Origin of the sequence: Pseudomonas sp. LRF_L74 (assembly GCF_965644255.1) — a bacterium.
In the GTDB taxonomy this organism is placed as follows: domain Bacteria; phylum Pseudomonadota; class Gammaproteobacteria; order Pseudomonadales; family Pseudomonadaceae; genus Aquipseudomonas.
The window spans coordinates 368,375-594,849 of sequence record NZ_CBFFRH010000001.1; the positions used below are offsets into that span (position 1 = coordinate 368,375).

Annotated in this window: 204 protein-coding genes, 9 pseudogenes, 1 CRISPR repeat array and 1 riboswitch (2 of these 215 running past the window's edge); of the genes and pseudogenes, 110 read left to right on the plus strand and 103 right to left on the minus strand. The window is 64.5% G+C overall.

Annotated features, from left to right (window positions below):
- A protein-coding gene (gene cas1f / locus ACSZPK_RS01745) for a type I-F CRISPR-associated endonuclease Cas1f (protein WP_437879676.1) crosses the window boundary here: on the plus strand, positions 1-204 show its 3' end. 765 nt of this gene lie to the left of the window's left edge; the window shows 204 of its 969 coding nt (coding positions 766-969); its start codon lies beyond the left edge, outside the window; its stop codon occupies positions 202-204.
- Positions 201-3,551, plus strand: coding sequence for a type I-F CRISPR-associated helicase Cas3f (gene cas3f, locus ACSZPK_RS01750; RefSeq protein ID WP_437879677.1), 3,351 nt, complete (start codon positions 201-203; stop codon positions 3,549-3,551). The genes cas1f and cas3f overlap by 4 nt, the downstream gene beginning before the upstream one ends.
- 125 nt (positions 3,552-3,676) lie before the next feature.
- Here the strand turns inward: cas3f and ACSZPK_RS01755 are convergent, their stop codons facing one another.
- Both ACSZPK_RS01755 and ACSZPK_RS01760 read right to left on the minus strand, forming a co-directional pair.
- Positions 3,677-3,943, minus strand: a complete 267-nt coding sequence (locus ACSZPK_RS01755; RefSeq protein ID WP_437879678.1) for a LasR-specific antiactivator QslA — start codon at positions 3,941-3,943, stop codon at positions 3,677-3,679.
- Positions 3,936-4,211, minus strand: a complete 276-nt coding sequence (locus ACSZPK_RS01760) for a hypothetical protein (RefSeq protein WP_437879679.1) — start codon at positions 4,209-4,211, stop codon at positions 3,936-3,938. Before ACSZPK_RS01760 ends, ACSZPK_RS01755 begins: the two co-directional genes overlap by 8 nt.
- A gap of 478 nt (positions 4,212-4,689) precedes the next feature.
- Between ACSZPK_RS01760 and ACSZPK_RS01765 the strand changes: the two are divergent.
- Positions 4,690-4,803 (plus strand): annotated as a pseudogene (locus ACSZPK_RS01765) (SAM-dependent methyltransferase); the annotation flags it as partial.
- Positions 4,804-4,852: 49 nt separating this feature from the next.
- On the opposite strand, the pseudogene ACSZPK_RS01770 reads toward ACSZPK_RS01765, so the two are convergent.
- Positions 4,853-4,915: pseudogene (locus ACSZPK_RS01770) on the minus strand (hypothetical protein); the annotation flags it as partial.
- A gap of 503 nt (positions 4,916-5,418) precedes the next feature.
- On the opposite strand from ACSZPK_RS01770, the gene csy1 reads away from it, so the two are divergent.
- From csy1 to cas6f, 4 genes are read left to right on the plus strand one after another with little or no spacing between them, the layout of a single operon-like run.
- The gene (csy1, locus tag ACSZPK_RS01775) at positions 5,419-6,777 is read left to right on the plus strand and encodes a type I-F CRISPR-associated protein Csy1 (RefSeq protein WP_437879680.1); all 1,359 of its coding nucleotides are present in this window, start codon (positions 5,419-5,421) and stop codon (positions 6,775-6,777) included.
- The gene (gene csy2 / locus ACSZPK_RS01780) at positions 6,770-7,759 is read left to right on the plus strand and encodes a type I-F CRISPR-associated protein Csy2 (protein WP_437879681.1); all 990 of its coding nucleotides are present in this window, start codon (positions 6,770-6,772) and stop codon (positions 7,757-7,759) included. The genes csy1 and csy2 overlap by 8 nt, the downstream gene beginning before the upstream one ends.
- A gap of 5 nt (positions 7,760-7,764) precedes the next feature.
- On the plus strand, positions 7,765-8,784 hold the full coding sequence (csy3, locus tag ACSZPK_RS01785; protein WP_437879682.1) for a type I-F CRISPR-associated protein Csy3: 1,020 nt from the start codon (positions 7,765-7,767) through the stop codon (positions 8,782-8,784).
- 2 nt (positions 8,785-8,786) lie between these two features.
- Positions 8,787-9,350, plus strand: a complete 564-nt coding sequence (gene cas6f / locus ACSZPK_RS01790; protein WP_437879683.1) for a type I-F CRISPR-associated endoribonuclease Cas6/Csy4 — start codon at positions 8,787-8,789, stop codon at positions 9,348-9,350.
- 130 nt (positions 9,351-9,480) lie between these two features.
- Positions 9,481-10,048: a CRISPR direct-repeat array (repeat unit 28 nt; unit sequence CTTCACTGCCGGATAGGCAGCTAAGAAA).
- 30 nt (positions 10,049-10,078) lie between these two features.
- Here the strand turns inward: cas6f and ACSZPK_RS01795 are convergent.
- Positions 10,079-10,408 (minus strand): DUF2195 family protein, encoded by a 330-nt coding sequence (locus tag ACSZPK_RS01795; RefSeq protein ID WP_437879684.1) that lies wholly within the window; start codon positions 10,406-10,408, stop codon positions 10,079-10,081.
- 25 nt (positions 10,409-10,433) lie between these two features.
- A complete protein-coding gene (locus ACSZPK_RS01800) occupies positions 10,434-11,099 on the minus strand; it encodes a TIGR04211 family SH3 domain-containing protein (RefSeq protein WP_437879685.1) in 666 nt (221 codons plus the stop codon).
- Positions 11,100-11,361: 262 nt separating this feature from the next.
- Positions 11,362-11,424: riboswitch (Fluoride riboswitch) on the plus strand.
- Positions 11,425-11,542: 118 nt separating this feature from the next.
- Between ACSZPK_RS01800 and crcB the strand changes: the two genes are divergently transcribed.
- On the plus strand, positions 11,543-11,926 hold the full coding sequence (gene crcB / locus ACSZPK_RS01805; RefSeq protein WP_437879686.1) for a fluoride efflux transporter CrcB: 384 nt from the start codon (positions 11,543-11,545) through the stop codon (positions 11,924-11,926).
- 238 nt (positions 11,927-12,164) lie between these two features.
- On the opposite strand, the pseudogene ACSZPK_RS01810 reads toward crcB, so the two are convergent.
- A pseudogene (locus ACSZPK_RS01810) lies at positions 12,165-12,293 on the minus strand (hydrolase); the annotation flags it as partial.
- On the opposite strand from ACSZPK_RS01810, the pseudogene ACSZPK_RS01815 reads away from it, so the two are divergent.
- The 3 genes and pseudogenes from ACSZPK_RS01815 to ACSZPK_RS01825 all read left to right on the plus strand — a co-directional run.
- Positions 12,288-12,505, plus strand: a pseudogene (locus tag ACSZPK_RS01815) (LysR substrate-binding domain-containing protein); the annotation flags it as partial. The pseudogenes ACSZPK_RS01810 and ACSZPK_RS01815 overlap by 6 nt on opposite strands.
- Positions 12,506-12,527: 22 nt before the next feature.
- Complete coding sequence (locus ACSZPK_RS01820) at positions 12,528-13,109, plus strand: flavin reductase family protein (protein ID WP_437879687.1); 582 nt, start codon at positions 12,528-12,530, stop codon at positions 13,107-13,109.
- Positions 13,109-13,321 (plus strand): DUF6434 domain-containing protein, encoded by a 213-nt coding sequence (locus ACSZPK_RS01825; RefSeq protein WP_437880259.1) that lies wholly within the window; start codon positions 13,109-13,111, stop codon positions 13,319-13,321. The genes ACSZPK_RS01820 and ACSZPK_RS01825 overlap by 1 nt, the downstream gene beginning before the upstream one ends.
- A 22-nt stretch (positions 13,322-13,343) precedes the next feature.
- On the opposite strand, the gene ACSZPK_RS01830 is transcribed toward ACSZPK_RS01825, so the two are convergent.
- On the minus strand, positions 13,344-13,619 hold the full coding sequence (locus tag ACSZPK_RS01830; RefSeq protein ID WP_437879688.1) for a metal/formaldehyde-sensitive transcriptional repressor: 276 nt from the start codon (positions 13,617-13,619) through the stop codon (positions 13,344-13,346).
- 61 nt (positions 13,620-13,680) lie between these two features.
- Between ACSZPK_RS01830 and dmeF the strand changes: the two genes are divergently transcribed.
- Together dmeF and ACSZPK_RS01840 are read left to right on the plus strand one after the other, a co-directional pair.
- Positions 13,681-14,634 carry a CDF family Co(II)/Ni(II) efflux transporter DmeF gene (dmeF, locus tag ACSZPK_RS01835; protein ID WP_437879689.1) on the plus strand — a complete coding sequence of 318 codons (954 nt, stop codon included), beginning with the start codon at positions 13,681-13,683 and terminating at the stop codon, positions 14,632-14,634.
- 124 nt (positions 14,635-14,758) lie between these two features.
- Positions 14,759-16,129: a transposase gene (locus ACSZPK_RS01840; protein ID WP_437879690.1), complete on the plus strand. Its 1,371-nt coding sequence runs from the start codon at positions 14,759-14,761 to the stop codon at positions 16,127-16,129.
- A 336-nt stretch (positions 16,130-16,465) separates the two neighbouring features.
- Here ACSZPK_RS01840 and ACSZPK_RS01845 read toward each other — a convergent pair whose 3' ends face one another.
- Positions 16,466-17,089, minus strand: coding sequence for a LuxR C-terminal-related transcriptional regulator (locus ACSZPK_RS01845; protein ID WP_437879691.1), 624 nt, complete (start codon positions 17,087-17,089; stop codon positions 16,466-16,468).
- 227 nt (positions 17,090-17,316) lie between these two features.
- Between ACSZPK_RS01845 and ACSZPK_RS01850 the strand changes: the two genes are divergently transcribed.
- The 7 genes and pseudogenes from ACSZPK_RS01850 to ACSZPK_RS01880 all read left to right on the plus strand — a co-directional run.
- Positions 17,317-17,835: a dimethylamine monooxygenase subunit DmmA family protein gene (locus ACSZPK_RS01850; protein WP_437879692.1), complete on the plus strand. Its 519-nt coding sequence runs from the start codon at positions 17,317-17,319 to the stop codon at positions 17,833-17,835.
- Positions 17,832-18,758, plus strand: coding sequence for a PDR/VanB family oxidoreductase (locus tag ACSZPK_RS01855; RefSeq protein WP_437879693.1), 927 nt, complete (start codon positions 17,832-17,834; stop codon positions 18,756-18,758). Before ACSZPK_RS01850 ends, ACSZPK_RS01855 begins: the two co-directional genes overlap by 4 nt.
- A 14-nt stretch (positions 18,759-18,772) precedes the next feature.
- A complete protein-coding gene (locus ACSZPK_RS01860) occupies positions 18,773-19,783 on the plus strand; it encodes a heme-dependent oxidative N-demethylase family protein (protein ID WP_437879694.1) in 1,011 nt (336 codons plus the stop codon).
- Between the two features lie 31 nt (positions 19,784-19,814).
- Positions 19,815-20,945 carry an aminomethyltransferase family protein gene (locus tag ACSZPK_RS01865; RefSeq protein ID WP_437879695.1) on the plus strand — a complete coding sequence of 377 codons (1,131 nt, stop codon included), beginning with the start codon at positions 19,815-19,817 and terminating at the stop codon, positions 20,943-20,945.
- Positions 20,946-21,004: 59 nt separating this feature from the next.
- Positions 21,005-22,375 carry an NAD(P)-binding domain-containing protein gene (locus ACSZPK_RS01870; RefSeq protein ID WP_437879696.1) on the plus strand — a complete coding sequence of 457 codons (1,371 nt, stop codon included), beginning with the start codon at positions 21,005-21,007 and terminating at the stop codon, positions 22,373-22,375.
- Between the two features lie 9 nt (positions 22,376-22,384).
- Positions 22,385-24,730, plus strand: coding sequence for a DUF1989 domain-containing protein (locus ACSZPK_RS01875; protein ID WP_437879697.1), 2,346 nt, complete (start codon positions 22,385-22,387; stop codon positions 24,728-24,730).
- Between the two features lie 477 nt (positions 24,731-25,207).
- A pseudogene (locus tag ACSZPK_RS01880) lies at positions 25,208-25,789 on the plus strand (methyl-accepting chemotaxis protein); the annotation flags it as partial.
- A gap of 494 nt (positions 25,790-26,283) precedes the next feature.
- Here ACSZPK_RS01880 and ACSZPK_RS01885 read toward each other — a convergent pair.
- From ACSZPK_RS01885 to ACSZPK_RS01905, 5 genes are all read right to left on the minus strand, one after another.
- On the minus strand, positions 26,284-26,967 hold the full coding sequence (locus ACSZPK_RS01885; RefSeq protein WP_437879698.1) for an HAD family hydrolase: 684 nt from the start codon (positions 26,965-26,967) through the stop codon (positions 26,284-26,286).
- A gap of 72 nt (positions 26,968-27,039) precedes the next feature.
- Positions 27,040-27,381, minus strand: coding sequence for a DMT family transporter (locus ACSZPK_RS01890; protein ID WP_437879699.1), 342 nt, complete (start codon positions 27,379-27,381; stop codon positions 27,040-27,042).
- A gap of 267 nt (positions 27,382-27,648) precedes the next feature.
- Complete coding sequence (locus ACSZPK_RS01895) at positions 27,649-27,987, minus strand: P-II family nitrogen regulator (protein WP_437879700.1); 339 nt, start codon at positions 27,985-27,987, stop codon at positions 27,649-27,651.
- A 9-nt stretch (positions 27,988-27,996) separates the two neighbouring features.
- A complete protein-coding gene (locus tag ACSZPK_RS01900) occupies positions 27,997-29,313 on the minus strand; it encodes an ammonium transporter (protein ID WP_437879701.1) in 1,317 nt (438 codons plus the stop codon).
- Between the two features lie 374 nt (positions 29,314-29,687).
- On the minus strand, positions 29,688-30,551 hold the full coding sequence (locus ACSZPK_RS01905) for a helix-turn-helix domain-containing protein (protein WP_437879702.1): 864 nt from the start codon (positions 30,549-30,551) through the stop codon (positions 29,688-29,690).
- A gap of 124 nt (positions 30,552-30,675) precedes the next feature.
- Here ACSZPK_RS01905 and pobA point away from each other — a divergent pair, with 124 nt between their 5' ends.
- Positions 30,676-31,860 carry a 4-hydroxybenzoate 3-monooxygenase gene (pobA, locus tag ACSZPK_RS01910; protein WP_437879703.1) on the plus strand — a complete coding sequence of 395 codons (1,185 nt, stop codon included), beginning with the start codon at positions 30,676-30,678 and terminating at the stop codon, positions 31,858-31,860.
- A 140-nt stretch (positions 31,861-32,000) separates the two neighbouring features.
- The gene (locus tag ACSZPK_RS01915) at positions 32,001-32,210 is read left to right on the plus strand and encodes a hypothetical protein (protein WP_437879704.1); all 210 of its coding nucleotides are present in this window, start codon (positions 32,001-32,003) and stop codon (positions 32,208-32,210) included.
- Between the two features lie 231 nt (positions 32,211-32,441).
- On the opposite strand, the pseudogene ACSZPK_RS01920 reads toward ACSZPK_RS01915, so the two are convergent.
- The 11 genes and pseudogenes from ACSZPK_RS01920 to ACSZPK_RS01970 all read right to left on the minus strand — a co-directional run.
- Positions 32,442-33,059: pseudogene (locus tag ACSZPK_RS01920) on the minus strand (methyl-accepting chemotaxis protein); the annotation flags it as partial.
- A gap of 246 nt (positions 33,060-33,305) precedes the next feature.
- Positions 33,306-34,070 (minus strand): annotated as a pseudogene (locus ACSZPK_RS01925) (HAMP domain-containing protein); the annotation flags it as partial.
- A 266-nt stretch (positions 34,071-34,336) separates the two neighbouring features.
- The gene (locus ACSZPK_RS01930; RefSeq protein ID WP_437880260.1) at positions 34,337-35,221 is read right to left on the minus strand and encodes an alpha/beta hydrolase; all 885 of its coding nucleotides are present in this window, start codon (positions 35,219-35,221) and stop codon (positions 34,337-34,339) included.
- A gap of 2 nt (positions 35,222-35,223) precedes the next feature.
- Positions 35,224-37,464, minus strand: a complete 2,241-nt coding sequence (locus tag ACSZPK_RS01935) for a TonB-dependent siderophore receptor (RefSeq protein ID WP_437880261.1) — start codon at positions 37,462-37,464, stop codon at positions 35,224-35,226.
- Between the two features lie 82 nt (positions 37,465-37,546).
- Positions 37,547-38,890 carry a histidine kinase sensor domain-containing protein gene (locus ACSZPK_RS01940; RefSeq protein ID WP_437879705.1) on the minus strand — a complete coding sequence of 448 codons (1,344 nt, stop codon included), beginning with the start codon at positions 38,888-38,890 and terminating at the stop codon, positions 37,547-37,549.
- Positions 38,890-39,603 carry a response regulator transcription factor gene (locus ACSZPK_RS01945; RefSeq protein ID WP_437879706.1) on the minus strand — a complete coding sequence of 238 codons (714 nt, stop codon included), beginning with the start codon at positions 39,601-39,603 and terminating at the stop codon, positions 38,890-38,892. Before ACSZPK_RS01945 ends, ACSZPK_RS01940 begins: the two co-directional genes overlap by 1 nt.
- A 106-nt stretch (positions 39,604-39,709) precedes the next feature.
- Positions 39,710-42,136, minus strand: coding sequence for a TonB-dependent siderophore receptor (locus ACSZPK_RS01950; protein ID WP_437879707.1), 2,427 nt, complete (start codon positions 42,134-42,136; stop codon positions 39,710-39,712).
- Positions 42,137-42,316: 180 nt separating this feature from the next.
- Positions 42,317-43,267: a DUF4880 domain-containing protein gene (locus ACSZPK_RS01955; protein ID WP_437879708.1), complete on the minus strand. Its 951-nt coding sequence runs from the start codon at positions 43,265-43,267 to the stop codon at positions 42,317-42,319.
- The gene (locus tag ACSZPK_RS01960; RefSeq protein WP_437879709.1) at positions 43,264-43,773 is read right to left on the minus strand and encodes a sigma-70 family RNA polymerase sigma factor; all 510 of its coding nucleotides are present in this window, start codon (positions 43,771-43,773) and stop codon (positions 43,264-43,266) included. Before ACSZPK_RS01960 ends, ACSZPK_RS01955 begins: the two co-directional genes overlap by 4 nt.
- Positions 43,774-44,088: 315 nt before the next feature.
- Positions 44,089-44,607 (minus strand): DUF6882 domain-containing protein, encoded by a 519-nt coding sequence (locus ACSZPK_RS01965; RefSeq protein WP_437879710.1) that lies wholly within the window; start codon positions 44,605-44,607, stop codon positions 44,089-44,091.
- A gap of 122 nt (positions 44,608-44,729) precedes the next feature.
- Positions 44,730-45,629 carry a DMT family transporter gene (locus ACSZPK_RS01970; protein ID WP_437879711.1) on the minus strand — a complete coding sequence of 300 codons (900 nt, stop codon included), beginning with the start codon at positions 45,627-45,629 and terminating at the stop codon, positions 44,730-44,732.
- Between the two features lie 151 nt (positions 45,630-45,780).
- Between ACSZPK_RS01970 and ACSZPK_RS01975 the strand changes: the two genes are divergently transcribed.
- Positions 45,781-46,659 carry a helix-turn-helix domain-containing protein gene (locus ACSZPK_RS01975; protein ID WP_437879712.1) on the plus strand — a complete coding sequence of 293 codons (879 nt, stop codon included), beginning with the start codon at positions 45,781-45,783 and terminating at the stop codon, positions 46,657-46,659.
- Positions 46,660-46,683: 24 nt separating this feature from the next.
- Here the strand turns inward: ACSZPK_RS01975 and ACSZPK_RS01980 are convergent, their stop codons facing one another.
- The 5 genes from ACSZPK_RS01980 to ACSZPK_RS02000 all read right to left on the minus strand — a co-directional run bounded on the left by ACSZPK_RS01980 (position 46,684) and on the right by ACSZPK_RS02000 (position 51,745).
- Positions 46,684-47,757 (minus strand): P1 family peptidase, encoded by a 1,074-nt coding sequence (locus ACSZPK_RS01980; protein ID WP_437879713.1) that lies wholly within the window; start codon positions 47,755-47,757, stop codon positions 46,684-46,686.
- Positions 47,750-48,610, minus strand: coding sequence for an ABC transporter permease (locus ACSZPK_RS01985; protein ID WP_437879714.1), 861 nt, complete (start codon positions 48,608-48,610; stop codon positions 47,750-47,752). Before ACSZPK_RS01985 ends, ACSZPK_RS01980 begins: the two co-directional genes overlap by 8 nt.
- On the minus strand, positions 48,607-49,491 hold the full coding sequence (locus tag ACSZPK_RS01990) for an ABC transporter permease (RefSeq protein ID WP_437879715.1): 885 nt from the start codon (positions 49,489-49,491) through the stop codon (positions 48,607-48,609). The genes ACSZPK_RS01985 and ACSZPK_RS01990 overlap by 4 nt, the downstream gene beginning before the upstream one ends.
- Complete coding sequence (locus tag ACSZPK_RS01995) at positions 49,491-50,609, minus strand: ABC transporter ATP-binding protein (RefSeq protein ID WP_437879716.1); 1,119 nt, start codon at positions 50,607-50,609, stop codon at positions 49,491-49,493. Before ACSZPK_RS01995 ends, ACSZPK_RS01990 begins: the two co-directional genes overlap by 1 nt.
- Positions 50,610-50,698: 89 nt before the next feature.
- A complete protein-coding gene (locus ACSZPK_RS02000; RefSeq protein WP_437879717.1) occupies positions 50,699-51,745 on the minus strand; it encodes a polyamine ABC transporter substrate-binding protein in 1,047 nt (348 codons plus the stop codon).
- 224 nt (positions 51,746-51,969) lie between these two features.
- Here ACSZPK_RS02000 and ACSZPK_RS02005 point away from each other — a divergent pair, with 224 nt between their 5' ends.
- On the plus strand, positions 51,970-52,803 hold the full coding sequence (locus tag ACSZPK_RS02005) for a MurR/RpiR family transcriptional regulator (protein ID WP_437879718.1): 834 nt from the start codon (positions 51,970-51,972) through the stop codon (positions 52,801-52,803).
- A gap of 478 nt (positions 52,804-53,281) precedes the next feature.
- Here ACSZPK_RS02005 and ACSZPK_RS02010 read toward each other — a convergent pair whose 3' ends face one another.
- The 11 genes from ACSZPK_RS02010 to ACSZPK_RS02060 form a co-directional block, all read right to left on the minus strand.
- Complete coding sequence (locus ACSZPK_RS02010; RefSeq protein ID WP_437879719.1) at positions 53,282-54,136, minus strand: ABC transporter permease; 855 nt, start codon at positions 54,134-54,136, stop codon at positions 53,282-53,284.
- A complete protein-coding gene (locus tag ACSZPK_RS02015; RefSeq protein ID WP_437879720.1) occupies positions 54,133-55,032 on the minus strand; it encodes an ABC transporter permease in 900 nt (299 codons plus the stop codon). Before ACSZPK_RS02015 ends, ACSZPK_RS02010 begins: the two co-directional genes overlap by 4 nt.
- Entirely contained in the window at positions 55,032-56,144 is a 1,113-nt protein-coding gene (locus ACSZPK_RS02020) for an ABC transporter ATP-binding protein (protein ID WP_437879721.1), read from the minus strand. The genes ACSZPK_RS02015 and ACSZPK_RS02020 overlap by 1 nt, the downstream gene beginning before the upstream one ends.
- A gap of 424 nt (positions 56,145-56,568) precedes the next feature.
- The gene (gene fdhA / locus ACSZPK_RS02025; protein WP_437879722.1) at positions 56,569-57,768 is read right to left on the minus strand and encodes a formaldehyde dehydrogenase, glutathione-independent; all 1,200 of its coding nucleotides are present in this window, start codon (positions 57,766-57,768) and stop codon (positions 56,569-56,571) included.
- Positions 57,769-58,092: 324 nt separating this feature from the next.
- Entirely contained in the window at positions 58,093-58,950 is an 858-nt protein-coding gene (gene purU, locus ACSZPK_RS02030) for a formyltetrahydrofolate deformylase (RefSeq protein ID WP_437879723.1), read from the minus strand.
- Positions 58,951-59,157: 207 nt separating this feature from the next.
- Positions 59,158-59,793, minus strand: coding sequence for a sarcosine oxidase subunit gamma (locus tag ACSZPK_RS02035; protein WP_437879724.1), 636 nt, complete (start codon positions 59,791-59,793; stop codon positions 59,158-59,160).
- Positions 59,794-59,855: 62 nt separating this feature from the next.
- Positions 59,856-62,894: a sarcosine oxidase subunit alpha gene (locus ACSZPK_RS02040; RefSeq protein WP_437879725.1), complete on the minus strand. Its 3,039-nt coding sequence runs from the start codon at positions 62,892-62,894 to the stop codon at positions 59,856-59,858.
- The gene (locus ACSZPK_RS02045) at positions 62,891-63,214 is read right to left on the minus strand and encodes a sarcosine oxidase subunit delta (protein WP_437879726.1); all 324 of its coding nucleotides are present in this window, start codon (positions 63,212-63,214) and stop codon (positions 62,891-62,893) included. The genes ACSZPK_RS02040 and ACSZPK_RS02045 overlap by 4 nt, the downstream gene beginning before the upstream one ends.
- A gap of 73 nt (positions 63,215-63,287) precedes the next feature.
- A complete protein-coding gene (locus ACSZPK_RS02050; protein WP_437879727.1) occupies positions 63,288-64,538 on the minus strand; it encodes a sarcosine oxidase subunit beta family protein in 1,251 nt (416 codons plus the stop codon).
- A 114-nt stretch (positions 64,539-64,652) separates the two neighbouring features.
- Positions 64,653-65,906: a serine hydroxymethyltransferase gene (glyA, locus tag ACSZPK_RS02055; protein ID WP_437879728.1), complete on the minus strand. Its 1,254-nt coding sequence runs from the start codon at positions 65,904-65,906 to the stop codon at positions 64,653-64,655.
- Positions 65,907-66,300: 394 nt separating this feature from the next.
- Positions 66,301-67,377, minus strand: coding sequence for a DUF1615 domain-containing protein (locus ACSZPK_RS02060; RefSeq protein ID WP_437879729.1), 1,077 nt, complete (start codon positions 67,375-67,377; stop codon positions 66,301-66,303).
- 409 nt (positions 67,378-67,786) lie between these two features.
- Here ACSZPK_RS02060 and ACSZPK_RS02065 point away from each other — a divergent pair, with 409 nt between their 5' ends.
- The 4 genes from ACSZPK_RS02065 (at position 67,787) to ACSZPK_RS02080 (ending at position 71,142) form a co-directional block, all read left to right on the plus strand.
- Complete coding sequence (locus ACSZPK_RS02065) at positions 67,787-68,908, plus strand: Re/Si-specific NAD(P)(+) transhydrogenase subunit alpha (protein ID WP_437879730.1); 1,122 nt, start codon at positions 67,787-67,789, stop codon at positions 68,906-68,908.
- A gap of 55 nt (positions 68,909-68,963) precedes the next feature.
- On the plus strand, positions 68,964-69,278 hold the full coding sequence (locus ACSZPK_RS02070; RefSeq protein ID WP_016490057.1) for an NAD(P) transhydrogenase subunit alpha: 315 nt from the start codon (positions 68,964-68,966) through the stop codon (positions 69,276-69,278).
- Entirely contained in the window at positions 69,278-70,714 is a 1,437-nt protein-coding gene (locus ACSZPK_RS02075) for an NAD(P)(+) transhydrogenase (Re/Si-specific) subunit beta (protein WP_437879731.1), read from the plus strand. The genes ACSZPK_RS02070 and ACSZPK_RS02075 overlap by 1 nt, the downstream gene beginning before the upstream one ends.
- Positions 70,715-70,926: 212 nt before the next feature.
- The gene (locus tag ACSZPK_RS02080; RefSeq protein WP_437879732.1) at positions 70,927-71,142 is read left to right on the plus strand and encodes a DUF1127 domain-containing protein; all 216 of its coding nucleotides are present in this window, start codon (positions 70,927-70,929) and stop codon (positions 71,140-71,142) included.
- A gap of 163 nt (positions 71,143-71,305) precedes the next feature.
- On the opposite strand, the gene ACSZPK_RS02085 is transcribed toward ACSZPK_RS02080, so the two are convergent.
- From ACSZPK_RS02085 to ACSZPK_RS02125, 9 genes are all read right to left on the minus strand, one after another.
- The gene (locus ACSZPK_RS02085; protein ID WP_437879733.1) at positions 71,306-72,274 is read right to left on the minus strand and encodes a FecR domain-containing protein; all 969 of its coding nucleotides are present in this window, start codon (positions 72,272-72,274) and stop codon (positions 71,306-71,308) included.
- Positions 72,271-72,777 carry a sigma-70 family RNA polymerase sigma factor gene (locus tag ACSZPK_RS02090; RefSeq protein WP_437879734.1) on the minus strand — a complete coding sequence of 169 codons (507 nt, stop codon included), beginning with the start codon at positions 72,775-72,777 and terminating at the stop codon, positions 72,271-72,273. Before ACSZPK_RS02090 ends, ACSZPK_RS02085 begins: the two co-directional genes overlap by 4 nt.
- Before the next feature lie 110 nt (positions 72,778-72,887).
- Positions 72,888-73,799: a response regulator gene (locus tag ACSZPK_RS02095; RefSeq protein ID WP_437879735.1), complete on the minus strand. Its 912-nt coding sequence runs from the start codon at positions 73,797-73,799 to the stop codon at positions 72,888-72,890.
- A gap of 119 nt (positions 73,800-73,918) precedes the next feature.
- Positions 73,919-74,647 (minus strand): phosphate signaling complex protein PhoU, encoded by a 729-nt coding sequence (gene phoU / locus ACSZPK_RS02100; RefSeq protein ID WP_437879736.1) that lies wholly within the window; start codon positions 74,645-74,647, stop codon positions 73,919-73,921.
- A gap of 151 nt (positions 74,648-74,798) precedes the next feature.
- The gene (gene pstB / locus ACSZPK_RS02105; RefSeq protein WP_437879737.1) at positions 74,799-75,632 is read right to left on the minus strand and encodes a phosphate ABC transporter ATP-binding protein PstB; all 834 of its coding nucleotides are present in this window, start codon (positions 75,630-75,632) and stop codon (positions 74,799-74,801) included.
- A gap of 88 nt (positions 75,633-75,720) precedes the next feature.
- Positions 75,721-77,334, minus strand: a complete 1,614-nt coding sequence (gene pstA, locus ACSZPK_RS02110) for a phosphate ABC transporter permease PstA (RefSeq protein ID WP_437880262.1) — start codon at positions 77,332-77,334, stop codon at positions 75,721-75,723.
- 66 nt (positions 77,335-77,400) lie between these two features.
- On the minus strand, positions 77,401-79,377 hold the full coding sequence (locus ACSZPK_RS02115) for an ABC transporter permease subunit (protein ID WP_437880263.1): 1,977 nt from the start codon (positions 79,375-79,377) through the stop codon (positions 77,401-77,403).
- A gap of 458 nt (positions 79,378-79,835) precedes the next feature.
- The gene (locus ACSZPK_RS02120; protein ID WP_437879738.1) at positions 79,836-80,804 is read right to left on the minus strand and encodes a PstS family phosphate ABC transporter substrate-binding protein; all 969 of its coding nucleotides are present in this window, start codon (positions 80,802-80,804) and stop codon (positions 79,836-79,838) included.
- 189 nt (positions 80,805-80,993) lie between these two features.
- Positions 80,994-82,286, minus strand: coding sequence for an MFS transporter (locus ACSZPK_RS02125; protein ID WP_437879739.1), 1,293 nt, complete (start codon positions 82,284-82,286; stop codon positions 80,994-80,996).
- Positions 82,287-82,510: 224 nt separating this feature from the next.
- On the opposite strand from ACSZPK_RS02125, the gene ACSZPK_RS02130 reads away from it, so the two are divergent.
- Together ACSZPK_RS02130 and ACSZPK_RS02135 are read left to right on the plus strand one after the other, a co-directional pair.
- Positions 82,511-82,909: an acyl-CoA thioesterase gene (locus ACSZPK_RS02130; RefSeq protein ID WP_437879740.1), complete on the plus strand. Its 399-nt coding sequence runs from the start codon at positions 82,511-82,513 to the stop codon at positions 82,907-82,909.
- Between the two features lie 254 nt (positions 82,910-83,163).
- Positions 83,164-84,075 carry a D-hexose-6-phosphate mutarotase gene (locus tag ACSZPK_RS02135; protein WP_437879741.1) on the plus strand — a complete coding sequence of 304 codons (912 nt, stop codon included), beginning with the start codon at positions 83,164-83,166 and terminating at the stop codon, positions 84,073-84,075.
- Positions 84,076-84,230: 155 nt separating this feature from the next.
- Here ACSZPK_RS02135 and ACSZPK_RS02140 read toward each other — a convergent pair whose 3' ends face one another.
- Positions 84,231-84,776, minus strand: coding sequence for a DUF3299 domain-containing protein (locus ACSZPK_RS02140; RefSeq protein WP_437879742.1), 546 nt, complete (start codon positions 84,774-84,776; stop codon positions 84,231-84,233).
- Between the two features lie 557 nt (positions 84,777-85,333).
- On the opposite strand from ACSZPK_RS02140, the gene ACSZPK_RS02145 reads away from it, so the two are divergent.
- Positions 85,334-85,732 (plus strand): DUF6795 domain-containing protein, encoded by a 399-nt coding sequence (locus ACSZPK_RS02145; protein WP_437879743.1) that lies wholly within the window; start codon positions 85,334-85,336, stop codon positions 85,730-85,732.
- 30 nt (positions 85,733-85,762) lie between these two features.
- The gene (locus tag ACSZPK_RS02150) at positions 85,763-86,914 is read left to right on the plus strand and encodes a lipase family protein (RefSeq protein WP_437879744.1); all 1,152 of its coding nucleotides are present in this window, start codon (positions 85,763-85,765) and stop codon (positions 86,912-86,914) included.
- Positions 86,915-86,979: 65 nt separating this feature from the next.
- Here ACSZPK_RS02150 and ACSZPK_RS02155 read toward each other — a convergent pair whose 3' ends face one another.
- The 3 genes from ACSZPK_RS02155 to purE all read right to left on the minus strand — a co-directional run bounded on the left by ACSZPK_RS02155 (position 86,980) and on the right by purE (position 88,883).
- The gene (locus ACSZPK_RS02155) at positions 86,980-87,228 is read right to left on the minus strand and encodes a GlsB/YeaQ/YmgE family stress response membrane protein (RefSeq protein WP_437879745.1); all 249 of its coding nucleotides are present in this window, start codon (positions 87,226-87,228) and stop codon (positions 86,980-86,982) included.
- A gap of 77 nt (positions 87,229-87,305) precedes the next feature.
- Positions 87,306-88,388, minus strand: coding sequence for a 5-(carboxyamino)imidazole ribonucleotide synthase (locus ACSZPK_RS02160; protein ID WP_437879746.1), 1,083 nt, complete (start codon positions 88,386-88,388; stop codon positions 87,306-87,308).
- A gap of 3 nt (positions 88,389-88,391) precedes the next feature.
- Positions 88,392-88,883, minus strand: coding sequence for a 5-(carboxyamino)imidazole ribonucleotide mutase (gene purE / locus ACSZPK_RS02165; RefSeq protein ID WP_437879747.1), 492 nt, complete (start codon positions 88,881-88,883; stop codon positions 88,392-88,394).
- Between the two features lie 259 nt (positions 88,884-89,142).
- On the opposite strand from purE, the gene adhP reads away from it, so the two are divergent.
- From adhP to ACSZPK_RS02205, 8 genes are all read left to right on the plus strand, one after another.
- The gene (adhP, locus tag ACSZPK_RS02170) at positions 89,143-90,165 is read left to right on the plus strand and encodes an alcohol dehydrogenase AdhP (protein WP_437879748.1); all 1,023 of its coding nucleotides are present in this window, start codon (positions 89,143-89,145) and stop codon (positions 90,163-90,165) included.
- Positions 90,166-90,533: 368 nt separating this feature from the next.
- On the plus strand, positions 90,534-91,442 hold the full coding sequence (locus ACSZPK_RS02175) for a glutamate/aspartate ABC transporter substrate-binding protein (protein ID WP_437879749.1): 909 nt from the start codon (positions 90,534-90,536) through the stop codon (positions 91,440-91,442).
- A gap of 141 nt (positions 91,443-91,583) precedes the next feature.
- The gene (locus tag ACSZPK_RS02180) at positions 91,584-92,330 is read left to right on the plus strand and encodes an amino acid ABC transporter permease (RefSeq protein ID WP_437879750.1); all 747 of its coding nucleotides are present in this window, start codon (positions 91,584-91,586) and stop codon (positions 92,328-92,330) included.
- A complete protein-coding gene (locus ACSZPK_RS02185; protein ID WP_437879751.1) occupies positions 92,327-92,995 on the plus strand; it encodes an amino acid ABC transporter permease in 669 nt (222 codons plus the stop codon). Before ACSZPK_RS02180 ends, ACSZPK_RS02185 begins: the two co-directional genes overlap by 4 nt.
- Entirely contained in the window at positions 92,992-93,726 is a 735-nt protein-coding gene (locus ACSZPK_RS02190) for an amino acid ABC transporter ATP-binding protein (protein WP_437879752.1), read from the plus strand. The genes ACSZPK_RS02185 and ACSZPK_RS02190 overlap by 4 nt, the downstream gene beginning before the upstream one ends.
- Positions 93,727-93,786: 60 nt before the next feature.
- Complete coding sequence (locus tag ACSZPK_RS02195; protein WP_437880264.1) at positions 93,787-95,670, plus strand: sensor histidine kinase; 1,884 nt, start codon at positions 93,787-93,789, stop codon at positions 95,668-95,670.
- Complete coding sequence (locus ACSZPK_RS02200; RefSeq protein WP_437879753.1) at positions 95,663-96,979, plus strand: sigma-54-dependent transcriptional regulator; 1,317 nt, start codon at positions 95,663-95,665, stop codon at positions 96,977-96,979. Before ACSZPK_RS02195 ends, ACSZPK_RS02200 begins: the two co-directional genes overlap by 8 nt.
- A gap of 134 nt (positions 96,980-97,113) precedes the next feature.
- Positions 97,114-97,911 carry a hypothetical protein gene (locus ACSZPK_RS02205; RefSeq protein WP_437879754.1) on the plus strand — a complete coding sequence of 266 codons (798 nt, stop codon included), beginning with the start codon at positions 97,114-97,116 and terminating at the stop codon, positions 97,909-97,911.
- A 190-nt stretch (positions 97,912-98,101) separates the two neighbouring features.
- Here ACSZPK_RS02205 and gbcB read toward each other — a convergent pair whose 3' ends face one another.
- Positions 98,102-99,196, minus strand: a complete 1,095-nt coding sequence (gene gbcB, locus ACSZPK_RS02210; RefSeq protein WP_437880265.1) for a glycine-betaine demethylase subunit GbcB — start codon at positions 99,194-99,196, stop codon at positions 98,102-98,104.
- 345 nt (positions 99,197-99,541) lie between these two features.
- Between gbcB and gbcA the strand changes: the two genes are divergently transcribed.
- Positions 99,542-100,828, plus strand: a complete 1,287-nt coding sequence (gene gbcA, locus ACSZPK_RS02215) for a glycine-betaine demethylase subunit GbcA (RefSeq protein ID WP_437879755.1) — start codon at positions 99,542-99,544, stop codon at positions 100,826-100,828.
- A 63-nt stretch (positions 100,829-100,891) separates the two neighbouring features.
- Here the strand turns inward: gbcA and ACSZPK_RS02220 are convergent, their stop codons facing one another.
- From ACSZPK_RS02220 to def, 5 genes are read right to left on the minus strand one after another with little or no spacing between them, the layout of a single operon-like run.
- Positions 100,892-101,203 (minus strand): tetratricopeptide repeat protein, encoded by a 312-nt coding sequence (locus ACSZPK_RS02220; protein WP_437879756.1) that lies wholly within the window; start codon positions 101,201-101,203, stop codon positions 100,892-100,894.
- 12 nt (positions 101,204-101,215) lie between these two features.
- Positions 101,216-102,589: a Trk system potassium transporter TrkA gene (gene trkA, locus ACSZPK_RS02225; RefSeq protein WP_437879757.1), complete on the minus strand. Its 1,374-nt coding sequence runs from the start codon at positions 102,587-102,589 to the stop codon at positions 101,216-101,218.
- Positions 102,590-102,601: 12 nt separating this feature from the next.
- Positions 102,602-103,927 carry a 16S rRNA (cytosine(967)-C(5))-methyltransferase RsmB gene (rsmB, locus tag ACSZPK_RS02230; protein WP_437879758.1) on the minus strand — a complete coding sequence of 442 codons (1,326 nt, stop codon included), beginning with the start codon at positions 103,925-103,927 and terminating at the stop codon, positions 102,602-102,604.
- Complete coding sequence (fmt, locus tag ACSZPK_RS02235) at positions 103,924-104,853, minus strand: methionyl-tRNA formyltransferase (RefSeq protein WP_437879759.1); 930 nt, start codon at positions 104,851-104,853, stop codon at positions 103,924-103,926. Before fmt ends, rsmB begins: the two co-directional genes overlap by 4 nt.
- 59 nt (positions 104,854-104,912) lie before the next feature.
- The gene (gene def / locus ACSZPK_RS02240; RefSeq protein ID WP_437879760.1) at positions 104,913-105,419 is read right to left on the minus strand and encodes a peptide deformylase; all 507 of its coding nucleotides are present in this window, start codon (positions 105,417-105,419) and stop codon (positions 104,913-104,915) included.
- A gap of 133 nt (positions 105,420-105,552) precedes the next feature.
- Between def and ACSZPK_RS02245 the strand changes: the two genes are divergently transcribed.
- The 3 genes from ACSZPK_RS02245 (at position 105,553) to ACSZPK_RS02255 (ending at position 108,343) form a co-directional block, all read left to right on the plus strand.
- Entirely contained in the window at positions 105,553-106,590 is a 1,038-nt protein-coding gene (locus tag ACSZPK_RS02245; RefSeq protein ID WP_437879761.1) for a LysM peptidoglycan-binding domain-containing protein, read from the plus strand.
- Positions 106,591-106,655: 65 nt separating this feature from the next.
- Positions 106,656-107,744, plus strand: a complete 1,089-nt coding sequence (gene dprA, locus ACSZPK_RS02250) for a DNA-processing protein DprA (RefSeq protein ID WP_437879762.1) — start codon at positions 106,656-106,658, stop codon at positions 107,742-107,744.
- A 41-nt stretch (positions 107,745-107,785) separates the two neighbouring features.
- A complete protein-coding gene (locus tag ACSZPK_RS02255; protein WP_437879763.1) occupies positions 107,786-108,343 on the plus strand; it encodes an L-threonylcarbamoyladenylate synthase in 558 nt (185 codons plus the stop codon).
- Between the two features lie 168 nt (positions 108,344-108,511).
- Here the strand turns inward: ACSZPK_RS02255 and ACSZPK_RS02260 are convergent, their stop codons facing one another.
- On the minus strand, positions 108,512-109,489 hold the full coding sequence (locus tag ACSZPK_RS02260; RefSeq protein WP_437879764.1) for an NADPH:quinone reductase: 978 nt from the start codon (positions 109,487-109,489) through the stop codon (positions 108,512-108,514).
- A 138-nt stretch (positions 109,490-109,627) separates the two neighbouring features.
- Here ACSZPK_RS02260 and hemF point away from each other — a divergent pair, with 138 nt between their 5' ends.
- On the plus strand, positions 109,628-110,545 hold the full coding sequence (gene hemF / locus ACSZPK_RS02265; RefSeq protein WP_437879765.1) for an oxygen-dependent coproporphyrinogen oxidase: 918 nt from the start codon (positions 109,628-109,630) through the stop codon (positions 110,543-110,545).
- Between the two features lie 90 nt (positions 110,546-110,635).
- On the plus strand, positions 110,636-111,463 hold the full coding sequence (gene aroE, locus ACSZPK_RS02270; RefSeq protein ID WP_437879766.1) for a shikimate dehydrogenase: 828 nt from the start codon (positions 110,636-110,638) through the stop codon (positions 111,461-111,463).
- Between the two features lie 51 nt (positions 111,464-111,514).
- Here the strand turns inward: aroE and ACSZPK_RS02275 are convergent, their stop codons facing one another.
- On the minus strand, positions 111,515-111,757 hold the full coding sequence (locus tag ACSZPK_RS02275; RefSeq protein ID WP_437879767.1) for a hypothetical protein: 243 nt from the start codon (positions 111,755-111,757) through the stop codon (positions 111,515-111,517).
- Positions 111,757-112,530 carry an MlaA family lipoprotein gene (locus ACSZPK_RS02280; protein ID WP_437880266.1) on the minus strand — a complete coding sequence of 258 codons (774 nt, stop codon included), beginning with the start codon at positions 112,528-112,530 and terminating at the stop codon, positions 111,757-111,759. The genes ACSZPK_RS02275 and ACSZPK_RS02280 overlap by 1 nt, the downstream gene beginning before the upstream one ends.
- Before the next feature lie 171 nt (positions 112,531-112,701).
- Here ACSZPK_RS02280 and ACSZPK_RS02285 point away from each other — a divergent pair, with 171 nt between their 5' ends.
- Complete coding sequence (locus ACSZPK_RS02285; protein WP_437879768.1) at positions 112,702-113,406, plus strand: response regulator; 705 nt, start codon at positions 112,702-112,704, stop codon at positions 113,404-113,406.
- Positions 113,403-114,719 carry an ATP-binding protein gene (locus ACSZPK_RS02290; RefSeq protein WP_437879769.1) on the plus strand — a complete coding sequence of 439 codons (1,317 nt, stop codon included), beginning with the start codon at positions 113,403-113,405 and terminating at the stop codon, positions 114,717-114,719. The genes ACSZPK_RS02285 and ACSZPK_RS02290 overlap by 4 nt, the downstream gene beginning before the upstream one ends.
- Positions 114,720-114,740: 21 nt before the next feature.
- Here ACSZPK_RS02290 and ACSZPK_RS02295 read toward each other — a convergent pair whose 3' ends face one another.
- The 3 genes from ACSZPK_RS02295 to betC all read right to left on the minus strand — a co-directional run bounded on the left by ACSZPK_RS02295 (position 114,741) and on the right by betC (position 119,150).
- A complete protein-coding gene (locus ACSZPK_RS02295; protein ID WP_437879770.1) occupies positions 114,741-116,309 on the minus strand; it encodes a SulP family inorganic anion transporter in 1,569 nt (522 codons plus the stop codon).
- 368 nt (positions 116,310-116,677) lie between these two features.
- The gene (gene choX / locus ACSZPK_RS02300; protein WP_437879771.1) at positions 116,678-117,589 is read right to left on the minus strand and encodes a choline ABC transporter substrate-binding protein; all 912 of its coding nucleotides are present in this window, start codon (positions 117,587-117,589) and stop codon (positions 116,678-116,680) included.
- 52 nt (positions 117,590-117,641) lie between these two features.
- Entirely contained in the window at positions 117,642-119,150 is a 1,509-nt protein-coding gene (gene betC / locus ACSZPK_RS02305) for a choline-sulfatase (RefSeq protein WP_437879772.1), read from the minus strand.
- A gap of 112 nt (positions 119,151-119,262) precedes the next feature.
- On the opposite strand from betC, the gene ACSZPK_RS02310 reads away from it, so the two are divergent.
- The 3 genes from ACSZPK_RS02310 to ACSZPK_RS02320 all read left to right on the plus strand — a co-directional run bounded on the left by ACSZPK_RS02310 (position 119,263) and on the right by ACSZPK_RS02320 (position 121,595).
- Positions 119,263-120,216 (plus strand): choline sulfate utilization transcriptional regulator, encoded by a 954-nt coding sequence (locus tag ACSZPK_RS02310; RefSeq protein WP_437879773.1) that lies wholly within the window; start codon positions 119,263-119,265, stop codon positions 120,214-120,216.
- Positions 120,213-120,569 (plus strand): DOPA 4,5-dioxygenase family protein, encoded by a 357-nt coding sequence (locus ACSZPK_RS02315; RefSeq protein WP_437879774.1) that lies wholly within the window; start codon positions 120,213-120,215, stop codon positions 120,567-120,569. Before ACSZPK_RS02310 ends, ACSZPK_RS02315 begins: the two co-directional genes overlap by 4 nt.
- Before the next feature lie 150 nt (positions 120,570-120,719).
- Positions 120,720-121,595 carry a DMT family transporter gene (locus ACSZPK_RS02320; protein WP_437879775.1) on the plus strand — a complete coding sequence of 292 codons (876 nt, stop codon included), beginning with the start codon at positions 120,720-120,722 and terminating at the stop codon, positions 121,593-121,595.
- Between the two features lie 49 nt (positions 121,596-121,644).
- Here the strand turns inward: ACSZPK_RS02320 and ACSZPK_RS02325 are convergent, their stop codons facing one another.
- Positions 121,645-122,148, minus strand: coding sequence for an anti-virulence regulator CigR family protein (locus ACSZPK_RS02325; protein ID WP_437879776.1), 504 nt, complete (start codon positions 122,146-122,148; stop codon positions 121,645-121,647).
- Between the two features lie 279 nt (positions 122,149-122,427).
- Between ACSZPK_RS02325 and pbpG the strand changes: the two genes are divergently transcribed.
- Positions 122,428-123,351, plus strand: a complete 924-nt coding sequence (pbpG, locus tag ACSZPK_RS02330) for a D-alanyl-D-alanine endopeptidase (protein WP_437880267.1) — start codon at positions 122,428-122,430, stop codon at positions 123,349-123,351.
- Between the two features lie 29 nt (positions 123,352-123,380).
- On the opposite strand, the gene ACSZPK_RS02335 is transcribed toward pbpG, so the two are convergent.
- The gene (locus ACSZPK_RS02335; protein ID WP_437879777.1) at positions 123,381-124,064 is read right to left on the minus strand and encodes a hypothetical protein; all 684 of its coding nucleotides are present in this window, start codon (positions 124,062-124,064) and stop codon (positions 123,381-123,383) included.
- A gap of 185 nt (positions 124,065-124,249) precedes the next feature.
- Here ACSZPK_RS02335 and ACSZPK_RS02340 point away from each other — a divergent pair, with 185 nt between their 5' ends.
- A complete protein-coding gene (locus ACSZPK_RS02340) occupies positions 124,250-125,182 on the plus strand; it encodes a class I SAM-dependent methyltransferase (protein WP_437879778.1) in 933 nt (310 codons plus the stop codon).
- Between the two features lie 222 nt (positions 125,183-125,404).
- On the opposite strand, the gene ACSZPK_RS02345 is transcribed toward ACSZPK_RS02340, so the two are convergent.
- Positions 125,405-126,229 (minus strand): helix-turn-helix domain-containing protein, encoded by an 825-nt coding sequence (locus ACSZPK_RS02345; protein WP_437879779.1) that lies wholly within the window; start codon positions 126,227-126,229, stop codon positions 125,405-125,407.
- 167 nt (positions 126,230-126,396) lie between these two features.
- Here ACSZPK_RS02345 and ACSZPK_RS02350 point away from each other — a divergent pair, with 167 nt between their 5' ends.
- The 3 genes from ACSZPK_RS02350 (at position 126,397) to ACSZPK_RS02360 (ending at position 132,269) form a co-directional block, all read left to right on the plus strand.
- Positions 126,397-127,845 carry an alanine/glycine:cation symporter family protein gene (locus tag ACSZPK_RS02350; protein ID WP_437879780.1) on the plus strand — a complete coding sequence of 483 codons (1,449 nt, stop codon included), beginning with the start codon at positions 126,397-126,399 and terminating at the stop codon, positions 127,843-127,845.
- A 213-nt stretch (positions 127,846-128,058) separates the two neighbouring features.
- Entirely contained in the window at positions 128,059-129,054 is a 996-nt protein-coding gene (locus ACSZPK_RS02355; protein WP_437879781.1) for an asparaginase, read from the plus strand.
- Positions 129,055-129,125: 71 nt separating this feature from the next.
- On the plus strand, positions 129,126-132,269 hold the full coding sequence (locus ACSZPK_RS02360; protein WP_437879782.1) for an autotransporter outer membrane beta-barrel domain-containing protein: 3,144 nt from the start codon (positions 129,126-129,128) through the stop codon (positions 132,267-132,269).
- Positions 132,270-132,430: 161 nt separating this feature from the next.
- Here the strand turns inward: ACSZPK_RS02360 and ACSZPK_RS02365 are convergent, their stop codons facing one another.
- Both ACSZPK_RS02365 and ACSZPK_RS02370 read right to left on the minus strand, forming a co-directional pair.
- The gene (locus ACSZPK_RS02365; RefSeq protein ID WP_437879783.1) at positions 132,431-133,381 is read right to left on the minus strand and encodes a FecR domain-containing protein; all 951 of its coding nucleotides are present in this window, start codon (positions 133,379-133,381) and stop codon (positions 132,431-132,433) included.
- Complete coding sequence (locus ACSZPK_RS02370) at positions 133,378-133,893, minus strand: sigma-70 family RNA polymerase sigma factor (RefSeq protein ID WP_437879784.1); 516 nt, start codon at positions 133,891-133,893, stop codon at positions 133,378-133,380. The genes ACSZPK_RS02365 and ACSZPK_RS02370 overlap by 4 nt, the downstream gene beginning before the upstream one ends.
- Positions 133,894-134,080: 187 nt before the next feature.
- On the opposite strand from ACSZPK_RS02370, the gene ACSZPK_RS02375 reads away from it, so the two are divergent.
- Positions 134,081-136,573 carry a TonB-dependent siderophore receptor gene (locus tag ACSZPK_RS02375; RefSeq protein ID WP_437879785.1) on the plus strand — a complete coding sequence of 831 codons (2,493 nt, stop codon included), beginning with the start codon at positions 134,081-134,083 and terminating at the stop codon, positions 136,571-136,573.
- Between the two features lie 107 nt (positions 136,574-136,680).
- On the opposite strand, the gene glsB is transcribed toward ACSZPK_RS02375, so the two are convergent.
- Both glsB and ACSZPK_RS02385 read right to left on the minus strand, forming a co-directional pair.
- The gene (gene glsB, locus ACSZPK_RS02380; protein ID WP_437879786.1) at positions 136,681-137,589 is read right to left on the minus strand and encodes a glutaminase B; all 909 of its coding nucleotides are present in this window, start codon (positions 137,587-137,589) and stop codon (positions 136,681-136,683) included.
- A 55-nt stretch (positions 137,590-137,644) separates the two neighbouring features.
- Positions 137,645-138,547 carry a LysR substrate-binding domain-containing protein gene (locus ACSZPK_RS02385; protein ID WP_437879787.1) on the minus strand — a complete coding sequence of 301 codons (903 nt, stop codon included), beginning with the start codon at positions 138,545-138,547 and terminating at the stop codon, positions 137,645-137,647.
- A gap of 430 nt (positions 138,548-138,977) precedes the next feature.
- Here ACSZPK_RS02385 and ACSZPK_RS02390 point away from each other — a divergent pair.
- From ACSZPK_RS02390 to ACSZPK_RS02405, 4 genes and pseudogenes are all read left to right on the plus strand, one after another.
- Positions 138,978-139,853 (plus strand): annotated as a pseudogene (locus tag ACSZPK_RS02390) (methyl-accepting chemotaxis protein); the annotation flags it as partial.
- Between the two features lie 198 nt (positions 139,854-140,051).
- Complete coding sequence (locus ACSZPK_RS02395; RefSeq protein ID WP_437880268.1) at positions 140,052-140,756, plus strand: methyl-accepting chemotaxis protein; 705 nt, start codon at positions 140,052-140,054, stop codon at positions 140,754-140,756.
- Positions 140,757-140,823: 67 nt separating this feature from the next.
- Positions 140,824-141,249, plus strand: a complete 426-nt coding sequence (locus tag ACSZPK_RS02400; protein WP_437879788.1) for an N-acetyltransferase family protein — start codon at positions 140,824-140,826, stop codon at positions 141,247-141,249.
- A 166-nt stretch (positions 141,250-141,415) separates the two neighbouring features.
- The gene (locus tag ACSZPK_RS02405; RefSeq protein WP_437879789.1) at positions 141,416-142,687 is read left to right on the plus strand and encodes a hypothetical protein; all 1,272 of its coding nucleotides are present in this window, start codon (positions 141,416-141,418) and stop codon (positions 142,685-142,687) included.
- A gap of 4 nt (positions 142,688-142,691) precedes the next feature.
- Here ACSZPK_RS02405 and ACSZPK_RS02410 read toward each other — a convergent pair whose 3' ends face one another.
- Genes ACSZPK_RS02410 through ACSZPK_RS02435 form a run of 6 tightly spaced genes read right to left on the minus strand, consistent with a single transcriptional unit; the run spans position 142,692 to position 149,510 of the window.
- Positions 142,692-144,086, minus strand: a complete 1,395-nt coding sequence (locus tag ACSZPK_RS02410) for an efflux transporter outer membrane subunit (protein WP_437879790.1) — start codon at positions 144,084-144,086, stop codon at positions 142,692-142,694.
- Between the two features lie 10 nt (positions 144,087-144,096).
- Entirely contained in the window at positions 144,097-146,043 is a 1,947-nt protein-coding gene (locus ACSZPK_RS02415) for a MacB family efflux pump subunit (RefSeq protein ID WP_437879791.1), read from the minus strand.
- Positions 146,037-147,203, minus strand: a complete 1,167-nt coding sequence (locus ACSZPK_RS02420) for an efflux RND transporter periplasmic adaptor subunit (RefSeq protein ID WP_437879792.1) — start codon at positions 147,201-147,203, stop codon at positions 146,037-146,039. The genes ACSZPK_RS02415 and ACSZPK_RS02420 overlap by 7 nt, the downstream gene beginning before the upstream one ends.
- A 23-nt stretch (positions 147,204-147,226) precedes the next feature.
- Positions 147,227-147,571 carry a DUF3325 domain-containing protein gene (locus ACSZPK_RS02425; RefSeq protein WP_437879793.1) on the minus strand — a complete coding sequence of 115 codons (345 nt, stop codon included), beginning with the start codon at positions 147,569-147,571 and terminating at the stop codon, positions 147,227-147,229.
- Positions 147,571-149,226: a PepSY-associated TM helix domain-containing protein gene (locus ACSZPK_RS02430; RefSeq protein WP_437879794.1), complete on the minus strand. Its 1,656-nt coding sequence runs from the start codon at positions 149,224-149,226 to the stop codon at positions 147,571-147,573. The genes ACSZPK_RS02425 and ACSZPK_RS02430 overlap by 1 nt, the downstream gene beginning before the upstream one ends.
- Positions 149,223-149,510, minus strand: a complete 288-nt coding sequence (locus ACSZPK_RS02435) for a hypothetical protein (RefSeq protein ID WP_437879795.1) — start codon at positions 149,508-149,510, stop codon at positions 149,223-149,225. The genes ACSZPK_RS02430 and ACSZPK_RS02435 overlap by 4 nt, the downstream gene beginning before the upstream one ends.
- A 346-nt stretch (positions 149,511-149,856) precedes the next feature.
- Here ACSZPK_RS02435 and ACSZPK_RS02440 point away from each other — a divergent pair, with 346 nt between their 5' ends.
- The 10 genes from ACSZPK_RS02440 (at position 149,857) to ACSZPK_RS02485 (ending at position 163,203) form a co-directional block, all read left to right on the plus strand.
- Complete coding sequence (locus ACSZPK_RS02440; protein WP_437879796.1) at positions 149,857-150,363, plus strand: sigma-70 family RNA polymerase sigma factor; 507 nt, start codon at positions 149,857-149,859, stop codon at positions 150,361-150,363.
- Positions 150,360-151,307, plus strand: coding sequence for a FecR domain-containing protein (locus tag ACSZPK_RS02445; protein WP_437879797.1), 948 nt, complete (start codon positions 150,360-150,362; stop codon positions 151,305-151,307). The genes ACSZPK_RS02440 and ACSZPK_RS02445 overlap by 4 nt, the downstream gene beginning before the upstream one ends.
- A 427-nt stretch (positions 151,308-151,734) precedes the next feature.
- Entirely contained in the window at positions 151,735-153,930 is a 2,196-nt protein-coding gene (locus ACSZPK_RS02450; protein ID WP_437880269.1) for a TonB-dependent siderophore receptor, read from the plus strand.
- Between the two features lie 165 nt (positions 153,931-154,095).
- Positions 154,096-154,620, plus strand: coding sequence for a sigma-70 family RNA polymerase sigma factor (locus ACSZPK_RS02455; protein ID WP_437879798.1), 525 nt, complete (start codon positions 154,096-154,098; stop codon positions 154,618-154,620).
- Positions 154,617-155,555, plus strand: coding sequence for a FecR domain-containing protein (locus ACSZPK_RS02460; protein WP_437879799.1), 939 nt, complete (start codon positions 154,617-154,619; stop codon positions 155,553-155,555). The genes ACSZPK_RS02455 and ACSZPK_RS02460 overlap by 4 nt, the downstream gene beginning before the upstream one ends.
- An 86-nt stretch (positions 155,556-155,641) precedes the next feature.
- Positions 155,642-158,092 carry a TonB-dependent siderophore receptor gene (locus ACSZPK_RS02465; RefSeq protein WP_437879800.1) on the plus strand — a complete coding sequence of 817 codons (2,451 nt, stop codon included), beginning with the start codon at positions 155,642-155,644 and terminating at the stop codon, positions 158,090-158,092.
- Positions 158,093-158,256: 164 nt separating this feature from the next.
- Positions 158,257-158,763: a sigma-70 family RNA polymerase sigma factor gene (locus ACSZPK_RS02470; protein WP_437879801.1), complete on the plus strand. Its 507-nt coding sequence runs from the start codon at positions 158,257-158,259 to the stop codon at positions 158,761-158,763.
- A complete protein-coding gene (locus ACSZPK_RS02475; protein ID WP_437879802.1) occupies positions 158,760-159,716 on the plus strand; it encodes a FecR domain-containing protein in 957 nt (318 codons plus the stop codon). Before ACSZPK_RS02470 ends, ACSZPK_RS02475 begins: the two co-directional genes overlap by 4 nt.
- A gap of 162 nt (positions 159,717-159,878) precedes the next feature.
- Complete coding sequence (locus ACSZPK_RS02480; RefSeq protein WP_437879803.1) at positions 159,879-162,257, plus strand: TonB-dependent siderophore receptor; 2,379 nt, start codon at positions 159,879-159,881, stop codon at positions 162,255-162,257.
- A 49-nt stretch (positions 162,258-162,306) separates the two neighbouring features.
- Positions 162,307-163,203 (plus strand): alpha/beta hydrolase, encoded by an 897-nt coding sequence (locus ACSZPK_RS02485; protein ID WP_437879804.1) that lies wholly within the window; start codon positions 162,307-162,309, stop codon positions 163,201-163,203.
- A 49-nt stretch (positions 163,204-163,252) separates the two neighbouring features.
- Here the strand turns inward: ACSZPK_RS02485 and tauD are convergent, their stop codons facing one another.
- The 4 genes from tauD to tauA all read right to left on the minus strand — a co-directional run bounded on the left by tauD (position 163,253) and on the right by tauA (position 166,913).
- Positions 163,253-164,110, minus strand: a complete 858-nt coding sequence (gene tauD, locus ACSZPK_RS02490; protein ID WP_437879805.1) for a taurine dioxygenase — start codon at positions 164,108-164,110, stop codon at positions 163,253-163,255.
- Between the two features lie 32 nt (positions 164,111-164,142).
- Positions 164,143-164,961, minus strand: coding sequence for a taurine ABC transporter permease TauC (gene tauC / locus ACSZPK_RS02495; protein ID WP_437879806.1), 819 nt, complete (start codon positions 164,959-164,961; stop codon positions 164,143-164,145).
- Entirely contained in the window at positions 164,951-165,739 is a 789-nt protein-coding gene (locus tag ACSZPK_RS02500; RefSeq protein ID WP_437879807.1) for a taurine ABC transporter ATP-binding protein, read from the minus strand. Before ACSZPK_RS02500 ends, tauC begins: the two co-directional genes overlap by 11 nt.
- A 190-nt stretch (positions 165,740-165,929) precedes the next feature.
- Positions 165,930-166,913, minus strand: a complete 984-nt coding sequence (tauA, locus tag ACSZPK_RS02505) for a taurine ABC transporter substrate-binding protein (protein WP_437879808.1) — start codon at positions 166,911-166,913, stop codon at positions 165,930-165,932.
- Positions 166,914-167,223: 310 nt separating this feature from the next.
- On the opposite strand from tauA, the gene ACSZPK_RS02510 reads away from it, so the two are divergent.
- From ACSZPK_RS02510 to ACSZPK_RS02535, 6 genes are all read left to right on the plus strand, one after another.
- On the plus strand, positions 167,224-167,733 hold the full coding sequence (locus ACSZPK_RS02510) for a sigma-70 family RNA polymerase sigma factor (RefSeq protein ID WP_437879809.1): 510 nt from the start codon (positions 167,224-167,226) through the stop codon (positions 167,731-167,733).
- A complete protein-coding gene (locus ACSZPK_RS02515; protein ID WP_437879810.1) occupies positions 167,730-168,689 on the plus strand; it encodes a FecR domain-containing protein in 960 nt (319 codons plus the stop codon). Before ACSZPK_RS02510 ends, ACSZPK_RS02515 begins: the two co-directional genes overlap by 4 nt.
- A 353-nt stretch (positions 168,690-169,042) precedes the next feature.
- A complete protein-coding gene (locus ACSZPK_RS02520) occupies positions 169,043-171,448 on the plus strand; it encodes a TonB-dependent siderophore receptor (protein WP_437879811.1) in 2,406 nt (801 codons plus the stop codon).
- A 131-nt stretch (positions 171,449-171,579) separates the two neighbouring features.
- On the plus strand, positions 171,580-172,095 hold the full coding sequence (locus tag ACSZPK_RS02525; RefSeq protein WP_437879812.1) for a sigma-70 family RNA polymerase sigma factor: 516 nt from the start codon (positions 171,580-171,582) through the stop codon (positions 172,093-172,095).
- The gene (locus ACSZPK_RS02530) at positions 172,092-173,003 is read left to right on the plus strand and encodes a FecR domain-containing protein (protein ID WP_437879813.1); all 912 of its coding nucleotides are present in this window, start codon (positions 172,092-172,094) and stop codon (positions 173,001-173,003) included. The genes ACSZPK_RS02525 and ACSZPK_RS02530 overlap by 4 nt, the downstream gene beginning before the upstream one ends.
- A 141-nt stretch (positions 173,004-173,144) precedes the next feature.
- Positions 173,145-175,550 carry a TonB-dependent siderophore receptor gene (locus ACSZPK_RS02535; RefSeq protein ID WP_437879814.1) on the plus strand — a complete coding sequence of 802 codons (2,406 nt, stop codon included), beginning with the start codon at positions 173,145-173,147 and terminating at the stop codon, positions 175,548-175,550.
- A gap of 33 nt (positions 175,551-175,583) precedes the next feature.
- Here the strand turns inward: ACSZPK_RS02535 and ACSZPK_RS02540 are convergent, their stop codons facing one another.
- Complete coding sequence (locus tag ACSZPK_RS02540; protein WP_437879815.1) at positions 175,584-176,558, minus strand: SMI1/KNR4 family protein; 975 nt, start codon at positions 176,556-176,558, stop codon at positions 175,584-175,586.
- A 12-nt stretch (positions 176,559-176,570) separates the two neighbouring features.
- Positions 176,571-177,458 (minus strand): LysR family transcriptional regulator, encoded by an 888-nt coding sequence (locus tag ACSZPK_RS02545; RefSeq protein ID WP_437879816.1) that lies wholly within the window; start codon positions 177,456-177,458, stop codon positions 176,571-176,573.
- 103 nt (positions 177,459-177,561) lie between these two features.
- Between ACSZPK_RS02545 and trpB the strand changes: the two genes are divergently transcribed.
- Complete coding sequence (gene trpB, locus ACSZPK_RS02550; RefSeq protein ID WP_437879817.1) at positions 177,562-178,776, plus strand: tryptophan synthase subunit beta; 1,215 nt, start codon at positions 177,562-177,564, stop codon at positions 178,774-178,776.
- Positions 178,776-179,585 (plus strand): tryptophan synthase subunit alpha, encoded by an 810-nt coding sequence (gene trpA, locus ACSZPK_RS02555; protein ID WP_437879818.1) that lies wholly within the window; start codon positions 178,776-178,778, stop codon positions 179,583-179,585. The genes trpB and trpA overlap by 1 nt, the downstream gene beginning before the upstream one ends.
- A 66-nt stretch (positions 179,586-179,651) precedes the next feature.
- Here trpA and ACSZPK_RS02560 read toward each other — a convergent pair whose 3' ends face one another.
- Positions 179,652-180,440, minus strand: a complete 789-nt coding sequence (locus ACSZPK_RS02560) for an AraC family transcriptional regulator (RefSeq protein ID WP_437879819.1) — start codon at positions 180,438-180,440, stop codon at positions 179,652-179,654.
- Between the two features lie 82 nt (positions 180,441-180,522).
- On the opposite strand from ACSZPK_RS02560, the gene ACSZPK_RS02565 reads away from it, so the two are divergent.
- The 11 genes from ACSZPK_RS02565 (at position 180,523) to ACSZPK_RS02615 (ending at position 191,533) form a co-directional block, all read left to right on the plus strand.
- The gene (locus ACSZPK_RS02565; protein WP_437879820.1) at positions 180,523-181,521 is read left to right on the plus strand and encodes a bile acid:sodium symporter family protein; all 999 of its coding nucleotides are present in this window, start codon (positions 180,523-180,525) and stop codon (positions 181,519-181,521) included.
- A gap of 37 nt (positions 181,522-181,558) precedes the next feature.
- Complete coding sequence (locus ACSZPK_RS02570) at positions 181,559-181,960, plus strand: hypothetical protein (protein ID WP_437879821.1); 402 nt, start codon at positions 181,559-181,561, stop codon at positions 181,958-181,960.
- Positions 181,961-182,035: 75 nt separating this feature from the next.
- On the plus strand, positions 182,036-183,091 hold the full coding sequence (locus ACSZPK_RS02575; RefSeq protein WP_437879822.1) for a PA0069 family radical SAM protein: 1,056 nt from the start codon (positions 182,036-182,038) through the stop codon (positions 183,089-183,091).
- A gap of 98 nt (positions 183,092-183,189) precedes the next feature.
- Positions 183,190-183,888: a carbonic anhydrase gene (locus ACSZPK_RS02580; protein WP_437880270.1), complete on the plus strand. Its 699-nt coding sequence runs from the start codon at positions 183,190-183,192 to the stop codon at positions 183,886-183,888.
- A gap of 233 nt (positions 183,889-184,121) precedes the next feature.
- Positions 184,122-185,135 carry a 3-oxoacyl-[acyl-carrier-protein] synthase III C-terminal domain-containing protein gene (locus ACSZPK_RS02585; protein ID WP_437879823.1) on the plus strand — a complete coding sequence of 338 codons (1,014 nt, stop codon included), beginning with the start codon at positions 184,122-184,124 and terminating at the stop codon, positions 185,133-185,135.
- Positions 185,135-186,139 carry an NAD-dependent epimerase/dehydratase family protein gene (locus ACSZPK_RS02590; RefSeq protein ID WP_437879824.1) on the plus strand — a complete coding sequence of 335 codons (1,005 nt, stop codon included), beginning with the start codon at positions 185,135-185,137 and terminating at the stop codon, positions 186,137-186,139. The genes ACSZPK_RS02585 and ACSZPK_RS02590 overlap by 1 nt, the downstream gene beginning before the upstream one ends.
- On the plus strand, positions 186,136-186,984 hold the full coding sequence (locus ACSZPK_RS02595) for an MBL fold metallo-hydrolase (protein WP_437879825.1): 849 nt from the start codon (positions 186,136-186,138) through the stop codon (positions 186,982-186,984). The genes ACSZPK_RS02590 and ACSZPK_RS02595 overlap by 4 nt, the downstream gene beginning before the upstream one ends.
- Complete coding sequence (locus tag ACSZPK_RS02600; protein ID WP_437879826.1) at positions 186,974-188,305, plus strand: F390 synthetase-related protein; 1,332 nt, start codon at positions 186,974-186,976, stop codon at positions 188,303-188,305. Before ACSZPK_RS02595 ends, ACSZPK_RS02600 begins: the two co-directional genes overlap by 11 nt.
- Positions 188,293-189,429 (plus strand): ATP-grasp domain-containing protein, encoded by a 1,137-nt coding sequence (locus ACSZPK_RS02605; RefSeq protein ID WP_437879827.1) that lies wholly within the window; start codon positions 188,293-188,295, stop codon positions 189,427-189,429. Before ACSZPK_RS02600 ends, ACSZPK_RS02605 begins: the two co-directional genes overlap by 13 nt.
- The gene (locus ACSZPK_RS02610; protein WP_437879828.1) at positions 189,426-190,538 is read left to right on the plus strand and encodes a hypothetical protein; all 1,113 of its coding nucleotides are present in this window, start codon (positions 189,426-189,428) and stop codon (positions 190,536-190,538) included. Before ACSZPK_RS02605 ends, ACSZPK_RS02610 begins: the two co-directional genes overlap by 4 nt.
- A complete protein-coding gene (locus tag ACSZPK_RS02615) occupies positions 190,535-191,533 on the plus strand; it encodes a Rieske 2Fe-2S domain-containing protein (protein WP_437879829.1) in 999 nt (332 codons plus the stop codon). Before ACSZPK_RS02610 ends, ACSZPK_RS02615 begins: the two co-directional genes overlap by 4 nt.
- Before the next feature lie 53 nt (positions 191,534-191,586).
- Here the strand turns inward: ACSZPK_RS02615 and ACSZPK_RS02620 are convergent, their stop codons facing one another.
- A complete protein-coding gene (locus tag ACSZPK_RS02620; protein WP_437879830.1) occupies positions 191,587-191,916 on the minus strand; it encodes a DUF883 family protein in 330 nt (109 codons plus the stop codon).
- Positions 191,917-192,050: 134 nt separating this feature from the next.
- On the opposite strand from ACSZPK_RS02620, the gene ACSZPK_RS02625 reads away from it, so the two are divergent.
- The 4 genes from ACSZPK_RS02625 (at position 192,051) to ACSZPK_RS02640 (ending at position 194,333) form a co-directional block, all read left to right on the plus strand.
- Entirely contained in the window at positions 192,051-192,266 is a 216-nt protein-coding gene (locus ACSZPK_RS02625) for a dodecin (protein WP_437879831.1), read from the plus strand.
- Positions 192,267-192,376: 110 nt separating this feature from the next.
- Positions 192,377-192,601 (plus strand): DUF1161 domain-containing protein, encoded by a 225-nt coding sequence (locus tag ACSZPK_RS02630; RefSeq protein WP_437879832.1) that lies wholly within the window; start codon positions 192,377-192,379, stop codon positions 192,599-192,601.
- A gap of 212 nt (positions 192,602-192,813) precedes the next feature.
- Positions 192,814-193,809: an LLM class flavin-dependent oxidoreductase gene (locus ACSZPK_RS02635; RefSeq protein ID WP_437879833.1), complete on the plus strand. Its 996-nt coding sequence runs from the start codon at positions 192,814-192,816 to the stop codon at positions 193,807-193,809.
- Positions 193,810-193,907: 98 nt separating this feature from the next.
- Positions 193,908-194,333 (plus strand): OsmC family protein, encoded by a 426-nt coding sequence (locus tag ACSZPK_RS02640; RefSeq protein WP_437880271.1) that lies wholly within the window; start codon positions 193,908-193,910, stop codon positions 194,331-194,333.
- A 33-nt stretch (positions 194,334-194,366) separates the two neighbouring features.
- On the opposite strand, the gene ACSZPK_RS02645 is transcribed toward ACSZPK_RS02640, so the two are convergent.
- Positions 194,367-194,786 (minus strand): hypothetical protein, encoded by a 420-nt coding sequence (locus tag ACSZPK_RS02645; protein WP_437879834.1) that lies wholly within the window; start codon positions 194,784-194,786, stop codon positions 194,367-194,369.
- A 16-nt stretch (positions 194,787-194,802) separates the two neighbouring features.
- On the minus strand, positions 194,803-195,219 hold the full coding sequence (locus ACSZPK_RS02650) for a hypothetical protein (protein ID WP_437879835.1): 417 nt from the start codon (positions 195,217-195,219) through the stop codon (positions 194,803-194,805).
- A 67-nt stretch (positions 195,220-195,286) separates the two neighbouring features.
- Between ACSZPK_RS02650 and ACSZPK_RS02655 the strand changes: the two genes are divergently transcribed.
- Positions 195,287-196,387 (plus strand): aminopeptidase, encoded by a 1,101-nt coding sequence (locus ACSZPK_RS02655; protein ID WP_437879836.1) that lies wholly within the window; start codon positions 195,287-195,289, stop codon positions 196,385-196,387.
- A complete protein-coding gene (locus ACSZPK_RS02660) occupies positions 196,384-196,614 on the plus strand; it encodes a DUF1161 domain-containing protein (RefSeq protein WP_437879837.1) in 231 nt (76 codons plus the stop codon). Before ACSZPK_RS02655 ends, ACSZPK_RS02660 begins: the two co-directional genes overlap by 4 nt.
- A 234-nt stretch (positions 196,615-196,848) precedes the next feature.
- Here the strand turns inward: ACSZPK_RS02660 and ACSZPK_RS02665 are convergent, their stop codons facing one another.
- The 10 genes from ACSZPK_RS02665 to prlC all read right to left on the minus strand — a co-directional run bounded on the left by ACSZPK_RS02665 (position 196,849) and on the right by prlC (position 206,938).
- Complete coding sequence (locus ACSZPK_RS02665; RefSeq protein ID WP_437879838.1) at positions 196,849-197,499, minus strand: HAD family hydrolase; 651 nt, start codon at positions 197,497-197,499, stop codon at positions 196,849-196,851.
- Between the two features lie 76 nt (positions 197,500-197,575).
- On the minus strand, positions 197,576-198,520 hold the full coding sequence (locus ACSZPK_RS02670) for a hypothetical protein (protein WP_437879839.1): 945 nt from the start codon (positions 198,518-198,520) through the stop codon (positions 197,576-197,578).
- Between the two features lie 94 nt (positions 198,521-198,614).
- A complete protein-coding gene (locus ACSZPK_RS02675; protein WP_437879840.1) occupies positions 198,615-198,878 on the minus strand; it encodes a PilZ domain-containing protein in 264 nt (87 codons plus the stop codon).
- 56 nt (positions 198,879-198,934) lie between these two features.
- A complete protein-coding gene (locus ACSZPK_RS02680; RefSeq protein WP_437879841.1) occupies positions 198,935-199,822 on the minus strand; it encodes a lysophospholipid acyltransferase in 888 nt (295 codons plus the stop codon).
- Positions 199,823-199,953: 131 nt separating this feature from the next.
- Positions 199,954-200,502, minus strand: a complete 549-nt coding sequence (locus ACSZPK_RS02685; protein ID WP_437879842.1) for a DNA-3-methyladenine glycosylase I — start codon at positions 200,500-200,502, stop codon at positions 199,954-199,956.
- Between the two features lie 187 nt (positions 200,503-200,689).
- Entirely contained in the window at positions 200,690-201,310 is a 621-nt protein-coding gene (locus tag ACSZPK_RS02690; RefSeq protein ID WP_437879843.1) for a hypothetical protein, read from the minus strand.
- Between the two features lie 190 nt (positions 201,311-201,500).
- Positions 201,501-203,942, minus strand: a complete 2,442-nt coding sequence (locus ACSZPK_RS02695; RefSeq protein ID WP_437879844.1) for a TonB-dependent siderophore receptor — start codon at positions 203,940-203,942, stop codon at positions 201,501-201,503.
- A 237-nt stretch (positions 203,943-204,179) separates the two neighbouring features.
- Positions 204,180-204,545, minus strand: a complete 366-nt coding sequence (locus tag ACSZPK_RS02700) for a hypothetical protein (protein ID WP_437879845.1) — start codon at positions 204,543-204,545, stop codon at positions 204,180-204,182.
- A 69-nt stretch (positions 204,546-204,614) separates the two neighbouring features.
- Positions 204,615-204,893: a YheV family putative zinc ribbon protein gene (locus ACSZPK_RS02705; protein WP_437879846.1), complete on the minus strand. Its 279-nt coding sequence runs from the start codon at positions 204,891-204,893 to the stop codon at positions 204,615-204,617.
- The gene (gene prlC, locus ACSZPK_RS02710) at positions 204,890-206,938 is read right to left on the minus strand and encodes an oligopeptidase A (RefSeq protein WP_437879847.1); all 2,049 of its coding nucleotides are present in this window, start codon (positions 206,936-206,938) and stop codon (positions 204,890-204,892) included. Before prlC ends, ACSZPK_RS02705 begins: the two co-directional genes overlap by 4 nt.
- A 123-nt stretch (positions 206,939-207,061) precedes the next feature.
- Between prlC and ACSZPK_RS02715 the strand changes: the two genes are divergently transcribed.
- The 3 genes from ACSZPK_RS02715 to ACSZPK_RS02725 all read left to right on the plus strand — a co-directional run bounded on the left by ACSZPK_RS02715 (position 207,062) and on the right by ACSZPK_RS02725 (position 209,136).
- Positions 207,062-207,610 (plus strand): gamma carbonic anhydrase family protein, encoded by a 549-nt coding sequence (locus tag ACSZPK_RS02715; RefSeq protein WP_437879848.1) that lies wholly within the window; start codon positions 207,062-207,064, stop codon positions 207,608-207,610.
- Positions 207,611-207,673: 63 nt separating this feature from the next.
- Positions 207,674-208,651 carry a hypothetical protein gene (locus tag ACSZPK_RS02720; protein ID WP_437879849.1) on the plus strand — a complete coding sequence of 326 codons (978 nt, stop codon included), beginning with the start codon at positions 207,674-207,676 and terminating at the stop codon, positions 208,649-208,651.
- Complete coding sequence (locus ACSZPK_RS02725; protein WP_437879850.1) at positions 208,648-209,136, plus strand: N-acetyltransferase family protein; 489 nt, start codon at positions 208,648-208,650, stop codon at positions 209,134-209,136. Before ACSZPK_RS02720 ends, ACSZPK_RS02725 begins: the two co-directional genes overlap by 4 nt.
- Before the next feature lie 13 nt (positions 209,137-209,149).
- Here the strand turns inward: ACSZPK_RS02725 and ACSZPK_RS02730 are convergent, their stop codons facing one another.
- Positions 209,150-209,908, minus strand: a complete 759-nt coding sequence (locus ACSZPK_RS02730) for an SDR family NAD(P)-dependent oxidoreductase (protein WP_437879851.1) — start codon at positions 209,906-209,908, stop codon at positions 209,150-209,152.
- A gap of 112 nt (positions 209,909-210,020) precedes the next feature.
- On the opposite strand from ACSZPK_RS02730, the gene ACSZPK_RS02735 reads away from it, so the two are divergent.
- On the plus strand, positions 210,021-210,941 hold the full coding sequence (locus ACSZPK_RS02735) for a LysR family transcriptional regulator (protein WP_437879852.1): 921 nt from the start codon (positions 210,021-210,023) through the stop codon (positions 210,939-210,941).
- Positions 210,942-210,948: 7 nt separating this feature from the next.
- Here ACSZPK_RS02735 and ACSZPK_RS02740 read toward each other — a convergent pair whose 3' ends face one another.
- Positions 210,949-211,911, minus strand: a complete 963-nt coding sequence (locus tag ACSZPK_RS02740; protein WP_437879853.1) for a FecR domain-containing protein — start codon at positions 211,909-211,911, stop codon at positions 210,949-210,951.
- 5 nt (positions 211,912-211,916) lie between these two features.
- Entirely contained in the window at positions 211,917-212,426 is a 510-nt protein-coding gene (locus tag ACSZPK_RS02745) for a sigma-70 family RNA polymerase sigma factor (RefSeq protein ID WP_437879854.1), read from the minus strand.
- A gap of 175 nt (positions 212,427-212,601) precedes the next feature.
- Between ACSZPK_RS02745 and glyQ the strand changes: the two genes are divergently transcribed.
- From glyQ to ACSZPK_RS02795, 10 genes are all read left to right on the plus strand, one after another.
- On the plus strand, positions 212,602-213,549 hold the full coding sequence (glyQ, locus tag ACSZPK_RS02750; protein WP_437879855.1) for a glycine--tRNA ligase subunit alpha: 948 nt from the start codon (positions 212,602-212,604) through the stop codon (positions 213,547-213,549).
- Positions 213,549-215,603 carry a glycine--tRNA ligase subunit beta gene (gene glyS, locus ACSZPK_RS02755; RefSeq protein WP_437880272.1) on the plus strand — a complete coding sequence of 685 codons (2,055 nt, stop codon included), beginning with the start codon at positions 213,549-213,551 and terminating at the stop codon, positions 215,601-215,603. The genes glyQ and glyS overlap by 1 nt, the downstream gene beginning before the upstream one ends.
- A 255-nt stretch (positions 215,604-215,858) precedes the next feature.
- Positions 215,859-216,389: a D-glycero-beta-D-manno-heptose 1,7-bisphosphate 7-phosphatase gene (gene gmhB, locus ACSZPK_RS02760; protein WP_437880273.1), complete on the plus strand. Its 531-nt coding sequence runs from the start codon at positions 215,859-215,861 to the stop codon at positions 216,387-216,389.
- A gap of 16 nt (positions 216,390-216,405) precedes the next feature.
- On the plus strand, positions 216,406-217,176 hold the full coding sequence (locus ACSZPK_RS02765; protein WP_437879856.1) for a lysophospholipid acyltransferase family protein: 771 nt from the start codon (positions 216,406-216,408) through the stop codon (positions 217,174-217,176).
- Positions 217,177-217,261: 85 nt separating this feature from the next.
- Positions 217,262-217,885: a CDP-alcohol phosphatidyltransferase family protein gene (locus ACSZPK_RS02770; RefSeq protein WP_437879857.1), complete on the plus strand. Its 624-nt coding sequence runs from the start codon at positions 217,262-217,264 to the stop codon at positions 217,883-217,885.
- Between the two features lie 10 nt (positions 217,886-217,895).
- Positions 217,896-219,647, plus strand: coding sequence for a bifunctional alpha/beta hydrolase/class I SAM-dependent methyltransferase (locus ACSZPK_RS02775; protein ID WP_437879858.1), 1,752 nt, complete (start codon positions 217,896-217,898; stop codon positions 219,645-219,647).
- Positions 219,647-220,975, plus strand: a complete 1,329-nt coding sequence (locus tag ACSZPK_RS02780) for a phosphatase PAP2/dual specificity phosphatase family protein (RefSeq protein WP_437879859.1) — start codon at positions 219,647-219,649, stop codon at positions 220,973-220,975. Before ACSZPK_RS02775 ends, ACSZPK_RS02780 begins: the two co-directional genes overlap by 1 nt.
- Positions 220,965-221,402, plus strand: a complete 438-nt coding sequence (locus tag ACSZPK_RS02785; RefSeq protein ID WP_437879860.1) for a hypothetical protein — start codon at positions 220,965-220,967, stop codon at positions 221,400-221,402. The genes ACSZPK_RS02780 and ACSZPK_RS02785 overlap by 11 nt, the downstream gene beginning before the upstream one ends.
- Before the next feature lie 9 nt (positions 221,403-221,411).
- Positions 221,412-222,032, plus strand: a complete 621-nt coding sequence (locus ACSZPK_RS02790) for a lysophospholipid acyltransferase family protein (protein WP_437879861.1) — start codon at positions 221,412-221,414, stop codon at positions 222,030-222,032.
- A gap of 1 nt (position 222,033) precedes the next feature.
- Entirely contained in the window at positions 222,034-222,966 is a 933-nt protein-coding gene (locus ACSZPK_RS02795; protein WP_437879862.1) for a phosphatidate cytidylyltransferase, read from the plus strand.
- A 68-nt stretch (positions 222,967-223,034) separates the two neighbouring features.
- Here ACSZPK_RS02795 and gyrB read toward each other — a convergent pair whose 3' ends face one another.
- Both gyrB and recF read right to left on the minus strand, forming a co-directional pair.
- Positions 223,035-225,455 carry a DNA topoisomerase (ATP-hydrolyzing) subunit B gene (gyrB, locus tag ACSZPK_RS02800; protein ID WP_437879863.1) on the minus strand — a complete coding sequence of 807 codons (2,421 nt, stop codon included), beginning with the start codon at positions 225,453-225,455 and terminating at the stop codon, positions 223,035-223,037.
- A gap of 4 nt (positions 225,456-225,459) precedes the next feature.
- Positions 225,460-226,475, minus strand: a pseudogene (gene recF / locus ACSZPK_RS02805) (DNA replication/repair protein RecF) (it continues 86 nt past the right edge of the window).

A 226,475-nucleotide genomic window follows, 5' to 3' on the forward strand; every position in this document is an offset into this window, starting at 1 on the left:
AAGACCCGTCGTGGCGGCCTGGTGTTCGATGTGGCCGACCTGGTCAAGGACGCCACCATCCTGCCGCAGGCGTTCGTCAGCGCAGTACGCGGCGATGAGGAACAGGAATTTCGCCAGGCCTGCATCGAAAACCTGACCCGCGGCGAATCGCTGGACTTCATGATCGATACCCTCAAGACCGTTGCCGAGCAGGTCGGTCCATGAATGTCCTGCTGATTGCCCAGTGCGATAAACGCGCCCTGGTGGAGAGCCGGCGCATCCTCGATCAGTTCGCCGAGCGCCGTGGCGAGCGCACCTGGCAAACGCCGATCACCCAGGCTGGCCTGGATACCCTGCGCAAGCTGCTGAAGAAGACCGCCCGGCGCAACACCGCCGTGGCCTGCCACTGGATTCGCGGGCGCGATCACAGCGAACTGCTGTGGATCGTCGGCGACGCCAGCCGCTTCAACGAGCAAGGCGCCGTGCCGACCAACAGCACCCACCGCGATGTGCTGCGCAAGGATGACGAGAACGACTGGCACAGTGGCGAGGACATCAAGCTGCTGAGTGCGCTGTCAGCCTTGCTGCATGACCTGGGAAAATCCAGTCAGGCCTTTCAGGATCGCCTCAAGCCGGGCGCGCCCATGGCACGTAACTTATATCGTCACGAATGGACCTCGCTGCGTCTGTTCCAGGCGTTCATCGGCACCGATGACGACGCCGGATGGCTGGCAAGACTGGCCAATCCGGGCGAAGCAGACGATGCCTCCTGGCTGCTACGCCTGCAACGAGACGGGCTGGATGAGCAGTGCGACAAACCGTTCGCCAAGCTACCGCCACTGGCCAAGGCACTGGCGTGGCTGGTCATGAGCCATCATCGTCTGCCACAGATGCCGGACGAAGGCGGCCGACTGGGCGGCAAGCTCGGTACGTTCCAGGTCGGCATGCTGGCCTCTTTGCCAGCCACTATCGATGCGTCGTGGAACGAACACTGCTCGACCTCGGACAACGCGCTGGTCGAGCCTTATTGGCAGTTCCCCCACGGGCTACCGGTGACCACCGAGCGCTGGCGTGAACGAGCTGCCAAGCTGGCGAAGCGCCTGCTCGCGCTGATCGAAAAACGTGGCGCCTTCGACTGGCTGGGCAGCCCTTATGTGCTGCACCTGTCGCGCCTGAGCCTGATGCTCGCTGACCACCATTACTCCAGCCTAACGGATGCCGGACGGGTAAAGGGCGAGCCAGGTTTCACCTTGTGGGCCAACACGGATCGCAAGACCGGCAAACCTTGCCAGGCCCTGGATGAGCACTTGCTCGGCGTAGAGGCGAACGCTGCGCTAGTCGCCCATCGCCTGGCCGATTTCGAGCGCAGCCTGCCGCGCCTGACACGGCATAAGGGACTGAAGAAACGCAGCCGCGACGAGCGCTTCCGCTGGCAGGACAAGGCCTTCGACCTCGCCACCGGTATGCGCGAACACGCCGCACGGCACGGCGCCTTCATCGTCAACATGGCCTCCACCGGCTGTGGCAAGACGCTCGCCAACGCACGCATCATGTATGCCCTGAGCGACGCCGAGCGCGGCATGCGCTGCGCCTTCGCCCTGGGCCTGCGCAGCCTCACGCTCCAGACGGGCCGAGCCTTTCGCGACCGCTTGCGGCTGGATGAAGACGATCTGGCCATCCGTGTTGGCGGCAGCGCCAGCCGCGAATTGTTCGATCACTACCAGCAGGAGGCCGAACGAACGGGTTCGGCATCGACCCAGGCATTGCTCGACGAAGAGGGTCACGTGCGCTTCGACGGCAACGTCGATGCCCACCCACTGCTCAATCGCGTGATCCATGAACCCGCGGTGCGCGCCCTGCTGGTCGCGCCCTTGTTGGTTTGCACCATCGATCATCTGACCCCTGCCACCGAAAGCCGCCGGGGCGGACGCCAGATCGCGCCCATGCTGCGCCTGATGAGCGGCGACCTGGTGCTCGACGAGCCGGATGATTTCGATATCGCCGACCTGCCTGCCCTGACACGGCTGGTGCACTGGGCCGGATTGCTTGGCAGCCGTGTACTGCTGTCCTCGGCCACCTTGCCACCGGCATTGATCAAGGGCTTGTTCGAGGCTTACCGCGCCGGGCGCACGGAGTTCCAGCGCCATCGCGGCGAACGACCTGGCGTGCAGCCATCCATCGCCTGCGCGTGGGTCGACGAACATCGCCAGGTTCGACTGGACTGCGCCGATCCGGCGACTTTCAGCGACGCGCATGGCGACTTCGCCAAACGTCGGTATGGCTGGCTCGCGACCCAAGCGGTACGGCGCCTTGCGGCGATCACTCCGCTGAGCTTCAGCAGCCCGCGTCAGGACGAGATACGTAGCGAGTTCGCCGGGTACATTCTCAGTGCAGCCCTGCGCCTGCATGCGGCGCATGCCGGGCGCACGCTTCATGACGGCAAACGCGTCAGCTTCGGCCTGGTTCGCATGGCCAATATCGAGCCGCTGTTCGACGTCGCTCTGGCGCTGTTCCGTCTTGGCGCGCCACAAGGCATACGTATTCACCTCTGCGTCTATCACTCGCAGTTTCCCTTGCTGCTGCGCTCGGCCATCGAGCGGCAGTTGGATGAAACCCTGCAGCGCCATGAGCCGGATGCGGTTTTCGAACACACGCAGATTCGCCAACGCCTGGCCCGCTTCGACGAGCCCGACCAACTGTTCATCGTGTTGGGTTCACCCGTCACCGAGGTAGGCCGCGACCATGATTACGACTGGGCGGTGGTCGAGCCGTCGTCCATGCGCTCGTTGATCCAGTTGGCCGGACGTGTCCGCCGTCATCGCCCAGAGCCCTGCCTGACGCCCAACGTGTTGGTATTCGATAGCAACCTGAGGCATTTCGAGCAGCCCGACCGACCAGCATTCTGTCGCCCCGGCTTCGAGAACGAGCGTCCCTGGCGACTGACTTCGCACCGGCTGAGCAAGCTGCTGGAGCTCGAGCAATTTCAGCACCTGGATGCCCGGCCTCGGATTCTCGAACGCTCGGTGCAATGCTTCAGCCAGAACGGCAATCTGGCCGACCTCGAACATGCTCGCTTGAACGATTGGATGCTGGCCAAACCTGGCCCGACGCAGCCTTTATCCCCGCGCGAACAACGCCGGCAGTCGGCCCATAACCGCGAATTGAATGCCCACGACAGCTGGAGCCACAACGCCCTGCACTTGACTGCCATCGCCCAGCAGCAACAGCCCTTGCGCCTGGATACACAACCCCGCGTCGATCTGGCCCTGCTACCCAATGAGGATGGCGAAGATTACCGACTCACGCGCATCGACCCGGGCCCACGCCAATACGAGTCCCTCTACGTGCCGGTGGACGTCAGCCAGAACCAGCGCATTGCCGATGAAGAACTGGAAGGCCCAGGCATTACGCCGTGGGGCGAGACGGATTACATGCAGGCGCTGATAGCGCTGGCCGAGGAACTGGAGATGCCACTGGAGAGGTGTGCCAAACGCTTTGGCACCGTCAGCCTGCCGGACAATGACCGAGGCTGGCGCTTTCATCCGGCGCTGGGATTTGCCAAGCGTCGTTGAGGGGTCAGTCCGGACAGACTTCCATCTAGAAAAGGGGACAGATTTATTTATGACTACCGGCCAATACTTGGCTCATAGCCCCGGAACACAACGCAATCGCGTCATGCCCCGGCGTTTCTCAAGAGCTATTCCCTACACCTAACTCCCTCCATTCGCTGATGAATGCGACTCAGAAAGCCCACCTCGAATGCGCTCCGTTCCGTGGAGCACGTCAGTTCTTCTCGGTTGGATATCAGCGCAACCCAAAGCCAATTCGTGCGTGTGCCATCCAACCATGTTTCAGCGGCGCGCACGCCTTGTTGAAAGGCGGGTCGGCACTCCTCTGCCCAGGTGATTTTCAGGCCTGGATGGCCATCGTTGGAGGGCAGGGTAGTGGTCGTGCCTCTAGCCATGGTCGTTTCCTCCCCGCGTTTCCGACAGCGCGCGGCGGTAGAGCACTGTCAGTTCGTCGAGCAGCTCTTTTGCTGTAAAGCAGGCCATTCTCACCCTTAACGAGTCTGGTCGATCTCGTTCCTTGCGGGCGAGCTCTTCGAACAACTCGCCTAAAAGTGCAACACGCAGTTCTGCGTCGGCTTGGGCGTTGCGAGGCTGGAAGTTGGTGCCCAAAATAGGGCTTGGGCGTTTGGGAAAGTTGAGTACACGGCCGAGTAGATTAGCCATGGGGCACCTCCAGGATGGAGGTCAGTGGGCCGAATGGGCGAGCAGGGTGGTGCCCTGGCGTAAAAACTGGATGGCGCATTTTCCTTATGCTCCCTGGTTTGATTAAGGAGCCGCCACCGCCGTTGTCACGCGGTTATGGTGACGGACCGTACGGGGGTGACAAACCGGAAACCAAGGGAACCGGCCAGGCCGAAGCCTGCCCCATACGGCCCGCCATAGAAATGCGGTAGCACGATACTGGGTATCGGCTAGGCAATTACGACGCACCGCGTCTTGGTTTTTCAGGTTGTCACACCCGGCCGCGGGGTATATCGCGACCGGCGCACTCTAGCCCGCAGGTTTTCAGATGGCAATCTTGGCGCTTGTGGTAAAGGGAGCCTGCCATTGAGCCTAATGCCAATCAGTTAAGCGCCTAGCCCGCAAAACGGCGGTTTGCCCTGGCCCTGTAGCCGCGCCCCCCGTGGCGAATGGTGGGCACGCCGCGCTATCGAGGCTGGCGCCAGACGGTAGCCTGCTGCTGTATACCGGCGTGGCGATGACCGCTGCGGGTGATCCGCTTCTCGCTCATGGGCGGCGCGCGCTGAGTAGCCAACTGGGCTCAGTGCCAGGTAGGCGGTGAGCAGGTCGATGCCTGGGATCAGCCTGGCCAGTACGAGGGAGAACAGGCCGCAGACGAGAACGATCACGGCAATCGCAGCCAGCATGATCGGCAACAGGCCCAGGCAATGCCTGAATGCGTTGCGTATGAAGGTGGCTAGAGGATGGAAAAGAACCGGCCCGAAGGCCGGTAGAGCTGCCTATTCGGCAGTGAGCTCAAGTCACGTAACTCATATTTCTGAGCTGCCTATTCGGCAGAGAGCTTCTTAGTTATCTAAAGCCGCTTAGTAAGCATCAGGCACTTACTAACCAAGCGCCGCCATAGTACCTCAGTTAGAAAATCTATATTCTATAGTCACGTAAATCATAGGTTTACTTAGATGGGTCTATGGATTTAATGTTGTCATACCGGTGTGAGAGCCACCGGTATGACAGAACCATCGCCGGTTAGCCCCGGCCCCATCTGCAGAGGAGGATTCAAAGGTGATCGGCAATCACTCCGTTAGAAGAGACACCTGAGGGCAGGGACGCCCATTCACACTCCGAAGTAGCGATGCTTCGGGGTGTATTTTACCTATAGCACCACCAGCAAGCACAAGGACCAGTTGCTATGCCCCAATTTTCTCGACGACAGGAAATCCGCACCGTCATCGACACCTTCATCACCGAACGCCTGAACGCAAAGCTCGACGGCCTGCCTGCAGACGATCCGAAACGCGAAGCCCTGACCGCCCAATATGCGACCACGTCCTGGCTGGAAGATGCAGCCCGACGCGCCGGGCAGATTCAGGCGGTAACGCACACGCTCAAGGCCATTCATCCGGATGCCAAGGGCACCAACCTCTACTGCCTGCCCTCCGACTTGCCGAAGTATCGATTGGTCGGCAGCCATTGCCTTGATGAAAACTTCGCCGGCGACGTGGTCGGCAACGCTGCCGCCCTGGACGTGTACAAGTTTCTCAAGCAGGAACACGACGGCCAGTCCCTGCTGACCCTGCTACTCGCCAATGATGCCGATACCCTGGCAGCACTCGACGACAATGCTGACAAGGCACGCGCGCTGGCCGAGTCCTTCACCAGTATCACCCAACCTCGAGGCGGCCTGGCCTCGCATACCCACGGCAAACAACTGTATTGGCTGGCCGGCGATGACCCGCACAACGATGAACACTTCCATCTGCTGATGCCCTTGTATGCCAGTTCGCTCGCGCATCGGGTCTACCAGACGATCCAGACGGACCGTTTCAGCGACTCGGCCAAGGAAGTCCGCGACGCGCGACGCAGCAAACAGATGCATGCCGGTGTCATTCGCGAGTACCCGCAACTGGCGGTGCGCAAGCTGGGAGGCACCAAGCCGCAGAACATCTCCCAGTTGAACAGCGAGCGGCGCGGCGAAAACTACTTGCTCGCCTCGTTGCCCCCGACCTGGCAGCAAAGCGCTGTACGCTTGCCGATCAAGACGCGAGATGGCTCGATTTTTCCGGGTTTCGGCCTGCGGCCTGCCGTTCGCGAACTGGTGAGCACCTTGCGCGAGTTCCTGCTCAGTGGCCCACCGGCCAATGTGCATGTGCGCAATAGCCGCGATGAACTGATTACCGAACTGATCGACGAGCTGCTGCAATACGCCGTCGAACTCTGGACCTTCACACCCGGCTGGTCGGCGAGCGCCGACTGCAACCTCAATCGCGCCGAACAACTCTGGCTGGACTTTCGCCGGGCAGAACAGGATGAGCTGTTCGCCAGCGAATGGCAGCGCATGGAATGGGTCGGAGAGATTCGTGAACGCTTCGCCCAGTGGCTCAATGCACGGCTGATGAAGAACCTGTCCGTCGGTGATGTCGAGCACAGTTATTGGGCCCGGCAGTTTGGCCGTGATGCGCTATGGCTCGACCTCAATTGGCTGAGCGATGCCTGGCTGAAACGGTTCGAGCGCGAGCAGAGCCAGCAGGGAGGCGCTGACGATGAGTGATCTACCAGACTCCAACGGCCTGTTGATCCTGCCTCACCTGCGGGTGCAGAACGCCAACGCCATCTCCAGTCCACTGACCTGGGGCTTTCCAGCGGTCAGCGCGTTCATCGGCCTGATGCACGCACTGGAGCGCCGCCTGGCCGGGCGCTTCAACCTGATGTTCGATAGCATCGGCATCATCTGCCACAGCCACGACGCCCAGGTCACCGAGGGCTACCAGCGTGCATTTCGCCTGACCCGCAATCCAGTCAACGAAAAGGGAGAAACAGCGGCCATCGTCGAAGAAGGCCGCATTCATCTGGATATCACCCTGCTGTTCGCGGTCAGCGGCTATGCCGAAGGCGATCAGGACAACCCATTGAACGCCGAGCGGCAGGTACGTCGACAGATCGCCCACGAAATTGCCGAAGAACTGGCGGGTATGCGTATCGCTGGCGGAAGCGTATTCCTCGATCCGCAGCACAATCCTTCACTACTGCCGCTTGCGACCTCGGCCGAAGCACGTAGCGAACAGTTCCGCCGCCTGCACCGTCACTGGCTACCCGGCTTCGCCCTGGTCTGCCGTGATGACCTGCTGTCCGAGCACCTCGACACGCTCCGTGAAGAGAATGACCAGGCCGACCTGCTGGATGCCTGGCTCGACCTGTCCAGGCTGAACATTCGAGCGACGCCACCAACGCGTTCCGATCGCGTCGAGTGGCGTGCCCAGCGAGCAGTGCCCAATGGCTGGATCGTGCCGATCCCGGTCGGCTATGGCGCCCTGTCGCCCTTGCAAGAAGCCGGCAGCATCGCCAATAGCCGTGACCCACATACACCTGGCCGTTTCGTCGAAAGCCTGTATTCCATCGGCCAATGGCTCAGTCCGCATCGCCTGCGCGATGTCGAGGATTTGCTCTGGTTCGCCAGTGCCGATCCGCACGCAGGCCTGTACCGCTGCCACAACCTCTATGCCCAAACCCGCTTCAGTGATGACAAGGAGTGACCATCATGTCGACCCAACCGCTAAAAACCGCTTCCGTCCTGGCCTTCGAACGCAAACTCGACCCTTCCGATGCACTGTTCCATGCCGGTGACTGGCAACAACGCGATAGCTGGCAGCCAGTGGCCGTGAACGAGAAGTCCGTGCGCGGCACCATTTCCAACCGGTTGAAGGCCAAGGATCAGGACCCGGCCAAGCTGGACGCCGCCATCGAGAGCCCGAACCTGCAGAGGGTCGATGTCGCCGCCCTCCCCCACGACACCGATACGCTGCGCGTCAGTTTCACCCTGCGGGTACTGGGCGGCGCCGGCACGCCATCCGCCTGTAACGATGGCGCCTACCGGCAAAAACTGCTGGATACGGTACAGGGCTACGTAGACGCGCACGGTTTCAACGAATTGGCTCGCCGCTATGCGCACAACCTCGCCAACGGGCGCTTCTTGTGGCGTAACCGCGTTGGGGCGGAACAGGTCGAGGTGCAGGTTGCCCATCTGGTCGATGGCAAGCCAGCCAAGACCTGGAGTTTCGATGCCCTCGCCCTGTCGCTGCGCCATTTCGACGCCAGTGGTACACCGGCACAAGCGCTGAGCGAACTGGCGGTACTGATCGCCGAAGGCCTGCGTGGCAACCGTCATGTATTGCTCGGCGTCAGCGCATTCGTGCGGGTTGGCAACGGCCAGGAAGTCTTCCCCTCGCAAGAACTGATTCTCGACCGAGGCCGTGGCGACAAGAGCAAGACGCTCTACCACGTGAATGACATTGCCGGCATCCACTCGCAGAAGCTAGGCAATGCCCTGCGCACGGTCGACACCTGGTATCCGGAAGCCGGCGAGCTCGGCCCCATCGCTGTCGAACCCTACGGCTCGGTCACCACGCAGGGCAAGGCCTATCGCCAACCGAAAGCCAAGGCTGACTTCTACAACCTGCTGGACAACTGGCTGCTCAAGGACGCCGCGCCTGCCGAAGGTGATCAGCATTTCGTCATGGCGACGCTGATTCGCGGTGGCGTGTTTGGCGAGGCGGGCTAGCCATGGACCATTACATCGACCTCAAGCTGCTGCCGGACCCGGAATTCCCGGCCACGCAGTTGATGAGTGCGCTGGTCGCCAAGTTGCACCGAGGCCTGCATGACCTGCGCCGTACCGACGTGGGTATCAGCTTTCCCGAGGTGGAGGCTGTCGAACATGGGCTTGGCACGCGCTTACGCCTGCATGGCCCGGCGGCTGCGCTGGACAGCCTGCTCGCGCTGAGCTGGCTGAACGGCATGCGTGACCATCTGCATCTGAGCGAGCGAGCTCCGATCCCTGCCCAGGTACAGTGGCGCTGCGTCAGCCGCGTGCAGGTGGACAGCAATCCGGAGCGGGCCCGCCGACGCCTGATCAAGCGCCACGGCATCAGCGAGGACGAAGCCCGCCAGCGCATCCCCGACAGTGCCGGTAAACGCAGCGACCTGCCCTATGTCACCTTGCGCAGCAACGGCAGCGGACACAGTTTTCGCCTGTTCATCCGCCACGGGCCATTGCTCGCCTCCCCCTCTCCAGGCTCGTTCGGCGCCTATGGCCTCAGCGCCCAGGCCAGCATCCCCTGGTTCTGACCCTCTTTTTTCCACACAAACGGAGCCCTTGCAAAATCAACGACTTGCAAGCGGCTCCGAAAAAAGGGGCAATCACGCAAAAATGACCCTGTAGCTTTGGTAATCAAGTGGTTAAGGTGTTTTCGCTCTACTTCACTGCCGGATAGGCAGCTAAGAAAACCGCACCTCGTTTACATCGAACCATTCGGCGCTTCACTGCCGGATAGGCAGCTAAGAAAATTCGCATTGACCGCTGCCTCGACCCGACCGACTTCACTGCCGGATAGGCAGCTAAGAAATCGTGAATGCGAGCGCCTGCAGGGCTTCCCTGCTTCACTGCCGGATAGGCAGCTAAGAAAACTGCGCAGAACGAAGCGCAGCAGCATTTCGGCTTCACTGCCGGATAGGCAGCTAAGAAATCTTCCAGGTAGGCGCCGCTCAGGTTGGCGCCCTTCACTGCCGGATAGGCAGCTAAGAAAAGCAGACTCGAAAGCAGGACGAGCAGCAGAACCTTCACTGCCGGATAGGCAGCTAAGAAATTTGATACAGGCGCAACTGTCCGCTATGAAGCCTTCACTGCCGGATAGGCAGCTAAGAAAATGCCGCTGCTGTCGCTCGACAGCGCGAGCGCCTTCACTGCCGCATAAGCAGCTAAGAAAATGTTTGCACTGATTATCGCCATCATCGCTATCTTCACTGCCGCATAGGCAGCCCAGCAAATCGCCCAGGGTACGCCCCGCAGGCATGCCTCAGGGCGGTCCCGCGCAGTCCAGGGTTATCGCCAGGTCATCGTTTGTCGGTAGCGTCCGCGGCGTTTCCAGCAATAGGGAAACCTGGCGTGATGCCTTGAGCGGCAGCGCGCCAGCGCGCAACGGTTGGCCATGGCGGTTTACCCGGTAGCTGGCCAGTGCCGATTTGCAGCCACAGGCGCCGATGCTGCCGGTAACGTCCAGGGTCACGTCGTAGAACAAGGCGCCGTTGCGCTGGACGAGGTGTCCGTCGCTAGGCACCACGCAGTTGGCCAGTCGGTTGTCGAAGCTCAATGCCTGCGCCGACAGGCTGAACAGCGACAGGAGCACCGGCCAGACAGAGTGGAAAGATCGTTTACACCCAGTTGTCATTACGCTTGCGCCGCACGCGCAGCATGGTCGGCAGGATCAGGCCGACGATCAGGCCGGCGCCGGCGATGCTGCCGCCGTAGACCATGTAGCGCGTCAGCACCCGCTTGTTCTCGTCGCCCAGTTGCGCCTGGGCTTCGCGCAGTTCGGAGCGGGCCTGGTTCAGTTCGATTTCCTGGGCGGCGCGGGCGGTCTGCAGTTCGTCGATCAGGGATTTGCGCGAGTCGAGGGTTTCCTGCATGCCTTGCACGCGGCTCTTCCAGGATGCGTCGATGCCGTTGAGCTGGGTGGTCAGTTCAGTGACCTTCTGCTCCAGTTGCGGCAGGCGTTCGGTCTGGCCGGGCACGTCCTGCAGGTCGCGGTTGGCGATCCATACGGCACTGCCGTTTTCACCGCGCACCTGGCTGTAGTCGCCCTGGGTGCTCAACAGTTGCACCTTGGCGCCGGAGGTGAGCGTGCCGACGATGCGATAGCCATCGGTCGGGCCACTGCGTACGTAGGTCGTGAGGCTGTCGCTCACCCAGCGCGCATTGCTGGCTTCCTCGGCCTGCGCCGATGCGCTCGCCAGCAGCATGCCACCCAGCAGGCTAACAGCGAGGATACGGATCTGGTGCAGGGAAAAACGAGCGAATGGATGACGAGATAAAGGCATGGGCACTCTTCACTTGGCGTTTGAACGAAGCACGCAACGTGCGCGATAAGGCCGGCCGGGCGAATTGTCATTGGTTCTGGGTAACGAGGTCGCGACACGGCCGGGCCACGTCGCCACTCGATTGGCCGACCGCTGAAAGACCGCAGTGAAACGGCTGGGTTCACTCAGGGCCGGCAAGCGAGACGGATGGTTGATCAGCGGATGTTGCGAAACAGCTGCGCGGCGCACTCTTCCACCGGGCTCACAGAAGCTGCTAACTTCGCGCACTCAAGGAGATGGCATTCCTCCTGATAACCGCCCTCGTGCTGATGATGCCTACGCAAACCCTGGACAGGGTGCGTAGGCTCGCCCCTGTCCTTTTCGAAAAAGGATGGGACCATGACCACAGACCTTCGCCTCACCTCGATACCTTCGGCCTCCAGTTGCATGGAGGGCATCCAGCCATGACCAGGTCCATTCTGGTGATCGTCCTCGGCGGCTCGCTCGGCTGCCTGCTGCGCTGGTTTCTCGGCCTGCAACTGAACGCGCTGTTTCCGGCGATTCCACCCGGCACCTGGGCGGCGAACATGATTGGCGGCTATATCGTCGGTTTCGCCATCGCCTTGCTTGCGGCCAATCCGGCGCTCAGTCCGGAATGGCGGTTGTTGCTGATCACCGGCTTCTGCGGCGGGCTGACGACATTCTCCACCTTCTCTGCGGAAACCCTGTCGCTGCTGCAAGCCGGGCGAGTGGGCTGGGCGCTCGGCGCTATCAGCGTGCATGTAATTGGATCGTTGCTGGCAACGGCCGCGGGAATGGCAAGCTACTCGTTGCTTGGCGCGCGTTGACGATCAACCCAGCGCGCGCACCATGACCACCGTACGCTGTCACTTCACCCTACGAACGGAGCAGCGCTTGCGCTGGCCCGAAGGGAAATAATCCATATGCGTCGGGTCTTCTGGATTCCCGCCTTCGCGGGAATGACGACGATACATCGCATCAAAACGCTCATCGCCCGAACGGCCCAATCACAAACGACAAAACGGCGAGCGCCCATGAGGTGCTCGCCGGAGCCACGTCAGCCGATCACTTGCCAGCAGTCAACGCGTTGTAGCTGGTGATCAGGTTGCGGTAGTCCGGGATGTGGTCGGAGCAGATCCTGGCCAGGCCTTCCACGTCGTTGCGCCAGTCGCGGTGCAGCGCGCAGGCCACGGCGCCGTGGCGGGTGTCGGTATCGCCCATTTGCCACGGGTGGCGGTGCGCGGCGAGCTGGCCGCCGGCCCCCCCTGGTGGAAATGCTCCCCGACTGGCAGCCCAAGTGCGGTATCGTCCACGCCATCTTCCCGTCACGCCGTGGCCTGCTGCCGTCGGTGCGCATGCTGATCGACGTCCTCGCCGAGGAGTTCAGCCGCAGCGACATGGCCTGAGCCGATCAAAAGGAATCAACCAATGGACAAGCACATCGCCCCCGTCGAACTGGCCAAGGCCTATCGCCTGCTCAACCACGGACCGACCGTGCTGGTCTCGGCGCGCCACGCCGGTGTGGATGACGTCATGGCGGCCGCCTGGGCCTGCGCCCTGGACTTCAGCCCGCCGAAGCTGACCGTGGTGCTGGACAAGATCGCCGCCACCCGCACCTTGGTGGAGAACAGCGGGCAGTTCGTCATCCAGGTGCCAACCGCCGCACAGCTGCACCTGACCCACAAGGTCGGCAGCGAAAGCCTGGCCGAGGTGCCAGACAAACTGGCCCGTGCCGGCGTCGAACTGTTCCAGGCCGAAGGCTTCGACCTGCCACTGGTGACGGGCTGCTCGGCCTGGCTGGCCTGCCGCCTGCTGCCCGAGCCGCATAACCAGCAAACCTACGACCTGTTCATCGGCGAAGTGATCGGCGCCTGGGCCGACAGTCGAGTGTTCCGCGACGGCCACTGGCTGTTCGAGCAGGCCGATCCGGCGCTGCGCAGCCTGCACTACGTGGCTGGCGGGCACTTCTACGCCATCGGCGAAGCGCTGGACGTCGGCGGGGGCGAGTGATGGCGGCGTTCGACTGGCACGGCGGCGCCATCGACCGCGATACCCCGGTGTGCAGTGGCTACCGCAACACCCAGAACGTGCGACGCTTCATGTGTGAGCAGTGCGGCGCCGACTTTCGCTTCGACCGCCCGCTCATGGCCTGGATTCGCAGCGGAGCGCCGCGCACCCTGGGCGACGTGGTGGATGAGTGGAAGCGAAGGCGTCTGGGCTGACTCGCGTCACCTGCGCTACCACTCACTTCAAATAAGAACGCAGCAACGTAGCGATCTGCTCCACCTCCTCCGCGCGCTGCTCGGCACTCATGTCCTCGGCGCCCAGGTGCTCGCGGATATGGCCTTCCATCACTTCGCTCATCAAGCCATTCACCGCACCGCGGATCGCCGCGATCTGCTGGAGGATGGCCAGGCATTCGGTCTCCTGCTCCAGGGCGGCTTCCAGGGCGGCGGCCTGCCCCTTGATCCGGCGGATACGCGTCAGCAACTGCTTCTTGCCTTTGTGGGTATGAGACATCTCTTCACCAATTAGTATACTGGGGTATAGTATATTTCAGACCAATCTGGAGCATCATCCCATGACTACGCGAAGCCCGGAACACTGTGCTCACATGCACAGGTTCCATCGCAACGATCCGCTGGCCGAACGCCGAACGCGCCTGGTGGTCTGGCTCACGGCGCTGATGATGGTCGCGGAGATCGCCGGGGGCTGGTACTTCAACTCCATGGCCCTGCTCGCCGACGGCTGGCACATGAGCTCCCATGCCCTGGCCCTGGGCCTCTCGCTGTTCGCCTACGCCGCCGCGCGGCGCCTGGCCGGGGACCGGCGCTTCGCCTTCGGCACCTGGAAGATCGAGATTCTCGGCGGCTATTCCAGTGCGATCCTGCTGCTGGGCGTGGCCGGGCTGATGGCTTTCCAGTCGATCGAGCGTTTGCTGGCGCCGGGCGCGATCCACTACGACGAAGCCATCGCCATCGCCGTCGTCGGCCTGCTGGTCAACCTGCTCTGCGCCTGGTTGCTGCGCGATGATCACGGGCAGCCACATCACGGCCATGGGCATGGACATGGGCACCACCACCACGACCACGGCGCGCATAATCATGACCTCAACCTGCGCTCCGCCTACCTGCACGTGATCGCCGACGCCGCCACCTCGGTGCTGGCGATCGTCGCCCTGGTCGCGGGCAAGCTGTGGGGCGCCGCCTGGCTGGACCCGGTGATGGGTATCGTCGGCGCGGTGCTGGTCGGTATCTGGGCCAAGGGCTTGCTGCACGATACCGCACGCGTCCTGCTGGATGCGGAGATGGATGCGCCGGTGGTCGGGGAGATTCTTGAAGTGGTAGACCAGCTTCCCGTGCCCACCACCATCACCGACCTGCACGTCTGGCGCGTCGGCAAGGACCAGTATTCCTGCGTGCTCAGCCTGAGCACTGCCGAAGAGCTGGATGCCGACAGCGTGCGACAGTCGCTGTCGATCCATGAGGAACTGGTACATGTGACGGTGGAGATCAATCGGCAGCAGGCGGCGTGAAGCAAGCACGTCGGGGCTGGTGGCGTTTGGGGCAGACTGCTTCGGGTCGATTCTGTTGAAAAAGTAGCGACCTCCCCGTGCCTACGGCAGAATCACTCTGTCGGTGAGCGCGGGGGCGAACAGCATGATGGGACAGCTACCGAGTGGACAGCAGCGCCTGTTCTACTCGTTCAATCTGGAGGACCACGTCCCAGCTCAGCACCTCCTGCGCAGTATCGACCAGTGCCTGGATCTCAGTGACCTGCGCGCCCACCTAGCGGACTTCTATAGCCCCATCGGGCGCCCCTCGATTGATCCGGAGTTGATGGTGCGCATGTTGGTCGTCGGCTACTGCTATGGCATACGCTCCGAGCGGCGATTGTGCGAAGAAGTGCACCTGAACCTAGCCTATCGCTGGTTCTGTCGGCTGGGTCTGGAAGACGAAGTACCCAATCACTCGACCTTTTCGAAGAATCGCCACGGCCGTTTCCGTGACAGCGGTCTGTTCCGTTGGTTGTTCAATGAGGTGCTGCGCCGCTGCATGGCGGCTGGCCTGGTCAAAGGCGAAGGCTTCGCTGTGGACGCCAGCATCATCAAGGCGGATGCCAGCCGGCAGCGTGGAGTGACGGGAGATGAAGTCGATTGGCGTGATCCCGCGCTCAGCAGCCGCGCTGTGCGCGAGTATCTAGAAGCCCTTGATGAAGAGGCGCTGGCTGAATCTCTTCCCAAGAAAATCTCGCTCACCGATCCGCTGTCCCGTTGGACTGCTGCGCCAGGCGGCCCGGCCTTCTTTGCCTACTCCACGAATTACCTGATCGATACTGAGCATGGCGTGATCATGGATGTGGAAGCGACTCCGGCGCATCGTACTGCCGAGGTCGATTCGACCAGGACGATGGTTGATCGCGTTGAAGCGCAGTTCGATCTCACGCCAGAGCGCCTCATTGGTGATACCGCCTATGGCACTGCCCCGATGCTGGCCTGGATGGTCGAAGAAAAGAACATCGACCCGCATGTCCCAGTCTGGGACAAGACCGAGCGCAAAGACGACAGCCTCTCCAGTAACGACTTCCACTGGAATCCGGAGGCCAATGAATACCACTGCCCAACCGGCAAACCGCTGCGCAGTGAATGGCGTGCCTTCACTCAGAAAAGATCGCGTGTGACCAAAGCCAACACCATCATCTACCGCTCCAGCCAAACCGACTGTGCCACCTGTCCGCTGAAAGCGAAGTGCTGCCCCAACACACCCAATCGGAAGATCGTCCGCAGCATCCATGAAGCTGCCCGTGACGTGGCCCGACGTATCGCTAAAACACCGGTATACCTCGTCTCACGCTGCGAACGAAAGAAGGTGGAGATGCTGTTCGCCCACCTCAAACGGATCATGAAACTCGACCGTTTACGGCTGCGTGGCCTGACGGGTGCCACTGATGAATTCACCTTGGCTGCGACCGTACAAAACCTGCGTCGCATGGCCAAGCTCTTGCCTCAAGGGCCACCGCTCACGGGATAGGTACGTCTGCTACAAGCAGAAACCCTCGAATTAGCCCTCAAACCTGAGCAGCGAAGCTCAGTGAAACGCCAAAAGGTAACTTGAAGTGGCTTGCAGCCATTTCGACAGCGGGCACCGTTGACCAGCTGGCTGCCGCAGAACCTAGTTTTTCAACAGAATCAGTCGATTGCGGACGTTCGTTCTTCCGTCATTCCCGCGAAGGCGGGAACCCAGAAGAGCATTTAGCGCTTGTTTATTTGGGTTCCCGCCTTCGCGGGAACGACGGCTAAACAAACCGCGTAATAACGGTCATCGCACAAACGTCCGCAATTGCCTCGAAGCACTCGCTCGAAAGTCCTATGTAGCCACCTCGAAAATCGCCCCTTCCACACCCAGCACCTCGCCACTCTCGGCGTAGATGCCGACGCCGGTTTCGCAGACATCCTTGATTCGCCCGTCGGCGCAGCAGATGCGGTATTTCAGCTGGAACGGCTCGCGCTTGAGCAGCGCGCACTGCACGCAGTACCAGACGTAGTCGGCGTACTCGGCCAGGATCAGCGAGCCGAAACTGTGTTTCGGGTTGCTGGTCAGGTACTCGGCGGAATAACCGGTCAATTGCAGGCAGCCTTCGCTGACGTAGTCCATGTACCAGGTACGCGCGTTATCGCCCCGGTAGATCAGCACCGGCAGGTCATTGATCAGGCCCGCCACGGCCCCTGGCTCGACCGAGGTCATCGCGCCACTTGGGCTCGACACGTTTTGCCGGTGCACCCAGCTGGCCAGTTCCAGGCGCGAATGCAGGTGGAATTTGCGCAGCAGGCTGCGCACGTAGATCTTCACGGTGCCATCGCTGATGCCCAGCTCGCGGGCGATCTGCTTGTTGCTGTTGCCCGCGGCGATCAGCTCCAGGGTCTGCTCTTCACGTTCGGTCAGCGTGTTCGAGGTTGCCACGGGGGTTGGCTCAAGACTGGCTGCACGCATTGTTTTTCCTCCCCGTCTCATGCGGTGGTTGGACCAGTCCTGCGAGCAACTTCCGTGCCCTCGAATCGCCTCTACCCCTTTTGGCATATCCCCTCTGGCGGATTGAGCGCCATACGCCTGTCAGGAAATTATTTTGCCCACAGAGAAACATCTGGCCGGTGCCGAACACGCACCAATCCAAGGCCCGATTGCTTCATTCCAGGGCAACCGCCTGTACGAGGACCGCCATGAGCAGCATCGCCGAAGTACGCCCCTTCAGCCTGCCCCGCTACCCCAGCCGGCAGCCTGGCGAACACGCCGCGCACTACCTGCTGGTAACCCAGGACGATGGCCAGGCCCGGCGCGCCGAGCTGACGACATACGCTGCCCTGAGCCACCTGGCCTTGCCGCGGTACGCCGACCTCGACGCCTTGCGCCAGGCCCTGGCCGAACGCCTCGAAAGCGGCCAGGTCGGTCTGCAACTCGAACTGCGGGGCGACGAAGCCTTTCTCTGGTCGCTGCGCGGCACGGCGCTCGAAGCCGGGCTGTTGGCCGACGAGATCATCCTCGACTGCACCGCGCCGGATCGCCGCACTCTGTTCTGCGTGCACTGCTCGACCTTGCAACCGGGCACGGCCGCCGACCTGCATACCTGCTGCGCCTGTGGCGTGACCCTGGAAGTGCGCCGGCACTTCTCCGAACGCCTCGGAGCCTACCTCGGCGTCTGCGCGGACGCCGACCGGCCCTACGCGGAGGGCCGCCCATGAGCGCCTTCGACGTGCGGGTCGCCGAAACCCACCTGATCACCCCGGTGATCCGCGAATTGCTGCTCGAACCGATCAGCGGCCAACTCCCGGCCTTTTCCGCCGGCAGCCACATTCAGCTGCATCTGCCCAATGGCAAGCGCAATGCCTATTCGCTGCTCAGCGACCCGGCCGACACCCGCCATTACCGCATCGCCGTGCGTCGCCAGCAAAGCTCGCGTGGCGGCTCGCGCTACGTGCATGACGAATTGCAGGCGGGCGATCAGTTGAAAATCTCGCCGCCGGCCAACCTGTTTCCCGTACACAGCAAGGCGCGCCTGCACGTGCTGGTCGCCGCGGGAATCGGCATCACGCCGTTCCTCGCCTATTGCGCCGAACTGCTGCGCCAGGGCGCGGCCTTCGAGCTGCACTACGCCTACCGCGCCGGGCTCAGCGACGCCTATGTCGAGGTGCTGCGCGAGCAGTTGGGTGATCACCTGCACCTCTACGAAAGCAGCGCCCGCCGCCTCGATCTTGGCCAGTTGCTCAGCCATCGCCCACTCGGCACCCACGTCTACGCCTGCGGCCCGCAAACGCTGCTCGATGCCCTGCGCGAACAAAGCAGTGCGCTTGGCTGGCCAGCCGGCCGCGTGCATTGGGAAGCCTTCGCCGCACCGGAACCAGGCGTGCCGTTCCGCGTCGAGCTGGCGCGCAGCGGCCGCCAGGTGGACGTCGGCGCCGAGCAGAGCCTGCTCGAAGCCCTCGAAGCCGCAGGCGTGGAAGTGCCCAACCTGTGTCGCGGCGGCGCCTGTGGCCGCTGCCAGACGCCCTACCTGAAGGGCGACGTCGAACACCGCGATTTCTTCCTCGACGCCGACGAACGTGCCAGCAGCCTGATGCCGTGCGTGTCGCGCGGCTGCGGCAGCCCGATCCTGCTCGATATCTGACCCGGAGACGCGACATGACTGTGACCTTCAAACCGGTAGAGACCTACCAGGACGACTTCAGCTACCGCAACAGCCCGAGCGCCATCGCCCGCTTTCCCTTCCCGTTCCCGGAAGACCAGTACCTCTACTCGGTGAACATCGAACCGGCGGTGTCGCGCGATCCCGGTTCGGTGTTCGAACACAGCTTCGACGTGGACGAGCACTACCTCTCGGAAATGGCCGAGCGCGCCCGCGTGCTGGACCGCGACCCGGCGCGCTGCCTGGTGATGCCGCACATGGCCCAGGCCGCCTGGGACCTGCTGGAAATGCTGATGGAGCACCTGTCCAGCGATTACCCGCAGCACTTTCGCCTGGAGCGCGACGGCACGGCCTGGCGCTGGCAGAACCTGGCCATGGGCATCGACCAGCGCTTCACCTACGGCGACGCCGACAGCCTGCCGTGCGAGCCGCTGGAATACATCACCCGGCAGATGCAGGGCGACTTCGCCGTACTCGACCAGCGCGACGGCGACCTGTTCATGGACGCCGGCATGGTCACCTGCCCGGCCGACTGGTCGCTGCGTTTCGACGCCGGCATGAGCTTCAAACAGTGGCATTCGCCGGTGCCGATGGCCAACCAGATGGGCATCTTCGAACGCGCGCTGAAATTCCTGCTCAACCTGCAGGTCGGCCATCCGGTGCGCCGCCTGAACTGGACCCTGACCATCAACCCGCGCATGGACACCTCGCCCGAGACCTTCCACGAGTGGGGCGGCGATCGCGGCACGGTGACGCCGGACAACGTCGGCCGCCTGGTGCACCTGCGCGTCGAGCTGCAGCACATGGCCCGCCTGGCGCGCTCCAACGCCATGCTGTTCAGCATCCGCACCTACCTGATCAGCATGGAGCAGCTGGTCACCAACCCGGCCTGGGCGCGGCGCCTGCACCGGGTCATCCGCGACCTACCCGACCCCATCGCCGACTACAAGGGCATGACCCGCTACCGGCAGACCCTGGTGGACTGGCTCAGCCAGTTCGACGACTGATCTAGCAACTCACCCAACGAGGAATTTTTCCATGGCTAATTCATGGCGCATCAGTGCGCTCCGCGAACGCCACCTGGCACTGGGTTCGAACCTGGAAGACTGGAACGGCATGGGCACCGCCTGGACCTACGCCAGCGACCTGGCCGACCACCACGAGGCGATCCGCACCCGCGCCGGGCTGATGGACGTCTCCGGGCTGAAGAAGGTCCACTACGTCGGCCCGCACGCCGAGAGCCTGCTGGAGTACGCCACCACCCGCGATATCTCCAAGCTCTACCCCGGCAAGTCGGTGTACGCCTGCATGCTCGACGAGGACGGCACCTTCGTCGACGACTGCATCGTCTACCGCACCGGCCCCAACGCCTTCATGGTGGTGCACGGCGCGGGCACGGGTTACGAAATGCTGATCCGTTCGGCCCAGGGGCGCCAGGTGGCGGTGCTGTTCGACGACGACCTGCACGACCTGTCGCTGCAAGGCCCGGCGGCGGTGGATTTCCTCGCCGAGCACGTGCCGGGCATCCGCGAGCTGCCGTATTTCCACCACATGCAGACCAAGCTGTTCGAGCGCCCGGTGATGATCTCGCGCACCGGCTACACCGGCGAACGCGGCTACGAAATCTTCTGCAAGGCCGCCGACGCGCCGTTCATCTGGGACAGCATCCTGGAACAGGGCAAGGGCCAGGGCATCATTCCCTGCGCCTTCACCGCCCTCGACTGGCTGCGGGTGGAGAGCTACCTGCTGTTCTTCCCCTACGACAACTCGCAGATGTACCCCTTCGCCGAACACAAGGCCGGCGACACCCTGTGGGAGCTGGGCCTGGACTTCACCGTGTCGAAAGGCAAGCAGGATTTCCGTGGCGCCGGCGAACACGTGCGCCGCCAGGGCAAGGAGCGCTTCAAGATCTTTGGCGTACTGCTCGATGGCGCGGTCGCGGCGCAAGGCGGCGACACCCTCTGGCACGAAGGCCGCCAGGTCGGCCTGATCACCTGCGCCATGTACTCGCGCCTGACCGGCCGCTCCATGGCCATCGCCCGCGTCGAGCCGCACATCGCCGAACAGGGCGTGCCGCTGCAGGTGCGCGGCAGCCTGCAGGTCGATGCCATCGCCCATGCCCTGCCGTTCGACGATCCCGAGAAGAAGAAACGCACGGCCAAGGGCTGAAAAGCCGATTGATCGTGCCCATGCCCCGCGTGGGCGCGCTCGCCAACAGGAGATTAATCATGACCCAACGCGTCGCCATCATCGGTGCCGGCCCCTGCGGCCTCGCCCAGTTGAGAGCTTTTCAATCGGCCCAGACCCTGGGCGCACAGATTCCCGAGCTGGTCTGCTTCGAGAAGCAGGCTGACTGGGGCGGCATGTGGAACTACACCTGGCGCACCGGCCTGGACGAGCACGGCGAGCCGGTGCACGGCAGCATGTACCGCTACCTGTGGTCGAACGGGCCGAAGGAATGCCTGGAGTTCGCCGACTACAGCTTCGACGAACACTTCGGCCGGCCCATGGGCTCCTACCCGCCGCGCGAAGTGCTGTGGGACTACATCAAGGGCCGCGTGGAAAAAGCCGGCGTGCGCCCCTACATCCGCTTCGAAACGGCCGTGCGCAACGTCGAGTTCGATGCCGCCAGCGGGCTGTTCAGCGTCACCGCCCACGACCACGCCAACGACCTCACCTACAGCGAAACCTTCGACTACGTGGTGGTCGCCAGCGGCCACTTCTCCACCCCGCAAGTGCCCGATTTCCCCGGCTTCGAGCGCTTCGCCGGGCGCGTGCTGCACGCCCACGACTTCCGCGACGCCCTGGAATTCAAGGGCAAGGACGTGCTCATCGTCGGCGCCAGCTACTCGGCCGAGGACATCGGCTCGCAGTGCTACAAGTACGGCGCCCGCTCGATCACCAGTTGCTACCGCAGCGCGCCGATGGGCTACAAGTGGCCGGCCAACTGGGAGGAAAAACCGCTGCTCAGCCATGTCCAGGGCAGCACCGCGTTCTTCGTCGACGGCAGCAGCAAGCACATCGACGCGGTCATCCTCTGCACCGGCTACAAGCATCACTTCCCGTTCCTGCCGGAAGAGCTGCGCCTGAAGACCGGCAACCGCCTGTGGCCGCTGAACCTGTACAAGGGCGTGTTCTGGGAACAGAACCCCAAGCTGATCTACCTCGGCATGCAGGACCAGTGGTACAGCTTCAACATGTTCGACGCCCAGGCCTGGTACGCCCGCGACGTGATCCTCGGGCGCATCGCCCTGCCTAGCCTGGAGCACATGCACGCCGAGGACCTGGCCTGGCGCCAGGAAGAAGAAACCCTGGAAACCGCCCAGCAGATGTTCGAGTTCCAGGGCGAGTACATCCGCCAGTTGATCGCCGCCACCGACTACCCGAGCTTCGATATCGCCGAGGTCAACGCCACCTTCCTGCAATGGAAGAAGGACAAGTACGAAAACATCATGGGCTACCGCGACAAGTGCTACCGCTCGCTGATCACCGGCACCCTGGCCACGCCGCACCACACGCCCTGGCTCGACGCGCTGGACGATTCGCTGGTTGCCTACCTGGCCGACGAAGCCACTGACCGTCTGAAAAGCGTCAGCTGAGGCGCAGCCATGAACCCGCCCGTGATCAGCCGGCCGTTGGAACCGGCACTGTTCGCCCGTGCGCCCGACCGGGAGCGCCATCGCGTCGCCCCTGGCGGGCTGACGGTGGTCGCCCTGGAGGCCGGTGATCGCCTGGAGGTGATCGACCTCGAAGGCGACCAGCGCGCCGAGTTGCTGGCCTTCACCGGGGACGGCCGCGAGGCGCTGGCGGCCCTCGGCCTGGCAGCCCAGGCCGGGGCCGATGCCATCGCCCGCCTGCTCCACGATGGCAGTCGCGAAGCGCGGCACGTGGTCGCCGGGCTCGCTCGCTACCACGTGGATTGCCGGCACCTGCCCAACGCGGCGTCGCTGTGGCCGGCCGGCACGCCCGCCGGTTACAGCCGGGAGCTGGTTGCCGGCAGCGCGTTGCAGGTCATCGTCGCCGCGCCTGGCGGGCACACGGCGGTGGACAGCCAGCAACGCGCCAGCGAACTGCGCCTGCTGATCCACCGCGCCAACCCCCGGCGCATCTGGACCCCGCCCCTGCCGGCGCCGCTGGGCGAGGTCATCGACGAATTCACCATCACCCCGGGCACCGCGCGCGACTACGTGGTCGGCGCCGGCCAGTTCATCCAGGTGATCGACGTCGCCGGGCGCCAGTGCTCTGACTTCGTCGCCTTCGACCGTGGTGCCCTGGATGCCGATTGCGAGATCGACCTCGACCCCACCGTCACCCGCACCCTGAACGGCAAGGCCTACCCCGGCCCCGGCCTGTTCAGCCGCTTCTACGACCGCGACATGCAGCCGATGCTGGAAGTGGTGCGCGACACCGTGGGCCGCCACGACACCTTCGCCCTGGCCTGCGCGGCGCGCTACTACGAGTCCCAGGGTTACTTCGGCCACGCCAACTGCAGCGACAACATCAGCCGCGCCCTCGCCGCCCACGGCGTGAATGCGCGGCCGGGCTGGCCGGCGATCAACTTCTTCTACAACACCGGCATCGACGCCCACCAGCACCTGACCCTGGACGAACCCTGGTCGCGCCCCGGCGACTACGTGCTGCTCAAGGCCCTCACCGACCTGGTCTGCGCCAGCAGTTCCTGCCCCGACGACATCGACCCGGCCAATGGCTGGCAGCCCACCGATATCCACATCCGCGTGTATGCCGAAAAGGAGCGTTTCAGTCTCGCCATGGCCACCCGTAAAACCGCCGACGCCGACCCGGTGCTGACCCGCGAAAGCGGCTTCCACACCAGTACATCGGCCCTCACCCGCCAGTTCATCGACTATCGCGGCTTCTGGACGCCAACCCGTTTCGATGGCTACGGCACGCTTGAGGAATACCACGGCTGCCGCGAGCGCGTAGCGGTGATGGACCTCTCCGCGCTGCGCAAATTCGAAGTGCTCGGCCCGGACGCCGAAGCCCTGCTCGATTACTGCCTGACCCGTGACGTGCGCAAGCTCGCGGTCGGCCAGGTGGTGTATTCGGCGATGTGCTTCGAGCACGGCGGCATGCTCGATGACGGCACACTGCTGCGCCTTGGCGCGGATGCCTTCCGCTGGATCGGTGGCGAGGACTACGCCGGCATCTGGCTGCGCGAACAGGCCGAGAAGCTGGGCATGAAGGTATGGATCAAGAGCGCCTCGGAGCAGATCCACAACGTCGCCGTGCAAGGCCCGTCGAGCCGCGAACTGCTCAGGCAGATGATCTGGACGCCCGGCACCCAGCCGAAGCTGGAAGACCTCGGCTGGTTCCGCTTCCTGATCGGCCGTCTCGATGACTACAACGGCCCGCCCGTGATGGTCTCGCGCACCGGCTACACCGGCGAGCTGGGCTACGAAGTCTGGTGCCACCCGAGCGATGCGCCACGGGTCTGGCAGCGCCTGTGGCAGCTTGGCGAGCCGCTGGGCCTGGTGCCGCTGGGCCTGGATGCCCTGGACATGCTGCGCATCGAGGCCGGGCTGATCTTCGCCGGCTACGAGTTCGACGACCAGACCGACCCGTTCGAGGCAGGCATCGGTTTCTGTGTGCCACTCAAGAGCAAGACCGCCGATTTCATCGGGCGCGATGCCCTGTTACGGCGCAACGCCCAGCCCCGGCACAAACTGGTCGGCCTCGAACTGGAGGGCAACGAACCGGCCGCCCATGGCGATTGCGTGCGCGTCGGCCGCGCCCAGGTCGGCGTGATCACCAGCGCCACCCGCTCGCCGGTGCTGGGCAAGAACATCGCCCTGTGCCGCCTGGACAGCGCCTACTGCGAGCCTGGCAGCGAGCTGCAAGTGGGCAAGCTGGACGGCCAGCAGAAACGCCTTCGCGCGCGGGTGAGTGCCGGCACCGTGGCCTATGACCCAGAGAAGACGCGGGTACGGGGTTGAACGCGCGCAGGCGCACGCTGAACGGCTGTTGGAAAGAGAATTGCTTGGTAACGGTCATTCGATCCCGAGGAGGATGGGCCGATGTGGTTCAGCAAGGCTTCCCACGACCTGGCAGGCGAACTCAGGCAATGGCTCGATCACCTGTTCGATGGCCAGCGCCCGGCGCTCGCACGGCCGAACCTGCAACGCGAGCCGCAGTTGCTGATCAGCCTGGAGCGGCTGCAACAGGACTGGGATGACTTGCAGCGCATCCGCCAGCACGCCGAGCGCCAGCCAGCGGCGCCGTGCAGCGCCGAGGAATATGCGGCACTGCAACAGCGGTTGGCCGAGGCGCAGAGCCTGAACGCACAGCTCGGCGCCGAACGCGACGACGGCCAGCGGCGCGTGCAGGAGCTGGAGGCCGAGCGCGCCCACTGGGACGAAGAGCGCCAGGTCTGGGAACTGACCAAGCGCACCCTCACCGAAGGCAGTTGGGCGATGAACGTGGTGGACGGCAATCCCGACCACCCGCAGAACCTGATCCGCTGGTCCGAACAGTTCCGCGCGTTGATCGGCTACGGCGAAAGCGAGTTCCCTGATGGCTGGGACAGCTATTTCAAGGTGGTCAACGCCGATGACCTGAAACAGGTCATGCAGGTTTTCAACGCCTCGATGGTCGACACCGGCGGCGACGGTTTCTACGCCGTGGAGTACCGCATGCGTCACAAGACCCGCGGCGAGGTGTGGTTCCGCGAACGTGGCCGCTGCCTGCGCGACAACCGTGGCCGACTGCTCTACGTCACCGGCGCGGTACGCGAAATCAGCGATGAAAAAGCCGCCGCCATCGCCCATGAGCGGGAGCAGGCCAATATCCAGACCACCTATGGGCAGATCGCCCAGGTCGCCGGGGTGATCCGCAGCATCGCCGAGCAGACCAACCTGCTGGCCCTCAACGCCGCCATCGAGGCGGCCCGTGCCGGCGACCAGGGCCGTGGCTTCGCCGTGGTCGCCGACGAAGTCCGCAACCTGGCACGGCGGACCCAGGAGTCGGTGCAGCAGATCCAGGCGATGCTGCAGCAGCGCTGATTCGTTTTCTGGGTTCCCGCGTAGGCGAGAGCCTAGAGAAGCCAGCGTTTTCTGGGTTCCCGCCTGCGCGGGAATGACGGGGGTTACGGGCCACCTCGCGGGGGCTGTTCAGCGTCTCGTTGGATGGAGCAGCCAAGAAATCACCTACCGTCACTCCCGCGTAGGCGGGAGCCCAGCGAAGCCAGCGTTTTTGGGTTCCCGCCTGCGCGGGAATGACGGGGTTGCGGGCCACCTCGCGGAGGCTGTTCAGCGTCTCGTTGGATGGAGCAGCCAAGAAATCACCTACCGTCACTCCCGCGTAGGCGGGAGCCTAGAGAAGCCAGCGTTTTCTGGGTTCCCGCCTACGCGGGAATGACGGGGTTACGGGCCGCCTCGTGGAGGCTGTTCAGCGTCTCGTTGCTGGGGCACACCGGAAATTATCAACCGTCACTCCCGCGCAGGCGGGAGTCCAGCAAACCAGCCTCGCCCTGCCAATGCGCCACAGGCTCTCAAACAGCCGCGTGCAGGCGCCCGACCAGCTCCGGCAGTTCGTCCATGTGCCGGATCAGGTGATGCACGCCCAACCGGCGCAGTGTCTCGCCATGCTCTGGCGGAATGTGGCTGGCACCGAGGAAACCGATCACCTGCATGCCAGCCGTCAGGGCGGCGCTGGCGCCGGTACTGCTGTCCTCCACCACCAGGCACTGGCGCGGATCGACACCTGCCGTCCGCGCGGCCAGCAGGTAGAGGTCCGGCGCCGGCTTGGGTCGCTCGACATGATCGGCGCCGAACACGCCACGATTGACCCGCTCGACCAGATCGCACCGTTGCAGGGCGAAGGCCACGCTTTCGGATTGGCTGTTGGAAGCCACGGCCAATGGCAGGTCGATACGCATCAGCGCGTCGCGTACGCCGGGGATCGGCTGCACTTCGCTGCGCAGCAAGTCGTGCACCTGGTCATGCAGGCGTTGGAAGAAACCCTCGGGGAATGGCTTGCCGAAGTGCGCCTCGATCCGGGCGAAGATCTCCCGGGTCTGCAAGCCGAACGTACCGGCCATCACCCGCTCCAGTTCGGCCACGGGATACAGCTCGGCCAGCGTCTTGTACAGGTAGCGTTCGGCGATGATCTCGCTGTCGATCAGCACGCCGTCGCAATCGCAGATCAGCAGTTCGATGGGGGCATTCGGTGCCATGGGTCTCGGCTCTCTGTACGGGGAGAACCTGTTTAAAGCTTCAGGGCGGAAGCTGCAAGCCTCGCGCGGCGCTCAAGCACGCACCTCCGGGGTGACCAGCTTGAGGCCGACGATGCCACCGACGATCAGCATCAGGCACAACCCGCGCAACACGCCGAGCTGTTCGCCAAGGAACAGCGTGGCGTAGATCACCGTACCCAGGGTGCCGATGCCGACCCACACCGCGTAGGCCAGCCCCAACGGCAATTCACGTACCGACAGGCTCAGCAGGTAGATGCTCAGGGCCAGGAAGAAACCGCAGTACAGGCTCGGCCACAAGCGGGTGAAACCCTCCGTGCGCGGAATGATCGAGGCGTACAGCACCTCGCACAGCCCCGCCAGCAGCAGGAATCCCCATCCATTCAACCAAGCCATCCAGACTTTCTCCTTAGAACCTGTTCACGATCTGCTACGAGCCCGTTCGAATGGCTGCGTCGAGACTCGAAGGGCGGACACTTACGTTCGTCGTCATTCCCGCGAAGGCGGGAATCCAGAAGCGCTTTTCTGGGCTCCCGCCTTCGCGGGAGTGACGGCTAAACACACCGAGTAATGATGTCCGCTTCTGCCTCAAAGCTGCCCGATGAGCCAATCTGAGATCGTGCGTCCTGAGCGTGGCCGGCGTCAATGCAGGCCACGCGTGCTTCACACCGCGTCGGCGCCCATCTCCCCGGTGCGAATCCGCACCACGGTTTCCAGCGCTTGCACGAACAGCTTGCCGTCGCCGATCTTGCCCGTCTTCGCCGCCTTGATGATCGCGTCGATCGCCACCTGGCAGAGGTCATCGCCGACCACCACGTCGAGCTTGACCTTGGGCAGCAGATCGACCACGTATTCCGCGCCCCGGTAGATTTCCGAATGGCCCTTCTGCCGCCCGTAGCCCTTGACCTCGGTGACCGTGACGCCGGTGATACCGGCGTCGGTGAGTGCCTCGCGCACGGCGTCGAGGCGGAACGGCTTGATGATCGCAGTGATGAGTTTCATGGCCGCTCCTTAGTTCGAATACTTGTAGCCGACTTCGCCATGGGCGGAGAGGTCCAGGCCATCGATTTCGGCCTCCTCGTCGACGCGCAGTCCGCCACAGCATGCCGCGGCGACCTTGTAGGCAATCAGGCTGGTGATGGCCGAGAACAGGATGCTGAACAGCAGCGCGCCGCCGTTGACCAGCAGTTGATCGACCAGGCCACGGCCTTCGGCGAAACCCTGGCCGCCGAGGGCGGTCATGGCGAACACCGGGGTCAGCAGGCCGCCGAGGATACCGGCGACGCCGTGCACGCCGAACACATCGAAGGCGTCATCGAGGCCGATCATCGGCTTGAGCTTCTCCACCGACCAGACGCACAGCGGGCCGGCGATGAAGCCGAGGACGATCGCGCCCATCGGGCCGACGTAGCCGCAGGCCGGGGTGATCGCCACCAGCCCGGCAATCGCGCCGGACAACGCACCGAACAGGCTCGGCCGACCGCGATGCTTCCACTCCACCAGCATCCAGGCCAGGGCGCCGGCGCAACTGGCGAGCATGGTGTTGACCATCACCAGCATGGCGAAGCCGCTGGCGGCCAGCGCGCAACCGCCGCAGAAACCCAGCCAGCCGACCCACAGCAGCGAGCCGCCGGTGAGGGTCATGGTCATGTTGTGCGGGGCCAGGGCCGAGGTGCCGAAGCCACGCCGGCGGCCGACCACCCAGGCGCCGACCAGCGAGGCGATACCGACGTTGAGGTGCACCACGTTGCCACCGGCGAAATCCTGCACGCCGAGGTTGAACACCCAGCCGCCGCCCCAGGCCATGTGCGCCATGGGGATGTAGTTGATGGTCAGCCACACGGCCATGAACACCATCACCGCCGAGAACTTCATGCGCTCGGCGAAGGCGCCGACGATGATCGCCGGGGTGATCGCGGCGAACAGCAGCATGAACAGGAAATACAGGTATTCGGGGATGCTGCCGACCAGCGAGTCGACGCCCACGCCCTTGAGGAACAGTTTGTCCAGGTTGCCGATCACCGCCTGCCAGGAGCCGCCATCGCCGAAGGTCAGGCTGTAGCCGTAGAAGGCGAACAGCAGCGACATCAGTGAGGCGGTGCAGAACACCTGCATCAACACCGACAGCACGTTCTTGCTGCGCGCCATGCCGCCGTAGAACAGCGCCAGGCCGGGCAGGGTCATCAGCAGCACCACCAGCGAGCACAGGGCGACGAAGGCCGTGTCGCCACTGTTGAGCGTCGGCGCCTCATCCGCCCACACGGCACTGCTGCCCAGCAGAAGAGGTAGAGCGAAGGTACTGCGGCCTACGTATGAAAACCGGATCATTCGTTGTCTCCAACCAATCATGGACGAACCGGCCCGCACAGGGACCGGAACACTGGCGCCCCAGGCGATCTAACACTCCTGAGGGGAAATTAAATTTCCTCTCAGGCATAGCAATCGCCCTGCCAGAATCTCGAGTGCAACGCTCGCCTGCGCTAACTATCTGAAACGGAAAGTCTTTGTGAATGAACGGGAAAAAGCGCCGACACCGCCTCCGCCACGGGCGCTTTGTCTTGGTGCGTGGCGCTTATTCCTTTATGAGTAAGGCGGCACCGAAATGCCGCACGACCCATGGAGCCCTTCGAACGGTGTCGTCGGCATTTCGAATGGGCAGCTTCGAGGCCATTGCAGCCATCGGGCGCTCACCTCAAGCGCAGTCAGCGCTGCGAACGAAACGCCGAGGGCGTCATGCCGGTCTCGCGGCGGAAGAAGCGCGAGAAATAGGCCGGTTCGGAAAAACCCAGGCTATCCGCGACCTGATTGATGGTCATCGCCGTATAGACCAGGTTGCGCTTGGCCTCCAGGAGCAGACGCTGGTTGATCATCTGCAGGGCCGAGCGCCCGCTCAGGCGCCGGCACAGGGCATTGAGGTGAGCGGCGCTGAGACCGATCCCGGCAGCGTAATGCTCGATAGGCAGGTGCTGGCGAAAGTGTGTCTCCAGCAGCGCGGTAAAACGCTGCAGGTGCTCGCGTCCACGATCCGCCGGCAGCGCTTCGGCGCCAGGCCGGGCCATGGCACGACGGGCGATCCACACCAGCAACGCACCGACCAGCGACTGCAACATCAGCTCGCGTCCCGGCGCGGCCCCCTGGTACTCGCGGCTGATCGACTCGAACAGCTCATCCAGATACCCCTGCTGTTCGCCCACCACGAAGCATTCGGCCTGCTCCAGGGGGGGACGCTCCAGGGCCGCGCCAAGGTGCTCGACCAACGGCTGGGCCAGGCTCAGCACGTGGCCCTGGATGTCCGGCGAAAAACGAAAACCGTGCACGCTCATGGCGGGTGAAACCTGCAACGTGGCCGACTCGACCCGTTGCCGCGTGCCCTCCACTTCCAGCTCGGCGCGACCGGCCTGCACATACAGCACCTGCAGCAGATCGCCGTGGCGATGGGGCTTGATCTGCCAGTCGTGCAACGCGCTGCGCGAGGGAATCGACTCGCAGTGCAACAGGTCGGGAGTCGGCCAGGCCGCTGTCTCGCCGTACAGCTTGAACACGGGAACCGTGGCGATCCTGCGCACGAATCTATCCTCGAAAAATCCAGAAACTCATGCGGATATTGCCTTCAAGCCTGGCTTTCATCCACCAAAAATACAGGCAACCCATTCGCCTCGATCCGCGTGGCGAAGCATGAGGACAATAACAATGAAGACTCAAGTCGCCATCATCGGCGCCGGCCCGTCCGGACTTCTGCTCGGCCAGTTGCTGCACAAGGCCGGTATCGACAACGTGATCATCGAACGCCAGAGCGCCGACTACGTGCTCGGCCGCATCCGTGCCGGGGTGCTCGAACAGGGCATGGTCGAGCTGCTGCGCGAGGCCGGCGTCGCGCAGCGCATGGATCGCGAAGGGCTGGTCCACGACGGCTTCGAGCTGGCCTTCGACGGCCGCCTGGAACACATCGACCTCAAGGGCCTGACCGGCGGCAAGACGGTGATGATCTACGGCCAGACCGAGGTCACCCGCGACCTGATGGAAGCGCGCCAGGCCAGCGGCGCGCCGATCTTCTACGGCGCCAGCGATGTACAACTGCACGACCTCAAGGGCGACACCCCACATGTCACCTTCACCCACAACGGCGAAACCCTGCGCCTGGACTGCGCGCACATCGCCGGCTGCGACGGTTTCCACGGTGTCTCGCGCCAATCCATTCCGGCCGGCACGCTCAAGGCGTTCGAACGCGTCTATCCGTTCGGCTGGCTCGGCGTGCTGGCCAATACGCCGCCGGTCAACGCCGAACTGATCTACGCCAGCCACGCGCGTGGCTTCGCCCTGTGCAGCATGCGCTCGCCCACGCGCACCCGTTACTACGTGCAGGTGGCGGCCGAGGAGAAGGTCGAGGACTGGTCGGACGCGCGCTTCTGGGCCGAGCTGAAAAGCCGCCTGCCCGCCGAAACCGCCGCCAGGCTGGTGACCGGCCCATCCATCGAGAAAAGCATCGCGCCGCTGCGCAGCTTCGTCGTCGAGCCAATGCAATACGGCCATCTGTTCCTGGTCGGCGACGCCGCTCATATCGTCCCGCCGACCGGGGCCAAAGGGCTGAACCTGGCGGCCAGCGACGTGAACACGCTGTATCGCATCCTGCTCAAGGTCTATCGGGAGGGTCGCGTTGATCTGCTTGAGCGTTATTCGGCGGTCTGCCTGAAACGCATCTGGAAGGCCGAGCGGTTCTCCTGGTGGATGACCTCGATGCTGCATCGTTTCCCTGATACCGACGCATTCAGCGCACGCATGCAGCAGACCGAGCTGGACTACTTCGTCGGTTCTCTCGCCGGGCGCACGACCATCGCCGAGAACTACGTAGGCCTGCCGTACGAAGCCATCGACTGAATGCTTGCACGCGCCCATGGGGTGGCGCCAGTCTCCATAGAAGCCGGTGACCCTCGCCCTAGAGGGGTCGCCGGGTGGAATCACGGTGAACCCTGGCCTAGACTGCCACTCAACAATAAAAACAACGTGAGGAGTCCACCATGATCGACTACCAGAGCGAACATCGCTGCCTGCTACAGGAAGTCGCCTCCGGCCAGCACGTGCATACCCGCCCCGCCCGCACCATCCGCGCCCTGCTTCTGACCGGTTTCCTGACGGTGCAGAAAACCACCGATGAGAACGGCAAGGTACACAGCGAACTGCAACTCACCCCGGTTGGCCATCGCTACCTGGCCGGCCTCTGGCACTGAGAACCTGGCCCTGTCGATTGCGCGCATCAAGAGTCGTCATTGCCGCGAAGGCGGGACTCGCGAAGTAGCTGGGCTCCCGCCTTCGCGGGAGTGACGGAAACCGATCTTTCACGCCTGCGTGCAGATGTTTTCTGTAGGGTGGATGACGCTCTTTTCATCCACCATTACGACGATGTGGTGGATGAAAAGAGCGTCAGGGCCTTCACCGCTCATCTTCACCCCCGCCGCCCATCACAGCCGGAAGCGCTTGACCGTCTCTTCCATTTCCCGCGCCAGGCCGGCCAGTTCCTGGCTGGCCGAGCGGGTCAGCGCGGCGTTGCGGCCACTGCCCTGGGCCAGTTCGCGCAGGTTGACCAGGTTGCGGTCCACCTCGCGTGAAACCTGGGCCTGCTCCTCGGTGGCACTGGCGATCACCAGGTTGCGCTCGTTGATCAGGCCGATGGCTTCGAAAATCTGCGCGAGCATGCGCTCGCTGGCCTGGGTGTTTTCCAGGGTGCCCTGGGCCCGCTCGCCGCTCTGGCCGATGGTCTGCACGGCGGTCTGCGAGCTGGACTGGATGCTGCCGATCATTTCCTCGATTTCCAGGGTCGACTGCTGGGTGCGATGGGCCAGGGTCCGCACTTCATCGGCCACCACCGCGAAACCACGACCGGCCTCGCCCGCGCGCGCCGCCTCGATGGCGGCGTTGAGCGCCAGCAGGTTGGTCTGCTCGGAAACCGCGCGGATCACATCCAGCACCTTGCCGATGTCGTGTGCTTGCCCGGCCAGGCGCTGGATGACGCTGCCGGTGTCGCGCACATCGCCGTTCATCCGCTCGATGTCCTTGAGCACCCGATGCACCTGTTCGCGGCTGCTCTCGGCAAGGCGGTTGGAGGCCTGGGCCGCCTGGGAGGTTTCGTTGGCGTTGCGCGACACCTCTTCCACCGCGCTGGTCATCTCGGTGACCGCGGTGACCGCCATTTCCAGTTCCGCATGCTGGCGTTCCAGGCCCTGGCTGGCTTCCCCGGTGGCCTGGTTCAGGCGCTCGGCGGCCTGGTCCACGGCCTGGGCATTGCGCGCCAGGTGCTGCAGCGTGTCGCGCTGGCTGCGCTGCAGATGTTCCAACCCGGTGAGCAGGGTGCCGATCTCGTTCTTGCCATGGGCCGGTACGGGCTGGCTGAGGTCGCCCTGGGCCATCCGTTCGAAATGCTCGCCCGCCTTGCGCAGCGGCGCCAGCACCTGACGCGCGAGGAACAGCCAGGAAAGCAGCGCCAGCAGCGCCGTCAGGACGACCAACGCGCCAGCCAGCAGTTCGGCGTGGCGAATGCGCTGGGCCGAAGCCTCCATGGTCTGGGCGATACGCTGGTTGATCAGTTGGGTGAAGCGCTCGCGCGTCTGTGAATAGGCGCCGCTCAGGCTCTTGGCATCGTCGTTGAGCCGCGAGTATTCGACGAGGTCCGCCGCGCGGGTGCCGTCGATCTGCCGCTGGACGACCTTGGCGTAGGCCTCGAAGGCCGCATTCAGCTCCTGGCCGGCGCGCAGCAGTTCAGGATCGGTCAACGTAGGCAGGATCTCGCCGACCAGCTTCTGCGCAGTGGCCAGGCGCTCCTTGGCACCGGTGATGCCCTGGTCCGCCACCTCGATCCGCCCGGCCAGGCGGTCGAGCAAGGCACTGTGGCTGGTGGCGCTGGCCCGGATCGCATAGACCGCGGCGTTGTTGAGCTTGTCCAGTTGAACCGCCGTGAGCAGGTTCAACTCCTGGATCTGTCGGTCGCTGCTGCGCGCGCCGAACAGGCCGGCAAGGCTGGCCAGCAACAAGGCCAGTACGAAAACCCCAAGGACACCCAGCAGACCACTGCGTAAGGAAAGGCTGGACAACATGGTTGATCGCTCCCGCTGTTTTTATTGTGGATGGATGGCCAAGACGTTCGGCTATCGCACGCTTTTTCTCGGAGATCCTTGCCGATTCGCGTACGTTATGCGCGCCGAAGCAATTATGGAACATTTGGTTACTTTCGTTGCAAACGTAGCCGAGGGCGCGGTGGATTGGCAACAGCGCGAGGTGGGAAAGAGGCAGGAGCGGACCGGGAACGACGGTAAATAACGTCCGCCCCGGCCTCCTGGCGGACACTCGACTCACTGCGGGGTCAGAAGCCTTGCCGTAACAGGTAGCGCAGCGATTCTTCCAGCGTCTGGCCATGCCCGAGGCCTGGGAAGGTGGTGACGCTGACAGCGAGGCCCGGCAATCGCCTTAGATCGTCGGCCAGGGCCGGCAGGGACATGGCCGGTTTGCCGCTGGCAGGCCCCGACGGACCACTGCCCTCGGCATCGCCATGCATCAGCAGCAGTTGCGCGCGATGCCCGGCAAGGCGCCCGACCAAGCCGTCACGCTCGCCGAGAATCGCGCCCTCGCCCCACCACAACGAGGGGCTGACCGCCGCATAGCGGCTGAAGCTCTGCGGCCGGGTGAACAGCGTATGCAGGACGAACAGGCCGCCGTAGGAGTGGCCCCATAGCGTCTGCCGGGCCGGATCGAGTGGCCATTGCGCGGCAACCCGCGGGCGGATGCGCTGCGCCAGCAGGTCGAGAAAGGCATCGGCGCCACCGCTGGGCTGGCCGGTCAGGCCGTCGCGTTGTTCGGCCTGGCCCGGTTGCTGCGGCGTGTAGTCGAAGGCCCGCGCATTACGTTCGATGCGCAGCGGCGTCTGGTAGCCGATGCCCACCAGCAATGGCGCAGTGCCTTGTGCCAATTGACGTAGCAGCGTCTCGTCGAACGCGGCGATGGCCGCATTGCCGTCGAGCATCCACAGCGCCGGGTAACCGCTCTCGGGGGCGGCGTGCCGTGGACGGCCGATCCACACCTGGTAATGCCGCTGGCCATCGACGGAGTCGACGGCCAGGGTGCTGAACGCGTAGGGCAAGTCCTGGCGCTGCAACAGCTCGCTGTGCATGCGCTCGGCCAGGTTCGGCTGCGCCTGGAGCGCCAGGCCTGGCACGGCGGCGAGCGCCAGTGCCAGGCATAGGTTGGGCAGCCTCAAAACGACGCGGTCAAGCTGGTGTACAGGGTACGGCCCGGCTCGTTGTAGGTCGCCGCCCCGGCGCCATCGATGTTGTTCACGCCTTGCGCATTGCCCTCGCGGTACAGGCGCTTGTCGAACAGGTTGTCGATACCGGCGGTCAGGCTCAGGTGCTTGGTGAAGTCGTAGGTGCCACTGAAACCGACCAGCGCATAGGGCGACAGCTGGTTGTTGCCGCTGCCGGTCACGCGGTCGCCGTGGTAGTCGTATTTCTTCGGTTTCTGCTTGCCATACCAGGCCACGTTGGCCTGGAACGAGAGGTCGTCACGTGCCTGCCAGTCGAGCGTCGAGTTGAGGGTATACGCCGGGGTCACCGACAACACGTCGCCGGTTTCCTTGTTCTTCGACTTGAGCATGTAGGTGAAGTTGTTGTTCCAGGTCAGGGTCTCGGCGAGCGGCACGCTCAAGGTGCCCTCCAGCCCCTCGACGACAGCCTTGGGCACGTTCTCCCACTGGTAGATCGCCGCATTGGCATAGGTCGAGCTGGAACCGCCGGTGGCGTTGCCGATGGGCGACAGGCCCGATTCGATCTTGTTCTTGTAGTCGTTGCGGAACCAGGTCAGGCCGGCGACCCAGCCATCCTGCTTGTACTCGATGCCCAGTTCCTTGTTGACGCTGGTCTCGGCCTTGAGGTTGTCGTTGCCCACCAGGTAGCAACTGGTGGTCTGGCCGTAGCAGCCCTGGCCACGGCTGTAGAGCAGGTAGTTGGGGTTGCTCTGGTACAGGTTCGGCGCCTTGTAGGCGCGGGCGATACCGGCCTTGAGGGTGATGCTGTCGGTCAAGGCGTGGGACAGGTTGAGCGACGGGCTCCAGTTGTCGCCGACCACGTCGTGGTGATCGAAGCGCAGCCCCGGCGTGAGCATGGTGCCAGGCATCAGCTCGATGTTGTCTTCGGCGAACAGCGAGAAGATTTCCGCCGAGGAGGTGGTCTCGCGGCCGCTGCTGCTCAGGCCGCTGATGGTGCCGGCCTCGGTGGTGGTCTGGGTATTGGCGCTCGGGTCATCCAGTTCCTGGCGGGTCCATTCGCTGCCAAGGGTGAGGGTCTGCGGCAGGCCGATGCTCAGCGGCAGGTTGACCTCGCCGTGGGCGGTCAGGTCGCGCAGTACGGAGGTGTAGAAGTCGCTGCTGGAGAAGATGCCTTCGGTGCCGCCGGCCAGCCCTTCGTTGATCCGGCTGTTGCGGGTCTTCTCGTACTGCAGGTAGGCCAGGGTCGAGCCGAAATCCCAGTCGCCCCGGTGGGTCAGGGAATAGTTTTCGCGATAGCTGCGGTTGGTCTCATGACCGAGCATGCTCTTCACCGTGGTATTGCTGTTGGTGTTCTGGGTATCGCCGGTGTAGATGTTGCCCTGGCGGCTGAAGCCGGCTTCCAGTTCCAGGGTCTGCTCGGGCGTGAGGTGCCAGCTGAGCAGGCCGTTGACGTCCTTGTTGCGCACGCCTTCGCGGCCCGCCGGCAGGGTACCGGCCTGGTTGCCGCTGCGGGTGCTCTCATGGCCGCTGTTGATGTCCCAGTCGTCGGCGTCGGTGGTGGCCACGTTGCCGTAGACGCGGTAGCTGAGGGTGTCGGTCAGCGGCCCGTTGAGGCCGAAATTCATGCGCCGGGTCGAGCCTTCGTCGTCGTGCTGGGCGAAGTTCTGGTAGATCGTGGCGCTGCCATGCATTTCCTGGCTGGCCTTCTTGGTGATGATGTTGACCACGCCGCCCATGGCGCCGTTGCCGTAGCGCGCGGCGGCCGGGCCACGGATGACCTCGATGCGCTCGATCTGGTCGGCCGGCACCCAGTTGCTGTCGCCGCGGCTGTCACGCTCGCCACGCCAGCCGTAGCGCACCGAGTTGCGACTGGTGACCGGCTTGCCGTCGACCAGGATCAGGGTGTTCTCCGGGCCCATGCCACGGATGTCGATCTGCCGGTTGTTGCCGCGCTGGCCGCTGGTCGAGTTGCCGGTCAGGTTGACCCCCGGCATGCTGCGGATCAGTTGCGACAGGTCGTTGGCCGGCGGGCGCTTCTTGATGTCTTCGGCGGTGATCACCGAGACGCCGGGCATCTGCTTGGTTTCTTCCTCGGCGGTGGCCACCACGTTCGAGCTTTGCAGTTCGAGCGCGCCAGGGCCGGCCTCCTCGGAAGCCGCCTGGATGGCCGTGGACAGCAGGCAGCTGCCCGCCAGCATGAACAAGGGAAGAACGGGGGAGCGGGACGACATCATGCGATCTCCGGGCTGGGCCAGAACGTTAGAGATCGCAAATGATATTGACTGTCATCTGTTAGTAAAGCGCATTAACTTTCTAAACAATTGGGCCAGCGGCCCTCATCTTGATATGCAAGCACAAGCCTGGCCTGCCGTTGCTCGCCCACAGTTGCCCGCCTTGCAGCTCTACGGCTCGCCGGGCGATGGCCAGGCCGAGGCCGAAGCCCTCGCCGCTGGTGCCGTCCAGGCGTCGATAGGCTTCGAAGATACGCTCCAGGTCCGCCTCCGGCACGCCGCTGCCCTGGTCGCTCAGGCGCAGATGCCAGTAATCGCCCTCGCGCTCGCCGTCCAGGGTCACCACCGCGTCGGCCGGAGAATGGCGGATCGCGTTGCGCAGCAGGTTTTCCAGGGCCTGGGCCAGGCTGTCGAGGTGGGCCATGACCCGGCAATCGGCATCCAGCAGGCACGCCAGGCGCGCGCTGCTCCAACCGCTTTCGAAACAGGCATCGACGCACAGCGCCTCCCATACCGACAGCACTTGCACCGGCTCGCTCGGCCGCGCCAGGCGCTCGGTGTCCATCCAGGCCAGGTCGAGGGTGTCTTCGAGCAGGCGCTGCATGCCGTTCACTTCGCTGTCCAGGCGCTCGCGCAGTTGCTCGGCCGGCAGCTCGCTGTCGTGGGCGATGCGCAAGCGCGCCAGGGGCGTGCGCAGTTCGTGGGACAGGGTGCGCAGCAGCATGCGCTGCTGAGCGAGGCTCTGGCGCAGGCGGCCGGCCATGTGCTCGAAGGCCTGGGCCAGCTCGCCCAGTTCGTCGTGACGGCCGTGCAAGGGCATGACCACGTCGTCGAGGTCATCCGCACGCAAGGCATCGGCACGGTCGCGCAGGCGGTTGAGCGGCACCACCAGCTGCCGGTAGATCACCAGGCCGAGCAGCAGGGCCAGGAGGGTCGGCACCACGCCATGGGTGACGACATGGGTCCAGGGCGTCAGGCCGCTGGGCAGCAGGCGCTCGGGCAACTGCATGACCAACCGCCCGGAGGCCGGCTCATCGGGGAACTCGATGCTGACGTAGGGCAGCTCATCCTGCAGGCGCCGGCTCATCGGCCAATCGAGCTTGCGCATGAAGGTCAGGTGGCTGTAGTCCTCGGCACCCAGCGGCGTGGTGCCGAGGCTTTGCAGGCGATCGCCGACCAGCGCGACCCAGGTGTCCTCTTTCTGCGCCAGCCACTGGCGGTACTGCTCGACCCCTGCGGCGCCCTGCGCATGCCAGATCTCTTCGGCCTGGGCCGCGTAGCGCGCCAGGTAGTCGCGATCGGCCGGTTCGAGGAAGTAGGTGCTGCGCTCCACCGACAGGCCCCAGATCCAGATCATCCAGGTCAGCAGCAGGCAGAAGCCGATCTGCAACAGCGCCAGTTTCCACAGCAACGGATGACGGCGCATCAGTCGAGCACCAGCACATAGCCCTGGCCGCGCACGGCCTGGATCTGCACATGCTGCACACCGATGGCCTGCAGCTTGCGGCGCAGGTTGCAGACATGCACGTCGAGCCCGCGATCCAGGCGGGTGTAGGCGCGGTGCAGCACGCTCTGGTAGAGGAAGACCTTGCTCAAGGTCTCGCCGGCATGGGCCTGGAGCACTTCCAGCAGGCGGTACTCGGAGCCGGTGAGGCCCGCCGCCTGGTCCTGGTGCCGGACATCCTGGGCAGCACTGTCCATGAGCAGGCGTTCATCGGCGGGCTGCGCAGGGCTGACCCGGTCCAGCGCCACGCGGCGCAGCAGGGCATCGATGCGCGCATCCAGTTCGGCCAGGCTGAACGGCTTGGGCAGGTAGTCGTCGGCACCACGGGTGAAGCCGCTGATGCGATCCTGCTCGCTGCCCAGGGCGGACATCAGCATCACCGGCACACCCTGCTCCTGGCGCAGTGCTTCGAGCAGCGCCAGGCCGTCCATGCCGGGCAGCATGATATCCAGCAGGACCAGGTCGAAACGCCGCTCGCGCACGGCCGCCAGCCCTTCGCAGCCATTGGCGCAGACCGTGGCGGCGAACCCGCGCTGGGCGAAATGCCGGGCCAGGCCGTCACGCAACTGCACGTCGTCCTCGACCAGCAACAGGGAAGGAATAGGCAACGGAACGCTCAAATGAGAATATTTCACATCGAAATGTTCTCATTCGCCGCGGGTTTGCGCAAACCCCGCTCGACGGCTGCGTCCGGCAGCCGCGTGGGAACGATCATTCAGCCCTTCACACCGCAACCGCCACTCAGAAATCCCAGCGCGCGTTGGCCACCAGATTGCGCGGCTCGCCGTAGGAACCCGAGTTGAAGGTGCCGAGGCCGTCGTAGTACTTCTTGTCGAACAGGTTGTTGAGGTTCAGGCCGACGCTCAGGTGCTCGTCGAACTTGTAATTGGCCAGCAGGCCGACGACGCCGTAGTCGCCCTGGTGGGCCTTGTTCGCCCCACTGACCGCGTAGATGTCGCTCTGCCACACCAGGTTGCCGCCAACGGTGAGCCGGTTCCACTGGCCCGGCAGGCAGTAGGTGGTGCCCAGCTTGAACAGGTTCATCGGCTGGTTGGTCTCGACGCGATTGTCTTCGTTGTCATGGGATTCGCGGTAGGTGTAGCCGCCGATGACATTCCAGCCTGGCAGCACTTCGCCGGAGATTTCCGTCTCGATACCACGGGTCGTGGTACCGGCGATGGCGCGGTAGATCTCGCGTGGGCCGCTGTCGTCCACCAGTTGCGGGGTGTTCTTCTGCTTGACCTCGAACAGCGCCAGGCTGGCGTTCAGCGCGCCGTCATAGAACTCGCCCTTGATGCCCAGCTCGTAGTTGTCGCCTTCGAGCGGGTCGAGGGATGTGCCTGAGGCGGTCTTGTAGTAGGTCTGCGGCTGGAAGATGTTGGTGTAGCTGGCGTACACCGAGTAGCGGTCGTCGAGGTCGTAGACGATGCCGGCGTAGGGCGTGACCACGCCGCTTTTCTTCACCCGATCCGGATCGTAGTGCTCCCCGGTCAAGTCGTCGCTGCTTTCCTCACTGGTGTTCCACCAACTGACCCGCGTGCCGATGATGACAGACAGAGGATCGGCTGGTTTCAAGCGCACGGCGGTGTAGAGACCACTCTGGCGCTGGCGGGTCATGTTCTCTTCGGTCTTGCTCAGGTGCGGCTTGCCCCCCGGATTACCGTCCCACTGGTAGATGTTGTCCACACTGGGCGTGGCCAACTGGTAGGTCGGGTAGTTCAGGTGGGTGTAGGAGGTGTTGCCGCCAATCACCAGCTCATGCTCGCGGCCACCCAGCTGAAACGGGCCGGAGGCATAGATATCGGCGTTGTCCTGGGTCTGGTAGCTGTCCAGGCGGTTGACGTACATCGACACGCCACCGCCGGTCAATCGATCCGGCGAGCCGCGGCTGGCCGACCCGGTGACGCCACGACGATAGGCGTACAGATGGCTGTAGGAAGCCTTCAGGCTCCAGTCGTTGCCCAGCGTGTGCTCGATCAGCGCGGTGGCGTTGTAGTGGCTGTTGTTCAGGTAGCTCCAGCGCGCGCCCGGGTTGAACGAGCGGGAGAAATCGGTGGAGCTGCCATCGCTGTTGAACAGCGGGATGTGGCCGAAGCTGACGCCGTCGGCGTTGTTGTTCTGGTAGTCCAGGCTCAGGCGCAGCAGGGTGTCTGCGCTGAGGTCCACGTCGAGGGCGCCGTACATCACGCGCTTGTCGGTCTTGTACCAGTCGACGAAGGAGTTGGCGCTTTCGTAGACACCGACCAGGCGCCCGCGCACGTTGCCGGACTCGGTCAGCGGGCCGGACACGTCGGCTTCGGTGCGGTATGTGTCCCAGGCCCCTGCTTCGCCGGATATGTACGCCTGGTTTTGCGCCGTGGGGCGTTTGCGCACCAGGTTCAGCGTGGCCGACGGCGAGCCCGAACCGTTGAGCAGGCCGGTGGCGCCGCGCACCACTTCGACGCGGTCGTAGATCGCCATGTCGGACAGCGCGGTGGTGAACTGCTGGGACTCGTTGACCATCTGCGACGGGATGCCGTCGAACTGGAAATTCTGGATCTGGAAGCCGCGCGAGTAGAAGGTGTAGCGCTCGCTGTCGCGGTGGTTGCTCGACAGCCCTGGGGTGAACTTGACCACGTCGTCCAGCGAGCTGAGGTGCTGGTCGCGCATCACCTGCTTGGGAATCACCGTCACCGACTGTGGCGTCTCGCGCAGCGACAGGCCGAGCTTGGTCGCCGTGGCGCTGGAGCCGGTGGTGTAGGCGCCGGTGTGTTCGGTGGTGGCGCCCAGATTGGCGGCGTTGACCGTGGTCGCGCCCAGTTCGAGCCGGCCGTCCTGCTCTTTGGCGCGCGGCACCACGCGATAGCCCTCACCTTCAGCGACCGCTTGCAGGCCGAGTGGCGCCAGCAGCCGGGCCAGGGCTTCGCCAACGGCGAAGCTGCCTTGCAGCCCTTCGCTGCGCAGGCCACGGGTCAACGCCGAGTCCGCCGCGATCATCACCCCGGACTGCTGGCCGAAGGCACCCAGTACACGGTCCAGGCTGCCCGCGGCGATGGCATAGCTGCGCGGCGCCTCGACACTGCTCGCGCCGCTTTCAGCGGCGTGGGCGACAAGGCTGGCAGCGCTGAGCGAAAGACCGATGAGGGTGGCGCGCAACGCGCAGGCGAGTGGAGTGAGGCGACTGTGCATGAGGGTGTCCAGGGAAGTGAATGGAGTTGGCGATGCGCTGTTTTCAGCGTCTTCCCTGGTCTTGTTGCGCGAGAATCAGAAAACTGCCGACGTGTTGGAAATAAATTTTCTGATCAGCTCTCTAGGGTCTGTTGCCGTTTCGTCGCAAGCCGCGCGGTCGCGACGAAACGGCAACAGACCCTAGGCCTCCTGCACGCTCGCCCAATACCCCAGCACCCGTTGCACGCGAATCGGCAGGGTACGGGCAAGCAGATCGAGGCTGGCATCCGGGCGGTCGAGGGAGAACGAACCGGAGACCAATAGCGACGCGACAGCCGGATCGCAACGCAACACGCCTCGGCGATAGCGATCCAGTTCGGCGACCACCTCGCCAAGCGGCATGCGTTCGGCGATCAACAGGCCTTGGGTCCAGGCGTCGACGGAAGCCGTCAGCGCCTGCGGTTGTCCGATACCGCGCGAATCGAAAAGCACTTGCTGCCCTGCAAGCAGGGACTGCTTCGCGCCCTGGATCGACTCGACCGTTGCCGATCCCTGGAGCAATTGCACGACGGTGCCCGGCTGCCTGTCGATGCCATGGCGAGCGATCAATCGTGACAGGGGCGGCAACACCACCCGGCCATGTGCGGTGAACAGTACGGATGGCATAGCCGCGCCGGTTTCGAGCAGCACACGCCCCCGGCTCAACATCAGCCCGTCCGGTCGAACGTCCAGCGCCGTGCGCGTGTCCAGTTGCAGCATCAGGCCATCACCCAGCCGCAATTGGCGACGTTCGCCCGTGGTGGTGCGGTAGTCGCTGAATAGCGGTGGCAATAGCGCCTGCTCCTGCACGCTCCAGCCGGTCGCAGCCAGCACACCGAGCCCGGCGAACCCCTTGAGCACGGTTCGCCTCGAGGGTGCACTGCGCGCCTGCAACAAGCGCCGCGTGCCACTGGCCGGCAGCATGGCCGTGCTTTCGCGCATGCCTTGCCCGAGTGCTGCCAGGCGCTGCCAGGCCAGTTCATGACGCGCATCGGCCTCGCGCCAGGCCTGGCAGGCGACCTGCTCAGCGGCACTGCTGGTGCCGGATTGCAGCGTCACCATCCAGTGCAGCGCCTGCTCCATCACCTCCGGTCCCAGGTCGTTGGCTTTCACGCTTCGTAGACCGCGCTGTAGCAGTGCCGATAAGCCTTGAGCATGGCCTTTTGCACCACGTTGACGGTGAGGCCCATGTGCTCGGCGATCTGGGGATAAGTCATCCCGTCGAGCTGCGACAGCAGGAATACCTCGCGCACCCGCGCGCCCAGGCCGTCGAGCACCTGGCCGACCGCATCCAAGGCTTCCAGGACCTGCAAACGGGTTTCCGGGCCGGGCTGATGTTCGGGTTCCAGCAGGGCGAGGGCGTCGAGATAGGCACGCTCCAGCGCCTGGCGCCGGAAATACTGGCCGCACAGGCGGCTGGCGATGGTCGTCAGGTAGGCCCGAGGCTCGCGCAAGGTCGGCAACTCGGGACCACGCAGGATGCGGATGAAGGTGTCCTGCGCCAGGTCCAGCGCGTGCTCCCGATTACCGAGCCTGCGCCGCAGCATCTGCACCACCCAGTTGTGATGCTCGACGTACAGCGTCTCGACGGCGTGGTGCTGGGAGGAAGGAGAGGGCATCCGAGGCATGTCCATGGCGACAGCGTACAAAATTGACGCACATGGTAATGCTTCTCATTGGAAATCTGGCAAGATTTTTCTTGCCGCCTGCTCACGCCCTCGCGAGCCTCGGCCTGTTGCCGCTTCGGCTTGAATGGCGGTTACGAGGCAGGAGCGGACGTTCAAGATTATTAACCGTCACTCCCGCGCAGGCGGGAGCCAAATAAAAAAGCGCTTCTGGGTTCCCGCCTTCGCGGGAATGACGGAGGAATAACGAATGTCCGCAGTTGCCTCAAAACAGCCTGATGGGCCGACTCAATAACACTGAGGCCGCGATCAGTGCTTGGCCTTGGCCAAGGTCACCGTACCCAGGGTCATGAACACCAGCGTCGACCCCGCCGGCCCGCGATAGACACCGTTGCCGCCACCCAGACGGTTGGCGACGGCGGCGAAGCTCCAGGCTTCGTCCTCCGAACACTCGACCTGGCGTGTCGTGAAGTCGGCCACGCCATTCTGCTGGCCCCACGCCTTGGCCAGTTGCGCATGTGTGCGCAGCGGCTCCGGCACGGATGGATGGTCCCACCCCCAGAGGAAGGTGCCGTCATCCTGGTTGTAGGTGCCGACTACCTGGATTGGCGCGGTCGCGGTGGTGCCATTGGCGAAGGTGAAGACGAGGGTGCCGGCGTCGAGGTCGGCGGCCCAGTTCTCTTCCTCGCCCAAGTGCCAGGCGGCGGTGTTGGCGGAAGTCTGCAGGGCAAGGCCCTCACGGGCAGCATCGATGAATTGCGTGGGTGTCTGGCTCATGGCGTGTGCGGATACGAGAGAAAAGAGGATGGCGACGAGCGTCCGTTGCATGGCGAAGCGTCCTGGCTGTTGAGTGCGCAGTATGGCGCGCGTGATCAGCCATTACGGTGACCGGCGGCCAACTGCGAGACCTTCAGAAGCCATCGATGCGCCTGGGTTCCTGTCAATCGCCCTCAAGCACGACTCGGCGCGATACGGGCCGATGCCTTCGGCTTGCGGAACACCAGCAGGTTGCCAGCCATCACCAGCACCAGGCCGAGTAGGGCCGGCGCCGTCCACACATACCCCTCGGCGAAGGTCGAGACATTCAGCGCCACCACCGGGAACAGCACCGTGCAATAGGCCGCCCGCTCCGGCCCCATGCGCCCGACCAGGGTCAGGTAGGCGGTGAAGCCGATCACCGAGCCAGGAATCGCCAGGTACAGCAACGCGCCGACATAGCGCGGACTCCAGTCCATATCGAACGGCGTACCGCTGGCCAGGCAGCCGAGCACCAGCAGCGAGGCACCGTAGAACATGCCCCAGGCGTTGCTGGTCAGTGGCCGCAGGCCGGCTTTCTGTTGCAGGCTGGAGAGCATGTTGCCGGCGGAGAAGCACAGCGTCCCCAGCACGCAGAGCGCCAGGCCGATCAGGGTCTCACGGCTGGCCGCATGCCCGGCGAACTGCGGCCAGAACAGCAGCACCAGGCCCATCAGGCCCAAGGCGCCGCCACCCATGACGTTGACGGCGATGCGCTGGCCGAAGAACAGCCGCGCATTCAAGGCATTCCACAAGGTCGCGGTGGAGAACACCACGGCGATCAGCCCGCTCGGCAGCCATTGGCTGGCGCTGTAGAAGCAGACGAAGTTGATGCAGAACAGGCAGGCGCCCTGGGCCAGGCACAGCAACTGTCCCCGGCGGTCGAGTTTCTGCAGGCGCCGGCTGAGCAACAGGATGGCGAACAGCACCAACGCCGCCATGGCGAAGCGGTAGGCGATGGAGACAGGGATAGCAACCACACCGACCTGCCATTTGATGGCGATCCAGGTGGTGCCCCAGATCAGGACGGTCAGCAGGTACAGCGCAAGGTTCATCGGCGGGACTCGGTAACGGATCAGTCGTGACGAGTCTGTACCGCAGGCCGTCGCCAGGCTTGTCAGAACTTGCGCTTTTCTGCGAACGGCGGCTGCCATCGAGCGGCCCGCGCGTTAGCATGCAGGCCACTACCCCTCCAGCGTGCCCGCCATGTCGTCACTCCTGCACAATCAGGTGTTCCAGTCCCTCGCCAGTTCGCCCCATGCGCGGCTGGAGCTGTGCGCCGAGCTGGGCGAAGGCCTGGGCGCGGCGATGTGGAGCAATTACCACGACGCGCGGGACTACGTCGGCGGCCGCCAGCACACGCTGTCCTGCTACCTCGAAGGCGGCACCGGCACTTTTCGCCGCGGGCGCCCGAGCAACAAGGGCGCGCCGGGCAAGCTGTGCATCATGCCAGCCGGGAGGCCGTCGTCGTGGATCGTCAATGGCGATATCCGCCTGGCGCACCTGTACATCAGCCCTGAGCGCTTCGCCCTTGGCGCCGTGACCCTGCTGGACCGCGAGCCCCGTGAGCTGGAACTGCGCGAGGAGACCTTCTTCGACGATGCCCACCAGGTGGCCTGCTTCCAGCGCCTGGTCGCCCTCGACTGGAACGAGCCCGGCGAATACCTGCTGACCAGCAGCCTGGCTCACGCAATGTTCAGCCACGCCCTGCTGACCCGTACGCAAAACCGCAAGGACCTGCGCCTCAAGGGCGGCCTGGCGCCCGTCCAGCGGCGGCGACTGATGGCGTACATCGACGCGCACCTGGCCGAGCCGCTCACCCTCGGCCACCTGGCAGCGCAGGTCGCGCTGTCCGAATACCACTTCGCGCGGATGTTCCAGAAGAGCTTCGGGGTGCCGCCGCACCAGTACCTGCTGGCCCGCCGCCTGGCTCGGGCGCGCCATCTGCTGGCGCACAGCGATCAGCCATTGGGCGAGGTGGCGCTGGCCTGCGGCTATGCCAGCGCCAGCCATTTCAGCAAGCGCTTCCGCGCCGCCATGGGCGGCACGCCGGGGCAATACCGGGCGGCGATGGCAAGGCGTTAGTACGTTCCGTGCGCAACGATCAAATCAAAAGAACCCCTGCAAACGCTGCGCATCGATCGCCCGGCAGATGCCCTCCGGCTTCTGCATCGGCGCGTCCTCGGCGGCGAGCATGGCGTTGAGCACCGCTTCCTCGGTGGCCTGCACGGCGGCGAGGTAGAGTGCGTCGAAGCATTCGTCGTTGAGGTAGTCGAGGTTCAGGCGAGTGCCCGAGACCTGCGGCAGCGGCCGTGGATTGGCAACGCTGAAGGCGAGGAAGATATCGCCGGAGTTATTGCCGCCCGGCGTGCCGCCCTGGCCGATACCGAGGCCGGCGCGTTGGGCCAGGCGTTTGAGCTGGTGCGGCAGCAGCGGCGCATCGGTGGCGAGGATGACGATGATCGAGCCGCGCTCGCGCTCCAGCCCGGCTGGCGCGTCATCGCCCCAGTGTTCGCCCACCGGCACACCGAGCACCTTGAGCCAGGCACGCTGGCCGTGGTTGGCCTGCACCAGCGCGCCGAGGGTGTAGGCCTGGCCATCGATCTCGATCAGCCGCGAGGCGGTGCCGGTGCCACCTTTGAAGCCGTAGCAGATCATGCCGTTGCCGCCGCCGACGTTACCCTCGGCGATGGCGCCGTCCTCGGCACCGTTGAGCGCCGATAGGGCGTCGGCCTCGCTGACGTGCTGGCCGTTGATGTCGTTGATCACCCCGTCGTAGGTCTCGGCCACCACCGGCATCGCCCACAGGTGCTCGTTGTCCCAGGCCTCGGCGTATTGGCGGATGGTCCAGCGCGTGGCGGCGTGGTGGACGATGCCTACGCTGTGCGAGTTGGTGATGCACAGCGGGCCGACGAAATAGCCGCCGTGCTCAATCCAGTGGGTGCCAGTCATCTCGCCGTTGCCGTTCAGCGCATGGAAGCCGGCCCACACCGGCTGCGGCTGCTTGGCGTAACCGCGCGGCAGGATGGCGGTGACGCCGGTCTTCACCCGCTTGCCGTTGTCGGCCGTGTAATCGAGGGTGCGGTAGCCGACACGCACGCCGGCCACGTCGGTGATGGCGTTGTGCGGGCCGGTGACGCCGGGAACCGGCAGGCCGAGGGCGCGGGCGCGGGGTTTAGCCATGGGAATCCTCCTTGGCGGTGGCAGGCTTGCGATTGCGCAGATAAAGGCCAGCGGCGGCGATGGCCAGCGAAGCGATCAGCAGCAGGGTGGCGATGGCATTGATCTCGGGCTTGATGCCGCGGCGGATCATGCCGTAGATGAACACCGGCAGGGTGGTCGAATCGACCCCGGCGATGAAGTAGGTGATCACCAGGTCGTCCATCGAGATGATGAACGCCAGCAATGCCCCGCCGATCACGCCCGGCAGGATCTGCGGCAGGGTGATGCGGCGGAAGGTGGTCCAGGGTGAGGCGCCGAGATCGGCCGAGGCTTCTTCCAGGCGCGTGTCCATGCCGGCCAGGCGCGCGCTGACGATGAGGAACACGTAGCTGATCAGGAAGGTGCAGTGGCCGATGATGATCGAGCCCTTGCCCAGCGGCATGCCGATGCCGACGAAGAAGATCAGCAGGGCGATGCCGAGGACGATGTCCGGCATCAGCATCGGCATGTACAGCAGCACCCGGTAGAAGCCTTGCAGGCGGAAGCGATGACGCGCCAAGGCCAGGGCGGTGAGGGTGCCGACCAGGGTGGAGAGGGTGGTGGTGCACAGGGCCACGACCAGACTGGTGCGCAGCGACGCCAGCAACTGGTCGGTGGACTCCACGTACAGCGCGTTCTCGCTGAGGCTGGTGGACAGGCCGAACAGCGAGCGGTACCAGTCCAGGGTGCCGCCGCTCCAGATCATCATGTTGATCGGGTTGGCATTGAACGAGTAGACCACGATCAAGGCGATCGGCAGGTACAGGAAGGCGAAGAAGGCCAGGCTGTAGCCACCCAGCAGGCGACGGCCAACGGCGGCGAGCAGTCGATTCATCGCAAGGCCTCCCGAGCGCCACTGCGCCCCTGGGCCAGCACGTAGAGCACCAGGCAGATCAGCACCGCAGCCATGATCAGCATCGCCAGCGCCGCGCCGAACGGCCAGTTGCGCGCGGCGAGGAACTGCTGCTCGACCAGGTTGCCGATCATCAGCACCCGCGCGCCGCCAAGCAGCGACGGCACGATGAAATTACCCAGGCTGGGAATGAACACGATGATCGAGCCGGCGGCGATGCCCGGCAGGGTCAGCGGGAAGATCACCTTGAGGAAGCTCTGCAAGCGGCTGGCACCGAGGTCGGCGGAGGCCTCCAGCAGGCGCCGGTCGAGTTTTTCCACGCTGGCGTAGATCGGCATGAACATGAACGGGATGAAGATGTAGGTCATGCCGATCAGCACCGCGCTTTCGGTGTAGATCAGGTCCAGCGGCTGTGCACTGATGCCCAGGGTTTGCAGCGCCTCGTTGATGAAGCCGCTGGGGCGCAGGATCAGCACCCAGGCGTAGAGGCGCACGATCAGGCTGGTGAAGAACGGCAGGGTGATCAGGAACAGGCAGAAGTTGCGCAGCCGCTCCGGCTGGCGCGCCACCCAGAACGCCGCCGGGTAGCACAGCGCCAGGGTCAGCAGCACAGTGATCGCCGCCAGCTTGAACGAACGCAGGATGACCGCCAGGTAGGCCGGGTCGAACTCCTCATTGCTGCCATCAGCCCAGCCCAGCACGCGGCCGAAGTTGTCCGGGTAGAACGACCACTCCACGCCGCCATAGAGGCCTGGTTCGAGCAGGCTGTAGAGCGCCATGATCGCCAGCGGGGCGAGGAAGAACACGCCGATGATGACGGTCGCCGGGCTGAGCAGGCCGGCCAGGTGCAGGCGCCGGTTCATCACGCACGCCCCGCCATCACATGGGCCGCCTCGCGGGCGTACCAGAGTTGCAGCTCGCTGCCAGGATGCAGGCGCTGCTGCGCCAGGCGCGAGGCATCGCGCACCACCGCCTTGACCGGCTTGCCGCGGCCGGTGCGCAACAGCACTTCGAAATCCTTGCCGATGAACACCGTCTGCTCGACCCGGCCTTGCAGGGCGACGTAGTCGTCACCGGGGCGGTCGAGGTGGAACTGCTCGGGGCGCAGCAGCACCTGGGCGTAGCCGCCGGCCTGCAGATTGCCCGCCTGGACCTGCAGCAGGTCGCCCTGGCTGTCCATGAGGAAGGCGATGCCATCGTCACAGGCGGTGACGTGGGTATCGAACAGGTTGCTCTCGCCGATGAAGCCGGCGACGAAGGGATTGGCCGGACGGTCGTAGACCTGCGCCGGCGTGCCGATCTGCTGGATATGCCCGCCGTTGAGCACGACGATGCGGTCGGACATGGTCAGCGCTTCTTCCTGGTCGTGGGTGACGAAGACGAAGGCGATGCCCAGTTCGTGCTGCAGGTTCTTCAACTCGCGCTGCATGCTCTGGCGCATTTGCCGGTCGAGGGCCGACAACGGTTCGTCGAGCAGCAGCAGCGCCGGCCGGTCGACCACCGCGCGGGCCAGGGCCACGCGCTGCTGCTGGCCACCGGAGAGCTGGCCCGGCTTGCGCCGCTCCATCCCGGCGAGGCCGACCAGCTCCAGCACCTCGCCAACGCGCTGGCGCTTTTGCGCCTTGCCCACGCCCTGGATATCCAGTGCATAACCGACGTTCTCGCCGACGCTCATGTGTGGGAACAACGCGTAGCTCTGGAACACCGTGTGCACCGGGCGGCGATGGGGCGGCACGTCGTTCATCGGCCGGCCCTGGATCAACAACTGGCCCGCGTCGAGCTGTTCGAAGCCGCTGATGGTACGCAGCAGGGTGGTCTTGCCGCAGCCGGAGGGGCCCAGCAAGGTGATGAATTCATTGGCGCCGACCACCAGGTCGATACCATCGAGGGCACGTACCAGGTGACCTTCGGGGGCGCGGTAATGCTTCACCGCCGCCTTGATCTCGACCACCGGTGCCACGCTTTGGGGGAAAACAGTCATGGGGACTCCAGCCCGGCGCCCGCGAGCGCCAGGTCATGCGGCGAAACCATCGGTCGCCAAGTGGCGGCGCCCTGGCGGGCGCCACCGGCTCAGTTGGCGGTGCGCACCCGCGTCCAGGCGCGGTCGTACTTCTTCAGGTCCTTGCCGAGGTCGTTGAAGATCTGCAGCTTGGCCATCACATCGGCCGGCGGGTTGACCTGCGGGTTGTCACGCAGCTCGGCCGGCAGCAGTTTCAGCGCTTCCTTGTTCGGCGTGCCGTTCATCTGCTGCTGGGTGTTGAGCGCGGCGATCTCCGGCGTCAGGAAGAACTCCATGAAACGCTTGGCATTGGCCTTGTTCGGCGCGCTCTTGAGTACGCAGATGTCCTCCTGGTACATGGTCGCGCCCTCTTTCGGGATCACGTAGGCCAGGTGCTCCGGGTCCTGCTTGACGTACATCATGCCGCCGACGAAATAGTGGGCCGCGGCGACGTCGCCGGACTGCACCATGGGCACGCTGTCGTAGGTGAACGCCGAGACCAGCGGCTTGCGCTCCAGCAGCCAGGACTCGGAGAGCTTGAGGTCGTCGACATTGGCGGTATTGACCGACTTGCCATTGACGATCAGGCCGACGCCGAGGGTTTCGCGCATGTCGTCGAGGAGGATGACCTTCTTGCCGGCCTTGGCCTCGGCGAAGAAATCCGCCCAGGACTCGATCGGCTTGCTGACCTTGCTCTTGTTGTAGAGGATGCCCACCGAGCCCCAGGCGTAGGGCATGCAGTACTCGCCCTTGGGGTCGGACTTGGCGCGCAGGAAGGCCGGGTCGATATTGGCGAAGGCCGGGCTCTGGTTGATGCCGGTCTTTTCCAGCAGGCCGAGGGCGCTCATGGTGTCCTGCATGTGCACCGAGGGGAAGACGATGTCGTAGCCCTTGGCGCCGGCCTGCAGCTTGGCGAGCATTTCCTCGTTGCTGCCATAGGTGTCGAGCGACACCTTGATGCCGGTCTCGGCGGTGAAGCGAGTCAGTACCTGCGGGTTGATGTAGTCGCCCCAGTTGTACAGGTGCAACTCTTCGGCGGCCTGGACACTGCCGACAGCGAACACGGCGCCGAGGGCGGCGCACAGGGAAAGACGGCGAAGCGGACGCGGGTTGTGCATGTTCCTGTTCTCCACTGTTGTTGCCGAGCGCTCCGGCGCGGCATTTGCTTGTTGCGGCAGGAAGTGTGGATCAGGTCGGCAGCAAGGTGGAAAATCTTGTCGTGGTTTTCTCACCCGCACAGCGGCGGACCGGTGTCTTTGCGTTGCGCAGCGAGCATAGAATATATTTATTCCAATTATCAACACTCTGACATTTAAATGTCAGAAGCCAATGTGGAGCCGGCATGCTCGATAGCAAGATGCAACACCTGGAAGGCAAGCTGACGCCGGCCGAGCGCACGCTGTGGGCGTATATCCAGGCCAACCTGGAAACCCTGGCGTTCGAGAATGGCGCGACCCTGGCGAGCAAGAGCAAGGTCAGCCCCAACACCGTCAGCCGCTTTCTGCGTCGCCTCGGTTACAAGGGCCTGAAGAGCCTGAAGGAAGAGCTGCGCGACGAGGTGCGCGTGCAATCGCTGCTCAACAGCACGCTGATCGAACGGGTCGAGCAGCCGGACGACCTGGTCGCCCACCTCAACGAGGAGATCGAAGCCCTGCGCGAGTTCGCCGGGCAGCTCAGCAGCCAGCACTGGCAGGACATCGTCGCCCGCGTCAGCGATGCTGAACGCGTGTTCGTCTGCGGTTTCCAGACCATTCGCGGGCTCGCCGAGGACTTCGCCAACCGCCTGGCCCTGGTGCGCTCGGGCGTGGAGTTCCTCGACCTGTACAGCGGCGTGCTCGGTCACTGGATCGACAGTCACGCCCAGCGCTGCTGCGTGGTGCTGGTGGATATCGCGCCGTATGCCGACGCCGGTATCGCCTTCGCCAACAACTGCCTGAGCCAGGGCACCGACCTGGTGGTGTTCACCGACGAGTACGGCATCGCCCGCCACATCGACACGCCGTACATCGTCACCATGAAGACCAAGACCGGCCTGATCCTCGAATCCACCGGCGGCCTCACCAGCGCGCTCAACGTGCTGCTGCACGGCGTCGCCAGCCGCCACCGCGGCGAACTCAAGGAGCGCCTCGGCGCCTACCGGGCGCGGGTGGAAAGTTTGAAGCTTTATCGGCCTTGAGAGCCATGGTTTTCAACGTATTTGCTCAGACCTCGTATTGCTCGTTCATGCCTGCCGACGGACATGAAGCCATGCTTTCCAGGCTAATTAAGGTGTCGATTTGAAGGCAGTGGTTTCGTCCTGCTGGACGAGTCACTTTTGCGCGCAAAAGTAACCAAAACGCTATGCCCCTGCCATCCGGCCCCGGCTGCGCCGGGGTTCCCTCGCTCCATCAGCGCTCCGAGGGCCCGCAGCGACGGGCCATCCATGGCCCAACGCTGCTCTCGCGGCATCCATGCCGATCGACCCTCTACGCACTGACTCCGCTCGGCCTCCTGATGGGGCGTTCGCCGCTGCCTGAGAGTACGCAATCGAAAAGCTCAAAGGCGCGAACTGCACAGGTTTGCCATAGACATTCTCTATGCGTGATGCAGATGTTTGTTTGAACACAGGCACGTTGCAAAAAGACGTTGAAAACCATGGCCTTGAGAGCAGGAGTCTAGCGTCCGTCGTCAGATTCATTGCGCCCATAGCCGCGCAGGTACAGGCCGATGGCGGTGATGAACAGCGAGGCGAACAGCAGCAGCGTGGCGATGGCATTGATCTCGGGTTTGATGCCGCGGCGGATCATGCTGTAGATGAACACCGGCAAGGTGGTCGAATCGACCCCGGCGACGAAGTAGGTGATCACCAGGTCGTCCATCGAGATGATGAAGGCCAGCAGCGCCCCGCCGACCACGCCGGGCATGATCTGCGGCAGGGTGATGCGGCGGAAGGTGGTCCAGGGCGAGGCACCGAGGTCGGCCGAAGCTTCTTCCAGGTGCGTGCCCAGCCCCGCCAGGCGCGCGCTGACGATGAGGATCACGTAGCTGGTGAGAAAGGTGCAGTGGCCGATGATGATCGACAACTGGCCCAGCGGCATGCCGACGCCGACGAAGAAGATCAGCAGGGCGATGCCCAGCACCAGGTCCGGCATCAGCATCGGCATCACCAGCAGCACCCGGTAGAAGCCTTGCAGGCGAAAGCGATAACGCGCCAGGGCCAGGGCGGTCATGGTCCCGGCCAGGGTGGCGATGACGGTGGTGAACGAGGCGACGATCAGGCTGGTGCGCAACGCCTCCAGCAGCTCGTCGGTCGATTCCACGTACAACGCGTTCTCGCTGAGCCGGTTGGAGAGGCCGAACAATGAGCGATACCAGTCCAGCGAGGCGCTGTTCCAGATCATCATGTTGATCGGGTTGGAGTTGAACGAGTAGGCGACGATCAGGCCGATCGGCAGGTACAGGAAAACGAAGAACGCCAGGCTGAACGAGCCGGGTAGGCGGCGGCAGAAGAAGCGATAGACGGCTTTCACTGGCGTGCCGCCTTCATCCGCGCGCGGCTCTGTACGAAGACCTGGAGCAGCAGGCAGATGAACACCAGCGCCATCAGCAGCATCGCCAGGGCCGAGCCGAACGGCCAGTTGCGCGCGGCGAGGAACTGCTGCTCGATCAGGTTGCCGATCATCAGCACCCGCGCGCCGCCGAGCAGCGACGGCACGATGAAGTTGCCCAGGCTGGGGATGAACACCAGCATCGCGCCGGCGGCGACGCCCGGCAGGGTCATGGGCAAGGTGACCCGCCAGAAGCCCTGCCAGCGGCTGGCGCCCAGATCGGCCGAGGCCTCCAGCAGGTGGCGGTCGAGCTTCTCGACGCTGGCATAGATGGGCAGGAACATGTAGGGGATGAAGATGTAGGTCATGCCGATCAGCACCGCGACCTCGTTGTAGATCAGGTCCAGCGGCTGCTCGATGACGCCCATGCCTTGCAGCGACGCGTTGATGAAGCCGCTGGGGCGCAGCAGCAGCACCCAGGCATAGAGGCGCACGATCAGGCTGGTGAAGAACGGCAGGGTGATCAGGAACAGGCAGAAATTGCGCATTCGCCGCGACTGCCGGGCTACCCAGAACGCCACCGGATAACAGAGCAGCAGGGTCGACAGCACGGTGATCGCGGCGAGCTTGAACGAGCGCAGGATGATCGCCAGGTAGACCGGGTCGAACTCTTCGTTGCGGCCATCGGCCCAGCCCAGCACGCGGCCGAAATTGTCCGGGTAGAACGACCATTCCACGCCGCCGTAGAGCCCCGGCTCGAGCAGGCTGTAGATCGCCATGATCGTCAGCGGCACCAGGAAGAACACACCGCCGATCAGCGTGACCGGGCCGAGCAGGCCGGCCAGGGCCAGGCGCGAGCGTGACGAATACTCCTCCATCACGGGTTCTCCACGATCACATGGGCATCTTCGCGGGCATACCAGAGGGCGAGAGGCTGGCCCACCGGCAGGTTCTGCATGACCTTGCGCCCGGTATCGCGAAACACGGCCCTGATCGCCTTGCCATGGCTGGTGCGCAGCAGCACCTCGAAATCCTTGCCGGTGAACAGGGTCTGCTCGATCACCCCTTCGAGCGCGACGCAGGCAGCGCCCGGGCAGTCGAGGTGGAACTGCTCCGGACGCAGCATCACGCGCACGCACTGTCCCGCATGCAGGTTTGCCGATGGCACCTGGATCAGGTCGCCGCGATTGTCCATGAGGTGGGCCACACCTTCGACGCAGGCGGTGACGAGCGCATCGAACAGGTTGTTCTCGCCAATGAAACCGGCGACGAAGGCATTGGCCGGATGGTCATAGATGTCGGTCGGCGTGCCGATCTGCTGGATGCGCCCCTCGTTGATCACCACGATACGGTCGGAAATGGTCAGCGCTTCCTCCTGGTCGTAGGTGACGAAGACGAAGGCGATGCCCAGTTCGCTCTGCAACTTCTTCAGCTCGCGCTGCATGCTCTGGCGCAGTTGCCGGTCGAGGGCCGACAACGGCTCGTCGAGCAGCACCAGAGCGGGCCGATTGACCAGCGCCCGAGCCAGCGCCACACGCTGCTGCTGCCCGCCGGAGAGCAGGCCGGGACGGCGCTTTTCCATGCCGGTGAGGCCGACCAGCGCCAGCGCCTCGGCCACCCGCTGGCGCCGTTCGGCCTTGCCCACGCCGCGCACGTCCAGGGCATAGGCGACGTTATCGGCGACGCTCATGTGCGGGAACAGCGCGTAGTTCTGGAACACGGTATGCACCGGGCGCAGGTGCGTCGGCACCTCGTTCATCGGCCGGCCCTGGATCAGGATCTGCCCGCTGTCCAGCCGCTCGAAGCCGCCAATGGCACGCAGCAGCGTGGTCTTGCCGCAACCGGAAGGACCGAGCAGGGTGACGAACTCGCTGGCCCCCACCGCCAGGTCGATGCCATCGAGCGCCCTGACCAGGCGACCGTCGGCACGGTAATGCTTGACCGCTGCGCGGATCTCCACCGCCGGGGTAGCCTGGGTAAGAACGGTCATGGGTTGCTCCAGCGGCGACTACTTGAAAACAGCGGTCTGTTGGCGGCTTCAACGTGTAGTCAGGCGCATTCATACGCCATCGTGGAACTCGTCCCCAGCTATCACGCCCCCTTGGCCAGGCAGCGCAAAGCTGCCTAGGGTCTGTCGGCGGGCAGGTCTACCGTCACTCCCGCGAAGGCGGGAGCCCAGATATAAAAACGCTTTTGGATTCCCGCCTTCGCGGGAATGACGGTGTCCGCTCCTGCCTCGATCCAGCCATTCAAGCTGAAACGCCAACAGAACCTAGAGGCAAGGGTAGTCGCAATTAAGCGGAGCGTAGGAATAACGGAAGCGGACTGACGCGCTATCGGGCCACAGTGGGCAGGCGAGACAGGGCGTGCAGGAAAAGGAAGCGCGGCGGGCCCGAAGGCCCGCCGCAGACACATCAGGCGGCGCTGAAGGTCTTGTGCGGGTCGATGACGAATTTCTTCGGCACGCCGGCATCGAACTCACCATAGCCACGCGGCGCGTCGTCCAGGCTGATGACCTGTACGCCCACCACCTCGGCGATGTTGATGCGGTCCCACATGATCGCCTGCATCAGCGCGCGGTTGTACTTCATCACCGGGGTCTGGCCGGTGTGGAAGCTGTGCGACTTGGCCCAGCCGAGGCCGAAGCGGATGCTCAGCGCGCCGATCTTGGCGGCAGCGTCCGCCGCACCCGGGTCCTCGGTCACGTACAGGCCGGGAATGCCGATCTTGCCGGCGACGCGGGTGATCTGCATCAGCGAGTTGAGCACGGTGGCCGGTGCCTCGTGCTTGGCGCCCTCATGGCCATGGCCACGGGCCTCGAAACCTACGGCATCGACGGCGCAGTCGACTTCCGGCTCGCCGAGCAGGTCGGCGATCTGCTCGTGCAGCGGGGTGTCCTTGGACAGGTCGGCGATTTCGAAGCCCTGGGCCTTGGCGTGCGCCAGGCGGGCCGGGTTGAGGTCGCCAACGATGACCACGGCGGCGCCCAGCAGGCGGGCGGAGGCGGCGGCAGCCAGGCCCACCGGGCCGGCGCCGGCAACGTATACCGTGCTGCCCGGACCTACGCCGGCGGTGACGGCGCCGTGGTAGCCGGTCGGCAGGATGTCGGAGAGGCAGGTCAGGTCACGGATCTTCTCCATGGCCTTGTCGCGGTTCGGCAGCTTGAGCAGGTTGAAGTCGGCGTAGGGCACCAGCACGTACTCGGCCTGGCCGCCGGTCCAGTCGCCCATGTCGACGTAGCCGTAGGCGCCGCCGGCGCGCGCCGGGTTGACGGTCAGGCAGACGCCGGTGTGCTGCTCCTTGCAGGAGCGGCAACGACCGCAGGCGACGTTGAACGGCACGGACACCAGGTCGCCGATCTTCAGGTTCTCGACGTCGCTGCCCTTCTCGATGACTTCCCCGGTGATTTCGTGGCCCAGCACCAGGCCGACCTGGGCGGTGGTGCGGCCGCGCACCATGTGCTGGTCGGAACCGCAGATGTTGGTGGACACCACCTTGAGGATGACCCCGTGTTCGATCTTCTTACCGCGAGGATCCTGCATCTTCGGGTAGTCGATCTTCTGTACTTCAACCTTGCCTGTGCCGAGATAGACGACACCGCGATTACCAGACATGTGTTTCTCCTTTCTTCTTGTGGACACAAAGGCACGGCGGATGCCGCGCGGACCTTGCAGCGGAGCGTTGAAGCGTCGGTATGTATGGAGGACGCGCGTCGGTACGGGCAGGACGGCGTTCTCTGGCAGGCCCGGCGGTGAGCCGCCAGGCGCAGATGATCGCAGAGTAGTCAATGCGTCCGGGGTAAAGGCACACAGAAACGACAATGGACGTTCCGTAGACGGCACGCCGGCCGAGCGGGAGGCCTGCGGCAAGATCGGCAGGGAATAAAAACCCCCATGTAAATAGCGGCACGCTTCAAGCGGGCCGCTAATCACTGCTCTTCAAAGCACCACCGTCCGGTTGGCGTTGAGGAACACCCGGCGCTCGAGGAAGTAACCGACGGCGCGGGCCAGGGTCAGGCATTCGATGTCGCGGCCCTTGGCGATCAGGTCTTCCGGGTAGTGGGCGTGGTCCACCACTTCGACGCCCTGGGTGATGATCGGGCCTTCGTCGAGGTCGTTGTTGATGAAGTGCGCGGTGGCGCCGACCAGCTTCACGCCCTTGTTGTAGGCCTGGTGATAGGGCTTGGCGCCCTTGAAGCCCGGCAGCAGCGAATGGTGGATGTTGATCGCGCGGCCGTCGAGCTTGCGACACAGATCGGCGGACAGCACCTGCATGTAGCGGGCGAGCACCACCAGCTCGGCGCCCGTCTGCTCGACCACCTGCATCACCTGGCGCTCCTGCGCCGGCTTGTCGTTGGGGTCGAGCGCGAAGTGGTGATAGGCAATGCCGTGCCAGTCGGCCAGCGGCTTGAGGTCGGGGTGGTTGGAAACCACGGCGGTGATGCCCATCGGCAGTTGGCCGATGCGCTGGCGATAGAGCAGGTCGTTCAGGCAGTGGTCGGCCTTGGACACCATGATCACCACCTTGGCCCGGTAGCCCGGCGCGGTCAGCTCGACGCGCATGTCGAACGGCGTGGTGTGCGCGTTCAGGCCTTGCAGGAAGGTCGCCTCGTCGAAATCCTCCGGCGCGCGGAACTCGACGCGGATGAAGAAGCGGCTGGCCAGGCGGTCATCGAAGCTGTGGTGCTCGGTAACGTAGCAGCCCTGCTCGAACAGGTAACGCGTCACCACGTCGACCGTGCCGAGCTTGCTGGGGCAGTGGGCGGTGAGAATCCAGGTTTCGGGGGTACGGCTCATGGGCGCGATTCCTTATGGTTATCGCTCCCCGATCAGTGCGCGACGCGGAGCGTCTTAGGCGGTGCAAACAAATGGCGGCTAGTTAGGCAGGAACGGACATACGCACGACGCGGTGTGTGTCGTCGTCATTCCCGCGAAGGCGGGAACCCAAAAGACTCGAAGCATTTGGATTCCCGCCTTCGCGGGAATGACGGTACAGAGCGCGTATCAGGCCTCGATGCTCAGGCCGAACTCGGCGCTGGCATCCTGCAGCCAGGCCCAGATGTAGTCGGAGAAGCTGCGGCGTACCAGCAGTTCCCAGGTGTCTTCGCCGGTGCGGCGAATGTACAGGCTGGTCTTGGCGAAGTTGCTGCCGATCGCCTTGCCCACCGGGAACTGGCTCGGGTGCACGTCGTAGCTGGTGGACTTCATCAGCAGGTCGCGCACGTTCGCGCCGCTCAGTTCGACGATGGTCTGCCCGCCGCTGACATTGACCACCTGGATGTGCTGGCCGTCCAAGGCCTCGCGCAGTTTCTTCTCGACAGCGAACTCTTCGCCGCGCGGCACGATGATCAGGAACTCGTCCGGGCCCATCCACTGCACCGAGACCTCGCCCTTGGCCACGACGGTCAGCGCTGCCGGCAGCGCCAGGCCCAGGGCCTGCTGCACGCCGCTGGCGAATGCCGGGTCCTTGCCATCGCCACGCAGGGTGAGATGCCCCTGGAGCTTCTTCTCGCGCAGGACGATGCCCGCGCCGCCCTTGCCTTTGCCAACCAGGTCGCCCAGGCCGGCGTGATGCAGCGGAGACTCGGCCTTGACGCTGAGGTCATCGGGACGCTGCTGGTAGACGTTTGCTGTTGTCATGTCATTTATCCCCTGTCGCTGGAGCGGGCCCGGCCCGCTCCAGCAGATGCGTTAAGGCTGCCTCAAACCACGTTCTGGCGTTCGTTCTTCGGATCGTAGAACACCGAGCTGACGATCTCCGCCTCGATCAGGCGGCCATCGCGGGTCGGCGCGAAGACCTTCTGGCCCATGCGGCCGATGCCGCCATGGATCAGTGCCAGGGCAATGCCGTGGCCGAGGGTCGCGCTCATGTAGCTGGAGGTCACATGGCCTGCCGACTTGGCTGGCTTGAGGTTCGGATCGAACACCACCTGGTTGCCTTCCGGCAGCACGTCGTTGGGGTTCACCGGCTTCAGGCCGACCAGTTGCTTGCGGTTTTCCTTGAGGGTCGAGGAACGGTTCATGCCGCGCCAGCCGATCCAGGAGAACGGCTTGGTCCGGCCCACGCACCAGCCCATGTTGAGGTCGTCCGGGGTGACGGTGGAGTCGGTGTCCTGGCCAACGATGATGAAGCCCTTCTCGGCACGCAGCACGTGCATGGTCTCGGTGCCGTACGGGGTCAGGTCGTACTTCTTGCCGGCCTCGGCGATCTGCTCCAGCACACCCATGGCGTAGTCGGCCTGGATGTTCACCTCGTAGCTCAGCTCGCCGGTGAAGGAGATGCGGAACACGCGGGCCGGCACGCCGGCGACCTGGCCTTCCTTCCAGGTCATGAACGGGAACGCTTCCGGCGACAGGTCGAGGTCGGTGACTTCGGCCAGCAGCTTGCGGCTGTTCGGCCCGGACAGGGTCAGGGTCGCCCAGTGGTCGGTCACGGAAGTGAAGAACACCTTCAGTTCCGGCCATTCGGTCTGGTGGTACAGCTCCAGCCACTGCAACACGCGCGCCGCGCCGCCGGTGGTGGTGGTCATGACGAAGTGGTTGTCGGCCAGGCAGGCCGTCACGCCGTCGTCGAAGACCATGCCGTCTTCTTTACACATCAGGCCGTAGCGGGCCTTGCCCACGTCCAGCTTGGTCCAGGCGTTGGTGTACACGCGGTTGAGGAACTCGCGGGCATCCGGGCCCTGGATGTCGATCTTGCCCAGGGTCGAGGCGTCGAGCAGGCCGACGCTGGCGCGCACCGCCTTGCACTCGCGAGCGACCGCGGCATGCAGGTCCTCGGAGCCACGCGGGAAGTACCACGGACGCTTCCACTGGCCGACGTCTTCGAACTTGGCGCCTTGCTTGACGTGCCAGGCTTGCAGCGCGGTGTAGCGCTTGGGCTCGAACAGCGCGCCGGCGTGGCGGCCGACGATGGCCCCGAAGGACACCGGGGTGTAGTTCGGGCGGAACATGGTGGTGCCCATCTGCGGAATGCTCACGCCGAGGGCGCGCGCCGCGATGGCCAGGCCGTTGATGTTGCCCAGCTTGCCCTGGTCGGTGCCGAAGCCCAGCGCGGTATAGCGCTTGACGTGCTCGACCGACTCGAAGCCTTCACGCACGGCCAGTTCGATACCGGCGGTGGTGACGTCGTTCTGCAGGTCGACGAATTGCTTCGGCGCCCGCGACGTCGGCTTGTCGTGTGGCACCTGGAACAGCGCGATGGACGCCTCTTCCACGCGCTTGTCGGCACGCGGCAGCTCGCCGGTGACCGAGTCGAAGCCCGCTTCGGCAGCGGCCTTGGCACCGCCTTCGAAACCGTCGGCCAGCACGTCACCCAGCTTGAACACACCATTGACCGCACCGGCGCTGACACGGGCTTGCAGGCCCAGGCCGTCGCCCGGCACGAAGCCAATGACGTCGTCGCGCCAAACAGGACGACCGCCCAGGTGCGACGCCAGGTGAACCACCGGGCTGTAGCCGCCGGAGCTGGCGACCAGGTCGCACTCCAGCCACTCGCCTGGGCTGGTGACCTTGAACGAATGCGGGTCGATGGCGGCAACGCGGGCCGACTCGACGCGCTTGCTGCCTTTGACGTCGATGACTGAGCTGCTGGTGAGAATCCGCACGCCACGCGAGCGCGCTTCCTCGACCCAACTGCCGCGCGGGTTGCTGCGTGCATCGGCGATGGCGACCACCTTGAGGCCGGCGTCCAGCCAGTCCAGGGCCGTCTTGTAGGCGTAGTCGTTGGTGGTGGCCAGGATCAGCTTCTTGCCCGGCGCCACGCCATAACGGCGGACATAGGTGGAAACCGCGCCGGCGAGCATGTTGCCCGGCACGTCGTTGTTGGCGTAGACCAGCGGACGCTCGTGGGCGCCGGTGGCCAGGACCACGCGCTTGGCGTGTACGCGGTGCAGGCGCTGACGGGCCGGGCGATAAGCCAGGGCACCGATGGGCGCGACTTCACCAAGGTGGTCGGTGCAACGCTCGTGGATGGTCAGGAAGTTGTGGTCGTGGTAGCCGTTGACGGTGGCACGCGGCAGCAGCACGACTTCCGGGAAGGTCTTCAGCTCGGCGACGACCTTGGCGGCCCAATCGGCAGCCGGCTGGCCGTCGAGTTGCTCGCGGGTGTCCAGCAGGCTGCCACCGAACTCTTCCTGCTCGTCGGCGAGGATCACCCGGGCGCCGCTGCGCGCAGCGGCCAGGGCGGCGGCCAGGCCGGCAGGGCCGGCACCGACCACCAGCACGTCGCAGTGACGGCTGACGTGGTCGTAGATATCCGGATCGTTCTCGGTCGGCGCACGGCCCAGGCCAGCGGCTTTACGAATGTACTTCTCGTAGGTCAGCCACATGTTCTGCGGGTACATGAAGGTCTTGTAGTAGAAACCGGGCGGCATCATCTTGCCGCCGACCTTGCCGAGAATGCCCATGACGTCGGTGTTGACGCTCGGCCAGCCGTTGGTGCTGCTGGCGACCAGGCCGTTGAACAGCGCCTGCTGGGTGGCGCGGATGTTCGGCACCTGGGCGGACTCGTTGGAGCCGAGCTGGAGGATGGCGTTCGGCTCTTCGGCGCCGGCGGCGACGATGCCGCGCGGACGTGAGTACTTGAAGCTGCGGCCGACCACGTCGACGCCGTTGGCCAGCAGCGCGGCGGCCAGGCTGTCGCCGGCAAAACCGCTGTAGGTCTGGCCGTTGAAGGTGAAGGTCAGCGATTTGCTGCGGTCGATGCGACCGCCGTTGGCGAGGCGATTGATCTGGCTCATGCCGTGGCTCCTTGGGCGGGCGCTGCGGGCTCGCCGACTGCTTCGGTCACGCTGGGTTTCTCGCCGATCTTGTAGGTCTCGAGAATCTGGTAGCTGACGGTGTGACGGGTGGCGTTGAAATACTTGCGGCAGCCGGCGGCGTGCAGCCACAGCTCGTGGCGCAGGCCACGCGGGTTATCGCGGAACCACATGTACTCGCCCCATTCGGCATCGCTGCAGGCGGCCGGGTCCAGCGGACGGGCGATGTGCGCCTGACCGGCGTGGGCGAATTCCTCTTCGGCGCGATGTTCGCCGCAGTGCGGACAGAAGATGTGCAGCATGGTCTTGTCTCCGTGGAGAATCTGTTGCCGCAGGGGCTGGCCTTGGCCGGCGCGCCCTGCATGAGTTCGTCGGTCAGTGCGCTACCGCGGCGGCGCCGTGTTCGTCCACCAGTTCGCCGGTATGGAAGCGCTCGATGGAGAACGGTGCGGCCAGCGGATGCGGCTCGCCCTTGGCCAGGGTCGCGGCGAACACGTTGCCCGAGCCCGGCGTGGCCTTGAAGCCGCCGGTGCCCCAGCCGCAGTTGATGAACAGGTTCTGCACCGGGGTCTTGCCGATGATCGGGCAGGCGTCCGGCGTGGTGTCGACGATGCCGCCCCACTGACGGTTCATGCGCACCCGCGACAGCACCGGGAACATCTCGACGATGGCCTGCACCGTGTGCTCGATGATCGGGAAGGAACCGCGCTGGCCGTAGCCGACCCAGCCGTCGATACCGGCGCCGATGACCAGGTCGCCCTTGTCCGACTGGCTGATGTAGCCATGCACGGCGTTGGACATGATCACGCTGTCGATGATCGGCTTGATCGGCTCGGACACCAGGGCTTGCAGCGGGTGGGATTCGACCGGCAGGCGGAAGCCGGCCTTGGCCGCCAGCGGCCCGGTGCTACCGGCCACGACCATGCCGACGCGCTTGGCGCCGATGAAGCCCTTGTTGGTTTCCACGCCGATGACCGCGCCGTTCTGCTTGCGAAAGCCGGTGACCTCGGTCTGCTGGATCAGGTCCACGCCCAGGGCGTCGGCGGCACGCGCAAAGCCCCAGGCCACGGCGTCGTGGCGGGCGTTGCCGGCACGCCGCTGGACCGAAGCGCCGAGTACCGGGTAACGGGTGTTGGCGCTGCAGTCCAGGTAGGGAATCTCGCTCTCGACCTGCTTGGTGTCGAGCATCTCGTTGGCAATCCCGTTGAGCAGGTTGGCGGTCACCAGGCGCTCGGCGTCGCGCAGGTCCTGCAGGGTGTGGCACAGGTGGTAGCAACCACGCTGGGAGAACATGACGTTGTAGTTGAGGTCCTGGGACAGGCCTTCCCACAGCTTCAGCGCGTGTTCGTAGAGGGCCGAGGAATCGTCCAGCAGGTAGTTGGAACGGACGATGGTGGTGTTGCGCGCGGTGTTGCCGCCGCCCAGCCAGCCCTTCTCGATCACGGCGATGTTCTTGACCCCGTGCTCCTTGGCCAGGTAATAGGCCGTCGCCAGCCCGTGGCCGCCACCGCCGACGATGACCACGTCGTATACCGGCTTGGGCGTCGGGTTGCGCCACATGCGCTGCCAGTTCTCGTGATGACTGAAGGAATGCTTGAACAGGCCGAAGCCGGAATAGCGTTGCATGTGTGCTGGCTCCTAAAACGAGTTCCCCTCACTCGCGAGTGAGGGGGCTTGGTGAGCCATGCGCTGCCGGCTCACCGTTCTATCGGTGGAAGCGTCTTCCACCCTACGCGGTGATTAGCGGTACACAGGGTAGTCGGCGCAGAGCCCGGCTACCTGGCGTGCCACCTGGGCCTCGACATCGGCATCGCCGAGGTGGTCGAGGATGTCGCAGATCCAGCCGGCCAGATCGCTGCTTTGCTGTTCTTTCAGGCCGCGCGTGGTGATCGCCGGGGTGCCGATGCGGATGCCCGAGGTGACGAACGGCGACTGCGGGTCGTTCGGTACGGCGTTCTTGTTCACGGTGATGCCGGCGCGGCCGAGGGCGGCGTCGGCATCCTTGCCGGTCAGGCCCTGCTTGATCAGCGAGAGCAGGAACAGGTGGTTGTCGGTGCCGCCGGAAACCACGTCGTAGCCACGCTCGATGAACACCTTGGCCATGGCCTGGGCGTTCTTGATCACTTGTGCCTGGTAATCCTTGAAGCCTGGCTCCAGCGCTTCCTTGAAGCACACCGCCTTGGCCGCGATGACGTGCATCAGCGGGCCGCCCTGGGCGCCCGGGAAGACCGCGGAGTTGAGTTTCTTCTCCAGCTCTTCGTTCTTGCGCGCGAGGATCAGGCCACCACGCGGGCCGCGCAGGGTCTTGTGGGTGGTGGTGGTGACCACGTCGGCGAACGGAATCGGGTTCGGGTACAGGCCAGCGGCGACCAGGCCGGCGACGTGGGCCATGTCGACGAACAGGTAGGCGCCGACCTTATCGGCGATTTCGCGGAAACGAGCGAAATCCAGGTGCTTGGAGTAAGCGGAGAAGCCCGCCACGATCACCTTCGGCTTGTGCTCGACGGCCAGGCGCTCGATCTCGTCGTAGTCGATCAGCCCGGTCTGCGGGTTCAGGCCGTACTGCACGGCGTTGTACAGCTTGCCAGAGGAGCTGACCTTGGCGCCGTGGGTCAGGTGGCCGCCGTGGGCCAGGCTCATGCCGAGAATGGTGTCGCCGGCGTTGATCAGGGCGAGGTAGACGGCGGCGTTGGCCTGGGAACCGGAGTGCGGCTGGACGTTGGCGTAGTCGGCGCCGAACAGTTGCTTGGCGCGCTCGATGGCCAGCGCCTCGACCTTGTCGACGTACTCGCAGCCACCGTAGTAGCGCTTGCCCGGATAGCCTTCGGCGTACTTGTTGGTCAGGTCGCTGCCCTGGGCCTCCATGACACGCTTGCTGGTGTAGTTTTCCGAGGCGATCAGCTCGATATGGTGCTCCTGGCGACGGCTTTCCTCGCCCATCGCTGCGAACAGTGCGTCGTCATAACCCTGGATCTGGTCTTGCTTGCTGAACATCTCGGTATCCCTCTGGCGCTGCCATGCAGGCGATTCTTGTTAGGGCTCCTGGAATCCGTTCGAAGTCTCGCGGGCTTGGCGCCAGGCATGGCCGACGCACGGCAGACTTTGAGCGGGTTCTTGACCCGTTGGCAGCGATGGTAGGGGCGCCCCCTGATGGCCGGATGCCTATGCACGCCACGGCACAGCGTGTTTGCGACATTGCTCTGTCGCAATCGGAAGGCGCTCGTTGGCTCCCCGCCTTCGCGGGAATGACGGTTGCTGCCAGATCACACACCAGGACGCCTTGGCAGGGTCAGTTACCGTCGCTCCCGCGCAGGCGGGAGCCCAGATGACTCATGTGCTCAGGACTCCCACCTTCATGGACATGCTTCATTGCCGAAGCGCTCAACCGCTACCTGGCCATGCACCGTTTCCAGCGTTCGTCGACGCGCTGGGCGAACCAGGCGGTGGTGAGGTTGCGGGTGATCTTCGGGCTCTGCAGGGTGATGCCCGGCAGGATCGCCCTCGGCAGCGACTTGCCGGCCTGGCGCTCGGCCAGGGCGAACACCTGTTCGTACAGGTCGCTGTCGGCAAACGCGGCGCCGTCGCCCTTGAGCAAGTCGCGACGAATCGCCGATTCGCTCATGCCCAGCCGTCCGCCCAGCGACCTCACGGCCTTTTCGGTCTGGCCGAGCGCATTGGAACCATGGATGACCAGGTCGCCGTCCAGCGCCAGCTTCACCCCCGACAGGCGGCTGAGCGCCGCCTGGAACGCCGCGTTGCGGCTGGCGTACCAGCCGGCATTGAAGTCGGCGAAGCGGTACAGCGGCCGTGGATAATCCGCTGGATAGCCCAGCAGGTGGGCGATGCCGAAGTACATGCCGCCGCGCCGGGTGAACACTTCATGGCGAATCGAGCCCTCGACCGGATAGGGGTAATCCTGGGCATGGGCGGCGGCGAACTCGATGCTCACCTGCATCGGTCCAGCGGTATGCACCGGGTTGAACCCGGCGAACAGCCGCGCGCCAAGCGGCACCATGCCAATGAAGTCATCGAAGATCGCGCTCAACTGTTTTTCCGTGCGCACTGCCGCCAGGCGCTCGGCGTAGCTCTTGCCGGTTGGCGACTTCAGGCCCAGCGCGGCATCGACGAGAAAGCCCGGCACATGCACGGCGGCGGCGCGGCGGTCGATTTCCTTGCGCGCGATCTTGCCCAGGCCAGGCACGGCAGGATCGACCTGATAGGTCGACTCCTGCTCGGTCACCGCCAGTGTCGCGCACAGGTTTTCCCGTGTCGGTGCGAGCGACTGAGCGCTGAAAGCGGCCTGGATATCATCGGCCCAGCCTTGGCGATCGACCACCGACGCGGGGATCAGTCGCAGCAGCTCAGCCCGCACCTGCCGGGGGTCGCGCGCCTCGTTCCGCGAACCTTGGCCGGCACAACCGGCGAGCATAACGAAGAGGGCGAGCAGGGCTAGCAGACGGGTCATGGGCGAGGTCCGGAAAGGCTTGGCTGGTTCGGCAACGCGGCAGCGAATTGGTTTGCCTGGGCACAGGAAAAATTAATGTAGTGGAATAAAAACATAACTACAAACAATCAAAAAAACGCTTCGGGAAAATTTCCCAAAAACGATGTAAATCAAAAATCGGACATTTCGTTTTGTATTTCCTCTAAAAACCGCGCCATGCCTGGACCCTTACAGTATGAAAAACAGTAATGAATCCATTCCCTGTAGTAATAGTAAATTTTTACTCCATAACTTATTGAATGGGTCTGCCTGATTTCTGCACAATGCGCGGCCCGACCTCGGATCGGGATGGATGTGCTGATTTGCCCTTCACCCGCGTGCCAATGCAGTGCGCTGGTTACTACAGAAAGATCACGCAGGAGAACGACACGTGCACATGGGTGTTCCGTTAGAAAGCCATGCAGGCGAGACGCGCGTAGCCGCCACGCCGGAAACCATCAAGAAGCTGATCGGCCAGGGCCACACGGTCACGGTGCAGAGCGGCGCTGGCATCGCTGCCAGCATTCCCGACAGTGCCTATGAAGCCGCTGGCGCGAGCATTGGCGACAGTGCCGGCGCATTCGGCGCCGAACTGGTGCTCAAGGTGGTCGCGCCCAGCGATGCCGAACTGGCACTGATCAAGGCCGGCGCCGTGCTGGTCGGCATGCTCAACCCGTTCAGCAACGAGACCATCGCCCGCCTCAACGGCGCCGGCGTCACCGCCTTCGCCCTGGAGGCCGCGCCGCGTACATCCCGCGCGCAGAGCCTGGACGTCTTGAGCTCCCAGGCCAACATCGCCGGCTACAAGGCGGTGATGCTGGCGGCCAACCACTACCCACGCTTCATGCCCATGCTGATGACCGCCGCCGGCACCGTGAAAGCCGCCCGCGTGCTGATCCTCGGTGCCGGCGTCGCCGGCCTGCAGGCCATCGCCACGGCCAAGCGCCTGGGCGCGGTGATCGAGGCCTCGGACGTACGCCCGGCGGTGAAGGAGCAGATCGAGTCCCTCGGCGCCAAGTTCGTCGACGTGCCGTTCGAGACCGACGAGGAACGCGAATGCGCCGAGGGCGTCGGCGGCTATGCGCGGCCGATGCCCGCGTCGTGGATGGAGCGCCAGGCCAAGGCCGTGCACGAACGGGCCAAGCAGGCCGACATCGTCATCACCACCGCCCTGATTCCCGGCCGCAAGGCACCCACGCTGCTGCACGAGGCCACCGTCGCCGAGATGAAACCCGGCTCGGTGGTCATCGACCTGGCGGCGATCCAGGGCGGCAACTGCCCGCTGACCGAGCTGGACCAGGTGGTGGTCAAGCACGGCGTGACCCTGGTCGGCCATGGCAACCTGCCGGCCTTGGCCGCTGCCGACGCCTCGGCCCTGTATGCGCGCAACCTGCTCGATTTCCTCAAGCTGGTGATCGACAAGGACGGCGCCTTCCACCTCGACCTGGAAGACGACATCGTCGCCGCCTGCCTGATGTGCAAGGGCGGCGAGATCGTGCGCGTCAACAAGTGATGGCCTCCTTCTCCCAGGCGGAGAGGGGAAAACAATCTAGAAAAGGATCACCCCGATGGATCTGATTTCCGACGGCATCTACAACCTGATCATCTTCGTGCTGGCCATCTACGTCGGCTACCACGTGGTCTGGAACGTCACCCCGGCCCTGCATACCCCGCTGATGGCCGTGACCAACGCCATTTCCGCCATCGTCATCGTCGGCGCCATGCTCGCCGCCGCGCTGACCGTCACCCCGCTGGGCAAGGCCATGGGCACCCTGGCCGTGGCCCTGGCCGCAGTCAACGTGTTCGGTGGCTTCCTGGTCACCCGGCGCATGCTGGAAATGTTCAAGAAGAAGGCGCCCAAGGCGCAGGCGGAGAAGCACTGATGAGCATGAACCTGATCACCCTTCTCTATCTTGTCGCCTCGGTGTGTTTCATCCAGGCCCTCAAGGGCCTGTCGCACCCGACCACCTCACGTCGCGGCAACGCCTTCGGCATGATCGGCATGACCATCGCCGTGCTCACCACCGTCGGCCTGATCTACAAGCTCGGCAGCGAACTGGCGGTGCAAGGCATCGGCTACGTGATCGTCGGCCTGCTGGTCGGCGGCAGCGCCGGCTCGATCATGGCCAAGCGCGTCGAGATGACCAAGATGCCCGAGCTGGTCGCCTTCATGCACAGCATGATCGGCCTGGCCGCGGTGTTCATCGCCATCGCCGCGGTGGTCGAGCCGCAGTCGCTGGGCATCGTCGCCAGCCTCGGCGACTCGATTCCTGCCGGCAATCGCCTGGAGCTGTTCCTCGGCGCGGCCATCGGCGCGATCACCTTCTCCGGTTCGGTGATCGCCTTTGGCAAGCTGTCGGGAAAATACAAGTTCCGCCTGTTCCAGGGCGCGCCGGTGCAGTTCGCCGGCCAACACCTGTTCAACCTGCTGATTGGCCTGGCCATCCTCGGCCTGGGCCTGTACTTCACCTTCACCGGCAACCTCACCGCGTTCGCCGTGCTGGTGGCGCTGGCCTTCGTCATCGGCGTGCTGATCATCATCCCCATCGGCGGCGCCGACATGCCGGTGGTGGTATCGATGCTCAACAGCTACTCGGGCTGGGCGGCGGCCGGCATTGGCTTCTCGCTGAACAACTCGATGCTGATCATCGCCGGTTCGCTGGTCGGTTCGAGCGGCGCGATCCTCTCCTACATCATGTGCAAGGCGATGAACCGCTCGTTCTTCAACGTCATCCTCGGCGGCTTCGGCGGCGCGACAGACACCGGCCCGAGCGGCGGCAGCCAGGAGCAGCGCCCGGTCAAGTCCGGTTCGCCGGATGACGCGGCCTTCCTGCTCGGCAACGCCGACAGCGTGATCATCGTGCCCGGCTACGGCCTGGCGGTGGCCCGCGCCCAGCACGCGCTGATGGAACTGGCGGAGAAGCTGACCCATCGCGGCGTGACCGTGAAGTACGCCATCCACCCGGTGGCCGGGCGCATGCCGGGGCACATGAACGTGCTGCTGGCCGAGGCCGAGGTGCCCTACGAGCAAGTGTTCGAGATGGAGGACATCAACGCCGAGTTCGGCCAGGCCGACGTGGTGCTGGTGCTCGGCGCCAACGACGTGGTCAACCCGGCGGCGAAGAACGATCCCAAGTCGCCCATCGCCGGCATGCCGATCCTCGAAGCGTTCAAGGCCAAGACCATCATCGTCAACAAGCGCTCGATGGCCAGCGGCTATGCCGGCCTGGACAACGAACTGTTCTACCTGGACAAGACCATGATGGTGTTCGGCGACGCCAAGAAGGTCATCGAGGACATGCTCAAGGCCGTCGACTGATCGCCTCATCCTCGAACAGCCCGGCCTCGCGCCGGGCTTTTTCATTGTGGGCTGAACAATTGCACGCGCCAGACAGTGGAACAGTTGCGAAAACGGCGCGATTGAGCCGGCACAATCCTACTTCGCTGTGACTGACCCTTCGCCCGCGAAAAGCAGACCATGAGCGGCCTAATCAGCCACCGATGCCGCCAGCGAGCGGCAAGGACCGTGTCATGGAACGCACCTTCGCACCTGCCCGCAACGCCTCGACCCAGACCCCCTTCAAAGCGTCCCGCCCACTACGCCTGTTCGCCCTGCTGCTGACCTGGCACCAGCGCGCCCGCACGCGCCGGCAGTTGGCCGAACTCAGCGAACAGCACCTGGCCGACGTCGGCATCAGCCTGGCGGATCGGCATACCGAGCTGGACAAGCCGTTCTGGCGGGAGTGAGGCAGGAGCGGACGTCATTACTCGGTGTGTTTCGCCGTCACTCCCGCGCAGGCGGGAGCCCAAAAAAAGCGCTTTTGGATTCCCGCCTGCGCGGGCATGACGGTGAACGTAAGTGTCCGCTCCTGCCTCAAAGCTGCCCCCAGACTGCGGTTCGCCCCAGCCACTAAACGCTGACTCGCAACCAATACCGCGTCAGGTAGTTCAGGCGCAGGCCATGGGCCTGGGCCAGGAAGTCGAGGGTGGCGTCGATGTCCGTGAGATTGAAATTGCCGCTGATGGGGCGGGTGGATATCTGCGGATCGCAGCCAATGTGGCCGTGCCGGTAGCGCCCCAGCTCGGCGAGCACCTCGGCCAGCGGCATGTCGCGGGCGACCAGCAGGCCGTCGCGCCAGGCCGCGACCTCCTGTGGCGTAGCCGTGCCTCGCGTCGCCTCGCGGGCTGACAGCGACCAGCTTTCTCCCGCCTGGGCGACCCTCGCCGTGCCGTCACGCGGCGTCAGGCGCACCGCGCCTTCGCTGACACCCAGGCGACAACCGTGCTGATCGAGACGCACGCTGAAGCGGGTGCCCAGCGCCTCGAACAGGCCGAACGCGGTAGCCACCCGCAACGGGCGCTTGCCGGGACTGCCAGCATCGGCGCCGCTGATCAGGTGCAGTTCGCCACGCAGCAGCTCGACTTCGCGTTGCGACTCATCGAAGCGCAGGACGACGGCACTGTCGGTGTTCAGGTCGAGCACACTGCCGTCGATCAGGGTCCAGCGGCCGCGCTCGCCAACCTGGGTGCTGTGGTCGGCCAGCAGTCGCTGCCAGGGCGTCACTTCACGGGCCCCCATGCCGCCCACACCGACAGCGGCGAACAGGCTCAGCAGCTTGATCATCTGGCGCCGGCGCAAGCGCGCCTCCGGGAGTTTCTCCAGGGTCTGCAAGGCCAGCTCGGCGGGCATGCCGGCGAAGCGCCCACCCAGGCTCTGCACCCGCTCCCAGGCCTGGCGGTGCTGCTCGTGGCTGGCCAGCCAGGCGTCGAAGGCGGTCATGGTCGAGGCATCGGCCCTGTTGTAGGTGAGCTTGATCGACCAGTCGATGGCCTGGTCGACCACCTCCGCCGGCAGGCTCGGCAACGCGATGCCAGTCACGCTGGCGACTCGAAGGTCAGCCGATAGCAGTGGCGCAGCGCCTTGGCGATATGGCGCTCGACCGTGGACAGGGACACTCCCAGGCGCTCGGCGATCTTCGGGCAGGTCATGCCCTCCAGTTGGGCGAGCAGGAAGGCCTCGCGCACCGCCGCCGGCAACTCGTCGAGCAGGCGGTCGATGGCCATCAGCGACTCGATCACCAGCAGGCCGGTCTCCGGCGATGGCGCCTCCGCCTCCGGCAACCGGGCAATGGTTTCCAGCCAGGCACGTTCGATGTCGCGACGACGCCAGAGGTCGATCACCAGCCCACGCGCCACGGTACGCAGGTAGGCGCGTGGCTCGACCAGCGCCTCGACGCGGCGCTGCAAAAGACGCACGAAGGTGTCCTGGGCCAGGTCGGCGGCATCGGCCGAGTTGTTCAACCGGGCCTGCAGCCAGCCCTGCAGCCAGCGGTGATGCTCGACGTACAACCTGCCGATTGCAGGGTCGGAAGAGGAGGACATGCGCAATCCTTGCCGATGCGGCGACCGATCAAATGATAAGAAGTCGCATTATCGACATATTGCGCAACGGTGCAATGGAGGCGTTCGGCTGATAGCGCTTTAGGCGTGGTTCAGGCACCGGGCGAGAAATGCTTTTGCGCGGTGCCACGGGCGATCAGGCGCGACAGGTAGTCGAGCTTCTGCGGATCGCGGTCGACGAATTTGAAGGTCAGTTGCAGCCACTCGGCATCCGGCTTCGGCTCGAAGGCCGCAACCGCATGCAGGTAGCCGTTGAGCCGGGCGGTTTCCGAGGCCTCGCCCTGTTCCAGGTCGAGCACCGCGCTTTCCAGCACTTGGGGCACCAGCTCGCCACGCTTGACCACCAGCAAGGCCTCCTTGAGGCTCAGGGCCTTGATCACGCAGGCCATGGCGCCGCCGGGCAAGCGCAGTTGCCCTTGACCACGACCGCTGCCGGGGTTGGCCGCAGCAGCCGACTTCTCGCTCGTCGGAGCAGGCGCGTGCGCCGGACGAGCCGCGGCAGCCGGGGCAGAGGGCTTGATGACCTCGGCCTTGCCGCCGGTCAGGGCCGCCAGCGAGTCGTTGGCGAAGGCGCCGCTGCTGAGCATTTTCGGCGCGGCGGCTGCGGTCAGTTGCGCCAGCTTGCCGGAGCGATGCAGGGCTTTCTTGACCTTGGTGACCAGTTGATCGTTGGAGAATGGCTTGCCGATATAGTCGGAAACCCCGGCCTGGATGGCCTGCACCACGTTTTCCTTGTCGCCACGGCTGGTCACCATGATGAACGGGGTGGTCTTCAGGTTGTCCTGCTCGCGGCACCAGCTGAGCAGCTCGAGACCGGACATTTCCGGCATTTCCCAGTCGCACAGGATCAGGTCGGCCGGCTGGCGCATCAGCAACTGCTGGGCCTTGCGTCCATTGATCGCTTCCTCGATCTGAATCCCCGGAAAATTGTCACGCAGCCCTTTTTTAACCAGATCCCGGATGAAGGTTGCGTCATCCACCACCAGCACACTGACTTTGCTCATCGACCGCTCCTGCACGAATGCCGACTAGCATAGCCGCAATCAAAGCGACGATAACAGCGCTGGCAAGCGTGAGGCTGGAGCGAGGCAATTGCGCAAGCGCCCAGCCCCCTTGCCGGCGCTTATTCCTTGGCGCCGCCCTGCACTTCTTCCGTCATCCGCGCCAGGCCTATGTGCCGGACATCGGTGCCGCGCACCAGGTAGATCACCAGCTCGGCGATGTTGCGCGCGTGGTCGCCGATGCGCTCCAGCGAACGCAGGACCCAGATGATGCTCAGCACGCGGGTAATCGAGCGCGGGTCTTCCATCATGTAGGTGACCAGCTCGCGCAGGGCGGTCTTGTATTCGCGGTCGACGGTCTTGTCGTACTGGGCCACGGCCAGGGCCAGGTCGGCGTCGAAACGGGCGAAGGCGTCCAGCGCCTCCTGGACCATTTTTCGTACCTGGTCGCCGATGTGGCGAACTTCGACATAGCCGCGCGGGGCGGTGCCGTCTTCGCACAATTCGATGGCGCGCTTGGCGATCTTGGTCGACTCGTCGCCGATGCGCTCCAGGTCGATCACCGACTTGGAGATGCTGATGATCAGGCGCAGATCGGAAGCGGCCGGCTGGCGACGGGCGAGAATGCGCACGCATTCCTCGTCGATGTTGCGCTCCATCTGGTTGATCTGGTCATCGATGTCGCGCACCTGCTGGGCCAGGCCGGAATCGGCGTCCATCAGCGCGGTGACCGCATCGTTGACCTGCTTCTCGACCAGGCCGCCCATCGCCAGGAGGTGACTGCGCACTTCCTCCAGCTCGGCGTTGAACTGCTGGGAGATGTGATGAGTGAGGCTGTCTTTGTTGATCATGGTCGAGCCCTTGCGAAGCGAATTAGGTTTTGAAGTTGATCGTTCTGGCCTTTGGGAAACCGCGCTGGGCTAGGAGGCGCCGCGCAGACAGTACAACAAGTACGGCAAGCGGCGCCGACAACGCCCAGCGCGATTTCACATGGCCAGAGGGCTAGCCGTAGCGACCGGTGATGTAGTCCTCGGTCTGCTTCTTGGCCGGGTTGGTGAACAGCGTGTCGGTATCACCGAACTCGATCAGCTTGCCCATGTACATGAACGCGGTGTAGTCGGAGACGCGCGCCGCCTGCTGCATGTTGTGGGTGACGATGACGATGGTGTACTTGCTCTTCAGCTCGTAGATCAGCTCTTCGACCTTGAGCGTGGAGATCGGGTCGAGGGCCGAGCAGGGCTCGTCGAGCAGCAGCACTTCCGGCTGCACGGCCACGGTGCGGGCGATCACCAGGCGCTGCTGCTGACCACCGGAGAGGCCGAGGGCGGAGTCGTGCAGGCGGTCTTTGACCTCATCCCACAGGGCGGCGCTCTTCAGCGCCCACTCGACGGTCTCGTCGAGCACGCGCTTCTGGTTCACGCCCTGGATGCGCAGGCCGTAGACCACGTTCTCGTAGATGCTCTTGGGGAACGGGTTGGGCTTCTGGAACACCATGCCGACACGGCGGCGCAGCTCGGCGACTTCCACGCCCTTGCGGTAGATGTCGTCGCCGTCGAGCAGGATCTGGCCGTCCACGCGACAACCGTCGACCAGGTCGTTCATGCGGTTGAAGGTGCGTAGCAGGGTCGACTTGCCGCAGCCGGACGGGCCGATGAAGGCGGTCACGCGCTGCTTGGGGATGTTCATCGTAACGTCGAACAGCGCCTGCTTCTCGCCGTAGTACAGGTTCAGGCCGGGCACCTGCAGCGCAACGGTTTCGTGCGCCAGGTTCAGGCCCTGCTTCTCGCGGCCCAGGGCAGCGAAGTCGATGCCGTGGGTAGGGGTTTCGTGTTGCATATGCTCACTCCGTTCGCAGCGGCAGGCTGCAAGCTACGTGCTACAAGCCGGAGCCGCCTTGCGTGCGGCTCGCGGCTTGCAACTGCTGTTAATGGTCCAGCGCCTTGTACTTCTCGCGCAGGTGATTGCGGATGTAGACCGCACTGAGGTTCAACAGGGCGATCACCAGCACCAGCAGCAACGCGGTGGCGTACACCAGCGGTCGGGCGGCCTCGACGTTGGGGCTCTGGAAGCCGACGTCGTAGATGTGGAAGCCCAGGTGCATGATCTTCTGGTCGAGGTGCAGGTAGGGGTAGTTGCCATCCACCGGCAGCGCCGGGGCCAGCTTGACCACGCCGACCAGCATCAGCGGCGCCACTTCGCCGGCGGCACGCGCCACGGCGAGGATCAAGCCGGTCATCATCGCCGGGCTGGCCATCGGCAACACCACTTTCCACAGGGTCTCGGCCTTGGTCGCACCGAGCGCCAGGGAACCTTCGCGCAGCGCCCGCGGGATGCGCGCCAGGCCTTCCTCGGTGGCGACGATCACCACCGGCACGGCGAGCAGCGCCAGGGTCAGCGAGGCCCACATCAGGCCGGGGGTACCGAAGGTCGGCGCCGGGAACGACTCGGGGAAGAACATGCGGTCGAGCGAGCCGCCCAGCACGTAGACGAAGAAGCCCAGGCCGAACACGCCGTAGACGATCGCCGGGACGCCAGCCAGGTTGTTGACCGCGATACGGATCAGGCGCGTCACCGGGCCCTGCTTGGCGTATTCGCGCAGGTAGATCGCCGCGAGCACGCCGAACGGGGTGACGATCACCGCCATGATCAGGGTCATCATCACGGTGCCGAAGATGGCCGGGAAGATACCGCCCTCGGTGTTCGCCTCGCGCGGCTCGTCGCTGACGAACTCCCACAGCTTGGCGAAGTAGAAGCTGAGTTTCTGCGGCGTCGACATGGCGTTCGGCTGGAAGGCCCGCACCACCTTGCCCAGGCTGACCTCGACCTCGCGTCCGTCGACGGTGCGCAGGGTCACGCTGTCGCGGTTGAACGCACCGTTCAGCTCGGCCAGCCTGGCCTCCAGCACCTTGTACTCGGCATCCAGCTCGGCGCGACGGGCAGCCAGGTCGGCTTCGGCGGCGGCATCCAGGCGCTTGCCCAGTTCCAGCTTGCGCCGCTCCAGACGCAGGCGCTCCAGGCCATGGTTGATGCCACCGATGTCCTTCTTCTGCAGGTCCTGGATCTGCGTGTACAGGCCATCGACGCGGGCGATGCGCTGCTGCAACTCATTCCAGGCGCCATCGCCGCTGGCGACCACGCGCCCGCTTTCCTTGACGCTGGCCAGGTAGCCGTAGAAGTTGCCCCACTCGCGGCGCTCCATGACCACCAGGTTCTTCGGCGTGCGCGGGTTGCTCGCCCATTCGGCGACGATCCAGCTGAAGTCGGAGCCGAACTCGCGGTTGCCGACCTTCATCAGCTCGCGGGTCATGAACTCGCCGCCATTGACGTCGACCGGCAGGCCGGCGGCGGCGAGGCGTGCGCGTGGCACCTGCTCCTCCTCGACCAATTCTCCCGCCAGGGTGCGCGACTCTTCGCCAGGCACCTGATAGGTCGCCTCGATCACGTCGGCCGGCCAGAAGTGCGCCAGGCCACGGCTGGCGATCACCGCCAGCAGGCCGACGGTCATGATCACTGCAATGGACACGCCACCGCCGGTCATCCAGACCCAGGGCGAGCCACTCTTGAACCAGGATTTCAAATTCTGCTGTTTCACGGATAGCTACCCTTAGAGCGACGCGTATTTCTTGCGCAGGCGAGTACGGATCATCTCCGCCAGCGTGTTCATCACGAAGGTGAAGGACAGCAGCACCAGCGCGGCCAGGAACAGCACGCGGTAGTGGCTGCTACCGACTTCCGACTCGGGCATTTCCACCGCCACGTTGGCGGCCAGGGTGCGCAGGCCCTCGAAGATGTTGATGTCCATGATCGGCGTGTTGCCGGTGGCCATCAGCACGATCATGGTCTCGCCCACCGCGCGGCCCATGCCGATCATCAGCGCCGAGAAGATGCCCGGGCTGGCGGTCAGGATCACCACCCGGGTCAGGGTCTGCCACGGCGTGGCGCCGAGGGCCAGGGAGCCGAAGGTGAGGCTCTTCGGCACACTGAACACGGCGTCTTCGGCGATCGAGAAGATGTTCGGGATCACCGCGAAGCCCATGGCCAGGCCGACCACCAGGGCGTTGCGCTGGTCGAAGGCGATGCCCAGGTCATTGGCCAGCCAGCCGCGCATGTCGCCACCGAAGAACAGGTTCTCCATGTGGCCGCTCATGCCCAGCGAGAAGGCGCCGACCAGCAGGATCACCGGGATCAGCAGCGCCGCTTCCCAGCCATCCGGGATCATCAGGCGGATCTTCTCGGGCAGGCGGCTCCAGGCGAACGCGGCGACCAGGATGCCGACCGGCGTCAGCAGCAGCAGGCTGAAGATGCCCGGCAGGTGGCCTTCGACATAGGGCGCGAGGAACAGGCCGGCGAAGAAACCGAGGATCACCGTCGGCAGCGCTTCCATCAGTTCGATCACCGGCTTGACCTTGCGGCGCATCGCCGGGGCCATGAAGTAGGCGGTGTAGATCGCCGCGCAGATGGCCAGCGGAGCGGCCAGGAGCATGGCGTAGAACGCGGCTTTCAGGGTGCCGAAGGTCAGCGGCGCGAGGCTCAGCTTGGGTTCGAAGTCGGTGTTGGCCGAGGTCGATTGCCAGACGTATTTCGGCTGGTCGTAGCTCTCGTACCAGACCTTGCCCCACAACGAGCTCCAGGAGATTTCCGGGTGCGGGTTGTCGATCACGAAGCGCTGCAGCTTGCCGTTGGACTCGACCAGCACGCGGTTGGCGCGCGGCGACAGGGCGCCAACCGCGACGCCATCGGCGACCTGCTGGGTCAGCAGGGTACGGCCGGCGGTGCTGTGGAAGATACCGAGGACGCCTTTGTCGTCCAGGGCCAGGAAACCCTTGCGCCGCTCCTCCGGGAGAATCTGGGTAATGGCGCTGCCGGCATCCAGGTTGAAGCCACGGATGCGCGTCAACACCGCCTTACCGTCGTCATCACGGACCATGAACCACTGGGCGATGCCGCCCTTGCTGTCACCGACCATCAGCGAAATGCCGCCCAGCAGCGGGCTGACCGCGCTGACCTCGGCGTCGCCGTCGAGCAGTTTGTAGCGGCCATTGAGGGTTTTGCCGCGCAGGTCGAAAACGTCGGCGGTGGCCTTGCCGTTGATCACGTACAACCACTGCTGGCGTGGGTCGATGACCATGGCCTTGATCGGCTCGGCGATCTGCGGCAGGGCGATGCGCGTCTCGTCGAGGCTGACCTCGCCGGTCATCAGGTTTTCTTCGCGGCTGATCGACAACAGATGCAGCTCAGCACCGGTGGAAGCACTGACCATCACGGTGTCGCCGTTCTCGCTGAGCGCCACGTGCTCGAGCGGGCGGCCCTGCTCGTCGAGGGTCAGCGGCTTGTCGCCGAACGGATAGACCAGCGTCGGGTTGATGGTCTTGACGTTGTCCGGGTAGGTGACCTTGTAGTCGTGCTGGAACACCAGTGCCTGGCCGTTGGACAGGCCCAGCACCACGCGGCGGCTGCCGGGCTGGTCCTGGCCGACCGAGGCGATCTTCGCGCCGGCGGGCAAGGGCAGGGCGACGCTGCTCAGCGCATTGCCATCCTTGAGGGTGAAGAACTGTACCTGGCCGTTGTCGCCCAGGCGCATGGCGACCTGGTTCTGCTCCTCGACGGCGAGCAGCAGGGCTTCGCTCTGCCCCGCGAGCCAGGCCGGCTGCTGCGCATCGCGGGCAGTCAGGTCGGCGCCGGAGAAGATCGGCATGACCACGTGGGCCAGGTAGAAGAAAATCAGGGTAATCGCACCCAGTACCGCGAGCCCGCCGATCGACACGTACCAACGTGTCAGGCGGTCCTTGAACGCGCGTACGCGTCGCTTGCGCTTCAGCGCCGGGGTGTTGAAATCCAGCCGTTGGCTGCTGTTCGAAGGAGCGTTCATGGGAGCGTTGGCCAGGTCGTTCATGCGGGTTCTCCGGACACGAGTGTCTCGCGCCCCGGGAAAGTGAGCAGGAATCTAACGATCTTGTGTGACAGAAACATTACAGCGCGTTGGCGCGACGACGCCCGCCGCCTCCATGGAAGCAGCGGGCGCGCATCATCCAGGTTCTCTTAGAGGCCCAGGTCCTGGCGAGTCTTCTCGACTACCTTGTTAGGCAGCGGGATGTAGCCGTCCTTGACCACGACTTCCTGGCCCTGCTTGGACAGGATCATCTTCACGAACTCGGCTTCCAGCGGGTCCAGCGGCTTGTTCGGCGCCTTGTTCACGTAGATGTAGAAGAAGCGGGCCAGCGGGTATTTGCCCGACAGCGCGTTGGTTTCGTTGGCTTCTTCGACTTCGCCCTTCTTGTTGACCAGGGGAACGGCGCGCACGCTGGCGGTGCGGTAGCCGATGCCCGAGTAACCGATGGCGTTGACGGTGCTGGAGATCGACTGGACCACCGAGGCCGAACCCGGCTGCTCGTTGACGTTGGCCTTGAAGTCGCCTTTGCACAGGGCTTCTTCCTTGAAGTAGCCGTAGGTGCCGGATACCGAGTTACGACCGAACAGCTGGACAGGCTTGGCCGCCCACTCGCCGGTCAGGCCCAGGTCGCCCCAGGTCTTGGCATCCTTGGCTTCGCCGCACAGACGGGTGCTGGAGAAGATGGCGTCGACCTGGGCAATGGTCAGTTGCTTGATCGGGTTGTCCTTGTGCACGAACACGGCCAGGGCGTCGATGGCGACCGGCACGGCGGTCGGCTTGTAGCCGTACTTCTGCTCGAAGGCTTGCAGTTCGCTGTCCTTCATGGAACGGGACATCGGGCCGAGGTTGGCAGTGCCTTCGGTCAGGGCGGGCGGCGCGGTGGAGGAGCCGGCGGCCTGGATCTGGATGTTCACGTTCGGGTAGAGGTGCTTGTAGCCCTCGGCCCACAGGGTCATCAGGTTGGCCAGGGAGTCGGAACCGACGCTGGACAGGTTACCCGATACACCGGAAGTCTTTTCGTAGGCCGGGATGGCCGGATCGACAGCAGCAACCGCACTGGCGGTGGCGACGCCAGCGGCGACGAAAGTCATGGCCGCCATCAAACGCTTCAGTTTCATGCCTTGCTCCTGGGAGGAGTGAGTGTTGGTTTGGATCGGGGGCCAGTATCGACAGGCCGTATGAACACTCTATGACCCCAATGTGACAGTTAGATGAATTGCCACTACACCCGGCCGGAGCCGGATCGCCGCCATCGACGCCGTTTCAACACCCGTAATCAGTGAGGACCCTGCCCAGTCAGGCCACCGTCAACGACTCCCGGCACGCAGATAGACGCCCACCAGAACCGCCACCCCGCACAACAAGCCAACGTAATAGGCAGGGCCGAGCGGGTCCCACTTCATCAGCAGCGACACCACCATCGGCGTCAGCCCGCCGAAGATGGCATAGGCCAGGTTGTAGGAGAACGACAGGCCGGTGAAGCGCACCGCCGCCGGGAAGGCCTTGACCATCACGAACGGCACCGCGCCGATGGTGCCGACGAACAGGCCGGTCAACGCATACAGCGGGAACAGCCACTCGCGATGCACGTTGACGCTGGTGTAGAAACTCCAGGCGCTGAGCCCCAGCAGCAAGCCGCCGACGACGAAGACACGCCCGGCGCCGAAACGGTCGGCCAGGGCCCCGGAAGCGATGCAGCCCACGGTCAGGCACAGGATCGCCAGGCTGTTGGCCTTCAGCGCGGTAGCGGCATCGAAGCCGTAGAACGGCGATTGCAGCACCGTGGGCGTCATCAGGATCACCACCACGATGCCCGCCGAGAGCACCCAGGTCAGCAGCATCGACACCACGACTGCGCTGCCGTGGCCGCGTACCACGGTCTTCAGCGGGATCTCGTCGGCCAGCGCCTTGCGCTGCTGCAACTCGGCGAACACCGGCGTCTCGTGCAGCCAGCGGCGCAGGTACACGGAAAACAGGCCGAACACGCCGCCAACCAGGAACGGTACGCGCCAGGCCCACTCCTTCACCTCGGCCGGGGTGTACAGGGTGTTGATCAGCGTCGCCATCAGCGAACCGAGGAGGATGCCGAAGGTCAGACCGGAGGTCAGGGTGCCGCAGGCATAGCCGACATGGCGATCCGGCACGTGCTCGGCGACGAACACCCAGGCGCCCGGCACTTCACCACCGATGGCCGCGCCCTGGATGACGCGCAGCAGGAGCAGCGCCAGCGGCGCGAGGATGCCAATCTGCTCGTAGGTCGGCAGCAGGCCCATCAGCAAGGTCGGCACGGCCATCATGAAGATGCTCAGGGTGAACATCTTCTTGCGCCCCAGCAGGTCGCCGAAATGCGCCATGACGATGCCGCCGAGCGGGCGGGCCAGGTAGCCGGCGGCGAAGATGCCGAAGGTCTGGATCTGGCGCAGCCAGTCGGGCATGTCGGCGGGGAAGAACAGCCCGCCCACCACCGTGGCGAAGAACACGAAGATGATGAAGTCGTAGAACTCCAGTGCACCACCGAGAGCGGAGAGAGACAGGGTTTTGTAATCGCTGCGCGTCAGCGGGCGTACCGCGGGCACAGTGCTATAAGGCACGGAAGACATGTCGGCATTCTTTCTTCTTGGAGGGAAAAAGCGAAAAAAGCGGCAGCACGATAGCAAAATGCGCCGTATTGCACGACAAATAAGGCCTGGCCGGTCGTCGCCGCTATTGACGACCGATATACTGGCGCCCGCGCCAGGCCGTTTCGCTGAAAATTTGTGCACAGGTTTTGCTTGCAACGAAAGCTGTGCAGAATTTTTCAACGATAAGAACTCAAGGCCTACCCATGATCGAGCTTGAACAGGAAGACCCCATCCCGCAGGGCGACCTTGCCCTGCAGATCGTCGCGCTGCCCCGGGAAACCAACGGTTTCGGCGATATCTACGGCGGCTGGCTGGTCTCGCAGATGGACATCGCCGGCACTGCCATGGCCAGCAAGATAGCCGGTGGCCGCGTGGCGACCGTGGCTATCGATCGCATGGCCTTCCTGGTGCCGGTGCCGGTCGGCGCCCAGCTTTCCTTCTATACCCAGACCCTGGAGATCGGCCGCAGCTCGATCCAGATGCTGGTCGAGGTCTGGAGCGACGATCCGCTGTCCAGCGAGTGGCGTAAAGTCACCGAAGCGGTGTTCGTTTTCGTTGCCATCGACGGCAGCGGCCGCACCCGTCCGGTACCACGCCGCTGAAGCGTATCGATAGGTAACGGCGACGGGCAGGACGTTTCGGTTTACCGTCACGCCCGCGAAGGCGCGAACCTCTTTTGGATTACTCCCCTCCGGGCCGGCGCAAGCGCTGTTCAGCGATGGAGCCGCTGTCCCGCCTTCGCGGGAGTGGCGACGGTCGTAGTTTGCCGCATACACCGCCTGTGCCCTCCTGACCGGGAACTCCCATCACGCCAGCAGGACGAAGCTGGCTCTGCCATATGCCAAGGAGCGTTGCAATGAACACTGAATCCCGCCAGCCGCAGGTTGAGCGCGTCGAACTCGGCGAACTGGTCTGCTGGCGTGTACAGCGTGGCGATACCGAGTTGCTGGTCGCCCAGCAAGGCGCGCAGGTGCTGCGTTATCAGCGCGCCGGCGAGCCGCCGTTGATCTGGCTCAGCGAGGAAGCCATCTATGCGCGCGGCCAGTCGGTACGCGGTGGCGTGCCGGTGTGCTGGCCCTGGTTCGGTGACCTCAAGCGCAACCCGCAGGCGGTGCAGGCGATGCATGCCGCTGTCGAGGCGGCGCCTGCCCACGGTGGCGTGCGCAACCTGGACTGGCAACTGCACGGCGTCGACAGCCGCGCCGACGGGGTCAAGCTGAGCTTTCTCTTCGACAACCTGGAAACCCCGCTGCCGGGCTGGCCCCACGACGTCGAGCTGCAGCTGGACATCCGCCTGGACGAGCACCTGCACCTGAGCCTCACCAGCCGTAACCTCGGGGCGCAGCCGGTGGTGCTGAGCCAGGCGCTGCACACCTATTTCGCGGTCAGCGATATTCACGCGGTCAGCGTCAGCGGCCTGCACGGCACGCGCTATATCGAAACCCTGGACGACTGGCAGGAACGCCGCCAGGACGGAGCCGTGCACTTCGCGGGCGAGACCGACCGCATCTACCTCGACACACCGTCACGCCTGAGCATTCACGATCGCGATTGGCAGCGCACCCTGCACCTGGACGCCAGCGGCTCGCGCTCGGCGGTGGTGTGGAACCCCTGGGTCGACAAGGCCAAGCGCCTTTCCGCCTTCGCCGACGACGCCTGGCAGCGCATGCTCTGCATCGAGACCGCCAACGTCTGGGACGACTGCATCAGCCTGGCGCCGGGGCAGCGGCATACGCTGGAATTGACGCTGTCGAGCGAGAGGGCTTAGAACCTGTTCACGATCTCGCGAGCTAGAGCAAAACAGGGGCGAAAGTGGCCGAGGAAGCAGAGTTTACGAGCTGTAAATGAGCATTCCGAGGTCGCTTTCAACCTTGTTTGGCCGACGCGCAGCAGATCGTGAGGCTGCACAGGAAGGCTGTGGCCTTATAGATCCGCATCCTCGACCAGCCTGACCATGCCCGCATCGATGGCATAGGCGGCATCGGCCAGGTCGTTGCTGACCTGCTCGATCTTCAGCGGGCCTTCGACCCAGATCGGTGCGTAGATATCGTCGAGGCGAATACCCTTGGGGTAGCGCACCAGGACGATCTGGTTCGGCGGTGGCGGCGGCACATGGATGCAGGCGCCCGGATACGGCACCAGGAAGAACAGGGTCGCGCGGCCCTTGGCATCGGTCTCCAGCGGCACCGGATAACCACCCAGGCGCAGCTTCTTGCCATCCAGCGACTTCACGGTCTTGGCCGAGTACATCACCTCGGGCAGTTTCTTGTCGGTCTGCTTCAGGCCGCCGTTCTTGTTGGTGAAGGTGCCATTGGCCTCCGGCGTGTCATGGCTGATCTCCGGCATCTGCTCCAGCGCCTTGCGATCGGCAGGCGGCATCAGCTCCAGCCAATCGGTTTCCGGCAGTTCGGCACGGGCGAAAGCCAGGGCGCTGCATAGCAGCAGGGGGAAGAGCGGAAAGAAGCGCATGAACGGCGGCACTCGAGAAGGGGCTGGGAAAACGGCGCATAGCTTAGCGAGCGGCCGACGCGCTTCCCAGCCCCGCCCGGCAGGAATTCTATCGCTCATGAGCGAGCGAACTTCTGCGCATGAGCAGGTCAAACGGGCGCGGAAGCGAATCAGCCAGGGTGCGAACGTGCGCAAAATTCCTCTCGGACAGCCTCGCTATACTGCACCACCTCTCATGAGTCGAGCCAGGAACGGGCGTGAAACGAAAACTCTTGCCGAGCAGCATGCTGGCGATCGGGCCACTGGCCCAGGGGCATGCCATGCGAGGAATGGATACCAAGGGCACGTGCACCCGGCACGGCCACGACGGTCAAGCGGCACAGCCCGGGCTCGTCTGCGGGCTTGCCGGTGAGCCGGGGCCAACGCTTCGGCCAGCCAGGAGAAGAACAATGAGCCAGACGACCGGAAACCTCCCCCACCCAGAGCAGCCCTCGGCGCACAAGGCCCGCATGCACCTGCGCAAAGCCCTCTCATGCTGTGCACTGCTTCTGCTCGGACTATTCATACAGGAGCCTGCCATGGCCAAGACGCTTTATCTGTTTTCCGAAGTGCAGGGCACCGTATTGCTCGGTGGACAACCCGTCGAAGGTGTCGAGATCGAGCAGGAGTATCACTGGCACTGGAAGAACGAACATCGCAAGAACAACGTGAAGACGACCGCCGACGGGCGTTTCCACTTCCCGGCGGTCACCGCCAAATCGCTGACTGCCGGCTTCATTCCGCACGAGCCGGTCGTTGGCCAGCGCATCACCCTGCGCTACCAGGGCAAGGTGCACAAGGGCTGGGTCTTCACCAAGCACAACTATGACGATCAGGGCGAGGTAAAAGGCCGCGCGCTGACGTTCACCTGTGAGCTGAACGACGAACCGGTCGCTCACCCGGAAACGGAAACCTTTGGAATCTGCGTCCTGCAGTGACTTTCCCCAACGAACCAGAAGGACCCGGTTGTGAACCCCCTGAGCCCCAAGCAATCAGCCCAGCTTGCCACCCATGTCTACTCCATCAAAGATGCCGTCATGTCCTCGATGGATGGCGTCGCGGATGAAGCCGCTCGCCTGGGACTGGCCAACTCGTTCGACTTCTCCGACCTGAAGGTCGCCAACGGCACCAGTGGCGCCCTCATCCGCACCAAGACCGGTTTCGCCTATGCCCTCAATGGCGTGGGCGGCCGCCAGGGAGAAATGCTGCTGGCGTTTCGCGGAACCGATAGCGGCGCGGACGTGCTGACCGACCTCAACGCAGGCTTGCAACGCGGCCCGAGCACCTGGCCCGTGCATGCCGGCTTCAACGAAACCTTCAACTCCCTGCGCGGCGAACTGGACTCGTTCATGCGCGGGCGCAACCCAAGCACCGTGCACTGTGTCGGCCACAGCCTGGGCGGTGCCCTGGCGACCCTGGCGGCCGATCACCTCAGCGAGCTGGGCGTGGCGGGCATCAAGCTTTACACCTTCGGTTCGCCGCGTGTGGGCGTGGCCGGTTTTTCCCGCCACCTGAGCCAGAAGCTGGGTAGCAAGAATATCTACCGGGTCTTCCACAGCGCCGACCCGGTGAGCATGGTGCCGATCTTCCCGTTCCAGCATGTGCCCGTCGATGGCAATATCTGCATGATTCCCTGGAAAGGCGCCCTGATCAGCGGCAACGCCCATCGCATGACCCAATACCTGCCAGCGATCGGCAACACCTCCTGGGCCGGCCTGTATCGCAACCCGGAGCCACCCTTGGCAGGAGACATCGAGCTCTGGCTGGAAAGCGCCAGCTACGGCAGCACCATGTTCTCGGCGGCGACGTTGTGGATGATATCCAGGGCCATGCAATACCTGCTGAAGAAGGCGGCCAATGTCATCGTCGGCAGCGTGATCACGGTCGGCATGACCGTCCTCGACCAGGTTGCCAGCCTCCTCGTGCAGGGCGCCCAGCTCTGCAAGGACATCAGCGATTCGCTGCGCGCGCTGATCGCCAAGATCTTCAACTTCCTGGGCCGGGCGGTCCCCTCGACGGCGGACATCACAACGGCGTTTCTACGCTGGGTGCTCGACCTGCTGGGCAGGGCCGTGGTCAACATGGCTCGCCAGGCCATGCAACTCATCTACCGCGCCTGAAGAACAAAAGCGCCGAAGACTGGGCCATCAGCCTTCGGCGCTTCTGATTAGAGGTGCTTGCGCAGTCAGCTCTTCTTGCTGACCAGTCCCCAGATCACCAGCAGGATCACCGCGCCAACCACGGCACCGATGAAGCCAGCGCCCTCGCCCGCCTGGTAGATACCCAGTGCCTGGCCGCCGTAGGTGGCCGCCAGCGAGCCGCCGATGCCGAGCAGGATGGTCATGATCCAGCCCATGCTGTCGTCGCCCGGCTTGAGGAAGCGGGCGATCAGGCCGACGATGAAACCGATGATGATGGTGCCGATAATGCCCATGGGGCGTACTCCTGGAAATTGAAAAAGGCGCGCCATCAGGGCGCGCCTTGTTCAGACCGTAGCGAAGCGCTACAGGTTCAGCCTTTGATCAACGCCTGCACGTCGGCGATGCGAGCATCGAGGGTCACGCGATCCTTGCAGCGCAGGGTGGCGTGGCCGACCTTGCGTCCGGCCTTGAAGGCCTTTCCGTAGTGATGCAGGTGGCAGTCGTCGATGGCGATCACCTTGTCCACCGCCGGCACCTCGCCGAGGAAGTTGAGCATCGCGCTCTCGCCGACCTTGGCGGTCGAGCCCAACGGCAGCCCGGCCACGGCGCGCAGGTGGTTCTCGAACTGGCTGCACTCGGCGCCCTCGATGGTCCAGTGCCCGGAGTTGTGCACGCGCGGGGCGATTTCGTTGGCCTTGAGGCCACCATCGACCTCGAAGAATTCGAAGGCCAGCACGCCGACGTAGTCGAGCTTGCTCAGCACCCGGCCGACGTAGTCCTCGGCCAGTGCCTGCAACGGATGCGCGCTGCTGGCAATCGACAGTTCGAGCACACCGCCGACGTGGGTGTTGTGCACCAGCGGGTAGAAGCGCGTCTCGCCATCGCGACCGCGCACGGCGACCAGCGACACCTCGCCGGTGAACGGCACGAAGCCTTCGAGGATGCACGGCACACTGCCCAGTTCGGCGAAGGCGCCCGCCACATCCTCGGCCTGGCGCAGGACCTTCTGGCCCTTGCCGTCGTAGCCCAGGGTACGGGTCTTCATCACGGCCGGCAGGCCGATGCGGGCCACGGCGGCGTCGAGATCGGCCTGGGACTGGATGTCGGCGAATGCCGGGGTCGGGATGCCCAGGTCACGGAACATCGACTTCTCGAACCAACGGTCGCGGGCGATGCGCAAGGCCTCTGCACTCGGATAGACCGGCACGAACTGCGCGAGGAAGGCCACGGTCTCGGCCGGTACGCTTTCGAACTCGAAGGTCACCAGGTCGACTTCATCGGCCAGCTGGCGCAGGTGATCCTGGTCGCCATAGTCGGCACGGATGTGCTCGCCAAGGGCCTGGGCGCAGGCATCCGGCGCCGGATCAAGGAAGGCGAAGCCCATACCCAGCGGAGTACCCGCCAGGGCCAGCATGCGGCCGAGCTGGCCGCCACCGATGACGCCGATTTTCATCGCTCAGATCTCACGGGGATCAGGGTTGTCGAGAACGGTTTGGGTCTGTTCGTCACGGAATTTCTTCAGCGCGGCATGCAACTGCGGGTGTTGGTGGCCGAGGATGCTGGCGGCCAGCAGAGCGGCGTTGATCGCACCGGCCTTGCCGATGGCCAGGGTCGCCACGGGCACGCCGGCCGGCATCTGCACGATGGACAGCAGCGAGTCGACACCCGACAGCATGGACGATTGCACCGGCACGCCAAGTACCGGCAGGTGAGTCTTGGCGGCGCACATGCCGGGCAGGTGCGCGGCACCGCCGGCACCCGCGATGATCACCTGGATACCACGGCCCTCGGCCTGCTCGGCGTACTGGAACAGCAAGTCCGGGGTGCGGTGGGCGGAGACCACCTGCACTTCGTTGGGAATGCCGAGCTTGTCCAGCATGTCGACGGTGTGACTCAAGGTGCTCCAATCCGACTTGGAACCCATGATCACGCCAACCAATGCACTCATCGTCCTACCTCGATGGGAGCGCCCATTTCGCCGGGCGCATGCCGAAAATCAACAAGCCACGACGGATGCGTGGCTTGCGGGACCGGCGAGTATACCGAAGTAGGGTGGGGGTGTTTCAAGGAGCCGACAATCCGCGCTGCTCGTCCGAAAGAACAATGCCCTACTACTAAAGTCCAACCAACCTACGACTTCAGGTCAATGAAATGCCAAGGATATCCGTTTAGGGTTTGAAGAACCTGTCTAGAACGAGGGTTTCACCATGCAAAAGACCATGAAAGCCGCCGTCGTCCATACCTTCGGCGAACCCCTGCGCATCGAGGAAGTGAAAGTGCCATTGCCCGGCCAAGGGCAGATTCTGGTGAAGATCGAGGCCTCCGGCGTCTGCCATACCGACCTGCACGCCGCCGAAGGCGACTGGCCGGTGAAGCCGAGCCTGCCGTTCATTCCCGGCCACGAAGGCGTTGGCTACGTGGCGGCCGTCGGCAGCGGCGTGACCCGGATCAAGGAAGGCGACCGGGTCGGCGTGCCCTGGCTGTATACCGCCTGCGGTTGTTGCGAACACTGCCTGACGGGCTGGGAAACGCTCTGTGAAGGCCAGCAGAACACTGGCTACTCGATCAACGGTGGCTACGCCGAATACGTGCTGGCCGATCCAAACTATGTCGGCCTGCTACCGAAGAACGTCGAATTCACCGAGATCGCACCAATCCTCTGTGCCGGCGTGACCGTCTACAAAGGGCTCAAGGTCACCGGCGCGCGGCCGGGGCAGTGGGTGGCGATCTCCGGTATCGGCGGGCTCGGCCACGTCGCCGTGCAATATGCCAAGGCCATGGGCCTGCATGTGGCGGCCATCGATGTCGACGACAAGAAGCTGGAGCTGGCGAAGAAACTCGGCGCCAGCCTGACCGTCAACGCCCGTAACGAAGACCCGGCCGCCGTGCTGCAGAAAGAAATCGGCGGCGCGCATGGCGTGCTGGTCACCGCCGTGTCCAACAGCGCCTTCGGCCAGGCCATCGGCATGGCCCGTCGCGGCGGCACCGTGGCGCTCAATGGCCTGCCGCCGGGTGATTTCCCGACGCCGATCTTCGACGTGGTACTGCGCGCCATCAGCATCACCGGTTCCATCGTCGGCACCCGCGCCGATCTGCAGGAGGCGTTGGACTTCGCTGGCGAAGGGCTGGTCAAGGCGACCATCCACACCGACACGCTGGACAACATCAACCAGGTGTTCGAGCAGATGCGCGCCGGCAAGATCGAAGGGCGGATCGTCATGCAGCTGTAGGACAGCGGCCGGATTGAGGCGGGAGCGGACCTTACTGGTTTTGTTTAGCCGTCATTCCCGCGAAGGCGGGAATGACGGTCAAGGTGGGTCGGGCGTTCGTAGAACGTCCGCTCCTGCCTCATACCTGCCATCGATCCCCCCAGCACTCGTTCGGTTTTCCGAACGCCCTGCTCTTGAACAGTCGGCCCTCCGAACACCGACAGCTCTCCCGCACAATCTTAAAAACCAAAATATCCTTTTATTTCATATAGATAACCATTTAAAAAACCTCTGCAAAAACACTGGCACGTAACCTGCTCTACCCTTGTCGAAGACAGCTGCAAGCACTCCACGCTCGCGATGACAACAACAAGCAGAGGAATCGACTCATGCGTCTCGTCCCACGTATCCTGGCCGTCGCCGTGACTGCGGCACTGGTTTCCACTCCAGCACTGGCCGCCGAACTGACCGGCACCCTGAAGAAAATCAAGGACAGCGGCACCGTCACCCTCGGTCACCGCGACTCGTCCATCCCCTTCTCCTACTACGGCGACAGCGCCACCCAGCCGATCGGCTACTCCCATGACCTGCAGTTGAAAGTGGTCGAGGCGCTGAAGAAGGAACTCGATGCACCGGACCTCAAGGTTCGCTACAACCTGGTCACCTCGCAGACCCGCATCCCGCTGGTGCAGAACGGCACCGTCGACATCGAGTGCGGCTCCACCACCAACAACGTCGAGCGCCAGCGCCAGGTCGACTTCTCCGTCGGCATCTTCGAGGTCGGCACCCGTCTGCTGACCAAGAAGACCTCGGGCATCAACGACTTCGCCGACCTCAAGGGCAAGAACGTGGTGACCACCGCCGGCACCACCTCCGAGCGCCTGCTCAAGGCGATGAACGCCGAGAAGCAGTTGGGCATGAACGTGATTTCCGCCAAGGACCATGGCGAGTCGTTCCTGATGCTCGAATCCAACCGCGCCGTGGCCTTCATGATGGACGACGCGCTGCTCGCCGGCGAAATGGCCAAGGCCAAGAAGCCCGACGACTGGCACGTGGTCGGCACGCCGCAGTCGTTCGAGATCTACGGCTGCATGGTGCGCAAGGGTGACCCGGCGTTCAAGGCGGTGGTCGACAAGGCGATCAGCGCCACCTTCGCTTCCGGCGAGATCAACGGCATCTACGACAAGTGGTTCCAGCAGCCGGTACCGCCGAAAGGGCTGAACCTGAATTTCCCCATGAGCGAGCAACTGAAGAAGCTGATCGCCAGCCCCACCGACAAGTCTGCCGAGCAGCTTTGAGGTGACCCAGCCGCCGCACCCACAAGGTGCGGCGGCTGCGGGGAAACCGGGGGGCAACGCCTCCCATCTTTTCTCTCGGGAGCCCGTCGCGGGCCGTTCGCCGGACAGGCGCTCCCGGCTTTCCTTCAAGGGGAAACCCTCATGGATTACAACTGGGACTGGAGTATCTACTTCAAGTCCACCGGCATCGGCAGCGAAATCTACCTGGACTGGTTCATCTCCGGCCTGGGCTGGACCATCGCCATCGCCCTGGTCGGCTGGATCATCGCCTTCGCCCTGGGTTCGCTGCTCGGCGTGATGCGTACCCTGCCAGGCCGCTGGCTGCCGGGCATCGCCACCGCCTATGTGGAAATCTTCCGCAACGTACCGCTGCTGGTGCAGTTGTTCCTCTGGTACTACCTGGTGCCGGACCTGCTGCCCGAGCGCCTGAACACCTGGTTCTTCCAGGAACTCAGCCCGCAGGCCTCGGCCTATATCAGCGTGGTCATCTGCCTCGGCCTGTTCACCGCCGCCCGCGTCTGCGAGCAGGTGCGCACCGGCATCGAGGCCCTGCCGAAAGGCCAGACTTCGGCCGCCTACGCCATGGGTTTGCGCCTGCCGCAGATCTACAGCAACGTGCTGCTGCCCCAGGCCTACCGGATCATCATCCCGCCGCTGACCAGCGAGTTCCTCAACATCTTCAAGAACTCCTCGGTGGCGTCGCTGATCGGCCTCATGGAATTGCTGGCACAGACCAAGCAGACCGCCGAGTTCAGCGCCAACCTGTTCGAAGCCTTCACCCTGGCCACGCTGATCTACTTCACCCTGAACATGAGCCTGATGCTGATCATGCGTCTGATCGAGCGTAAGGTCGCCGTGCCCGGCCTGATTTCCGTGGGAGGCAAGTGATGGACTTCAGTCAGATCGTCCCCGCTCTGCCCAGCCTCTGGGAAGGCATGCTGGTGACCTTGCAGATCACCGTCCTCGGCGTGCTCGGCGGCGTGGTGCTCGGCACCCTGCTGGCATTGATGCGCATGTCGCACAACGCCGTGCTGTCGAAGATCGCCGCCACCTACGTCAACTACTTCCGCTCGATCCCGCTGCTGCTGGTTATCATCTGGTTCTACCTGGCGGTGCCCTACCTCCTGCGCTGGATCACCGGCCAGGACACCCCGGTCGGTGCGTTCACCTCATGCCTGGTGGCGTTCATCATGTTCGAGGCGGCGTACTTCTGCGAGATCGTGCGCGCCGGCATCCAGGCCATCCCGCGCGGGCAGATGGGCGCGGCCCAGGCCCTGGGCATGAGCTACGGCCAGACCATGCGCCTGATCATCCTGCCCCAGGCGTTCCGCAAGATGACCCCGCTGCTGCTGCAACAGAGCATCATCCTGTTCCAGGACACCTCGCTGGTCTACACCGTCGGCCTCATGGACTTCCTCAATACCGCCCGCTCGCGCGGCGATATCATCGGCAGCCCCCATGAATTCCTGATCTTCGCCGGTCTCGTCTACTTCATCGTCAGCTTCACCGCCTCGCGGCTGGTCAAGCTCCTGCAGAAAAGGTTAGCCGTATGATTTCCATCGACAAAGTGAACAAGTGGTACGGAAACTTCCAGGTGCTGACCGACTGCAGCACCGAGGTGAAGAAGGGCGAAGTGGTGGTGGTGTGCGGGCCGTCGGGCTCGGGCAAGTCGACCCTGATCAAGTGCGTGAATGCCCTGGAGCCGTTCCAGCAGGGCGACATCGTGGTCGACGGCACCTCCATCGCCGACAAGAAGACCAACCTGCCCAAGCTGCGCTCACGGGTCGGCATGGTGTTCCAGCACTTCGAGCTGTTTCCGCACCTGTCGATCACCGAGAACCTGACCATCGCCCAGGTCAAGGTACTCGGCCGCAGCAAGGCAGAAGCGACCAAGAAGGGCCTGGCCCTGCTCGAGCGCGTCGGCCTCAAGGAGCATGCGCACAAGCACCCCGGCCAGCTTTCCGGCGGCCAGCAGCAGCGCGTGGCCATCGCCCGCGCCCTGGCGATGGACCCGGTGGTGATGCTGTTCGACGAACCGACCTCGGCGCTCGACCCGGAGATGGTCAACGAGGTGCTCGACGTCATGGTGCAACTGGCCCACGAAGGCATGACCATGATGTGCGTGACCCACGAGATGGGCTTCGCGCGCAAGGTCGCCGACCGGGTGATCTTCATGGACGCCGGCAAGATCGTCGAGGACTGCCCGAAGGAAGAGTTCTTCGGTGACGTCAATGCCCGTTCGGAGCGCGCCCAGCAGTTCCTGGCGAAGATCCTGCAGCACTGATCGAAGCGCCTGCGCACGCGCAGGCCTTCTCGAAATCTGTTCAGTCGGGGGGTGACTATGATGCAATCCGTCGCCTCTCCCTGCATCGCGCCCGCCCTGACCGTGAAGCCCCGCCTGCTCCGCCACCTGTCCCTCGCCGTGCTGGCCATCCTGCTGATGTTCGCCATCGGCTATGTCGGCTATCTGGTCAGCGCGCGCATCGGCATCCAGGCGGTGATCGAGAATGGCAACCGCCAGCTCGAACTCAACGCCCGCGCGGTGGAAAGCGAGATCACCAAGTACACCTACCTGCCCAGCCTGCTGGAGCTGGAAGGCAGCGTCGGCCGGCTGCTGATGGTGCCCACGCCGTTCCGCCGCAACCTGGTCAACGACTACCTGGAAGGCCTCAACCTGCGCAGTGGCGCCCTGGCCATCTACGTGATGGATGTCGACGGTCGCGTGCTGGCCAGCAGCAATTGGCGCCAGCCCGACAGCTACCTCGGCGAGGACCTGTCGTTCCGCGCCTATTTCCAGGATGCGCTGCGCGGCCAGCCGGGACGCATGTACGGCATCGGCAGCACCCGTGGCGAACCCGGCTACTACCTGGCCCACGGCCTCAAGGCCAATGGCACGATCATCGGCGTGGCGGTGGTCAAGGTGCGCCTCGACTCCCTGGAGGAACGCTGGCAACGCGCGCAACTGGAAGCCTACGTCAGCGACGAGAACGGCATCATTATCCTATCCGGCAACCCCGAGCGCCGGCTCAAGGCGGTCTACCCGCTGGACCCGGCCACCCGTGAGCAACTGGCGCGCAGCCTGCGCTACCACTGGCAGGAGCTGGACGCGTTGCAACCGCTGTCGCGCGAGGTGCTGCGCGAGAACATCGAGCAAGTCAGTTTCGCCAGCGACCGGCACCAGGGCGAGCCGGTGCGCTACCTGTCGCAGACCCGGCCGCTGAGCGACACGCCCTGGCACCTGACCCTGCTCACGCCGTTGCAGGACCAGCACCGCGAGGCAATGATCCACGGCATGCTGGTGGCCGTCGCGGCAGCGCTGCTGGCCTTCCTGCTGATCGCCTGGAACGAGCGACGCAAGGTCATCGCCACCCGCCTGGCCGCCCGCGAAGCCCTGCAGCGGGCCAACAGCGAGCTGGAACGACGCATCACCGAACGCACCAGCGACCTGCGCGCCAGCAACGAGCGCCTGAAGGCGGAAATCCGCGAGCGCCGGCAGACCGAAGAGAACCTGCGCAAGACCCAGGACGGCCTGGTCCAGGCCGGCAAGCTGGCGGTGATCGGGCAGATGTCGACCAGCATCGCCCACGAACTCAACCAGCCGCTGGCCGCCCTGCGCACGCTGTCCGGCAACACCATGCGCTTTCTCGACCGCGGCGCCTACGACATCGCCAGCAGCAACCTGCAGACCATCAACGAGCTGGTCGACCGCATGGGCAGGATCACCGCCAGCCTGCGCGCCTTCGCCCGCCGTTCCGACGCCGGTGGCGAGGCGCACCTGGGCAAGGCGGTGGATGCCGCGCTGCTGTTGTTGCAGCCACGCCTGTCGCGCACGGCCCTGCCTATCGAACGCGACTTCGACGACCAGCACCTGGCCATCGACCAGACCCGCCTGGAGCAGATCCTGGTCAACCTGATCGCCAACGCCCTGGATGCCATGGGCAAGCAGCGTGACCGCCAACTGTGGCTGAGCGGCAAGACGCTGGAAAACAACTACCTGCTGGAAGTTCGCGACAACGGTCCCGGCATCTCCGCCGAGGTGCGGGTGCACCTGTTCGAGCCGTTCTTCACCACCAAACCCGGCGAGCAGGGCCTGGGGCTGGGCCTGACCCTGTCCGCCAGCCTCGCCGCCGCCGCGGGCGGCAGCCTGACCGTGAGGCATCCCGAGGACGGCGGTACGGCCTTCGTCCTGAGCCTGCCGCTGATTGCGACGAGAGACGAAGATGAATGACCCCTTGCGCGTCCTGATCGTCGAAGACGACCCCCATGTATTGCTCGGCTGCCAGCAGGCCCTGAGCCTGGAAGACATCCCCAGCGATGGTGTCGCTAGCGCCGAGGAAGCCTTGCAACGGATCGGCGAGGACTTCGCCGGCATCGTCGTCAGCGATATCCGCCTGCCCGGCATCGACGGCCTGGAGCTGCTGGCCCGCCTCAAGCAGCGCGACCCGAGCCTGCCGGTGGTGCTGATCACCGGCCACGGCGACATCAGCATGGCGGTCAGCGCGATACGCGACGGTGCCTATGACTTCATGGAAAAGCCCTTCTCGCCGGAGCGCCTGGTCGACGTCGCCCGCCGTGCCCTGGAGCAACGCAGCCTGGCCCGCGAGGTATCGGTGCTGCGCCGCCAACTGGCCGGCCGCCAAGCGCTCGAACAACGCATCATCGGCCGCTCGCCGGCGATCCAGGCCCTGCGCGCGTTGATCGAAAACGTCGCCGATACTGGCGCCAACGTGCTGATCGAAGGCGAGACTGGCACCGGCAAGGAACTGGTCGCCCGTTGCCTGCACGACTTCAGCCGGCGCAAGAGCAAGCAGTTCGTCGCGCTCAATTGCGGCGGCCTGCCGGAAAGCCTGTTCGAAAGCGAAATCTTCGGCCACGAGGCCAATGCCTTCACCGGCGCCGGCAAACGCCGGATCGGCAAGATCGAGCACGCCGACGGCGGCAGCCTGTTTCTCGACGAGATCGAGAGCATGCCGCTGAACCTGCAGATCAAGCTGCTGCGCGTATTGCAGGAGCACAGCCTGGAGCGGCTGGGCTCGAACCAGCCCGTCCAGGTCGACTGCCGGGTAATCGCCGCGACCAAGTCCAACCTCGACGAACTGGGCCGTGCCGGACAATTCCGTAGCGACCTGTATTACCGGCTCAACGTGGTCACCCTCGAACTGCCCGCCCTGCGTGAGCGACGCGAAGACATCCCGCTGTTGTTCGAACACTTCCTGCAACTGGCCGCCCTGCGCTTCGACCGCGCCGCGCCGGAACTCGACCGGCATACCCTGGCCGCCCTGATGGCCCACGACTGGCCGGGCAACGTGCGCGAGCTGCGCAACGTCGCCGAACGCTTCGCCCTCGGCCTGCCGGTATTCAAGAAGAGCGGCCAGGCCAGCGAAGGCCCCGGCTTCGCCGAAGCGGTGGAGGCTTTCGAACGCAACCTGCTGGTCGATGCCCTGGAGCGCCACGCCGGCAACCTGAGCCAGGCCGCGCAAAGCCTCGGCATGGCCAAGACCACGCTGTTCGACAAAGTGAAGAAATATGGGCTGTGAGCAGCGTCGGGCTGCTGCTTGCGAACCATCGCGCGCCACGACACTCGAAGCCTTGCGCAAATGTGCAGCGGTTTGCCGGCCGCCTTCGCGGCTGCCGCTAGACTCGCGCCCACTCACCACACAAGGAAGTCGCCATGACTCGTCGTATTCCCCTGTTGCTCGCCGCCTCCTTCCTCGCCTTCGACGCCAGTGCCCTGGAACTGGCCAAGTTCCCCCAGGTCTTCGACGCCGCCAACGGCATCAGCGTGAAGGTCGCGCCCAGCACTGACAACAAACAGGCGCTGGTGCAGATCAGCGGGATCAACCATGAACTGAACGACGTGGTTTTCCTCACCGAGGTGAAAACCCCACGCCGCGACGAACTCGCCTACACCACCACCCTCGACGGCAGCCGCTACAACCTGCTGCACAAGAGCAACGACTGGGGCAGCGATTACTACGCGCTGTACCTGCCCGGCACCAAGGAACAAGGCCTGCGCTTCAACGAGAACGCCAGCAAGGCGACCAAGCCCGCCGAACTGCTGGCCCTCTACGAGCAGCAGAAAGGCAAGGGTGTGCAGGAAAAACTGGCCACCTTCGACCGCGAGAAGCGCGTGCGCCACTACCAGGAACGCCTGGAGGAAACCGACAAGAGCGCATCCGACAGCTGTGGTGCGACGATCAAGACCGAGGTCGACTGGCAGGCCATCGATGACCCGTTGCTGAAGACCACCAGCGTGGCCAGCTTCTGTGGTGAGGTCGCCAACCAGCTCGACAACCTGTGCGGCAGCGACAGCGCGTTCAAGGCCCAGGCCAAGACCATCAAGGGCATCGAATGCCGCTTCGACAGCGCCATGAAGCTGCGTGAGCAGGATGGCGTGCTGCAATTCACCACCGCCAAGGACGCGCCGAACCAGGGCGACTTCGTGAAGAATTTCCTGCTCAACCGCTGATTCGATAAAAGCGCAGGAGGCTGCTTTGAGGTAGGAGCGGACGCTTACGTTCACCGTCATTCCCGCGCAGGCGGGAATCCAGAAGCGCTTTTTTATTTGGGTTCCCGCCTGCGCGGGAATGACGGAGGAATAACGAACGTCCGCAATTGCCTCATCCCAGCCATTCAGGCAGCCGATTGGAAGCAGATGCTTAGAAATCGATCACCAGATCGCTCTTCGGCACGCTGCAGCAGGACAGGATGTAGCCTTCGGCTTCGTCTTCCTCGGTGATGCCGCCGTTGTGGTTCATCTCCACGCTGCCGCTGGTCTTCTGCACCATGCAGGTTCCGCAGATGCCCATGCCGCAAGCCTTGGGGATGTGCAGGCCGACTTTCTGCGCGGCGACATGCACGGTTTCTCCGGGAGCGATACGCACGCTCTTGCCGGTGATGGCGAACTCCACCTCGTACTGGACTGCCGATTCGCCGGCTTCCGCCGCTTCGGCCGCCAGTTCCTCGACCTCCTCGCGCACTTCGGGCGGCGTCGGGCCGAAGGCTTCCTCGTGGTAATGGCTCATGTCGAAGCCATTGTTCTTGAGGAAATTCTTCACCGCGTTCATGTAGGGCGTCGGGCCGCAGCAGAAGATTTCCCGCTCCATGTAGTCCGGCGCCATCAGGGCGAGCATCTTGTCGTTCAGGTAGCCACGGTAGCCGGCCCAGGCTTCGCCCAGGCCATGTTTCTCGCAGACCAGATGCAGGGCGAAGTTCTCGATGCGCGCGGCCATGTGCTCCAGCTCGCGCTGGAACACCAGGTCCTTGGGCGAACGGGCACTGTGGACGAACACCATGTCGATGTTGGCATTGGTGTCGTAGAACCAGCGCGCCATCGACATCACCGGGGTGATGCCCACGCCACCGCTAAGAAACAGCACCTTGTCGGCCGGGAAGTCGATGGCATTGAACAGCCCCACCGGGCCATGCACCGCCAGTTCGTCGCCAACCTTCATGTTGTCGTGCAGCCAATTGGACACCTTGCCGCCCGGCGCGCGCTTGACGGTGATGGAGAAGCTGTACGGCACCGACGGTGAGCTGGAGATGGTGTAGGAACGCATCACCTGCTCGCCATCGATCTGCAGTTCGAGCGTGACGAACTGGCCGGGCTTGAAGAAGAACAGGATCGGCTGTTCGGCAGTGAAGCAGAACGAGCGCACGTCCCAGGTCTCCTGGATCACCTTGACGCACCGCACCGGGTGGCGACCGTTGCTCCAGGTCTGGGTGTTCACCGGATTGAGAAAGGTGTTCGTCATCATCGACGGAATCTCCGCACGCGGCCGGGAATCGGCCAGTTAGCAACGATTGTGCGTAAGGATTCGGCGCCTCATTTATCTAACTACGACATCCATATGCTCATCGCGACCTCCCAGCATTCACCGGCCCTGAGGCGTCGGGAAATGATTTACGCGTGTCGCCCATGGATAAGGTTTAGGCGATTGCCAGGCACACACTGCGCCCCAAGCCGGACATAACCACTGCCCGAACCACACCGTCATCACCGGCGAAGACAGGACACGGCAGTCACCTTGCGTAGAAACCGAAACAGCCACTTATTTAAGAAGGCGGTCGCGACAGACGCCCGCCTCGAGGAGTTACCGATGGACACCACCGTTCTGAGCCTGGGCGATCCACTGGCACCCGCACGCAAGGCGACCGCCGAGATGCTGCGCGAACGCAACACCAGCTTCTCCCTGCCGCAGCCGTTCTACAACGACGAGCGCCTGTTCCAGATCGACATGCAGGAAATCTTCCACAAGGAATGGCTGATCGCCGGCATGACCTGCGAGATCCCCTCCAAGGGCAACTACCTGACCCTGCAGATCGGCGACAACCCGGTGATCGTGGTGCGCGGCGCCGAAGGTAAGGTGCATGCCTTCCACAACGTCTGCCGCCATCGCGGCTCGCGCCTGTGCGTCAGCGAGAAGGGCAAGGTCGCCAAGCTGGTCTGCCCCTACCACCAGTGGACCTACGAGCTGGACGGGCGCCTGCTGTTCGCCGGCAGCGAAATGGGCGCCGACTTCAACCTCGCCGACTACAGCCTGAAGCCGGTCAACGTGAAGACCGCGGGTGGCTACATCTTCATTTCCCTGGCGAAGGAGCCGCCAGCCATCGATGAATTCCTGCGTACGCTCGACCATTACATGGAGCCGTACGACATGGAGAACACCAAGGTCGCGGTCAAGACCACGCTGATGGAAAAGGCCAACTGGAAGCTGGTGCTGGAGAACAACCGCGAGTGCTACCACTGCAGCGGTTCGCACCCGGAACTGCTCAACACCCTGCTGGAGTGGGACGACACCAACGATCCGCGCGCCAGCCAGGAGTTCAAGGACCACGTCGCCGATTCCGCGGCCAAGTGGGAAGCCGAGAAGATCCCGTACCTGCACGCCGGTTTCGGCCTGCGTAACCGCATCGTGCGCATGCCGCTGCTCAAGGGCACCGTGTCGATGACCATGGACGGCAAGCAGGGCTGCAAGAAACTCATGGGCCGCATCCAGAACCCGGACCTGGGCTCGATGCGCATCCTGCACCTGCCGCACTCCTGGAACCACTGCATGGGCGACCACATGATCGTCTTCACCGTGTGGCCGATCAGCGCGCAGGAAACCATGGTCACCACCAAGTGGCTGGTGCGCAAGGACGCCGTCGAAGGCGAGGACTACGACGTCGCCCGCCTGCGCGAAGTCTGGGACGCCACCAACGACCAGGATCGGCGCCTGGCCGAAGAGAACCAGCGCGGCATCAACTCGACCGCCTACCAGCCCGGCCCGTACTCGAAGACCTACGAGTTCGGCGTGATCAACTTCATCGACTGGTACAGCGAGCGCATGCTCAACAACCTGGGCGAAGAATCCGCCCACGTACGCGAGGCCTCGGTCGGCTGATCCTCGAAAACAGCGCTTGGGGCAGCAACAGCCTCAGGCGCTATCTTCACCTGCCCGCTTGGTTCAACCCTGCTTGTCCAGCTTGCGCAGGAACACGCTCATTTCCTTCTCGGTCTGTTTGTCACCGCGCTTGCGTGCCACCTCCAGGCCGTTGTGCCAGGCCTGGCGGGTTTCTTCCAGCAGGCCCTGGGCATGGCAGGCTTTGCCGAGCAGCTTCCAGGCCGCGGAATAATTGGGATCGAAAGCCAGGCATTGCTGCAGATGCTCGGCCGCCTTGGCTGGCTCGCCAAGGTCCAGGTAGGCCTTGCCCAGGCCAAAGCGCAGCAGGGCATTGTCCACGCCCTTGGCGAGCATCCTTTCCAGGGATTCGAGCATCGCGGACCTCCGTTAGAAGAACGTCAGGCCGACCTGGAACAAGCGCTCGACGTCGCGGATGTACTTCTTGTCGACCAGGAACAGGATCACGTGGTCGCCGCTCTCGATCAGGGTCTTGTCATGGGCGATCAGCACTTCCTCGTCGCGGATGATCGCACCGATGGTGGTGCCTGGCGGCAGCTTGATCTCGCCGATGGTGCGCCCGACCACCTTGCTCGATCGCGCATCGCCATGGGCGATGGCCTCGATGGCCTCGGCGGCGCCACGGCGCAGCGAATGCACGCTCTCGATGTCGCCACGGCGTACGTGGGTGAGCAGGGTGCCGATGGTCGCCAGTTGCGGGCTGATGGCGATGTCGATGTCGCCGCCCTGGACCAGGTCGACGTAGGCCGGGTTGTTGATGATCGTCATCACCTTGCGCGCGCCCAGGCGCTTGGCCAGCAGCGAGGACATGATGTTGGCCTCGTCGTCGTTGGTCAGGGCCAGGAAGATGTCGGCCTCGTTGATGTTCTCTTCCAGCAGCAGGTCGCGATCGGATGCACTGCCCTGGAGGACGATGGTGCTTTCCAGGGTGTCCGACAGGTGGCGGCAGCGGGCCGGGTTCATCTCGATGATTTTCACCTGGTAGCGGCTCTCGATGGCCTCGGCCAGGCGCTCGCCGATATGCCCGCCGCCCGCGATGACCACGCGTTTGTAGCTGTTCTCGGCGCGGCGCATTTCGTTCATCACCGCACGGATGTTGGCCTTGGCGGCGATGAAGAACACCTCGTCGTCGGCTTCGATCACCGTGTCGCCCTGCGGCATGATCGGCCGGTTGCGCCGGAAGATCGCCGCCACGCGGGTGTCGACGTTGGGCATGTGCTCGCGCAGTTGGCGCAGTTGCTGGCCAACCAGCGGCCCACCGTAGTAGGCCTTGACCGCCACCAGTTGCGCCTTGCCCTCGGAGAAGTCGATCACCTGCAAGGCGCCGGGGTATTCGATCAGGCGCTTGATGTAGTTGGTCACCACCTGTTCGGGGCTGATCAGCACGTCGACCGGGATGGCATCGTTGTCGAACAGCGCCTCGCGGGTCAGGTAGGCGGATTCGCGGACCCGGGCGATGCGCGTCGGCGTGTGGAACAGGGTATAGGCGACCTGGCAGGCGACCATGTTGGTCTCGTCGCTGTTGGTCACCGCCACCAGCATGTCAGCATCGTCGGCACCGGCCTGGCGCAAGACCGTGGGGAACGAACCACGGCCCTGCACGGTACGGATGTCGAGGCGGTCGCCAAGGTCGCGCAGGCGGTCGCCATCGGTGTCGACCACGGTGATGTCGTTGGCCTCGCTGGCCAGGTGCTCCGCCAGGGTGCCGCCGACCTGTCCCGCGCCGAGAATGATGATCTTCACAGGGTCGCTCCGTCAGCCGCGCTCGGCGGCAATCTTGATCAGCTTGGCATAGTAGAAGCCGTCGTGGCCCTGTTCCCGGGGGAACAACTGGCGCCCGTGGCCGACCTTGATCCCGGCCGTCGGCTGGCCTGCCGGACCGGCGATATCCAGCTCCCGCGCGCCAGGGGTGCGGGCGAGGAAAGCGGCAATGGTCTCGGCGTTTTCCGTCGGCATCAGCGAACAGGTGGCGTAGAGCAGCACGCCGCCGACCTCCAGGGTTTTCCACAGGGCATCGAGCAGTTCGCCCTGCAAGGTGGCCAGGGCGGCGATATCGTCGGCCTGGCGCGTCAGCTTGATGTCGGGGTGACGGCGGATCACGCCGGTGGCGGAGCAGGGCGCGTCGAGCAGGATGCGCTGGAACGGCTTGCCGTCCCACCATTTCGCCGTATCGCGACCATCGGCGGCGATCAGAGTGGCATCGAGGCGCAGGCGGTTCAGGTTGTCACGCACCCGCGCCAGGCGTGCCGGCTCCAGGTCGATGGCGACCACTTCGCCCAGGCCGGGCTCGGCTTCCAGCAGGTGGCAGGTCTTGCCCCCCGGCGCGGCGCAGGCGTCGAGCACGCGCTGGCCAGGCGCCAGGTCGAGCAGGTCGGCGGCCAGTTGCGCGGCTTCATCCTGCACGCTGACCCGGCCCTCGGCGAAACCGGGCAGGCCGGTGACGTCCTGGGCGGCCAGCAGGCGTACGCCGTCGCGGCTGTAGGTACACGCCTCGGCCTCGATACCCGCCTCGCGCAGTTCAGCCAGGTAGGCATCGCGACTGCCATGACGGCGGTTGACCCGCAGGATCAGTGGCGGGTGCGCGTTGTTCGCCGCACAAATCGCCTGCCAGTGCTCGGGCCAGAACGCCTTGAGCTGCTTTTGCAGCCAGCGCGGATGGGCGGTGTGCAGCACCGGGTCGCGGTCGAGGCTGGCGAAGATCGCCTCGCCATCGCGCTGGGCATTGCGCAACACGGCGTTGAGCAGGCCCTTGAGCGAGGACTTCTTCATCGCATCGACGCAGCCGACCGTCTCGCCAATCGCCGCATGGGCCGGAATGCGCGTGTAGAACAGTTGATAGAGGCCGACCAGCAGCAGCGCCTCGACATCGCGGTCGGCGGCCTTGAATGGCTTTTGCAGCAGCTTGTCGGCGAGCAGCATCAGGCGCGGCTGCCAGCGCGCGGCGCCGAACGCCAGGTCCTGGGCCAGGCCACGGTCGCGGGCATCGACGCGCTCCAGCAACGGCGGCAGGCTGCTGCCCAGGGACGCCTTGCCGGCGAGTACGCTGGCCAGGGCGCGGGCGGCAGCCAGACGTGGATTCATGCCAGGACCAGGCCGGCGGCGAACTGCTCGCGGCGGCTGTTGAACAGATCGGCGAAGGCCAGCGGCTTGCCGCCTGGCAGTTGCAGGCGGGTCAGGCGCAGGGCGCCTGTGCCACAGGCCACGGTCAGGCCGTGCTTGTCGGCGGCGAGGATGGTACCGGGCAGGCCGATGCCTTCGCCCGGTTCGGCGGCATGCACCTTGATCGCCTCGCCCGCCAGGCTGCTGTGGCAGATCGGCCACGGGTGGAAGGCGCGGACCAGGCGCTCCAGCTCCTCGGCCGGGCGGCTCCAGTCCAGGCGCGCCTCGTCCTTGTTCAGCTTGTGCGCGTAGGTGGCCAGGGCGTCGTCCTGCTTCTCGCCGCGCAGCGTGCCGGCAGCCAGCCCGTCGATGGCTTGCAACACGGCCTTGGGCCCGAGTTCGGCGAGGCGATCATGCAGGCTGCCGCCGGTGTCGCCGGCACTGATCGACGTGCTCACCTTGAGCAGCATCGGCCCGGTGTCGAGGCCGGCTTCCATCTGCATCACCGTCACCCCGCTCTCGGCGTCGCCAGCCTGCACCGCACGCTGGATCGGCGCCGCGCCGCGCCAGCGCGGCAGCAACGAGGCATGGCTGTTGATGCAGCCCAGGCGCGGGGTGTCGAGCACCACCTGCGGCAGGATCAGGCCGTAGGCGACCACCACCATCAGGTCGGCATTCAACGCGGCCAGTTCGGCCTGGGCATCGGCATCGCGCAGGGTCTGCGGCTGGTAGACCGCAATGCCGTGCTGCAGCGCCAGTTGCTTGACCGGGCTGGGCATGAGCTTCTGCCCACGGCCGGCCGGGCGGTCCGGCTGGGTGTAGACGGCGACCACCTGGCGGCCGTCGTCGAGCAGGGCCTGCAGGTGCTGGGCGGCGAATTCCGGGGTGCCGGCGAAAACGATGCGCATGGGCTATCTCTTGGAAAAGAAAAGGCTTGCCGGAGCAAGCCTTTGGGATTCAGGTTCGATCACGCCTGCTGGCGGTGCTGCTTTTCCAGCTTCTTCTTGATCCGGTCACGCTTGAGCGTGGACAGGTAATCGACGAACAGCTTGCCGTTGAGGTGATCGCACTCGTGCTGGATACACACCGCGAGCAGGCCTTCGGCGATCAGTTCGTAGGGTTGGCCATCGCGATCCAGCGCCTTGATCTTCACTTTCTGCGGACGGTCGACGTTCTCATAGAAACCGGGCACCGACAGGCAACCTTCCTGGTACTGGTCCATCTGCTCGGTGAGCGACTCGAACTCGGGGTTGATGAACACCCGAGGCTCGTTCTTCTCTTCCGACAGGTCCATCACCACCACGCGCTGGTGCACGTTGACCTGGGTCGCGGCCAGACCGATACCCGGGGCGTCGTACATGGTCTCGAACATATCGTCGATCAACTGACGCAGGGCGTCGTCGAACTGGGTGACCGGCTTGGCGATGGTGCGCAGGCGCGGATCGGGAAATTCGAGGATGTTTAGGATCGCCATAATCTGTTTGTGATGCACTTATGGAATAAAGTGAAAAACCGCTGCTAATATGCTGAACAGCTTTAAAAAGCGGCTTGAAAGCCGCGTCTGCCAAGGCTTCCGGCGTCCGCCACATGATAAAGGGATTCACCGCATGAGGAAATCATTACTCGCCCTGCTGTTGGCAGTAGGCGTCCTGACCCAGTCCGTATCGGCCTTGGCAGCAGTGCAACTCAAGGATGGACACCCCGAGCGCTACACCGTCGTCAAGGGCGACACCCTCTGGGACATCTCCGGCAAGTTCCTCAGCCAGCCCTGGAAATGGCCCGAGCTGTGGCACGCCAACCCGCAGATCGAGAATCCGCACCTGATCTATCCGGGCGACACCCTGAGCCTCATCTATGTCGACGGCCAACCGCGCCTGACCCTCGATCGCGGCGCCTCGCGCGGCACCATCAAGCTCTCGCCGACAGTGCGCAGCACACCGATGGCCGAAGCCATCCCGACCATCCCGCTCGAAGCGATCAACAGCTTCCTGCTGTCCAACCGCATCGTCAACAACGAGAAGGAATTCGAAGACAAGCCCTACGTGCTGGCCGGCCAGGCCGAGCGCGTCCTGGGTGGCGCTGGCGACCGTATCTACGCGCGTGGCAAGTTCGACCCGCAGGACCCGGTCTATGGCGTGTTCCGCCAGGGCAAGGTCTACACCGACCCGGTCACCAAGAAGTTCCTCGGCATCAACGCCGACGAAATCGGTGGCGGCGAAGTGGTCGCCCAGGAAGGCGACGTGGCGACTTTCGTGCTCAATCGGGTGAATCAGGAAGTGCGCCTGGGCGATCGCCTGTTCCCCACCGAACAACGCGCGGTCAACTCCACGTTCATGCCCAGCGAGCCGATGAAGCAGATCGACGGCCTGATCCTCGACGTGCCGCGTGGCGTGAACAAGATCGGCCAGTACGACGTAGTGACCATCAACAAAGGCCTGCACGACGGCTTGCTGGAAGGCAACGTGCTGGCGATCTTCAAGACCGGCGAAACCGTACGCGACCGCATCACCGGCGAGCGCATCAAGGTGCCGGACGAGCGCTCCGGGCTGCTCATGGTGTTCCGCACCTACGACAAGCTCAGCTATGCCCTGGTGCTCTACGCCAGCCGCGACCTGAGCGTGCTGGACAAGGTACGTAACCCATAATACCCAATCAAAGCCCCGCCCAGCGGGGCTTTCGCTTCATCTGAACCTCGATCAAGGACGATCGCATGACTACCCCCGCCGAACTGGAGGCGCGCCTGCGCCTGCATGTGCTTCCCGACCTGGGACCGCGCCGCTTCCGGCGCCTGCTCGACGCTTTCGAATCCGCTTCCGCCGCGCTCAGCGCTCCGGCCTCCGCCTGGCGCTCGTTGGGCCTGCCGGCGACCTGTGCCGAGGCGCGGCGCAGTGCCGACACCCGTGAACGAGCCGCCAGCGCCCTGCACTGGCTGGAGCACGCCGACCACCACCTGCTGATGTGGGACGACCCAGGCTATCCGGCCCTGCTCGCCGAACTCGGCGACGCGCCGCCCCTGCTCTACGTCGCCGGCAACCCTGCCATCCTCGAAACCCCGCAACTGGCCATGGTCGGCAGCCGCCGGGCCTCGCGTCCGGGGCTGGACACCGCCCGGGCCTTCGCCCGTAGCCTGGCCGGCGGCGGTTTCACCATCACCAGTGGCCTGGCCCTGGGTGTGGACGGCGCCGCCCACCAGGGGGCGCTGGAGGCAGGCGGGCTGACCATCGCGGTGCTGGGCACCGGGTTGGCACGCCTGTACCCACAAAAGCATGCCGGATTGGCCGAACGCATCGTCAGCCAGGGCGGAGCCATGGTCTCGGAACTGCCGCTGGACAGCCCACCCCACGCCAGCCACTTTCCGCGCCGCAACCGGATCATCAGCGGCCTGAGCGTCGGCACCCTGGTGGTCGAGGCGAGCCCCTCCAGCGGCTCGCTGATCACCGCGCGCCTGGCCGCCGAACAGGGCCGCGAGGTCTATGCGATTCCCGGCTCGATCCATCATCCAGGGGCGCGGGGCTGCCATCAGTTGATCCGCGAGGGCGCGCTGCTGGTGGAAAGTGTCGAGCACATCCTCGAAGCCTTGCGCGGCTGGCAGGCGGGCAGCAGTGGTTCGCCTGCGCCCCAGGCGGAGCAGGACGATCACCCGTTGTTGCGCCAGTTGCGTGCCGCACCGCTGAGCAGCGAACGCCTGGCGCAGGCCTGCGGCCTGGAAATGAGCGAGACCCTGGCGCAGTTGACCGAACTCGAACTGCTCGGGCGGGTGGTCTGCGAAGCGGGCCGCTGGGTACCCTGCGACGCCTGAGGCCGTTACACTCGCGCCAGTCGAACGGTCGGGGAAAGACGATGCACAGCAGTTGGCAGGTACAGCGGGTGGCGAAGGTCGTGCGCGATGGCGGCGTGATCGCCTATCCGACCGAAGCGGTCTGGGGGCTGGGCTGCGATCCGTGGAACGAGCTGGCGGTGGATCGTCTGCTGGCGCTCAAGGACCGGCCGATGCACAAGGGCCTGATCCTGGTGGCCGATACGATCCACCAGTTCGACTTTCTCCTCGAAGGCCTGCCGGATGCCTGGCTCGACCGCCTCTCAGGCACCTGGCCCGGACCCAATACCTGGCTGGTGCCGCACCAGAACCTGCTGCCCGAATGGGTGACCGGCGAGCACGACAGCGTCGCCCTGCGGGTCAGCGCTCATCCGCTGGTGCGCGACATCTGCGCCCTCACCGGGCCGCTGATCTCCACCTCGGCCAACCCCGCAGGGCGTCCATCGGCCCGCTCGCGGCTGCGCGTCGAGCAGTATTTCCATGGCCAGCTCGACGCCGTGCTCGGCGGCGCCCTGGGCGGGCGCAAGAGCCCCAGCGTGATCCGCGACCTGGTGAGCGGCGACGTGCGCCGGCCGGGTTGAGGCCTGCGTTACAGCGCTGCGTAGGATTAGGAGCCCAGAGCGCCGCAGGAGGCACTTCCACGCAAAGCGCGAACGATCGAGCGCCTGGGCTCCCGCCTTCGCGGGAGTGACGGCTAAACACACCGCGACAGCTTTTTCGTCTCGCCTCCAGCGCTTTTATCGGCGCCTTCACGGCAACAGAATGGTCGAGCCGGTCGTCTTGCGGCTGGCCAGGGCTTCTTGGGCCTTGGCCGCGTCGGCCAGGGCATAACGCTGGCCGATTTCCACCTTGATACGGCCATCGGCGATCAGGCCGAACAGCTCGTCGGCCATCGCCTGCAGGCTCGCCGCATCGCTGGCGTAGGCGAACAGGGTCGGGCGGGTCACGTACAACGAGCCCTTCTGCGACAGGATGCCGAGATTGACGCCGGTGACCGGCCCCGAGGCATTGCCGAAACTGACCAGCAGGCCCCGTGGCGCCACGCAGTCCAGCGAGGTTGCCCAGGTGTCCTTGCCCACCGAGTCGTAAACCACCGGGCACTTCTTGCCATCGGTCAATTCCAGCACGCGCTGGGCGACATTCTCGTGGCTGTAGTCGATGGTCGCCCAGGCCCCGTTGCGCCTGGCCAGCTCGGCCTTTTCCGGCGACGACACGGTGCCGATCAGTTTCGCCCCCAGCGCCCTGGCCCACTGGCAGGCAATCAGGCCGACACCGCCGGCGGCGGCGTGGAACAGGACCTTCTCGCCCGCTTGCACGACATGGGTCTGGCGCAGCAGGTACTGCACGGTCAGGCCCTTGAGCATGACCGCCGCGGCCTGTTCGAAGCTGATCCCGTCGGGCAGTTTCACCAGTTTCTCGGCCGGTAGCACATGCTGCTCCGCATAAGCGCCCAGCGGGCCGGTGGCGTAAGCGACGCGGTCACCCACGCGCCACTGGGTGACGTCGCGGCCCACGGCCTCCACTTCGCCAGCGCCCTCGGTGCCCAGCCCGGAAGGCAGGGCGGCTGGCTGGTACAGGCCAGAGCGGTAATAGGTGTCGATGAAGTTCAGGCCGATGGCGCGGTTGCGCACGCGCACCTCGTGGGGACCGGGTTCGGCCGGGGAGTGGTCGACGAACTCGAGCACTTCAGGGCCACCGTGGCGGGAGAACTGGACGCGCTTGCTCATGGATCGGGCTCCTGGAAAAAGAGCACCATGCAAAACCCTCGGACTGACCGCAGTCAAGCCTTGCCCGTGGCCGGCAGTGCTATGCTTGCCCCCTCTTTTCGCTGTGAAGCCCGCCGCGCGGGCTGTTCGGGGGATGATGTGAGTGACCGCACCGAGGCCATGAAGGCCTATCTGCTCGGCCTGCAGGAGCGTATCTGCACGGCGCTGGAAAACGAAGACGGCCGCGCCCGGTTCGTCGAGGACGCCTGGGAGCGCCCAGCCGGCGGCGGCGGGCGCACCCGGGTGATCGGCGACGGTGCGCTGATCGAAAAAGGCGGCGTGAACTTCTCCCACGTATTCGGCAGCAACCTGCCGCCGTCGGCCAGCGCCCATCGCCCGGAACTCGCCGGGCGCGGTTTCCAGGCCATGGGCGTGTCGCTGGTGATCCACCCGCAGAACCCGCATGTGCCGACCTCCCACGCCAACGTGCGCTTGTTCAGCGCCGAGAAGGAAGGCGAGGAGCCAGTGTGGTGGTTCGGCGGCGGTTTCGACCTGACCCCCTACTACGCCAACGAAGAAGATTGCGTGCACTGGCACACCGTCGCCCGCGATGCCTGCGCGCCCTTCGGCGCGGATGTCTACCCGCGCTTCAAGGCCTGGTGCGACCGCTACTTCCACCTCAAGCACCGCAACGAACCGCGTGGCATCGGCGGCCTGTTCTTCGACGACCTCAACCAGTGGGACTTCGATACCAGCTTCGCTTTCGTCCGTGCCATCGGCGACGCCTATATCGATGCCTACCTGCCCATCGTCCAGCGCCGCAAGAACACGCCGTTCAGCGAGCGGCAACGCGAGTTCCAGGCATTCCGCCGTGGGCGCTACGTGGAATTCAACCTGGTCTACGACCGCGGCACCCTGTTCGGTCTGCAATCGGGCGGGCGCACCGAGTCGATCCTCATGTCGTTGCCGCCACACGTGCGCTGGGGCTACGACTGGAAGCCCGAGCCTGGCAGCGAAGAGGCGCGCCTGACCGAGTACTTCCTCACCGACCGCGACTGGCTCATCGAGCAGGCATAAAAGCCCCGATGGTCCGCAGGGCGCGACTAAACACCGTGCCCCGGTGTAAAGTCGCGACCCCGACCGCCACCCGCACGAGGAAGATCGTTGATGGATCGCTACTGCGTATTCGGCAATCCCATCGGCCACAGCAAGTCGCCGCAGATCCACCGCCTGTTCGCCGAACAGACCGGCCAGACGCTGCGCTACGACCCGATCCTGGCCCCGCTGGACGATTTCGCCGGCGCCGCGCGCGCGTTTTTCAGCGAAGGCCTGGGCGCCAACGTGACCCTGCCGTTCAAGGAAGATGCCTACGCATTGGCCGACGAGGTCAGCGAGCGCGCCCGGCGTGCCGGCGCGGTGAACTTCCTGATGAAGCGCGCCGACGGCAGCCTGTACGGCGACAATACCGACGGCGCCGGCCTGGTCAGCGACCTGACCGCCAACGCCGGCCTGGACCTGCGCGAGCGGCGCATCCTGCTGCTCGGCGCCGGCGGCGCGGCGCGCGGGGTGATCGAATACCTGCTTGGCCAGCAGCCACGCGCCCTGGTCATCGCCAACCGCACCGTGGCCACCGCGGAAAAGCTGGCGCAGCATTTCGCCGACCTCGGCCCGGTGGCGGCCAGCGGCTTCGACTGGTTGAGCGAGCCGTTCGACCTGATCGTCAACGCCACCTCTGCCAGCCTGGCCGGCGAATTGCCGCCGATCCCGCCCGAGCTGATCCAGCCCGGCCATACGGTCTGCTACGACATGATGTACGGCAAGGGCCTGACCGCCTTCAACGCCTGGGCCGAAGCCCACGGCGCGGCGCGCACCCTGGACGGCCTGGGCATGCTGGTCGAGCAGGCCGCCGAAGCCTTCCTGCAATGGCGCGGCATCCGCCCGGACAGCGCCAGCGTGCTGGCGACGTTGCGCGAGCAGTTGCTGGCGGGTATCTGAGGCGGCGCACGCCGCGCGAGCGGTGTATCAACGGCGCGGCGGCACCCGCGTTCACAGCCTGTCGCTCGCCTCGCCCTGGCAGATCATCCAGCGCACCAGCCGCTCCACCGGTATCCGGTGGCAGCGCTCCAGGCAGATGGCCCGATCCCCGGCGCTGTAGTGCTCCCAATAGCGACGCAGCAGCAGGCTGTCGCCATCTTCGGACAAGGCCAGGCTGGTTTCCCGCACATCCACGCCAGCGCCGGGCCAGCGCTCGACCAGCCTTGCCAGCAGCAACCCGTGTTGCTGGTTCATCAGCGCCCGCCCTCGACGTCGGCCCGGCAGTCGTCGCCCGGCTGGACCCGGCCGTGGCGTCCATCCCTCAGCAAGCGCGCCCGACGGGCGGCCTCGGTGTCACGCAGGGCCGCGTAGTAATCGGCGTCCTGCTCGAGGCGATCGGTCAATGGCAGCGCCTCGGCTCGGCCATCGACCACGCCGCCCACGGTGGCGGCCGTGCCCAGGTGCTGCACGGTATCGCTGGCGGAACCGCCCAGCGGATTGATCAGCAACCCGGCCACCCGGCCCAGCGCATCGCGGCTGTTGGCACTGCCGAACAGCGGCAGTTCCAGCGTCGGCCCATTGCCAATGCCCCACACGCCGAAGGTCTGGCCGAAGTCCGCCGGGTGATGCGGCATGCCCACGCGCGCCGCGACATCGAAGAGGCCGACCAGGCCGAGCGTGCTATTCAGGCCGAAGCGGCCCAGGGTATTCAGTGACCTGCGGCCATTACCCTGCAGCAGGTCATTGACCAGCACCTGTGGCTCGCCGAAGTTGCGCGAGAAATTACCGACGCCGGCCTGGACCGCGTCCGGCAGGCCCCGATAGCCACGGGCGACCGGCTTGAGCACATAGCCGTCGACCACCCGGTTGAAGGCGAACACGCCGCGATTGAGGCGCTCGCCGGGGTCGCTCACGGTAAATGGCAGGGGCGCGCAGGGCGCCACGGCTGGCTGCCGGCTGCACCCGGCGAGCCCCAGTGCCAGGCACAGGGCGCTCAGGCCGAGGGTGGTGTTGGAGAATACGGATATTGGCACGGAACGATCCTCGTCACTTGGGCAGGGCGCAGGGTCGAACGCGGGCGTTGCACGAAGATGTCCCGAATATGTCGCGGGCGCAGCAATGTTACGCGGGTGAAATATATGACCGACAGGAGCGTTAGCCGTAGATTAGCTCGCGAAACACGGACATCGGACACCCTTGTGAGCAGACTGCTGATCGTCGACGACGATGTGGAAATCCTCGCCCTGCTGAAGAAGTTCTTCCTGCGCCACGGCTACGAGGTCGACCTGGCCAGCGATGGCGAGGGCATGTGGGCGGCGTTGCAGCGCCAGCGCCCGGACCTGCTGATCCTCGACGTGATGCTGCCCGGCGAAGGCGGGCTGGCACTGTGCAGGCGCGTACGGGCAGATTCGGCGCTGCCCATCATCATGCTCACCGCCATGGGTGAGCTGAGCGACCGTATCGTCGGCCTCGAACTGGGCGCCGACGATTACCTGGGCAAACCCTTCGACGCCCGCGAGCTGCTCGCCCGCGTACGCTCCGTGCTGCGCCGTGCCGGCGAAGCGCCGCCGACGAGCGAGCAGCGGCCGCTGATACGCTTCGCCAACTGGCAACTGGACGTCACCCGGCGCGACCTGCGCTCACCGGATGGCGTGATGATCCCGCTGTCCTCCGGCGAGTTCGACCTGTTGCTGGTGTTCCTCGAACACCCCCAGCGCATCCTCAGCCGCGAGCAGTTGATCGACCTGGCCCGCGGCCACGGCCACGACGCCTTCGACCGCAGTGTCGACGTGCAGGTCAGCCGCCTGCGGCGCAAGATCGAGGCGAACACCAAGCATCCCACCGTCATCCGCACCGTGCGCAACGGCGGCTACATGTTCACCCCCAGCGTCAGTCGCGCATGAACACCCGCCGCGACACCATCGCCCGCTGGATTGCGCTGACCATCGCCCTGGCGATGCTGGTCTCGCTGCTGCTCAACCTGTTGTTCATCCGCCTGGCCGGCACCTGGGCCCAGCCACCGCTGGCCGATACCGGGCTGTTCGAGCAAATCGCCATGGCCACGCGCCTGATCGAGGCGGCGCCGCAAGAGCAGCGCCCGGCGCTGGCGCGCGCGGCTACGCGTGCGGCGTTCAACGTGGACTGGCAGCCGCGCCCGGAATTCCCGGCGATGGACGAACACATTTTCCACGACGGCACGCCGCGCCTGAACGCCCTGCTCGCCGGCCCGGCGCACCGCATCGAAGCGCTGACGCCGGGCGAGTGGCCGGCGGGTCATGCCGGCGACCGCTACATGGTGCGCGTGCAGTTGCATGACCAGAGCTGGGTGGCGTTCACCACCCCTTCGCGCAGTTGGGGCCTGGAGCAGCCGGGACGCTACGCCATCATCATCGGCCTCGGCCTGGTGTCGACCCTGGGCGTGGCCTGGATCGCCACGCGACGGCTGGCCAGGCCGCTGCAACAATTCACCTCGGCGGCGCAACGTTTCGGCGGGGACTTCCGGGCACCGCCCATCGACGCCGTCGGCCCGTACGAGATTCGCCAGGCGATCCTGGCGTTCAACACCATGCAGGCGCAGATCCAGCATTTCGTCGCCGACCGCACGCAAATGCTCGCGGCCATCTCCCACGACCTGCGCGCGCCCCTGACACGCATGCGCCTGCGCGGCGAATTCATCGACGATGCCGAGCAGCAGCACAAGCTGTTTCGCGATGTCGACGAGATGCAGGCGATGATCGAGGCCGCCCTGGATTTCTTCCGCGACGAAGCCCGGCTGGAGCCGTCGACGCCGTTCGACCTGGCCGAATTGCTGCTGACCCTGATCGACGACTACCGCGACCAGGGGATCGAGATCGGTTTCAGCGGCCCCGACCACCTGGTGCATGTCGGTCGTCCCCTGGGGCTCAGGCGCGTCGTCACCAACCTGCTGGACAACGCCGTGAAATATGCCGGCGGCGGGCGCGTCGAGCTGCTCGCCAGCGAGGACCATGTGCACATCCGCTGCCTCGACAGCGGCCCCGGCATCCCCGCCGAATCGCTGGAGCAGGTGTTCGCGCCCTTCTTTCGCCTGGAGGCCTCGCGCAACCGCGCCACCGGCGGGGTCGGCCTCGGCCTGTCGTCGGCGCGTGCCATCGTGCACGAGCAGGGCGGCGAACTGCACATCGCCAACCGTCCCGAAGGCGGGCTGGTGGCGCATATTCAGCTGCCCATGCCCTAGGGTCTGTTGAAAAACTACCTGCTAGGCCTCGAACGCCAGTGCCCCGTCCGGGTCTTCGAACTTGCGCAGTTCCTGCTCCACGTGCGGCCGTACGCGGCGGATCGCCAATTGCCGGCCTTCGCCATGCAGGCGCCGGGCTTCTTCGTGGAGCAGGCTGACGCCCGCGTAATCGACGAAATTCACATGGTGGGCATCGATCACCAGCCGCTTGGCGTCGCTGCGCTGGATCAGGCGCTGCACGAACGGACAGGCGCCGAAGAAGATCGAGCCCTCGATGCGCAGCACCTCGGTATCGCCATCTTGCGAATGGAACACCCGGGGTTGCGAGGTACGCTTGAGGTAGAAGAACAGCGAGGCGAGCACCCCGGCATAAATGGCGGTCTGCAATTCCAACAGCAGGGTGGCGAGCACGGTGAGGGCCATGACCACGAATTCGGCACGGCTGATCCGCCACAGCGAACGCATGCTGCGCAGGTCGACCAGGCCCCAGCAGATCAGCAGGATGCCCGCCGCCATCGCCGGAATCGGAACATGGGCGATCAGCCTGGCGCCGAACAGCACGAACAGCATTACCCAGAGGGCGGAAAACACGCCGGCCAGCGGTGAAAGCGCGCCAGCCTGCAGGTTCAGCGCCGAGCGGGTGAAGGACCCCGCCGACAGGTAGCCGGCGAACCAGGGCCCGATCAGGTTGGATAACCCTTGGCCACGGACTTCCTGGTTGGCGTCCAGTAGCTGATGCGACTGGCTGGCGAGGGAGCGGGCGATGGACAGGCTGGTGACCAGGCCGAGCAGGCCGCAGGCCACCGCCGAAGGCACCAGGCGCAGCATGTCCTGCCAGTCGAAGGGCAGCACGCTGAAGGGCGGCAGGCTGCCATTGAACGCCGGCACCCGTGCGACACTGGCGAACTGGTCGGGCAGGGCGAAGACCAGCAGGCTACCGGCGAGCAGGCCGATCAGCAGCGCCGGCAGGCGCGGCCAGAACACCTTGCACAATACCGAGACAACCAGGGTGAAAGCGGCCACGGCGAGCGAGGCGAAGTCGATCTCGCGGATGTGCTCAGCCAACTCCAGCGCGCCTTGCAGTGCGGTGGCGCGGCCTTCGAGGCTATCCACCCCCAGCAGGTTGGGCACCTGGCCCAGGGCGATGACCAGTGCCGCGCCGAAGGTGAAGCCGACCACCACCGACTGCGAGACGAAGTTGGCCAGGGCGCCGAAGCGCAGCAACCCGAGCAACAACTGGAACAGCCCGGCGAGGAAGGTCAGCAACATGATCAAGGCGATGTAATGCTGGCTGCCCGGCAAGGCCAACGGGCTGACGCTGGCGAACAGGACGATGGAAATCGCGGCGGTGGGACCGCAGATCAGGTGCAACGAAGAACCCCACAGGCAGGCGATGATCACCGGCACGATGGCCGCGTAAAGCCCGTACTCGGCGGGCAGGCCGGCGATCAGGGCGTAGGCGATGGACTGCGGCAGGGCCAGCACCGCGCCGGTCAGGCCGACCAGGGCGTCGCGGCTCAGGCGGCGCGAGGTGGTCGCGGGGAGCCAGCGCAGGAAGGGCAACAGAGTCAGGCGGCGGGGTTTGGGCATGAGTAGTTTTTGCACATCGGGGGAAGGCCGAGTTTAACGGTTTAGTGAGGCGGAGGATTGAGAGTCCGCCCCTCACCCTATACGGGCCGCCTAGGGCCTGTTGACGTTTTGCTCCACGCCTTGGGAAAGGTTGAAGGCCCTATTTCCCGTCAACATTTCGGCAGGCTGCCTTGAGGCAGGAGCGGACGTACACGCGATTACCGCTCTTGCACGGTGTGTTTAGCCGTCATTCCCGCGAAGGCGGGAACCCAGAAGCGTTTTTATTTGGGCTCCCGCCTTCGCGGGAGTGACGGTAAATAATATCGATGTCCGCTTATGCCTCGATACAGTCATTCAAGCGGCGACGGCAACAGACCCTGGAGGGGCACCTACAACCCCGCCACCGACCCATCCTTGGTCGCCACGCCCTTCAACCAGCCCTCGACCACCGCCGGATTGGCTTGCATCCAGGCCTTCACCGCGTCCTCATTCTTGGCCCCTTTGGTCAGCACCTCGTTCATCACCGAGTTTTCCATCTCCTGGGTGAAGGTGAGGTTGGTCAGCAGCTTGGCCACGTTCGGGCACTGTGCGGCATAACCTTTGCGCGCCAGGGTGTTGACCCCGCCACTCTCGCCGAAATACTTCTCGCCGCCCTTCAGGTACTTCATGTCGTACTGCACGTTCATCGGGTGCGGGGTCCAGCCGAGGAAGACCACGAACTGGTTTTTCTTCACCGCGCGACCGACCTGCACCAGCATCGCCTGCTCGCTGGACTCGATCAGCTTCCAGCCGCCGAGGCCGAACTCGTTGCCGTCGATCATCGTGCGGATCGACTCGTTGCCCGGCGAACCGGCGGCGATGCCGTAGACCTTCTTGTCGAACTTGTCGGCATTCTTGCCCAGGTCATCGAAGGTCTTCACGCCCGCGTCGTAGGCGTAGGTCGGCACGGCCAGGGTGAACTCGGTGCCGCTGAGGTTCTGCACCAGCTTGTCGATGCTGCCAGTGGCGACGAACTTGTCGTAGTTGCTCTGTTGCGCCGGCATCCAGTTGCCGAGGAACACGTCGATCTGGCCCTTCTGCAAACCGGCGAAGATGATCGGCACGGCCAGGGTCTGGGTCTCGGTCTTGTAGCCCAGCTTTTCCAGCAACTGGCGCGCGACGCCGTTGGTCACGGCGATGTCGCTCCAGCCTGGGTCGCCCAGCCTCACCGTGGCGCAGCTGGCGTCCTCGGCGGCCTGGACATTGAAGGCGGCGGCGCTGCACAACAAGCCGCCAGCAAGCAAAGCGTTGATCGTTTTCATGCACATTCCTCAGCGTTTAACTACGGTGTTGGCCTGCCGTGGATACTTCCGGTCATGGCTGTGGATAACGGGCCCTGCGTTCCAGGTCGTCCAGGTCGATGTGGTTACGCATGTATTGCTGGCTCGCGTCGACCATTGGCTGGTGGTCCCAGCTCTTGCGCGTGCCTTTTTCCAGGGCCTCGGCAACCAGGCGCCGACGGCGCTGGCTGGCCAGGGTGGCCTGATGGATCGCTCCGATGTTCCAGCGCTCGCGCGCCTCGAAAATGAATGCATCGATCAGCCCGGCATGCTCCACGCTGTTCGCCAGGTTTTCGCGCTCCTGTGGGTCGTGGCGCACATCGAACAGCATCAGCGGGTCCCGCTCGCTGTAGACGAATTTCCAGTCGCCACGACGAATCATCATCAGCGGGCTGTTGGTGCCTTCGGCCATGTACTCACCCAGCACTTCGTCGTGGCCTGCTTCACCTAGCAAGTGCGGGACCAGCGAGCGGCCATCCAGGCGCAAGCCCGGCTCGACGCGGCCGCCGGCCAGTTCGACCAGCGTGGGCAAGAGATCGACGGTCGACACCGACTGGCTGACACGACGCGCGGCGAAACGCTTGGGCGCACGGATCAGCAGCGGCACGCGGGCGGCCATCTCGAACCAGTGCATCTTGTACCAGAGGCCGCGCTCGCCCAGCATGTCGCCATGGTCGCCGGAGAACACGATCAGCGTGTCATCGGCCAGGCCGCAGTCGTCGAGGGCCTTGAGCAGCTTGCCGATGTTGTCGTCGATGTAGCTGCAGGCGCCGAAATAGGCGCGGCGGGCATCGCGGATCTTGTTCGCGGGCAGCGGCTTGTCCCACAGGTCGATGACCTTGAGCAGGCGCTGGGAGTGCGGGTCCTGCCGGGACTGCTCGATGGCATCGCCGGGCATCGGGATGTCTTCGTCGCGGTACAGGTTCCAGTATTCCTCGGGGATGGTGTACGGGTCGTGCGGGTGGGTCATGGAAACGGTCAGGCAGAACGGCTGGTCCGGAGTCATGCGCACGTGGTCGTAGAGGTATTGGCGGGCCTTGAACACCACCTCTTCGTCGAAGTCGAGCTGGTTGGTACGCACGCACGGGCCGGCCTGCAGCACCGAGGACATGTTGTGGTACCAGCTGGCGCGCACGTCCGGCTCGTCCCAGTTCACCGCCCAGCCGTAGTCGGCCGGGTAGATGTCGCTGGTCAGCCGCTCTTCATAACCATGCAACTGGTCCGGGCCGCAGAAGTGCATCTTGCCCGACAGCGCCGTGCGATAGCCGAGGCGGCGCAGGTAATGGGCGTAGGTCGGCACGTCGGCTGGGAAGTCGGCGGCGTTGTCGTAGGCGCCGATCTGCGACGGCAACTGGCCGCTGACCAGGGTGAAGCGCGACGGCGCGCACAGCGGGCTGTTGCAGTAGGCGGAGTCGAACACCACGCTGTCCTGGGCCAGGCGCATCAGGTTCGGCAGCTTGATCGGCGAGCGCTCGTCATACAGCGGCAGGATCGGCGCAGCCATCTGGTCGGCCATGATGAAGAGGATGTTCGGTCGTTTCACGGCAGCAGGTATTCCATATGATGGTTTTATGTAACAGTGCTGACCGGATCATGAAATCATCGAAAATACGGGTAAACCCATCCACGGAACATGCTTCGGATAAGCCCAGCTTATGTTTGAACAACTCGGCGGAATTTCCCTCGACGTGTTGCGGGTGTTCGAGTCCGCAGCCCGGCAACTGAGCTTCACCGCGGCAGCCAGCGAACTGGGCAGCAGCCAGCCGGCCATCAGCCAGCAGATCAAACGGCTGGAGCAACAGTTGGCCACGCGCCTGTTCGACCGGGTCTACCGTGGCATCGTCCTGACCGAGGCCGGCACCTTGCTGCTGCGCTACGTGCAGGACGGGCTGGCCAGCCTGGACTCCGGCCTGGTCGCGGTCACCGCGCGCCAGCAGCGCGAAGTGCTGCAGGTCGCCACCGACTTCGCCTTCGCAGCCTACTGGCTGATGCCACGCCTGCACCGCTTCCACCAGGCGCATCCGGAAATCGACGTCAGCCTGATCACCAGCGAACGCGACCTCGCCGCCCTGTCGCCGGACGTCGACGTGGCCATCAGCTTCGGTGACGGCCGGGTCAAGCACGGCGAAGCCAGCCTGCTGTTCAGTGAAGAAGTGTTCCCGGTGTGCAGCCCGCTGCTGCTGGCCGGGCAAGCCGGCGCGCCGACGCTGGCCGACCTGCAACGCCTGCCGCTGCTGCACCTGCGCCCGGAAGCGCGCACCCGCTGGTTCGACTGGAGCGGCCTGTTCCGCGCCCTGGGCATCGACCAGGCGCCCGACGCGGGCAGCCTGCGCTTCGACAACTACACCCTGGTGATCCAGGCCGCCATCGCCGGCCAGGGCGTGGCCATCGGCTGGAGCCACCTGGTCGACGAACTGCTCGCCCAGGGCCTGCTGGTGCGCCTGCTGGATGCCAAGGCCAGCTCACGCTTCGGTTATTACCTGACCTTGCCCGAACGCAAGCGCCGGCTTAGCCTGGTGCGCCATTTCATCGGCTGGGTGCAGAGCGAACTGGACAACGCCAGCGCTCCGGCGCCCGGCATCATCAAGCCCGAGGCCATCGCCCTATGAGCACGCCAATCCTGGGCTGGCACGCCCATGTCTATTTCGACGCCACGACCCTCGACCAGGCCCGCGCGCTGTGCGAGGCCGCTGCCGCACGTTTCGAGCTGAAGATGGGCCGCGTGCATGAAAAGCCGGTCGGCCCGCACAGCGACTGGAGCTGCCAACTGGCCTTCCGCCATGCCCTGTTCGCCGAGGTCGTGCCCTGGCTGGCCCTGGAGCGAGCGGGCCTGACGGTGTTCATTCATCCCATTACCGGCAACGACCTGGTCGACCACCGCGACCGGGCGATCTGGATGGGGCAGGTCAGGCCGCTGGATCTTTCCGTGCTCGATGAAGGGCCGACGACGTTCGTGCTTTGATGCATGAGAACCGCTCGTCACTCCAGGAGCAGGCCGGACAGCCGCTTCATCGCTGACAAGATCGCTTCGCGCGCAAGCCCCAGCACACAACTCGGACTCTCACCACGAGGCGCGCTATCATCCGCGCCTCGTTTCCCATGAGTCCTCGCCATGCGCTACCTGCTGATCGTCACCGTCCTCTGGGCCTTTTCCTTCAGCCTGATCGGCGAGTACCTGGCCGGGCGGGTGGACAGTGACTTCGCGGTGCTGGCGCGGGTCGCCATCGCCGCGGCGGTGTTCCTGCCGTTCACCGTCTGGCGCGGCTTGCCGAATCGGTTGGTCGCGGGTTTCTGGCTGGCGGGGGCGTTGCAGTTCGGCGTCACCTACCTGTGCCTGTACCGCAGCTTCCAGGTGCTGACGGTGCCCGAGGTGCTGCTGTTCACCGTGCTCACGCCGATCTACGTGACCCTGCTCGACGACTTGCTGGCCAGGCGCTTCAGCCCCTGGTCATTGCTCGCCGCGCTGGTGGCGGTGGGCGGCGGGGTGATCATCCGCTTCGACACGCTGGAAGGCGAATACCTGATCGGCTTCCTGCTGCTGCAACTGGCCAACGTCACCTTCGCCGCCGGCCAGGTGATGTGCCGTCGCTTACTGCTGAGCTATCGCGTCGAGCAGCCGTTGTACCGTTTCTTCGGCCACTTCTTCCTCGGAGCCATGCTGTTGGCGCTGCCGTCGTTCCTGTTGTTCGGCAACCCGGACAAACTGCCGCAGACTGCCGTGCAATGGGGCGTGCTGGTGTGGATGGGCCTGTTCGCCACGGCGCTGGGGATGTTCTGGTGGGTCAAGGGCAGCGTCAAGGTCGATGCCGGCACCCTGGCGATTCTCAACGAGCTGCACGTACCGGCCGGGCTGGTGGTCAACCTGTTGATCTGGAATCGTGACGCCGACCTGCCACGCCTGGCGGCGGGTGGCGTGGTGATCCTGGCGTCGCTGCTGCTCAACCGGGTCGGACGAAAAAGAGAAGGCGTGAGCCAGGCGGCGGGTTGAAACGCTGTCGAGAGCGGGTGGATGGCCGCTGCCATCCACCCTTAGACACTCAGTTCAGCACGCCCGACAGAATGGCGGTGACGATGCCGCTGGTCACGGCGACCAGCACCACGTCGCTGCCGGCACGGCGCCATTCGTAACCATCGTAGCGCGGCAGGCCTTGCAGGGCACGGGCGTCCAGGCGCTTGCCATAGCCCTTGGGCAGCGGATGACCCTTGACGATCTGCACGCCCGGCGGCAGTGCCGCGCCACGACCGATCTGATCACGACGCTCATGGAACTGCTGGTGCACCGCAGAGAAGTCCGACGGCGGCGCGCCACGCTGCTGCGCTTGCTGCTGCGGCTGCTTTTGTTGCTGCTGAGAACGTTGCTGTTGTGGCGCCGCTTGCTGCCGCTGCTGGCCTTGGCCCTGGCCCTGCTGGCCCTGATGCTGCTGATGGCCCTGGCCATTGGCTTGCGTGCGCTCGTCATTCGGCGCGGCCTGGGCGGTAACCGCCACACTGAACAGCGTGGCGATGCTGAAAGCGCTGATGAGGCGATTGAATGTGTTCATGGGTCTATCCTCGTGGGCTCCCGGCAATCATTGCCGACATCCTGTTCGTCCATTGGGAGGCGCAAGAATTCCCGCGTAAACGGGGATTTACCATGATCTTTACCAAGTGGATACGTTGCCGTACCGGTACCGTTCACCCATTGCGCCGGGCATGGGCGCAGTGAACGCCTATGCTCCCAGCAACGGCTCGCGATCCCCTGCCCATGGGCTGTACGTCCTCTGTGCGTTCCGTATACTGCGCCAGCCGGCAGGGATCGCCCAGGCTTCATTCCCCCAGCCCTGCGGAGCGCCCTCGTGAAAATCGCCAAGACCCTCCTGAGCCTGCTGTTCTGCACGCTCGTCGCCACCACCGCCCATGCCGCTGGCAAGCCGTCCACCACCCAGGAACTGGCCTCCGGCAGTGCCCTGCTGGTCGACCTGAAGACCAACCAGGTGCTCTATTCGAGCAACCCGCGCCTGATCGTGCCGATCGCCTCGGTGACCAAGCTGATGACCGCCGTGGTGACCCTCGATGCCAAGCAATCGCTGGATGAGGAATTGCCCATCGTGATCAAGGACGTCGCGGAAATGCGTGGCGTGTTTTCCCGGGTCAAACTGGGCAGCCAGATCACCCGCCGCGAGATGCTGCAACTGGCGCTGATGTCGTCGGAGAACCGCGCCGCCGCCAGCCTGGCCGAACACTATCCGGGCGGCGTGCCGGCCTTCGTCGCGGCGATGAACGCCAAGGCCCGCGCCCTGGGCATGACCAGCACGCGCTACACCGAGCCGACCGGCCTGTCGAAGGGCAACGTGTCCAACGCCGAGGACCTGGTCAAGCTGCTGCGCGCCAGCCAGAACTACCCGCTGATCGGCCAGTTCAGCACCACCCCGGAGCGCACCACGGCATTTCGCAAACCCAACTACACCCTGGGTTTCCGCAACACCAACCACCTGGTACACAAGGCCGACTGGAGCATCCAGCTGACCAAGACCGGCTTCACCAACGACGCCGGCCACTGCCTGGTGATGCGCACCACCATGGGCGGTCGCCCGGTCGCCTTCGTGGTGCTCGACGCCTTCGGCAAGTACACCCACATGGCCGATGCCAGCCGCCTGAAGAAATGGGTCGAGACCGGCAAGGTTTCGCCCGTCGCGCCCGCCGCGCTGGCCTACAAGCAACAGCGCGAGTTGCAACGCGCGCGGACCATGCAGGCGTCGCAGTAAACCGGCCGAGGCCTGATGCACGCGCGGGATTACAACCCCGCTTCGCAGGCCTCGACGCTGTCGGTGTATTCGAAGGTTTCCTTGAAGCCGGTTTCGCCGGTGAACTCGGCAAAGGCATCCCCCGTGGCACGCGGCTTGTAGAAGCTCAGGGTGGTCACCGCCTTGTCGCTGCGATAGACATTGCGCACACGCTGCGAACCGGGGCAGTCAGGAAAGTTGCCCTGTACGGTGCGGCGCTCCTGGGTGCAATTCTCGTTGTCTTCGTTTTTCTCGTAACGCTTGCTGCCGGCGCTATAGGCGCGGCCATTGCAGTTGAGATATGTCTCTTCCTTGCTGCAGTAACCCGCCGTGGTGCAACTACGCGACTCGTCGCGGGTGATGTTCTCACCGTCCTCCGAGGCCCAGAACAGGCGCATGTCGTAGTTCAGTCCGGTCTGGCTGGCGGGCAGTTCGACGCTGCGGTTGGTGATGTAGTTTTCCGGCTTGATCGCCGTACTGAACTGGCCTCCCTGGTCGCTGCTCAAGGTCAGCTTGCCGGAAAAGGTCGGCTTGCTGCTGTCGAAGCTGATGTTCGCATGGCCCCGCTTGAGCGCGACGCCCTCTTCGATCACCAGCTCGGCGCCGTCCTTGGTGAACAGATAGCCGCTGGCCCGATGCTGGTGGCTGCAAGCGGCCAGGAAAACCGCAATGGTAAGAAGTAACAGTGCGCGCACGCTCGACCTCTTGCGAAGGGAAGAAAGCTGGAACTGTAAAATGGTGATGAGCGAAGCGATACCCATCCGTTACCAATTCGCTAAAATCCTGCTTCGCTGATCGGCCAAGACAGACCAAGGCCACGCCGCCCCATTCATCGCGCACATGGACCAAGCGTCCTCGCGCGCCTACGAAAGTCACTCGCATGCCCCCTTCATTCGCCGTTCTCCACCACCACCTGCTCGACGCCTTGAGCGGCGCTCCAGGCGAGGCGCGCCGCCTGTTCCATGGTCGCGGCCGACGCTGGGCCGGGCTGGAGCAGATTACCGTCGACTGGCTGCAAGGCGTGGTCATGGTCGGCCTGTTCCGCGAGCCAGAAGCGATGCGGCTCGACGAACTGCGCCAGACCCTGGGCGCGCTCATCGATTCCGCGCCCTGGCGCGACAGCGGCGCCCATACCCTGCTGGTGCAGCACCGCTACCGCCCGGATTGCCCGGTCGACTGGCTGGTCGGTAATGAGATCGAGCAGTGGGACATCGTCGAGCACGGCCTGCGCTTCAAACTCGACCTGGGCCGCAAGCAGAACAGCGGCCTGTTCCTCGACATGCGCCTCGGGCGCCAGTGGGTCCAGGAAAACGCACGGGGCAAACGCGTGCTCAATCTGTTCGCCTACACCTGCGGGTTTTCCGTGGCGGCCATCGAAGGCGGCGCCGAACACGTGGTCAACCTGGACATGGCCCGCGCGGCCCTGAGCCGTGGCCGTGACAACCATCGGCTCAACGGCCACGACCTGTCGCGGGTGACCTTCCTCGGCCACGAGTTGTTCAAGTCCTGGGGCAAGGTCAGCAAGCTCGGCCCGTACGACCTGATCATCATCGACCCGCCGTCATTCCAGAAAGGCAGCTTCGCCCTGACCCAGGACTACCAGAAGATCCTGCGCCGCCTGCCGGACCTGCTGAACGAACAGGGCGTGGTGCTGGCCTGCGTCAACGATCCCGCCATCGGGCCGGGCTTCCTGATCGAGGGCATGGCACGTGAGGCGCCGCAGTTGCGTTTCGAGATGCGCCTGGAGAACCCGCCGGAGTTCGAAGACATCGATGCGGATGCGGGGTTGAAGGCGTTGGTGTTTCGTCTGTAGCTGGAGGGGGGTAGAGCCTGTTCACGGTCTTTTCGGGCTCATTCGAATGGCTGCTTCGAGGCAGGAGCGGACATTCGTTCTTCCGTCATTCCCGCGAAGGCGGGAACCCAGAAGACTCGGCGCATTTGGATTCCCGCCTTCGCGGGAATGACGACTATGTGCACCGATCATCGGGCGAAGGTCCGCTCCTGCCTCAAAGCTGCCTGAAGAGCCGAAACGCACTCACTCGATCTCGAACAACCCATTCCTGATCCGCGAAGCGCCAAGGCTCTCGCGAATGTCGACCGGAATCCGCGGGTCGTCGGGGCTGTACAGCATCACCTGGCGATAGGCGTTGACCCGGTTGATATCGGCGCCCAGGTATTCCCAGACCACGCGGGTGCAGGCTGGCGTACGGCGGTCGCCGCTGGAGACGCCGGTCTTCATGCCATTGAGGCGCGAGATGCGGCTCTTGAAGCTGGGGATCAGGATGGTCTGGCTCATCTCGTTGCCGGTCAGCGACTCGTAGTCGATCAGGAACAGGCGGTCCTGCAGATAGAACGCCGCGCCCAGGTAGCGGCAACGCACCCATTCTTCGGCAGCCTTGGAGCTGCGGCTCGGGTCCTGGCGCTCCTGGCGTTCCTGACGCTCGAAGAGAAAGGTGCCGCGCTCCTCGCGCAGGTGCACCAGCGACAGCAGGATGCTGCCCGGCACCGACATGCAGTTGGCGTACTCGAAATAGTAACCGCAATAGCGCTCCAGGCTGCTCGACTGCTCGCGCAGTGGCAGCAACAGGTTGTACAGCGGGTCGCTGGCGGCCGGTTGTTGCTCATGGGCACTGCGCGCGCCGACCAGGCTGGCGAACTGTTCCGTCGGCAGGCCCAGTTCGTAGTCCTCGACGCCGAAGAAATCACAGATGCGCTTGAGGTTGTACGCCGTGGGCCGGCCCTGACCGCCCAGGTAGCGATTGAACTGCGCGCGGTTGATGTCGAGCTTGCGACAGACTTCGGCGATCGATCGGTAGTGGCTGCACAGTAGCTTGAGATTGGCGCCCAGGTTGTCGGTCATTTGGCAAAGTGTGCTGATGCGAGTGACGCGATTCTAGCATTAGGTCGCATCACTTCGAGTCCAGCCGCGAAATTGTCCCGATAAGCGGATTGCTCAAATATTGCCCACCGCACCTCGCGGCGCTCGCCTGCGAACACTCAACACAATAAGAACCGAGGAATTTCATCATGCTCGACGTGCTCAACGACTTCCTGTCCGGGAAGGTGCTCATCGTGCTCATCGTCGGCCTGGGTAGCTACTTCACCCTGCGCTCCCGTTTCGTCCAGTTCCGCCACTTCGGTCACATGTTCAGTGTGTTCAAGGACTCGCTGCGCAGCAGCGGCGGCCAGCTCAGCTCCTTCCAGGCCCTGATGCTCAGCCTCGCCGGTCGCGTGGGCGCGGGCAACATCGCCGGCGTCGGCATCGCCGTGACCCTCGGCGGCCCGGGCGCCGTGTTCTGGATGTGGGTGACCGCGCTGGTCGGCATGTCCAGCAGCTTCTTCGAATGCACCCTGGCCCAGGTCTACAAGCGCAGCGACGGTGACGGCCTGTACCGTGGCGGCCCGGCCTACTACATCCAGCACGGCCTGAAGCTGCGCTGGATGGCGATGGTCTTCGCCGTACTGCTGCTGGTCACCTACGGCTTCGCCTTCAACGGCCTGCAGTCGTACACCGTGACCCACTCGCTGCAGAACGCCTTCAACATCCCGGTGCAGTACAGCGGCATCGCCCTGGCCGTGCTGCTGGGCCTGGTGTTCATCGGCGGCATCAAGCGCATCGCCTCGGTGTCCGACCTGCTGGTGCCGGTCAAGACCCTGGCCTACATCGCCGTCACCGTGTACGTGATCATCACCCAGATCGAGCTGGTGCCGGGCATGCTGGCGACCATCGTCAAGAGCGCCTTCGGCCTCGAACCCGCCTTCGCCGGCCTGCTCGGCAGCGCCATCGTCATGGGCGTGAAACGCGGCGTGTTCGCCAACGAAGCCGGCCTGGGCAGTGCACCGAACGTCGCCGCCGTGGCCTCGGTCAAGCACCCGGCCGCGCAAGGCGTGGTGCAGGCGTTCAGCGTGTTCCTCGACACCTTCGTCATCTGCACCTGCACCGCGTTGCTGATCCTGCTGTCGGGCTTCTACACCCCGGGCTTCGAAGGCGACGGCATCGTCCTCACCCAGAACTCCCTGGCTGCGGTGGTCGGCGACTGGGGCCGTACCTTCGTCAGCGTGGCGCTGAGCCTGTTCGTGTTCACCTGCATCCTCTACAACTACTACCTCGGCGAGAACGCCCTGCAGTTCCTGGTCGGCCGCAGCAAGACCGCACTGATCGGCTACCGTGGCCTGGTCCTGGCACTGATCTGCTGGGGTTCGATGCAGAACCTGGGCACCGTGTTCGCCTTCGCCGACATCACCATGACCTGCCTGGCCTTCGTCAACCTGACCGCCCTGGCCCTGCTGATCAAGGTCGGCCTGCGCGTGATGAAGGACTACGACGCCCAGCGCCAGGCCGGCGTCGCCCAGCCGGTGTTCGACGCCAGGCAGTTCCAGGACCTGGATCTGGACCGCGACGCCTGGCCGGCCCAGGCCGCTGCCCAGCCGAACGCCCAGGCCGACGGCGCCGTGCTGGTGGAAAGCCAGCGCTGACCCACGCCGGCGATCTCTCGCTGACGAGATCGCCGGCAGGCTCTGAAGCAACACCCGATGCCGCCGCCTGCCCACGCGGGAGGCGGCATCGTTGCGTCTGCGTTTCGCTGTTTCGCTGTTTCGCCACGACAGGCGCCGAAACAGCGGAGCCGGGCAGGCGCCAATGTCTGTATTCTCGACCTCGGTCGATTCACCGTTCCAAGGATCACGGCTATGAAACCCGCGCAAAACCTCCTCGTGCTCTATACCGGCGGCACCATCGGCATGCAGATGACCGATGCCGGCCTGGCGCCGGCCACCGGTTTCGACGCCCGGTTGCGCGCGGAGCAGGCCGCGCATCCAGAACGCCCGGTGCCGGCCTGGCGCTTCCGTGAACTGACGCCACCGCTGGACAGCGCCAACATGAACCAGCGCAACTGGCTGGCCATGCGCGACGCCATCGTCGAGGCGGTGGAGCGCGACGGCTGCGACAGCGTGCTGCTGCTGCACGGCACCGATACCCTGGCCTACAGCGCCGCCGCACTGTCCTTCCTGCTGCTCGGCCTGCCGGTGCCGGTGCTGCTGACCGGCTCGATGCAACCCGCCGGCGTGCCCGGCAGCGATGCCTGGCCCAACCTGTTCGGCGCCCTGCAGTCGCTGGCCCATGGTGTGGCGCCCGGTGTGCACCTGTATTTCAACGGCCGGCTGCTGCATGGTGCCTGTGCGAGCAAGTTGAACAGCGAATGCTTCGATGCCTTCGTCGAGTCCGAACGACCACGCCGTGGCCTGCGCGCCGAAGGCATCAGCACGGTGCTCGACTACCGCCAGCCGCGCCAGCCGGTGTCCATCGCCGTGCTGCCGCTGTACCCCGGCTTGCAGGCCGAGCATCTGCACGGCCTGCTTGCCAGCGGCGTGCAGGCACTGTTGCTGGAATGCTACGGCAGCGGCACCGGGCCGTCGGACGACGCCGAGATTCTCGCCGTCCTGCGCGATGCCCATGCCCGTGGCGTGGTGCTGGCGGCAATCAGCCAATGCCCGCAGGGCTTCGTCGAGTTCGGCGTGTATGCCGCCGGCAGCCGCCTGGCCGAGACCGGCCTGGTCGGCGGCAACGGCATGACCCGTGAGGCGGCCCTGGGCAAGCTGTTCGCCCTGGTCGGCGCCGGGTTGAGCCAGGCCGAAGTGGAGCGCTGGTTCGCCCTCGACCTGTGTGGGGAAAGCGCCGACGGCTGACCGTCAACGTTCCGTAACATCGTGCGGGCATAGTCGCGGGCTTTATAAATCCAACGACTGGTGCCTTCACGATGCTGCGCTCATTCCGACTGCGTCCGCTCCCCCTTGCCCTGGCGTTGCAGGCGACCGCCTGCGCCTCCTCCTGGGCAGCCCCCGCCGGCTTCGCCATAGACAGCGGCACCGACACGAGCAGCAAGACCCTCGCCGCCGGCGAAACCGGCACCATCGCCAGCGGTGCCGCGCTGAGCACCAGCAGCAGCCCGAGCCTGACGCTGACCAATGGCAGCGGCACCATCACCCTGATCAACGACGGCACCCTGGCCAACACCAGCGATGGCCGAGCCATCGACAACAACAGCAACAACGCGGTGATCGCCATCACCAACAACGGCACCGTCTCCTCGGTGAGCAACGATGCGCTGCGTATCAACAAGGCCAACTCGACCCTGGTACTGAACAACAACGGCAGCATCGTCGTGACCGGCGAGGGCACCGACGGCGGCCAGGCCATCGACATGAAAAGCGCCACCGGCAGCGGCGCCAAGGTCATCAACAACGGCTCCAGCAGCAACGCCAGCGCCTTGATCGAATCGCACAACAACGACGCGATCCGCCCCGGCACCAACACCACGATCAACAACTACGGCAGCATCCTCGCCAGCGGCGCGGTCAACACCAAGTGCCCGGACTACCTGGGCGATGCCTGCGATGACGCGCCCGGTGCCCATGACGCCATCGATGCAGGCTCGAACACCGGCCTGGTGGTGAACAACTGGGGCACCATCTCCGGCGCGCGCCATGGCATCACCGCCGACGTCGAACTGAATGTGACCAACTACGCAGGCGGCGAGATCATCGGCCGCAATGGTTCCGGCGTGGGCAGCGACGGCACCGGCACGGTGACCAACTACGGCCTGATCAGCGGCCGCTATGCCGGCGCCGGCAACGTCTACGACCACCTCGGCGACGGCAGCACCACCAGCAACGGCGATGGCGACGGCGTCGACATCGATGGCGTCGCCACCATCGTCAACTACGGTCGCATCGAGGGCCTGGGGGCCGGTGGCTACGACTCCAGCGGCTACCCCAACGGTGCCGACGGCATCGCCGCCGGTGGCGGCAGCATCGTCAACCATGAGGGGGCGAGCATCTACGGCGAGTCCAAGGGCATCCTCATCGACGACGGCGCCAACGGCACGGCGGTCGCCAGCGGGCGCGGCACCGACAGCGCCGCGGCCAGTACGATGAGCATCGACAACGCCGGCAGCATCATCGGCGAACGCAGCACCGCCATCGGCCTGGTCGGCGATTTCGATGACGAGATCGTCAACCGTGCCACTGGCGTGATCCGTGGCGGCACCGAGTCGGTAAGGGTCGACGAGTTGAACAGCAGCACAGCGGCAGCGGCGGTGCAGATGGGCGCCGGCAACGACACCCTGAGCAACGCCGGCCTGATCGAAGGCCTCAACGACCTGGCGGTGGACCTGGGCGAGGGCGACGACACGCTCAAGGTGTATTCCACTGCCAGCTTCATCGGCAGCGTCGACGGCGGCGCGGGCACTGACAGCGTGATCCTCGACGACAGCGCGGGCGGCAGTTTCGGCGACAGCGTCAACTTCGAAGCCCTGGACGTGCGCAGCGGCTCCTGGACCCTCGACAGCAACGACTTCAGCTCCAGCGTGCATGTGTACGACGGCGCCGGCCTGCTCAACCTCGGCACGCTGCTCGGTAACGTGCAGGTCGATGCGGGCGGCGTGTTCAGCGGCGGCAACGTTAGCGGCAATCTGGACCTGCAAAGCGGCTCGACCCTGGCGCTGCTGGTCACGCCAACCACCTCGAATGCGCTCAGCGTCGGCGGCGACGTCACCCTCGCGGGCGCCAGCCTGAGCATTCTCGGAGGCAGCGGCGAGTACGCCCTGCAACGCACCTACAGCGTGCTGACGGCCACGGGCAGCATCAGCGGGACCTTCGCCGAGACGCAAAGCAACCTGGCCTTCCTGACCCCGACCCTGAGCTATGGCGCCCACAGCGTCGACCTGACCCTGACGCGCAACGACATCGCCTTCGCCGACCTGGCGCAAAGCGCCAACGGCAGCGGCGTCGCCCGCTCGCTCGAAGCCCAGGGCAGCGGCGCGCTGTACCAGGCCGTGCTGGGCAGCGGCACCGGCAGCGTCTCTGGCGCCTTGGAGCAACTGGCCGCCAGCAGCAATGCCAGCCTCATGAGCGCCAGCCTGGCCGGCAGCGCCCAGGTTGGCAGCAGCATGCTCGGCGCCATGCAACAGATGGGCAGCGCCGGCAACCTGCAGGCTTCGTTGCTGCGCGAGGATGGCCCGCTGCTCGCATCGAACGGCGTGCCGGACGAAGCCCGTCACCTCAACGACCCGCGCGCCGAAGGCCGTCTCTGGCTGCAAGCCCTGGGCAGCCACGGCACCCTCGATGGCGGCAACGGCGGTCACGACGTGCGCCAGGACACCCGCGGCGCGGTGCTCGGCGCCGACTGGGCGTTGAACCCGACCTGGCGTCTCGGTGTGCTCGGCGGCTATGCGCGCACCGACGTCGATGCCGGCCTCGGTGCCTCCAGCGATATCGACAGCCTGCACGTCGGCGTCTATGCCCTGCGCCAGAGCGGCCCGCTGGCCCTGCGCCTGGGCGCGGCCTATAGCCGGCATGACAACAGCAGCAAGCGCCGGGTCGGTTTCTCCGGTTTCAATGATCAACTGCGTGGCGACTACGCTGCCGACAGCCAGCAGGCCTTCGCCGAACTGGGTTACCAACTGGCCTTCGGCCGCCTGCTCACCGAGCCTTTCGCCAGCCTCGGTTACCAACGCTACAGCCACGAGTCGTACAACGAGAAGGGCGGCGCCGCCGCGCTGCATGTCGACAGCCAGGACCAGGACAATTTCAGCAGCACCCTCGGCATCCGCCTGGCCCATCTCGGCACCCTGGCCAACGGCATGAGCCTGACGCCACGCGCCAGCCTCGGCTGGCGTCACACCTACGGCGACCTGGACAGCACGGCCCGCCAGTCCTTCCTCAGCGGCGGCAGCGCGTTCAGCGTCGAAGGCACGGCCATGGACCGCGACAGCCTGCTGCTCGAAGCCGGCCTCGACCTCGGCATCAGCGCCAGTCAGAGCCTGGGCCTGGGCTACAGCGGCGAGTACGGCAATCGCGCGCAGAACCATGCGCTGATCGGGCAGTGGCAGATGAAGTTCTGAGGGCAACAGCCTTCGGATAGGGATGATCTGAAACCATCGTCATTCCCGCGAAGGCGGGAATCTAGAAGACACAGGGCATTTGGATTATTCCCCTGCGGGAATGACGGTGAACGTAAATATCCGCCCCTCGAAGCAGTCATTCGAACGGGTTCGGAGAGTTTCTAACCGCGCAGCACCACCCGCGTCCAATACCGCGTGTGCCGCTCGATGCGTACCGGCAGCGAGCGGGCGATGGCGTTCAGGGCCACGTCGATATCGCTGAGCAGATAGCTGCCGGAGACGCGCAGGTGAGCGACCTCCGGGGCGCAGCCGAGGTAACCGGGGCGATAGCGCTGCAACTCCTCGACCAAGCGGTCCAGGCGCCAGCCGTCCACTACCAGGCGGCCTTGGGCCCAGGCCTCTTCAGCGATGGCCAACTCGTGTTCGTCGATCAGGCCCTGCCGATCGAAGCTGACCGACCGGCCCTGTTCGACCACCGTTTCACCATCGGCCCGCTCAGGGCGCACCGCTACGGCATGTTCGTAGACGTTCAGGCGCGTAATTCCATCGAGCTGGCGTACCGCGAAACGAGTGCCCAACGCACGCATCTCGCCCTGGACGCTGCGCACCCGAAACGGCCGCGCATCCTTGCCGGTGGTCACGTGGATCTCGCCGGCCCGCAGGATCAGCAGGCGCTGGCCGGCATCGAAAACCACGTCCACCGCCGTGGCCGTATCCAGCACCAGTAGCGTCCCGTCGGCCAGGATTTCGCGGCGCTGTTCGCCGGTACGGGTGCTGAGATCGGCCAACCACACCGGCGCTGCGCGATAACCCTGCCAGGCGAGCGGAGCAACGCCAGCGCCGAGCAGCAGGCATTTGAGCAACGTGCGTCGATCCAACCCGCCGCCTTGCAAGGCAACCTTGTCCATCACCGGCCAGGCCAGTTGCTGCGGCACGCTGCCGAGCTGCGCCTGCAATTCGGTCAGGCGCTGCCAGGCCCATTGGTGCTCTGCCTGGCGAGCGTGCCAGGCCTGCCACTGATGCTGGATCGCCGGGTCATCGGGATTGGCGCACATCTGCGCGAACCACTGCGCGGCATCGCGCAGGGCACGGCGCTGGGCGTCGCTGCTCACACCGGGTTGTCCACGGCGAACAGCAGGCAATGCTCGGTGGCACGGGCCATGTACTTGGTCACCGAACTGACCGACACCTGCAGTCGTTCGGCGATCTGTGGATAGGTCAGCCCCTGCAATTGCGACATCAGGAACGCCGCCTTGGCCTTGATCCCCAGGCCATCGAGCATGCGATCCAGCGCCTGCAAGGTCTGCAGCATGCTCAGCCGGTCCTCGGCGGACAGCACGAAATCCTCCGGCTGGTCGGCCAGCACCTCCAGGTAGGCCTGCTCCACCGAACGCCGGCGAAAGCTGTCGACCATCACCCGCTTGGCGATAGTGACCAGGAAATGCCGCGGCTCATCCAGCGAGGCCGCCACCGGCGCACGACGCTCGGCCAGCAGCACGCGCAGGAAGGTGTCCTGGGCGAAGTCGGCGGCCTGCTGCGAACAACCGGTGCGCTTGCGCAACCAGTTGACCAGCCAGGGTTGATGGTCGGTGTAGAGCGTCGCGATGGGATTGCCGGAAGGCATGACGAGATCAGCGAGTGGATAAGAATGAGTCGCAATATATGCAAACGCAAGGCTGTCGGCAACGCACTTTCAAGCGATCATTGCGCGCTGAAAATATTTTCAAAATCCATTGTCGGTTTGCTGCCAGCACCGCGACTCCTTTTGCAGATACCTAGAAAAAATGCCGATACACGCATCAGGAGACGACATGCAATACCCACCTCTGAGCCTGCGCGCCAGCGCCTTGAAAGCGCCGACCGCCCTGCGCCTGGCGATCCTCGGCGCCACCCTGCTGATGGTCACCCCCGCCCTGACCAACGCCGCGCAGAGCCAGCCGGCGAACAGCACCACCCAACAACACGACTTCGTCATCGCCGCCGGCCCGCTGGCCAGCGTACTCAACCGCTTCGCCACCGAAGCCGGTGTGGTGCTGTCGTTCGACACCACCCTGACCGAAGGCAAGCAGAGCCAGGGCATCGATGGGCGCTATAGCGTCGTGCAAGGGTTTGCCGTGTTGCTCGCCGGGACGGGAGTACGGGCGATTGCCGGGGCGGACAACAGCTATGTGTTGGTGGAGGCTGGGCCGGCGGGGGCCTTGCAATTGGGGGCTACGAGCATTTCGGGGCAGGCGTTGGGAAGTACCACAGAAGGTACCCGTTCCTACACCACCGGGTCCGCGCAAACTAGCACCAAGCTCCCCCTGTCGCTGCGTGAAACCCCACAGTCGGCCACCGTGATTACCCGCCAACGCATCGATGACCAGGCGATGGCCGATCTCAATGACGTCGTGCAAAACACACCGGGCCTGACCCTGCGCCGTACCGGTCCCGAGCGTTCGTCGTATTACGCCCGAGGCTTCTCGCTGGATAACCTGATGTACGACGGCTTGCCGACTACTCTCGATAGCTCCCAGGTGTCGCAGGATCTGCTGTCAGCGGACCTGGCCATGTATGACCGGGTCGAAGTGGTTCGCGGCGCCACGGGCTTGATGCAGGGGGCCGGCAACCCGGCAGCGGCGATCAATCTGGTTCGCAAACGCCCCACCCGCGAGTTCCAGGCCAGCGTACAAGGCAGCGCAGGTAGCTGGGATCGTTACCGCACCGATGCCGATGTATCTGGCCCTTTGACTGACAACGGCAGCGTACGCGGCCGAGTGGTCACCGCCTATCAGACCCAGAACAGTTTCCGTGACGGCCTGGAAAACCAACGCAGTCTTTTTTACGGTATTGCCGAAGCAGATCTCAACGAAAACACCACCCTGACCCTAAGCGCTTCGCGCCAGCAAGACGATTACGACGGCAATGGCTGGACTGGCGTGCCCGTGGCGTTCGATGGTGGCGACCTGCACATGTCGCGTTCGACATCGTTGGCCAATGACTGGGAATACTGGGACAAAACAACCACGACCGCCTACGCCGCCCTGGAGCATCGACTGGACAATGGCTGGAAACTCAACGTTTCTGCGGCCAGAAGCTGGGCAAACCTGCAGATGCTCGGCACCTATGTGCTTGGTGTGCCCGCGACCCAGACATGGAACCAGTACGTTGGCGCCGGTCATTACGATGAAACACAGAACAGCTTTGACGCATTTGCCAGCGGCCCCTTTCGCTTAATGGAACGGGATCATGAGCTGGTAGTGGGTGCCAGCCATCGGCGAGTGGTGTTCAACGGCGATGTGGCGAACAACGTGCTTCTCAAAAGCAATATCAGCATCAATGACTTCCAGTCCAACTCGCAACTGGCTACCCAGGCCCGGTATGGCTGGCAAAACACCAATGCCAAGATCAACAGCGTTTACGCGACAACACGTCTGAGCCTTTTGGATCCACTGAAGCTGATCGTTGGAAGCCGGTTGGACTGGTACGAGAACGACACGGCAAACCCTTACCGCAAGGTCTATCCCCCGGAGCTCAAGGTTAACCGTCACGTGACCAAGTACGCGGGCTTGATCTATGACCTTGATGAACATCACTCGGTATACCTGAGCTACACCGATATCTTCAAACCACAGAATTATGTCGACGCTGCCAACTCGATTATCAAACCCATTACCGGCAAGAACTATGAGCTAGGGCTCAAGGGCGAATATTTCGACGGGATGTTGAACGCCTCTGCGGCACTTTTCCAAATCGATCAGGAAAACCGTGCCAAGACCATCACCGACGTGTCTCTTTGCCCTACGTATCCCACCACTAACTGCTACGAAGCTGCGGGCGAGGTGCGCAGCAAAGGCATAGAGCTGGAAGTCCAGGGGCGACTGACCGCCAATTGGGAGCTTGCCGCTGGTTACACGTTCACAGAAGCCAAATACAAGAAAGACAGCAACGCGGCCAATGTCGGCAACCTGTTCGACACCGACATACCGCGACACCTGTTCAAGCTCAGCAGCACCTACACATTACCGGGCGCGCTGAACAGATGGCGGGTTGGGTCCTCGCTTTACAGGCAGAACCGCATCTACAACAAAGGGAGCTACACCCTCAACGGCACCTCGCATGCGTTCATCATCGAGCAAGATGGCTACACCCTGGTCGATTTCATGCTCGGCTTCAAACCGACTGAACATCTCGATGCCCAGTTGAACCTGAACAATGCTTTTGATAAGCGCTACTACAACTCGCTCAGCTCATCGGTGACGGTGCCCAGCAATGTTTACGGTGAGCCCCGTAACTTGATGATGTCGATCAAATACACGTTCTGATCGTTCCCAGGACGCTCCACCCCCGTGTCGCCGGCTCGGAGCCTCACGCCTCCGAGCCTGACGCGAAGCGCCATCGAGCGACCGGCTTACTCGAAGCTTGAGCCGCCCTAAAACACCGACCAGCCAATCCGCTCGCTGAGCAACTCCAGCGCCTTCATCCCCGCCAGCGAGTTACCGGCAGCGTTCAGCTCCGGCGACCACACGCAAATGGTGTACTGCCCTGGCACCACGGCGACGATGCCGCCGCCGACGCCGCTCTTGCCGGGCAGGCCGACGCGGTAGGCGAAGTTGCCGGCTTCGTCGTACAGGCCGCTGGTGGCCATGATCGAGTTGACCTGCTGGGTCTGCCGCGCGCTGAGCACCTGTTCGCCGCTGTGCTTGCAGAAGCCGTCGTTGGCCAGGAAGCAGAAGGCTTTCGCCAGGTCGACGCAGCTCATGCTCAGGGCGCAGTGGCTGAAATAGCTACGCAGCACCGTCTCGACATCGTTGTGGAAGTTGCCGAACGACTGCATCAGGTAGGCCATCGCCGCGTTGCGTGCGCGGTGCTGGTATTCCGACTCGGCCACCACGCGGTCGGCGACGATCTGCGGATTGCCCGACAGGCGCCGGACGAAGTCACGCATCGACAGGGTCGGCGCGGCGAAGCGCGATTCGTTGATATCGCAGATCACCAGGGCACCGGCGTTGATGAACGGGTTGCGCGGCCGGCCTTTCTCGAACTCCAGCTGCACCAGGGAATTGAATGCCTGCCCCGACGGTTCGTGGCCGAGGCGCTGCCAGATGTCTTCTCCGGAATGCTGGATCGCCTGGCACAGGCTGAACACCTTGGAAATGCTCTGGATCGAGAACGGCATGTTCGCCTCTCCCGCACTGAAGAGCTGGCCATCGATACCGTACACGGCGATGCCGAGCTGGTCCGGGGCGACCCTGGCCAAGGCAGGAATGTACTGCGCGACCGTGCCTTGGCCGATCAGCGGGTGGACTTCTTCGAGGATTTGTTTGAGCAGGTCGTGCATGGCGGCCTCAAGGGAGCGATTGGCGTTTCAGGCGGAGATAGAGGCAAGTCGCGGATCAGGCCACCCACGCCTGCCCCTCCAAACGCTCGGACAGGTAATCGAGAAAACAGGCGATGCGTGCCGACAACGCCGTATTGCGATGGTAGACAGCGTTGATCGGTTGCAAGCGCGGCAGGTTGAGATCGGCGAGGACCTCGACCAATGCGCCGCTGGCCCGGTCCTGCTCGGTCATGAAGTCGGACAGGCGCACCAGCCCGGCTCCGGCAAGCGCCAGGTGGCGGATGGTTTCGCCGCTGGAGGCACGCAGCGAAGGGATGATTTCGATGTCTTCATCGTGGGGGCTGCGTAGCGGCCAGAGGTTCAGGCTGCGCGGCTGGGTGAAACCGATCAGGCTGTGCCGCTGCAGGTCGGCCACGGTTTGTGGCGTGCCGTGCTCGGCCAGGTAGGCCGGACTGGCGAGGATGCGGATACGCGTGGTCGCCAGCAGCCGGGCGTGCAGGCTCGAATCGCGCAATGCACCGATGCGGATGGCCAGGTCAGTGCGTTGCTCCAGCAGGTCGATGATCAAGTCGTCACTGTTGAGCTCCAGTTCCACCTGTGGATACCGGGCACGAAAACCCTCAACCAGCGGCACCAGCACGTGCAGCATGAACGGTGAGGCGGCGTTGACGCGCAGCAGGCCCGAGGGCACCTGGCGACGCAGGGTCATCTGTTCCTCGGCCGCCTCCACCGCAGCGATGATACGCCGCGCCTGGACCAGGAATACCGAGCCTTCCTCGGTCAGTTCCAGGCGTCGCGTGGTACGTCGCAGCAGGGTCACGCCGAGCTTTTCTTCGAGGCGGGCAAGTGCGCGGCTTACGCCAGAAGTGGTCTGGCCGAGCTGTTCGGCGGCGGCGGTGATCGAACCGCTGTCGACCACGCGGGTCAGGGCGAGCAGCTCGTCGAGCGTGGTTTTCATGGGCGGCTCACAGTGGATGGCGCACTGATGCTCAGGCGAGCGATGACGACCAGTCAACCCTGTTCGCGGGCTGCGCGGCGAATTGAGCTCGCTCTTTCGGCCGCCGCTGGCGTTTCAGTTGCGCCGGCCAGGGTGGATCAAGCGGCCAGATCGCCCGGTATACCCCCGGTCGGCTGGAAACGCCTTGTCAGCAACTGGAGGATGCAAAGCGCTCTGGATCGACCGATAATCGCACACTGCTGGGCCCAAGAAGAACAAAAGGAACCCCGGCCTCAACGACTTCTTGGGACTGTATATGAACAATTGGATCAGCAATATCGGCGTCACCGCCAAACTCACCCTCGGCTTCGGCATCGTCCTGCTGCTCACCCTGCTGCTGGCTGTCTCGGGCTGGAGCAGCCTGGGCGGCATGATCCAGCGCAGCGACTGGATGGGCGACATCGCCCGGCTCAGCGATGAACTGACCAAGCTGCGCGTAACCCGCCTGCAGTACATGCTGACCAACGGCGACGAGACGGCTGCCCAGGCCGTGCAGACCTCACTGGACGGCTTCGCCCGCCAGCAGCAGGAGGCCCTGGCGCGCTTCGATAGCCCCGAGGATGTCCAACGCCTGCGCGCCCAGGCGGACGAAACGGCCAAGTACCAGGTCTCCTTCAACGCCATGCGCGAGGGCTACAAGGCCAGCAACGCGTCGCGCCTGGAGATCGCGAGCGACGCCAAGGCTTCGCTGGACGCCATCGACGCGCTGGTGGCGGCAGTGTTGCAACGCACGCAAGACGACCCGGCGCACCTCCGTGATTTCCAGCATGCCATGCAAGCACGCGACGAACTGATCCAGGTCCGTTACGAAGTGCGCGGCTACACCAGCAACCCCTCCGAGGAGGCCCGCCAGAGCGTTGCCCAGCAGATCGACAAGGCCAACGCAGCACTCAAGCAGTTGCAGGCCGATATCGGCACCGACCAGGTCGAGCCGACAGTCCAGGCCCTGCAGAGCTATGCCAATTCCGTGCAACGTTTCAAGGGCGCCGTCGAGCAGATCGCCCAGGCTCGCAAGGAGCTGACCGACGAAGGCCTGACCGTCGTCAAGCTCAGCGACGAGCTGTTCAATATCCAGATCGAACGCCGTGACGCCGAGAGTACCCAGGCACGGACTCTCGTGCTGGGCAGCACGCTGCTGGCGCTGCTCCTTGGCGCTCTCGCCGCATTCGTCATCACCCGCCAGATCACCCGGCCGCTGAACGACACCCTGAAGGTGGTCGAACGCATCGCCAGCGGCGACCTGACCGCCGATATCAAGACCACGCGCCGCGACGAACTCGGCATCCTGCAACAGGGTGTGCAGCGTATGGGCAACAGCCTGCGCGAGCTGATCGGCAGTATCCGCGACGGCGTCACCCAGATCGCCAGTGCCGCCGAGCAACTGTCGGCCGTCACCGAGCAAACCAATGTCGGGGTCAATGCACAGAAGGTCGAGACCGACCAGGTCGCTACGGCGATGCACGAAATGTCCGCCACCGTGCAGGAAGTAGCGCGCAACGCCGAGAGCGCTTCCGAGGCGGCCAGCCTGGCCGACGGCGAAGCGCGCGAGGGCGATCGGGTGGTCGGCGAGGCCATCGCCCGGATCGAGCGTATGGCCGAGGAGGTCAGCCGCTCCGGCGAGGCGATGAACCTGCTCAAACAGGAAAGCGACAAGATCGGCAGCGTGATCGACGTGATCCGCGCGGTCGCCGAACAGACCAACCTGCTGGCCCTCAACGCCGCCATCGAAGCCGCCCGGGCCGGTGAGGCCGGGCGTGGTTTCGCCGTGGTCGCCGACGAAGTACGCAGCCTGGCCCAGCGTACCCAGCAGTCCACCGCGGAAATCGAAACCCTGGTCAGCGGCCTGCACAACGGCACCCAGCAGGTGGTCACGGCAATGAACAACACCCGCGCCCTGAGCGAAAGCAGCGTCGAACTGACGCGCAAGGCCGGCGACTCGCTGGAAAGCATCACCCGCACGGTATCCAACATCCAGTCGATGAACCAGCAGATCGCCGCCGCCGCCGAGGAACAGAGCGCCGTGGCCGAAGAGATCAGCCGCAGCATCATCAACGTGCGCGACGTGGCCGAACAGAGCGCCACCGCCAGCGACGAAACCGCAGCGTCCAGTGCTGAACTGGCACGCCTGGGCAACCATTTGCAGGGACTGGTCAGCCACTTCCGGGTCTAGGCTCTGTTGACGTTTCGGCGCAAGCCGCGTTGTCGTGAGAAATAACCTAGAGAGCGGGGAGATGCCCATGCTACGGATCCGCACCGCCCGCGCCGCAGACACTCCAGCCCTGTGCGCCCTGCTCACGGCCCTCGATTACCCCGGCAGCGAGGCGTTCATCGCTGCCCGCCTGGAACAGTTGCTCGCCCATCCCGACGCCCGGCTACTGGTTGCCGAGGAGGCTGGCCAGGTGCTCGGCTTCATCTCGTTGCACTTCATCCCGCAACTGGCCTTGGCCGGGGATTTCTGTCGAGTCAGCTACTTCTGCGTCAGCGATGCCGTGCGCAGCCAGGGTATAGGTGCCGCCCTGGAGCAGGCGGCCGAGCAGGCAGCCCGCGAACGCGGCTGCGATCGCATCGAATTGCACTGTGCCGAACGTCGCCAGGGGGCCCATCGCTTCTATGCACGGCAGGGGTACAGGGAATCACCGAAGTACCTGATGAAGCGCTTGTGAAGCCGTACCCGCCAGCGTTACTGCGACGAATCATCGACGCTGATGGGGAAATTTCGCGAGGCGCAGGCACGAAAACGCAAGTCGTGAGTCCATACCCACGGCTTTGCCGAAAAACCCAGCAAATCTATCTGTTATTCACTCCCTGATCGGACTGGGATGTCCCCTCATGCAGCGTTCTTCACAGTTCTTCCTCTACTGTCTCGTTGGCCTCGTTGCGACAGCGGCCATCACACTGTTGCTGTTTCTGCGTGACGAGCCCCTGGACGTGGAAGCCGCCGCCTGGCTATCGGCGGTCAATAGCCAGCGCGAGAGCAGCGAAGGGTACATCTACCTGCTGGGCCTGGATGCGCTGGACGAACCCCTGCTCGTCGGCCATGCGCGGCAGGATGAATTCCGTCACTGGCGCACCAGCCATGGCCTGCTGGACAGCGCCTTCGTCCCACAGCCGGTCAGGCAACTGATCACCGCTCCAGCTCTCAGGCAATGCAATGAAGAGTCGTGGTATTGCGCGATGCAGCTCACGCCGCAAGAGCAGCAGGCGCTGCTGACGGACGGCCAGGAGTTGCTCAGGCGCTATCAGGAGGTGGCGCGCTTCGACAGCCTGCAGCGCCATATCGCTTTCGACAGCTCGTCGCCCATCCCCGACTATGGCTTACTGCTGGCCGGCAACCGCCTGCTAGTCCTGCTGGCCTATCAGGAGATTCGCGAGGGCCGGCCCGACAAGGCCAGGTCCCTGCTGGAACAGGACAACCAGCGCTGGCGCAAGCACCTGGCGAACGCCGACAGCCTGATACAGAAAGTCGTCATCACCCGCCTGCTTTCCGCCAACCTCGCCACACTCAGCACGTTGTACCAGCAAGACCTGGCTCCCCAGCCGCACGCCCTGGCGCCGCTGTCTCCCAGCGAGCGTTCGCTGCAGACAGCCATGCGCAGTGAGTTCGTACTGGCCGCCAATGGTTTGCTGGCCATGCCAGACGACGAGCACACGCTTGCCAGGCCGGGTCGGCTCGCCATGTACCTGTTGTTCAAGCCGAACATGAGCGTCAATGCGGTGCTGCCTCGCTATCGACGTATCGCCATGGCCTCGCAGCTCGAAGCCGGTGAGTACGTCGAGTGGCTGAAGACACCCGCTGAGGCGCAACGCCAGGGCTGGCGCAACCCCATCGGCAACACGCTGCTCGGCATCGCCGGGCCGGACATGACCCAGTACCTGACCCGCCTGCATGATCTCGATGCGCGCATCCGCCTGTTCAATCGCCTGGCTGCCCTCGACCCAGGCTTTGCCACGGCCGATGCACTGGCGATGACTGCCGAGGGCAACCCTTATGGAATGGGCGGTGCGAGGCTCGAGAAAGGTCCCACGCCACGCCTGTGCTACCCAGGACCGGCGGCGGACGATATGTCACGGCGCTGCCTGCCCTTGTTCAGCCGAGACTAGCTGCTCAGCCTTCACCGCGCGCAGGCGTGGCGGCAAGCTGTGTCTGGCGCTGCCAACCGCCACCGAGGGCACGGGCCAGGGATACGCTGGCCTGCAGGCGGGACAGACGCAACTCGGCCGTTTCATCCTGGGCCTGGTAAAGGGTCCGCTGGGTATCGAGCAATACCAGCAAGGTTTCCGCGCCTGCCCGATAGCGCGACTCGGCAAGCCGGAAAGCCTCTTCGGCCTGGCGCTCGACTTCCAGTTGCGCGAGCAACTGCGCATCGATGCCAGCTTGGGTGTTAAGCGCGACCTGCACGTCCTGGAAGGCGCTGACGATGCTCTGCCGGTAGTCGGCCAACAGTTCTTCACGACGCGCCTCGGCCAGGTCGCGGCTGGCGGCCAGGTAGCCCCCGTCGAAGATCGGCGCAACCAGGGCGCCGGCCAGGGAGTAGATCGGGTCAGAGAATAACCGCGGCAGCCGGCTCGAACTGCCAGCGGCACTGGCGCTCAGGGTCAGGCTCGGCAGCAGGGCCGCACGGGCCGCCTTGAGGTCGGCATTGGCTGCCGCAAGATTGGCTTCGGCATAGGCCAGGTCAGGGCGCTGCAACAGCAGGTCGCTGGGTACGCCGGCAGCGATGTCGGGCGGGGTCAATCGGGCCAGGGATATCTCGTCCAGCCTCAGCTCGACCTCATTGCGCCCGAGCAGCACCGCCAGCGTCGAACGACTGTCTTCCAACTGCTGCGCCAGTTCCGCCACCGAGCGGCGCTGGCTGGCGACGACACCCCGTTGCTGGGCCAATTCCAGCGGAGTGGCCGCACCGGCATTACGACGTGCCTGCACCGTGTTCAGCACACGCTCGGCAGTGCTCAGGTTGAGCCGACCGATACGCAGGCGCTCGCTCAACCCCTGGTATTGCAGCCAACTGGTGGCCGCGCTGGCAGCCAGCGATATCTGCATCGCGTCACGGTCGAAAGCGCTGGCGTTCAAGCTGGCCAGGGCACTGTCGCGGGTGGCGCGCAGGCGGCCCCAGAGATCGATCTCGTAGCTGGCGGCCAGCCCCGCGTAGAAGGCATCGCCATCGACGTCGTTATCGCCACCGAGGCGCCCCTCGCGCGAAGCCTCGAGGTTGCCGGTCAGCGATGGCAACAAAGGCGCACCAGCCTGGCGAGCAGTGGCTTCGGCCTGGTTGACCCGGGCCACGGCCGCGGCCAGCTCCTGGTTCTGCGCCAGTACCTGCTGCACGACCTGGTCCAACTCACTGCTGGCGAAGGCCTGCCACCAACCGTCCACGGGGGCACTACCGAGGCTGGCGGTACGCCATTGCTGCGGTGCGGCTGGCAGCTCCACGGTCGCGGTCGGCGACGAACAACCCTGGATCAGCAGCACGGCGATAACGAAGGGCAGGGTACGGGTCATGGTCAAATCCTTATTCAGCCGCCAAGGCGACGACAGGGTCCAGCGCGGCGGCCGTGCGCGCCGGCAGGAAGCCGAACAGCAGGCCGGTCGCCACCGAGCAGGCGAAGGCCAGGAGCATGGCCGACAGGGAGAACACCAGCGGTACTTCCCAGACGATCAGCAGCGCACCAAATACAAGGCCGCTGACCACGCCGACACTGCCGCCGATCAGGGTGACCAGCACCGACTCGGTGAGGAACTGGCGCATGATGTCGCGCTGGCGAGCCCCGGTGGCCATGCGGATGCCGATCTCGCGGGTGCGTTCGCGCACGGTCATCAGCATCACGTTCATCACCCCGATACCGCCGACCAGCAACGATACGGCGGCGATCAGGGCCAGCATCAGGGTCATGCTCTGGCGGGTCTTGGCTTCGGCCTGCAGCTTGGCGGCAGAGTTGTAGATACGGAAATCCTGGCGCCCATGGCGTTGCAGCAACAGCTCTTCGAGGGACTCCTGGGCCTTCGCCACCAGATCGCTGCTCTTGACCTCGATGGCCCCGTAGCTCTCGTTGCGCAGTTTCGGGAATACCCGCACCACGCCCGTGCTGTGCGGGACCAGCACCTGCTCGTCCGGGTAGTTGCCGCCCGCCTCGCTGCCTTTTTCGCTCATCACGCCGATCACTTCGAAGGGCGAGCTGTTGATGAGCAGGATCTTGCCCAGCGGGTCGCCGCCTTCGGGGAACAGCTTCTTGTAGACGTCGCTGCCCAGGACCGCCACGGCCGCGACCTGGCGATTCTCCGCTTCGCTGAAGAAGCGCCCACGCGCCACCGGCCAGTGGTGAATCGCCGGCAGGTGGATGCCAACCCCCAGCACCTCGCTCTGCAGTGCCTGCTGGCCATGGCGGATCAGTGCCGGGTCGCGCAGGATCGGCATCACCCGGGCGACCTCGGGCAGCTTGGCGATGGCCTCGAAGTCGTCCAGCGTGAGCACGCCGATAGGACCGCCGGTACGCGGTACGTCGCTGGAGATGTACATCATGTTGGCGCCCATCACGCCCATTTCCGTCACCACCTTCTGCTTGGCACCCTCGCCGACCGCCAGCATGACGATCACCGAAGCCACGCCGATGATGATGCCGAGCAGGGTCAGTGCCGTACGGAAACGGTGGATCATCAGCCCGCGCAGGGTGCCGCGCAGCATCTCGCCAAGCTCGCTGAAGAAGCTCGCGCCCTTGTCCAGGCCGACCTTGTGCATGTCGGGTGCCGGCAGGGCATTGGCCGGCACGCTGACGCCGGTGTCGCCGATGATCTCGCCGTCGCGGATCTCGATGACCCGGTTGGCCTGGGCGGCGACATCACGGTCGTGGGTGATCAGGATGATGGTATGCCCAGCGTCGGCCAGCTCGTGCAGCAGCGCCATGACTTCCTTGCCGCTGCGGCTGTCGAGGGCGCCAGTGGGTTCGTCGGCGAGGATGATGCGCCCGCCGTTCATCAAGGCCCGGGCGATCGACACGCGCTGCTGCTGGCCACCGGACAACTGGCTGGGGCGATGATCGAGGCGCTCGCCCAACCCCAAGCGTTCCAGCAAGGCGCGCGAGCGCTCGTGGCGTTGCTCGGTCGCGGTGCCGGCATAGATGGCAGGAACCTCGACGTTCTCTTGTGCCGACTCGGTGGCGATCAGGTGATAGCCCTGGAACACGAAACCGAAGGCCTCGCGCCGCAGCCAGGCAAGCTGGTCGGCATTGAAATCGGCGACATCGTGGCCGGCGAACTTGTAACGGCCGGCACTCGGGCGGTCGAGGCAGCCGAGCATGTTCATCAGGGTCGACTTGCCCGAGCCCGAAGTCCCGACGATGGCGACGAACTCGCCGGCATGAATCGACAGGCTGATGCCACGCAGCACATCCACCGCCGGGGCGCCGCCCTCACCACCATAGGTACGGCGAATGCCTTGCAGCTCGATCAGCGGCGTTACCACTGGAACCTCGACATCCGCTCCTCGTTCTGGGCCTCGCCGGTGATCAGGCGCTCGCCCTCACCCAGCCCGTCGAGCACTTCTGCAACCTGGCGATCCCGCGCGCCGACCTTGACCGGATACAGCACCGGCTGGTCATTCTTCGCCAGCACCCGCACCTGGTAGTTGCCCGGCGTGCCCAACAACGCATCCAGCGGCACGGTCAGGACGTTATGCGCCGAGGCAGTGATGAACACCACTTGGGCGGTCATCTGCGGCATCAACTCGCCATCGGCGTTATCCACGTCGAACAGCACGGTGTATTGCACGACCTTCTCCGGCTCGGCCACGCTGGTGGTCGACTCGCTCTGGTTCGGGTCCACCGGCGGTGCCGGCAGCACCTGGCGCACCGTGCCATGCCAGCGCCGCTCGTCACCGCCCAGGGTGGTGAAGTACAGTGGCAGGCCGGCCTTGACCCGACGGATATCGGCTTCGGAAACCCGTGTCCAGCCGGTCATCTGGCTGAGATCGGCAATGCGCAGCACGGTCGGCGTCTGGTAGGTGGCGTTGAGGGTCTGGCCCTGTTTCACGTCGACACCCAGCACCACGCCGGAGATCGGCGCGTAGAGCCGGGTGTAGCTGAGCTGTGCCTCATTGCCCTTCAGCCCAGCCTGGCTTTCGGCGATCTGCGCCCGCAACTGGCGCAGCTTGGCTTCGGCGGACTTCAGCGTGGCGACAGCGGTCTGCACGTCTTCCTCGCGGGTCGCATCGTCCTTGGCCAGGCGCAACTGGCGTTGATGCTGCTGGCGCGCCAGGTCGAGCTGGGCTTGCTGGTCCTGCAGTTGCGCACGCAGGCCATCCAGCGCGGCACGGTCGGCTTCCACTGTGGCTTCGTGCAAGCTGGCATCGATCTCGGCAAGCAACTGGCCCTTCTGCACCTGATCGCCAGCCTGCACATGGATGCGCATCACCTGGCCGGAAACCTGGGCCCCCACGTCCACCGACTCACGCGGCTGCAGCGTGCCGATGGCCACGACGGTGGATTCGACATCGCCGCGCCGTACGCTCTCGGTGATATAGCCGGAGGCCGGCTGACTACCGAACAACCAGTAGCCGGCCATGGCGATAACGAGAATCAGTAACAGCATTGCGCGGCGCGGCCAGGAGCGAATAACAGCAGTCATCGAGCGGTCCTTGAGTTAAGGCGTCAGGCTGCTCCGAAGAGCAGCAAGGGCAGTCCACCGAGTGTCGCCACGCCCGCCAGCAGGGCAGCGCTTCTCGGCCAGTACGGCAACATCAGCACCAGCGCAAACGCACTGGCGGAAAGGAAACCAATCCAGTTCACCACGCCCACCGAAGGGCCCCAGGCGCGGATGCACGGCCACAGAGCGAGTACCAGCAGGGCCCAGCCGACAACGCGCAACAGGCGTTGCAGGTGCGGCGACTTCTTCGTCCAGACCTGGGTGTGGTGACGGTCCATGGCCAGGCACAGGCCGCCCATGCCGGCATAGGTAAGGGCGATGGCCAGGACAGTGGCGAACGAAACCTCCATCACGCCACCTCCACTTCAGCGGTGCCGGCACGGGCAGGTTTACGTCGCGGCTTTACCGGCGCCTTGCCCTTGAGCCAGACATGACGGGCGCTGTACAGGCTGAGCAGGCCGAAAAGCAGGGTCGTCAGCTCGACGCCGGCACGCTCGCCGTCGCCGCGCAGCAAGTAGCTGACGAACTGATCACCGACAACGATCCAGTTGAGCAGCGGCAGCAGCAGGCACAAGGCAGCGGTGGCGATCAATTGTTCGATCCAGGCCTTGCGCGCCGGACGCAGGCTGGCATGGACATAGGTCAGTATCCAGAGCGCGAAGAAAGCGGCGATTTCCCATTCCGGACGGTTCTCGATGCCCAACGGGATCAGGCGGTTGGCCCAGAGGAAACCGATGCTGGCCAGCGACAGGCCGGCAATGGTGCCGATATTGAGGATTTCGATGACCCGGTACACGGCAGCGGTGCGCTCGCCGAATTCGTTCAGCGCACGCTGGCGGCGCTTGATCATGAACAGCAGGGCGCCGGTGGCCATCATTGCCGCGCCGGCCATGCCACAGACGAAATACAGCCAGCGCACCGCATGGCCGCCGAAACCGGCGAAGTGCAGGTTGGCCATCACCGACTGCACGCTCTGGGTCTCGCCACCACGTAACTCACCCGGCATCTGGATATCGGTCTGTTCGCCGGTCACCGCGTCGAAGGATGCCCGACCACTGCCGCTGCCAAGCAGGCGGTATTCACCAGGTTTCTCGATGAATCGACCGAAGGCCATGGACGTGGCGGTGACGTCACCGGGATGGGAAACGTTGACGAAGCTGACCGGACGCTGCAACTGCGCCTCAGTCTTGATCAGGACCTGATCCAGCGCCGTCATCGCGGCACGTTCGCCAGTCTGCTCACGATGCTCGGGCTGGGTCAGCAGGTCGGCGAAATAGGCCTCGCTGCTGGAGTAGTGGGCTTCGATGCCGGCCGGCATGTAGATCATGTAAAAGGTCGCCAGGCCGGTGTAGGCGATCATCAGTTGGAACGGCAGGCTCAGCACCGACATGGCGTTGTGCGCGTCCAGCCAGCTGCGCTGGCCTTTGCCGGGGCGGAAGGTGAAGAAATCCTTGAAGATGCGCTTGTGGATGACGATGCCACTGACCAGCGCCACCAGCATGGCGATGGTGAAGATGCCAACCAGCCAGATACCCGCCTCGCCAGCGTGGAACTCGTAGTGCATATGGACGAAGTGGTGGCCGCCCTCGGTCTCGCGCTCCAGGGTCTTGGCCAGTACCTCGCCGGTTTCCACGTCGAGCCGCTCGCTGTGGAACACTTCGTCCTCGCCTTCCCAGAACACCCGGATCGCCCGATCCTCGTCGGAGGGCAGGCCGATGGCCCAGAACTCGCCATAAGGCGCTTGCTTCTCCAGGAAAGCCTGGCCCATGCGCACCATCAGCGGGCGGTCGAAACCATCGTCCATCGCATCGCTGGCAATGGCCTCGCGAGCCTGGGGCATTTCCGGCTTCATCCAGCGAGTGATCGGCTCGTCGAACACACCCAGGGTGCCGGTGAGAAAAATCACGAACAGCACCCAGCAGGCCCATAGCGCGCCCCAGGTGTGCAACCAGGCCATCATCTGGCGGAAACCGCCCTGGGCCACGCCCTGCTCGACCTTGCTCATGCGCCAGCTCCTATCAGCAGACCGGCGGCGGTGAACAGCACCGTCGGGATCAGCAGCCACAGCCACAGCTTGCGCAGGCTCTCGACCGAAAAGGCCCAGATGATGATCGCGGTGAAGATGGCGAAGCTCGCCAACGAGGCGGCCAGGACCGCCTGGCCCTTGGGCAGCGGAATGATCGCGCCGAGGAAAATGACCAGGGCACAGGTCAGCGCGTAACCACCGAAGATGGCGGCGACGGTGCGCGACAGGAGGGCCCGCGCGTAGGGGGACAGGTTCGATTTCATGGAAGGATCTGAGGCTCTGGGCAAAGTTAGGCCACTCCGCAACATGTTTCGCGGGATAAAAATGGCCGGCTGCATACCTCCAAGACGGACGAGAGACGAAAAACCCGCAGTCCAGATTGAAAATCCGCGCAACGGATTGTTACCTGATGTGTTCTTTACAGGAGGCAACCGCTCTGCAATGGGCTTTCAATGTCATTCTGGAAAATATGACGAACGAGGCCGGGCAAAAATGATAATCCATCTCGAATCCCGTGCCGCCAGAATCGACGAAACGTTCGCGGCATCTGATGGATTGCGGGCAATGGCAGGCAATATATAGAATGAGACTATTTCTCATTAGAAACGGTTGCTATCAGTGTCGGCATCAAGGCTGGGGTTCTTTTTCAGCGACCATCACCGCTGGCTGTTGCAGCATGTGCAGCGCCAACTGCGCCATCGCGCGGATGCGGAAGACACCGCCGCGGAAACGTTCTGCCAGTTGCTCGCGGCCCAGGTCGACCCGGCGACCATCGAACAGCCGCGCGCCTACCTGTCGACCATCGCTCGCCGGTTGATCTACGACCGCCACCGTCGACGCCGCCTGGAACAGGCCTACCTCGAACGCCTGGCCCTGTTGCCGGAGGCACTGGCCCCTTCGCCAGAAGAGCGTCACCTGCTGCTGGAAGCGCTGGCCGCCATCGACGCCGTGCTCGCCGGCCTGCCCGTGGCAGTGAAGAAGGCCTTCCTGCTCAGCCAGCTCGATGGCCTCAGCTATGCCGAGATCGGCAAGCGCCTGCAGGTCTCCGAACGTACCGTTGGCCGCTACATGACCCAGGCCCTGCGCCAGTGCTACCTGAGCGGCGCGCAGCCATGAGCCGGGTCGTGCTGGACGATGCCGCCGAACAGGCCATCGCCTGGATGGTACGTCTGCGCTCGGGGCATGCGGAGGCTGGCCAGCAGGCACGTTTCCAGGCCTGGCTGGACGAAAAACCGGCGCATGCCGAGGCCTGGGCGCACCTGCAACGCGGTCTCGGTTCACCCTACGATGTACTGCGTCGGGCGCCGATGCCATTGCGCGACACCCTGCTGCAGGCCGAGCCTGGCCGGCGCGACGTTCTGCGCGGACTGGTCGGCCTTGGCCTGCTGGGCGGCGGCCTCTGGCTCGCCGCCCGCAGCGATGCCGGGCGCGCACGCCTTGCCGATCTGCGCACCGGCACCGGCGAGCGCCGCACCCTGTCGCTGGCCGACGGCAGCCGCCTGAGCCTGAATGCCGACAGCGCCGTGGACCTGGACTTCTCCGCCCAACGCCGCCTGCTGCATCTGCGCCGTGGCGCCCTGGTGGTGCACGTGGCGGCCGATCCGACGCGACCTTTCATCGTGCGCAGCGCGCAGGGAGAAACGCGGGCGCTGGGTACGCGGTTCCTGGTGGAGCAGAAGGCGCAGAGCACTCGCGTGGTGGTGCTGGAGCACAGCGTACGTGTCAGCCTGGCCAGCGGCAACGTACTGGTTCTGGGTGAAGGTGAAGGCGCGTTGCTGCATGCGCAACACATCGAACCGTTGTCGTCCGGCCAGGCCTATCGCGCCGATTGGGTCGACGGTCGCCTCAGCGTGATCGACGAGCCCCTGGCCAGCGTGATCGACGCGCTGCGTCCCTATCGTTCCGGCTTCATCCGCGTCAGCCCCAGGGCACGCAACTTGCGGGTTCAGGGTGTGTTCCCCCTGGACGACCCCGAGCGTGCCCTCACCGCCCTGGCCGAGACCCTGCCGATCCGGATCGAGCGCTATGGTGGATGGCTCACCCTGGTCGAAGGCAAATGACAAGGGAGCCGCAAGCGCTAGGGTCTGTTGCCGTTTCGGCGCAAGCCGCGTTGTCGCGACGAAACGGCAACAGACCCTAGGCAGTAGTTCGTATGTCGCGTCTGGTTGCAGCTTGAGGCCTGAAGTTTTTTTGCTTTCCCCTGTCCTATTTTCCGCGCTCGTCCCACCTCTCTCCTGACAACACATAAAATTCAGGAGTATCGACGTGTTCAGACCCTGGCCTCTGGCCCTCGCCATATCGCTGGCAGCCGTACCTTTCGCCGTCACCTGGGCCGAGCCGGCCAGCCAGCAACAGGCGCAGCGTTTCGACCTGCCGGCCGACAGCCTGGCCAACACGCTCAACGCCATCGCCCGGCAAAGCGGCCAGGTAATCTCTCTCGACCCGGCGCTGGTTGCTGGCAAGCAGGCGCCAGCGGTGCATGGCGAAATGAGCAGCGTGCAGGCCATGCAGCAGGCACTGGCCGGCAGCGGCCTGCAGTTGTTCGTCACCCCGAGCGGCAGTTTCAGCGTGATCCCGACAGGCAAGGCGGATGGCGACAAGGCACTGGAACTGGGGGCGACCAGCGTCAATGCCCGCGGGCTGGGCACCATCACGGAAGGTACGGGCTCCTACACCACGGGGGCGGTGACCATCGGCAAGTCGGCCCAATCGCTCCGGGAAACGCCGCAATCGGTAACAGTGGTTACTCGTCAGGTCATGGACGACAAGAACCTCACCAGCCTGAACCAGGTGCTATCGAAGACGCCAGGGTTGTCGTTCACTCAGCGCAACTTCGGCTCGCACCAGTACGAGTCCCGTGGCTTCGTCCTGGGGGAAGAAGCCTTCCTGATGGATGGCATCCCCGGCCAGTCCTACAACATGACCGCCTGGATGCCGCTGGACATGGCCTACTACGACCGGGTCGAAGTCCTGCGCGGCGCCAGCGGCATGCTGGTCGGCGCCGGTAGCCCGGGCGGCGCGATCAACCTGGTACGCAAGCGCCCCACTGCCGAGCCGCAGTTCTCCATCACCACCCGCGTCGGCTCCTGGGACACCTACCGCATGGACCTGGACGGCAGTGGCCGCCTCAACGAGCAGGGGACCTTGCGGGGGCGCCTCGTCACCGCTTACGAAGACCAGGGTTCCTACATCGACGGCCTGGAGTCGGAGACCCCGCTGCTGTATGGCATCGTCGAGGCGGACCTGAGCGACGCCACCACCCTGGCCCTGAGCGTGCGCCGCCAGCGTACCCATCTGAACGGCTACTCCATCTACGACCTGCCGCGTTACAACAATGGCCACTCGCTGGATATCTCCCGCTCCACGTCGCTCGCTCCGGATTGGGCCTACAAGGACAGCGAGACGGATGAAGTCTTCACCGAGTTGACCCATCGCTTCAACGACCGCTGGACCAGCAAGACCACGCTGGTGCATTCGGAGGCAGACTTCGCCTCGGCGACCGCCTATGCCCAGGGAGCGATCAACCCGCTCACCCAGGTTGGGTCCACCTATCGCGGCGTGGAATATCGCGACGTGAGCATGAAGGGCAACGGCATCGACAGCTTTCTGGAAGGCAACTTCGAGGCTTTCGGCCTGATCCATCAAGTCAATCTGGGCGCCAGTTGGTCGGAACACGACCTCACCACCAAGCGAGCGGTGGTCAGCACGGGGATCAACGGCACGCCGGTCAACGTGTTCGACGTCAACCATGATGCCCTCGCCAAGCCGACACGCCCCGCCTGGTCGCAGATCAGCGAGTACACCGAAGAACGCAAGGGCATCTATGCCAATGCCCGTATCCATCTGGCCGAACCGCTGAGCCTGGTGCTGGGCAGCCGCTTGAGCTGGTACGACTATGACTACGACGACAAGCTCGGCACTGGCGACTACGAGAACAAGCAGACGCGCGAGTTCACGCCATTCGCCGGGCTGATCTACGACATCGACGCGAACTGGTCCTGGTACGCCAGCTACGCGGACATTTTCAAGCCCCAGGCCAACTATCGCAGCGTGAATGGTTCCCCGCTCGATCCGGCGGTCGGCACCAATTACGAAACCGGTATCAAGGGCGAGCTGTTCGACAAGCAACTGAACCTGTCGCTGGCGTTGTTCTACATCAAGCAGGAGGACGTCTACGGCATCGACCAGGCCAACGCCGGCCTTTGCCCATCCAACGACTCGGCGGGCACCTGCTACTTCAACGTCACCACCCAGCGCAGCAAGGGCGTCGATATCGAGGCCAGCGGCGAGTTGCTGCCGGGCCTGCAGCTCATGGGTGGCTACACCTACAACATGACCCGCAGCAGTTCGTCGACGCCGCTGAGCACCGACACGCCGAAACACATGGCCCGCCTCAGTTCCATGTACACCTTGCCGGGCGAGTGGCAGCGCCTGTCGATGGGCCTTGGCGTTTCCGCCCAATCCGGATTCAGCAATGTCACCAATGGCGTGGAATACGGCGTCAACGGCTATGCGATCTGGGATGCTCGCGTTGCCTACAAGATCGACAGGCACTGGAGCGTTGCGGTAAACGGCGAAAACCTCTTCGACCGGCGTTACTACCTGTCGGCCCCGGCACTCGATCGCGGCAACATTTTCGGCGCGCCACGCAGTTACATGCTGACCCTGCGCGGCGATTTCTAGAATCGCCCCGAGCGCTCCCGCACGACCGTGTGGGAGCGCCTTTCCCAACACTGCGCACCTCCTCCTTTCGCAACCTGGCAGCGGCTGCGCCATTCCCAATCCCGCCGCCGAACATTACACTTGCGACGAATTCCTATTTGCATCGTATGACTGGCGGAGGGCCGGATGTCCACAGGAGTGCCCGACGCGTCACCGCACGCTGGGCTGGATTCGCTCTATCGCGACCACGCCGGCTGGCTGCAAGGCTGGCTGCGCAAGCGCCTGGGCGACCGCGAGCGGGCCGAGGACATTTCCCATGACACCTTCGTCCGCCTGATCACGTCCACCATCGTCCAGCCACTGCGTGAGCCACGCAGCTTCCTCGCCACGGTGGCCAAGCGGGTGATGGTCGATCACCTGCGCCGGCGTGCCCTGGAGCAGAGTTATCTGCAAGCCCTGGCCCTGGAGCCGGAACTGCAGGAATACTCGCCGGAACGGCGCGTGCTGATGCTGGAAACCCTGCTGCAACTCGATGCCATGCTCGACGGCCTCGGCCCACGGGTCCGCCAGGCCTTCCTGTTCGCCCAGCTCGATGGCCTGGGCTACAGCGAGATCGCCCAGCGCCTGGGGGTATCGGTCAGTTCGGTGACCAAATACATGGCCAGGGCCACCGAGCAGTGCCTGCTGTTCGCCCTGGACGCCGAAGGATGAGCCCCGCCGAACAACGCCTGGCGTTGCGCGATGCGGCGCAGTGGCACGCGCGCCTCGGTGCCGAGCCGGACAGCGCGCACATCCATCAGCAATGGCAGGCCTGGCACCAGCAGAGCGACCTGCATCGCTGGGCCTGGCAGCGCCTGGAGAATCTCCAGGCCGAGTTGCAGGGGCTGCCCGGCCCGCTGGCACGTCGCACCCTCGGCAGCAATGTGCAAGCGACCCGCCGTACGCTGCTCAAGGGCCTGGTCCTTGGCCTCGGCGTTTCCGGCCTGGGCTGGAGCGGTTATCGAAACGCGCCGGTCTGGCTCGCCGACCTGCGCACCAGTACCGGCGAACGACGCGACCTGGCCCTCGTCGACGGCACCCGCCTGATACTCAATACCGCCAGCGCCGTGGACATTCGCTTCGAGCCGACGCAACGCCTGATCATCCTGCGCGCCGGCGAAATCCTCATCGAGACGGCCAAGGACCCGCGTCCGTTCAGGGTACGCAGCGCCCACGGCGAAATGCGCGCCCTCGGCACACGCTTCAGCGTGCGCCAGTACGACGATCACACCCGCCTCAATGTGCTGGAGCATGCCGTCGCCGTGCGTAACGCAGCGGATCCCACCGAGGTGCGCGTGGAGGCCGGCATGCAACTCGATTTCGACCAAGGCCCGCTGCCGGCGCCGCACGCCGCCGAGCCGAACCAGACGGCGTGGAGCCAGGGCCGCCTGGTCATCGATAACTGGCGCCTGGACCGCACCCTGGCCGAGCTGCAGCGCTATCGTCCCGGCTTCATCGGCTGCGCCGACTACATCGCGAGCCTGCGCCTGTCCGGCGCCTACCCGCTGGACGACACTGACCGCGCCCTGGCCGCCATCGCCCAGGCCCTGCCAGTGCGTATCGAGACCCGTACGCGCTACTGGGTGAGCGTGAAACCGCGCAAGTGAAAATATTTTTCATTTGCCATTGTCGATTCGCCGACGCTCGCTCGACCTCTCCTGCAAATCGCCCCATGGCATTTGAAGGAGCCCTCATGCCGCACACGAGAAATCGCCAACCGCACCGCCACAAACCTCTCGCCATCGCTATCCTCGGCGCCACGCTGGCGCTGCACGGCAGCATCGTCCAGCCGCTATTGGGCGACGCCGGCCAGGCCCGCGCCGAAACGCCGGCGCCAACCTACGCCATCGCCCCCGGTCCGCTCGGCGCGGTGCTCAGCCAGTTCGCCAACGAGGCGGGCGTGGTGCTGTCGTTCGATTCGGCGTTGACCAATGGCAAGAGCAGCCAGGGGTTGCAGGGCAGCTACAGCGTCGAGCAGGGGTTTGCCAGGCTGCTGGCGGGGAGTGGTTTACAGGTGCTGCGCAGCGGCACCGGCGACTATCTGCTGGCGCCGCATGACGAAGGCGACGCACTGGAGCTGGGCGTAACCAGTGTCAACAGCCGCGGTCTCGGCGAAACCACCGAGGCCACCGGCTCCTACACCACCGGCGCGGTGAGCATCGGCAAAGCGGCGCGATCGATCCGCGAAACCCCGCAGTCGGTCACGGTCATGACCCGCCAGGTGATGGATGACAAGAACCTCACCACCCTGGACCAGGTCATGGCCAAGACCCCCGGCCTGACATTCAGCCAGCGTAACTACGGTGCCCATGTGTTCCAGTCCCGGGGCTTCGTGCTGGGCGAGGAAAGCTACCTGATGGATGGCGTGCCAGGGCAGGCCTATACCGTCACGGGCTGGTTGCCGCCGGACATGGCGATCTTCGACCGTGTGGAAGTGCTGCGGGGCGCTTCCGGCGTCCTGGTCGGCGCCGGCAACCCCGGCGGGGCCGTCAACCTGGTGCGCAAGCGCCCGACGGCGGAGCCCCGCTTCTCCGTGACGACCCGGGCCGGCTCCTGGGACAACTACCGCGTGGATCTGGATGGCAGCGGCAAGCTGAACGAATCAGGCAGCGTGCGCGGTCGCCTGGTCGGCGCCTATGAAGACAAGGGTTCGTACCTCGACGAAAAGCAATCGAAGACCCCGCTGCTGTACGGCATCGTCGAAGCGGATATCGCCGACGACACCACCCTGACCCTCAGCCTGCGCCACCAGACCGGCAAGATCGACGGCTACTCGATCTTCGGCCTGCCCCGCTACAGTGACGGCCGAGCCCTCGACGTATCGCGCTCGACCGCGCTGGTTCAGGACTGGAACAGCCACGCGACACGCATGAACGAAGCCTTCGTGGAAGTCGCCCATCGCTTCAACGATGACTGGACCAGCACCACGTCCATCACCCATTCCGAAGGTACGATCAGTCAGGCCATCGCCTATGCGCGAGGCGCGATCAACCCGGCCACGCTCACCGGCTCGACCTTCCGGGGCGTGCAATTCCGTCACATCGATGTGAACAGCAGCGGCGTGGACAGCCATCTGGACGGCAATTTCGAAGCCTTCGGCCTGACTCACCAGGTCACCGTCGGCGCCAACTGGTCGCGCCAGAAGGTCAAGGACCAGATGGCGGACATCTACTTCTCCGGGGTCAGCGCCAACGTCTTCGATGTCGACCACCACGCGTTCGCCAAGCCCGCGCGCCCGGCCTGGACATCCATCACCAACCTGGTCGACGAACGCTCGGGGATCTACCTCAATACCCGGCTGCACCTGTCCGAGCCATTGAGCCTGATCCTGGGCGGTCGCGTCAGCTGGTACAACTATGACTTCGACTACAAACTCAACGATGGCGACTACGTGACCAAGGAAACCGGCCAGTTCACGCCCTTCGCCGGACTGGTCTACGACATCGACTCGAACTGGTCCTGGTACGCGAGCTACGCGGATATCTTCATGCCGCAGAGCAACTACCGCGATGCCAACGGCTCTCCGCTCGATCCCGCGATCGGCGCCAACTACGAAACCGGTATCAAGGGCGAGTTGTTCGACAAGAGGCTGAATCTTTCCCTGGCGATGTTCTACGTCAAACAGGAAGACGTATCCGTGGAAGATGCCGCCAACAGCGGATGCACCTGGAACGATGCCTATGGCACCTGCTACATGAACGGCACCATCCAGCGCAGCAAGGGCTTCGACGTCGAAGCCAGCGGCGAAGTGCTGCCGGGCTTGCAGGTGCTGGCCGGCTACACCTACAACATGACCCGCAGCAGCAACGGTGGCCCGATTTCCAGCGACACCCCCAAGCACCTGGCGCGCGTGTCCACCAGCTACAACCTGCCCGGCGCCTGGAACCGCCTGACGGTGGGCGGTGGCGTATCCGCCCAGTCACGCTACGAAAACGAAACCTCGACCGGAAGAAAATACGGCGCGGCCGGCAGGGCGATCTGGGATGCGCGAGTGGCCTGGCAACTCGATCCGCACTGGCAGGTCAGCCTGACAGGGGAAAACCTGTTCGACCGCAAGTATTACTCATCCGCCGACGGCCTCGACCGGGTCAACCTGTATGGCGAGCCGCGCAGCTACATGCTGACCTTGCGGGGTGATTTCTAAACAGCAACCGGTCATTGCAGCGAGCGGGTCGCGCGCAATGCGTTACCCGCCCGGCATCCAGCGCTTTTCTCGACGCTCGCCCCAACCCATTCCCAACCCGCACTCGGCAAGACTAGAATTGCGACACGTTCTTATTCGCAATATTGACGAGGGAGGCGGGGTTGATGACGTACCCCGATACGGCGCCGGATCTGCACACGCTCTACCGCGACCACCATGGCTGGCTGCAGGGCTGGCTGCGCAAGCGCCTGGGTGATCGCGAGCATGCCGCCGACATCGCCCAGGACACCTTCCTGCGCCTGCTGGTCAGCCGGCGCATGCCCGGACTGGGAGAAGGGCGTGCCTACCTGGCGCAGATCGCCCGCAACCTGATCATCGACCAGTGGCGCCGCCAGCGCATCGAACAAGCCTACCTCGACAGCATCGCCAGCCTGCCGGAACCCGAGTCGCCGTCGCTGGAGACGCGCGCCATGGTAATCGAGACCCTGCTGCAGATCGACGCCATGCTCGATGCCATGCCAGCCAAGGTGCGTGAAGCCTTCCTCCTGTCGCAGTTCGAAGGCCTGGGCTACGCCGAGATCGCCGAGCGCCTGGCGGTCAGCGTCAGCTCGGTGCAGAAATACATGCAGCGGGCGATCGGCGCCTGCTACCAGGTGCTGTACGCCGAATGAAACGCGCCAGCGAAGGGCCCATCGCCCCGGCCATCGTCGAGCAGGCCAGCCATTGGCTGATGCTGCACTGGGGCGGTGAACTGGACGCCGAACAGCGCCAGCGTTTCGCTGACTGGCGTGCAGCCGATCCCGAACATTCCCGGGCCTGGCAACGCCTGGAGCATCTGCAGAGCACCCTGGCCGGCGTGCCAGCCGCCACCGCCAGCAGCGTGCTGCGCGAGATGCCCGATGCGCGCAAACGCCAGACCCTCAAGCTGCTCGGCCTGCTGCTGATGGCCGGCGCCGGTGGCTATGTCGCCCAGTCGCAAGTGCCCTGGCGCGAAACCCTGGCCGACCTGCGCAGTGGCACCGGCGAGCGTCTGCAACGCACCCTGGCCGACGGCAGCCAACTGAGCCTGAACAGCGGCAGCGCGGTGAACATCCGCTACAGCACCAACGAACGGCGCATCGAGTTGCTGCGTGGCGAACTGCTGCTCGACAGCGGCAAGGACCCGGCCGGGCGCCCGCTGATCGTGGCAACCGCCGCGGGGGAAATCCAGGCGCTGGGCACGCGTTTTTCCATCTACGAAACCGAAGGCGGCAGCCGCGTCGAACTCTACGAAGGCGAGCTGGAGCTACGTCCGCGCCGATTACAGGCGGTGCGTTTGCACGCGGGGCAGCAACGCTGGTTTTCCGCCGAACGCCTCGGCCAGGTCGGCAAGGCGGATGTCAACGCCATCGCCTGGAGCGACGGGCGCCTGGTGGCCGAACGCATGCCGCTGGGCCGCTTCATCGCCGAATTGTCCCGCCACCGCCCCGGCTTGCTGCGCTGCGACCCGGTCGTGGCCAGGCTGGAGCTGACCGGCGTGTTCCCCCTGGACGACACCAACCGCGTACTGGCCGCCCTGCAACAGTCGCTGCCGATTGAAATACACCGCCTGAGCCGCTACTGGATCACGCTCGTCCCCAGGTGAGCGACAAGCCTCAAGTCGGAGCGAAAGCACCTGAACACGCACTCGCTCTGCGTTCACTTGCAACTGACAACTTTTTTCAAAAAAGCCTTGTCGGTTTCGCCGACTCGCTCGGGATACCTCTTGAACATCACCTAAGAAGCATTCTCAAGAGGACCATCCAGAATGCCACATCTGCCCATTTCGCCCCGCCAAGCGCTCCGCCATACCCTGTTCGCCAGCCTGCTCGCCGCCCAGCCGCTGGCCCTGGCCGCCACCGCCCAGGCCGCTGGCGCCGGCGCCCGGCAAGCCCACGCCTACGCTATCCCCGCCGGCCCGCTGGACCAGGCGCTGAACCGCTTCGCCAGCGCCGCCGGCATCCTGCTCTCGGTAGACGCCCAGCTCACCGCCGGCAAACGCAGCCCGGGGCTCGACGGCAGCTACGCGGTGGACGAGAGCCTGGCCCGCCTGCTGCAAGGCAGCGGCCTGCGCGCAGTCGAGGCCGACGGCGGCTACGTGCTGGAACCGACACCGGCGAGCGGCGAGGTGCTGGAGATAGGGACGACGAACATAGCCGGCTCCAGCTACGAGACCGAAGACTCGAACAGCTACACCACAGACCTCATCTCGGTGGGTGAAAAGGCCGCTGTATCCCACCGCGAAGTGCCGCAATCGATCTCGGTCGTGACCAACGCGCAAATCCGCGCCAATGGCTACACCTCGCTGGACTCGGCGTTGCAAGACGTGCCCGGGGTGCTGGTCTGGGCCAATGACGAAGGGCGCTCGTCGATCTACCTGCGCGGCTTCGAGCTGGACCGGCTCTACTACGACGGCCTGCCAATGGGCGAGTCCTCGATCAACGCCACGCAGCCCGACCTGTCGACGATCGACCACATCGAGATACTCAAGGGACCGGCGGGGCTCTTCACGGCCTCCGGCTCGCCCGCCGGGACGATGAACATGCGTCTGAAGCAGGCGAACCGCAGCGAGCCGGGCGGCTACGTCTCGGCCGAGACGGACGAGAACGGCCGTTATCGCGGCGAACTCGACTACGGCAGCGCGCTGAACGCCGAAGGCACCCTGCGCGGCCGCGCGGTCCTCGCCCACAGCGCGGGCGACGGCTTCATCGACAAGACGGAAAATGGCGTGGACTCGCTCTACGGCACGCTCGCCTGGGACATCACCCCCGACACGCTCGCCAGCCTCTCGCTCAGCCACATGGAAAAGGACATCAAGCCGTTCAACGGCCTGCCGACCTACGCCGACGGCAGCCTGGTCTGGATCGATGACGACGCCACCAGCGCGGCGGACTGGAACCGCTTCGACAACGACATCAACAACGCGGTGTTCGCCCTGGAGCAACACTTCGACAACGGCGCGCGGGCCAAGCTGGCGCTGCGCCAGTCGCGGCATACCTCGGACTACCTGTACGCCTGGGCCGGCTCGGCGGCGAGCGCCGACAACACGGTCAGCGGCCTGCGCTGGCTGGCCCGCGAGTGGGAAAGCGATTCGACCGCGCTCGACGCCCACGCCGAACTGCCCTTCGTCCTCGGCGGCTGGGAAAGCAGCGTGATCGTCGGCGGCGACGCCGAGAAGAGCGACGCGACCACCAAGACGGCGAACGGCGCGATCGCCGGCAGTTGGGACCTGGACGACTGGGACGTCGGTAACGTGGCCCAGCCGCAGGTGAGCTGGGCCAGCATCACCCGCAGCGAAACGACCACCCAGGGCCTGTACGGCCAACTACGGGTCAAGCCGACCGACGCGCTGGCGCTGATCGTTGGTGCGCGAACCTCGTGGTACGACAACACCTCGACCAACCGCCTCACCGGCAGTGTCGCCAAGCTGCACGAAAGCGGCGAGGCAACGCCCTTCGCCGGGCTGACCTACGACCTGACGGAAGCGATCACGCTCTATGCCAGCTATTCGGAAATCTTCCAGCCGCAGTCCTACCAGGACGAAGACGGCAATACCCTGGAGCCGCTGACCTCGGGCCAGTACGAAATCGGCCTGAAGTCGGAGTTCGACGGCCTGAACCTGACGGCAGCGGTCTTCGACCTGCGCCAGGAGAACGTCGCACAACTGGTGACGACCGGGGTCTACAGCGCGGCCGCCGAAGTACGCTCGCGCGGCGTGGAGATGACCGCCGCCGGCGAGTTCCACGACAACCTGCACCTGTCGGCGGGCTACACCTACAACGAGACCGAATACAGCAAGGGCGAGGACGCCGGCGAGGTCTATTCCAGCTACACGCCGCGCCACATGCTGAAAGTCGGCCTGCTCCAGGACATCAACGACGGCACCCTCGCCGGCTGGAGCCTAGGCGGCCAGTTGCGCGCGATGTCCGAGTTCTCCAGCGTTTCCGGCAGCACGACGATCAAGGCCCCTGGCTATGCAGTGCTCGACCTGCTGGCGAAGCGAAAGCTGGGCGCCAGCACCGACCTGCGCCTCGCCCTCGCCAACGCCCTCGCCAAGGACTACTACATGCGCGTGGGAACCACCGCGGTGTTCAACTTCCGTGGCGAGCCGCGCACCCTCACGCTGGCGCTGACGCACCGCTTCTGAAACGGCGGCGCATAAGGCCCGTGATAGACACGCAATCGGAGAACTCAAGGTGACGGTCGTTTCCCGCAGAAGCATCCTGTGCGCGCTCGCCGCGCTCCCACTGGCCGGTCGGCTGGCCGCCGAGCCGCGTGGCGACCGGCAGCCGGCCGAGGTGATCGACGACCCGCGCGTCGACCGCTTCGACCTCGGCCCTGCCGCCGCGCCCTGGCGCATCTTCGTCGGACGGCCCCGGGTGGCGGCGCCCGCCAGCGGCTATTCGGCGCTCATCGCGCTCGACGGCAATGCCGCCTTCCCACTGCTCTGGCGCGCCCGCGAGGCCCTGGCGCCGGATGCGCCAGTGGTCATCGTGGGCCTCGGCTACCCGAGCGCCTACCGCTTCGACAGCGAGCGGCGCTTTTTCGACCTGACGCCCGTCACCCCGGCCGAGCATTTCGGCGACCGCCGCAGCGACCGGGCCACCGGGGGCAGGGCAGCGTTCCTCGATTTCATCGCCGGCGAACTGCCGCGCGCCCTGGCCCGGCGCGTCCCGCTGGACCCCACGCGGCAAACCCTGTTCGGGCACTCCCTGGGCGGCCTGTTCACCCTCTACGCGCTCTACCGACGGCCCCAGCTGTTCAGCCGCTACGTCGCCGCCGATCCGTCGATCTGGTGGAACCAGGGCTCGATTCTCGACGACGAAGCGCGCTTTCGCGAAACGCCGGCCGCAAGCGGAGCGCCGCCGATCCACCTGCTGATCGAAAATTCCGGCGCAGAACGGCATGCCCGTTCCGACGTGCGCGCCACCGCCGAATACTCCGCCCACCTGGTCGCGCAGCGACTCGCGGCAAGCGGGAAAGTCGCCGTGCGCTACCGGGCATTCCCGGAGGAAACCCACCCCTCGCTGCTGGCGCCCGCCCTGGGCGATGCGCTGCTGTTCCACCTTGACCGGCTTCCCACCCGGCCATAGCACGGCCCATTCCCATACACCCGGGGCTTTTTCTCTTGCCGCTTCATGCTTATGGCTTGCCGCTGCCCGCAGACCCGAACGGCTTGTCCCCGAGAATCGTCGCCCGGTGCATGATCCGCCGTTGCGGTCGGTAATCGTCGCAGGCGTAGTGCTGGGTCAGGCGGTTGTCCCAGAAGGCCAGGTCGCCCTGGCGCCATTGCCAGCGCACGCTGAACTCGGGTTTGGCGATGTGCTTGAACAGCATCTGCAGCAACGCATCGCTTTCCCCCGGCTCCAGGCCAACGATGCGGGTGGTGAAGGCTTCGCTGACGAAGAGACCCTTCTTGCCCGTTTCCGGGTGTATGCGAATCACCGGCTGTTGCACCGGCGGGTTGGCGGCGCGGGCGGCGTTCCATTTCTCCAGGGCATCCGGCGTGGTGCCGAAGCGCTCCAGGGGGAAGGACAGGGTCAGGTCGTGCAGCGCGACGAGGCCGTCGAGTAGCTGGCGGATCGGCGCGGACAGCGCCTCGTAAGCCGCCGAGCAACTGGCCCACAGCGTGTCGCCACCGTGCGGCGGCACCAGGCGCGCACTGAGCAGCGAACCCAGCGAAGGGCGTTCGATGAATGACACGTCGGAGTGCCACAAGGCGTTGTCGCGCAGGTCGTTGAGCTCGGTGTCGAGCACCAGTATCTCCGGCTGCTCCTCGATCTTCGGGTAGATCGGATGGATGTGCAGGTCGCCGAACAGCGCGGCGGCGTCACGCTGCTGGCGTGGGGTCAGCAACTGCTCACGGAAGAACAGCACCTGGTGCTCCAGCAGGCCCTGGCGCAGGGTCGCGTAGGTTTCGGCGTCCAGCGGCTGGCTCAGGTCGACGCCGGTTACGCGGGCGCCGAGGGCCTGGCCGATACGTTCGAATTGGATGGTCATGGTCTGTCTCTATTCAGTCCCAATACGCGGTTTCAATCCCAGGAGGCGAAGCGCTTCTGCAACGCCCTCAGGCCCAGCTCGATGCTCAAGGCAATGGCCGCGATCAGCAGGATGCCGACTACCACCACGTCGGTGGCGAGGAACTGCGCGGCCGACTGGACCATGAAACCCAGGCCCTGGTTGGCGGCGATCAGTTCGGCGGCGACCAGGGTCGACCAGCCCACGCCCAGGGCGATGCGCAGGCCGGTGAGGATGTCCGGCAGGGCGCTGGGCAGGATCACGTGACGGACGATCTGCGCACGGGTCGCGCCCAGGCAACGCACGGCCTGGATGCGCGAACGGTCGACGCGGCGTACACCGCCGACGGTGGCGATCAACAGCGGGGCGAACAGGGCGAGGAAGATCAGCAACACCTTGGACAGCTCGCCGATGCCGAACCAGATCACCATCAGCGGCAGGTAGGCCAGCGGCGGGATCGGCCGGTAGAACTCCACCAGCGGGTCGAGGGCGGCATTGAGCGTCGGGTTCAGGCCCATGGCGATGCCCAGCGGCACGGCGACCAGCACTGCGGCGAGCACCGCCAGGGTCACGCGCCACAGGCTGGTCCCCAGGTGCTGCCACACAGTGGCGTCGAGGTAGCCGTCCTGCAACAGGCCCTTGGCGGCCTCGACCAACTGCTCGGGCGCCGGCAGGAACACGGTGTCGACCCAGCCCAGGTGGGTCGCCAGCCACCACAGCGCGGCCAGGGCGAAGACGGTGCCGAAGGCGGCCACGCGCTGGCGGTCGAGACCGATACGGCGCCGGCAAGGGGTTGGCCTCGTGGCGGCGGATTGCAGGGTTTCAGAGGGCATGTTCGGCGGCCTCTTGCAGGAAGTGATCGAGAAGCTCCTGGCGCAATTCGCCAAAAGCCGGGTCGCTCTTGATCGAGCGCACGGATTCGCCGGCCACGTAGCGACGGGCGAACGGCACCTCGTAACGGCCGGCGATCCGCGCGGGCGGGCCGTCGAGCACGATCAGGTCGGTGGCCAGGAACAGCGCCTCGTCGACACTGTGAGTGATGAGGAACAGGCCCTTGCCGGTGCGTTTCCACACATCCAGCAGCAGGACCTGCATGCGCTCGCGGGTCAAGGCATCGAGGGCGCCGAAGGGTTCGTCGAGCAGCAGGAACTCCGGATCGACCGCCAAGGCGCGGGCCAGGCCGAGACGCTGGCGCTGACCGCCGGACAGTTCGGTGACGCGGTGATGGGCGTGATTGGCCAGGCCGACCAGCTCCAGTACCTGACGCGCCCGCGCATGCCGTTCGGCCTTGCCCAAGCCGCGCAGGCGCAAGCCGATGGCGACGTTGTCGAGGGCATCCAGCCAGGGCAGCAGGGCGTCGTCCTGGAACACCACGCCGCGCTCGCCGCCAGGGCCTTCCAGGGTGCGGCCGTCGAGCTGCACACGGCCGTGATCGAGCGGCTGGAAGCCGGCCAGCACGTTGAGCAGGCTCGACTTGCCGCAACCGGACGGGCCGAGCACGACCACTGAGGCGCCTTTCTCGATGTCGAGATTCAGGTTGTTCAGGATCACCTGGGAATGGCCGCGTCGGCTGAAACTCAGGCCGGCATGTTCGACGGTGAGACGGCTCATGACGATTCCTCCTCATGACGACGCTTGGCCTTTCGTAGGGTGGATGACGCTTTGTTCATCCACCACCGACTCGGAGAAATGGTGGATGAAAACAGCGTCATCCACCCTACGAACCAACACAGACTGTCATGGGCAAATTTAAAAAAGCCCCTCCGAAGAGGGGCAGTCGTGGCTTGAAGCTAAATCGGTGTCACTGCGCCTGGATGTATTTCGCGCTGACGTAGGGCGAGTAGTCCTTGAGCACGGCAGGAATGCGTTTCTGTTCCTTGAGGAACTCGGCGGTACCGGCAATCGCCTTGGCGGTGCCACCGCCGAGCAGGGCCGGGCTGACCTGCTCCTTGGCGGTCGGGTAGCTGGAACCGGCGAGCAGTTCCGGCACGTCGGCCGGGTTGGCGCCGATCAGCTTGGCGATCTTCTTGGCCTGCTCGGAGTCGGCGTTCCACTGGTCGACGTGGGCCTGGTAATCGGCAAAGGCGTCGAGGGTGACCTTGGCGAATTGCGATACCACTTCAGGGTGCTTCTCGGCGAAGTCCTTGCGCGCGACCCAGACTTCGAAGGTCGGCGCGCCCCACTTGCCGACTTCGGCGGCATCGGTCAGCACCCTGCCGTCACGCTTGATCTCGCCCAGGGCCGGCGACCAGACGAAGGCACCGTCGATGTCGCCACGCTTCCAGGCGGCGGTGATCTCGGCCGGGTTGAGGTTGACGATCTTCACCTTGGTCGGGTCGATGTTCCAGTGCTTGAGCGCGCCCAGCAGGCTGTAGTGGGAGGTGGAGACGAACGGCGTGGCGATGGTCTTGCCGAGCAGTTGCTCGGGCTTGTCGATGCCGCTGCCGTTACGCACAACCAGGGCCTCGGCGGCGTTGATCTGGGCGGAGACGATGAAGGTCACCAGGTCCAGTTTGCGTGACGTGGCGGCGGCCAGCGGGCTGGAACCGAGGTTGCCGATCTGCACGTCGCCGGAGGCGAGGGCGGTGACCACTTCCGGGCCGGCATTGAAGCGGCGCCAGTCGAGTTTCTGGCCGATGGCTTTTTCATAGGCACCGTCGGCCTGGGCGACTTTCGAGGGGTCCACACCGGTCTGGTAACCGATGACGATGTCGTCGGCGTTGGCCTGTTGGATGCCGGTGGCTGCAACGACGGCGAGCAGCAGGGTTTTTATGGCGTGCTTCACGTTCGATCCCCTCAAGAAAATGCTGGCGTTGGCGGCCAGTCGTTGCCGTGCCCCTGTGGCTCCGGCCTTGTTAGGGAGGAATTTATGGTTATAACAAAATTCAAACCAATAACTTTTTGGAACTAGCTTAGAGATAGCCGGAAGACTGCAGCCGGAAGCTCGAAGTAGAGCGGTCCGGCAGAATGATCGGCGCGTACCTTTCTGCACTCACCGGGCGCTTTCAGTTCGATTGCCAATTCCCATTCGATCCTCGGCTCATTACACTTGCGACGAATTCTTATTTGCATCACATAACGACAGGGAGGCGGGAATGTCCACGCTCGATCCGGCCCACGCCGGGCTGGACGCGTTGTACCGCGAACACAATGGCTGGCTGCGCGGCTGGTTGCGCCAGCGCCTGAACAATTCCGCCGATGCCGCCGACCTGGCCCAGGACACCTTCGTCCGCGTGCTGCTGGCGCGCAGCACCGAGTCCGTGCGCGAACCACGCCATTACCTGGCGACCATCGCCCGTGGCCTGGTCATCGACCTGTACCGCCGCCGCTCGCTGGAACAGGCCTACCGCGACGCCCTGGCCAACTTGCCGGAAGCGGCGCAGCCATCGCTGGAAGAACAGGCATTGCTGCTCGAAGCCCTGGTGCAGATCGAGCGCATGCTCGACGGCCTCGGGCGCAAGGTGAAGCAGACCTTCATCCTCTCCCAACTCGAAGGCCTGACCTACGCCCAGATCGCCGAGCGCCTGGGCATTTCCCTGCGTACGGTGAACAACCACATGGCCAAGGCCATGGAACACTGCTGCCTGATGATGGCCGGCCTGTGAGCGAACTCGAAGAGCTGGGCAGCGCCGAACGCGAAGCAATCCGCAGCGCGGCGCAGTGGTACGCACGCCTGGCCAACGAAGCCAACGACGAAGGCGAACGCCAGGCCTGGCAACGCTGGCTGGCCGCCGATCCGCTCAACCAGCGAGCCTGGCAACGCATCGAAGCGGTGCGCCAGCAGATGACCCGTGTACCGGGGCAACTGGCGGCGAGCACCCTGGCGGCTGCCGGGCAATCACGCCGCAACGTGCTGCGCGGCGTAGTGCTGCTGGCATCGGCCGGTGGCCTGGCGACCCTGGGCTGGCGTAGCGACATGGGCCAACGCTTGAGCGCCGACTACCGCACGGCGGTGGGCGAACGACGCGCGTTCGTGCTGGCCGATGGCAGCCAGTTGATGCTCGACACCGGCAGCGCGGTGGACGCGCGCTTCGACGCGAACCAGCGCCTGTTGCTATTGCATGGCGGTGAAGTGCTGGTCAGTACCGCACCCGATCCGCTGGGCCGGCCATTCCGGGTGCAGACCGTGCATGGCCTGGTGCGGGCGCTGGGCACGCGTTTCACCGTGCGCACGGATGAGCGCGACAGCGAAGTGGCGGTGCTGGAAAAAGCCGTCGAGGTGCAAGTCCCTGGAATAGCTGCACCGCTGCGCCTGGAAGCAGGCCAGCGCGTGCGCTTCAACGCCAACCGTCTCGAACAGCCACGCACCAACGATGCCTCGGTCGCCGCCTGGCAACAGGGCAGCCTGATCGCCATCGACAAGCCGCTGGGTGAATTGATCGGTGAGCTGGGCCGTTATCGCCTGGGCTGGTTGAAGTGCGATCCGCGTGTGGCCGGGCTGAAAGTATCCGGCGCGTTTCCGGTGGATGACACCGACCTGGCCTTGGCTGCGCTGGAGCGCAGCTTTCCGCTGAGCGTGACGAAGCGTACGCGGTATTGGGTGATGGTGGGGCCTGGCTAGCCAGACCGCGGGGCTTCATTGGCAACCTCGCGCGCATGGCGTACTCCTACGAGAGAGGTTGATCTGCCCGCTTTCGTAGGGTGGATCGGGGCGCGTAGCTGACACCTTTTCATCCACCAAATCGGCGCTGCGGTGGACGGGTGAAACGTCGTCCACCCTACATGCCCGACAACGCGTAGGAGCGCGCCATGCGCGCGAAGGACTCTCGAGTCAGGTGCAGAAGCCATGGAAGAACCGACGAAGATAAAATCTACGCGCCGAAATATTTTCCCCACCCTTGCACTTTTCCCAGCCCTGATCCGGCTCTCGCTGCATCAGTGGCCCGCTTGGCCACGCAAAACCGGGGAGTCACCATGCCGCATCCGTTCACTCGTCACCGCCTGGCCGCTGCGCTGCTGAGCGCCAGCGCCATCGGCGTGCCACTGGCCCACGCCGCTGGATCGACTGCATCGCCAGCCGCCATCGAAACCACCCGCCAATACGACATCGCCGCGGGTTCGCTCACCGAAGTGCTCAGCCGCTTCGCCAGCGCCTCGGGCGTGGCCCTGTCGTTCGACGCTACGCAAACCAACGGCCGCCAGTCCAACGGTCTGCACGGTAGCTATTCGGTGAACGCCGGCTTCGCCACCCTTCTCGCCGGCAGCAACCTGCGAGTGATCGATGCGGGTGGCAGTTATGTGCTGGAGAAGGTGGTCGACAGCGGTGCGGCGCTGGAACTGGGGGCGACCAGTGTGAATGCCAATGGCGTGCGCTCCACCACTGAAGGCTCGCAGTCCTACACCACCGGTGCCATGCAGAGCGCGACCAAACTGCCGCTGACCATGCGCGAAACACCGCAGTCGGTGACGGTGATCACTCGCCAGAGAATGGATGACCAAGGTCTCAAGACACTGCAAGACGCCGTCGCCGCCACCCCAGGGATCAGTCTTCAGGGCTCCGGACCTCAACGCTTCGGCTTCTACTCGCGAGGGTTCGAGATTGGCAACCTGATGCTCGACGGCCTGCCAACGGCATACAGCATTTCCATCGGCGCTGGCCTTATCGCGGGATCGAACATGGTCATGTACGACCGCATCGAGGTGGTGCGTGGTGCAACAGGCATGATGCAGGGCGCAGGCGATCCTTCGGGGTCGATCAACCTGGTACGCAAACGCCCAACCTCGGAGTTTCAGGCGTCCATCAAAGGATCGGCAGGCAGTTGGGACAACTACAGCAGCGAGCTGGACATATCGGGCCCATTGAACGAAAGCGGTAGCGTGCGTGGGCGCCTGGTAGGCGCTTATCAGACAAAGGACAGCTTTCAGGACTATGTCTCTTCCGAGGGCAGTACCTTCTACGCCATCGGTGAAGCGGACCTGGACAGTGCCACGACACTGACAGTGGGCGCCTCCCATCAGATCAACAATAACAACGATACCTGGGGCGGCCTGGCTGCTGTCGATGCATCCGGCAACGACCTGCACCTGTCTCGTTCCACCTACCTGGGCAACGATTGGGAATATTGGGACCAGGACACCAGCAATGTCTTCGCCGAGCTGGATCACCGCTTCGACAATGGCTGGCGCGTCAAACTGTCGGGGGCACAGCAGTGGTCAGAGCTGAATTACCTGGGCACCTACCTCAGCCGCACAGGCGATGCGATAAACGTCAGCCGTGGTGGTGGTTACCGCTATGACGTCGACCAGCAGACCTATGACCTGTTTGCCAGCGGGCCTTTCCAAATGCTCGGGCGTGAACATGAACTGGTTATCGGCAGTAGCGCGCGGTCGGCTGAAATGCATGCCGTAGGCGGCTCCGGCGGTACTGCATCGCTTGATATAGACCCGTTCGACTGGGACTACAGTGCGGTAGCCAAGCCGGTGACGGGCCTGACCTATCGCGGCCATACCGAAACCACTCAACAGGGCCTGTACCTGACGACCCGGCTCTCCCTCGCCGACCCGCTCAAGCTCATCCTCGGTACGCGGCTGGACTGGTATCAGTACGACAACCTACGCGACGACAGCGACTACAGCATCAGCCGCAATGTCACCCGTTACGCCGGTCTCATCTATGAGCTGGACGCGCACCATTCGGTCTACGCCAGCTACACCGACATCTTCCAGCCGCAGAGCTCCATGGATGCCGCGGGCGGCCAGTTGGAACCCGTGGTCGGCACCAACTACGAAATCGGCGTGAAAGGCGAGTACTTCGACGGCACGCTGAATGCCAGCCTGGCGGTGTTCCAGATCGACCAGGAAAACCGCGCGCGGCAACTGGACCAGGCCCTCTGCTCGACTAGCTCCGCGTGCTATGAGGCCTCAGGTGTGGTGCGCAGCCGCGGGGTGGATATCGAGCTGCAAGGGGAGCTCACGCCGAACTGGCAGATCGGCGGTGGCTTCACCTTCGTACAGGCCGAATACGCCAAGACCGAAGGCGACTATCGTAAAGGGCAACTTTTCGACTCGACGCTACCTCGCCAGCAATTCAAGTTGTTCACCAGCTACCAACTACCGGGCGATCACTTGCGTGTAGGCGGCAGCGTTTCCTGGCAGGGCGATACCTACAAAGAGAAAGGCGACTACCGCTTCGAACAGAATGCCTACGCCGTGTTCGGTGTCATGGCCGGTTATCGAGTCAGCGAAGCCCTTGACCTGCAGTTCAACATCGACAACCTGTTCGACAAGCACTACTACCGCAACATCAACGGAACGACCTACCCGGTACAGGTCTACGGCGCACCCCGCAACTACCTGCTGACGGCCAAGTACAGTTTCTAAAAACATCTCTGCCGATGCGAGCGGGCTGCGCCTCACCGCTCCGCTCGCATTCATCCATTCCCAATCCCGCGCCCAATCATTAGACTTGCGACAAATTCTTATTTGCATCGACTGATCGATCAGGGGGCGGGATGTCCACGGTTGTTCCCGACACGGCTGCGCACGCCGGGCTGGATACGCTGTACCGCGAGCACAGCGGCTGGCTGCGTGGCTGGTTGCGCCAGCGCCTGAACAATTCCGCCGATGCCGCCGACCTGGCCCAGGACACCTTCGTCCGTGTGCTGCTGGCACGCACCGCCACTGCGCTCAACGAGCCCCGCCATTACCTGGCGACCATCGCCCGTGGCCTGGTCATCGACCTGTACCGCCGCCGCAGCCTGGAAAACGCCTACCTCGAAGCCCTGGCGCTGCAGCCGGAAAGCCATGCGCCTTCGGCGGAAACCCGCGCCGCGATCATCGACACGCTGCTGACCATCGACCGCATGCTCGACGGCCTTGGCGCCCGCACGCGGGCAATCTTCCTGGCCGTACAGCTCGACGGCCTGAGCTACGAGAAAGCCGCCGAACGGGTCGGGGTTTCGGTCAGCACGGTGCGCAAGCACCTGGCCCGCGCCCTGATGCACTGCCTGCTGCTCGACGCCGCATGAAGGTCATCCTCGCCGACGCGGTGGACTGGTACGTGCGCCTGCACGACAGCCGCGTCGATGACTCGACCCGCGCCGCCTGGCAGGCCTGGTGCGCCGCCGACCGCCGTCATGCCGAAGCCTGGGCGCGCCTGGAGCAACTGCAACGGCGCCTGGGCAACGCGCCGAGCGGTGCGGCGCTGACCCTGGAGAACGCCCGGCGCGACCGGCGCAACGCGGTGAAGACCCTGGCGCTGTTGCTCGGTGTCGGCGCGGTCGGTTGGCAGGGCTATCGGCTCTCGCCGTTGAGCGCCGACTACGCCACGCGGGTAAGCGAACGCCGGCAACTGACCCTGGCCGACGGCACGCGCCTGGACCTCAACACCGACAGTCGCGTCGACATCCTGTTCGACGCCAGCCAGCGCCTGATCCACCTGCGCCAGGGCGAGATTCTGGTGGAAACCGCCAAGGACCCGCGCCCACTCAGCGTGCGTACCGCCGAGGGCGATGTCCGTGCCCTCGGCACGCGTTTCAGCGTGCGCCAGGTGGCAGGCGTGAGCCAGGTGGCGGTGGCCGCCCATGCCGTCGAAGTACGGCCGAATCGCTCGTCACAGGTCGTGCGCATCGACGCCGGGCAACGCCTTAGCTTCAGCGCCGACAGCGTGGGCCCGCAGCAAACGCTGGCTGCCGATGCCCAGGCCTGGACCCGTGGCATGCTGGTTTGTGTCGACTGGCGTCTCGGCGATGTGGTCAACGAGCTGGCGCGCTACCGCCCCGGTTACCTGGGCTGCGCCGAACAGGTCGCCGAGCTGGGCCTGTCCGGCGCCTTCAGCCTCGACGACACCGACGCCGCCCTGGCCAGCCTGGCAGACTCCCTGCCGATCCGGGTGCGCCGCATGACCGGGTATTGGGTGCGCTTGGAGTCTGCGTAGGCCGGTCCATCCCAGGGTCCTTTCGTCCAGCCACCTGCGATTTTTTTCGCATCAGGGGTAACAGATTTTCGTCGCTGCTTCGGCTCCACCTGCACACGCGCACCAGACGCGCCCAAGCCCCACCAACAGGAGCCCCGATTCATGCCCATCCGCCGTTCCCCGCTCGCCCACGGCATCCGCCAGGCAACCCTGGCGCTGAGCCTTTGCAGCGCCACCCTGACGACCCTGCCGGCCTGGGCCGCGCCGCAACATTACGACATCCCGGCCGGCAGCCTGGCCGCCGTGATCAGCCAGTTCGCCGCCGCCAACGGTGTGACCATCAGCTTCAGCAGCAGCGAAACCAGCGGCTTGCAATCGGCTGGATTGCAGGGCGATTTCGAGTTGGAACAGGGCTTTGCGCAATTGCTGCAAGGCCGTGGCTTGCGCGTGCAGCAGGCAGGGGAAAAGCGCTATGTATTGGTAAAGGCCGCGACCAATGGAGCCCTGGAGCTGGACGCGACCAGTGTGAACGCGGCCGGGCTGGGCGCCACGACCGAAGGCACCGGCTCGTACACCACGGGATCGACCAGCACGGCGACCAAGATGCCCATGACCCTGCGGCAAACGCCACAATCCGTATCCGTCGTGACCCGCCAGAAGATGGATGACCAGAACATCCAATCCCTCGACGACGTGGCGCGATCCACCACCGGCATCACGTACACCAAGATCGGTACCGATCGCTCGACCTACTACGCGCGCGGCTTCGAGATCAACGATCTGCAGTTCGACGGCATTCCCAGCAACATCTCGGAAAACTACTCCCTGGATGTCATGTCCACGGCGAACATGGCCATCTACGACCGCGTGGAAGTGGTGCGCGGAGCGAACGGCCTGCTGCAAGGCACCGGCAACCCTTCTGCGGCCATCAACCTGGTGCGTAAACGACCGACAAAGGACTTCCGTCTCGGCGCCGAGCTCGGTGCCGGCTCCTGGGATAACTATCGCAGCCAGGTCGATGTCTCCGGCCCGCTGACCGAACAAGGCAATGTGCGTGGACGGGCGGTGGCTTACTACAACAACGCCAATAGCTATCGGGACGGCGCCGAGCGAGACAACCAACTGCTGTACCTGGTCGGCGACATGGACCTCACGGACTCGACGGTACTAACCGTGGGCGCGACGATCCAGAAGGACAATAGCAACGGCTACGACTGGGGCGGCCTGAACACCCGTAGCGACGGCTCGTTCTACCCGCTGTCGCGCTCCACCTCGCTCAACGGCAAGTGGGCTCACCTCGACCGTAACAACAACACCTTGTTCGCCGATATCACCCATGAGTTCGACAACGAGTGGAAGTTGACCCTGGCGACCAACGCGGTCTGGTCAGATGCGGACTTCCTGTCCTCGTACCCGGCCAGGGTGTCAGGCGACAACTACAGGCTGACGGTATCCCAAGCCGACTACGAGGATACGCAGTTGGGCGTGGACCTCTATGCCACCGGCCCATTCGAGCTGTTTGGCCGCAAGCACCAGCTGATGCTCGGCGCCAACGACCGCAAGGATGATTTCGATGCCGTGATCCGAACGGCCAGCAATAACCCGACGGTCACCATCACGGACTTCGACTACAGTGCCCTGCCCAATCCGATCCTCAATGCCACCAGCAGCGACTACAACTATGTGCGCAAAGAGCGTGGTCTTTACGCGGCCAGCCGCTTCAGCCTGACCGACGACCTGAGCCTGATCCTGGGAACACGTGCCAGTTGGGCGGACTACAAAGTCTCCAGCCCCTACGTCAACGACCAGTACAAGGAAAATGGCCGCCTGATTCCCTATGCCGGCCTGGTCTACGACCTGAGCGAGCAGTACACCTGGTACGCCAGCTACACCGATATCTACAAGACCCAGAGCTACTACGGCCAGGGGGGCTCGCTGCTGGAGCCCGTCGTGGGGAAAAACTATGAAACAGGGATCAAGAGCGAGTTCTTCAACGGCCGTCTCAACGCCTCCATCGCCATCTTCCAAACCAATCTGGAGAACATGCCGCAAGCGCTCTCGGTAGCACCGACCTGCGGTGTGACGGGAACCAGTAGCTGCTATGAAGAGGGCGCCGAGGTACGCAACCGGGGCTTCGAGCTGGAGGTGTCCGGCGAGCCTCTCAAAGGCTGGAACGTCAGCGCCGGCTATACCTACAGCGACCCCGAGTATGTAGCGGGCAACAGCAAAGGGAACGATTACTACCGCAAGATTCCCCGCCGCCTGCTGAAGGTCTCGACCGACTATCGCCTGCCAGGTGCCCTGGATCAGTGGAGAGTCGGCGGGGACGTCTACGCGCAGAGCCGAACGGCTGCCGACGTAACGGCATACACCATTGAGCAGGGGGGTTATGCCTTGCTCAACCTGCACGCCAACTATCAGGTCAATCGCCAGTTCAGCGTGCAGTACAACCTGAACAACGTGCTGGACAAGACCTACTATCAATCGCTGCCAACCTCGAACAACTGGGGCGGCTTGTATTACGGCGACCCGCGCAACTTCAGCTTCACGCTCCGCTACACGTACTGAAAGGACCATACGCGCGCATTGCCCGCTCGGACTTCAGCGTCCGAGCGTCGCCTGCAACTGCTCGATCACCTTCGCCTTGTGCGCCTCGCTGAGCACGATCCCCGCCTTGCTCTCCACCAGCTCCCGGGCATTGAAGCGCGCCTTGAACCAGTCCTCGACGAAGCCCGGCGCATAACCGCCAGTGCTGAAGCCGCGCCCGCCGAAGGCGATCAGCGGTGGATAGGCGTCGAGGTACTGCTGGCGTTTGTCGATGCGGTGGTGCTGCTGGTAGAGCCAGAACTGCACGTCGTACAGCAGGTAGGAACGCGGATCGGCGTGCAGGGCGAAGTAGCGTTTGTCTTCGAGCAGTTGCAGGGCCACGGCGCGGATCGCTTCGCCGATGCGCGGGAACGGCGGGAAGTCCGCCACCAGTGGCGCCAGGGCTTCGGAGAACTCGCCACGGGTGACGCTGAGCAGGTCCTGCTGGAAGTCCTCTTCCGAGGTGTCGAACACCTCCTCGTCGACCAGGCCACGGACGAAGGTCTCGAAGTCCTTGGCCAGGAAGGTGATGTGGTAGTCGCCCTCCTGATCGACGTGCACCACCTGCGGCTCCCCGTCCGGGCCACATTCGCGGTAGTCGAGGGCGACCATGTCGTGGCCGGCGGACGGGCAGTCGCAGATGTACACGCCGAGGTCCGGGTAGCCCCATTCCTCGATCATGAAGCGGCTGCCCAGGTCGCCGCCCAGCGAGTAGTTCTTGCTGCGCCCGATGCTGAGGAAGCTGGTGATCGCCGCATGGTCCTCGGCCCAGGAAGTCGACTCCTCGGTAGGGAAGCAGGTCTTGCGTGGATTGCCGCCGTTGTGGCGTTTCATGAAGGCGACGTAGGACGCCGGCAAGCGATAGCCCAGTTCGGCCTCCAGCTCGGCGATCAGCTCGTCGCTGGGCGGCGCGTCGGTGATTTCCTTGCGCGCGTAGGCGCTGTCGTCCCAGAAATCCTTGAGGTCGATGTCGTCGGGGAAATTGCTCATGGATGATTCCTTTCAAGCGTTCAATTGTTCGCGCAACCACTGTGCCAATTGCTCGGCACGGCGATCGGCACGTCGTTGCGGCACCCACAGGGCCAGGCGCGCCGGGGTTTCGACGAAGCCCCAGGGTGCGGCCAGGCGGCCGGCGGCGAGGTCGTCGGCGACCAGTTGCTGCGGCGCGATGGCCACGCCGAGGCCGGCGCTGGCGGCTTCCAGCAGGTAGTAGAGGTGTTCGAAGCCCTGGCCCTGTTGCAGGCGCGCGCCGTCGAGGCCGGTGGCCAGCGCCCATTGCGGCCAGGCTTGCGGGCGCGAAGCGGTGTGCAGCAGCGGCTCGTCGTACAGCGCCGAGGCGGGCGCGGCGGCCAGCTCGGCGTAACGCGGATGGCGCGGGCTGAGTACCGCGCCGATGCGCTCGGCGGCGAGTTCATGCACCTGCATGTCCACCGGCCAGGGCGGCGCGGCGAAGCACAGGGTCGCATCGACGCCGGGGCGACGCGGGTCCAGCTCGCCTTCGCTGGCCGACAGTTGCAGGCGCAGGTCCGGCAGTTCGCGGTTGAGGCGATCCAGGCGCGGGATGAACCAGCGCGCCAGCAGGCTGCCGGGGCAACCAAGCACGAAGGGCGCGCCGTCCTGGCGCTGGCGCAGCTCGCCACAGGCCGCGCGCAGGCGTTCGAAGGCTTCGGCGGCGGCATCCCGCAGGCGCGCGCCGGCATCGGTGAGTTTCACGCCACGGCCGTCCTTGTCGAACAGGCTCAGGCCGAGCTGTTCCTCCAGCACACGTATCTGCCGGCTCACCGCGCCGTGGGTCACATGCAGTTCGGCTGCCGCCTGGCTGATGCTCTGATGGCGGGCGGCGGCTTCGAAGGCGCGCAGGGCATTCAGCGGGGGAAGTTCGCGGCTCATTGATTGGTGAGTTTTCCTGACGTGTCATGGCAATCTAATCGCTTTTCCCCGGCCCGGCCAGAGGTAAAATGGCGCCATCGCATTCCTCCACAGGAGCACATCCATGACTTCCCTGCGCAACGGCCCCGACGCCACTGGCCTGTTCGGCGGCTTCGGCGGCCAGTACGTCGCCGAAACCCTGATGCCGCTGATCCACGACCTGGCGGCCGAGTACGAGAAGGCCAAGCAGGACCCAGCCTTCATCGAAGAACTGGCGTACTTCCAGCGCGACTACATCGGCCGGCCAAGCCCGCTGTATTTCGCCGAGCGCCTGAGCGAGCACTTCGGCGGAGCGAAGCTCTACCTCAAGCGCGAAGAGCTGAACCACACCGGCGCGCACAAGATCAACAACTGCATCGGCCAGATCCTCCTGGCCCGGCGCATGGGCAAGCGACGCATCATCGCCGAGACCGGCGCCGGCATGCACGGCGTGGCCACCGCCACTGTGGCCGCGCGTTTCGGCTTGCAATGCGTGGTCTACATGGGCACCACCGACATCGACCGCCAGCAGGCCAACGTCTTCCGCATGCGCCTGCTCGGCGCCGAGGTGATTCCGGTGACCGCTGGCACCGGCACGCTCAAGGACGCGATGAACGAAGCCCTGCGCGACTGGGTGACCAACGTCGACAACACCTTCTACCTGATCGGCACCGCCGCCGGCCCGCACCCATACCCGGCGATGGTGCGCGACTTCCAGGCGGTGATCGGCAAGGAAACCCGCGAGCAACTGGCCGAGAAGGAAGGGCGCCTGCCCGACTCGCTGGTGGCCTGCATCGGCGGCGGTTCCAACGCCATCGGCCTGTTCCACCCGTTCCTCGACGACGCCAGCGTCAAGATCATCGGCGTCGAAGCGGCCGGCCACGGCATCGACACCGGCAAGCACGCGGCCAGCATGAACGGTGGCGTACCCGGCGTGCTGCACGGCAATCGCACCTTCCTGCTGCAGGATGACGATGGCCAGATCATCGACGCCCACTCGATCTCCGCCGGCCTGGATTATCCGGGAGTGGGCCCGGAGCACGCCTGGTTGCACGACATCGGCCGCGTCGAGTACGTGCCGATCAGCGACGACGAAGCCCTCGCCGCCTTTCACCAGTGCTGCCGCCTGGAAGGCATCATCCCGGCGCTGGAGTCGTCGCATGCCCTGGCCGAAGCCTTCAAGCGCGCGCCGAACCTGCCCAAGGATCACCTGATGGTGATCAACCTGTCCGGTCGCGGCGACAAGGACATGCAGACCGTGATGCACCACCTCGACCTGTCCAAGGCGGAGAACAACTGATGAGCCGTTTGCAGACCCGCTTCGCTGAATTGAAAGAACAGAACCGCGCCGCCCTGGTGACCTTCGTCACCGCTGGCGACCCGGACTACGACGCCTCCCTGGCGATCCTCAAGGGCCTGCCGAAAGCCGGCGCCGACGTGATCGAGCTGGGCATGCCGTTCACCGACCCGATGGCCGACGGCCCGGCGATCCAACTGGCCAATATCCGCGCCCTGGCGGCCAGGCAGAACATGGTCAAGACCCTGCAGATGGTCCGCGAATTCCGCCAGGAAGACCGCACCACGCCGCTGGTGCTGATGGGCTACTTCAACCCGATCCACAAGTACGGCGTGCCGCGTTTCGTCGAAGACGCCAAGGCCGCCGGCGTGGACGGCCTGATCGTGGTCGACCTGCCGCCCGAGCACAATGCCGACCTGTGCGACCCGGCCCAGGCCGCCGGCATCGACTTCATCCGCCTGACCACCCCGACCACCGACGACAAGCGCCTGCCCAAGGTACTGAACGGCAGTTCCGGCTTCGTCTACTACGTCTCCGTGGCCGGCGTGACCGGTGCCGGCGCGGCGACCCTCGACCACGTCGAACAGGCCGTCACCCGCCTGCGTCGCCACACCGACCTGCCAGTGTGCATCGGCTTTGGTATCCGCACCGCGCAGCACGCCGCCGACATCGCCCGCCTGGCCGACGGCGTGGTGGTCGGCTCAGCGCTGATCGAACGCATCGCCGGCACCAGCGACCGTCTTGCCGCCGTGCAGGGCGTGCTGGAACTGTGCGGCGAACTGGCCCAGGGCGTGCGCGGCGCGCGGGGCTGAGGCCGGCCCGTTGGTGGCCACGCAGGTCGTGGAGGCGCAGCGGGGCCGCAGGCGACACGGCTCCCGCTAACCGAAAAACTCTCCCGGCGTGCACTCGAACTGCTGGCGAAAGGCCGCGATGAACGCCGACGTGGAATCGTAGCCGCAAGCCAGCGCCACGTCGGTGACCCGTTCGCCGCGCTCCAGCAGCGGCAGCGCCGCGAGCAGGCGCAAGCGCTGGCGCCAGGCACGGAAGGTCAGGCCGGTGTCCTGCTGGAACAGCCGGCTCAGGGTTTTTTCCGAGAGTTCGAAGCGCCGGCTCCATTCGCCCAAGGTGGTCTGCCGCTCCGGATGAGCCAGCAATGCGCGGTAGATCTGCCGCAGGCGCGCATCCCGGGGCAGCGGCAGGATCAGGTCGACCGTGGGCGCATTGCGCAACTGGTCGAGCAATACCTGCACCAGGCGCCCTTCGGCGCCGTCCTCGGGGTATTCCACCGGTAACTGGCTGAACGCGCGGATCAGCTCGCGCAGCAGGTCGCTGACCGCCAGCACACGGCAGCCATCCCCGGCCCAGCGGGTCACATCGTCACGCAAGTACAGGCTGCGCATTTCCGTGCGCGGCGAGCTGAACACCCGATGCGCCATGCCCGCCGGCACCCATACCGCCCGTTGCGGCGGGGCGATGAAGCGACCGAAGTCGGTCTGCACTTCCAGCACCCCCTGGATGGCATAGGAAAACTGCACCCAGGGGTGGCTATGGCGATGGGTCAGGGTGCGATTGGGCAGCGATTCGATGCGGCCATAGACCGGCCTGGGCAAGCTCTCGAGGCCTGGAACCCGTCTTGGCAGGGCCCTTTCCTGTTCTTTTGTCGGCATCGGCTGGCCTTTTGGCGTTAGTCGGTAATGAGCGGCCACGTTAGAGTGCCTGCCATTGTCTGTACAGTCCTGGAGCCACGCAATGGCACGGCCACGTTTCCTGCCCGACAACTTCACCCTCACCCTGATCGCCGTGATCACCCTGGCCAGCCTGCTGCCAGTCAGCGGGGGCGCTGCCCATGCGTTCGCCTGGATCACCAACCTGGCCATCGCCCTGCTGTTCTTCCTGCATGGCGCCAAGCTTTCGCGCGAGGCGATCCTGGCTGGCGCGGGGCACTGGAAACTGCACCTGCTGGTGTTCGCCTGCACCTTCATCCTGTTTCCGTTGCTGGGCCTGGCCTTCAAGCCATTGCTGGCGCCCCTGGTCGGCCAGGAGCTGTACCTGGGCATGCTCTACCTGTGCGCCCTGCCTTCCACGGTGCAGTCGGCCATCGCCTTCACCTCGCTGGCGCGCGGCAACATCCCGGCGGCGATCTGCAGCGCCGCGGCGTCGAGCCTGTTCGGCATCTTCCTCACCCCGCTGCTGGTCACCGTGCTGATGGACGCCCATGGCAGCGCTGGATCGAGCCTCGACGCCATCCTCAAGATCAGCGTGCAACTGCTGTTGCCATTCGTCGCCGGCCAGGTGGCGCGGCGCTGGATCGGTGGCTGGGTCGGGCGCAACAAGAACTGGCTGAAATACGTGGACCAGAGTTCGATCCTGCTGGTGGTCTACACCGCCTTCAGCGAAGCGGTGGTCGAAGGCCTCTGGCGCCAGGTGTCGCCGACCACCCTGGCCTGGCTGGTGCTGGCCTGCTGCCTGCTGCTGGCCATCGCCCTGCTGATCACCCACCTCTGTGGCAAGTGGATGGGCTTCAACCAGGAGGATCGCATCACCATCCTGTTCTGCGGCTCCAAGAAGAGCCTGGCCACCGGCGTGCCCATGGCCCAGGTGCTGTTCGTCGGGGCCAATATCGGCCTGCTGATCCTGCCGATCATGCTGTTCCACCAGATCCAGCTGATGGTCTGCGCGGTACTGGCCCAGCGTTATGCCAAGCGCCCGGAGTCGGTGGCACAGATGATGGGCCAGGTCGATCCGTGATCTTTAACTTGGCGCTCGAATCGCTATTATCGGGCGCATGACCAGCCCCTTTCCGATCCGCAAGGAATGTCCGCCCGGCGCCTGCAACTGCGAGCGTGAACGCCTGCTGGAGGACGCCGGCGCCGACCTGCGCATCCTGCAACTGACCCTGCACGAAGAGCAGCGCCTGCTCGAACGCCTGGAAAACCTGGCCAGCCTGGAAGACCTCGACCGCATGCGCCAGCGCATGCAGGCACAGCTCGGCATCGTCCTGCACATCGAACCGAGCCATAACGAAGTGCGCACCATGCGCGGCATCGCCATCGTCGTCGCCGAGCATCCCGGCCTGTGTCGCAAGACCCGCCAGAGCATTCCCGCCGCCATCCGCCGTAGCCTGGAGAAGCGTCCGGAGATCGCCTACGCGATCCTCAACGCCAACGACTTGCTGCGTGATACCTGAGCCATTCGGCGCGCCGTACTTGCGTCGATAACAGCGGCGAAATACTGTATATAAAAACAGTATTCCGGTGGCTTCATGAATGCTCCCATTCGCGGTCGCGGCACCGTCAACAAGCCGCACAACCGCTTTGCGCCAACGCTCAGCGAGGCCTGCGACGATGGCTGGTTCCAGGAGGAAACGCCGCTGACCTTCGCCACCGAGGTGCGCCTGGAGCGGGCGAAGACGGTGATCACCCGCAACCAGTCGCCGGATGTCGGCTTCGACCGCTCGGTGAACCCCTACCGGGGCTGCGAACACGGCTGCATCTACTGCTTCGCCAGGCCCAGCCACGCCTATTGGGACCTGTCGCCGGGCATCGACTTCGAGACCCGGTTGATCGCCAAGACCAACCTGGCCGAGTGCCTCGAAGAACAATTGAGCAAGCCGGGCTACCAGCCCGCCCCCATCGCCCTGGGCATCAACACCGACGCCTACCAGCCCATCGAGCGCGAGCAACGCCTGACCCGGCGTGCCCTGGAAATCCTCCTGCGCTATCGCCATCCGCTGAGCATCATCACCAAAAGCTCGTTGATCCTGCGTGACCTCGACCTGCTGCAGGAGCTGGCCAGCCTCAACCTGGTCAGCGTGGCCTTCAGCATCACCACCCTGGACGACGAACTGAAACGCATCATGGAGCCGCGCACGGCGTCGCCCGGGGCGCGGCTGCGGGCCATGCGTACGCTGCACGAGCATGGCGTGCCGGTGTCGGTGATGGCGGCGCCGATGATCCCGATGATCAACGACAGCGAGCTGGAACAGATCCTCGAGGCCGCCAGCGAGGCGGGTGCCCGCTCCGCGGCCTACGTGCTGCTACGCTTGCCGCTGGAGATCGCCGGGCTGTTCGAACAATGGTTGCGCGACCATTTCCCCGAACGCGCCGAGCACGTCATGAGCCTGATCCGCCAGTCCCGTGGCGGCAAGGACTACGACAGCCGTTTCGGCTCGCGCATGCGCGGCGATGGCGTGTTCGCCGACCTGCTGGCGCAACGCTTCAAGCTGGCGCGCAAACGTTTCGATTTGCTTCGGCGCGACACCTTCGTGCTCGATTGCGGTCAGTTCGCCCCACCTGGCCGACAAATGACGCTGCTCTGATGTGACCTGCGAGGGCTGGCGGCTGTCGCTTTGCCATACCGATAAACGATTGGCCAAACGAGGTTATGACCATGCCCTACAAGCACAACGCCATTCCGATGCAGGCACGCACCGGCCCGGAGTCGGCGGATGAAGCCCTGAGCAAGATCGTCGATGGATTCAGGAAATTCCGTCAGGACGTCTTTCCTGCCCAGGAAGAGCTGTTCAAATCCCTGGCCACCGCGCAAAACCCACGCGCCATGTTCATCACCTGCGCCGACTCGCGCATCGTCCCCGAGCTGATCACCCAGAGCGCGCCGGGCGACCTGTTCGTCACCCGCAACGTCGGCAACGTGGTGCCGCCCTACGGGCAGATGAACGGTGGCGTGTCCACCGCCATCGAATACGCGGTGCTGGCCCTCGGCGTGCAGCACATCATCGTTTGCGGCCACTCCGACTGCGGCGCGATGAAAGCCGTGCTCGACCCCAAAAGCCTGGAAACCATGCCCACGGTAAAAGCCTGGCTGCGCCACAGCGAAGTGGCGTTGAAGGTGGTCGAGGAGAACTGCGGCTGCGGCGGCCACGAAACCCTCGGCATCCTCACCGAGGAAAACGTCGTGGCCCAGCTCAACCACCTGTGCACCCACCCATCGGTGGCGGCACGCGTGGCCAACGGCCAACTGTTCATCCACGGCTGGGTCTACGACATCGAGAGCAGCGCCATTCGTGCTTACGACGCGGCCCGCGGCGAGTTCCTGCCGCTCGATGGCGACATCACGCCGATGGCCACGCCACGGGCGCGCTACCAGGCCAAGTGATCGAGGCGACCAACGCCTACGAGTGAAAAGCGCTGGCGGCTGGGAAGCTGGACGAAAGAGCAGGTACGCCCTGCGTGTCGCTCAGTCTCAAGCCTCCAGCGCTTTTTTATTGCTGTTGCGCCACACTAATCCCGACCTCCAGCACACCACGATGGTCTCGGACGCGGTAGCCTTGCGCCTCTTGAAAAACGCCACGGCCATGTACCGCACGCAAGATATTCAACGGAACTGATATGCCTTCGCCCCTTCCCTACCGTCCCATCCGCTTGCTCGGTACGGGCCATGCCTTACCCGCCAACCCTGTCAGCAGCCGCGAACTGGATCAGCGCCTGGACCTGGAGCCCGGCACGGTGCAACGCATCGGTGGTGTGCGTAGCCGCCCGGTTGCCGGCCCTGAGGAAAACGCTGCCCGCCTTGGCGCCCGTGCCGCGCATCAGGCCCTGGTGGCTGCCGGCTTGAGCCTCGACGAGATCGACTGCGTGGTGGCGGCCAGCGGTACGGCCGACCAGGGCATGCCGTGCAATGCCGCGCTGATTCACCGTGAGTTGGGGCTCGGCGATTCCGGCGTGCAAGCCATGGATATCAACAGCAGTTGCCTGAGTTTCATCGCGGCGCTCGATCTGCTGTCCTGGCCCATCGCTGCCGGGCGTTATCGCCGGGTACTGCTGGTCTGTGCCGATATCGCCTCTTGTGGCCTCGACTGGAGCCAGTTGGAAAGCAGCGCGATCTTTGGCGACGGCGCGGCCGCTGTGGTGATCGGCCCCGCCGAAAACGGCGGCTCCAGGCTGCTGGCAGCCGATCTGCGCACGTACTCCAGCGGTGCCGAGCTGTGCCAGATCCCTGCCGGCGGCTCGCGTTTCCACCCGCAGCGCCTGCAAGAGCAGGACTTCGAGCCGTTGACCCGCTTCGCCATGAACGGCCCTGGGGTGTTTCGCCTGGCAGCCAAGCACCTGCCAGGTTTTCTCGATGATCTGTTGGCCCAGGCCAACACACCGCGCGAGCGTATCGACTGGGTGGTGCCGCATCAGGCCAGCCACCTGGGCCTTGAGCATATGCGCCGACGCTTGGGCTTCGCCGAGGAGCGAGTCATCGACATCTTCGCCGAACATGGCAACCAGATCGCCGCTTCGTTGCCCACGGCGCTGGACATCGCCATCCATGATGGGCGCATCCAGCGGGGCCAACGCCTGTTGCTGATCGGCACCGGTGCTGGCCTGTCATTGGGCGGCCTGGTGCTGGACTACTGATGCGAGTCCTGGTCACGGGTGGTACCGGCTTCGTCGGCCGGCATATCGCCTGGCGCCTGGCGGGCAGCGGTTGTCAGGTTATCTTCAGCGGTCGCAGCCAAACGGCGGCTGCCGAGGTGATCGCGCACAGCCCTGCAGCGCTGACCTGGCTGCCGTTGGATCACGCCCAGGCGGATGCGGCCGAGCGGTTGCAACAAGCCAGCCAGGGGGCGGATGTCATCGTCCATTGCGCGGCGTTGTCGTCGCCCTGGGGCACGCCAGCGGCTTTCCATACTGCCAATGTCGTGTCTACCGAGCAGGTGATCCAGGCCTGCCAGCGCAATGGCATTGCCCGGCTGGTGCATCTCTCGACGCCGAGCCTGTATTTCGCTTTTCGTGATCGGCTGGGAGTGCTCGAAGACCAGCCGCTGCCGCCGCCGATCAATGATTACGCGCTAACCAAGGGTGAAGCGGAGCAGCGTATCGTCCAGGCGGGTCTGCCAGCGGCGGTGATGTTACGACCACGTGCAGTGTTCGGCCCCTGGGACGCGACCTTGATGCCGCGCCTGCTGCGGGTCATGCGCCGTGGGCCGATTCCACTGATGCGCGGTGGCCGCGCCCAACTCGACCTGACCTGTGTGGATAACCTGGTCGATGCCGTGTGGTTGGCGCTGACCCAGCCATTGCCCCGTCCGTTATGCACGTACAACGTCAGTAATGGCGAGCCGGTCGTCCTCGAAGACCTGTTGCATAAGATCGCCGAAGCCTTCGACCTCGAACTGCGTACCCGACGCCTGCCCTGGCCGCTGGTCGACGCCCTGGCCCGTGGCCTGGAAGGTATCGCTCGCCTGCGTGGCGCCGGCGAGCCGCTGTTGACCCGTTATGGCGCCGGCGTGCTCGCCTTCAGCCAGACCCTCGATCTGCATGCCATCCGCAGTGAGTTGGGTTACCAGCCCGCAGTTGGCGTCGACGAAGGGATTCAACGCCACGCCCATTGGTGGCGCGAACAGGGAGATCGACCATGACCACCGTCACTCTGCAACTGCTGCGTGCCGGCTGGTGCACCCATCTGGAATGCATGGCCGACCGTGGCGGGCGCTTCAAGGCCAAGCAATTCCCGGCCTTGTGCGGGTTGATTCGCCATCCGACTCGTGGCTGGATGCTCTACGACACCGGTTATGCCGAGCATTTCTTCCACGCTACCGAACGCCTGCCGCAGCGGATCTATCGCGCCGCCGTGCCGATCCAACTGCCGGCTGCCGATCAGTTGGGCGCGCAATTGGCCGAGCAGGGCATCCGCCGTGAGGACATCGGTACGGTCATCGTCTCCCACTACCATGGCGATCACGTGTCTGGCCTGCGTGACTTCCCCAACGCGCGGTTCATCGCCCTCGACGCCGATACCCGGCAGATCGCGAACCTGCGCGACAAACCCTGGCGCGCCAGCCTCAGCGGCCACCTGCCGGCGCTGTTGCCAGATGACTTCGCCAGCCGGTTGAGTGCGGCAGACACCGCTGCACCGTGCCAATTGCCGGCCTGGATGGCCCCGCTGCATCAGGGGCTGGACCTGTTCGGCGACGGCAGCGTGATCGGCGTCCCTCTGCCGGGCCACAGTGCCGGTCATCTCGGCCTGCTGCTGCCGGATGCCGATGGCGGCCCGGCCTTCCTCATCGGCGATGCCTGCTGGTCGCTGCCGGCCTGCCGGGACGGACGCCTGCCGCCGGCGTTGACCCTGTGGCTGGCGATCCACGATGCCGCGCAGTACCGGCAGACCTTCGCAGCCCTCGGCGAACTGGTGCGCCGAGAACCGGATATCGCCGTGCTGCCTTCCCATTGCATCCCGTCGTGGGAGGCCTTCCGTGCTCGATAGGTTGATCATCGCGGCCCATTTCATCCATGCCCGCTGGCTGCTGCGTCCGCGTGACCGTGCACAGTTGCAGGCCCATCAGCAGCGTCATCTCGCTCGTTATCTGAAGCGGGTATTGCCACGCGCCGCGCGCTTCGCCGATCTGCCTGCAAACGCCGGGCTGGCGGATTTGCCGACCATGGACAAGGCCCGTCTGATGGGCGATTTCAGCGCCCACAACACCCGTGGCATTCAGCTTGAGGATGCCTTGGGCGTGGCTCTGCGTGCCGAGTCATCGCGGGATTTCAGCCCGACCCTGGGCGATCTGGCCGTCGGCCTGTCCAGCGGTACCTCGGGGCAGCGCGGCGTATTCCTGGTCAGTGCCGCCGAGCGACGGCGCTGGGCCGGCATCCTGCTCGCGCGGACCTTGCCTGATCACCTGTTGCCACGCCTGCTTCTGCCGTGGCGCGCGCCCCTGCGCATCGCCTTCTTTCTGCGCGCCAACAGCAAGCTGTACACGACCCTGAACAGCCGGCGCATCGACTTCGTCTTCCATGACTTGATCGATGGCTTGAGCCCCGCGTTGCCACGTCTGCAACAGCAGCAACCCGACGTGCTGGTGGCGCCGGCCACGGTCTTGCGCGGCCTGGCCCAGGCCGTTCTCGATGGGCAATTGACGATCCGCCCGGCCCATATCATCTCGGTCGCCGAGGTGCTGGAAGACGGCGATGCCGCTGCCGTGGAACGTGCCTTTGGCCAGCGTCCGGCGCAGATCTACCAGGCCAGCGAAGGTTTTCTCGGGGCCACCTGTCCGGCCGGCACTTTGCACCTCAATGAGCGCCACCTGTATATCGAACCCGAGTGGCTGGACGCCGAGCAGACCCGCTTCAGCCCGGTCGTCACTGACTTTTCGCGGACCACCCAGACCATCGTGCGCTATCGCCTCAATGACGTACTGCGCGTCGCCGGGCCCTGTGTGTGCGGTAATCCGGAGCGTGCGATTGCCGCTGTCGAAGGACGTGCCGACGATGTGCTGTGGATGCCGGCACTGGATAGCGACGAGTTGCAGCCGCTGTATCCTGACCCGCTGCGTCGAGCCGTGCTGATGGTCGGCGAGGCGTTGCGCGAATACGCCATTGTCCAGCGCGGCCTGACCTGGCACATCACCCTGCGGGTCCAGGGCGAGCGTGAAAGTGTCGAGCGCGCATTGGCCGAGGCCATCGCCAGCCATTGCCAGCATTTGGGCTTGCATGCGCCCGAGCTGGTCTTCGGCGACTGGCAAGCACCACCGCCGACGGCCAAGCGTCGGCGCCTACATGTGGAGAGCCGCCCATGCACGTCCTGATCCTCGGTGCCCGCGCGCCGGCCTGTCTGGAATGGGCGCGCGCTTTCCACGGGGCTGGCTGGACGGTGACCGTCGCCGACTCCCTGGCCTGGCCGCTGGCGCGCTCCAGCCGCAGCACCGATCACTTCCTGCGTTTGCCGGAGCCGCGAGAGGACGCCAATGCGTGGGTCGATGCACTGATCGCGGCGGTCACGGCGCGTGGCATCGACCTGATCCTGCCGACCTGCGAGGAGGTCTTCTACCTGGCCCATGGCCTGCCGCGCCTGAACGCGCTGTGTCGGGTGCTGACCAGCCCGTTCGAGTTGCTGCACCGTCTGCATCACAAGGGCGATTTCGCGGCGATGACCGAAGGTTGGGAGGTCGCAGCGCCACAGACGCATGTGATCACCACGCCCGACGAGCTGCGTCCGTGGCAGCGACAGTCGGCTGACTGGGTGTTCAAACCGGCGTATTCACGCTTCGCCTCGCAGACCCTGATTCGCCCGGCTGCGGACCGGCTCGCCGCGATCCAGCCCACTACGAGTGCACCTTGGGTGGCCCAACGCTTCGTTCCCGGTCGCGAGCATTGCAGCTTCAGCCTGCTGATCGACGGCCAGTTGCGTGCCCACGCCAGCTATCACCCGAAATACCGGGTGGGACGCGGCTCCGGCATTCATTTCGAAGTCACCGCGCCAGCGGCCATTCGCTGGTTCGTCGAACGATTTGGCGCCGAGACTGGCTACAGCGGCCAGGTCGGTTTCGATTTCATCGAGGACAACGAAGGGCGTTTCCATGTCCTTGAATGCAACCCGCGTGCAACCAGCGGCGTGCATCTGTTCGATGACCAAGGGCCGCAGTTGGTTGCGGCTATCGAACAGCAGCAAGCGCCGTTACTGGCCAGTGCGGATGCGCGCCAGGTCAGCCTGGCCATGTTGCTGTTCGGCGCGCCGCGCCACGGTTTGCGGCGCCAGTTCTGGCGTGACTTCGCCGGGGCACGCGATGTGGTGGTACGCGATGGCGACCTGCTGCCGCTGTTGGCGCAATTGCCGGGTGTCGGTGAGATCGTTGGTCGCGCCCTGAGCCGCCGGTGTGGCCTGCTCGCCGCGTCGACCGCCGACATCGAGTGGAACGGGCAACCGCTGTGAGACTGATCGAGGATGCACTCGTCGGTGACAGCCTGGCTGCTCGTTATGTCTGCGCGGCGCCAGCCCTCATCGGCAATGTCAGCACGCGCATGGCCGTGCTCGATTGCGCCGGCCAGCAGGTGCCGGTCAGCATCAACGACGGTGGCGAGCGCGCCGACAATTGCTATGTGGTGTCGCCGTTGACTGCCTATACCGGCTACGCTGACGAGGAACTGCGCCGCCTGGACCGCCCCCTGCTAGCTTGGCCGCTGCATCGGCTGATCAGCGCGGTCAGTGCCTTGCTGCGTTGCGCGCGGATAGACCGTATCGTCCAGATCAACAACTGGCTGCTGTCGACCAATCTGTACCCCGCTGACTGGCCGGGCGAGCAGCTCGAAGAGATGACGGCATCGCTGCGCCAGCGCTTTCCCGATCACGTACTGTGCCTGCGCTCGTTGAACCGCCACAGCAATGCCGAGCTGATCGACCGCCTGCTCGATCTCGGCTACCTGGCCATTCCCAGTCGCCAGGTCTATCTGTTCGATGGCCGCGAAGGTGAGCGTGCGGCTTTCCGTCGGCGGCATAACTCCCGCATGGATGCGATCCTGCTGCGCCGCAGCCCTTACCAGGTGGTAACGGGCGATGACCTGGAAGACGCCGATTTCCAGCGCCTGGAGCAGCTCTACAACCTGCTCTACCTGGACAAATACTGCGTGCTCAACCCGCACTACAGCGCCGAATGGATACGCCGTGGCCAGCGCGATGGCTGGCTGCAACTGCGTGTGCTACGCACGGACGAAGGGCGGATCGACGGCGTGGTCGGCTGGTTCGCCAACGCGCAGATCATCAGTGCCCCGCTGGTCGGCTACGACACTGCGCTGCCGCAGCGTGCCGGGCTTTATCGGCAACTGACCCAACTGTGTTTGCAGGAGGCGGCCAGGCGTCGCGTGCTGCTCAACTTCAGCTCCGGCGCGGCTGGCTTCAAACGCTTGCGCGGCGGCGAGGCGCAGATCGAATACAGCCTGGTCTACGTCGCTCACCTGGGCTGGGCGCGGCGGCTGGTCTGGCGGGTGCTGGCGACGCTGCTGCATGGCATAGGCGTGCCCTTGATGAGAACGCTCAAGCTATGAAGGGCTGGTGGCCGGTGGCGCTGGCGCATGAGCTGAAACGAGACCGTCCCTTGGGACGGACACCTCATGGTCTGCCCGTGGTGCTGTTTCGTCAGGCGAATGGCGCCCCGGCTGCGTTACCGGATCGCTGCCCGCATCGCTTCGCGCCGCTCAGCGCCGGGCGTGTGCGTGATGGTCAGGTGGAATGCCCGTACCACGGTTGGCGCTTCGATGGTCTGGGGCGCTGCGTTCGCGTACCGGGCAGTAACGAGGGCGCGGGCGCAAAGAGCCTGCTGCACGGGTTGGCCTGCCGCGAAGAGCACGGGCTGATCTGGGTCAGCCGCGATGCCGCTGGCGCTCCGGTCGGGTCGGCACAGGTGGAAGACTGCGATGCCTTCTGGATGACCAGCACTGTGCGCTGCGGATTGCAGGAGGCCGCGGAAAACTTCCTCGATGGTTTCCACACACACTTCGTGCATGCCGGCTGGATTCGCCGCGACACTCAACGCCAGATGATCCTCGCCGAGGTGCAAGCGCTGGAGGATGGCGTGCAGGCCCGCTACAGCGAGGAAGGCAAACAGTCAGGGCTGATTTCGCGTTTGTTCGAGGGCAATCGCGGGCTGAGTTTCGGGCGCTTTCGCTTGCCCGGCCTGGCTGAGATCGAATACCGCAACCGTGCAGGCGGGCTCAATCTACTGGTCAGCGCCTGGCTCACGCCCATGGCCGATGGCGAGTTGCAGGTGTTCGCCCGTATCGCCACGGCACGGGGCAAGTTGCCTGCCTGGGTGAAACGGATAGCGTTGCGCCGTCTATTCAGTGTGATCCTGCGCCAGGACCGGCGCATTCTTGAACAGGTCAGTGACCATCAACGGTATTTCCAGGCAGCGCCCGCTGATTGGGGCCCGAGCAGGATGCTCGATGGTCGTCAGGATTTGCTTGGACCGTGGATAGCGCAGTTGCTGGCAACGGGACACATGCAGGATTTTGCGCCGTATCAGGTGGTCATCGAGCTGTAGGCCTGCACCTGTAGGAGCGCGCCATGCGCTCCTACGGTTTGAATATCGCTAGATCATTCGCGATTGCGGTAGATCAGGTAACCGATCAGGGCGACGACGCCCAGGCCGATGCTGGCGGATGCCACCGGGTGCTCACGGCTGTAGTCGCGGGTGGCGATGCCGGCGCGTACGGTCTTTTCCTTCACTTCCTCATAGGCCGTGCCGAGCAGTTGGCGCGAATGGCCCAGGGCGCGTTCGGCGCTGCCGCGCAGGCTTTTCAGCGATTTCTGCGACTCCTCGCCCACTTCGCTCTTGAGCGTGTCGAGGCTCTGGATCAGGTGTTCGATCTCGGTCTCGATGCTGTGCAGGGCTTTTTTCTCGTTGTTGCGCGTGAAGATGGCCATATCGGCGCCTCCTTTACCGGTGGGATGTAAAGAGTCCGACTGCGGCGCGCGGTGGAAGTGCAGCTAATCTGAACTATTCCTGCATGACACTGGACTCAAGTCTTGACGGCCTGCCAAGACCAAGGAGATTTGCAATGTCCGATCATCACACCTACAAAAAAGTGGAAATCGTCGGTTCCTCGAAGAACAGCATCGAGGACGCGATCAACAATGCGCTGGCCGAGGCGTCCAAATCACTGCAACTGCTGGAGTGGTTCGAGGTGACAGAGACCCGTGGCCATATAGTCAATGGCAAGGTCGGCCACTATCAGGTCACCCTGAAGGTGGGCTTTCGCCTCAGTGACAGCTGATCTGTAGCTTTTCCAGCGCAGCGTTGTGCAGCGGGTACGTGGCAGTGGACCGCGCGTACCCAAATCAAGGGCCTGCCGGCCCTGTCGAGTCATCCCAAGGAGCGTCAACCATGAAACAAGCGATTCTGGCAGTTTCCCTGTTCGTCATGGCCGGTTCGGCTTTCGCCGCCGGCAAACCCTGTGAAGAGCTGAAGGCGGAGATCGATGCCAAGATCAAGGCCAACAACGTACCGTCCTACACCCTGGATATCGTGGAAAAAGGCGCTGGCGGCGACAAGAAGGTCGTTGGCTCCTGCGAAGCGGGCACCAAGGAAATCGTCTATCAGCGCGGCTAACCGAACGCTGCGGACGAAGCCGGCACAAGCCGGCTTTTTTGTGGCCTGCACCCTCCGGGCCGTCGCAAGCGACGTCAAGAATGGCTCCCGGCAGTTTTTTATCGAGGCGGATTTGCAATCGACGGACGTCGAGCATATATCGTAAAAAAGCGATATAGTCATCGCCTGCCCATCGCCGAGACTTCTCTCAGCGGTCAAGCATCGGAGGTTGCATGTCCCGTCTGACCGATACCGCCTTTTCCGTGCTCGATCTCGCGCCTATCCGCGACGACGGCAGCCCGGCCCAGGCCCTGCACAATTCCCTGGCCCTCGCGCGTCATGTCGAGCACCTGGGCTTCAGCCGTTTCTGGGTGGCCGAACACCACAACATGGATGGCATCGCCAGTTCGGCCACGGCAGTGTTGCTTGGCTACCTGGCCGCCAACACCGAGCGCCTGCGCCTCGGCTCGGGCGGCATCATGTTGCCGAACCATGCGCCACTGGTGATCGCCGAGCAGTTCGGCACGCTGGCCACGCTTTATCCCGGCCGTATCGAGCTGGGCCTGGGTCGCGCGCCCGGTGCCGACCACCAGACCGCCCGCGCCCTGCGTCGCGACCGCCTGGGCAGCGCCGACGATTTTCCTCAGGACGTGGAAGAGCTGCGCCAACTGCTTGGCCCGCGCCAGCCCGGCCAGCAGGTCATCGCCATGCCTGGCATCGACAGCAACGTGCCGATCTGGCTGCTCGGCTCCAGCCTGTTCAGCGCCCAACTGGCCGCCCAGGAAGGTCTGCCCTATGCCTTCGCCTCGCACTTCGCGCCGCGCTACCTGCACCAGGCGATCCGCATCTACCGCGACAACTTCCAGCCCTCCGCCGTGCTCGACAAACCCTACGTGATGGCCGGCGTGCCGCTGGTGGCGGCGCCTACCGACGAGGAAGCCGACTACCTGGCCACCAGCGTATTCCAGCGCGTACTCAACCTGATGCGTGGCGAGAGCCTGCGCCTGCAGCCGCCGGTGGAGTCCATGGTCGGTCGCTGGTTGCCGCATGAGCAGCAGGCGGTCGGCGATTTCCTCGGCCTGGCGGTGATCGGCGGACCGGACAAGATCCGCGCGCGCCTGGACATCCTGCTGGAGCAGACCGGTGTCGATGAGCTGATCTTCACCTGCGACGTCTACGAATCGGCGGACCGCCTGCGCGCCTTCGATATTCTCGCCGGGTTGCGATAACAGGTCGAACTTGTAGCGCCAGGCATGCCTCTCAACTAGACACTCGGGCCCTTCGACGCAGGGGCCTCCCACTGCACGCAAGGAGACTTTCCATGGCGATCAAGAAGACGGCATCCGCTCACTGGGCGGGCGGCATCAAGGACGGCAAAGGCAGCATCTCCACCCAGAGCGGCGCGCTGTACGACACGCCCTATGGCTTCAACACCCGTTTCGAAGGCCAGGCTGGCACCAACCCTGAAGAACTGATCGGCGCCGCCCATGCCGGCTGCTTTTCCATGGCGCTGTCGCTGCAACTGGGCGAAGTCGGCCTGACCGCCGAAAGCATCGATACCAAGGCCGAAGTGAGCCTGGAAAAAGGCGATGGCGGCTTCACCATCACGGCTGTACACCTGTCGCTGAAGGCGAAGATTCCCGGTGCCGACCGCGACAAGTTCGAACAGGCGGTGGACGCGGCCAAGACGGGCTGCCCGGTATCCAAGCTGCTCAAGGCGGAAATCACCCTGGATGCGACACTGGAGAACTGACGCTCTCTGGATGCGGCTGAACCGGCCGTATTTCTATACAGGCCCACACCTCAGCACTTCACCACGCGCCAATGGCTCGCGCCCATTCCCATAGAACCAGGCCTGGGCGCCGCCAGGCAATGGCCGCGCCTCCAGGCGATAGCGTTTGCCCGCCTCGAAGCTGGCATAGCGCACCCGCACCACGCAGGTGATCTCTGTGCTATCGGTGCTCATCGGGTTGCCCATTGCCGGCCGCTCGAAGCGATAACGCGCTTCAAGCTCGTGGCTGCCCGGCGTCATCTGGAAATAACGACCGTCGCTCAGGCGTTGGCGATCCAGCCGATCCGCCAGGAACGAGTCACCCGGCGACCCGCCGCGCAAATCGACCCAGGCCATCTTCGGATCATGGATGGGAACCGGCGTCGTTGCGCAGGCGCTCAGCGTCAGCAGTGCAAGGATCAGCAGGTGACGCATACCGGGTCTCCAATAATCAAACCTCGCCGCAGCGACCCTCTTTGGCCTTCGCTACACGCTGGCCGCGCTCGTCGTAGAGTTGCACCCAGGGGCGGAAGCCATAGCTACCGGCTTCGAGGCGGTAGCGCTCGCCGGCGCTGAACTCAGCGTAATCGAGGGTCATCAGGCAGGTGCGGGGCATGGCCTCGCTCTGCGGGCCTATGTTGCTTGGATCGACGGCGAACTGGAAGCGCATCTGCAATTCATGTTTGCCCGGCGAGACCTGGAAGAAGCGGTCGTCCTCCAACGGTTTGGCGTCTACTCGTAGCGCCTGCAGGTTGTCTTTCTCCAGTTTGCTGGAAAGGTCGACCCAGGCCTGGCTCGGATCGTGGCTGGGCATCAGGGAACAGCCGCCCAGGGCGAACGGCAGGCTGCAAAGCAACAGTCGGCGCATGAAAGACTCCATTCGATGGCACGCAAGCGGTAGCGTGGAACAGGGCGATGCAATAGTCTCGGCAACCATGCCAACGTCCTCGTTTACAGCCTTGATCGACCGCATCGCCAGGCGCTCGGTTCCCTTGCTGCTGGCCGTGCTGCTCAACGGTTGCGCCAGCCTCGACTACTACAGCCAGCTTGGCCGCGGCCAGTTGCAGCTACTGGCGGCCCGCGAGCCGGTGCAGGCTGTGGTGGCCGATTCCACGCGAGACGAGCGCCTGCGCCAACGCCTGGCCCATGCCCAGGAAGCCAGGCGCTTCGCCAGCGATGCCCTGGCCTTGCCGGACAATCGCAGCTATCGCCTGTATGCCGACCTGCACCGCCCCTACGTGGTGTGGAATGTCTTCGCCACGCCGGAGCTGTCGTTGCAGCCGGTCACCCATTGCTTTCCCATCGCCGGCTGCGTGGCCTATCGCGGTTACTACCAGCAAGGGCGGGCGCGTGGCACAGCTGCGCTGATGCAGCGGCAAGGCCTGGACACCTACATCGGCGGCGTAGAGGCTTATTCGACCCTCGGCTGGTTCGATGACCCGATCCTCGGCAGCATGCTGCGCTGGGACGATGATCGTCTCGACTCGACCATCTTCCACGAACTGGCGCACCAGCGCCTGTATGTGCCGGACGACACCGCGTTCAACGAGTCCTACGCCAGCTTCGTCGAGCGGCAAGGCTTGCGGCAGTGGCGCGAAAGCCGTGGCCTGGCGCCGCACGATGATGCCGATGAACGCCAGCGCCGCCAGTTCACCGAACTGATCCTCGCGACCCGCGAGCGTCTTGAGCGGCTCTACCAAAGCCCGCTCGGCGATGCGCAGAAACGCAGGGGAAAGGTCGAAGTGTTCGAGCGCTTGCGGGCTGACTATCGTGCCTTGCGCGACAGCCAGTGGCGCGGCGATCGCCGCTACGATGGCTGGATCAACGGCTCGCTGAACAACGCCAGGCTGCTGCCTTTCGGCTTGTATGACAAATGGGTGCCGGCCTTCGCTACGCTGTTCCGCGAAGTGGATGGCGACTGGCCGACTTTCTTCCAGCGCTGCGAGGCACTCGGCCGCCTCGGGCCGGTCGAACGCCAGGCGGCGCTCGAAGCGCTGGCGCCCGACCGTTCTCAGACCAAGGAATCGACACAATGAAACGACTGCTCCTGCTCGGCCTGGCCGGCCTGTTCAGCGCAGGCGCCCTGGCCGCGCCCAAGGACTGCGAAGAACTCAAGCAGGAAATCGAGGTGAAGATCCAGGCCGCCGGCGTGGCCAGCTACACCCTGGAGATCGTGCCCAACGCCGAGGTCGAAGACCCGAACATGGTGGTCGGCACTTGCGACAATGGCACGAAGAAGATCATCTACCAGAAGAATGGCTAGGGTCTGTTGCCGTTTCGTCGCGACCGCGCCGGAGCCAGTTTTTACACGAGGCGAGGCGCGAGATGCGAAGTTTAGTGGGCTAAATGAGCCATAGAGTAACGCTGCATCGTATAAAAACGGGCCCGGCCCTGCGGGTGGGGCCGCCTAGGTTATTTCTCGCGACAACGCGGCTTGCGCCGAAACGGCAACAGACCCTAACGGCGGCTCACGGGACTCGCAGGAGCGTGTTTCAGCCTACGAGGCGTCCAACGCCGCTCTTAGCTCGGCCAACGTCGCCACGTAATGATCAGGCGACTCGGCCATCAATTCTTCGTAGCTGCCGAAGCCATAGCCCACCGCCACTGACTTCAGGCCGTTCAGCTTGGCGCCGATCAGGTCGTGCTTGCGGTCGCCGATCATCAGCGCCTGGCGCGGGTCGAGCTGTTCCTCGGCCAGCAAATGGGCGATCAGTTCCACCTTGTTGGTCCGCGTGCCATCCAGTTCGCTGCCGTAGATGACCTTGAAGTGCCGGTCGAAGGCGAAGTGCCGGGCAATCTCGCGAGCGAATACCGACGGCTTGGAGGTGGCGATGTACAGCGTACGGCCCTGTGCGCCCAGCGCTTCGAGCAGTTCCAGCACGCCGTCGAACAACAGGTTCTCGTACAGGCCGGTGGTCTTGAAGCGCTCGCGGTAGTGGTTCACCGCCTCCCAGGCGCGGGCTTCGTCGAAACCGTAGAACTGCATGAAGGCTTGCAACAGCGGCGGGCCGATGAAGTGTTCGAGGCGGCACAGGTCCGGCTCGTCGATGCCCAGGCGGGCGAGGGCGAACTGGATCGAGCGGGTGATGCCCTCGCGCGGGTCGGTCAGGGTGCCGTCGAGATCGAAAAGAAGGGTGTGCTGATCCATGGTGCGCCTCGGCCAATCGGGACGCGAATTGTCCCTTGCCGAAGACGCCCCTGCAAATCGCCGGCGCGCAAGCGTATCAGCCCAGCTGCGGCCGATACAGCCAGCGCATGCTCAGGCGCACCGCCAGCCACAGCAGCGCCAGCATGACCAGGCCATAGAGCAGCACCGGCAGCACGGGATCGCTGCCGGCATAAAGGGCGAAAAGCAGCCCCAGGCCAGCGAGTACCGCGATGAGCAGCCACATCAGCAGGGCGACGATGCAGGCGAGTATCAGCTTGCCCGGCAGCAGGCCGGACTGCCACGGCGCCAGGCGCGTCCACACAGCGAGAAACGTCACCCCGGCATACAGCAGCGCACCGGCGAGCACCGCGACTGGCAGCCACAGGTCCTCGCCATAAATCATCATCCCCGGCACCAGGTACGCCAGCTTCAGGTAGATGACGGCCACGCACAGCGCCCACGCCAGGGCCGGCTCCCAGCGGGCGACCAGGCGCGCGGAGGCATCGAGCCGTGCCTGCCCCCGCAACAGCTTCAGGCTCAGCCACACCGGCAACAGGCTGACCATGGCGAAGTACAGCCAGCCCAGCGGTTCGAGGAATACCAGTGTGCCGCTGGCGCCCAGGTGGCGCTCCTGCATGATCCGGTAGACCTGGCCCATGATCTGCGCGTTGAGGTAACCCCAGGCGAACATCAGCAGGACGAACAGCACGACGTACAGGCCCAGCACCGCAGCGCCGTTCTGGTAGCCCGCCACGCCATGCCGTTCGAGGTAGTACCGCGACAGCAACAAGGCCCCGAGCATGCTCATCGCCGCGCCGCAGGCCAGCGGCACGATCTGGTATGGCAAGGCTTGCAGGTAGCCGCCGAAGGCCTCCTCGCTCATGCTGAAATGGACTGTGGCCAGGTTGATCAGGAAGCCCAGCACGCTGGTGCCGAGGGCCGCGAGCATGAAATACATCGGCAGCCGCGAGGCGACGGCGGGCGCCTGAAGCTCGGCTTTCTCGAAGGGGTTCAGGTGCATCGCAATGTCCTTATTGGCAGTCATGAGTCGGTGGTCAAAACCTTGGCTACGCGCCTTGATCCACGTGATGAGCGGACTCGAATGCGTTGTCGGCCTATGCCTCGATGAAGCGCAGCCCGACGCCCATCGCCTCGGTGCGCACCACCACCATGCGCAGGATCGGAGCCTCGATGGGCAGGCCCTGGACCTGGCCGCTGACGATCTCATCGACCTTCAGCAGGTTCTTGGCTTCGTCGAGCAGGATGTAGACGCCGGTGTCGGAAATATCGCGAGTGGTCACCATCACCTGGCCGTGCACCGGATGATCGATGCGCAGTTGGACCTTCATCGGGCTACGCACATGCAGACGCTTGTTCATCCCAGGGCTTCCACTGCAGTAGGAAGTGCTGACGGTACTGGCTCCACGCCATGGGATCAATACCAGCGCGCCTCACCGGCCGGCCGGCGTTTGAAGCGTTTCATGCTCCACATGTATTGGCTCGGGTAGGCGCGGATATAGCGCTCGACCACCTGGCTCATGGCGGTGACGGCGGTTTCCGTGTCGGTGCTGTACATCGCTTCCGGGGCGGCTTCGAGGATGACCTTGTAGCCCGAGCCGTCTTCCAGGCGCAGCGCATGGAGGAACACGCCGACCGCCTTGTGCCCGGCGAGCATGCCCGGCACGAACTTGCTGGTCAGCGCCTGGGTGCCGAGAAACGGCACGAACAGGCCGGCCGACTCGCTCGGCTCCGGGTCGGCGGGAATGCCCACGGAACCGCCACGACGGACTTCCTTGATCACACTGAGAATGCCTTCCTTGGTCGACGGCGCGACCCGGTTGCCCAGTTGCACGCGTTGCTTGCGCAGCAGTTCGTCCACCGCCTTGAGCTTGGGCGGGCGGTAGAAAATGATCGGTTTGCATTGCGAGCAGTAGAAGTGGTTGAGCACTTCCCAGTTGCCCAGGTGGCTGGTGATGCCGACCACCCCCTTGCCCGAGGCCAGCGCCGCCTGCAGCACGTCCAGGCCTTCGACTTCGCGTACCCGTGACAGGGATTTCTCCGCCGGCCAGACCCAGGCGCAGGCGCTCTCGGTGAGGGTCTTGCCGATGTCGCCCAGGCTCTTGCCAACCAGGCGCTCACGCTCGCCTTCGCTCAATTCGGGAAAGCAGTGGGACAGGTTGATGCGCACCACATCGCGCGCGCGGGTCGGCAGCTTCCACATCAGCCAGCCGATGGTCGTACCGATCACGCGCACCGCCCACCATGGCAGCAGGGCGAACAGTCGCAGGAAGCCGACGACCAGCGCACCTTTGAACTTATCCACACGACTCTCCCGACACTCAAAAGAGCACCATTGTACCCGGCTTGACCGGTCGGTTCAGCCGGACAGCTGCGCGATGGATGAATCGCAGCCCCAGAACCTGTTCACGATCTCGTGAGATCGTGAACAGGTCATCAGCACAGCGCCGCGTGGCGATCGCAATCGAGGGTGTGATCCATGACCATGCCGGCGGCCTGCATGTAGGCGTAGCAGATGGTCGGGCCAACGAAGGTGAAGCCGGCCTTCTTCAGCGCCTTGCTCATCGCCTCGGCCTCGGGCGTTACCGCTGGCACCTCGGCGCGGCTGGCGAAACGATTGATCCTGGGCTGGCCACCGACGAACGACCACAGCAGCGCCACCGGGTCGTCCAGCTTCAGCCAGGCCTGGGCGTTCTGCCGCGCGGCCCTGAGCTTGAGACGGTTGCGGATGATGCCGGGGTCTTGCATCAGGGTTTCGATCTCGCCGTCGGTCAGTCGCGCCAGGCGTTCGGCATCGAAGCCGAACAGAACCTGGCGATAGCGCTCGCGCTTCTTCAGCACGGTGATCCACGACAGCCCGGCCTGGAAGCCTTCGAGCAACAGCATCTCGAACAGCCACTGCGGGTCGCGCTGCGGCACGCCCCATTCCTCGTCGTGATAGGCCTGGTACAGCGGATCGTCGGTACACCAGAAGCAGCGCGGCATGGGCGGGTCTCGGGGAAAAAAGGCTGACTATACGCGCGTTCTTGAGCGGCTTTTGATCGTCATTCCGGCGAAGGCGGGAACCCAGATGCTCTGAGTCTTCTGGATTCCCGCCTTCGCGGGAATGACGATTGAGGTGCGCGCGTTCATAGAAGTCCGCTTCTGCCTCAATACCGTCATTCGGTAGCCCTTACATCAACGGCTTCATCTGCGGCCCATGGACCGGCGATGGTTCATAGGGGTCGTACACCGGCGCTGGCGCTTCGCGCGGCTCGCTGAAGTAGATGGTCTGGCTCTCGTTACCGTCCGGGTAGGTCACCTCGGCGTTGGGTTTCAGGTGCCACTCGCCGTCGTCTCCACGCTCGACCAGGGTCGCGCTCATGGTGCACTTGCCGAGCCGGTAGCCGCTGTTCAGCTCGAACTGATAATAGTGCCCGGCCTGCGGGACGAACTCGGCGGCGACCACGCAGAAGTCGGTGTCCGGCCCCTGGTACTCCATTTGCACCGAGGTCTTCACGCCGGGGACCACTGGCGTCTCGTAGTAGTCGAAGGTCAGGTCCTGGCCGGCCTTGGGCATGCCGCGATCCTGGGTATTGATCAGTACCCACTCGCTGGAGCGGATCAGCCCGCCCGTGCGGCCACTGGCCGGGTATTGGTACAGCGCCGAATGCTGGGTGTAGTTGACCATCCGCACCCAGGCCGGATTGGGCTCGTTGTCCGCTGGGACGAAGAAATCATGGTGCGGCAGGAACTGGCAGCCGCCGAGCGGCAGCACCAGGGCGAGCAAGGGGAGGGCTCTGAGGGAGGGCATTTATCTGGTCCCGGCGGTCAGGACTTTTATGGACCGTGGATCGTGAAGAGCATTCCCTGGTCGGGAGGGAAAACGTTGGCGATGCCAGCGGTAAGGTCGCATCGCGCGCATGGCAAGCGCCTACGCAATCGGTATTTCACCGTAGGAGTGCCATGCGCGTGAGGTTAGGCTGAACAGTGCTGATGCGTTACTACAGGTCCGGGCTGTACCTGACACTGAACATGAGATTGCGTGGTTCACCGAAGATGTTCGCGCCCCAGGAGTTGCTGATGCTCTGGTAGTAGCGTTTGTCGAAGGCATTGTTCAGATTGGCCTGGGCTTGCCAGGTAGCGTTCCATCGATAACCGACCATCAGGTCCGTCAGGCTGTAGCCTCCCTGCTTCACCCCAAAGCTGGTGTACGTGCTGCTTTGTGTACGGAATCCGCCGCCCACGGTCCACTTCTGCAACTCTCCAGGCAGGCGATAGGTGGTGGAAAGCTTGAGCAGGTTGTAAGGCGTGTCGCTGTCGAAACGATCGCCACGCTGCGCCGAGTCGCTCGACTTGGTGTACTCGGCGCCTGCATAGGTGTAGCCGGCGATGGCCTGCCAGCCAGGCGCAAGCTCGCCACTGAGTTCCAGTTCGATACCCCGGGTACGGACTTCCCCGCTGGCTTCTGAGCATGAAGCCACGCCGGGACTGCACAACCCTGCTGGCAGCGACTTGGCCAGGTTTTCCTGGTTGAGTTGAAAGAGCGCGGCGCTCGCATTCAAGGCGCCGCCGAAGTATTCGGCTTTGACGCCGATCTCATGGTTAGTGCCGGTTACCGGCTCCAACAGGCTGCCGCCTGCGTCCAGAGCTGACTGTGGACGGAAGATGCGCGTCCAACTGGCATACACCGAGTAGGTGTCGTCCAAGTCATGGATGAGACCGGCATAAGGCGTGTATTCGCGTGTCACCTTGTAGTCGTCGCCGAAGGTATAGGCGCCCGAGTGGGTGGTTTGCTCATAGGCGTACCAGTCAAGGCGCGAGCCCAGAATCAGATGCAGATCGTCGCGCAGGTTGAAGCGTCCGGTTGCGTATAGGCTGGACTGCTCTTCCCGACCATAGCGCGACCAGTTGTAGTCGAAACCAGGTTTGCCGACGCTGTTGGGATCGAATGCGGTTGGGTCGATTATCACGTCGGCATTAATAGCCGGCCCCCCGGGACCATCGTCGGTATCGTCGCGGCGCAAACTGGCGCCCACGACCAGTTCGTGGGTCGCACCGAACAGCTCGACCGGTCCCGTGGCGTAGATATCCCCGCTCTTCTGCGTGTGCTCATAGGTGTAGCGACCGATATTGAGATGGAAGTCGTTGTTCTCATCGGTATACAGGCTGCCGCCGAGCATCTCCAGGTCGCCACGCAGCCAGGTGGTGTTCAGGCGCAGTTTCCAGTCGTTGTCGAAACGCTGTTCCACCTCGACGAACGCACTACGGTTCTTCTTGTTCCAATAGGTCCAATCCGGAGCGGTACGCGCCGAGCGGGAGAAGGCAAAGAAACTGCCATCGACTTGGCTGGGCAGGCCGTTCCAATCGGCGCCGGGGTTGTCTTCACGGTTGAGATAGGCGCCCAAGGTCAGGGTCGTGTCAGGGCTCAAGTCGACTTCGGTGATGCCATAGAACAATTGGCGTTTGTTCTCGTAAGCGTCGACGAAGGTGTTCTGGTCCTGATACGAGCCGACGAACCGACCACGCACGTGGCCGTTCTCATCGAGCTTGCCGCTGATATCAAGCTCCGTTCGATAAGCATCCCAGCGCCCGGCGCTGGCACTGATGACCAGGCGCGGGTCGACCGTGGGGCGCTTGCGTACCAGGTTTAGGGTGCCGGACGGATTGCCCGCGCCAACCATCATGCCGGATGCGCCTCGCAGCACCTGCACGCTGTCGAACATCGCCAACGTCGAAGTCCCCAGGGTGTCGCTGTCATAAGCGATCGGCAAGCCGTCGATCATGATGTTGTCGATGGCTGCGCCCCTCGCATAGAACTCTGGCCGCTCCCCACCGGTCTTGCGCAGAGTGAGCCCTGGCGTGTACAGCGCGATGTCTTCGAAGCGCTGCATGTTCTGGTCGTCCATGCGCTGGCGCGTGACGACCGTAACCGATTGCGGTGTCTGGCGCGGCGAGCTGACCAGCTTGGTACCGATACTGGTGGCTGTTGCCGCATAGGAGCCACTGCCTTCGGTAGCCTGCCCCAGCGTCCTGCCGCTGATGCTGGTCGCGCCGAGTTCCAATGCCGCATCGTCTTTAGCGCTTTCCAGCAGCAGGTAACTGCCATCCGCCTGGCGCAGCACAGTCAACCCCGTGCCGCCCAGGATCCGCGCGAAGCCCTGTTCCACACTGAATTCCCCTTGCAGGCCTGGGCTGCTCTTGCCCGCAGTCAGTGTTGCATTGGTCGAGACCGGAATACCGGCCTGGCGACCGAACTGGCCCAATACCTGATCGAGCGGGCCGGCGGGGATGGCGAAGCTGACCTGGCGTTCGGCAGTGGTGGCGACATCCTGCGCCTGGGCGAACGAGGCGGTGACAGCGATGCCGGACAGCAGGGCGAAACTCAAGGTGGAGGCGCTGGCGCGGCGGATCGAGCGCGTCAGCAGGGTGATGCGGTGGGTCATGGCAGACAGTCCATCTTCTAGGTGTAGCCCGCAAGGCGGGCGGAGGTCTTCCCTAGGCCAAGCGAGAAGCGAAAACCTGCCATGCCAATGAACATATTTTTCGTTTGCCGCGAAGGCTCATCCCGCTGCGATTCATCTCGGAACGTTCGGGATCGCCTGGGCCTTGGTGATCCGGGACCGAGCGCCGCCAGCCAAGGGCACTGCCATGCATGGGCTCATGCCGATCCGGGATCGGAATCAGTTGCCCGCCGCGCCCGGCTCGAAAACCTCGCCACAGTCCATGCAGATCCACAGGCGCTCATACAGCTCAAGGCTCTCGTTATAGACCGGTTCGAATTTCGCCCGCTGGTAATACAGGATTGCGCCTGCGATAGAGGAAGCGAGCCCCCAGAGAAACGCGCCACCGAGCAACAACACTGCGCCCACGGCCATAAGCGCGACAGGAATGGCTTTTGGGGTGATTCTCGGCGGTTCCGCACGCTTGCCGAAGGCGCGCTGTGACTCATGGTGACTGCCTTCACTGATGGATTGCTCATGCAGCACCCGGCACCGTTTAGTGACCGTGGAGCCACATTTCGGGCAATCGTGATGGCTGTTCTTCATCTAATCGACCTCCAGACTCAAGCGTGGACATACCCCCGGATTCTTCGATGTTGCGTCATGCCGGCCATGTCAGTCGCCAGACTTCTTCAGCTTCGGATTGGGGAAGAACTGCACGCCTTGCACCTTCGGGTCAGCCGGCTTGGGCGTGGCTTTGTTGACCCGTGTGCCCAGTTCCTTGGGTACCGACTGGCCCTGGGCGTTGAGCGTATCGGCATAGCCGCAGATCACGCATTCGCGATGGGGAACGCTGTCGACGTTCCACATCTTGATGCAGTCCTGGCTGCTGCACGCCGGGCACACGGCACCGGCGATGAAGCGTTTGGGCGTGACTACAGGTTCGTCGCTCATGCCGCCTCCGCGCTCAGCCCCAGATGACGGAGCAGGGCGTCGATGCTCGGCTCGCGACCACGGAAGTCGACGAACAGCACCATCGGCGCCTGGGAGCCGCCACGGGCCAGGATCGCTTCGCGGAAGGCACTGCCGGTGGCCGGGTTGAACACGCCTTCTTCCTCGAACCTGGAGAAGGCATCGGCCGACAGCACTTCCGCCCACTTGTAGCTGTAGTAACCGGCCGCGTAACCGCCGGCGAAGATGTGCGCGAAGCTGTTGGCGAAACGGTTGTAGGCCGGCGGACGCATCACTGAGACCTCGTCGCGGATGCCTTCGAGCACGTCGAGCACGCTGCGGCCATCGCCATGGGTGGCGTGCAGTTCGAAGTCGAACAGGCTGAATTCCAGCTGGCGCACCATCATCAGGCCGGACTGGAAGTTCTTCGCCGCCAGCATCTTGTCCAGCAAATCCTGCGGCAGCGCCGCGCCCGTTTCGTAATGGCCGGAGATCAGCGCCAGGCCATCCGGCTCCCAGCACCAGTTCTCCATGAACTGGCTGGGCAGCTCGACCGCGTCCCAGGCCACGCCGTTGATGCCCGAGGCGCCGGCATGCTCGACGCGGGTCAGCAGGTGATGCAGGCCGTGGCCGAATTCGTGGAACAGGGTGGTGACTTCGTCGTGGGTCAGCAGCGCCGGCTTGCCGCCCACCGCCGGGGTGAAATTACACACCAGGTTGGCCACCGGGCTGATCAGGCTGCCATCGGCGCGGCGGCGCTTGTCGCGGGCGCCGTCCATCCACGCACCGCCGCGCTTGTTGGCGCGGGCGTAGAGGTCGAAGAAGAAGCGGCCGACGTGCTGGCCGTTCTCGCTGATCTCGAACAGGCGCACGTCCGGGTGCCAGGTGTCGAAGCCCGACAGCTCCTCGATCTGGATGCCGTAGAGCTTCTCGACCACGGCGAACAGACCGGTGAGCACCTTATCGATGGGGAAGTACGGCCGCAGGATTTCCTGGGAAATGCTGTAGCGCTGCTCGCGCAGTTTTTCGCTGTAGTAGCCGACGTCCCAGCTCTTCAGGTCGGCAAGACCTTGCTCGGCAGCGAACGCCCTGAGCTCCTCCAGGTCCTGGACGGCGAAGGGTTTGCTGCGCACCGCCAGGTCACGCAGGAAGCTCAGCACCTGGTCGGTGGATTCGGCCATCTTGCTGGCCAGCGACAGCTCGCTGTAGCTGGCGAAACCGAGCAGGCGCGCCAGCTCCTGGCGCAGGTCGAGGATCTGCTCCATCACCGGGCCGTTGTCGTTCTGCCCGGCATTCGGTCCCTGGTCGGAGGCACGGGTGCAATAGGCGGTGTAGACCTCTTCACGCAGGGCGCGGTCGTCGGCGTAGGTCATCACCGCGTAGTAGCTGGGGAACTCCAGGCTGATCAGCCAGCCGTCCAGCTCCTTGGCCTCGGCGGCCTGCTTCATCTGCGCCTTGGCCGAGTCGGTGAGGCCGGCCAGCTGGGCTTCGTCGCTGACCTGCTTGGTCCAGGCCTGGGTGGCATCGAGCAGTTGGTTGGAGAATTTGCTGGTCAGCTCGGACAGCTTCATCTGGATTTCGCCGTAGCGCTTCTGCTGCTCGGGCGGCAGGTCGATGCCGGACAGGCGGAAGTCGCGCAGGGCATGTTCGAGAATGGTCTTCTGCGCCACGTCGAAGGAGGCCGCTTGCGGACTTACCGCCAGCGCATCGTAGGCCTCGAACATGGCCTTGTTCTGGCCCATCTCGGTCCAGTATTCCGACAGTTTCGGCAGGCACGCTTCATAGGCCTGGCGCAGCTCGGCGCTGTTGCACACCGCATTGAGGTGGCTGATCGGGCTCCAGGCCCGGCCCAGGCGCGCGCCCAGTTCATCGAGGGCCAGCACCAGGCCATCCCAGCTCGGCGAGCCTTGCTGGGTCTTGAGCAGCTCGGCGGTGGCCGCGCGGCTCTCGTCGAGGATCAGGCTGATCGCCGGTTCGACGTGTTCCGGCTTGATCCGGGAGTAGGGCGGCAGGTCGAAGTCTTCCAGAAGCGGGTTGTCTGCGGTCACGGCAAGGCACCTTATGTACGCGAGGAGTGAGCTGGATATGAGGCCGGACAGGGCTTTTCACAACAGCAATGGCCTGCATGTTAATTACAATCCGGACAAACCGCAGCCCGAGAGGTTTCTATCGTGACGATTCGTACTTACCAGAACACCACGCCGCAACTGGGCGAGCGAGCGTTCGTCGACAGCACGGCCGTGGTCATCGGCGACGTGCAACTGGGCGCCGACAGCTCGGTCTGGCCGCTGACCGTGATCCGTGGCGACATGCACCGCATCCGCATCGGCGCGCGCACCAGCGTGCAGGACGCCAGCGTGCTGCACATCACCCACGCCGGGCCGTTCAACCCGGATGGCTACCCGCTGATCATCGGCGACGACGTGACCATCGGCCACAAGGTCATGCTGCATGGCTGCACTCTGGGCAATCGCATCCTGGTCGGTATGGGCAGCATCGTCATGGACGGCGCCGTGGTGCAGGACGACGTGGTGATCGGCGCCGGCAGCCTGGTGCCGCCGGGCAAGGTACTGGAGAGTGGGTATCTCTATGTCGGTAGCCCGGCCAAGCAGATCCGTGCATTGAACGAAAAGGAAATGGCCTTCTTCACCTACAGCGCAGCCAACTACGTGAAGCTCAAGGACCTGCACCGGGCCGAGGGGTATGACCAGGAAACGTGACGCCCGGGTTCGGGGAAGTTATGGTCAGGCATTACTGTGACGCTCTTTACGAGAATGGAAGCCATGACCGTCGACTCCTATGCCGCACCAACAACGCACTCTGCCCCGCCCGAAACGCAGGGCGGCAATAGGCTCGTAGTCCAGTTGATTCTCGTGGCTTGCGCCGTATCCCTGGTCGGAATGCTGGTAACCCTGTTGCTCAACATCAGTGGCGAGGCGGCTCCATTCAGGTGGCAAACACTGCGTGCCACTTTTCTCTGGTGGTGTGAAAACAGCTTGCTGATGGCGGTTTTCATCCTGGTGTTCATGAATCATTACCAGACCCGTACCGGTATCACTGCGTATCCGTCGAGCCAACGACTGCTGGTGCTGTTCGCGGTGTTCGCCGCAGTGGCACAGAAGACCCTGACCCGGTCATTGATGGTGATCGCTCCCGATTTCTGGCAAAACCTGTACAGCGATGACAACGTAAGCACCTTTCTTCTGCGCGAGGCAGTGACCTGGTTGCTTACGGGCCTCGATACGCTCTTACCACTCTGGCTTGCCCTGCATCTTTCACGGCACCAGGCGGACGGCGGGCACGTCGTATTACTTGGTCGCGGTCGACTGGCGCTGACATGGGGTTGTGCATTCTTCTTGCTCCAGCTCACCTTATCGAAATCGGTGACCCAATCACTGCCGATGATGAGTGACGAGATGAAAATGCTGGTGCCATTGTTTGGCGCACTGGTACTTGCTGCCATTGTCCTGTGGGGCGCGTGGGCACGCTTACCGCAACGAGCAAACACACCAAGCCTGGCGCGTTTGCTTTTGCTATCCGTACTGTTGATGGGCGCCTGGCAGTTGTGCAGCGTGGCGATCGGCTTTCTCGCCGCCGTGGCGCTACAGGCCGCGGACAGCCAACTGGCGATTCTGCTGACTGCCGTTATTTGCCTGATTTCATTGCCGCTGCTCTGGTGGTTATCACGCGTTATCGCCAGCTATCTTTGCCCTTCGGCAAGCACCACGCTGTCGCTCTCGAAAACCCAGGAGACACCATGAATATCCGTCCCATCGACGAAGCCGATTTCGATCAGGTCTGGCCGATCATCCACGAAGTGGTCCAGGCCCGGGAAACCTACGCGCTCGACCCCGAGATGACCCGCGAGGCCGCCTGGAAGCTGTGGGTCGAGCTACCCCGCGTGACCTTCGTCGCCGAACAGGACGGCCACATTCTGGGGACCTACTACATCAAGGCCAATGCCGCCGGGCCGGGCGACCATGTGTGCAATGCCGGCTACATGACCGCGGCGGCGGCCCGTGGCCAGGGCGTGGCCGGGGCGATGTGCGCGCACTCGCTGGATATCGCCCGGGAGCTTGGCTTCCAGGCGATGCAGTTCAACTCGGTGGTGTCGACCAACCAGATCGCCGTGGCCCTGTGGCAGAAACACGGCTTCGAGATCGTCGGCCACCTGCCCGGCGCCTACCGGCACCGGACCCAGGGGCTGGTGGATTGCTATGTGATGTTCAAAAAGCTCGAAGGGTGAAGCCGAGGGCCTGTCAGAGGTAAACCCCGCCCGACACTTCGATGCGCTGCCCATTGATCCAGCGACCGCCGTCGCCAAGCAGGCTGGCGATGGCCAGACCGATATCGTCCGGCAGGCCCACGCGGCCCAACGCGGTGTTGCTGGCGACGTAGGCATTCAGGTCAGGGTTGTCGCGCACCGCGCCGCCGCCGAAGTCGGTCTCGATGGCACCGGGCGCGATGGTGTTGACGTTGATCCGCCGTGCGCCCAGTTCGACCGCCTGGTAGCGACTCAGCACCTCGATGGCGCCTTTCATCGCGCCGTAGGCGGCATAGCCAGGCAGGGAGAAACGCGCCAGGCCGCTGGAGACGTTGAGGATGCGCCCGCCATCGGCGATCAGCGGCAGCAGTTTCTGGGTCAGGAAGAACGGACCTTTCAGGTGGATGTTCACCAACTGGTCGAACTGCTCTTCCTGGGTTTCGGCGAACGCGGCACGGATGCCGATGCCGGCATTGTTGACCAGGAAATCGAAGCTGGAACGGCCGAAATGCTCACGCAAGGCGCTGGCCACCTGCTCGGCGAAAGCGGCAAAACTGGCGCTGGCGCCGACGTCCAGTTGCAGCATCACCGCGTTCACGCCCTGGGCGCGCAATTCGGCGCCGAGCGCCTCGGCTTCATCCGCGCGGCTACGGTAAGTGCCGATGATATCGATGCCTTCGGCGGCAAGGTGCTGGGCGGCATTCTTGCCGAGTCCACGGCTGGCGCCAGTAATCAGTGCGATCTTGCGAGTCATCTGAAGTCTCCGGTTCGAGTGAGCGTGGACTCACTGTATTGTCGTATATCAGCCAGATAAACAGGCGGTATCTGGATAAACTATTCGCATTTTCCGAACAAACTGGTGAGCAATGAGCAAGCTCGATCTGTTCCGCACCTTCATCCGGGTCACCGAATTGGCCAGCTTCACCCAGGCCAGCGCCCAGCTCGGCTTGCCGCGCTCGACCGTGTCCGAGCATGTGCGGCAACTGGAAGAACTGGTCGGCACCCGCCTGCTGCAGCGCACCACCCGACGGGTGCAGGCGACCCAGGACGGCCTGGCGCTGTATGAACGCTGCCGCGACCTGCTGGATGATGTCGATGAAGTGGAAGGCCTGTTCCGCGACGACCAGGCGCTCAGCGGGCGCCTGCGTATCGACCTGCCGATCGCCATCGCGCGCAAGCTGGTGATGCCGCGCCTGGGCGAGTTCCTCGACCGGCATCCACAGCTGGAGGTGGAGGTCAGCAGCAGCGACCGCCGCGTCGACCTGGTCCGCGAGGGGTTCGACTGCGTGCTGCGGGTCGGCGCCATCGGTGACGATGCGCTGATCGCCAGGCGCCTCGGCAGCCTGCCGCTGGTCAATTGCGCCAGCCCGGCCTACCTGCAGCGGTACGGCACGCCACACACGCTGGCCGATCTCGACGCGCATCGACTGGTCCATTACGTGCCGACCCTGGGCACCCGCTGCAGCGGCTTCGAGTACGAGCAGGATGGCAAGACGCACTTCAGGCCAATGCCGGGGCGGGTCACGGTGAACAACAGCGACAGCTACAAATCCGCCTGCCTGGGTGGCTTCGGCCTGATCCAGGTGCCGCTCGCCGGCGTCAGGCAGGAACTGGCCGACGGCACCTTGTGCGCGGTGCTGGAGGATTTTTTGCCAGCGCCGATGGTGGTGTCCTTGCTTTATGCCCAGCGCCGCAACCTGCCGCGCCGGGTACGGGCGGTGATGGATTGGCTCAGTGATCTGCTGGAGCGGGAGATGGGACTTTCGCACAGTCGAGAGAAAGCCTGATCCATCATCAAACCGGCACCACCGTCAGCCAATACGGCGTGATGCGCCGCACCCGTACCGGCAGGCTGTTTTCCAGCATGGACAGGATGCGCTCACCGTCGTCCAGCGGGAAAGAACCGCTCAGGCGCAGCTCGGCACACGCCGGGTCGCAGCGCAGCAGGCCGTGACGATAGCGGCCCAGTTCGCTGACGAAATCGCCGAGGCGCATGCGCTGGGCGACGATGAAACCATCGACCCAGGCCGCATTGTCCTCCAGCGCCTGTTGCGGCGCCTGCATCCCCAGCCTGTCGATGTGGGTTCGCCAACCCGCCTCGACGATACCGGCTTGCACGCCATCGCGTAGCATCACGGCAACCCGGCCCTGGCTGACGCTCAGCCGCGTGCCGCTGTCCTCCTGGCGGACGCAGAAGCGCGTGCCCAGCGGCCGCAGGCTGGCCTCGGCGGTCACCAGCAGGAGAGGGCGCGGGTCCTTGCCGGTCAGTACGTCCACTTCGCCATGGCGCAGGCGCAGCAGGCGCCGATCGGTATCGAACAGCACGTCGATGGCGCTGTTGCTGTTCAGCCATAGCTGGGTGCCATCGACCAGCACCTCGCGGCGCCGCTCGCCAGTGCCTGTGGACAAGTCAGCCAGGGCGTTCTGCGCCAGATCGCTTGCGTAGCCGCGCCAGGCCACGGCACTGAGCAATCCGCAACCGACCAGAATCTTCAGCGCCTGGCGGCGATCCATTGGCTGGTAACGGGTCTGCTCGGCCGCCTGGCGCGCGGCCGGGTCATGCAACAAGGCGGCACGCTCGCGCAACCCCGCCGGAATCCCGGCCAGGCGTTGCCAGGCCCGCTCATGCTCGCTGTCGGCCGCGCGCCATTTCTCCAGTTGCTGGCGATCGCCATCCTCCAGGCATCCGGACTGGGCCAGGGTAAACCAGGCGATGGCCTGGTCGCGGATGGCGGGAGCGATGGGGGTGTCGTTCATGACGCTCATTCGAAGCGGTTGGCGTAGCAGGCGGCGAAGGCTTTGCCCATGGCCTTCTGCACCTGGTTGAGGCTGAGCCCGAGCCGGCTGGCGATCTGCGGGTAAGTCAGCCCGTCGAGCTGTGACAGCAGGAATATCTGGCGGATACGCGGCGACAATCCTTCCAGCAACTCGTCGATTTCCACCAAGGTCTCGATCAGCAGCAGACGTTCTTCCGGCGAGGGTTCGTGCATCTCCGGCCGCTCGGCCAGGGCTTCGGCATAGGCCCGTTCGACCGCCTGGCGGCGCCAGCGGTTGATCAGCAGGCTGTTGGCGATGGTAGCCAGGTAGGCCATGGGCTGACGCAGGTCATGGATCGCACTGCGTGAGCGGATGATGCGCACGAAGGTGTCCTGGGCCAGGTCGTCGGCATCGGCCGCTTCGCCGAGGCGTTTGCGCAGCCAGGTTTTCAGCCAGCCGTTGTGGGCGAGGTACAGCCGCTCGACGTCCCGTTCGAAGGTGTGCTCACTGCTCATGGATTCCTGCACCCGGCTGATTTGATAATCGTTCTCAATTTATCGAATCAACGACCTGTAGCGCAACGTCCGAGCGGCTCAGGTGGCGTGGCATCGGGCCTGCACTGGGTCAGCGCCTGGCTGATCGGGTATACTGCGCGGCTTTTATGCCAAAGCCTCGATACCGGTGAATTTCGTGAGCCAGACTACGCCCGACCTGACCACCTTCCAAGGCCTGATCCTCGCCCTGCAAAGCTACTGGGCCGAGCAGGGCTGCGTGGTCCTGCAGCCCTACGACATGGAAGTAGGCGCAGGCACCTTCCACACCGCCACCTTCCTGCGCTCCATCGGTCCGGAGACCTGGAACGCCGCCTACGTGCAGCCCTCGCGCCGCCCGGGCGACGGGCGCTACGGCGAGAACCCCAACCGCCTGCAGCACTACTACCAGTTCCAGGTGGTGCTCAAGCCGAACCCGGACAACTTCCAGGAGCTGTACCTCGGCTCGCTGAAGGCCATCGGCCTCGACCCGCAAGTGCACGACATCCGCTTCGTCGAGGACAACTGGGAATCGCCGACCCTCGGCGCCTGGGGCCTGGGCTGGGAAATCTGGCTGAACGGCATGGAAGTGACCCAGTTCACCTACTTCCAGCAGGTCGGCGGCATCGAGTGCTACCCGGTCACCGGCGAGATCACCTACGGCCTCGAACGCCTGGCCATGTACATCCAGGGCGTCGACTCGGTGTACGACCTGGTCTGGACCAAAGGCCCGTTCGGCACCGTCACCTACGGCGACGTGTTCCACCAGAACGAAGTGGAGCAGTCCACCTACAACTTCGAACACGCCAACGTCGAGAAGCTGTTCGAGCTGTTCGACTTCTACGAATCCGAGGCCAATCGCCTGATCGAGCTGCAACTGCCGCTGCCGACCTACGAAATGGTGCTCAAGGCCTCGCACACCTTCAACCTGCTCGACGCCCGCCGCGCCATCTCGGTGACCGCGCGCCAACAGTACATCCTGCGTGTGCGCACCCTGGCCCGCGCCGTGGCACAGAGCTACCTGCAGGCGCGCGCGCGCCTGGGCTTCCCCATGGCGCCCCCCGAATTGCGTGACGAAGTACTGGCCAAGCTGAAGGAGGCCGAATGATGAGCGCTCAGGATTTTCTGGTTGAACTGGGCACCGAAGAGCTGCCACCCAAGGCCCTGAAGAGCCTGGGCGACGCCTTCCTCGCCGGGATCGAAAAAGGCCTCAAGGTCGCCGGCCTGGACTACGCCAAGGCCCACGTCTACGCCGCGCCGCGCCGCCTGGCCGTACGCATCGACGCGCTGTCGACCCAGCAACCGGACCGCAGCGTCAACCTCGACGGCCCGCCGGTCCAGGCCGCCTTCGACGCCGAGGGCAACCCGACCCAGGCCGCCCTCGGTTTCGCCAAGAAATGTGGCGTCGACCTCGCCGAGGTGGACCGCAGCGGCCCGAAACTGAAATTCAGCCGCCACATCCCCGGCCAGCCGGCCGCCAACCTGCTGCCAGGCATCGTCGAAGCCTCGCTGGGCGACCTGCCGATTCCCAAGCGCATGCGCTGGGCCGCGCGCAAGGAAGAGTTCGTACGCCCGACCCAGTGGCTGGTGATGCTGTTCGGTGACAGCGTGATCGACTGCGAGATCCTCGCCCAGCGTGCCGGCCGCACCTCCCGTGGCCATCGCTTCCACGCCAACCATGCCGTACCGATCAGCAGCCCGGCGAGCTATGCCGAGGAACTGCGCGCCGCCTACGTGATCGCCGATTTCGCCGAGCGCCGCGCGCAGATCGACAAGCGCACCGCCGAACTGGCCGCCGCCGAGCAGGGCACCGCCATCGTGCCGCCGGCTTTGCTGGACGAAGTCGCCGCCCTGGTCGAATGGCCGGTGCCGCTGGTGTGCTCGTTCGAGGAGCGTTTCCTCGAAGTACCGCAGGAAGCGCTGATCACCACCATGCAGGACAACCAGAAGTATTTCTGCCTGCTCGATGCCAACGGCAAGCTGCTGCCGCGCTTCATCACCGTGGCCAACATCGAGAGCAAGGACCCGCGCCAGATCGTCGCCGGTAACGAGAAGGTCGTGCGTCCACGCCTGACCGACGCCGAGTTCTTCTTCAAGCAGGACCAGAAACAACCGCTGGAAGCCTTCAACGAGCGCCTGAAGAACGTGGTGTTCCAGGCCCAGCTCGGCACCGTCTACGACAAGGCTGTGCGGGTTTCCAAACTGGCTGCGTTCATCGCCCAGGGCGTCGGCGGCAATGCCGAGAACGCCGCCCGTGCTGGCCTGCTGTCGAAGTGCGACCTGGCCACCGAGATGGTCGGCGAGTTCCCGGAAATGCAGGGCGTTGCCGGTTACTACTACGCGCTCAAGGGCAATGAGCCGGAAGACGTGGCCCTGGCCCTGAACGAGCAGTACATGCCGCGTGGCGCCGGCGCCGAGTTGCCACAGACCGTCACCGGCGCCGCCGTGGCGGTGGCCGACAAGCTCGACACCCTGGTCGGTATCTTCGGCATCGGCATGCTGCCGACCGGCTCGAAAGACCCCTACGCCCTGCGCCGCGCCGCACTCGGCGTGCTGCGCATCCTGATCGAGAAGCACCTGGACCTGGACCTCAACGCCGCCATCGTCTTCGCCGTCGGCCTGTTTGGCGACAAGGTCAAGGCCAATGGCCTGGCCAGTCAGGTGCAGGAGTTCATCTTCGACCGCCTGCGCGCGCGTTATGAAGACGAAGGCGTCGATGTGGCCGTATACCAGGCCGTACGCGCGCTGAACCCCGGCTCTCCGCTGGACTTCGACCAACGGGTGAAAGCCGTGCAGGCCTTCCGCAAGCTGGCGGATGCCGAAGCCCTGGCCGCGGTGAACAAGCGCGTGTCGAACCTGCTGGCCAAGTTCGACGGCCAACTGCCGGAAAGCGTGCAGGCGCACTACTTCGACAACCCGGCCGAATTCGCCCTGTACTCGGCGATCAAGCAGGCCGAGAACGCGGTCCAGCCGTTGGCCGACGAGCGTCGCTACGGCGAAGCCCTGGAGCAACTGGCAACCCTGCGCGGCCCGGTCGACGCCTTCTTCGAGGGGGTGCTGGTCAACGCCGAGGATGCCAACATTCGCGCCAACCGTTACGCCCTGCTGGCCCGCCTGCGCGCGCTGTGCCTGGGCGTGGCGGATATCTCGGTACTGGGATAAGACGAGTGACGTAGGGTGGGCAGCCTGAATGGCTGCTATGAGGCAATTGCGGACGTTCGTTATTCCTCCGTCATTCCCGCGCAGGCGGGAACCCAGAAGCACTTTTTTGGGCTCCCGCCTGCGCGGGAGTGACGGCGAAACACACCGAGTAATGACGACCGCTCTTGCCTCAAAACTGCCACTCCGAAGTGCTGAAGATAAATATTTTTTGCAGCTCAATGAGCTGGAATGAAGCAGGAACAGCCCTCGAAAGCTATGCGCTTGATCATTCTCGACCGCGACGGGGTCATCAACCAGGACTCCGACGCCTACATCAAGTCACTCGACGAGTGGATTCCCATCCCCGGCTCGGTCGAGGCCATCGCGCGCCTGAGCAAAGCCGGCTGGACCGTGGCCGTGGCCACCAATCAGTCGGGCATCGCCCGTGGCTACTACGGCTTGCCGGTGCTGGAGTGCATGCACCAGCGCCTGCGCCAACTGGTGGCAGAGCAGGGCGGCGAACTGGGCCTCGTGGTGCACTGCCCGCATGGCCCGGACGACGGCTGCGACTGCCGCAAGCCCAGGCCCGGCATGCTGCAACAGATCGCCGCGCATTACGGCGTGCCCCTTGCAGGCGTATGGTTCGTCGGCGACAGCCGGGGTGACCTGGACGCCGCGCTGGCCGTCGATTGTCAACCGGTGCTGGTGAAAACCGGCAAGGGCGAACGCACCCTGGCCAAACCGCTGCCGGAATCAACCCTGGTCTTCGATGATCTGGCGAGCGTCGCCAATCACCTCCTCAGCTAAAGGTCTCCAATCGCCCATGTCGCCCGTGCAGGTTGTCAGAACCCTCGTCTTCTACCTGCTGCTGTCGTCCAGCTCATTCCTGTGGTTCTTCCTCTGCGCGCTGCTCGCCCCGGTGCTGCCTTTCCGCACCCGCTATCGCCTGGTGGTACAGACCTGGTGCCGCCTCGCCACCTGGCTGGCGAAGGTCGTGGCCGGCATCCGCTACGAGGTGCGCGGCCTGGAAAACATCCCCAGCCAGCCCTGTGTGATCCTCGCCAAGCACCAAAGCACCTGGGAAACCTTCTACCTGTCGGCGTTGTTCGAACCATTGAGCCAGGTGGTCAAGCGCGAACTGCTGTACGTGCCGTTCTTCGGCTGGGCGATGGCCATGATCAAACCGATCGCCATTGATCGCAGCAACCCCAAGGCCGCCCTCAAGCAACTGGCCAAGACCGGCGCCGAGCGGCTGAAGCAAGGCGCCTGGGTGCTGGTATTCCCCGAAGGCACCCGCGTACCGCCAGGCCAGATGGGCAAGTTCTCCCGTGGCGGCACCGCCCTGGCGGTGAACGCTGGGCTGCCCGTGCTACCCATCGCCCACAACGCTGGCGAGTTCTGGCCCAAGGAAGGCTGGAGCAAGCGGCCCGGCACCATCCAGGTGGTGATCGGCCCGGCCATGCATGCCGAAGGCGAGGGGCCCAAGGCCATCGCCGAACTGAACGATCGCGCCTTCAACTGGGTCAGCCAGGCACAGGCACAGATTTCCACGGGCGCTCTGCAGGTCGCTGACGACGCCTCGAGTATCGCCTGATCATGCTGTACAGCTCACGACACCACGGGTAGCGACGGAGTAAGCTCACAACCTGCTCCGATGGCCCCTGAAAAAGGATATTTCCATGCTGTCGATCTACCAGCTCAAACCGCGCTTCCAGAACCTGCTGCGTCCTGGCGTGACACGCCTGTACGAACGTGGCGTAACGGCCAACCAGGTGACCCTGGCTGCCGGTATCGTCTCCGTACTGCTCGGCGCCTTGCTGATGCTTGGCCCGGCGCATCCATGGCTGTTCGCCCTGCTGCCGCTCTGGATGCTGGTGCGCATGGCGCTCAACGCCGTCGATGGCATGCTCGCCCGCGAATTCGGCCAGCAGTCGAAACTCGGCGCCTACCTCAACGAACTGTGCGACGTGATCGCCGACAGCGCCCTGTATCTGCCATTCGCCCTATTGCCGGGCGTGTCGCCGCTGCTGGTAATCTGCGTCGTGCTGTTCGCCGTGTTCAGCGAATACACTGGCGTGCTCGGCCCGATGATCGGTGCCTCGCGACGCTACGATGGGCCGATGGGCAAGAGCGACCGGGCCTTCTGTTTCGGCGTGCTCGGTGCCGGCATCGCCTGCGGCCTGCTTTCGGCAGTGTGGATCAACGACCTGCTGGCGGTGATCCTCGCGCTGCTGCTGTACACCCTGTTCAATCGCGTCCGCCAGGGCCTGGCCGAAGTGGGGCGAACCTCTCAATCGGAATAAGGAAGTGCCGGTGCGCGAATCCCGTAATCTCGTATTCACTACCCACGACGGTATCGAACTGCTCTATCGCTACTGGCCTGCCCGCGAGGAAGCCGAACAGCAACGTGCAGTGGTGATGTTCCACCGTGGCCATGAGCATGGCGGGCGCATGGCTCATCTGGTCGACGAGCTGGACCTGCCTGACTTCGCCTTCTTCGCCTGGGATGCCCGCGGCCATGGCCTGTCTCCCGGCGTTCGCGGCGACAGCCCCAGCTTCGCCACCAGCGTGCGCGACGTGCAGACGTTCATCGATCACATCGCCAACCAGCACGGGATCGCCGTGGAAGACATGGCCGTCCTGGCACAGAGCGTCGGCGCCGTGGTGGTCTCGACCTGGGCCCATGACTACGCACCGAAGATTCGCGCCCTGGTGCTCGCCTCGCCTGCTTTCAAGGTCAAGCTCTACGTGCCGTTCGCCCGGCCCGGCCTGAAGCTGATGCGCGCATGGCGTGGCAACTTTTTCGTCAACAGCTACGTGAAGGCGCGCTTCCTCAGCCACGATCCCAAGCGCATCGAGTCCTTCGAGAACGACCCGCTGATCACCCGGCCGATCTCGGTGAACATGCTGCTCGGCCTCTATGAAGCGGCGGATCGCGTGGTAGCCGATGCCCAGGCGATCCAGATCCCGACCCAACTGCTGATTTCCGGCGCCGACTTCGTCGTTCATCGCCAGCCCCAGGAACGTTTCTTCGAACGCCTGGGCAGCCTGCGCAAGGAAAAGCACATCCTGCCAGGCTTCTTCCACGACACCCTAGGCGAGCGTGAGCGCAGCCATGCCCTGGTGCGCGCACGACGCTTCATCCTGCGCAATTTCGAAGACCCCGTGCAGCGCCCGTCACTGCTCGACGCCGACCGCCTGGGCTGGACCTGTGCAGAAGCCGAGGAACTGGCGGCGCCCCTGCCAAAAAATTCCCTGCGCGATCTGTACTGGCGCATGACCCGCGCCAGCCTCAAGCTCGGCAGCAACCTCTCGGATGGCGTGAAACTGGGCTTCGACACCGGCTTCGATTCCGGCAGTACCCTCGACTATGTGTATCGCAACCAGCCGAGCGGCAAGTCCGCGCTGGGCCAGTTGATCGACCGTAACTACCTGGATTCCATCGGCTGGCGCGGCATTCGCCAGCGCAAGCTCAATGCCGAGGAACTGCTGCGCCTGGCCATGGGCAAGCTGCGCGAACAGGGCAGGGCGGTGCGCATCGTCGACATCGCTGCCGGCCACGGTCGCTATATTCTCGAATCGCTGCAGGGCATGGAGCACAAGCCCGACTCGATCCTGCTGCGCGACTACAGCGACATCAACGTGCGTGACGGCGGCGCGTTGATCGAGCAGAAGGGGCTGAGTGATATCGCCCGCTTCGTCAAAGGCGACGCCTTCGACCGTGCCGACCTGGCTGCGCTCGATCCCAAACCAACCCTCGCGGTGGTTTCGGGCCTGTACGAACTGTTCGGCAGCAATACGATGGTGGGCGACTCGCTGGCGGGCCTCGCGGCGGCTATCGAGGAGGGCGGTTACCTGATCTACACCGGCCAACCCTGGCATCCACAGTTGGAGCTGATCGCCCGCGCCCTGACCAGTCACCGCGATGGCCAGGCCTGGGTCATGCGCCGTCGTAGCCAGGCGGAAATGGACCAACTGGTCGAGGCCGCCGGCTTCCGCAAGCTGACCCAGCGTATCGACGAGTGGGGCATCTTCAGCGTTTCCCTGGCGCAACGGGTGTCCTGATGAACGTCGCGGCCACTGCTCGGGAAAAGGGCTTGTGGAAGCGTGGGGTGCTCTGGTTGCTGTTGCTAGGCCCATTGTTCTTCGCCAGCTACGGCTTCGCCACCTGGTTGAGCGCGCAGCGCAGCGACGTGGGCATCTTCGTTTTCTCTTGGGAACGCTGGGTGCCATTGTGGCCGTGGAGCATAGTCCCCTACTGGTCCATCGATCTGCTGTACGGGCTGTCCTTCCTTTTGCCCTTCACCCGACGGGAAATGGACCGCCACGCCCTGCGCCTGCTCAGCGCACAGATCATTTGCATCAGCTGCTTCCTGCTCTGGCCGCTGCGTTTCAGCTTCGAGCGCCCGGAACAGGAAGGCGTGTTCGGGATTATGTTCGACGTGCTGATGGGCTTCGACAAACCCTTCAACCAGGCTCCGTCGCTGCATATCACCTTGTTGGTGATCATCTGGGCGATGTTCACTCGGCATACTTCAGGCGCCATCGCTAAACCGGCCATGCACCTGTGGATGGCGCTGATCGGTTTGTCGGTGCTGACCACCTGGCAACATCATTTCATCGACGTCCCCACTGGTGTACTGGCAGGGCTGCTGTGCCTGTGGTTGTGGCCCATGGAAGGGCAGAGCCCTCTGCATAGCCTGCACCTCGCCCGCGACCCCAAGCGCTGGCGACTGGCATTGCGCTACAGCCTGGGGGTATTGCTCTGTAGCGCTCTGGCAATCAACCTGGGAGGCGCTGCGCCCTGGTTGCTGTGGCCCGCCGTCTCGTTGCTGCTGGTCGCACTCAACTACGCCGTATTGGGGCCAGTGGGTTTCCAGAAGCGCGCCGACGGTAGCCTCAGCCCTGCTGCAACCTGGCTGTTCGCACCTTATCTGCTGTGTGCCTGGGTCAACTCGCGACTGTGGACAAGACGCCATCCACGGGCCGATGAAATCGTTCCCGGCGTCTGGCTCGGGCGTCTGCCAGCTTGCTCGGACAGCCAAGCCCATTCAGCCTGGGTCGACCTGTGTGCCGAATTGCCGGTACGCGTCACCGGCCAGAGCTACCGCAGCGTGCCCGTACTCGACCTGACCGTACCGGATACTGACGCTTGTCAGCACGCCGCCGAAGCTATAGAAGCGGCACGCTTGAAGGGGCCGGTGCTGGTGTTCTGTGCGTTGGGCTACTCGCGCAGTGCGACGGCTATCGCTGCCTGGCTGCTGCGTCATGGCCACTGTCACGACAGCGACGAAGCTGAAGCGCTGATCAGGCGGGCACGTCCAGGTATCGTTCTCAGCGATGCCCATCGACGCGTGTTGTCGACAGCCAGAGGGCTTGCCAATGAGCGCTGACTGGAACCTCGCGCTGGTCGCCGCCCTGCTACGTCGTGGAAGGGCCCTGGACAGCGTTTCCACGGGCTTTACTCTGGTGGCCCTGGCATCCGGCCTTATCTGCCAGTTGAACGCGCTCAGCGCGCCTCTCTGCGCGTTGCTGCTGGTCGCAGGCCTGCTGCAGAAGTACTGGGCCGTACGCGTTGCCTTGGACGCCGAGCTGTTCCAGGCGTTGGCGAACTCGTCCGACCTCGCTGCAGACAGCCAAGGGCTCGACCGCGCCCTGATCGATAACGGCCTGGTCGCCAGTGCCCAGACGACACGTTCCTGGCCATCACGCTGCCAAGGCGCGCTGAAACTACTCAAGTACCAGGCCGCCACCGTCGTCTTTCAGTTCTTTCTGGGGATCGTGGCGGTGCTCGTCACACCCTGGTTTTCCTTCGCCTAGGAGTCATCCATGCTGTCTGCCATCACCGCATTCATCATCACCTCCGGAGCCCGCCTGATAACCGGAGCCCGGGCCTTGTGGCTGGGTTGTACAGCGCAGCCGGTGCAGCGCCTGTATTACGCCAACCACAGCAGCCACGGCGACTTCGTGCTGCTCTGGGCATCGTTGCCAGCGGAACTGCGCCGGCGTACACGACCGGTGGCCGGTGCCGATTACTGGCAGAAGGACGGTATCCGCCGCTACGTCATCAATGAGGTGTTCAACGGCGTGCTGATCGATCGCGAAAGAAGCTCACCCGAAGCCAACCCGTTGCAACCGATGCTCGATGCCCTGGATGAAGGCGATTCGCTGATCATCTTTCCCGAGGGCACGCGCAACCTGGAAGACGGCCTGTTGCCGTTCAAGAGCGGCCTGTTCCACCTGGCCACCGCACGTCCGAATGTAGAGTTGGTACCCGTGTGGATCGCCAACCTCAACCGTGTGATGCCGAAGGGCAGGGCGCTGCCCTTGCCGCTGCTGTGTACCCTGAGCTTCGGTGCGCCACTCGAACACCTGCCCGACGAAGACAAGACCGCATTCCTGGAGCGTGCACGCAACGCGCTGCTGGCCCTGGCCCCGGAGGAGAACTGACATGGATCGTAGTACCTTGATGCTGTTCGCCGGTATCGGCGGTATTCTGCTGCTGGCCTCGATCATCGGCTTCATTCTCAAATTGCGCTCCGGCGGCCAGCCGAATGCAGTCATCGACAATCTCAACGCACGCATCAATGCCTGGTGGGTGATGGTGCTGGTGATCGGCATCGCCTTCCTGTTCGGCAAGATTGGCGTGGTCATCCTGTTCTACGGTGTGTCCTTCTACGCCCTGCGTGAATTCCTCACCCTGATGCCGACCCGGCGCAGCGACTATCCAGCGTTGATTGCCGCGTTCTACTTTGCCCTGCCGATGCAGTACCTATTGATCGGCATCGACTGGTACGGACTCTTCACCATCTTCATCCCGGTCTACCTGTTCCTGCTGATGCCGATCCTGGCGTCCCTAGGTGGTGACACTACGCGCTTCCTCGAACGCACCTCGAAAGTCCAATGGGGCCTGATGATCGCGGTGTACTGCATCTCCTCGGTACCCGCACTGCTGACCCTACAGATCGAAGGTTATGAAAATCGCAACCTGCTGCTGATCGCCTGGCTGGTGATCGTGGTGCAGCTTTCCGACGTCCTGCAGTACGTCTGCGGCAAGCTGTTCGGCAAGCGCAAGATCGCCCCGCGTCTATCGCCCTCCAAGACTGCGGAAGGCTTCTTCGGCGGCGTAGCCCTGGCGACCCTGATCGGTGCAGCGCTGTGCTGGATCACCCCGTTCACCTTTTGGCAGGCCGCTCTGATGGCGTTGCTGGTCAACCTGCTTGGCTTCGCCGGCGGCCTGGTGATGTCGGCTATCAAACGCGACCGTGGCGTGAAGGACTGGGGCCACATGATCGAAGGCCACGGCGGCATGCTCGACCGCCTGGATTCGGTATGTTTCGCCGCGCCGGTGTTCTTCCACCTGGTACGGTATTGGTGGACATGATCGCAACCGTCTGAAAATAAAGAAAAAGCCCCGCATGAGCGGGGCTTTTTATGGCACTGGGGGATGAATTAGAAGTCTAGGTTCGACACTGCCAGAGCGTTACTCTCGATGAAGTCGCGGCGTGGTTCGACCGCATCCCCCATCAGGGTGTTGAAGATCTGGTCCGCCGCGATGGCATCTTCGATGGTGACCTTGAGCATGCGACGCACAGTCGGGTCCATGGTGGTTTCCCACAGCTGGTCCGGGTTCATCTCACCCAACCCCTTATAGCGCTGGATAGTGTGACGCTTGGTGCTTTCTGTCATCAGCCAGGTCAGTGCTTCCTTGAAGGTCAGGACTGGCTTCTTGCGCTCGCCACGCTGAACGTAGGCGTTTTCTTCCAGCAAGCTGTTGAGCTGATCACCCAGGCCAGTCACCGTACGGTAATCGTTGCTGGCGAAGAAGTCGCGGTTGAAGGTGATGTAGTTGGACAGGCCATGGGCACTGACCTCTACTTCAGGCAGCCACAGGTGACGCTCACGGTCTTCGCGCAGGCTGGCGGTATAGGTCTGGCCGGACTTCTCGGCAGCCTTCAGGCGCGCTTGCAGGCTATCGAGCCAGCCTTGCATGGCCGCCTGATCGGCCAGTTGCTCGACCGATACGCGTGGCAGATAGACGAAGTGCTCGGTTATATCCTGCGGGTAGACACGGGACAGACGTCCCAGCGTCTTCATAACACCACGGTACTCGTTGACCAGTTTCTCCAGAGCGGCACCAGACAAACCGGGAGCGCTCTCGTTGACATGCAGGCTGGCGTCTTCCAGGGCCGACTGGGTCATGTACTCGTCCATGGCGTCGTCGTCCTTGATGTACTGCTCCTGCTTGCCCTTCTTGACCTTGTACAGCGGTGGCTGGGCGATATAGATGTAGCCGCGCTCGATCAGCTCCGGCAATTGACGGAAGAAGAAGGTCAGCAGCAGGGTACGGATGTGCGAACCGTCGACGTCAGCATCGGTCATGATGATGATGTTGTGGTAACGCAGCTTGTCGATGTTGTATTCCTCGCGGCCGATACCACAGCCGAGCGCAGTGATCAGAGTGCCGACCTCCTGGGAGGAGAGCATCTTGTCGAAACGCGCTTTTTCAACGTTGAGGATCTTGCCCTTGAGCGGCAGGATCGCCTGGGTCCTGCGGTTACGCCCCTGCTTGGCAGAGCCGCCCGCGGAGTCCCCTTCCACGATATACAGTTCGGAAAGGGCAGGGTCCTTCTCCTGGCAGTCAGCCAGCTTGCCTGGCAGGCCAGCGATATCCAGCGCACCTTTACGACGGGTCATCTCCCGCGCCTTGCGCGCTGCTTCGCGAGCACGGGCGGCGTCGATCATCTTGCCAACCACGGCCTTGGCTTCGTTCGGGTTCTCCAGCAAGAAGTCGGCGAAATATTTGCCCATCTCCTGCTCGACCGCCGTCTTGACCTCGGAGGAAACCAGCTTGTCCTTGGTCTGCGAGCTGAATTTCGGATCCGGCACCTTGACCGAAATGATCGCGGTCAGGCCTTCACGGGCATCATCGCCGGTGGTGGCGACCTTGAACTTCTTCGCCAGGCCTTCGGCCTCGATGTAGTTGTTCAGATGACGGGTCAGGGCAGAGCGGAAGCCGGCCAAGTGGGTACCGCCGTCACGCTGCGGGATATTGTTGGTGAAGCAGAGGATGTTCTCGTTGAAGCTGTCGTTCCACTGCAGCGCCACCTCGACACCCACGCCATCGTCTTCACGCTGGATATTGAAGTGGAATACCTGGTTGACCACGGTCTTGTTGGTGTTCAAGTAGTCAACGAAGGCTTTCAGTCCCCCCTCGTACTTGAACAGCTCTTCCTTGCCGGAGCGTTCATCCTTCAGCATGATGCCCACGCCTGAGTTGAGGAAGGACAGTTCACGCAGGCGCTTGGCCAGAATATCCCAGCTGAAATGGATATTCTGGAAGGTTTCGGAAGACGGTTTGAAATGGATCTGGGTGCCAGTCCCTTCGCTATCGCCAACGGGAGCCAGGGGCGCCTGAGGCACGCCGTGGACATAGGTCTGCTCCCAGATCTTGCCGCTGCGGCGAATGGTCAGAATCAGTTCCTTGGACAGCGCATTCACGACAGAGACACCCACTCCGTGCAGGCCGCCGGACACCTTGTAGCTGTTGTCGTCGAACTTACCGCCAGCGTGCAGCACGGTCATGATGACCTCGGCTGCCGAAACGCCCTCCTCCTTGTGGATGTCGACTGGGATGCCACGACCGTTGTCGCGCACGGTAATCGACTCATCAGGATGGATGGTAATGCTGATGTCGCTGCAATAGCCTGCAAGGGCTTCGTCAATCGAGTTATCGACCACCTCGAAGACCATGTGGTGCAGCCCGCTGCCATCGTCGGTGTCGCCGATATACATACCAGGCCGCTTGCGTACGGCATCCAGGCCCTTTAGAACCTTGATACTGTTGGAGTCGTACGTTTGGTTATCGCTCATGCCTTCACTCCCGATGGTCGTGTCTGGGTGATACAACCATGTTCCACGTGGAACACAGCGACTGGCGTTTCCGTGCGCCAGCCATCATTCAATAATTCGTCGTCGACACAGGTGATAAACACCTGACACTGCAAGTCTTCCAGCAGCCGGCAAAGTGCCTGTCGATGTTGCTCATCCAACTCGGATGGCAGGTCGTCCACCAGATAAATGCACTGGCCATGTTTCGCCTGGTTCAACAGATGCCCCTGAGCGATACGCAACGCACAGACGACCAGCTTCTGTTGGCCACGGGACAGAATCTCCGCGGCATTATTCGCCCCCAGGCGCATACGTAAATCCGCACGCTGGGGACCCGCCTGGGTATGACCAAGCTGTTGATCACGAATAAGGGATGCAGCAAGCACTTCTTCGAGTGGCTTGTCTTTGTCCCAGCCTCTTGAGTAACTCAGCGTAAGCCCTTCAAGCTCTACGAGCTCCGCCAGCACTTTTTCGAACACAGGTTTGAGTGCCTGTATGTAAGCACGGCGATAGCTGTCGATTTCATCGCTGGCAAGACACAATTCTCGATCCCATGCCGCCTGCGCAGCACTGTCCAGTGTACCACGGCGCAGCCACGAGTTTCGCTGCCTGAGCGCCTTCTGCAAGCGTTGCCAGGCGGGCATGAAGCGAGGTTCCACGTGGAACACTCCCCAGTCGAGGAACTGTCGACGTATCTTCGGTGCGCCTTCGAGCAAGCGAAAGCTATCCGGGTTGATCACCTGGAGCGGCAATATTTCAGCAAGCTGCGCTGTACTACGCGCGTTCTGTCCGTCGATACGAATCTGCAGTTCACCCTGCCGGTCGCGGGAGATACCAAGATTGCTCACGCGCTCATCAGGCATCTGCACCTGGCCGAAAACGGTACAGATCGGTTGTTCGTACTGAATCATCGGCAGCAGACGATTGCTGCGAAACGAGCGCGCTAATCCAAGCAGATGGATCGCCTCCAGCAGGCTGGTTTTTCCGCTGCCGTTGGAGCCA

What these genes read in the sequence shown, in the direction of transcription:
- cas3f (WP_437879677.1), top strand. Translation starts at nt 201, where the DNA reads ATGAATGTCCTGCTGATTGCCCAGTGCGATAAACGCGCCCTGGTGGAG.
- ACSZPK_RS01755 (WP_437879678.1), bottom strand. Translation starts at nt 3,943, where the DNA reads ATGGCTAGAGGCACGACCACTACCCTGCCCTCCAACGATGGCCATCCA.
- ACSZPK_RS01760 (WP_437879679.1), bottom strand. Translation starts at nt 4,211, where the DNA reads ATGGCTAATCTACTCGGCCGTGTACTCAACTTTCCCAAACGCCCAAGC.
- csy1 (WP_437879680.1), top strand. Translation starts at nt 5,419, where the DNA reads ATGCCCCAATTTTCTCGACGACAGGAAATCCGCACCGTCATCGACACC.
- csy2 (WP_437879681.1), top strand. Translation starts at nt 6,770, where the DNA reads ATGAGTGATCTACCAGACTCCAACGGCCTGTTGATCCTGCCTCACCTG.
- csy3 (WP_437879682.1), top strand. Translation starts at nt 7,765, where the DNA reads ATGTCGACCCAACCGCTAAAAACCGCTTCCGTCCTGGCCTTCGAACGC.
- cas6f (WP_437879683.1), top strand. Translation starts at nt 8,787, where the DNA reads ATGGACCATTACATCGACCTCAAGCTGCTGCCGGACCCGGAATTCCCG.
- ACSZPK_RS01800 (WP_437879685.1), bottom strand. Translation starts at nt 11,099, where the DNA reads ATGCCTTTATCTCGTCATCCATTCGCTCGTTTTTCCCTGCACCAGATC.
- crcB (WP_437879686.1), top strand. Translation starts at nt 11,543, where the DNA reads ATGACCAGGTCCATTCTGGTGATCGTCCTCGGCGGCTCGCTCGGCTGC.
- ACSZPK_RS01820 (WP_437879687.1), top strand. Translation starts at nt 12,528, where the DNA reads ATGGACAAGCACATCGCCCCCGTCGAACTGGCCAAGGCCTATCGCCTG.
- ACSZPK_RS01825 (WP_437880259.1), top strand. Translation starts at nt 13,109, where the DNA reads ATGGCGGCGTTCGACTGGCACGGCGGCGCCATCGACCGCGATACCCCG.
- ACSZPK_RS01830 (WP_437879688.1), bottom strand. Translation starts at nt 13,619, where the DNA reads ATGTCTCATACCCACAAAGGCAAGAAGCAGTTGCTGACGCGTATCCGC.
- dmeF (WP_437879689.1), top strand. Translation starts at nt 13,681, where the DNA reads ATGACTACGCGAAGCCCGGAACACTGTGCTCACATGCACAGGTTCCAT.
- ACSZPK_RS01840 (WP_437879690.1), top strand. Translation starts at nt 14,759, where the DNA reads ATGATGGGACAGCTACCGAGTGGACAGCAGCGCCTGTTCTACTCGTTC.
- ACSZPK_RS01845 (WP_437879691.1), bottom strand. Translation starts at nt 17,089, where the DNA reads ATGCGTGCAGCCAGTCTTGAGCCAACCCCCGTGGCAACCTCGAACACG.
- ACSZPK_RS01850 (WP_437879692.1), top strand. Translation starts at nt 17,317, where the DNA reads ATGAGCAGCATCGCCGAAGTACGCCCCTTCAGCCTGCCCCGCTACCCC.
- ACSZPK_RS01855 (WP_437879693.1), top strand. Translation starts at nt 17,832, where the DNA reads ATGAGCGCCTTCGACGTGCGGGTCGCCGAAACCCACCTGATCACCCCG.
- ACSZPK_RS01860 (WP_437879694.1), top strand. Translation starts at nt 18,773, where the DNA reads ATGACTGTGACCTTCAAACCGGTAGAGACCTACCAGGACGACTTCAGC.
- ACSZPK_RS01865 (WP_437879695.1), top strand. Translation starts at nt 19,815, where the DNA reads ATGGCTAATTCATGGCGCATCAGTGCGCTCCGCGAACGCCACCTGGCA.
- ACSZPK_RS01870 (WP_437879696.1), top strand. Translation starts at nt 21,005, where the DNA reads ATGACCCAACGCGTCGCCATCATCGGTGCCGGCCCCTGCGGCCTCGCC.
- ACSZPK_RS01875 (WP_437879697.1), top strand. Translation starts at nt 22,385, where the DNA reads ATGAACCCGCCCGTGATCAGCCGGCCGTTGGAACCGGCACTGTTCGCC.
- ACSZPK_RS01885 (WP_437879698.1), bottom strand. Translation starts at nt 26,967, where the DNA reads ATGGCACCGAATGCCCCCATCGAACTGCTGATCTGCGATTGCGACGGC.
- ACSZPK_RS01890 (WP_437879699.1), bottom strand. Translation starts at nt 27,381, where the DNA reads ATGGCTTGGTTGAATGGATGGGGATTCCTGCTGCTGGCGGGGCTGTGC.
- ACSZPK_RS01895 (WP_437879700.1), bottom strand. Translation starts at nt 27,987, where the DNA reads ATGAAACTCATCACTGCGATCATCAAGCCGTTCCGCCTCGACGCCGTG.
- ACSZPK_RS01900 (WP_437879701.1), bottom strand. Translation starts at nt 29,313, where the DNA reads ATGATCCGGTTTTCATACGTAGGCCGCAGTACCTTCGCTCTACCTCTT.
- pobA (WP_437879703.1), top strand. Translation starts at nt 30,676, where the DNA reads ATGAAGACTCAAGTCGCCATCATCGGCGCCGGCCCGTCCGGACTTCTG.
- ACSZPK_RS01915 (WP_437879704.1), top strand. Translation starts at nt 32,001, where the DNA reads ATGATCGACTACCAGAGCGAACATCGCTGCCTGCTACAGGAAGTCGCC.
- ACSZPK_RS01935 (WP_437880261.1), bottom strand. Translation starts at nt 37,464, where the DNA reads ATGTCGTCCCGCTCCCCCGTTCTTCCCTTGTTCATGCTGGCGGGCAGC.
- ACSZPK_RS01940 (WP_437879705.1), bottom strand. Translation starts at nt 38,890, where the DNA reads ATGCGCCGTCATCCGTTGCTGTGGAAACTGGCGCTGTTGCAGATCGGC.
- ACSZPK_RS01950 (WP_437879707.1), bottom strand. Translation starts at nt 42,136, where the DNA reads ATGCACAGTCGCCTCACTCCACTCGCCTGCGCGTTGCGCGCCACCCTC.
- ACSZPK_RS01960 (WP_437879709.1), bottom strand. Translation starts at nt 43,773, where the DNA reads ATGCCCTCTCCTTCCTCCCAGCACCACGCCGTCGAGACGCTGTACGTC.
- ACSZPK_RS01965 (WP_437879710.1), bottom strand. Translation starts at nt 44,607, where the DNA reads ATGCAACGGACGCTCGTCGCCATCCTCTTTTCTCTCGTATCCGCACAC.
- ACSZPK_RS01970 (WP_437879711.1), bottom strand. Translation starts at nt 45,629, where the DNA reads ATGAACCTTGCGCTGTACCTGCTGACCGTCCTGATCTGGGGCACCACC.
- ACSZPK_RS01975 (WP_437879712.1), top strand. Translation starts at nt 45,781, where the DNA reads ATGTCGTCACTCCTGCACAATCAGGTGTTCCAGTCCCTCGCCAGTTCG.
- ACSZPK_RS01980 (WP_437879713.1), bottom strand. Translation starts at nt 47,757, where the DNA reads ATGGCTAAACCCCGCGCCCGCGCCCTCGGCCTGCCGGTTCCCGGCGTC.
- ACSZPK_RS01985 (WP_437879714.1), bottom strand. Translation starts at nt 48,610, where the DNA reads ATGAATCGACTGCTCGCCGCCGTTGGCCGTCGCCTGCTGGGTGGCTAC.
- ACSZPK_RS01990 (WP_437879715.1), bottom strand. Translation starts at nt 49,491, where the DNA reads ATGAACCGGCGCCTGCACCTGGCCGGCCTGCTCAGCCCGGCGACCGTC.
- ACSZPK_RS01995 (WP_437879716.1), bottom strand. Translation starts at nt 50,609, where the DNA reads ATGACTGTTTTCCCCCAAAGCGTGGCACCGGTGGTCGAGATCAAGGCG.
- ACSZPK_RS02000 (WP_437879717.1), bottom strand. Translation starts at nt 51,745, where the DNA reads ATGCACAACCCGCGTCCGCTTCGCCGTCTTTCCCTGTGCGCCGCCCTC.
- ACSZPK_RS02005 (WP_437879718.1), top strand. Translation starts at nt 51,970, where the DNA reads ATGCTCGATAGCAAGATGCAACACCTGGAAGGCAAGCTGACGCCGGCC.
- ACSZPK_RS02015 (WP_437879720.1), bottom strand. Translation starts at nt 55,032, where the DNA reads ATGGAGGAGTATTCGTCACGCTCGCGCCTGGCCCTGGCCGGCCTGCTC.
- ACSZPK_RS02020 (WP_437879721.1), bottom strand. Translation starts at nt 56,144, where the DNA reads ATGACCGTTCTTACCCAGGCTACCCCGGCGGTGGAGATCCGCGCAGCG.
- fdhA (WP_437879722.1), bottom strand. Translation starts at nt 57,768, where the DNA reads ATGTCTGGTAATCGCGGTGTCGTCTATCTCGGCACAGGCAAGGTTGAA.
- purU (WP_437879723.1), bottom strand. Translation starts at nt 58,950, where the DNA reads ATGAGCCGTACCCCCGAAACCTGGATTCTCACCGCCCACTGCCCCAGC.
- ACSZPK_RS02035 (WP_437879724.1), bottom strand. Translation starts at nt 59,793, where the DNA reads ATGACAACAGCAAACGTCTACCAGCAGCGTCCCGATGACCTCAGCGTC.
- ACSZPK_RS02040 (WP_437879725.1), bottom strand. Translation starts at nt 62,894, where the DNA reads ATGAGCCAGATCAATCGCCTCGCCAACGGCGGTCGCATCGACCGCAGC.
- ACSZPK_RS02045 (WP_437879726.1), bottom strand. Translation starts at nt 63,214, where the DNA reads ATGCTGCACATCTTCTGTCCGCACTGCGGCGAACATCGCGCCGAAGAG.
- ACSZPK_RS02050 (WP_437879727.1), bottom strand. Translation starts at nt 64,538, where the DNA reads ATGCAACGCTATTCCGGCTTCGGCCTGTTCAAGCATTCCTTCAGTCAT.
- glyA (WP_437879728.1), bottom strand. Translation starts at nt 65,906, where the DNA reads ATGTTCAGCAAGCAAGACCAGATCCAGGGTTATGACGACGCACTGTTC.
- ACSZPK_RS02060 (WP_437879729.1), bottom strand. Translation starts at nt 67,377, where the DNA reads ATGACCCGTCTGCTAGCCCTGCTCGCCCTCTTCGTTATGCTCGCCGGT.
- ACSZPK_RS02070 (WP_016490057.1), top strand. Translation starts at nt 68,964, where the DNA reads ATGGATCTGATTTCCGACGGCATCTACAACCTGATCATCTTCGTGCTG.
- ACSZPK_RS02075 (WP_437879731.1), top strand. Translation starts at nt 69,278, where the DNA reads ATGAGCATGAACCTGATCACCCTTCTCTATCTTGTCGCCTCGGTGTGT.
- ACSZPK_RS02080 (WP_437879732.1), top strand. Translation starts at nt 70,927, where the DNA reads ATGGAACGCACCTTCGCACCTGCCCGCAACGCCTCGACCCAGACCCCC.
- ACSZPK_RS02090 (WP_437879734.1), bottom strand. Translation starts at nt 72,777, where the DNA reads ATGTCCTCCTCTTCCGACCCTGCAATCGGCAGGTTGTACGTCGAGCAT.
- ACSZPK_RS02095 (WP_437879735.1), bottom strand. Translation starts at nt 73,799, where the DNA reads ATGAGCAAAGTCAGTGTGCTGGTGGTGGATGACGCAACCTTCATCCGG.
- phoU (WP_437879736.1), bottom strand. Translation starts at nt 74,647, where the DNA reads ATGATCAACAAAGACAGCCTCACTCATCACATCTCCCAGCAGTTCAAC.
- pstB (WP_437879737.1), bottom strand. Translation starts at nt 75,632, where the DNA reads ATGCAACACGAAACCCCTACCCACGGCATCGACTTCGCTGCCCTGGGC.
- pstA (WP_437880262.1), bottom strand. Translation starts at nt 77,334, where the DNA reads ATGACCGGCGGTGGCGTGTCCATTGCAGTGATCATGACCGTCGGCCTG.
- ACSZPK_RS02115 (WP_437880263.1), bottom strand. Translation starts at nt 79,377, where the DNA reads ATGCGCCTGGGCGACAACGGCCAGGTACAGTTCTTCACCCTCAAGGAT.
- ACSZPK_RS02120 (WP_437879738.1), bottom strand. Translation starts at nt 80,804, where the DNA reads ATGAAACTGAAGCGTTTGATGGCGGCCATGACTTTCGTCGCCGCTGGC.
- ACSZPK_RS02125 (WP_437879739.1), bottom strand. Translation starts at nt 82,286, where the DNA reads ATGTCTTCCGTGCCTTATAGCACTGTGCCCGCGGTACGCCCGCTGACG.
- ACSZPK_RS02130 (WP_437879740.1), top strand. Translation starts at nt 82,511, where the DNA reads ATGATCGAGCTTGAACAGGAAGACCCCATCCCGCAGGGCGACCTTGCC.
- ACSZPK_RS02135 (WP_437879741.1), top strand. Translation starts at nt 83,164, where the DNA reads ATGAACACTGAATCCCGCCAGCCGCAGGTTGAGCGCGTCGAACTCGGC.
- ACSZPK_RS02140 (WP_437879742.1), bottom strand. Translation starts at nt 84,776, where the DNA reads ATGCGCTTCTTTCCGCTCTTCCCCCTGCTGCTATGCAGCGCCCTGGCT.
- ACSZPK_RS02145 (WP_437879743.1), top strand. Translation starts at nt 85,334, where the DNA reads ATGGCCAAGACGCTTTATCTGTTTTCCGAAGTGCAGGGCACCGTATTG.
- ACSZPK_RS02155 (WP_437879745.1), bottom strand. Translation starts at nt 87,228, where the DNA reads ATGGGCATTATCGGCACCATCATCATCGGTTTCATCGTCGGCCTGATC.
- ACSZPK_RS02160 (WP_437879746.1), bottom strand. Translation starts at nt 88,388, where the DNA reads ATGAAAATCGGCGTCATCGGTGGCGGCCAGCTCGGCCGCATGCTGGCC.
- purE (WP_437879747.1), bottom strand. Translation starts at nt 88,883, where the DNA reads ATGAGTGCATTGGTTGGCGTGATCATGGGTTCCAAGTCGGATTGGAGC.
- adhP (WP_437879748.1), top strand. Translation starts at nt 89,143, where the DNA reads ATGCAAAAGACCATGAAAGCCGCCGTCGTCCATACCTTCGGCGAACCC.
- ACSZPK_RS02175 (WP_437879749.1), top strand. Translation starts at nt 90,534, where the DNA reads ATGCGTCTCGTCCCACGTATCCTGGCCGTCGCCGTGACTGCGGCACTG.
- ACSZPK_RS02180 (WP_437879750.1), top strand. Translation starts at nt 91,584, where the DNA reads ATGGATTACAACTGGGACTGGAGTATCTACTTCAAGTCCACCGGCATC.
- ACSZPK_RS02190 (WP_437879752.1), top strand. Translation starts at nt 92,992, where the DNA reads ATGATTTCCATCGACAAAGTGAACAAGTGGTACGGAAACTTCCAGGTG.
- ACSZPK_RS02195 (WP_437880264.1), top strand. Translation starts at nt 93,787, where the DNA reads ATGCAATCCGTCGCCTCTCCCTGCATCGCGCCCGCCCTGACCGTGAAG.
- ACSZPK_RS02200 (WP_437879753.1), top strand. Translation starts at nt 95,663, where the DNA reads ATGAATGACCCCTTGCGCGTCCTGATCGTCGAAGACGACCCCCATGTA.
- ACSZPK_RS02205 (WP_437879754.1), top strand. Translation starts at nt 97,114, where the DNA reads ATGACTCGTCGTATTCCCCTGTTGCTCGCCGCCTCCTTCCTCGCCTTC.
- gbcB (WP_437880265.1), bottom strand. Translation starts at nt 99,196, where the DNA reads ATGACGAACACCTTTCTCAATCCGGTGAACACCCAGACCTGGAGCAAC.
- gbcA (WP_437879755.1), top strand. Translation starts at nt 99,542, where the DNA reads ATGGACACCACCGTTCTGAGCCTGGGCGATCCACTGGCACCCGCACGC.
- ACSZPK_RS02220 (WP_437879756.1), bottom strand. Translation starts at nt 101,203, where the DNA reads ATGCTCGAATCCCTGGAAAGGATGCTCGCCAAGGGCGTGGACAATGCC.
- rsmB (WP_437879758.1), bottom strand. Translation starts at nt 103,927, where the DNA reads ATGAATCCACGTCTGGCTGCCGCCCGCGCCCTGGCCAGCGTACTCGCC.
- fmt (WP_437879759.1), bottom strand. Translation starts at nt 104,853, where the DNA reads ATGCGCATCGTTTTCGCCGGCACCCCGGAATTCGCCGCCCAGCACCTG.
- def (WP_437879760.1), bottom strand. Translation starts at nt 105,419, where the DNA reads ATGGCGATCCTAAACATCCTCGAATTTCCCGATCCGCGCCTGCGCACC.
- ACSZPK_RS02245 (WP_437879761.1), top strand. Translation starts at nt 105,553, where the DNA reads ATGAGGAAATCATTACTCGCCCTGCTGTTGGCAGTAGGCGTCCTGACC.
- dprA (WP_437879762.1), top strand. Translation starts at nt 106,656, where the DNA reads ATGACTACCCCCGCCGAACTGGAGGCGCGCCTGCGCCTGCATGTGCTT.
- ACSZPK_RS02255 (WP_437879763.1), top strand. Translation starts at nt 107,786, where the DNA reads ATGCACAGCAGTTGGCAGGTACAGCGGGTGGCGAAGGTCGTGCGCGAT.
- ACSZPK_RS02260 (WP_437879764.1), bottom strand. Translation starts at nt 109,489, where the DNA reads ATGAGCAAGCGCGTCCAGTTCTCCCGCCACGGTGGCCCTGAAGTGCTC.
- aroE (WP_437879766.1), top strand. Translation starts at nt 110,636, where the DNA reads ATGGATCGCTACTGCGTATTCGGCAATCCCATCGGCCACAGCAAGTCG.
- ACSZPK_RS02275 (WP_437879767.1), bottom strand. Translation starts at nt 111,757, where the DNA reads ATGAACCAGCAACACGGGTTGCTGCTGGCAAGGCTGGTCGAGCGCTGG.
- ACSZPK_RS02290 (WP_437879769.1), top strand. Translation starts at nt 113,403, where the DNA reads ATGAACACCCGCCGCGACACCATCGCCCGCTGGATTGCGCTGACCATC.
- ACSZPK_RS02295 (WP_437879770.1), bottom strand. Translation starts at nt 116,309, where the DNA reads ATGCCCAAACCCCGCCGCCTGACTCTGTTGCCCTTCCTGCGCTGGCTC.
- choX (WP_437879771.1), bottom strand. Translation starts at nt 117,589, where the DNA reads ATGAAAACGATCAACGCTTTGCTTGCTGGCGGCTTGTTGTGCAGCGCC.
- ACSZPK_RS02310 (WP_437879773.1), top strand. Translation starts at nt 119,263, where the DNA reads ATGTTTGAACAACTCGGCGGAATTTCCCTCGACGTGTTGCGGGTGTTC.
- ACSZPK_RS02315 (WP_437879774.1), top strand. Translation starts at nt 120,213, where the DNA reads ATGAGCACGCCAATCCTGGGCTGGCACGCCCATGTCTATTTCGACGCC.
- ACSZPK_RS02320 (WP_437879775.1), top strand. Translation starts at nt 120,720, where the DNA reads ATGCGCTACCTGCTGATCGTCACCGTCCTCTGGGCCTTTTCCTTCAGC.
- ACSZPK_RS02325 (WP_437879776.1), bottom strand. Translation starts at nt 122,148, where the DNA reads ATGAACACATTCAATCGCCTCATCAGCGCTTTCAGCATCGCCACGCTG.
- ACSZPK_RS02340 (WP_437879778.1), top strand. Translation starts at nt 124,250, where the DNA reads ATGCCCCCTTCATTCGCCGTTCTCCACCACCACCTGCTCGACGCCTTG.
- ACSZPK_RS02345 (WP_437879779.1), bottom strand. Translation starts at nt 126,229, where the DNA reads ATGACCGACAACCTGGGCGCCAATCTCAAGCTACTGTGCAGCCACTAC.
- ACSZPK_RS02350 (WP_437879780.1), top strand. Translation starts at nt 126,397, where the DNA reads ATGCTCGACGTGCTCAACGACTTCCTGTCCGGGAAGGTGCTCATCGTG.
- ACSZPK_RS02355 (WP_437879781.1), top strand. Translation starts at nt 128,059, where the DNA reads ATGAAACCCGCGCAAAACCTCCTCGTGCTCTATACCGGCGGCACCATC.
- ACSZPK_RS02360 (WP_437879782.1), top strand. Translation starts at nt 129,126, where the DNA reads ATGCTGCGCTCATTCCGACTGCGTCCGCTCCCCCTTGCCCTGGCGTTG.
- ACSZPK_RS02370 (WP_437879784.1), bottom strand. Translation starts at nt 133,893, where the DNA reads ATGCCTTCCGGCAATCCCATCGCGACGCTCTACACCGACCATCAACCC.
- ACSZPK_RS02375 (WP_437879785.1), top strand. Translation starts at nt 134,081, where the DNA reads ATGCAATACCCACCTCTGAGCCTGCGCGCCAGCGCCTTGAAAGCGCCG.
- glsB (WP_437879786.1), bottom strand. Translation starts at nt 137,589, where the DNA reads ATGCACGACCTGCTCAAACAAATCCTCGAAGAAGTCCACCCGCTGATC.
- ACSZPK_RS02385 (WP_437879787.1), bottom strand. Translation starts at nt 138,547, where the DNA reads ATGAAAACCACGCTCGACGAGCTGCTCGCCCTGACCCGCGTGGTCGAC.
- ACSZPK_RS02395 (WP_437880268.1), top strand. Translation starts at nt 140,052, where the DNA reads ATGTCCGCCACCGTGCAGGAAGTAGCGCGCAACGCCGAGAGCGCTTCC.
- ACSZPK_RS02400 (WP_437879788.1), top strand. Translation starts at nt 140,824, where the DNA reads ATGCTACGGATCCGCACCGCCCGCGCCGCAGACACTCCAGCCCTGTGC.
- ACSZPK_RS02405 (WP_437879789.1), top strand. Translation starts at nt 141,416, where the DNA reads ATGCAGCGTTCTTCACAGTTCTTCCTCTACTGTCTCGTTGGCCTCGTT.
- ACSZPK_RS02410 (WP_437879790.1), bottom strand. Translation starts at nt 144,086, where the DNA reads ATGACCCGTACCCTGCCCTTCGTTATCGCCGTGCTGCTGATCCAGGGT.
- ACSZPK_RS02420 (WP_437879792.1), bottom strand. Translation starts at nt 147,203, where the DNA reads ATGACTGCTGTTATTCGCTCCTGGCCGCGCCGCGCAATGCTGTTACTG.
- ACSZPK_RS02425 (WP_437879793.1), bottom strand. Translation starts at nt 147,571, where the DNA reads ATGGAGGTTTCGTTCGCCACTGTCCTGGCCATCGCCCTTACCTATGCC.
- ACSZPK_RS02430 (WP_437879794.1), bottom strand. Translation starts at nt 149,226, where the DNA reads ATGAGCAAGGTCGAGCAGGGCGTGGCCCAGGGCGGTTTCCGCCAGATG.
- ACSZPK_RS02435 (WP_437879795.1), bottom strand. Translation starts at nt 149,510, where the DNA reads ATGAAATCGAACCTGTCCCCCTACGCGCGGGCCCTCCTGTCGCGCACC.
- ACSZPK_RS02445 (WP_437879797.1), top strand. Translation starts at nt 150,360, where the DNA reads ATGAGCCGGGTCGTGCTGGACGATGCCGCCGAACAGGCCATCGCCTGG.
- ACSZPK_RS02450 (WP_437880269.1), top strand. Translation starts at nt 151,735, where the DNA reads ATGAGCAGCGTGCAGGCCATGCAGCAGGCACTGGCCGGCAGCGGCCTG.
- ACSZPK_RS02455 (WP_437879798.1), top strand. Translation starts at nt 154,096, where the DNA reads ATGTCCACAGGAGTGCCCGACGCGTCACCGCACGCTGGGCTGGATTCG.
- ACSZPK_RS02460 (WP_437879799.1), top strand. Translation starts at nt 154,617, where the DNA reads ATGAGCCCCGCCGAACAACGCCTGGCGTTGCGCGATGCGGCGCAGTGG.
- ACSZPK_RS02465 (WP_437879800.1), top strand. Translation starts at nt 155,642, where the DNA reads ATGCCGCACACGAGAAATCGCCAACCGCACCGCCACAAACCTCTCGCC.
- ACSZPK_RS02470 (WP_437879801.1), top strand. Translation starts at nt 158,257, where the DNA reads ATGACGTACCCCGATACGGCGCCGGATCTGCACACGCTCTACCGCGAC.
- ACSZPK_RS02475 (WP_437879802.1), top strand. Translation starts at nt 158,760, where the DNA reads ATGAAACGCGCCAGCGAAGGGCCCATCGCCCCGGCCATCGTCGAGCAG.
- ACSZPK_RS02480 (WP_437879803.1), top strand. Translation starts at nt 159,879, where the DNA reads ATGCCACATCTGCCCATTTCGCCCCGCCAAGCGCTCCGCCATACCCTG.
- tauD (WP_437879805.1), bottom strand. Translation starts at nt 164,110, where the DNA reads ATGACCATCCAATTCGAACGTATCGGCCAGGCCCTCGGCGCCCGCGTA.
- tauC (WP_437879806.1), bottom strand. Translation starts at nt 164,961, where the DNA reads ATGCCCTCTGAAACCCTGCAATCCGCCGCCACGAGGCCAACCCCTTGC.
- ACSZPK_RS02500 (WP_437879807.1), bottom strand. Translation starts at nt 165,739, where the DNA reads ATGAGCCGTCTCACCGTCGAACATGCCGGCCTGAGTTTCAGCCGACGC.
- ACSZPK_RS02510 (WP_437879809.1), top strand. Translation starts at nt 167,224, where the DNA reads ATGTCCACGCTCGATCCGGCCCACGCCGGGCTGGACGCGTTGTACCGC.
- ACSZPK_RS02520 (WP_437879811.1), top strand. Translation starts at nt 169,043, where the DNA reads ATGCCGCATCCGTTCACTCGTCACCGCCTGGCCGCTGCGCTGCTGAGC.
- ACSZPK_RS02525 (WP_437879812.1), top strand. Translation starts at nt 171,580, where the DNA reads ATGTCCACGGTTGTTCCCGACACGGCTGCGCACGCCGGGCTGGATACG.
- ACSZPK_RS02530 (WP_437879813.1), top strand. Translation starts at nt 172,092, where the DNA reads ATGAAGGTCATCCTCGCCGACGCGGTGGACTGGTACGTGCGCCTGCAC.
- ACSZPK_RS02535 (WP_437879814.1), top strand. Translation starts at nt 173,145, where the DNA reads ATGCCCATCCGCCGTTCCCCGCTCGCCCACGGCATCCGCCAGGCAACC.
- ACSZPK_RS02540 (WP_437879815.1), bottom strand. Translation starts at nt 176,558, where the DNA reads ATGAGCAATTTCCCCGACGACATCGACCTCAAGGATTTCTGGGACGAC.
- ACSZPK_RS02545 (WP_437879816.1), bottom strand. Translation starts at nt 177,458, where the DNA reads ATGAGCCGCGAACTTCCCCCGCTGAATGCCCTGCGCGCCTTCGAAGCC.
- trpB (WP_437879817.1), top strand. Translation starts at nt 177,562, where the DNA reads ATGACTTCCCTGCGCAACGGCCCCGACGCCACTGGCCTGTTCGGCGGC.
- trpA (WP_437879818.1), top strand. Translation starts at nt 178,776, where the DNA reads ATGAGCCGTTTGCAGACCCGCTTCGCTGAATTGAAAGAACAGAACCGC.
- ACSZPK_RS02560 (WP_437879819.1), bottom strand. Translation starts at nt 180,440, where the DNA reads ATGCCGACAAAAGAACAGGAAAGGGCCCTGCCAAGACGGGTTCCAGGC.
- ACSZPK_RS02565 (WP_437879820.1), top strand. Translation starts at nt 180,523, where the DNA reads ATGGCACGGCCACGTTTCCTGCCCGACAACTTCACCCTCACCCTGATC.
- ACSZPK_RS02570 (WP_437879821.1), top strand. Translation starts at nt 181,559, where the DNA reads ATGACCAGCCCCTTTCCGATCCGCAAGGAATGTCCGCCCGGCGCCTGC.
- ACSZPK_RS02575 (WP_437879822.1), top strand. Translation starts at nt 182,036, where the DNA reads ATGAATGCTCCCATTCGCGGTCGCGGCACCGTCAACAAGCCGCACAAC.
- ACSZPK_RS02580 (WP_437880270.1), top strand. Translation starts at nt 183,190, where the DNA reads ATGCAGGCACGCACCGGCCCGGAGTCGGCGGATGAAGCCCTGAGCAAG.
- ACSZPK_RS02585 (WP_437879823.1), top strand. Translation starts at nt 184,122, where the DNA reads ATGCCTTCGCCCCTTCCCTACCGTCCCATCCGCTTGCTCGGTACGGGC.
- ACSZPK_RS02590 (WP_437879824.1), top strand. Translation starts at nt 185,135, where the DNA reads ATGCGAGTCCTGGTCACGGGTGGTACCGGCTTCGTCGGCCGGCATATC.
- ACSZPK_RS02595 (WP_437879825.1), top strand. Translation starts at nt 186,136, where the DNA reads ATGACCACCGTCACTCTGCAACTGCTGCGTGCCGGCTGGTGCACCCAT.
- ACSZPK_RS02605 (WP_437879827.1), top strand. Translation starts at nt 188,293, where the DNA reads ATGCACGTCCTGATCCTCGGTGCCCGCGCGCCGGCCTGTCTGGAATGG.
- ACSZPK_RS02615 (WP_437879829.1), top strand. Translation starts at nt 190,535, where the DNA reads ATGAAGGGCTGGTGGCCGGTGGCGCTGGCGCATGAGCTGAAACGAGAC.
- ACSZPK_RS02620 (WP_437879830.1), bottom strand. Translation starts at nt 191,916, where the DNA reads ATGGCCATCTTCACGCGCAACAACGAGAAAAAAGCCCTGCACAGCATC.
- ACSZPK_RS02625 (WP_437879831.1), top strand. Translation starts at nt 192,051, where the DNA reads ATGTCCGATCATCACACCTACAAAAAAGTGGAAATCGTCGGTTCCTCG.
- ACSZPK_RS02630 (WP_437879832.1), top strand. Translation starts at nt 192,377, where the DNA reads ATGAAACAAGCGATTCTGGCAGTTTCCCTGTTCGTCATGGCCGGTTCG.
- ACSZPK_RS02635 (WP_437879833.1), top strand. Translation starts at nt 192,814, where the DNA reads ATGTCCCGTCTGACCGATACCGCCTTTTCCGTGCTCGATCTCGCGCCT.
- ACSZPK_RS02645 (WP_437879834.1), bottom strand. Translation starts at nt 194,786, where the DNA reads ATGCGTCACCTGCTGATCCTTGCACTGCTGACGCTGAGCGCCTGCGCA.
- ACSZPK_RS02650 (WP_437879835.1), bottom strand. Translation starts at nt 195,219, where the DNA reads ATGCGCCGACTGTTGCTTTGCAGCCTGCCGTTCGCCCTGGGCGGCTGT.
- ACSZPK_RS02655 (WP_437879836.1), top strand. Translation starts at nt 195,287, where the DNA reads ATGCCAACGTCCTCGTTTACAGCCTTGATCGACCGCATCGCCAGGCGC.
- ACSZPK_RS02660 (WP_437879837.1), top strand. Translation starts at nt 196,384, where the DNA reads ATGAAACGACTGCTCCTGCTCGGCCTGGCCGGCCTGTTCAGCGCAGGC.
- ACSZPK_RS02665 (WP_437879838.1), bottom strand. Translation starts at nt 197,499, where the DNA reads ATGGATCAGCACACCCTTCTTTTCGATCTCGACGGCACCCTGACCGAC.
- ACSZPK_RS02670 (WP_437879839.1), bottom strand. Translation starts at nt 198,520, where the DNA reads ATGCACCTGAACCCCTTCGAGAAAGCCGAGCTTCAGGCGCCCGCCGTC.
- ACSZPK_RS02675 (WP_437879840.1), bottom strand. Translation starts at nt 198,878, where the DNA reads ATGAACAAGCGTCTGCATGTGCGTAGCCCGATGAAGGTCCAACTGCGC.
- ACSZPK_RS02685 (WP_437879842.1), bottom strand. Translation starts at nt 200,502, where the DNA reads ATGCCGCGCTGCTTCTGGTGTACCGACGATCCGCTGTACCAGGCCTAT.
- ACSZPK_RS02690 (WP_437879843.1), bottom strand. Translation starts at nt 201,310, where the DNA reads ATGCCCTCCCTCAGAGCCCTCCCCTTGCTCGCCCTGGTGCTGCCGCTC.
- ACSZPK_RS02695 (WP_437879844.1), bottom strand. Translation starts at nt 203,942, where the DNA reads ATGACCCACCGCATCACCCTGCTGACGCGCTCGATCCGCCGCGCCAGC.
- ACSZPK_RS02700 (WP_437879845.1), bottom strand. Translation starts at nt 204,545, where the DNA reads ATGAAGAACAGCCATCACGATTGCCCGAAATGTGGCTCCACGGTCACT.
- ACSZPK_RS02705 (WP_437879846.1), bottom strand. Translation starts at nt 204,893, where the DNA reads ATGAGCGACGAACCTGTAGTCACGCCCAAACGCTTCATCGCCGGTGCC.
- ACSZPK_RS02720 (WP_437879849.1), top strand. Translation starts at nt 207,674, where the DNA reads ATGACCGTCGACTCCTATGCCGCACCAACAACGCACTCTGCCCCGCCC.
- ACSZPK_RS02725 (WP_437879850.1), top strand. Translation starts at nt 208,648, where the DNA reads ATGAATATCCGTCCCATCGACGAAGCCGATTTCGATCAGGTCTGGCCG.
- ACSZPK_RS02730 (WP_437879851.1), bottom strand. Translation starts at nt 209,908, where the DNA reads ATGACTCGCAAGATCGCACTGATTACTGGCGCCAGCCGTGGACTCGGC.
- ACSZPK_RS02735 (WP_437879852.1), top strand. Translation starts at nt 210,021, where the DNA reads ATGAGCAAGCTCGATCTGTTCCGCACCTTCATCCGGGTCACCGAATTG.
- ACSZPK_RS02740 (WP_437879853.1), bottom strand. Translation starts at nt 211,911, where the DNA reads ATGAACGACACCCCCATCGCTCCCGCCATCCGCGACCAGGCCATCGCC.
- ACSZPK_RS02745 (WP_437879854.1), bottom strand. Translation starts at nt 212,426, where the DNA reads ATGAGCAGTGAGCACACCTTCGAACGGGACGTCGAGCGGCTGTACCTC.
- glyS (WP_437880272.1), top strand. Translation starts at nt 213,549, where the DNA reads ATGAGCGCTCAGGATTTTCTGGTTGAACTGGGCACCGAAGAGCTGCCA.
- gmhB (WP_437880273.1), top strand. Translation starts at nt 215,859, where the DNA reads ATGCGCTTGATCATTCTCGACCGCGACGGGGTCATCAACCAGGACTCC.
- ACSZPK_RS02765 (WP_437879856.1), top strand. Translation starts at nt 216,406, where the DNA reads ATGTCGCCCGTGCAGGTTGTCAGAACCCTCGTCTTCTACCTGCTGCTG.
- ACSZPK_RS02770 (WP_437879857.1), top strand. Translation starts at nt 217,262, where the DNA reads ATGCTGTCGATCTACCAGCTCAAACCGCGCTTCCAGAACCTGCTGCGT.
- ACSZPK_RS02780 (WP_437879859.1), top strand. Translation starts at nt 219,647, where the DNA reads ATGAACGTCGCGGCCACTGCTCGGGAAAAGGGCTTGTGGAAGCGTGGG.
- ACSZPK_RS02785 (WP_437879860.1), top strand. Translation starts at nt 220,965, where the DNA reads ATGAGCGCTGACTGGAACCTCGCGCTGGTCGCCGCCCTGCTACGTCGT.
- ACSZPK_RS02790 (WP_437879861.1), top strand. Translation starts at nt 221,412, where the DNA reads ATGCTGTCTGCCATCACCGCATTCATCATCACCTCCGGAGCCCGCCTG.
- ACSZPK_RS02795 (WP_437879862.1), top strand. Translation starts at nt 222,034, where the DNA reads ATGGATCGTAGTACCTTGATGCTGTTCGCCGGTATCGGCGGTATTCTG.
- gyrB (WP_437879863.1), bottom strand. Translation starts at nt 225,455, where the DNA reads ATGAGCGATAACCAAACGTACGACTCCAACAGTATCAAGGTTCTAAAG.